The sequence below is a fragment of the Albidovulum denitrificans genome (assembly GCF_002973535.1).
Taxonomy (GTDB): Bacteria; Pseudomonadota; Alphaproteobacteria; order Rhodobacterales; family Rhodobacteraceae; genus Albidovulum; species Albidovulum denitrificans.
Window position 1 is genome coordinate 54,908 of sequence record NZ_PVEP01000001.1, and the last position, 227,963, is coordinate 282,870.

Genomic DNA, 227,963 nt, shown 5'->3' on the forward strand with positions numbered 1-227,963 from the left:
CGGTTCTGGGCCATGCAAGCTGGCATCTTTACCGCCGCGCGGTGGGCTTTGCGGGCGAGGTTCGGGCCTGAAATGCTATAGCCCTTGAAGCGGAGGGGGAACCGGGCCACATTCAAGGGATGAAGGGCCGGGTGATGATCGCGAAACCGTTTCTTGCTGTGCCGCTGCTTGCAGCGCTTTGGGCCTGTGCGCCCGCGCCGGGCTTTGTCTCGACGCCGGGGGTGCGTGACATCACGGCGGCCGAGGCCGCGCAATGCACCTATGTCAGCGATTTCCGGGTCAAGCCGCCGGTCTTCGGGCCGTTCGCGGCCAAGGGGGTCGATTATGCGCGCAATCAGGTCCGCGCGGATGCGCAGGATGCGGGCGCGAATGCGATCATCTTCGACGCCGCGCCCGGCGTCACGGTCTATGAGGTACATGCCGTTGCCTATCGCTGCTGACCGGCTTGCGGGCGCGCTGGCGTCGCTTTGGCTGTCGCTTGCGCCGGTCGCCGCCGTCGCGGCCGATTGCCCGGTGCCGGGCGATACCGGGGTCCGCGCCGAATATGCCGATGGCGGGGTGGTGGACTATCGCCTTCTGCCGGACGGCCAGGTGGAGGTCTTCGAACCCGCCGCCGGGGGCGCGGGCGAGGGGCTGGTCTTCACCAGCCTTTATGGGGTCTACGACCTGACCGTGGCGGCGCGGGACGCGGATGGCGGAACCGATCCCGACCGGACGCTTCGCTATGGATATGCCACCGACGACCACCCGCTCGCCCGGCCCGAAAGCGGCGCGGTCTGGGTCGGGACGGCGGTGACGCACTGGCCCGACGGGTCCGAGACCGCCGAGACCGCCGCCTATGTCTTCGGCCGCGAGGGGGAGCGGCAGCTATCGGGCTGCACCTATCGCACGATCCCGGTCAAGGTCACCTTCATGGACGATCGGGGCTGGGTGGCGCAGGACCTGCTCTATTTCATCGATTTCGGCCTGTCAGTCGCCACCGGGCGGCAGCACGTCACCGACCGCGCCCCGCGCTGGCGCGCGCTGGCCGGGCTGGTGCCGATCACGCCTTAAGCGTCAGTTCCCGCGCCGGACGAAGCGGCCGGCATCCTCGGCCGCCGCTTTCAGCGCCTTGGATTTGTTGACGGTTTCCTGCCATTCCGCCTCGGGGTCGCTGTCATAGACGACGCCGCCCCCGGCCTGGATGTAAAGCTTGCCGTCCTTCACCACCGCTGTCCTCAGCGCGATGCAGAAATCCATCTCGCCATTGGCGGCGAAATAGCCGACGCCGCCGCCATAGATGCCGCGCTTTTCGGGTTCCAGCTCGTCGATGATCTCCATCGCGCGGACCTTGGGCGCGCCAGAGACGGTGCCTGCGGGCAGACCGGCCAGAAGGGCCGACAGCGCATCCTCATCCTCGCGGATTTCCCCCACCACGTTCGAGACGATGTGCATGACGTGGGAATAGCGCTCGATGATGAACTTCTCGGTCGGGTGGACGGTGCCGATCCTGGCCACCCGCCCCACGTCGTTGCGCCCGAGGTCGAGCAGCATGAGGTGTTCGGCCAGTTCCTTCTTGTCGGCCAGCAGATCGGCCTCATAGGCGCGGTCTTCCTCCGGCGTCGCGCCGCGCGGGCGGGTGCCTGCGATGGGGCGGATCGTGACCTCGCCATCGCGCACCCGCACCAGAATCTCGGGGCTGGCGCCGACGATGTGGAAATCGCCGAAGTTGAAGAAGGTCAGGAAGGGCGAGGGGTTGGTGCGCCGGAGCGAGCGGTAGAGCGCGAAGGGCGGCAGGGCGAAATCGGCGGTCCAGCGCTGCGAGGGGACGACCTGAAAGATGTCGCCCGCGCGGATATAGTCCTTGGCCTTTTCCACGGCGGCCTTGTAGGCGTCATGGCTGAAGTTCGACCGCAATTCGCCCACCGTCGCCAGATCGCCCAGCGACCGGCTTTCACCGGCGGGTGCGCGTTCCAGATCGCGGACCGCGTCCATCACCCGCTCGGCGGCCTGCGCATAGGCGGCGCGTGCCGACAGGCCGGAATTGGCCCAGGCGGGGGAACAGACGGTGACCTCGCCCTTCACGCCATCGAGAACGGCGATGATGGTCGGGCGCATCAGCACCGCGTCGGGGGCGCCGATCGGGTCGGGGTTGACGTTCGGCAGGTGTTCGACCAGCCGGATCATGTCATAGCCGAGATAGCCGAAAAGCCCCGCCGCGATGGCCGGTATCCCTTCGGGCATGTCGATCCGGCTTTCGGCGATCAGCGCGCGCAGCGTGTCCAGCGGATGGCCCGACAACGGCTCGAAAGCATCGGCGTCGAACCGCGCCTGGCGGTTGATCCGGCTTGTCGTGCCGTGGCAATCCCAGATCACATCGGGCTTCATCCCGATGACGGAATAGCGCCCGCGCACCTCGCCCCCGGTGACCGATTCGAGCATGAAGCTCATCGGTTGGGCCTCGGCCAGTTTCAGCATCAGCGACACGGGCGTGTCGAGATCGGCGGCCAGCCGCGTATAGACAAGCTGGTTGCGCCCGGCGGCAAAGCCTGCCTCGAACTCCGCGAAGGTGGGGGTCAGAGCCATGGTCAGTTCAACTGCGCGTTGACGGCGGCGATGGCGTTCTGGTCCAGCTTGATGCCCGCGCGGGCCTCGACCGCCTCGGTGTAAAGCTGGAACATGTCCTGCGCGATGGATTGCGACATCTGGGTCGCCACCTGTCCGCGCAATTGCACCACCTCGGGCGCGGTCGGGTCGGCGGCGTTGACGGCGCGAAGCGCGATCAGGAAGACGCGGCCCTGCGCCTCCACGGCGGCGGTCGCGCCATCGGCCATGGTGAAGGCCCGCTGCACCACCTCGGGCGGGGTCCGGTCGATGAAACCGCCGCGCGCGAAATCGTCATAGCGCGTGACGACAAGGCCCGAGGCCTGAAGCGCCTCCGGGTCGGTCGAGGCTGCGGCGATGTCGTCGGCCATCTTCTTCAGCTCTGCCTGCGTCTGATCCCGCGTCCAGTCGGCGATCACCTGATCGCGGACCTCCTCCAGCGGGCGGACAGCGGGCGGGTCGATGCTGTCGAGGCGCAGCGCGAAGACGCCGCCATCGTCCAGCGGGACCAGTTGCGGAAAGTCCTCGGCCGTCGCGGCCTGCGCGGCATCGCGGAAGGCGGGGTAGGCGGCGATGCCCTCTTCGCTGGCCGTGTCGAAGGCCATGGTCGCCAGCTCCATGTCGGTTTCCTTGGCGACATCTTCCAGCGTCGCCCCGGTGGCGAGCAGGTCTTCGAGATGGTTGCTCTCATCCGCGATCATGCGCCGCGCCTGATCGAGAGAGGCCTCGGCCGCAAGTTCCTCGCGCGCCTCGTCGAAGGTCACGGTCTGGGCGTCGAGAATGCCGTTCATGGCGTAAAGCGCGGGGCCGAAATCGGTCTCGATCGGGCCGACGACGCCGGGCGCGGTCAGGGCAAAGACGGCATCGCCCGCAGCCCCCAGATCCTCTTTGCCCACATCGCCAAGGTCCACATCGGCAAGCTCCAGCCCGCGTTCCCTGGCAAGGCCCGAGAAGTCGATTTCCCCGGCATCGAAGCGTGCCTTGGCGGCTGTCGCCGTCGCCTCATCCGGGTAGACCAGCTTTTCCACCAGCCGCCGTTCGGGCGTCACATAGTCGTCGATCCGTGCCTGATAGGCCTGTTGCAGCGCCGCGTCGTCCAGCGTGACCTTGCCGACCACCATTTCGGGCGACAGCCAGACATAGGTGATGTTGCGCGTCTCGGGCTTGGTATAGGGGGCCGGGTGGGCCTCGAAATAGGTCTTGATCTCTGCCTCATCCGGGACCGCGACGGGCGCGGGCAGGTCCGAGGGCAAAAGCTCGGCCAGCGTGAAGCTGCGCGTTTCGGTCGCCCAGGCTGTGATCATGTCGTCAAGCATGGCGGGCGAGGCGGTCGCGCTGACGGCGGCGTCCTGAATCACGGTGCGGGCGGTTTCGTCGCGGATCTTCGCCTCGAACTCCGCCTCGCTCAGCCCTTCCTGTTGCAGGGCAAGCTTGTAGGCATCGCGGTCGAACTTGCCATCAAGGCCCTGAAAGGCCGGGAAGGTGACAAGCCGGTCGCGCACCGCCGCATCGCCGACGGAAACGCCAAGCCGCGCCGCTTCGCCTTCCAGCGCCGCCGAGGCCAGAAGCCGTGACAGCACATTGCGGTCAAGGCCAAGCTGCTGGGCGGTCTCGAAATTCACCGGCTGCTGAAGCTGGGCCGAGGCTGCCTGCATCTCGCGGCTGACGGCGCGGGCATAGTCGCGCATGGCAATCTCCCGGTCGCCGACGCTGCCGATGGCGGCGTTGGAGGCGCCGAAGTTGCGCGCCCCAAAGCCGCCGAGCCCGAGGATGAGCATCGCCATCAGGATCCAGATGATCGTGTTACCGCGCTTCTTGGCGCGCAGCGGGGTCGACATCGGCTTTGCCCTCCCAAGGGTCAGGTTTTCAGGGGTGTTTAGGTCAGGTCCGGGGGTTGGGCAAGGCCGCGCGCGGGTTCACGGCCGAAAGGCGGCCAGACGGTCGATCAATTCGGCGATTCCAGCGGTCCCGATATTGGCAAAGGCGATGCGCAATTCGCGCGCGCCTGCCGGGTCGTCCTTGGGCCGGAACATGGTGCCGGGCAGCAAAAGGACGCCCGCCTCGGCCACCAGACGGCGGGCAAGCTCGGGCGCGGGCAGGGGGAAGGGGTGTTCGGCATAGGCGAAGAACGCCCCGCAACCCATCAGCCGCCAGCCGGGGAGGTTGGCGAACCCCGCTTCCAGCGCGGCGCGGCGGGCAAGGATTTCGGCCCGCTCCCCCGCGACCCACTGGCCAAGGTTGCGCAGCCCCCAGAGCGCGCCGGTCTGGCCAAGCTGGTTGGGGCAGATGGCAACGGTGTCGAGGAATTTCTCCACCTCTGCCAGCCGCCTTGCATCGGCGATCATGGCGCCGACGCGGTGGCCGGTCAGGCGGAACGCCTTTGAGAAGGAATAAAGGTGGACCAGCACACCGCGCCAGTCGGGATCGGCGAACAGGTCATGCGGCGCGGCGCTGCGGCTGTCGAAATCGCGGTAGGTCTCGTCAAGGACCAGAGCAAGGCCCCGGCGCCGGGCAAGGTCATAGAAGGCGCGGACGGTGTCGGCCGGGTATTCGACGCCGCCGGGGTTGTTCGGTGTGACAAGGACGATGGCCTTGGTGCGCGGCGTGATCAGCATCTCTGCCGCCTCGGCGGACGGGATCAGGTCCGCGCCGCAGGGCAGCGGCACGGCGGCGATCCCCTGCATGTCGAGCCACATTTTATGGTTGAAATACCAAGGCGTTGGCAGGATGACCTCATCCCCCGTGGCAGCGATGGTGGCCATCGCCGCGCAGAAGGCCTGATTGCAGCCCTGCGTGACCGCGACCTCCCCGGCCGCGATACTTCCACCATAAGCGACCGACCACCTTGCCGCGATTTCCTCGCGCAGTGCGGGCAGGCCCAGAACCGGGCCGTAAAGATGGGCGGCGGGATCGTTCAGCGCCGCCTCGGCCAGGGCCTGCCGCAACCCTTCGGGCGGCGCCTCCATCGGGGCGGCTTGACTGACGTTGATAAGCGGACGATCCGGCGGAAAGACCACGCCTTCAAGCCAGCGCCGCGCCTCCATCACCGGGGGCGCCTCGGTCGCTTCCATCCGGGGGGCAAGGGGCAGGGTCATCGGGCGCTCCGTCGCAGGGATCGGGGCCTACTGTAGCGAGGGGCGCGCGCGGCGCAAGCGGGTCAGGCGGCTTTCGGCAGGCTCCGCCACTCGTGCCAGATCAGCCAGATCACGATCAGGTCGAACACCGTCAGCCCCGCCATCAGCAGCGACTGGGTCACCAGAAACTTCTGCACCTGCCAGACGATGAAGCCGCAAAGGACAAGGATCGACAGCGGATAGGCCCAGCGATAGCCCATGATCAGCGCCCCCACGGCGGCGAGTTTGATAAGCCCGTGGCCGATCAGATAGACCGCCCAGAAATGCTGCGTGCTGACGTTGTAGGCCATGGCCAGCGCCATGATCTTGCCGCTGAGCCAGTCGGCCGGGTCCTCCCCCAACTCCCCCGCCGTCATCCAGCGCGCGGCGGCGTGGACCCAATTGGCGCTGAGGAAGAAGAGGAAGACGCCGGTCAGCGTCTCGACCGTCGCGAAGACGGCCTTGGCGATGATGCCCAGTTCGAAGGCGTCGTGCAGAAACTCCGCCCAGCCGCGCCGCCGCATCGGCCGTCAGTCCGCGCCGCGATAGGGCTGGACGTATTGCAGCGCCATGTCCCAGGGGAAGAAGATCCAGGTGTCCTGGCTGACTTCGGTGACATAGGTGTTGACCATCGGCCGCCCGGAGGGTTTCGCGTAAACGGTGGCGAAATGCGCCTTGGGGTAAAGCTTGTGGACCAGTTCCAGCGTCTTGCCGGTATCGACGAGGTCGTCGATGACCAGAATCCCCTCACCATCGCCCATCAGATCGGCCTGCGGGCTTTTGGTGACCTTCGCCTCGCCCCGGCTTTGATGGGAATAGCTTTTCACGCTGATCGTATCGACGACGCGGATGTCCAGCTCGCGGCTGACGATCATCGCCGGGACCAGCCCGCCGCGCGTGATCGCGACGATGGCGCGCCAGTTGCCGTCATCCGGCCCGTGGCCATCCAGCCGCCAGGCCAGCGCCCGGCTGTCGCGATGGATCTGGTCCCAGGAGACGTGAAACCCCTTCTCATGCGGCAGCCGGTCATTCATGGCGTCATTCCTTGCCGTTGCGCCCCGTGACGACGTCGATATCCGGCGCGTCCACGGCCTTCATGCCCACGATGTGATAGCCGGCATCGACGTGATGGGTTTCCCCCGTCACGCCCGATCCCAGATCGGACAGCAGGTAAAGCGCCGATTTGCCGACCTCATCCTGATGGACGTTGCGGCGCAGCGGCGAATTCAGCTCATTCCACTTCAGGATATAGCGGAAATCCCCGATGCCGCTGGCGGCAAGCGTTTTGATCGGCCCGGCGGAGATCGCGTTGCAGCGGATGCCGTCTTTGCCGAGATCCTCGGCGATATAGCGCACCGAGGCCTCAAGCGCGGCCTTGGCCACGCCCATGACGTTGTAATGCGGCATGACCCGTTCGGCCCCGTAATAGGTCAGCGTCAGCAGCGACCCGCCATCGGGCATCATCGCGGCGGCCCGGCGGCAGACGGCGGTGAAGGAATAGACCGAGATGTCCATCGTCATGCGGAAATTCTCGGGCGAGGTTTCGACGTAACGGCCGCGCAGTTCGCCCTTGTCGGAAAAACCGATGGCATGGACCAGAAAGTCGATCTTGCCCCACGTTTCCTTCAGCGTCGCGAAAAGCGTGTCGAGCGAGCCTTCGTCGGCCACGTCGCATTCCACGATCAGCGTCGATCCGATCTCGGCCGCAAGCGGTTCGACGCGCTTTTTCAGCGCCTCACCCTGGTAGGAGAGCGCGATATCGGCCCCCTCGGCGGCCAGCGCCTTGGCGATGCCCCAGGCGATCGACTTGTCGTTCGCCAGTCCCATGATAAGGCCGCGCTTGCCCGCCATCAATTTGGTTGCCATATCTGTCCCCGCGTCCGATTTTCCCGAGTGCGGGAAGCATTAGGCGAAGTTCGGGGGAGCATCAAGTGGACCGCGCCCCTCCGGCACCGAGCGATTGGCGGGGAATCGGTTATCGCGACGGGATGGGTGGTCCGGGGTGCGCTCTATCGGGGCGTGTGCAAAAGTCAGGAGGGCCGTTCGTGGCCGAACGCACAGGGATTTTCGCCGGGGACGACCCGTTCAGCATCGCGCGGGCCTGGCTGACAGAGGCGGAAAAGACGGAAATCAACGATCCCAATGCCATCGCACTGGCGACAACTGACCTAAAGGGCATGCCGAATGCGCGCATGGTCCTGCTGAAAGAGATTGAGCAGGACGCTTTTCTCTTTTACACAAATTACGGGTCGGTGAAGGCGCGCGAGATCGAGGCGGCTGGCAAGGCAGCCTTTGTTATGCATTGGAAGAGTTTGCGTCGTCAGATCCGTGTGCGTGGGGTTACCAGTCGAGAAGACGGGAGCAAGGCGGATGCCTACTTCGCGTCTCGGTCGCTGCAAAGCAGGCTCGGAGCATGGGCGTCACGTCAATCCGAACCCCTGACGTCGCGTACCAGGTTGATTGCCGAGGTTGCCCGTGTCACCGGGACGCTTGGTCCGGCGCCGAAGCGCCCCCCCTTCTGGGGAGGGATTCGGCTCAGGCCGCTTGAGATGGAGTTCTGGGCTGACGGCGCGTTCAGATTGCACGACAGGTTCCGCTGGAGTCGCGAGACGCTGGAGGGGGACTGGTCGATCACACGGCTTAATCCGTGATGTATGAGTGTGCAGACTGTGGAACGGGGGCTCCACGAGATAGGGAATTGAACCACTGGCGGCGACGGTCCTGGCCGGACGCCCTGGCGGATGGGAATACGAGACTATGACGGATACACATCCGAACCAGCACGAGTTGATCGGTCGCGTGAAATGGTTCGATCCAGCCAAGGGCTTTGGGTTCATCGTCGCCGAGGAAGGCGGGGGTGACATCCTTCTGCACGCCAATGTGCTGCGCAATTTCGGGCAGGGATCGGTTGCCGACAATGCGCGCATTCGCGTGATCGTGCAGCAGACCCAGCGCGGCGCGCAGGCGGTCGAAGTGCTTGAGATCCTGCCACCCGACACCGAAGAGGCGGCCCCGATCGAGGATCTGGGCGACAGCGACGCGGCCACGATCGCGGCACTTCCGCTGGAACCGGCCCGCGTCAAGTGGTTCGACAAGGTCAAGGGCTTTGGTTTTGCAAACGTTTACGGCCGCCCCGAGGATGTCTTCATCCATATCGAGGTGCTGCGCCGGTCGGGCTTTGCCGATCTGCAACCCGGTGAGGCGGTGTGCCTGCGGGTGATCGAGGGCAAGCGCGGCCGCATGGCGGCGCAGGTGACCGCCTGGGACGCCGCCCTGCGGGACGGCAAGTGACAGGCGCCCGCGCGGCCCTTGCTGTCGTCGCCTGCCTTGGCGCGACGGCGGCCTTCGGTGCCTGTTCCGAGACGCAGGCCGAGTTCCGCTGGGACGGCGGGGCGGCGCGATTCGCGGTCGAGGTGGCGGACGATGTGGCGGAACGGGCCGAGGGGCTGATGTTTCGCGAAAAGCTGCCCGCGTCCTCGGGGATGCTCTTCGTCTACGACCATCCGCAGCCGGTGGCCTTCTGGATGAAGAACACGCTGATCCCGCTCGACATGATCTTTATCGGCGCGGACGGACGGGTGGGGCGGGTCCATGCCAAGGCGGTGCCGGGCGACCTGACACCGATTCCCGGCCCCGATGACACGCTGATGGTGCTTGAGATCGGCGGCGGCCTTGCCGCGCGGCTGGGTCTGGGCGAGGGGGCGGTCCTGCGCCACCCCGCGCTTGACCAATCCGGCGCGCTTTGGCCCTGCACGGCGCCTTAGCCCTTTCCCTGCGCCGCGTTCGCCGCTAAGGACATCGCTGATCGGGGCGTAGCGCAGCCTGGTAGCGCGACGGTTTTGGGTACCGTAGGTCGGAAGTTCGAATCTTCTCGCCCCGACCACTTCTTTTCAACGTTCGTAGAAAGCCGGGCCGGCGGACGACCGCGGGGGGCCGCCGCGCGGGGTGTGGGGACACGCTTTATGGTGCCGCCCTCATCCGACGTCTGTTCGGCACGCTGCGTTGCAAAAGCGGCCGCCCGTGCGGGCGGTCGGCCGCTGGCCCGGCGGGGCCAAGGCCCCTTGTTCCGGCCCGGTGAGGCACGCGCGACGCAGGGCCACGGCGCGGCGATCCGACCTTGCCGCATCACGCTTTATGCCAGCCAGCACCCTCCGACATCGGTGTTTCGCGGGACATCGGCCAAATCGCCGGGCCTGGGGGTGGCCCGGCGATGCGCGGCGGCGCGGGTCGAGGGCATCAGGCGGCCCACGTCCCGGACTCGATCCGGGACCCCCGCCACCGGAAGAAGAGGTCCCGGATCAGGTCCGGGACGCCAAGGCACGGGCCTTCTCGCCCTCCATCTCCACTGCCGTTGAAACGCCGCCACCCGCCCGGCGAGGCGCGGCGAAGGCACGGCAGGGGCATCAGGCGGCCCACGTCCCGGACTCGATCCGGGACCCCCGCCACTGGGCGAAGAGGTCCCGGATCAGGTCCGGGACGGCTCCCCGCTTCGCCTTCGGCATCGCGCGATGGCAGGTGTTGTTGCCATGCCACCCCCTCGCCGCGACCGGCCGTCGCGGCCCTTCCGGCTCCGCCAATTCACCCGGTCGCACAGGTTTTCGTGCCAACCTCCCGTAGACAAACGCTTTCCCCGCCCGGACAGCCGGACCGCGCCCTGATGGTGAATCACATCCCCCCGCGACGCCCCTGTGGACATGTCGGGGTCAACCCGAAAAGACCTCTCAAATGTGTGAAAAATCTGTTGACCTGCCCCCTCTGGATACGTCAGTTTGTATGGGCTGACGGAGACGCCACAACATTTAGTGGATGGTCCGGCGGCAACACAATCTCATTCAAAGGCCGCGCCCAAAGCGGCCCGGACGTGGCAGGCGCATCTGCCGCGGAGGTGACGTGTTGCCGCCTGATCCCATCGGCACCACGGCGGCAAGACGCCCCCAAAGGGTGCGCCGCGCAAAACTGGACAAGGATGGGGCAGATGAAGATCGAACGGAAATTCACCGAAGCCGGGCAGGACGCCTATGCGGGCATCGCCTTCGGGACCACCACGTCGGAGATCCGCAATCCCGATGGCAAGATCGTCTTCCGCAACGACAGCGTCGAGGTGCCGGAGGGCTGGAGCCAGGTCGCGTCCGACGTGCTGGCACAGAAGTATTTCCGCAAGGCCGGCGTTCCCGCGCGGCTGAAGAAGGTCAGGGAAAAGGGCGTCCCGGAATTCCTCTGGCGTTCCGTCGCCGATGACAAGGCGCTGGCCGATCTGCCCGCCGACGAACAGATCGTGGGCGAATCCTCGGCCAAGCAGGTCTTCGACCGTCTGGCGGGGGCCTGGGCCTATTGGGGCTGGAAAGGTGGCTATTTCACCACCGAGGCCGACGCACAGGCCTATTACGACGAAATGCGCTTCATGCTGGCCGAACAGATGGCCGCGCCGAACTCCCCCCAGTGGTTCAACACCGGCCTGCACTGGGCCTATGGCATCGACGGCCCCGGTCAGGGTCATTTCTATGTCGATCACACCACGGGCAAGCTGACCCGGTCGAACTCCGCCTACGAACACCCACAGCCCCATGCCTGCTTCATCCAGTCGGTCTCGGACGATCTGGTGAACGAAGGCGGCATCATGGACCTTTGGGTGCGTGAGGCGCGGTTGTTCAAATACGGCTCCGGCACAGGCACCAACTTCTCCTCGCTCCGGGGTGAGGGGGAGGCGCTGTCGGGCGGCGGCAAGTCCAGCGGATTGATGGGGTTCCTCAAGATCGGCGACCGCGCGGCGGGCGCGATCAAGTCGGGCGGCACCACGCGCCGCGCGGCGAAGATGGTGATCTGCGACATGGATCACCCCGATATCGAATCCTTCATCAACTGGAAGGTCATCGAGGAGCAGAAGGTCGCAAGCCTCGTCGCGGGCTCCAAGAGCCACGAAAAGCAGCTCAACGAGATCTTCGCGGCGATCCGTCAGTGGGACGGCTCCACCGAGGATGCGGTCGATCCGGCGAAGAACGAGGCGCTGAAAACCGCGATCCGGGGCGCCAAGAAGGCGATGATCCCGGAAACCTACGTCAAGCGCGTGCTGGATTACGCGAAACAAGGCTACGGGAGCATCGAATTCCCGACCTATGACACCGATTGGGACAGTGAAGCCTATGCGTCGGTCTCCGGCCAGAACTCGAACAACTCCGTCCGGGTGACCGACGCCTTCCTCAAGGCCGTGAAGGACGATGCCGACTGGGAACTGGTGCGCCGCACCGACGGCAAGATCGCCAAGACCGTCAAGGCGCGCGATCTGTGGGAACAGGTCGGCCACGCCGCCTGGGCCTGCGCCGATCCGGGCATCCAGTTCCACGACACCGTGAACGCCTGGCATACCTGCCCGGAAGACGGGCAGATCCGTGGCTCCAACCCCTGTTCGGAATACATGTTCCTTGACGACACGGCCTGCAACCTTGCGTCGATGAACCTGCTGACCTTCTACAAGAACGCCCAGTTCGATGCCGAAGGCTATGTCCACGCCACCCGGCTCTGGACCGTGACGCTGGAAATCTCGGTCCTGATGGCGCAGTTCCCGTCGAAGGAGATCGCGCAGCGATCCTATGACTACCGCACGCTGGGCCTTGGCTATGCCAATATCGGCGGCCTCTTGATGAACATGGGGCTGGGTTACGATTCGGACGAAGGCCGGGCGCTTTGCGGCGCGCTGACCGCCGTGATGACCGGCATTTCCTATGCCACCTCGGCCGAGATGGCCGGTGAACTGGGCGCCTTCCCCGGCTATGCCCGCAACGCCGGTCACATGCTGCGCGTCATCCGCAACCACCGCGCGGCTGCCCATGGGCAGACGGAGGGGTATGAGGATCTGGCGGTCAAGCCGGTGCCGCTCGATCACGCGAACTGCCCCGACCAGACCCTTGTTTCCCTTGCGAAATCCGCCTGGGATGAGGCGCTGGCCCTGGGCGAAAAGCACGGCTATCGCAACGCGCAGGCCACCGTCATCGCGCCGACCGGCACCATCGGTCTGGTGATGGATTGCGACACCACGGGGATCGAGCCGGACTTCGCGCTGGTGAAGTTCAAGAAGCTTGCGGGCGGCGGGTATTTCAAGATCATCAACCGCTCGGTTCCCGCCGCGCTGGAAACGCTGGGCTATGGCTCGGCGCAGATCGAGGAAATCATCGCCTATGCCGTCGGTCACGCCAGCCTTGGCAACTGTGCCGGGATCAACCACACCGCGCTGATCGGGCATGGTTTCGGTCAGGCGGAACTGGACAAGATCGAGGCGGCGCTGCCCTCGGCCTTCGACATCCGCTTTGTCTTCAACCAGTGGACGCTGGGGGAAAGCTTCTGCCGCGAAACCCTTGGTATCCCGGCCGAAAAGCTTGCCGACCCGACCTTCGACCTGCTGCGCCACCTGGGCTTCACACGGGCGCAGATCGAGGCCGCGAACGACCATGTCTGCGGGACGATGACGCTGGAAGGCGCGCCGCATCTGGACCCGAAGCACTACAACGTCTTCGACTGCGCCAATGCCTGCGGTCGCAAGGGCAAGCGGTTCCTGTCGGTCGACAGCCACATCACCATGATGGCGGCGGCGCAAAGCTTCATCTCGGGCGCGATCTCCAAGACGATCAACATGCCGAACAACGCCACCATCGAGGAGACGCTGGCGGCCTATGAGTTGTCCTGGAGCCTCGGCATCAAGGCCAACGCGCTTTACCGCGACGGGTCCAAGCTCAGCCAGCCGCTCGCGTCCGCGCTGGTCGAGGATGACGAGGAGGCGGAGGAGATCCTCGCCACCGGATCCGCGCAGGAAAAGGCCGCCGTTCTGGCCGAGAAGATCGTCGAGAAGATCGTCGTCAAGGAACTGGTCCGCAGCCACCGCGAAAAGCTTCCCGAACGCCGCAAGGGCTATACCCAGAAGGCGATGGTCGGCGGCCACAAGGTCTATCTGCGCACGGGCGAGTACAAGGACGGCACGCTGGGCGAGATCTTCATCGACATGCACAAGGAAGGCGCGGGCTTCCGGGCGATGATGAACAACTTCGCCATCGCTGTGAGCGTCGGCCTGCAATACGGTGTTCCGCTTGAGGAATTCGTCGATGCCTTCACCTTCACCAAGTTCGAGCCGGCCGGCATGGTGCAGGGCAATGACTCGATCAAGCAGGCGACCTCGATCCTTGACTACATCTTCCGGGAACTGGCGGTTTCCTATCTCGACCGCACCGATCTGGCCCATGTGAAGCCGCAGGGCGCAAGCTTCGATGACCTCGGCGGCGGGTCGGATGAGGGGCAGTCGAATGTGTCCGAGCCCAGCGAACGGACGGCGTCGAAGTCGCTTGAGGTACTGAAACAGGTCGCCTCGACCGGCTACATGCGCAAGCGTCTGCCGCAGGAGTTGATCGTGCTTCAGGGCGGGATCGGGGCCACGGCGCTGGCGGGCGATCCGATCGCGGCGCTGAACACGCTGGTCCCGGCCACCGCGCAGGTCGCCGCCGCCAGCGGGGCCACGGCGCTGGCCAGCGGCACGGTGACGATGGATGCGCGGACCAAGGCGAAGATGCAGGGCTATGAGGGCGACCCCTGCGGCGAATGCGGCAACTACACGCTGGTGCGCAACGGTACCTGCATGAAGTGCAACACCTGCGGCGGCACGAGCGGGTGCAGCTGAGGGCGGCGTAACCCGCCGGGCTGAGAGTACGACGAAAACCCGGACCGTTGTGTCCGGGTTTTTTGCTGTGTTGGGGGGGCGGGTCGCCCCGCCCGGAACAAGGCGCGGCACGCGCCGCCGGGCAGCGCCCGACCGCACCACCGGGCGGGCGCTTTGGCACCGTCCCCGTGATGATCCGGCCTCAGACAAGGCCGCACCATAAACTGCCATCCCAAACCGTCGCGACGCCCACCCGCGGTCGGGCGCCGCCCGGCTTTCGATGGGGGCGCAGGGGGCGGGGGGCTCCACCGCCCCGGACCCGATCCGGGGCCTCCACTGGCCGGAAGAGGAGGTCCCGGAGCAAGTCCGGGACGCGGCCACTATCCCCCCTCGGATCGCCCCCCGATGTCGCAAACCGGCAAGACGGGCGGGGCGCGGCGGGGGAGGCTTCGCCCATGACAGAGCAAACAGACCCTCCCCGCCGCCGCGGCCGTGCCGAACGCAAGGCGGCGGCCCCGGCCCGTATCGTCAACTACCGCCATCTTCGCCACCCCTTCGCGCCGCAATCGGTGCTGTCCGCCGACGCGGTCGCCGCCATTCACGAGATGGCCCTGAAACTGCTCGAAGACCTCGGCCTCAAGGTCCTGCTGCCCGAGGCGCGGCAGATCTACGCGGCCGGTGGCGCGCGGGTCGATGAGGCGACCGAAATGGTCCGCATCGGGCGCGACATCGTGGCCGGGGCGCTGACCTCCGCCCCGGCCTCCATCCGCCTCAACGCCGCGAACCCCGACCGCGCGCTGAGCTATGAGGACGGCGCGCTGATCTTTTCGCCCGGCTCCGGCTGCCCCAACGCGACCGACCGTATCCGGGGCCGCCGTCCCGGATCGCTGGAAACCTATGAAGAGGTGCTGAAGCTGCATCAGAGCTTCGACGTGATCCACAAGGTCGGCCCTTCGGCCGAACCGCAGGACATTCCCGCCCATCTGCGCCATTACGCGATGATGCGGGGCCAGCTGACCCTGACCGACAAGCCGCTTTTCATCTATGCGCGCGGGCGCGGGCAGGTGGAGGACAGCTTTGCCTTGATCCGCCTTGCCATGGGGCTGTCGGAGGAGGAGTTCCGCAATCAGGTCTGGTCGACCACCGTCATCAACACCAACTCTCCGCGCCAGATCGACAAGCCGATGGCGCAAGGGATCATCGACTTTGCCCGCCATGGCCAGATGTCGATCATCACCCCTTTCTGCCTTGCGGGCGCCATGGCCCCGGTCACGGTCGAAGGCGCGCTGGTCCTGCAACATGCCGAATGCCTGGCGGGGATTACGCTGGCGCAACTCGCCCGTCCCGGCGCGCCGGTCAGCTATGGCGGGTTCTCCTCGAACGTCGACATGAAATCCGGCGCCCCCGCCTTCGGCACGCCGACCCATATCCGCATGGCCATCGCCACCGGGCAACTGGCGCGCCATGTCGGCCTGCCGTGGCGCTCGGCCGCCGGGTCGGCCTCGAACGCCGCCGACATGCAGGGGGCGGGGGAGAATCACATGGGGCTTTGGGCCAACCTCATGGCCAACGCGACGCTGGTCGTGCATTCGGCGGGCTGGCTCGAAGGCGGGCTGACCTTCGGCTATGAGAAGTTCATCAACGACGTCGAGGCATTGCAGATCATCGCCGAGATCTGCCAGCCGCTCGGCTCCACCCCCGACGATCTGGCCTGGGAGGCGCTGGCCGATGTCGCCCCCGGCGGCCATTTCTTCGCCACCCCGCACACGATGGAGCGATTTGACCGCGCCTTTTACGCGCCGCTGGTCGCGGACCTCACGAATCACGGCACCTGGGCGGCGGCAGGCGCGAAGGCGGCGGACGAACGCGCGACGGCAATCTGGCAGCGGGTGCTGGCGGAGTATGTGCCGCCCCCCAGTTCGCAGGAACGCGCCGACCGCATGGCCCGCTTCATCGCCGACCGCACCGCCGAAGGCGGGGCGCCGCCGCTTGACTGACCGTCACCGCCTGCGGGCGAGGTAATCGCGGGTAAAGGCCGCATAGCCCTCGGCCGTGACCCGCAGGTCATCCCGCATCAGCCGGTGCAGATCGGCCAGCTTGTGTGACGGAACGGTCGGAAAGACATGGTGTTCGACGTGATAGGGCATGTTCCACGCCAGGAACCGCACGATCCGGTTGGTGAAGGTGGTGCGCGTGTTCTCGAACATGTTCGCGACAAAGGGACAGTCGCCATGTTCGGCCAGAAGGTAAAGGCGCAGAAAGGGCTGGCCGAGGATCACCGGCACGATCCAGACCCAGAGGAGCAGCGGCGACCAGATCAGCGTCAGGCCCGCGAGCGTATATAGCACCAGCATCGCCCGCGCCTCACGCACCATCCGGGGCAGGGCGCGGTCGGACAGATAGCGCGCCCGTTCCCGCCCCGTGGCAAGGCGGAACAGCAGCGCCACCCCCTGTCCCCAGACCGGCAGCCCGCTGACATGGACGATCCATTGCGCCAGCGTCTCGGGCTTGGCGCTGTCAAGCTCCGGGTCCTCGCCGGGGATATTGGTGAAACGGTGATGGGCAAGGTGAAAGGCGCGGAACCATTCGAAGGGCAGCAGGATGAGGAACCCGCAAACCCGCCCGACCCAATCGTTCAGCGCGGGGGCGCGGAACGGCGTGCGATGCGTGCATTCATGTTCCAGCGTGAACAGGAAGATCAGCGCGATCCCCTGCACCGGCAACAGCGCCCACCAGAACGGAACCCGCGCCGCGATCGCCGCGCCAAGCCCCGCGATCAGCGCGACATGGCCCGCAAGATGGATCAGACCCGCGAGGTTGCTGGTCTCGGTCAGCGCCGCGCGGGTGGCCGGGGACAGGGCGGACAGGAAGGCCTTGTGATCTCTCATGCCCGCCAGTCTGGGCTGGCACGCGCGCGCGGGCAATGCCATTTGCGACGCACTCGGCCGTCGCCCGCGCCACGCTTGACTTTCCCCCCCGCCTGACCGATAAGCGCCCATCCCGGCGGGTCCCTGGCCCGGCCGGGATTGTCAATTTCAACGATCGCCCCCGGACGGGGGCGCGCTGTCCGAGGCGGGAAATCCCCGAAACGCCGGTTGAAACCGGGGCCACAGGGCGCGGCAGAGAAGAAGGAAAGACCCATGTTCGCGGTCCTCAAGACCGGTGGCAAGCAATACAAGGTTCAGGCGGGCGATGTGCTTCGCGTGGAACTGATCGCCGCCGCCGCTGGTGAAAAAGTCCAGTTCAACGAGATTCTGATGATCGGTGGCGACAAACCGGTCCTGGGTGAGCCGCTCGTCAAGGGCGCCGCCGTTCAGGCCGAGGTCATCGACGACATCAAGGCCGACAAGGTCATCACCTTCTGGAAGCGCCGCCGCAAGCATTCCTCGCAGCGCACCCGTGGCCACCGCCAGAAGCTGACCCTGCTGCGCGTCACCGACATCCTCGCCTCGGGCGCGGAAAAGTCGGGCGTGAAAGAGGCGATCGGCACCGCCGCCGCCCGCGTCGCCGCGCATAGCACCGCGACCGCCCCGGCCGAGAAGAAAGCCGAAAAGGCCGAGAAGAAGGCCGCACCGGCGAAAAAGCCCGCGGCCAAGGCCGCCCCGGCAAAGAAAGCTCCGGCCAAGACCGCCGAAGCCAAGACGAAGGAGTAACGACCCATGGCACATAAAAAAGCAGGCGGTTCGTCCCGCAACGGCCGCGACAGCGCGGGCCGTCGTCTCGGCGTGAAACTCTTCGGCGGGCAGGCTGCCCAGCCGGGCGCGATCATCGTGCGCCAGCGTGGCACCACCTGGTGGCCGGGCGAAGGCGTCGGCATGGGCCGTGACCACACGATCTTTGCGACGACCGAGGGCCGCGTGACCTTCCGCAAGGGTCTCAAGGGCCGCACCTTCATTTCGGTACTCCCGGTCGCGGAGGCAGCCGAGTAAGCCGAACCTTTACAATTCGATTGTAAGCGGGGACCGGCTGAAAGGCCGGTCCTCTTGCTTTTTCAGGGATGGAGATATCGGACCATGGGGTCCATCGCACAATCAGACGTGATCCGCATTTCGGCGGGTCCGGGCGTCAGGGGATTGATCCGGCCATCGTGCCGCCCCATTTCAGACGCAGGAGGAGCGTATGACGGCGGCGTCCAAAGGGGCCCCGGCGGACATGCAGTCAAGATTTCCCGATCCCCTGCCGGTAGGGCGGCAGCGGGCCGGGCCATGCGTTTCGGAGGAGGGAAGGCATGATACAGGAAGCCATTCTGGCCCAGCCGGTGATCGAGGCGGAGCGCTTCACGCTGCGCCCGCTGCGCCGCTCGGACGCGGGGCTGATGAGCCTTTATACCGCCGACAAGCGCCTTGCCGAAGGCACGCGCACGATCCCGCACCCCTTGCCCCCCGGCGCGACCGAGGCCTATATCGCCCGTTCGCTGACCGAAAAGCGGCCCGAGGATGTCTGGGTCATGGACGGCTCTGCCCATGGTCTGGCCGAGGTGCTGGGCGTGGTCAGCCTGTCGCATATGGAACGCGCGCAGAGCGAGATCAAATACTGGGTCGCGCCCGCCTTCTGGAACACCGGCCTTGCCTCCGAGGCGGTCGCGGCCATGGTCGCGGCCAACCCGCACAAGGCCCGCACGCTTTTCGCCGAGGTCTTTCAGGACAATACCGGCTCGGCCCGTGTGCTGACCAATTGCGGCTTCGACTATCTCGGCGATGCCGAGGCCTTTTCCGTCGCGCGCAACACCATGGTCCCGACCTGGACCTATGTGAAGAAGATCGCCTGAGGCGGCGGCCGGACCCCGGCCGCTCCCCTTTCTTTTCATTGTGGCGCAAATACTCCGGGGGTCGTCCATCGGTGCGCCATCGGTTCGAGAACCGATGGACGACGGGGCTGGCCCCCCGCGCTGTCCGGTGCCGCGTCGCCTCTCCCTTGCGAAAATCCGCGCCAGCGACTATCGCGGGGGCTTGGAGCATGTTGCACAAAAGTGGGAACCGGTTTTGTGCGCCTCGAACATGCTAAATCAAAGGATTGGAGCGTGTCGCGTGAATGGGAATGAACGCGACGGGCTCTAGCCAGGGAAAGCGCCGGACATGAAATTCCTCGACCTCGCCAAAGTCTACATCCGCTCGGGCGGCGGCGGTGCGGGCTGTGCCTCGTTCCGGCGTGAGAAGTTCATCGAATTCGGCGGCCCCGATGGCGGCGACGGCGGCAATGGCGGCTCGGTCTGGGTCGAGGCGGTTCAGGGGCTGAACACGCTGATCGACTTCCGCTACCAGCAGCATTTCTTCGCCAAGAACGGCCAGCCCGGCATGGGCAGCCAGCGCACCGGCAAGTCGGGCGACGATATCGTGCTAAAGGTCCCGGTCGGGACCGAGATCATCGACGAGGATGAGGAAACGCTGATCGCCGACCTGACCGAGGTGGGCCAAAGGGTTTGTCTCGCCGAAGGCGGCAATGGCGGCTGGGGCAACCTGCGCTTCAAATCCTCCACCAATCGCGCGCCGTCACGCGCCAATCCCGGCCAGCCGGGGGTGGAACGCACGATCTGGCTACGCCTGAAACTGATCGCGGATGCCGGGCTTCTGGGCCTGCCGAACGCGGGCAAATCGACCTTCCTTTCTGCCGTTTCGAACGCACGGCCGAAGATCGCCGATTATCCCTTTACCACGCTGGTCCCGAACCTCGGCGTCGTGGGCGTGGACGGGCGCGAATTCGTCATGGCCGACATTCCCGGCCTGATCGAGGGCGCAAGCGAGGGCAGGGGGCTGGGCGACATGTTCCTTGGTCATGTCGAACGCTGTTCGGTCCTGCTGCACCTTGTCGATGGCACGTCATCGACGATCGCCAAGGATTACAAGACCATCGTGGCAGAGCTTGAGGCCTATTCCGAGGCGCTGGCGGACAAGCCGCGCCTGACCGCGCTGAACAAGATCGACGCGCTGGACGCCAGGACACTCGCCTCGCGCAAGCGCAGCCTTGAAAAGGCCAGCGGCGGGCCGGTCCACCTGATCTCCGGCGTCGCAGGCACCGGGGTGCAGGAGCTTCTCCGCGCGCTTTACGCGATCATCGCGGGCGACCGGGCCGAGGCGGCCGAGGAAGAGGCGCGCGGCACATGGCATCCCTGACGGTGGCGCGCCCCGACCTCGGCGCGGCGCGGCGGCTGGTGGTCAAGATCGGCTCGGCCCTGCTGGTTAACGGCAAGGGGGGCTTGCGGGGCGACTGGCTGCGCGCACTGGCCGCCGATGTGGCGGGCGCCAAGGCGCGCGGCAGCGACGTGATCCTCGTCTCCTCCGGCTCCATCGCGCTGGGGCGGGGGGTGCTGGGCCTGCCGAAAGGCGCGCTGACGCTGGACCAGAGCCAGGCCGCGGCCTCGGTCGGCCAGATCCGGCTTGCGCGGGCCTATGAAGAGGCGCTGGCGCCCCATGGCCTGACCGCCGGGCAGGTCCTGGTGACGCTGGAAGATACCGAGGATCGTCGCCGCTACCTCAATTCCCGCGCGACGATGCAGACGCTTCTGGGCCTTGGCGTGGTGCCGATCGTGAACGAGAATGACACCGTCGCAACGGATGAGATCCGCTATGGCGACAACGACCGGCTGGCGGCGCAGATCGCGGTGACCGTGGGGGCGGATCAGTTGATCCTGCTCTCGGATGTGGACGGGTTCTATTCCGCCAACCCCAAGGAGGACCCGACCGCGCGCCGCTTCGACATTGTCGACCGGATCACGCCGGAGATCGAGGCGATGGCGGGCGATCCGGTCTCGGGCCTCTCCAAGGGCGGGATGAAGACCAAGCTGATGGCGGCCAAGACCGCCGTGTCCGGCGGCTGCGCGATGGCGATCATGGAAGGGTCGGTCGAACAGCCGCTGAGCGCGCTGATGGCGGGCGCGGCCTGCACCTGGTTCCTGCCGCAGGGCGACCCGCAGGTGGCGCGCAAGCGCTGGATCGCGGCGATGAAGCCGCGCGGGGAGCTGGCGCTGGATGCCGGTGCGGTGGCGGCGCTGACGCGGGGCAAGTCGCTTCTGCCCGCCGGGGTGAACGGGGTCACCGGCCAGTTCGGCCGCGGCGATGCGGTGGCGATCCTTGGCCCCGACGGGGCGGCACGGGGTGTGGGCCTGATCCGCTATACCGCCGATGAGGCGCGCGCGATCGCCGGGCGGCGGTCGGGTGACATCGAGGGCATTCTCGGCTATGCCGGGCGCGGGCCGATGGTGCATCGCGACGACATGGCGCTCTGACCGGACCGGCCTTGCGGCCGGGGCCTCCGGCGGGGAGTATTTGGACCACAATGAAAGGGGCCGGCGTGAAGGATCTTGACGATATTGCGGGCCTGATGCGGGCGATCGGGGAAAAGGCGCGCGCGGCGGCGGCCGAGCTGGGCTTTGCCCCTGCCGAGCGCAAGGAGGCCGCGCTTCTGGTGGCCGCCAAGGCGGTCTGGGCGCGGCGGGCGGAGATCATCGCCGCCAATGCCGAGGATCTGGCCTATGGAAGGGAAAAAGGGCTGAGCCCGGCGATGATGGACCGCCTGACACTGGATGAGGCGCGGCTGCGGGGCATCGTCGATGGCCTTCGCGCGGTGGCCGGGCAGGCCGATCCGGTGGGACAGGTCATCGCCGAATGGGACCGGCCCTCGGGCCTGCATATCCGCCGGGTGCGCACGCCCCTTGGCGTCATCGGCGTGATCTATGAAAGCCGCCCCAACGTGACCGCCGATGCCGGGGCGCTGTGCCTGAAATCGGGCAATGCGGTGATCCTGCGCGGCGGGTCGGAGAGTTTCCATTCCGCCCGCGCGATCCATGCCTGTCTGGTCGAAGGGCTCAGCGGCGCCGGGCTGCCCGAGGATGCGATCCAGCTTGTGCCGACCCGCGACCGTGCGGCGGTGAGCGAGATGCTGAAGGCGGTGGAGTTCATCGACGTGATCGTGCCGCGCGGCGGCAAGGGCCTTGTCGGACTGGTGCAGGCCGAGGCGCGCGTGCCGGTCTTTGCCCATCTCGAAGGGATCTGCCACGTCTATGCCGATGGCGATGCCGACCTTGAGAAGGCGCGCGCCGTGGTCCTGAACGCCAAGACCCGGCGGCCCGGTATCTGCGGCGCGGCCGAATGCCTGCTGATCGACCGTGCGTTTCTGGAGAAGCACGGGGCCGTGCTGATCGAGGATCTGGTGAAGGCCGGGGTCGAGGTGCGGGCCGAGGGGGTGCTCTCGGGCGTGCCGGGGACGGTCGCGGCGGCGCCGGAGGATTTCGGGCGTGAGTTCCTGGACATGATCATCGCGGCGAAGGTGGTCGAGGGCGTGGACGGCGCCATCGCCCATATCCGCCGCTACGGCTCGCAGCATACCGAGGCGATCCTGACCGAGAACGACGCCACCGCCGCACGATTCTTCGAACGGCTCGATTCGGCGATCCTGATGCGCAACGCCTCCACCCAGTTCGCCGACGGGGGGGAGTTCGGCATGGGCGCCGAGATCGGCATCGCGACCGGCAAGCTGCATGCACGCGGCCCGGTGGGCGCCGAGCAGTTGACAAGCTTCAAGTATCTCGTGACAGGCGACGGGACGGTGCGGGGTTAGACGCGGCCGCGGCGCCGGACGGGCTTTGCCCGGGGCGCCGCGACGCCCGAGGGGCTTTTATCGCGCGCTCAGTACCTTGGGGGATTTTTGGCTCCGGCGGTAGGGATCGAACCTACGACCAATTGATTAACAGTCAACTGCTCTACCGCTGAGCTACGCCGGAACACGGGGCGCGTATAGCAAGCGGTTTCGGGGGCGTCCAGTGGGGTGGTCAGAAAATTTTCGCGGCCTCCGCCAGGCGGAATTCGGTGGCCGGGGCGATGGGGCCGGGGTGGGTCACACGGCCCTGTTCCGTCAGGTCGATAAGATGGGCAAGCACGTTGCGTTCGGCGGCGGGTAGGAGCGCGGGCGGGGTCTCGACATAGATGCTCCGCGCCAGCGTCGCGGCATTGGCGGGGCCGGGGGCAAGGGTGGCCAGGATCTGCGCCTCGCGCATCTTGCGGTGGGCGCGAAGCTCCGCGATCCGTGCCGCCGGGTCATGGATTGCGTCGCCATGGCCGGGGTAGAAGCGCCGCGCCGGTTCCCCGACCAGCCGGTCGAGGCTGCGGAAATAGGCGCCCATGTCGCCGTCGGGCGGCGAGACGAGCGAGGAGGCCCAGCCCATGACGTGGTCGCCGGTAAAGATCACCGGCCCGCCGGGCAGGGTGGCCGCGAAGCTGAGGTGGTTGGCGAAATGCCCCGGCGTGTGGATCGCGCGAAGCGCCCAGTCGCCGCCCCGGACGGTGTCGCCCTCGGCCAGCGTCATGTCCGGTGCAAAGCCGGTATCGACGCCCTCGCCGCCGCACAGATGCCCCGCATCCGCCAGCGCCGCCATGGTGGCGGAACGTCCGGCCCCGGCCGCGCCAAAGGCCAGCACCGGGGCGCCGGTCCGGCCCGACAAGGCGCGCGACAGCGGCGAATGATCGAGATGGGCATGGGTCACAAGGATATGGCTGATCCGCTCCGCCGGCTGCAACGCGGCCAGAATCGCCGCCATGTGGCGCGCATCGTCAGGGCCGGGGTCGATCACGGCGACGGCGCCGGAGCCGACGATATAGGTATTCGTCCCGCGATAGGTCATGGGTGAGGGGTTGTCCGCCAGCACCATCCGCAGCCCGTCCTCAGGCCGTTGCACCTTGCCCGCCGCGCCCCCTGTGTCAGACCTGTCCATCTTGCGCTTCCGCTTGCCCCCTGCGGCGGCTAGTCTGCCGCCATGCTGTCCCGCTGGATCAAGAATGTCATGCCGCGCGGCCTTTACGGCCGGGCCGCGCTTATCCTGATCCTGCCTATCGTGACGATCCAGCTTGTCGTGTCCATAGCCTTCATCCAGCGCCATTTCGAGGATGTGACGCGGCAGATGACGGAAAACGTCGTGCAGGACGTGGCGCTGATCCTCGACCGGGTGAACCGCGCGCCCGACCTTGCGGCGGCAGAGGCGCAGGCGGCGGAATTCGCAGGCCCCTTGTCGCTTGCCGTGACGCTGCCCGCGCCCGTGGCCGAAGGCGACAGCCGGGTCTTTTACGACCTCAGCGGCCGGGTGGTGATCGCGACGCTGCGCGGCACCTTCCCGACGATCGGTGCCATCGACCTTTACGACCTGAAAACCGTGCGCATCACGCTTGGCACCGAATATGGACCCATGCAGGTGGAATTGCCGCGCAGGCGGGTTTCGGCCTCGAACCCGCATCAATTGCTGGTCCTGATGCTGGTCACGGGGCTTTTGATGACGACCATCGCGTTTATCTTCCTGCGCAACCAGATCCGGCCGATCCGGCGGCTGGCCGTGGCGGCGGAGGCCTTTGGCAAGGGCAGGGTGGTCGCCTACCGCCCGACCGGCGCGACCGAGGTGCGCGCGGCGGGGAACGCCTTCCTTGACATGCGGGCGCGGATCGAACGCCAGATCGAACAGCGCACGCTGCTTCTGTCGGGGGTCAGCCATGACCTGCGCACCCCGCTGACGCGGCTGAAGCTTGGCCTTTCCATGCTTGACCCCGATGAGGAGGTAGAGGCCTTGCGGCGTGACACGGCGGAGATGGAGGGGCTGCTTGACAGCTTCCTCAGCTTCGTGCGCGACGAGGCCCAGGATGAGGCGCCGGTGACGACCGATCCCGTGGCGCTGCTGCGCACGGTGGTTGAGGATGCGCGGCGCGGCGGGCAGAACGTGTCGCTGCATGCGGTCGAGGGGGCAGGCACGGCGCCCCTGCGGGAAATCGCGGTGCGCCGGGCGCTGGCGAACCTGATCGGCAATGCGGTGCGCTACGGCACGCGGGCCGAGGTTTCGGTCGCCATCAGCGATCGTGCGCTGCGCTTCTCGGTCGAGGATGACGGGCCGGGTATTCCCAAGGAGCGGCGGGAAGAGGCGATGCGCCCCTTCACCCGGCTCGACCGGGCGCGCAACCAAAACCTTGGCACCGGGGTCGGCCTTGGCCTGGCCATCACCGCCGACATCGCGCGCGGCCATGGCGGAACGCTGCGGCTGACCGAAAGTGAACGGCTGGGCGGCCTGCGCGCCGATCTGGTGCTGGCGCGCTGACGCCTCTGGCATTTCGGGTTTGCGCTGATTCAGAACTCGAACTTGTTTCGTTCGAACTCTGATACTTCCTGTCTTAGCGAAAACCCGAAACGCTTCAGGTCACGGCCATCCAGATGATGACCCCCCAAAGCGCCAGCGACAGCACGATCGCGGGCAATATCCACCAGCCCGGCGGAAAGGGCCGCTGATCTTCGAATTCATTCTCGCATTCCGGCGGCGGCAGAGGCTCACGCTCCTGCTTATACCAGCGGTCAAGCGCCTCGCTCCACAGCCCCTCGGCCGCTTGGGCGGCCTTGCGATCATTCCGGTGATCCACCATCTCAGTTTTCCCCAACTACCCGTCCCCAGCACTAGCGCGGAAGGTTTGAGGGAAGCTTAATGGCCGGACGATCCCCGGCCCGGCCCGCGCATGCGGCCTTTATTTCACCCCGCGGGCTTGGTACGAGCGCGCATCGCCCCAACAGGCAAGCGAACCGAATGGCCGATCACAACGACACTTCTTCCCGCGACGCCGCGCCCGCCCGCACCGGCAGACCGGCCGACAATCTGGTCTGGCGGCTGATGAAGGACGGCCTGCGCTCGCAGGGTTGGGTCTATGCCATCGGCATCGCCGCCATGGTCGCCGTCGCCGCCACCTCGGCGCTGACCGCCTGGGTGATGGAGGTGATCATCGACGCCCTGACCGACAGCGGCAACCGGGCGCGGGTCGCGGGGGTTGCGGTGCTGGTCATGGCGATCTTCGCGGGCAAGGGCATCGCGACCTATATCCAGACCGTCGCGATGGCGCGGGCCGGGAACCGCATCGTCGCGGCGAACCAGTCGCGGCTTTACCGCAAGCTGATCCAGCAGGGCGTGTCCTTCTTCACCGTCACCGACAGTTCCGACATCCTTCTGCGCGTGACCCAAAGCGCGCAGCGGGCGCGGGCGCTCATCGACCTATTGGTGACCTCGCTGGTGCGCGATCTTCTGACGCTCGTCGGGCTGATCGTGGTGATGGTCTATCAGCAGCCGGTGCTGTCGATGGTTTCCCTCATCGTCGGGCCACTGGCGATGATCGGCATCCGCGCGATCCTGAAGCGGGTGCGCGGCATCGTCGCCAAGGAACTGATGTCGCTGGGCGAAATCATGAAGGTGATGCAGGAAACCGCGAAGGGCATCCGCGTCATCAAGATCTTTTCCATGGAACCGACGATGACCGACCGGATGGAGGATGCCATCGTCGCGGTCGAACGTCGGTCGAACGCCGTGGTGCGGCTTCAGGCGATCACCAGCCCGCTGATGGAAACGCTGTCGGGCTTTGCCATCGCGCTTGTGGTCTGGGTCAGCGCCCTTGGCCTTTTCGGGGGGGAGCCGACATCGCCCGGTCAGCTCATGTCCTTCGTCACCGCGCTTCTGATGGCCTATGAACCGGCCAAGCGGCTGATGCGGATGCGCGTCGCGGTCGAAAGCAACCTGGTCGGCGTGCGCATGATGTATGAGCTGATGGACCAGGACGATACGCTGACCGAGGCGCCGCACGCCGTCGATCTGGTCCCCGGACCGGGCGCGGTGGAATTGCGCGATGTCAGCTTTTCCTATGGCGCGGGGCAGCCGGTCCTCAGCGATGTGTCGATCACCTTCCAGGCCGGTGTCACCACCGCGCTCGTCGGCCCCTCGGGCAGCGGCAAGTCGACGCTTCTGAACCTTGTCATGCGGCTTTACGATCCGACCGGGGGCGCGGTTCTGATCGACGGGCAGGATATCTCCGGTCTCACCTTCGACAGCCTGCGCCATCGCATGTCCTTCGTCGGGCAGGACACGTTCCTTTTCTCGGCCTCGGTGGGCGAGAACATCCGCGTCAGCCGCCCCGATGCCACGGATGAAGAGGTCTTCGCTGCCGCCCGCGCCGCCAACGCGCATGAGTTCATCCTGGCGCTGCCGCAGGGCTATGACACGCCGGTGGGCGAAAACGGCGCCTTCCTGTCGGGCGGGCAGCGCCAGCGGCTTTCCATCGCCCGCGCCATTCTGCGCCGGGGGGAGATCCTGCTTCTGGATGAGGCGACAAGCGCGCTCGACGCGACGTCCGAGGCGGCGGTGAAAGAGGCGCTGCGCCATCTGACCGCGGGCGTGACCTCAATCGTCATCGCCCACCGCCTGTCCACGATCCTCGAAGCCGACCGCATCGTCGTGCTGGATCAGGGCCGGATCGTCGAAACCGGGACGGCGGCGGAGCTGCTTCAGCAGGACGGCGTCTTCCGCGACCTTTTCGAAAAGCAGTTCGGCGGGACCGAGCTTCTGGGGATCGAGACCCCGCAGGGCTGATCCGCCCCACCTGACACCGCCGCCCCTTAAACGCCGCCGTCGAAGGGTTCGAAGCTTTTCGAACTCGACCGCCGCCAGCGCTTGAGATAGCCGAAGCGGTCGTCATCCTCACGCAAGAGGAACCCTTCGGGCATGTAGGGATAGACATCCTCGCCCGTGACCATGTCGCGGTCCTTTTCGCGCATCAGAAGGTGGTGGGGCAGGAAATCGCTGGGATGGGTCAGACCCGCCGCGCCGGTCATGTCGCCAAGCGCCTTCATCGTGTTCTTGTGGAAGTTGTAGACCCGTTCCGCCTTGTCCGGCACCACCAGCGCGCGGTAGCGGTCGGGGTCCTGCGTCGTGACCCCGGTCGGGCAGTGGTTGGTGTGGCAGGCCTGCGCCTGGATGCAGCCGATGGCGAACATGAAACCGCGCGCCGAATTGGCCCAGTCGGCGCCAAGGGCCAGCGCCTTGGCGATGTCGAAGGAATGGATCAGCTTGCCCGAGGCGCCGATCTTCACCCGGTCGCGCAAGCCCACGCCGCGCAGCGCGTTATGGGCGAAGGTCAGCCCCTCGACCAGCGGCATCCCCATGTGGTTGGCAAATTCCAGCGGCGCCGCCCCGGTGCCGCCTTCCTTGCCGTCCACGACGATGAAATCCGGCGTGATCCCGGTTTCCAGCATCGCGCGCAGGATGCACATGAATTCGCGCCGGTGGCCGATACAAAGCTTGAAGCCCACCGGCTTGCCCTTGGCCAGCTCCCGCATGTGCTGGATGAATTCCATCATCTCGATCGGGGTCGAGAAGGCGGAATGCGACGCGGGGGAGATGCAGTCCTTGCCCATCGGCACATCGCGCGCCTCGGCGATCTCGGGCGTGATCTTGGCGGCGGGCAGCATGCCGCCCTGACCGGGCTTGGCGCCCTGGCTCAGCTTCAGCTCCACCATCTTCACCTGATCCTCGGCGGCGACGGCGGCGAATTTGTCGGCGTTGAAGCTGCCGTCATGGTTGCGGCAGCCGAAATAGCCTGATCCCAGCTCGAACACGATGTCGCCGCCGCCCTCGCGGTGATAGCGGCTGATCCCGCCTTCGCCGCTGTCATGGTAGAAATTGCCCCGCTTCGCGCCCTTGTTCAGCGCCAGGATCGCATTGGCCGACAGCGCCCCGAAGCTCATCGCCGAGATGTTGTAGATCGAGGCGCTGTAGGGCTGGGTGCAATCCGGCCCGCCGATGGTCAGGCGAAAGTCGTTATCCTTGATCTTGCGCGGCCGGATCGAATGGGTCAGCCATTGGTAGCCGCTGTCATAGACCCGTTTCTTGGTGCCGAAGGGGCGCTTGTCCTCGACGTTCTTGGCGCGCTGGTAGACGATGGCGCGCGCCTCGCGCGAAAACGGCACCTCTTCCTCGTCGCCCTCGATCAGGTATTGGCGAATCTCCGGCCGGATCAGTTCGAAGAAATAGCGCACATGGCCAAGGACCGGATAGTTGCGCAGCACCGCATGATTGGTCTGCGCCATGTCGCGAAACCCGACAAGCGACAGAAAGACGAAAAGAATCGCGGGGATCAGCGTCCAGTCGGTCCAGAAGAGCGCCACCACCGAGACCAGCGCCAGAACGATGCAGATTATGAGCGGTGAGAACCGCAAATAGGCTGAATGCATGACTGTCTCCCTGTCGCGGCCGTTTCACGGCCCTTGATCGTGGTTTCCCCAGCTTCGCCCGAAATTCGGGCAGGCCGCAACCCGCCGCGACCATGCGCCCGAAATATAAACGCTTCGTGTCCGGCTTCGCCCTTGATTGGTAAGCATGCTTATATTATGTGGCGCTTATGAAAACGATCAAGACAAACACGCTCGGCTTTCTTCTCCACGACGCATCGCGCCTTCTGCGGCGGCGGTTCGAGGCGCGGGGGCAGCGGCACGGCCTGTCCTCCGCCCAGTGGCGGCTTCTGGTTCACCTGATCCGGGAAGAGACGGCCTCGCAGGCGCGGATCGCGGAACTGCTTGAGATTGAGCCGATCTCCGTCTCGCGCCTTGTTGACCGGATGGAGCAGGCAGGCTGGGTGGAACGCGGCAGCGACCCGACCGACCGCCGGGTGCGGCTTCTCCACCCGAGCCAGAAGGCGCTCGATGCCTTTGCCGAGGTTCGCGACATCGCGGGCGAGGTCTATGACTGCGCGCTTCACGGGCTGGACGCGGCGGAACGCGCGCTTCTGATGCGCGGGCTTGAGACGGTGGTGGCCAATCTGGGCCAGATGGAATTGGACGATGCCGCCGAGGCGGCGGCACGAAAAGGGGCGGCGGAATGAACGCGGTGACGAAGAAAAGCGATGTGACAAGTGGCGCCCAACCCGCCGACGCGGCCCCTGAGCCGAAGAAGAAACGCGCCCGCCGTTTCGCGCTGATGCTGGCGCTGCCGGTGATGCTGGCGCTTGGCGGCGGCTATGTCTGGTTCACCGGCGGGCGTTATGAGACGACGGAAAACGCCAACCTCCAGCAGGCGCGCGTCTCGATCAGCGCCGCGGTTTCGGGCCGCGTCACCGCTGTCATGGTCCATGACGACAGCGTCGTGAAGGCGGGCGATCCGCTGTTTCAGGTCGATCGCGAACCCTACCGGATCGCACTGGAACAGGCCAGTGCGGCGCTGGCGGCGGCGCGGCTGAACGTGCAGCAGATGCAGGCCGCCTATGCCAAGGCCGTGGCGCAGGACGACGCGGCGGCAAGCGACCTGAGCTATTATCAGACCGACTACGACCGCCAGAAGGCACTTTCGGACAAGGGCGTCATCACCGCCTCGGGCCTCGACGCCGCCGAACGCGCCCTTCTGAGCGCGCGTGAGGGCAAGGCGGCCGCCGATCAGGCGGTGCAGGCCGCGCTCGCTGCCCTTGGCGGCAAGGCCGACATCGACATCGAAACCCATCCCGCCGTCCTCGCCGCGCTGGCCGCGCGCGATCAGGCGGCCTATAACCTCGACCGGACGCTGGTGACCGCGCCCGCCGACGGGATCGTGGCACAGGCGGCCTCCTTCCGGGTCGGCGAATACGTCACCCCCGGCAGCGGCCTTTTCGCGCTGGTCGAGACCGGGGAAACCTGGGTCGACGCGAATTTCAAGGAAACCCAGCTTGGCCAGATGCAGGTCGGGCAGGCGACGACGGTCGAATTCGACACCTATCCCGGCCGCGACTTCAAGGCCCGTGTCACCGCCATCGGCGCCGGGACGGGGGCGGAGTTCTCGCTGATCCCGGCGCAGAACGCGACCGGCAACTGGGTGAAGGTCACGCAGCGCATCCCGGTCCGCATCACGCTTGACGCGGGCGAGGAACTTCCGCTTTTGCGCACGGGGATGAGCGCGAGCGTCACCGTCGATACCCAGTCCGAACCCGGCACCGCGATGGCCGGCACGGTCCCCGCCGCCGAATAGGACCGCCCGCCGATGTCCGCCGACCATCACGAGATCGACCACACCAAGATCCCGCACAAGGGCCTCATCACGATCTCGATCATGCTCGGGACCGTGATGCAGGTGCTGGACACCACCATCGCCAACGTCGCGCTGCCCTCGATGACGGGCGATCTTGGCGCCTCGCCCGACACGATCAACTGGGTGCTGACCTCCTATATCGTCGCGGCGGCGATCATGACGCCGCTGACCGGCTGGATTTCCGACCGCATCGGGCGGAAGGAATTTTTCCTGATCTCCATCGCGGGCTTCGTCGCCGCCTCTGTCGCCTGCGCAGGGGCGTGGAGCCTGTCGTCGATGGTCTTCTTCCGCCTCATGCAGGGCGTCTTCGGCGCCGCCATCGTGCCGCTGTCGCAGACCTTCCTTCTCGACATCAACCCGCGCGAACGGCACGGGCAGGCGATGGCGATGTGGGGCGCGGGGATCATGGTCGGCCCGATCATCGGCCCGACGCTGGGCGGCTGGCTGACCGAAAGCTTCAACTGGCGCTGGGTCTTCCTCATCAACCTGCCGGTGGGTATCCTCGCCCTTCTGGGCTGCATGGCCTATCTGCCGGGCCTGCCCAAACGCCGCCGCAGCTTCGATTTCTTCGGTTTCGCCATGCTCGCGCTTGGTATCGGGGCGCTGCAACTGATGCTGGACCGGGGCGGAGAGGTGGACTGGTTCGCCTCATGGGAGGTGTGGATCGAACTGGCCGTGGCGCTGTCGGGCTTCTGGGTCTTTGTCGTCCATATCCTGTCCTCGAAGGCCCCCTTCGTCGATCCGCGCATGTTCGCCGACCAGAACTTTGCCGCGGCCCTTGTCTTCATCTTCATCATCGGCGTGATCCTTCTGGCAAGCCTCGCGCTGCTGCCGCCGATGCTGGCGCATATCTTCGGCTATCCGACCATCACCACCGGCTTCGTCATGGCCCCGCGCGGGGTCGGGACGATGATTTCCATGATCGCCGTCGGGCGGCTGGTCCACCGGGTCGATGCGCGCATTCTGGTGATGACCGGCCTCAGCCTGACCTCGGTCTCGCTTTACATGATGATGGGCTTCACCCCCGACATGAACGAATGGCCGATCGTCTGGAGCGGGGTGGTCCAGGGCCTTGGCCTCGGCCTTGTCTTCGTGCCGCTGACCACGCTGGCCTATGCGACGCTTGAGCCGAAGTTCCGCGCCGACGCGGCGGCCTTCTTCAGCCTCGTGCGCAACATCGGGTCGTCCATCGGCATTTCCATCGTCTCGGCGCTTCTGGTCCATAACACGCAAGTCAACCATGCCGAGTTGTCGGCGGGGATGACGCCCTACAACCCGGTGCTGCGCCATGCCCTGCCGGGCGCGGTGATGGGCGATCCAACGTCCCTGTCCGCGCTTGACGGGCTGGTGACGAAACAGGCGCTGATGGTGGCCTATGTGGACGACTTCAAGTTCATGTTCATCGTCACGCTGATCGCGATGGGGCTGGCGCTGTTCCTGCGCCCGCCGGCAAAGAGGCCGACCGGGATCGACGCCGCCGCGATGGCGGAGTGATCAAAGCCGCTTGCCGGTTTCCGGCTCGAACAGGTGCAGCATGTCGCGGTTCGGGACGACATGGATCGGCCGGCCGGGATGCAGGTCCAGATGCCCTGGCACCCGCACCACAAGGCTGTCGGGCGCGACCGCCGTCAGCCGCCCATGCGCATAGGCATCCGCGCCCAGCGTTTCGACCGCGTGAACCACGACCGGGAAACTGCCCGCCATGCCGTCACGGCTGAGCGTGAAGTGTTCCGGCCGGATGCCCAGCAGCACCGTCTTGCCCGGCCCGACTGATGCGGGCAGCCGGTCCGGCAGCCCGATCTCCGGCCCGCCGTCAAGGATCACGCCATTGCCCGCCGCATTGATCCGCGCGGGCAGGATGTTCATCGCGGGCGACCCGATAAAGCCCGCGACGAAGGTGTTCGCGGGCCGGTCGTAGATCGCCATCGGCGTGTCGATCTGTTCGGCGACGCCCGCATTCATCACGATCAGCCGGTCGGCCAGTGTCATCGCCTCGACCTGATCATGCGTGACGTAAAGCGAGGTGATGCCGACGGTGCGCTGCAACTCCTTGATCTGAAGCCGCATCTGGACGCGCAGCTTGGCGTCGAGGTTCGACAGGGGTTCGTCGAACAGGAACGCCGCCGGATCGCGGACCAGCGCGCGGCCCATCGCCACCCGCTGCCGCTGTCCGCCCGACAGCGCGCGGGGCTTGCGGTCCAGATAGGGCAGAAGGTCCAGCATCTCTGCCGCGCGGCGCACTTTTTCGGCGCGCTCCGCCTTGGGCAGCCCCGCGATCTTCAGCCCATAGCCCATGTTGTCCGCGACCGTCATATGCGGGTAAAGCGCGTAGTTCTGGAACACCATGGCGATGTCACGCGCGCGCGGTTCCAGATCGTTCACGACCGTGCCGCCGATCTCGATCACGCCGCTGCTGATCGCCTCAAGCCCCGCCACCATGCGCAAAAGCGTGGACTTGCCGCAGCCCGACGGGCCGACGATCACCACGAATTCCCCGTCCTCCACGTCGATGGAGACGCCATGGATCACCTCGGTCTTGCCATAGCTCTTGCGGACATCTTTCAGCGATAGGGTGGCCATTACTTCTCGGTCTCCACAAGTCCCTTGACGAACCAGCGCTGCATCAGGACGACGATCAGCACCGGCGGCAGGATCGCCAGCACCGCCGTGACCATCACCAGATGCCAGGGCGTATCGGCATCGGCGAAGGAAATCATCTTCCGAAGCGCGATGACGATGGTGTTCATCTCATTCGAATTCGTGACCAGAAGCGGCCAAAGGTACTGCGTCCAGCCATAGATGAAGAGGATCACGAACAAGGCCGCGATATTGGTCGCCGAGAGCGGCAGCAGAATGTCGCGGAAGAACCGCCACGGCCCCGCACCATCGACCCGCGCGGCCTCCAGCAGCTCATTCGGGATGGTCATGAAGAACTGGCGAAACAGCAGCGTGGCGGTGGCCGAGGCGATCAGCGGCAGGATCAGCCCGGCATAGGTGTCGATCAGGTGAAGTTGCACCATGACCTTGTAGGTCGGCAGGATGCGCACCTCGACCGGCAGCATAAGCGTGATGAAGATCAGCCAGAACATCGCCATGCGCAGCGGAAAGCGGAAGAAGACGATGGCATAGGCGGAGGCCATGGAGATGATGATCTTGCCGACCGCGATCCCCAGCGCCACGATGGTGGTGTTCAGCAACAGCCGGTCCACGCTGACCCCGCCGATGCGCCCGATGCCGCCTGCCAGCGCCTCATGATAGTTCTGATAGGCCTCTGGTCCGGGGATCAGGGGCAGGGGCGGGCGCAGGATGGTTTGCAGCGAATGGGTCGATGCGACCGCGACATAGTAGATCGGAAAGGCCACCACGACCGCGCCGAGGATCAGGAACAGATGCGCCGCGATCCGCCCCGACCGCGATGCGCCGACCATGTCATGTTCAGCCATAATGCACCCTCCGTTCGATAAACCGGAACTGGAAGGCGGTCAGGCCGATGACGATCGCCATCAGGATCACCGATTGCGCGGCCGAGGAGCCAAGCTGAAGGTTCACGAAACCGTCGTTATAGACCTTGTAGACCAACGTTTCGGTCGCCTTGCCGGGGCCGCCGCCGGTCACCGCATGGATGATGCCGAAGGTATCAAAGAGGGCATAGACGCCGTTGACCACCAAGAGGAAAAAGCTCGTCGGTGCCAGAAGCGGGAAGACGATGGTCCAGAACCGCCGCCGACTGCCCGCCCCGTCGATGGCCGCCGCCTCGATCAGCGATTTCGGGATCGCCTGAAGGCCTGCCACGAAGAAGAGGAAATTGTAGCTGATCTGCTTCCAGCTTGCCGCCGCGATCACAAGCCCCATCGCCTGCTTGCCGTTCAGAAGCGGGTCCCAGTCGATGCCCATCTGCTTCAAGGGCCAGGCGAGCGAGCCGAAAGACGGGTTGAACATGAAAAGCCACAGCATCCCCGCGATGGCGGGCGCGACCGCATAGGGCCAGATCAGGACGGTGCGGTAAAACCCCTTGCCACGCACGACCTTTTCCGCCTGCACGGCAAGGAAAAGCGCCACCGCCATGGAGAAAAACGCGGTCAGGATCGAAAACACCACCGTCACCTGAATCGCGTTCAGATAGGCCGGATCGGCCAGAACCTTGCGGAAATTGGCAAGGCCCACGAAGGTGGTTTTCAGGCCAAAGGCATCCTCGCGCAGCGTCGATTGCCAAAGCGCCTGAACTGCGGGCCAGTAGAAGAAGACAAGCGAGATCAGAAGCTGCGGCGCGATCAGCAGCCAGGGCAGGACACGATGGGGGAAGGTGGCGCGGTTCATGTCAGGAAAGGCCGCGCCCGAACGGGGCCGGGCGCGGCCATGGACCTTACTGGCCCATCGCTTCCTTGATCGCGGCATTGCCGCGCGAGACGGCATTGTCCAGCGCCTCTTGCGCGCTCTGGTCGCCCGCCAGCATCTTCTCGAACTCCTCGTTCTCGATGTCGCGGATCTGCGGCAGGTTGATCAGGCGCACGCCCTTGGAATTGGCGGTCGGCGCCTTGCCCATCATCTGGGTGATCGGCGTTTCACGCCCCGGATTCTGGTCGTAGAATCCGCTGGCCTTGGTCGCCTCATAGGCCGCCATCGTCACCGGCAGATAGCCCGAGGTCTGGTGCAGGTATTCCTGCACATCGGTCTGCGAGATGTAGGAGAAGAAGGCGGCGATGCCCTTGTAGGTCTCGTCCGACTTGCCGCCCATGACCCAAAGGCTCGCGCCGCCGGGGATGGTGTTCTGCGGCGCGCCGGGCGCGTCGCTGTCATAGGGCAGCTGGCCGATGCCGTAATTCATGCCCGACTTGACGATATCGCCCAGACCGCCGGAGCTTTCCGTCATGATACCGCATTCGCCCGCCAGGAAGATCTGCTTGGCCTCGGACGTGCGGCCGCCATATTTGAACGTCCCGTCCTTGGCGAGATCGGCCATCGCCTGGAAATGGTTGACGTAAAGCGGCGCGTTGATCTGAAGCTCGGGCACGCCGCCCGGCGCGAGACCGTTTTCCTGCGTCGCATAGGCCGCATCGTTCCAGGCCGCGAAGTTTTCCAGGTGAATCCAGGTCAGCCAGGTGGAGGTATAGCCGCAAGGCGCGGCACCCGAGGCCTTGATGGTTTTCGCCATGTCCCAGACCTCGTTCCAGGTCTTGGGCGGCGTGTTCGGGTCAAGCCCGGCCTTCTCGAAGATGTCCTTGTTGATATAGGTGATGGGCGAGGACGAGTTGTAGGGGAAGGACAGCATCGTCCCGTCGGGCTTGGAATAATAGGCCACGATGCCGGGCAGGTATTGCGACTTGTCAAAGGTCATGCCCGCGTCTTGCAACACCTCGGCCACCGGCTTTACCGCGCCTTCGGCTGCCATCATCACGCCGGTGCCGACGTCGAAGACCTGAATGATGTCGGGCGCCTGCCCGGCGCGGAAGGCGGCGATGCCCGCGTTCAGCGTTTCGGGATAGGTGCCCTTGAAGGCCGGGACGACCTTGTAGTCGGACTGGCTGGCGTTGAAATCGTCGGCGATCTTCTGGACCACCTCGGCATTGGCGCCGGTCATGGCGTGCCACCAGCTGATCTCGGTCTGGGCAAAGGCGGGCAGGGCAAAGGCGCCCGCCGCGACGGCACCGGCGAAAAGGCTTGCATGTTTCATGGTCTGCTCCCTGTGTTCAGCATCCCCCGGAGGTTCCGGGGCCGCCGCCCTTCTAGCTGTCAAAACATGACAGCCCGATGACGCGCGGCCGGGAAACGCGGGCAGATGGATCGGCACGGGGACCTCTCCGCCCCCGGCACCGTCCGGTCAGGTTAGGGATTCCGGTGCGATGTGCAAGTGCGGGGATGCAAGTGTGGGGCGACACATCGTCATGCCATTCAACTGCGCCCCGGACATTGGCATCTTGCATCGGCGCCCCGAGGGTCGACTGTCACGCCCTGACCACAAAGCGGCCATCGGGGTCCGGCGCGGCGAGTGGCGGGTTTGAGGCCTTCGCAGTCATTCCCCCTTGCCCGGAACCAAGGCGCGTCCCGCGCCGCCGGGCATCGCCCGACCGCCCCACCGGGCGGGCGATACGGCACCGTCTTGCCCCGAACAGCCGTTGGATGTGGGCCTCACCATAAAGCGCTGCCGAACAACCCGCCCTACGCCCACCCGCGGCCGGGCGATGCCCGCCTTCCAACCGTCGGCAATACCCCCTCAGGGCAGGCGAATCTCGATCAGCCCCGCCCCCCCGGCGGCCTCGGCCCGCGCCAGCGCCCCGGCCAGATCGCCGGTACCCTCGATTGCCTCTGCCGCCATCCCGTAGGCCCGCGCCACCGCGACGAAATCGGGGGCAGAGGGGGTGACGCCCACCGGCGTGATGCCCTGATCGACCATATAGCCTTCGATCTCCCCATAACCCCGGTTGTTCCAGACGACGAAGATCACCCGCGCGGCTTCGTCCATGGCCGAGCCGATTTCCGACAGGCAGAACTGAAACCCGCCATCGCCAACAAGGCAGACCACCGGGCGCCCCTCGGGATCGGCCAGCGCCGCGCCGATGGCGGCAGGCGGCCCGTATCCCAGCGCGCCGAACCCGGTCGCGGCGTTGAACCATGCGCCGGGGCGGGGAATCTCGGCGTAAAGGTTCCCGGCATAGATGAGTTGGGTGGAATCGCCGACGATGGCGGCATCGGGAAGCGTCGCGGTGATGGTCCGCAGCACCTCAACCTCGCCCTGCATCTTCGCGCCAAGGCCCTGATAGGCCGCCTCGCGCGCCGCCTTTGCACGCTCAGCCCCGCCATCGGGCAGACGCGCCGGGCCGATCCGCCTGTACAGCGCCGCCAGCGCGCAGGCCGCATCGCCCACGATCACCGCCTCGGCCACCGCCCCGCGCGTGGCCTGCAAGGGACCGGCGTCGATGCGGACCAGCCGCGTCATCGCCGGGAATTCGCCATCCACATACATGTCGTAATCCGTCGGCCCGATCTGCGTGCCGACCGCGATCACCGCATCCGCCGCCCCGATCAATGCGCGCACCGCCCCAAGGCTGGGCGAGGCCGGAACCTCAAGCGGATGGCCCGCCATCAACCCGCGCCCGTTCGTGGTGGTCACCACCGGCGCGTCGAGATGGGCGGCCAGCGCGCGCAGCTCCGCATCCGCCCCCTTCGCACCACCCCCGGCCAGGATCACCGGCTGGCGCGCGGCGGCGATCAGCGCGGCCGCCCCGGTCAGCGCCTCCTCCGCTGGGACCGGCAGGCCGGGCAGTGGGGCGATCCGGTCGGGTGCCTCGATCCGTTCGGACATCACGTCGATGGGGATCTCGATATGCACCGGCCCCGGACGGCCCGTCAGCATGGCGGCATAGGCGCGGTCGAGGACGGCGGGCAGGTCGGCGCCGTTCAGAAGCGTATGGGTGTAAAGCGCGACGGTCCGCATCATCCCCGCCTGATCGGGCAGTTCGTGCAGATGCCCCCCCTCATGCCCCAGCGTCGCGCGCCGGTTCACGCCGGAAATGACCAGCATCGGCACCGAATCCGCGCGCGCCTGCGCCATGGCGGTGATCGCGTTGGTCAGGCCCGGCCCGGTGATGAGGAAACAGACCCCCGGCTTGCCCGAGACCCGCGCATAGCCATCGGCCATGAACCCTGCCGATTGTTCATGCCTTGGCGTGACATGGCGGATACCGGACGCGGCAAGGCCCCGGTAAAGCTCCACCGTATGCACGCCGGGAATGCCAAAGACGGTATCGACACCGCGCGCCTGCAAGAGATCGACAAGAACCTCGCCAACCGTTTTCATTCCACACCCTCCCTGATGCCCTGCTTTGCCGCGAACCGCGCGATGCGGGCGCAGGCCTCCGCCAATATCCCGTCCGGCACCGTCAGGCTGAGGCGGATGAACCCCTCCGCCTGCGCCCCGAAGGACGATCCCGGCATGGTGGCGACGTCCTCGGTTTCCAGCAACCGCTTGGCGAAGGCGTCCCCCGACAGCCCCGTCGCCCGCACGTCGATCAGCAGGAACATCCCCGCCTCGGGCGACAGCGGCTTCAACCGGGTTCCCTCCAGCGCCTTGCAGACCAGCGCCGCGCGCTGGGCATAGGCGGCGCGCATCGTCGCGGCGGTGGGGATATCGTGGGTCAGCGCATGGGCGGTCATGTCGGCGATGAAGGGCTGGCCACCGAAGAGCATGATCTCTGACACCGGCAGCACCTTTGCGCAGAACGCCACCGGCCCCACGGCCCAGCCCGACCGGAACCCCGGCGCCGCGTGGGATTTGGAGATCGACGAACAGACGACGGTCCTCTCGGCCAGATCGGCCCGGTCGAAGGGCGAGGCGAAGCTGCCCCGAAGGATCAGGTCCTCATACACCTCATCCGCCACGATCCACAGATCATGCTTGCGGCAGACCGCGCCGATTTCGTCAATCTCGTCGGCGCTCAGCACCGCGCCGGTGGGGTTGTGCGGCGTGTTCAGCAGCAGCACCTTCGTCGCCGGCGTGATCGCGGCCTCAAGATCCGCCGCTTGCAGGTGGAAACGGTGCCGGTCCCATGTCGGCACCGGCACGACCGTGGCCCCGGTTGCGCGCACGACGCCTTCATAGGTCGCGTAATAGGGATCGGGGATCAGGACCGCATCGCCGCCCTCGACCAGCCCCGCCATCACCGTGTAAAGCGCGGTCTGCGTGCCGGGGAAACAAAGGACCTGATCGGTGGTGATGGTCCGCCCCGTCCGGCGGCTGTATTTCGCGGCGATCGCGTCCAGCAGCGCCTCTTCCCCCTGACCGTTGGAATAGCGCGTCCGCCCGGCGCGCATCGCCTCGGTGCAGATGTCCAGCAGGGCGGGGTCGGGGGGGATATCCGGTTCCCCGATGGTCAGTTCGATGACGTCATGGCCCGCCGCCTTCCTGCGGCGCCCGGCGAAATGGACCTCCCACTTGCCAGAGCCAAGCCCCGCGAGGCGGTCGGTGATCGAGGCGAAAGTCATGCGTCTGTCTCCGGTTCGGTCAGGGTCAGTCCAAGGATGCGGCCGCCCGCGTCCAGCGCGAGGCGGGCGAGCGTGTCACCGTCAAAGAGGTCGGGCGCAAGGCAGCCCTCCAGCCACAGCCCGTCGATCAGCGCCGCGATCTGGCGAGCGTGGTCGGGAACGGCGGCGGTCGCGCGCCCTTCGGTCAGGAAGACCCGCGCGATCATCGGCTCCAGCAGCCCGCAAAAGCGCAGGTAGCCCGCCTTGTGGATCGCCGCCATCTCCGGGTCGGTCCGCACCGGCCCGATAAAGCCCGCCCAGGCCGACAGCTTGCGCCCGTCAAGGACCGGCGGGCGGCAGTTCGCGGCGATGAACCGGGCGAGCCGGTCGGCCGGGGGAACGTCCCCGGCGGCGTCCTCCGCCGTGCCGGTCATGTCGTCCATCAACGCCCGGTAGGCCGCCTGCACCAGCGCCTCCTTGCTGTCGAAATGATGCCGGATCAACCCGTTCGACACACCCGCCCGCGCCGCCACCTCACGCACCGTCGCCGCCGCCACGCCGCCATCTGCGACGCAGTCGATGGTCGCCCGGATCAGATCGGCGCGCCGCTCCTCCTCGGGCGCGCGCCGCCAGGCGCGGTCGGTATCGGGGGCGGAATCGGGCAAGGTCTCCTCCGGGTTGTGGGGTTATTATGCGGGTGCATAATTGTGGGCGCAAGGGGTCATCGGCAGTCCCCTGCCGTTTCGGTCGCAGCGGCCGCCAGGGCCAATCTTTGACTTCCAAAGCGCTTGCAGAAATGATAGCGGAAACATGAAGCGCGCCGGACAGCCGCTGCCCGCCTGTTACCGGGGCAGTCGGGATACGCACGATCCGGCCCCGGACGGAGCCATGACGTGAAAGACATATCCGCCCAACGGCCCGGCAAGGAGGCGTTTCGCGCCGATATCCTGCGCCATCTGACCTATACGCTTGGCAAGGATGCGGGCCATGCCTCGGATTACGACTGGCGCATGGCGCTGTCGTTTGCGATCCGCGACCGGATCGTGGGGCCGTGGTTCGCCTCCACCCGCCGCACCTGGGCCGAAAACCGCAAGCGGGTCTATTACCTGTCGATGGAATTCCTGATCGGCCGCATCCTTGAGGATGCCGCGATCAACCTCGGCCTGCGCGATCTTGCCGCCGAGGTGCTGGCCGATCTGGGGCAGGACTTCGCGACGCTGGCGGGGGAGGAGCCGGACGCGGCGCTGGGCAATGGCGGGCTGGGCCGTCTTGCCGCCTGCTACATGGAAAGCATGGCGACGGTGGGCTGCCCGTCCTACGGCTATGGCATCCGCTACGAACACGGGCTGTTCCGCCAGCGTTTCGAAGGCGGGCAACAGGTGGAGACGGCGGAGGACTGGCTGAAGACCCGCAACCCGTGGGAATTCGAACGGCCCGAAAGCGCCTATACGATCGGCTTCAAGGGTGAGGTCGCGGAAAAGGACGGCCGTGCGCTCTGGACGCCGGACGAAACCGTGATCGCCTCGGCCTATGACACGCCGGTGGTGGGCTGGCAGGGGCGTTGGGCCAATACGCTGCGGCTGTGGAGCGCGAAACCCACGCAGGCCTTCGATCTTGAGCGCTTCAACCGGGGCGACTACGCCGCGGCGGCAGAGCCGGAGACGCTGGCCCGCACCATCAGCCGGGTGCTTTACCCCGAGGATACGACCTATCAGGGCAAGGAACTGCGCCTGAAGCAGGAATTCTTCCTGACCTCCGCCGCGATCCAGGACATTCTGCGCCGCTATCTGGAAACGCATACCGACCTGACGGCGCTGCCGACCCATGTCGCGATCCAGATGAACGACACCCACCCGGCGCTGGCCGGGCCGGAACTGATCCGGCTTCTGACCGACGCCCACGGGATCGGGTTCGAAGAGGCGTTCGACATCGCGCAGGCCTGCCTTGGCTATACCAACCACACCCTTCTGCCCGAGGCGCTGGAACGCTGGTCCACCTGGCTGGTCGGCAACATCCTGCCGCGCCACATGCAGATCATCGAACGCATCGACAGCCTGCACCGCCGCCGCTTCCCCAACCGCCCCCATTACGTCGGCATCGTGAAGCATCATGAGGTGCGGATGGGCGAACTGGCCTTCATCTCCGCCCACCGGGTCAACGGCGTCTCCGCTCTGCATACCGAACTGGTCAAGGAACGGCTGTTCCCCGAACTGAACAAGCTCCACCCCGGCCGGATCGTGAATGAGACGAACGGCGTCACCCCGCGCCGCTGGCTGCGCATGGCGAACCCGGCGCTGTCGGGGCTGATCACCGAAACGATCGGGGAGGGGTGGGAAGATCACCTCGACCGGCTGACGGGGCTTGAGCCGCATGTGGAGGACAAGGGCTTTCGCGATGCCTTCGCCGGCGCCAAGCGCGCCAACAAGGTGGCGACGGCCAACTGGATCGCCCGGACAACCGGCATCAGCGTCAGCCCGGACGCGCTTTTCGACGTGCAGGTCAAGCGCCTGCACGAATACAAGCGCCAGTTGCTCAACATCCTCCAGACCGTCGCGCAATGGCATTTCATCCGTGAAAACCCGAACCTGCCGCATGTGCCGCGGGTGAAGATCTTCGGCGGCAAGGCCGCGCCCGGCTATGTCGTGGCCAAGGAAATCATTCACCTCATCAATGACGTGGCCGCCGTCATCAACAACGACCCCAGGACGGGCGACCTGCTGAAGGTGGTCTATCCAGCGAATTACAACGTCTCGATGGCCGAACACCTGATCCCGGCCGCCGACCTGTCGGAACAGATCTCCACCGCCGGGAAAGAGGCGTCGGGCACCGGCAATATGAAACTGTCGCTGAACGGCGCGCTGACCATCGGGACGCTGGACGGCGCCAATGTGGAGATCCGCGAAAAGGTCGGGGCGGAAAACTTCTTCCTCTTCGGCCTGACGGCGGATGAGGTTGAGGAACGGCGCAAGGACGTCGAACACGCCCGCCACGCGATCCTCGCGAACCAGCCCTTGCAGGATGTCCTTCAGATGATCGCCGAGGGCCGTTTCAGCCCCGGCCAGCGCGACCGTTATCACGGCATCGTCGACCGGATGTGGCATCACGACTATTTCCTCGTCGCCTCGGACTTCGGCGCCTACCATGCCGAACAGGGTGAGGTGGACCGCAGCTATCGCGAGGCGGACGACTGGACGCGGAAGGCCGCGCTGAACACCGCGCGGATGGGCTTTTTCTCATCCGACCGGGCGATCCGTGGTTACATGGAAGACATCTGGGGCGTCGACTCGGCTCTGTAGAGAGGAGAGGCTATGGCGAAGCGGACCAAGGCAGGGCTGGCGGATGCCGATGCGCGGGCGCTGGCCGAGGGGCGGCATGGCGACCCTTTCGCGGTGCTGGGTCCGCAGGGTGACGCCCTGCGCGTGATCCTGCCGCAGGTGGCGCGGCTCTGGCTGATGCAGGGCCGGGCAAAGCCGGTCGAGATGGCCCGCCACCCGGCGGCGGGTGAGGTCTTCGAAGCGCCCCTGAAGGCGGACAAACCCTATACGCTCAGGGCCAAGGCCGAGGATGGCACCGTCTGGGACTTTGACGATCCCTATCGGTTCGGCCCCGTTCTGGGCGAGATGGACGAATACCTGATCGGCGAGGGCAATCACCGCCGGTTGTGGACGAAGCTTGGCGCGCATCCGATGACGCATGAGGGGGCCGGGGGCGTGCATTTCGCCGTCTGGGCGCCGAATGCCGAACGGGTGTCGGTGGTCGGCGATTTCAACGCCTGGGATGGCCGCCGCCACCCGATGCGGCGGCGCGGCGCGACGGGGGTGTGGGAGATTTTCCTGCCCGGCGTGACCGAAGGCGCGGTCTACAAGTATGAGATACGCGGGCCGGGCGGTGCCGTCGGCCCGTTGAAAGCGGACCCGGTCGGCTTTGGATCGGAACACCCGCCGCGCACCGGATCGGTCGTGCGGCAGGCGGGCGGGCAGGGCTGGACCGATGGCGACTGGATGGCGACCCGCGCGCAGACCCATGCCACCGACGCGCCGATTTCGATCTACGAGGTCCATCTGGGAAGCTGGCGGCGGAGCGAGGGCGGCCAGCGCCCGCTCTCCTACCGCGAACTGGCGGTGGAGCTTGTCGAATACGCGCTCTGGATGGGGTTTACCCATATCGAATTGCTCCCCGTCTCGGAATTCCCCTTCGACGGGTCCTGGGGCTATCAGCCGGTCGGCATGTATGCGCCCACGATCCGTTTCGGCACACCAGAGGAATTCGCGGGCCTGATCGACGCGGCCCATGCCAAGGGCTTGGGCGTTCTCTTCGACTGGGTGCCGGGGCATTTCCCGACCGACCCGCACGGTCTTGGCCGCTTTGACGGCACCGCGCTTTACGAACATGCCGACCCGAAGGAAGGCTTCCACATCGACTGGAACACGCTGATCTACAATTACGGGCGGGCCGAGGTGTCGAACTACCTGATGGCCAATGCGCTTTACTGGCTTGAGGAATACCACCTCGACGGGCTGCGGGTGGATGCCGTGGCCTCGATGCTTTACCGCGACTATTCGCGCAAGGAAGGCGAGTGGGTGCCGAACATCCATGGCGGGCGCGAGAACCTTGAAGCGATCGCCTTCCTGCAAAAGGTCAATACGATCAGCTACGGCGAATGCCCCGGCATCATGACGGTGGCGGAGGAATCCACCTCCTTCCCCGGCGTGTCGCGGCCCGTCGATACCGGCGGGCTGGGGTTCGGCTACAAGTGGAACATGGGCTGGATGAACGACACGCTGACCTATATCCAGAAGGAACCCGTCCACCGCAAATACCACCACAACCAGATGACATTCGGCCTGGCTTATGCCTGGTCGGAAAACTTCATCCTGCCGATCAGCCATGACGAGGTGGTGCATGGCAAAGGCTCCATGCTGGGCAAGATGCCGGGCGACGCCTGGGAGAAGTTCGCCAACCTGCGCGCCTATTACGGGTTCATGTGGGCGCATCCGGGGAAAAAGCTTCTCTTCATGGGGCAGGAATTCGCGCAAGGGGCGGAGTGGAACCATAATCAGAGCCTTGACTGGCATCAGGCGGACGATCCCGCGCATCGGGGCGTGCAAACCCTGATCCGCGACCTGAACCTGCTTTACCGGCTGAATCCGGCGCTGCATGTCCGCGACGCCAGCCCCGAAGGCTTTGAGTGGCTTGAGGTGGACGACGCCGAAAATTCCGTCTTCGCCTTCATCCGCAAGGGCGCGCCGGACGACCCGATGATCGTCATCGCCGCGAATTTCACGCCCGTTGAGCGGCACGGCTACCGTGTCGGCTTTCCCGCGCCGGGGGTGTGGGAAGAGATCATGAATACCGATGCCTCGGTCTATGGCGGCGGCAACCGGGGCAACCTCGGCGCCGTCCTGACCGAACCGAAGGAATGGCACAGCCAGGCGCAGTCGGCATCCGTCGTGCTGCCGCCCCTGTCCGTGGTGATGTTCCGCCAGCCCTGACTGGCGCCGAGTGGGGGGAAAGGAATGCAGCCAAGACCGAACCAGCGCCTGTCATCGCAGGCCATGGCCTTTGTCCTTGCCGGGGGGCGCGGCTCGCGCCTGAAGGAACTGACCGACAAGCGCGCCAAACCGGCCGTCTATTTCGGCGGCAAGACGCGGATCATCGACTTCGCGCTGTCGAACGCGCTGAATTCCGGCATCCGCAAGATGGCCATCGCGACCCAGTACAAGGCGCATAGCCTCATCCGCCACATGCAGCGCGGCTGGGGCTTTTTCCGGGCCGAACGGAACGAATACCTCGACATCCTGCCCGCCTCGCAGCGCGTCGATGAAACGAAATGGTATCTCGGCACCGCCGATGCGGTGACGCAGAACATCGACATCGTCGACAGCTATGACGTGAAGTATGTGATCATCCTTGCCGGGGACCACATCTACAAGATGGATTACGAGATCATGCTGCGCCAGCATGCCGAGAGCGGCGCGGACGTGACCATCGGCTGCCTGACGGTGCCGCGCAAGGAGGCAAGCGCCTTCGGCGTCATGGACATCGACGCGACGGGCCGCGTCACCGCCTTTCTTGAAAAGCCGAAGGACCCGCCGGGGATGCCGGGCGATCCCGATAGCACGCTGGCCTCCATGGGGATCTATGTCTTCGACTGGGCCTTCCTGCGCGATCTGCTGATCCGCGATGCGGAGGATGCCAATTCCAGCCATGATTTCGGCCATGACCTGATCCCCGACATCGTCAGGAACGGCAAGGCCATGGCGCATCGCTTTTCCGAAAGCTGCGTGCGTTCGGGGCTTGAGGAAGAACCCTACTGGCGCGATGTCGGCACCATCGACGCCTTCTGGCAGGCCAATATCGACCTGACCGACTTCATCCCCAAGCTCGACCTTTACGACAACACCTGGCCGATCTGGACCTATGCGGAGATCGTCCCGCCCGCGAAGTTCATCCATGATGAGGACGGGCGGCGCGGCTCGGCCATATCCTCGCTCGTCTCGGGCGATTGCATCGTCTCGGGGTCCGAGGTGCGCAATTCGCTCCTGTTCACCGGGGTCCGGGCGCATTCCTGGTCCGCGCTCGAATATGCCGTCGTTCTGCCTTATGTGCAGGTCAACAGGAAGGCGGAGTTGAAAAACTGCGTCATCGACCGCGGCGTCATCATCCCCGAGGGGCTGGTGGTCGGCGAAGACCCGGCCGAGGACGCGAAGTGGTTCCGCCGGACGGAAGGCGGCGTGGTCCTTATCACGCAAGAGATGCTTGACCGGCGCGCGGCGGCGCTGGGCTAGGAGGGACGGACATGGCAGGCGCTGCGCGGGTTCTTTCGGTCGCGTCCGAGGCGGTGCCGCTGGTCAAGACCGGCGGGCTGGCCGATGTCGCGGGCGCCTTGCCCGCCGCGCTGGCCGGGCAGGGCTGGGACATGCGCGTGCTGCTGCCCGCCTATCGCGGTCTGGCCGACCGGCTGACGGGGCCGCAGACGATCTGGCGCGACGCGGACCTGTTCGGCGGCAAGGCGCGGGTGCTGAAGGGGACGCTCGGCGGGGTGATGTTCCTGCTGCTTGACGCCGCGCACCTTTTCGACCGCGCGGGCGGGCCATATTCCGACGCTGGCCGGGATCACCCCGACAATGCCGAACGCTTCGCGGCGCTCTCCTGGGCCGCGGCAGAGCTGGCGCGGGGGCAGGGGACGGATGGCTGGTCGCCCGCGATCCTGCATGCCCATGACTGGCAGGCGGGCCTTGCGCCCGCCTATCTGCGCTATGGGCCGGAGGTGCCGGTCAGGACGGTGATGACGGTCCATAACATCGCCTTTCAGGGCATCGCACCGGCCGACAAGCTGGCCGGTCTGCGCCTGCCGGGGTGGACCTACAGCGCCGACCGGGTGGAATATTTCGGCAACATCTCCACCCTCAAGGCGGGGCTGGTGACGGCGGACGCGATCACCACCGTGTCGCCCACCTATGCCGAAGAGCTGAGGCGCCCGGATTACGGGCTGGGCCTTGAAGGGGTGATCGCGTCCCGCGCCCGCGACCTGCACGGCATCCTGAACGGGGTGGACCTTGCGGTCTGGTCGCCGGAACGCGATCCGGCGATCATCCCATATTCCGCCAAGTCCCTGAAGGGAAAGGCGGAAAACCGCGCAGCACTGGCGGCGGAATTCGGTCTGAGCCCCGCCGACGGGCCGCTTGCCATCGTCGTCAGCCGCCTGACCGACCAGAAGGGGATCGACCTGCTGGCCGAGGTTCTGCCCGAGTTCATTTCGGCGGGCGGCAGCCTTGCCGTCCTTGGCGCGGGCGACCCGGCGCTTGAAGCCGCGATGCGGCAGGCGGCGGAGCGTTGGCCCGGCCGCGTCGGCGTTCGCATCGGCTATGATGAGGCGCTGGCGCACCGGATGTTCGGCGGCGGCGACGCGGTCTTGGTACCCTCGCGGTTCGAGCCCTGCGGGCTGACGCAGATGTACGGGCTGCGCTACGGCACGATCCCCGTGGTGGCGGCGACGGGGGGCCTGAACGACACCGTGATCGGCGCCACGCCCGCCAGCCTGTCGGCCAGGGCCGCGACCGGCGTCAGTTTCCATCCCGTCGACAAAACCGCCTTCGCGGGCGCATTACGTCAGGTTTCGCGGCTCTATGCCGACCGCTCCGGCTGGACCTCTTTGATGAAGCGCGCGATGAAGGCAGAGGTGGGATGGGAGGCGCCCGCCGCCCGCTATGCCGACCTTTACCGGAGCCTTCTGCCGTGAACGCAACCCGCCCGATGACGGCGCCCGACCGCCTCGCCCATCGCCGTATGCGCGCCGGGCGCGCCTGGCCCCTGGGCGCGACATTCGACGGGGCGGGGGTGAATTTCGCCGTCTTCTCGGCCAATGCGACAAAGATCGAGGTCTGCCTTTTCTCCGACGACGGCCGCAAGGAGCTTGCCCGCCTCGCCCTGCCTGAACGGGATGGCGACATCTGGCATGGCCATATCGAAGGGCTGATGCCCGGCGCGCGCTATGGTCTGCGCGCCCATGGGCCGTATGACCCCGCCAACGGCTACCGCTTCAACGCCAACAAGCTGCTTCTTGACCCCTATGCCCGCCAGATCGTCGGCCAGATCAAATGGTCCGACGCGCTGATGGGCTACCGTGTCGGCCACCCGGCGGCCGATCTGTCCTTCGACAGCCGCGACAGCGCCTTTGCCATGCCGCGCTGCGTTGTGGCCGATACCAGCTTCGACTGGGGCGGGGACCAGCCGCCCGAGGTGCCGGGCCGCGACAGCCTGATCTACGAGGCGCATGTGAAGGGGCTGACGGCACTGCACCCCGCCGTCGAACCCGGCCTGCGCGGCACCTTCATGGGGCTAAGCGCGGACCCCGTGATCGACCACCTTCTGAAGCTTGGCGTCACGGCGGTGGAACTGCTGCCGGTGCAGGCCTTCGTTGATGATCGTTTCCTTCAGGCGCGGGGCCTGCGCAACTACTGGGGTTACCAGACCATCGGCTTTTTCGCACCACAGCCGCGCTACATGCGTCAGGGCGCGATATGGGAGTTTCAGGCCATGGTGCGCCGCCTGCACCGGGCGGGGATCGAGGTCATCCTTGACGTGGTCTACAACCACTCCGGCGAGGGCGATGAATTTGGCCCGACGCTCAGCTTCCGGGGCCTCGACAACCGAAGCTATTACCGGCTGCCCCAGGACGCGCGGCACTATGTCAACGACACCGGCACCGGCAATACGCTGAACCTCGCCCATCCGATGGTGCTGCGGATGGTGATGGATTCGCTTCGCTATTGGGTGGAGGTGATGCATGTCGATGGCTTCCGCTTTGACCTTGCCAGCACGCTGACGCGGGGCGAAGGCGGGTTCGACCCCGGCAGCGCCTTCCTCGACACGATCCGGCAGGACCCGGTCCTGTCCCGCGTCAAGCTGATCGCGGAACCCTGGGACGTGGGCCTTGGCGGCTACCGGCTGGGCAGCTTTCCGCATCCGTTCCACGAATGGAACGACCTTTTCCGCGACGGGGTGCGAAAATTCTGGCGCGGGGACAAGGGGTTGGCGCCCGATCTTGCCAAACGCCTGCTGGGATCGGCCGAAAAGTTCGACCAGCAGGGCCGCCTTGCGACCACCTCGGTCAACTACGTCACCAGCCATGACGGCTTCACGCTGGCCGACCTCGTCTCCTACCTCGGCAAGCACAATGAGGCGAATGGCGAGGGCAATCGCGACGGGCATAACGACAACCACTCCGACAATTTCGGGGTGGAGGGGCCGACGCCGGATCCCGCCATCAACGCCGCCCGCGACCTGCGCCGCCGCAACCTTCTGGCGACGCTCTTTCTGTCGCAGGGCATGCCGATGCTTCTGGCGGGGGATGAGATCGGCAACAGCCAGGCGGGCAACAACAATGCCTATGCGCAGGACAACGAAACCGCCTGGATCGACTGGCCCGGCGCCGACGCGGCGATGCTGCGCTTCGTGCGCCGCCTCACGGCCCTGCGGCGCGCCAACCCCGTGCTGTCGCAGCGCCGCTTCCTGCACGGCCAGCAGCGTGACAGCGATCACCGCCCCGATCTGGAATGGCGCCGCCCGGACGGCGCCACGCCAGCGGCGGCGGACTGGAACAGCCCCGATTTTCAGGCCCTTGGCGTCGTGATCCGCGAAAATGCAGAAGGCCCGGACCTTGCGGGCGAAGGCACGGTCTTTGCCGTCTTCAACGCAGGCGCGGCGGGCAGCGTCACCCTGCCCGAGGGCGCATGGCTTTGCGCTCTGGACACCACGCGGCCCGAAGCCGCCGCGCATGAGGTGGGCGAAACCGCCCCCATGCCCGCGCAATCGGTTCTGGTCTTTACCCGCCCGACCCCGTCCGGCGGCGCCTGAAAGGAGTATCCCGGCAATGTCGAACAGAAGGTCCACCACGCCCATCGCGGGGCAGAAGCCCGGCACATCGGGCCTGCGCAAGAAAACCCGCGTCTTTGCCGAGCCGGGCTATCTGGAGAACTTCGTCCAGTCGATCTTCGACGCGATCGGCGGCGGCGCGGGCAAGACCTTTGTCCTTGGCGGCGACGGGCGCTATTTCGCGGACCGCGCGGCGCAGGTGATCTTGAAGATGGCGGCCGCCAACGGGGCCGCGCGGGTGATCGTCGGACAGGGCGCGGTCCTCTCAACTCCGGCCGCCAGCCATCTGATAAGGCTGAACAAAACCGATGGCGGTTTCATCATGTCGGCGAGCCACAACCCCGGCGGGCCGGAAGAGGATTTCGGGCTGAAGTTCAACGCCGCCAATGGCGGTCCGGCACCCGAAGCGCTGACGGCGGCGATGTACGACGCCTCGACCCGGATCGCCGAATACCGGATCGTCGAGGCCGCGGATGTGGACCTGTCCACCACCGCAGAGCGGGATCTGGCAGGGATGCGGGTGACGGTGGTCGACCCGGTTGCGGATTATGCCGCCCTTATGGAAACGCTTTTCGATTTCAATGCCCTGCGGGCGCTTTTTAAGGGCGGCTTCCGCATGCGCTTTGACGCGATGAATGCCGTGACCGGTCCCTATGCGCGCGAGATTCTGGAAAACCGGCTGGGGGCGGCGAAAGGGACCGTGGTCCACGCGACGCCCTTGCCGGATTTCGGCGGCATGCACCCGGACCCGAACCCGGTCTGGGCGCATGAGCTGATGGAGGAGATGTTCGGCGACACTGCGCCCGATTTCGGCGCCGCCTCGGACGGGGATGGCGACCGGAACATGGTCGTCGGGCGCGGCATCTATGTCTCCCCCTCCGACAGCCTTGCGGTGCTGGCGGCGAATGCCCATCTGGCGCCGGGCTACAAGGCCGGGCTGAAAGGCATCGCCCGGTCGATGCCGACCTCGGCCGCCGCCGACCGGGTGGCCGAAAAGCTGGGCGTCGCGGCCTATGAGACGCCGACCGGCTGGAAGTTCTTTGGCAACCTGCTGGACGCCGGGCGGGCGACGATCTGCGGTGAGGAAAGTTTCGGCACCGGATCGGACCATGTGCGCGAGAAGGACGGGCTTTGGGCCGTGCTGCTTTGGTTGAACATCCTCGCCGAACGCAAGGAAACCGTTCAGGAAATCCTGAACGCCCATTGGCGGGAATTCGGCCGGAACTATTACAGCCGCCATGATTACGAGGCGCTGCCGGTCGATGTGGCCGAACGGATCATGGCCGGGCTGCGCGACCGGTTGATGGCGCTGCCCGGTCGGGTGGTGCAGGGCATGACCGTCGCTGCGGCGGATGACTTTGCCTATGACGACCCGGTCGATGGATCGGTCTCAACCGGGCAGGGGCTGCGGGTCGGGTTCACCGATGGCTCCCGCCTCGTGCTGCGACTGTCCGGCACCGGGACCGAGGGCGCGACGCTGCGGCTTTATCTGGAGCGCTATGCGGCCGGGACGGAGGGTCTGGACGAAGATGTGCAGGCGGCGCTGGCGCCCGTGATCGCGGCGGCGGAGGAACTGGCGCAGATCCGCGGCATTTCGGGGCGCGACGGGCCGGACGTGCTCACCTGAGGCGAGGCCGGGGGGCGCTGCCCCCCGGACCCCCCGGAGTATTTCAGCCACGATGAAAGGGTAGATGGGAAAGGGTGAGGATGGGCGAGGAGTGGTGGCGCGGTGCGGTGACCTATCAGATCTATCCGCGCAGTTTTCAGGACGATGACGGCGACGGGGTGGGTGATCTGAAGGGGATTACCCGGCGGCTGGACCATGTCGCCGGGCTGGGTGTCGATGCGATCTGGCTGTCGCCGGTCTTCACCTCGCCTATGAAGGACATGGGCTATGACGTCGCGGATTATCGCGGCATCGACCCGGTCTTTGGCACGCTGGCGGATTTCGACGCGCTGCTGGCGCGGGCGCATGATCTTGGCCTGAAGGTGGTGATCGACCAGGTGTTGTCGCATTCCTCGGACCGCCATCCGTGCTTTGTCGACAGCCGGGCTGGCCGCACCGGGCGCCATGCCGACTGGTATGTCTGGGCCGATCCGAAGCCTGATGGATCGCCGCCGAACAACTGGCTGGCGATCTTCGGCGGCGGCGCCTGGACATGGGAGGCGCGGCGGCATCAGTATTATTTCCACAACTTCCTGGCCGAACAGCCGGATTTCAACTTTCACAACCCCGAGGTGCAGGAATTCCACCTCGCCAACATGCGGTTCTGGCTGGAGCGCGGGGTGGATGGGTTCCGGCTTGATACGCTGAACTACTATTTCCACGATGCGCTTCTGCGCGACGACGCGGCGGATTATCGGGTGAAGGCGCGGCCCGAGGCCAATCCCTATAACATGCAGTATCATCTCTTCTCGAAGAACCAGCCGGAGAACATTGGTTTCCTTGAGAAAATGCGGGCGCTGACCGATGACTTCGGCGCGAGGATGATGGTGGGTGAGGTGGGCGACAGCCATCATGCGATTGCGTTGATGGGGGACTATACATCCGGGCGCCGGGTGCATCAGTGCTATTCCTTCGAGATGCTGGGGCCGGAGTTTTCCGCCGCCCATTTCCGCCGCAAGATCGAGGGCTTCTTTGCCGGTGCGCCGCAGGGCTGGCCGGCCTGGGCGTTCTCCAACCATGATGTGAACCGCCATGTGACCCGCTGGGCCGCGCATGGGATCAGCCGCGAGGCGCTGGCGAAGCAGGCGGCGGCGATGCTTCTGTCCTTTCAGGGGTCGATCTACCTTTATCAGGGGGAGGAGTTGGGGCAGACGGAGACGGTGCTGGACTTCGAGGAACTGACCGACCCGGCGGGCATCAACTTCTGGCCCGAAGAGCGGGGCCGCGACGGCTGCCGCACGCCCATGGTGTGGGAGGCGGCGGCGCCGAATGCGGGGTTTTCCGCTGCCAATCGCTGCTGGCTGCCGGTGAAGGCGCCGCAGGCCGCCGTGGCGGCCGATACCCAAGGACCGGGGTCGGTGATGGCGTTTTACCGCGAGATGATCGCGTTTCGGAAGGGCAATGCCGACCTGCGGACCGGCGGGACGGTCTTCTTCGACCTGCCCGAACCTGTGCTGGGCTTTAGACGCGGGGAGGGGACGCTGTGCCTGTTCAACCTGTCGCCCGCGCCGGTGAAGGTGCCGGTCACGGGCGGGCGGATGCTGCTGTCGCAGGCGGCGGAGGCGGGGGCCAGGGAGCTGTCCCTCGGCCCCAACGGTTTTGCGATCCTTGAGGGCGGCGCGGTCGGGTGATCACTCGCCGCGGGGGAAGCGCTTGAACTCCTCCAGCACGTTCAGGTCCATGTGGTTGCGCATGTAGCGCTCCGAGGCGGCGCGGAGCGGCTGGAAATCCCAGGGGAAGTAGTTGCCGTTGCGAAGCGCCTCATAGACCACCCAGCGGCGGGCCTGGCTTTGGCGCACCTCGGCGTCGTAGGCGCCAAGATCCCAGCGCGCATCGGCCATGGTGCGGAACTGCGCCAGCGTCCCGGCATGGGCCGGGTCGGAGGCGAGGTTGATGCGTTCGGAGGGGTCGGCGGCAAGGTCGAAAAGCTGTTCGGGATCAAGGGCGCAGCGGGTGTACTTGAAGTTATCCTGCCGCAGGCAGACCAGGGGCGCCCAGCTTCCCTCGGCGGCATATTCGATGGCGACGGGGCTTTGGCGGGGGGTGCCTTTCGCCAGCGGGACAAGGCTTTCGCCATCGGTCCAGTCCATGATCTCATCCATGGAAATCCCGGCAAGGTCACACAGCGTCGGCAGCACGTCGATGGAGGAGACAGGCGTTTCCTCAAGATGCGGGTCCAGCCCCGGCGCGGCGACCATCAAGGGCACGCGGGTGGAGCCTTCGAAGAAGTTCATCTTGAACCAGAGCCCACGTTCCCCCAGCATGTCGCCATGGTCGGAGACGAAGAGGATGATCGCCTCTTGGCGCGTCGCCTCAAGCACCGAAAGGATCTCTCCGATCTTGTCGTCGATGTAAGAGATATTGGCGAAATATCCGTGCCTTGCGCGACGAACCTGATCTTCGGTGATGTCGAACTGGCGCCAGTCGCAGCTGTCCATCAACCGCTTCGAATGCGGGTCCTGATCGTCATAGGGGATCGCCTCGCCCGCAGGCAGGAGATGGGCGCAATCCTCGTAAAGGTCCCAGTATTTGCGCCGCGCGACGTAGGGGTCATGCGGATGGGTGAAGCTGACCGTCAGGCACCAGGGCCGTTCTTCGGCGCCGCGCGACAGGTCGTAAAGCTTCTGCACCGCCTGATGGGCGACGTCGTCGTCATATTCAAGCTGGTTGGTGATCTCCGCCACGCCCGCGCCGGTGACGGAGCCAAGGTTGTGGTACCACCAGTCGATCCGCTCGCCCGGCTTGCGGTAATCCGGCGTCCAGCCGAAATCGGCGGGGTAGATGTCGGTCGTCAGGCGTTCCTCGAACCCGTGCAACTGATCGGGGCCGACGAAATGCATCTTGCCCGAAAGGGTCGTGGCATAGCCCGCCCGGCGCAGGTGGTGGGCATAGGTCGGGATGTCGGAACAGAATTCGGCCGCGTTGTCATAGACGCGGGTGCGGCGGGGCAGTTGCCCGGACATGAAGCTCGCCCGCCCCGGCGCGCAGAGGGGGGAGCCGGTATAGGCATTGGCAAACCGGACCGAGCGCGCGGCAAGCGCCTTCAGGTTCGGCGCGTGCAGCCAGTCGGCGGGGCCGTCGGGGAACAGCGTTCCATTCAACTGATCGACCATCAGGATCAGGATGTTCGGCTTCTTGGTCATGGCTTCCCCCGGATTGATTTTCTGCCCCTCTAACCTGCGCAAAAGCGCCGCGCCAGACCGGAGGATTGCGACGCTGTGTCCCGGCGATTGCGACATGATCGGTGCAGCCTCGCGACCAATCGGCTTGCGATCCGGCGGCTTTGCGGCCTTGATGCGGGAAAAGACCCGAGTCAGGGAGGGGACCGTGACCGATCTTCCGCGCGAAATTGTCGAAGACCCGGATATGGGGATCGTGCTGTCCGACGGCTGCCGCCTGTCGGCGCGGGTCTGGATGCCGAAGGATGCGGGCGCGCATCCGGTTCCGGCGGTGCTGGAATACATCCCCTACCGCAAGCGCGACGGCACGCTGCCGCGCGATGAGCTGATGCACCCGTATTTCGCCACTCACGGCTATGCCGCCGTGCGCGTCGACATGCGCGGCAATGGCGACAGCGACGGGCTGATGGCGGATGAGTACACACAGCAGGAGATGGACGACGCCGTCGAGGTCATCGCCTGGCTTGCGAAACAGTCCTGGTGTTCCGGCACGGTGGGGATGATGGGAAAAAGCTGGGGTGGCTTCAACTGCCTGCAAACGGCGGCACTGCGCCCGCCCGCGTTGAAGGCTGTAATCTCTGTCTGCTCCACCACCGACCGTTTCGCCGATGACATCCATTTCAAGGGCGGCTGCCTGTTGGGGGAGAATTTCGGCTGGGGCGCGGTGATGCTGGCCTATTCCTCGCGCCCGCCCGATCCGGCGCTGCGCGACGACTGGCGGGAGGAGTGGACGCGGCGGCTTGAGGCCGAGCCGTTCCTGGCGCCGGTCTGGGCCGCAAAGCAGGCGCGCGGGGCCTATTGGAAACATGGCTCGGTCGGCGAGGATTACGGCGCAATCCGCGCGGCGGTGATGTCGATCGGCGGCTGGGCCGACAATTACATGAACACGGTCGCGCATCTTGTTGAAAACATTCAGGCCCCGGTGAAAGGCATCGTCGGGCCATGGGTGCATCAATATCCCCATACCGCGGTGCCGGGGCCAAGGATCGGTTTCCTGCAAGAGGCGCTGCGCTGGTGGGACCGCTGGCTGAAGGATGCGCCGAACGGGGCGGAGGATGACCCCGCCTATCGCGCCTATATGATCCATTCCGAACCGCCCGATGCCTCGCCCGCGCACCGCAAGGGGCATTGGGTGGCCGAGGCCGACTGGCCGCCCTCGCGCGCGCGGCAGGAGGTCTGGGCGCTTGGGCCCGAGGGGCGGCTTGGCGGGCGGCAGGAGGCGCTGCATGAGGTGATCGCCACCCCGCAGCACCTTGGCCTGAACGCGGGTGAGTATTTCCCGATGGGTCTGAATGCCGAAATGCCGGGCGATCAGGCGGGCGATGACGCGCTGTCGGTATCCTTCGACAGCGCGCCCCTGGGTGGCGGGATGGACCTTCTGGGCGCGCCGGCCCTGCGTGTCACGCTGTCCTCTGACCGCCCCCGCGCGATGCTGGTCGCGCGGCTTTGCGACGTGGCGCCGGACGGGACGTCGGTGCGCATCTGCCACGGGATTCTGAACCTCTGCCACCGCGACAGCCGCGAACACCCCGCGCCCCTGCGGCCGGGGGAAGAGGTCACCGTCGACCTCGTCCTGGATCAATGCGCCTACCGGCTGGCCCCCGGCCACCGCCTGCGCATCGCGCTGTCGAACAGCTATTTCCCCTTTGTCTGGCCCTCGCCCGAGCCCGTGCGCCTGCACCTGACGGCGGGCGAGCTGCACCTGCCGGTGCATGAGGGCAGCCACGGCGACGAATGGACCTTTCCCGCGCCGGAAATGGCCGCCCCCTGGCGCCACCGCGTCCTGACCCCAGACCATGCCGCGCGGCGGATCGAGCAGGACCTGCTGACCGGCGAATGGCGGCTGATCGTGGAAGAGGTCGGGCCGGAATGCGAAAACCTCGATCATGGCCTCGTCACCCGCGAATCCTCGCATGAGACATGGGCGATCCATCCCGATGATCCGACCTCGGCCCGGTCGGAGATTCGCAGGCGGCAGGAATTGTCGCGCGGCGATTGGCGGGTGGAGACGGAGGTCACGGCGGTGATGCGCGGCGACGCCCAAGCCCTTTATTTCGAAGCCGAACTGATCGCGCGGGCCAACGGGGAAGAGGTCGCCCGCCGCCGCTGGGAGGATCGGGTTGCGCGTCAATTCGTGTGATTGACTCCGCAATCAAGAAAAAACGTTGCCGTCCACGCCAAAGCGACGTTATCAATAGGTAAAGACAAAAAGAAAATTCAGGGAGATCACCATGTCACAAGAACTCAAATACCTGCTCATGCAGGCCGCGAAGGGCCGCATCAGCCGCCGCACCTTCCTTGGCAAGGCCGCCGCCGCAGGTGTCACCGGCGCGATGGCCAACACGCTTCTGGCGCGCGCGGCGCGGGCCGAGGGGCCGAAGAAGGGCGGGATCATCCGCGCCGGGATGCAGGGCGGGGAAAGCACCAACTCTCTTGATCCCGCGCTCGCGGCCTCCGAGGCGCCGTTCATGACCAACATGACCTGGGGCGAGATGCTGGTGAACGTGACCCCGACGGGTGAACTCGATTACCGCATCGCGGAAGAGGCGTCTTCGTCCGCCGACGCGACCGAATGGACCTTCAAGATCCGCAAGGGCGTCGAATATCACGACGGCAGCACCGTGACGGCCGAGGACGTCGTCGCCACGCTGAAGCGCCACACCGATGAAAAGTCGCAATCCGGCGCGCTTGGCATCGTGCAGGGTATTTCGGACATGAAGGCCGAGGGCGACATGGTCAAGCTGACGCTCGCCAGCGCCAATGCCGACCTTCCCTATCTGATGGCGGATTATCACCTTGTCATCCAGCCGGGCGGCGGCGTCGACAAGCCCGACGCGGGCATCGGTGCCGGTGCCTACAAGGTCGAGGTGTTCGAACCGGGCGTGCGCGTGGGCTTTACCAAGCACGCCAACTATTTCGACAGCAACGCGGGCCACGCCGATCAGGTGGAGATCCTTGTCATCAATGACAACACCGCGCGGACGGCGGCGCTTCAATCCGGTCAGGTCCATATGATGAACCGGGTCGATCCGAAGATCGCGGCGCTGCTGAAGGGCGCCACCGGCGTTCGGATCGAGGCGGCTGCGGGCAAGGGCCACTACGTCTTCATCATGCGCTGCGATGAACCGCCGTTCGACAACAACGACATGCGGATGGCGCTGAAATACGCGATCAACCGCGAGGAGATGGTCGCGAAGATCCTCGGCGGGCTGGGCTCGGTCGGGAACGATTTCCCGATCAACTCCTCCTATCCGCTTTTCGACGACACGATCGAGCAGCGCGCCTACGATCCGGCCAAGGCCAAGGAATATTACGACAAGTCCGGCCATGACGGCAGCCCGATCATCCTGCGGACCGGCAACGCGGCCTTCCCCGGCGCGGTCGATGCGGCGAACCTCTTTGCCGCCTCGGCGCAGGCCGCGGGTATCCCGCTTGAGGTCAAGCTGGAACCCGATGACGGCTACTGGTCGAACGTCTGGAACGTCGCGCCCTTCTGCGCGTCCTATTGGGGTGGGCGTCCGGTGCAGGACCAGATGTATTCCACCGCCTATCTGTCCACGGCGGACTGGAACGATACGGCCTTCAAGAATGCGGCCTTCGACGAACTTCTCCTTGCGGCGCGCGGCGAACTCGATGAGGCCAAGCGCAAGGAGGAATATTCCAAGATGGCCCATATCCTGCGCGATGAGGGCGGTCTGATCCTGCCGATGTTCAACGACTGGGTCGAAGGCGTGCGGGACGAGATCGCGGGCTGGGTCAACGACCCGAACCAGGAGATGATGAACGGCCTCGCGCTGTCGCGCTGCTGGCTGGCCTGAGGAATACCGACGGCGGCGTCGGGGGGCAGGGGATGCCCCTCGGGGTCGCGTCGGGGGCGGAACAATCATACGGACGTGGAGAGGCACGGCCGGAACAGGGAGAGACAGAATGAAAGATCAGCTCGACCGCGTCATCGACGCTGCACGAAAGGGCAGGATGTCCCGGCGTGAGTTTCTGGGCCGCACGACGGCGATGGGGGTGTCCGCCGGTCTTGCCGTAGCACTTTACGGCAAGGTCGCCCGCGCGGATGAGGCGAAGAAGGGCGGCGTGATCCGCGCCGGGATCTATGGTGGCGAAAGCACCAACTCTCTCGATCCCGCGCTGGCCGCCTCGCCGGTGCCGGTCATCACCTGCTCCACCTGGGGGGAGATGCTGTGCGACGTGACCTCGGACGGCGGGCTGAACATGCGCCTCGCGGAAGAGGCGACATCCTCGCCCGACGCGAAGGTCTGGACCTTCAAGGTCCGGCAGGGGGTGGAGTTCCACAACGGCAAGACGGTGACCGCCGAGGACATCGTCGCGACGTTGAAGCGCCATACGGATGAAAAGTCGCAATCGGGTGCCTTGGGCATCGTGCAGGGCATTTCCGACATGAAGGCCGAGGGCGACAAGGTCGTGCTGACGCTGGCCTCGGCCAACAGTGACCTTCCCTACCTGCTGGCCGACTATCACCTTGCAATCCAGCCGGGTGGCGGCATGGACGACCCGACCGCCGGTATCGGCGCAGGCCCCTACAAGGTCGAAAGCTTCGAACCCGGCGTGCGCACGGTCTTTACCAAGCATGCCAACTATTTCGACGACACGGTCGGCCATGCCGATCAGGTCGAGATCCTCGTCATCAATGACAATACCGCGCGCACCGCGGCGCTTCAGTCCGGTCAGGTCCACATGATCAACCGGGTGGACCCGAAAATCTCCGAACTGCTGAAAGGCACGCCCTCGGTCACCGTGAAGCAGACGCCGGGGCGCGGGCATTTCGTCTTCGTCATGCATTGCGACACACCGCCCTTCGACAACAACGACATGCGGATGGCGCTGAAACTGGCGATCAAGCGTGGCGAACTGGTCGAGAAGGTGCTGGGCGGGCTTGGCTCGGCCGGGAACGACTTCCCGATCAACGCCGCCTATCCGCTCTTTGACGAGACGATCCCGCAGCGCGAATACGACGCCGCCAAGGCCAAGGAATATTACGACAAGACCGGCCATGACGGCAGCCCGATCATCCTGCGCGCGGCGCCGGGCGCCTTCCCCGGCGCGGTGGACGCGGCCAACCTCTTTGCCGCCTCGGCGCAGGCCGCCGGCATCCCGCTTCAGGTGAAGCTGGAACCCGATGACGGCTACTGGACCAACGTCTGGAACGTGGAACCCTTCTGCGCCTCTTACTGGGGCGGGCGCGCGGTGCAGGACCAGATGTACACCACGGCCTATCTCTCGACCGCCGACTGGAACGACACGAAGTTCAAGAACAAGGAATTCGATGAGCTTCTGATCGCCGCGCGCGGCGAACTGGACGAGGCCAAGAAGAAGGCCGACTATTCGCGCATGGCCAATATCCTGCGCGATGAAGGCGGCCTGATCCTGCCGATGTTCAACGACTTCGTCGAAGGCGTGCGCGACGAGATCGGCGGCTGGTACGACGATCCGAACGGTGAACTGATGAACGGCCGGGCGCTGTCGCGCTGCTGGCTGGGCTGAGGCCGGGGCGGTGCATCCGATCCTGAAACTGGTGATCCAGCGCCTTGCGCTGGGTCTCCTCCTCCTCCTCGCCATTTCGGCGGTGATCTTCCTGGGCGTCGAGGCGCTGCCGGGCGACACCGCGCAGGCGATCCTGGGGCAGTCGGCAACGCCGCAGGCGCTGGCCAACCTGCGTGAGCAGATGGGCCTGAACGACCCGGCGCTGACGCGGTATTTCCACTGGCTCGGCGGGGTTGTGACCGGCGATCTGGGCAAATCGCTGACCAATGGCACCGACATCGCCACGGCGATCGGCCAGCGGCTTGGCAATACGCTGTTCCTGGCCGGATGCGCCGCCGTGATCGCGGTGCCGCTGGCGCTGACGCTGGGCCTGATCGCGGCGCGCTATGCGGGCAAGTGGCCCGACAAGCTGATCTCTGCCGTCACGCTGACCACGATCAGCCTGCCGGAATTCGTCGCGGCCTATTTCGTCATCTACCTTCTGACCCAGGTCTTCCCGATCTTTCAGCCCGTCGCCATGGTCTTTCCCGGCATGGGCTTCTGGGCGAAGCTGAACGCCGTCGCGCTGCCGGTGATCGTGCTGGTGATGGTGGTGCTGGCCCATATGATGCGGATGACGCGGGCGGCGATCCTGAACGTCATGCAATCGGCCTATATCGAGACGGCCGAGCTGAAGGGCGTTCCGCCGATGCAGGTCATCTGGCGTCACGCCTTCCCCAACGCCATCGCGCCCATCGTGCAGGTGGTGGTGCTGAACCTCGCCTATCTGGTCGTGGGTGTCGTCGTGGTCGAGGTCGTCTTCGGCTATAACGCGCTTGGCCAGTATCTTGTCGATCACGTCACCAAACGCGACCTGCCTGTGGTGCAGGCCGTGGGGCTGGTCTTCGCCGCGGTCTATATCGGTCTGAACATCTTTGCCGATGTGGTCGCGATCATCGCCAACCCGCGTCTGAGGCACCCCAAATGAAGCTGACCCTTGCAGCCACCATCGGGATCTGCCTGACCGCCGCCTTCGTGCTGTCGGCGATCTTCGCCCCCTGGATCGCGCCCTATCCGCTGGATGCGGCAGTGGGCGGGGTCTGGGAACAACCCTCCGCGCAATACTGGCTGGGAACCGACACCATCGGGCGGGATATCCTGTCGCGCCTGATCTATGGCGGACGGATCACCATCTTCGTGGCGCTGGCCGCCTCGGTCCTGGCCTTTTCGCTCGGCTCCTTCTTCGGCTTCCTCGCCGCCGTGCGGGGCGGTATGGTCGACAGCATCCTCAGCCGGATCGTCGACCTGATGATGGCGATCCCCTCGCTGATCGTGGCGCTTGTCGTCCTGTCGGTGTTGCCGCTGAACCTGACGGTCCTGATCCTGGTGATGGGGGTGCTGGACAGCACCCGCGTCTTCCGCCTGTCGCGCGCGGTCGCGATGGACATCGCGGTGATGGACTATGTCGAGGCCGCGAAACTGCGGGGCGAAGGGCAGGCTTGGGTGATCTTCCGCGAGATCCTGCCAAACGCGCTGTCGCCGCTGGTCGCGGAATTCGGCCTGCGCTTCATCTTCGCGGTTCTCTTCATCTCCACGCTCTCCTTCCTTGGCCTTGGCGTTCAGCCGCCGCTGGCCGACTGGGGCGGCATGGTGAAGGAAAACAAGGACGGCCTGATCTACGGCCGCTCTGCCGCGCTGATGCCGGCCGCCGCCATCGCGGCGCTGGCGATCTCTGTCAATCTCGTCGCGGACTGGGTGCTGAGCCGCACGACCAGCCTGAAAGGGGGGCGTGGTGGCTGATCCTCTGCTCGACATCCGCAACCTCAAGATCGAGGCGACCGTCTATCCGCCGGGCGAGAAGCCGCAGGACATCACCATCGTCCACGGCGTCTCTGTCTCGGTCGAGAAGGGCAAGGTCCTTGGCCTGATCGGCGAAAGCGGCGCCGGGAAATCCACCATCGGCCTGTCTGCCATGGCCTATGGGCGCGGCGGGGTGCGCATCACCGGGGGCGAGGTCATGGTCAATGGCCGCGATATCCTCAAGATCGGCGCCGGGGGCCTGCGCAAGCTGCGCGGGCATGAGGTGACCTATGTCGCCCAATCCGCCGCCGCGTCCTTCAATCCGGCCAAGAAGCTGATGGAGCAGGTGATCGAAACCACCCTGCGCCACGGTCTTGCCAGCCGGGATGAGGCGGAAAAGCGCGCCGTGATGCTCTTTGGCAAGCTGGGCCTGCCGAACCCGGAAACCTTCGGCGACCGCTATCCCCACCAGGTCTCCGGCGGGCAGTTGCAGCGCGCGATGACCGCGATGGCGCTGTGTCCCAAGCCCGATCTGGTGATCTTCGACGAACCCACGACCGCGCTGGACGTCACGACGCAGATCGACGTGCTGGCCGCGATCAAGGAGGCGATCCAGGATACCGGGGTGGCCGCACTTTACATCACCCATGACCTTGCCGTCGTGGCGCAGGTCGCGGATCACATCATGGTGCTGCGCCATGGCAAGAAGGTGGAATACGGCGATACGCGCCAGATCATCGAGGCGCCGCGTCAGGATTATACCAGGGCGCTGGTCTCTGTCCGCTCTATCGAGCATGAGGAAAAGCAGCCCACCGCCGACCCGGTGCTACGGGTCGAAAACGTCACCGCCCGCTATCGCGGCACCGCGTTCGACGTGCTGAAGAACATCTCGGTCGAGCTGCATCCAGGCCAGACGCTGGCCGTGGTGGGCGAAAGCGGGTCGGGCAAGTCGACGCTGGCGCGCGCGATCACCGGGCTTTTGCCGCCCTCGCGCGGGCGGATCACCTTCGCCGGGCGCGAACTGTCGGCCGAGCAGACCGCACGTTCGCGCGACGACCTGCGCGAATTGCAGATGATCTATCAGATGGCCGACACGGCGATGAACCCGCGCCACACCGTCGGCACGATCATCGGCCGGCCGCTTGAGTTCTATTTCGGCCTGAAGGGCGAGGAAAAGCGCAAGCGCGTGCAGGAGCTTCTGGACGAGATCGAGATGGGCAAGGGCTTTCTCGACCGCTATCCGGCGGAACTGTCGGGCGGGCAGAAGCAGCGGGTCTGCATCGCGCGGTCGCTGGCGGCCAAGCCGAAGATGATCATCTGCGATGAGGTGACATCGGCGCTGGACCCCCTGGTCGCGGATGGCATCCTGAAGCTGCTCCTCGACCTCCAGAAGATCGAGAACGTGGCCTATCTCTTCATCACCCATGACCTGGCCACGGTCCGCGCCATCGCGGATTCCATCGCCGTGATGTATCGCGGCGAGGTGGTGCGCTATGGGCCGAAGTCCGACGTGCTGGCGCCGCCCTTCGACGCCTATACCGATCTGCTTCTGTCTTCCGTGCCGGAAATGAAACTCGGCTGGCTGGAAGAGGTGATCGCGGGGCGGCGGATGGAGAGTGCGGGCAACTGACGCCCGGGGCGCGATCTTTCGGGGCAAGGCATGGACGGGAAGCTGCTTCTCATCATTCTCGACGGTGTGCCGTGGCGCAACTGGCGGCGGCTCTTCGGCAATCTCGAAGGCTGGGTCGTCTCGGGCGAGGCGCAGTTGTGGCGGATGCGGTCGGTGCTGCCCTCCACCTCCGCCTCCTGCTATGCCTCGATCCATACCGGGGTGACGCCGCAGGTTCATGGCTGTACCGGCAATGCGAACGTCTTCCGCCTGTCGCAGCCCGACATCTTCTCGCAGGTGCGCGCGGCGGGTGGCGTGACCGGCGCGGTGGCGCATTCCTTCTGGTCGGAGTTCTTCAACCGCCACCCGTTCGATATGGTCCGCGACATCGAATATGACGAACCGGAAAGCGCCACCATCAACCATGGCCGGTTCCACACCATGTCGGGCTATGGTCATATCAACCAGATGACACCCTCGGACGTGGACCTTTTCGCCACGCTGACCTCGCTTTGCGGGCGCTTCGGGCTGAATTACGGGATGCTGCATACCTGCACGCTCGACAGCATGGGGCATCGTTTCTACCACGACTGCGAAGAGATGGATCACGCCTGTTTCGTGATGGACGAGATGCTGGCCCCCTTCATCCCGCGCTGGCGGAAGATGGGCTATGAGGTGATCGTGACCGCCGATCACGGACAGGATGCGCGCGGCCATCACGGCGGCACGGGCGAGGATCAGCAGGACTTCGCGCTTTACTATTTCGGTGACGGGCAGGGGCCGGAGAAGGGCGCGGTACTGGACCAGTTGCAGCTTGCGCCGACGATCCTGAAACGCCTTGGCGCGGCGGTGCCGGGGACGATGAAGGCGAAGCCGTTCCTTTAAAGCGTTTCGGGTTTTCGTTGAGAAAGCAAGTATCAGAATTTGAACGTAATAAGTTCGAATTCTGAGTCAGTGTAAACCCGAAATGCTATAGGTCCGGGGCGCCGGGGATTGCCCCCTTTCGCCGGGCCGCGTGTGGCCCGGCATGCGCCCGCCCGCCCCAAGGCGGGCGCATCCGCGCCCACCCGTGCGGGCGCATGCCTCGGTCTGGAGCGAGCCATGCAGGGAAATGCCGGCCTCAGGCCGCCGCTTCGGCCTCGGCCATCGCCTCGGCCGTGGCCTCAAGCACCAAGAGGATCGAGGCGTGGCGGTTCTTGTAGTCGCGCGCGGGTTCAAGCACGTCATAGCCGGTGAAGGGGGCCTGCGGCGGGGGGGCGCCCTCTTTCAGCATCGCGCGCAATTCGTCGCGCGCCCGCTCAACCTCGGCCCGCGTGCGGCCGATCATGTGGCCCCCGGCGATGGCGGCCGAGGCCTGACCCAGCGCGCAGGCCTTCACGTCCTGCCCGAAATCGTCGATCCGCCCCTCCGTCACCACGACATCGACCGTGACGGTCGAACCGCAAAGGGGGGAGCGTTTGCGGACCGTCGCGGTGGGGTGGTCCAGCCGCCGCGCATGGGGAATATCCGCCGCCAGCGCGAGGATGCGCTGCGAATAAAGCTTGATGAGATCGGTTTCGCCCATGGCTTTCCCCGCGCGGCCTTTCCCCCTAGATAGGACGCCTGAGCAGGAATGGAAAGGTGCCGCCATGGCCTTCGACCCTTCGACATTGGTCTATGACAGCCGGGGCCTGATCCCCGCCATCGCGCAGGATGCGGCCTCGGGTCAGGTTCTGATGATGGCCTGGATGAATGCCGAAGCCGTGGCCCGGACGCTGGAAACAGGCCGCGTGACCTATTGGTCGCGCTCGCGCGCGGCGTTCTGGGTGAAGGGGGAGTCCTCGGGCCATGTCCAGCGGTTGGTGGAGATGCGCGTCGATTGCGACCGCGACTGCCTGCTGGTCACGGTCGACCAGACCGGCCCCGCCTGCCACACCAACCGGCGGTCGTGTTTCTACACGGCTGTTCGGGGCGGCGAGGAGGTCGAGATATTGCGGCCCGAGGCATAAAGCGTTTCGGGTTTTCGTTGGGCAAGCAAGGATCAGAATTCGAACGAAATAAGGTCGAATTCTGAGTCAGGGTAAACCCGAAATGCTATAGGCGGCGGGAGCGCTCCGCGCGGGAGTATTTTTGCCACAATGAAAGCCCGGGGTCAGAGAAGACCCACCATGCGGCGGATGTCGGCGGGGCTGGCGCCCTCGGCGCGGTATTTCGCGATGGCGCGGGCGTCGTCACGTTTGGCGAGGCGCTTGCCGGCCTCGTCCCGGATCAGGCGGTGGTGGTGGTAGATCGGCGTCGGCAGGCCGAAGAGATGTTGCAGGATCACCTGAATGGGCGTGAAATCAAAAAGGTCCTCGCCCCGGATCACATGGGTGATGCCCTGATCCGCGTCGTCGAAGGCGGAGGCGAGAAAATAGGCGACGATGCCTTCGCCCTTTCGGCCCAGCACGATGTCGCCGATGGTGGTCCTCGCCGTGGCGGGATCGACGCGATGCGTCCCTGCATCGGCCGGGCCGGTTTCGGTGAAGGTGAGTGTGGCCGGGTCGAGGAGGGCAAGCGCCCTGCCAAGGTTCAGGCGCAGCGCGTCGCCGGGCTGGCGGTCGGCCATCGGGCGGGCGCGGCAGGTGCCGGGGTAGACGGCATGCGCGACACCTTCCTGCGGGGCGGCAAGGGCCGCGCGAATGTCGCCGCGGGTGCAGGCGCAGGGGTAGAGAAGGCCGCGGTCGGCCAGCGTTTCCAGCCGCGCGTTATAGCTCTCGATATGGTCGGACTGGCGGTGGACGGGGCCGTCCCATGTCAGGCCGAGCCAGGTGAGGTCTTCAACGATCAGCGCCGCCCATTCCGGTTTCGACCGTTCGAGATCGGTATCCTCCATCCGCAGCAGGAACGCCCCCCCGGCGGCGCGGGCCATGTCATGGGCGAGGATCGCGGAATAGGCGTGGCCAAGATGCAGCGGGCCGGTGGGCGAGGGCGCGAAACGGGTGCGCATCAGCTTTGCGTCGAGAGCCAGCCGGTGAAGGCGTCCTTGGCGCGGTCGGTATAGGCCTTGTAACGGTCCTTGCGGCCCTTGCGCCCGCCCTTGGCGTCGATGGGCGGGAAGAGGCCGAAATTCACGTTCATCGGCTGGAAGGTTTTCGCCTCTGCCCCGCCGGTGATGTGGGTGACAAGCGCGCCCATCGCGGTATCGGGCGGCGGCGGGGGCAGGTCGCGGCCAAGGATCGCCTGCGCGGCCATGCGGCCCGCCAGAAGCCCCATCGCGGCGCTTTCGACATAGCCCTCAACCCCGGTGATCTGGCCCGCGAAGCGGATATGGGGACGGGTGCGCAGCCGCATCCGGTCGTCAAGCAGGGTCGGCGCGTTGATGAAGGTGTTGCGGTGGATGCCGCCGAGGCGGGCGAAGCCTGCCTTTTCCAGACCGGGGATCAGGCGGAAGACATCGGTCTGGGCGCCGTATTTCATCTTGGTCTGGAAGCCGACGATGTTGAAGAGCGTGCCAAGCTTGTTGTCGCGGCGCAGCTGGACGACGGCATAGGGTTTCACGTCGGGACGGTGCGCGTTGGTCAGCCCCACGGGCTTCATCGGGCCGAAGCGCAGCGTGTCGCGGCCGCGCTCGGCCATCACCTCGATCGGCAGGCAGCCGTCGAAGTATTTCGCCGTCTCGCCGTCGCGGAATTCAGTCTTGTCGGCGGCGAGAAGCGCGTCGATGAAGGCCTCATACTGCGCCTTGTCCATCGGGCAGTTGAGATAGGCGGTGCGTTCCTCTTCCGTCTCGCCCTTGTCATAGCGCGACTGCATCCAGGCGACGGTCATATCCACGCTTTCGGCATAGACGATGGGCGCGATGGCGTCGAAGAAGGCGAGGGCCTCGGCCCCGGTTTCGGCCCGGATCGCCTCGGCCAGCGTGCCGGAGGTGAGGGGGCCGGTGGCGACGATCCAGTGACCACGCTCGGGCAGGGCGGTGATCTCGCCCGTTTCCACCTCGATCAGCGGATGGGCGCAGAGGTGGCGGGTGACGGCCTCGGAAAACGGATCGCGGTCGACGGCCAGCGCGCCACCGGCGGGCAGGCGGTGGCGGTCGGCCATGTCCATGACCAGACCGTCGGCCGCGCGCATTTCCCAGTGCAGCAGCCCCACGGCGTTCTGTTCGTCATCGTCCGAACGGAAGGAGTTCGAACACACCATCTCCGCCAGGTTGCCGGTGCGGTGGGCGAAGGTGGCGACCTTTGGCCGCATCTCGTGAATCGTCACGGGGACGCCAAGCTGGGCCGCCTGCCAGGCCGCCTCGGACCCGGCCATGCCGCCGCCGATGATGTGAAGTCGCGTGTCCATGGGCGCGGGTTTAGGCGGTTTGGCGGGAAAGAGGAAGGGGCGGCGCATGGCCGCCCCGGTGTCGCTGGCACCTATAGCATTTCGGGTTTGTACTGAATCAGAATTCGAACCTGTTTCGTTCGAATTCTGATACTTACTTTCTCAACGCAAACCCGAAACGCTTTAGCCGAAGGCGGGCGCCTTGCGGGTGAAAAGCGCATCGGCGGACCAGCCCCCGGCGCCATGGGCGGCGAGCAGCAGGAAGCCCCCGGCAAGGCCGAGGTTCTTCATGAAGGCGGTCATCTGCATCTGGTCGGCGGGGACGAAATGGAAAAGGAGCGCGGAGAGGAGGGAGAACCCCGCAAGCGCCAGCGCGGCCGGGCGGGTGAAGGCGCCGAGAAGGATCGCGAGCCCGCCGAGGAGTTCAAGCGCGATGGTGGGCCAGGCGAAGATGGCAGGCACGCCGCCCGAGGTCATGTAGGCGGTAAAGCCCGCCACGTCCTGAAGCTTGCCATAGCCCGCGACGATGAAAAGGATGCTGAGAAAGAGGCGCGCCAGAAGGGTGGCGATGGGGGGGAGGTGGGTCATCGGGATCTCCGTTTTCGGCGCCGGGTCTGGCGCGGCGGCGGAGGTAGCCGGGATGGGCGGGGCCATACAGGCCGATTTCCAAACAGGAGCTGTGCGGCGTTGCGCAGGGGGGGCGGTTGGCTGTGCGTTGATCGGTGCAGGCCGCGAGAGAGCCATGTTCGGCGCTGGTTGGAGTTGAGGCCAAGGGGACGGCGGTCACGAGAGTTTGATCCGGGACGGCAGGCGACCGTGGGCGCCGCCGGGACGGCTTCGGGAGGGGGTATGGTGCCGCCCCATCGAACCCCGGTCGGGGTCTTGCCACCGCGAAAGCAGCCGCCCATGGGGGCGGCTGGCTGCCGGCCCAACGGGGCCAGGGGGCCTTCATTCACGGCCGCTTCATTGCGGGTCGGTGAGGGGCGCGCAATGCAGGAGGGGATGGCGGCCGCGTCCCGGACGTGATCCGGGACCTCTATCTTCGGGGGCGGAGGTCCCGGATCAAGTCCGGGACGGCACCGCCTGCGCCATCGTGACGGCTGAGAGCCTCAGCTCAGAAATTCACGCTCATGTCGATGTCGCGAAGATAGTCGGCGTCGATCTCTTTCGGCGCGGACATCAGCGAACGCTCTTCCTGCGGGGCGTAGCGGAGGCTGATGAAGGCCGCGTGCAGCTTGTCGCCCAGGCCCATCAGGCCGGACACGAGCCAGGGTGCGGTCGCGGCGCCTTCGCCATGCGAAACGGTGAAATCGGATTGCGCCATCTTCAGTCTCCCCTTTGGTGGCCTGGTCCCGAACGTGCCGTCCGTGGTGGGGTCCGGTCCGTCCGCTCTTTCCAGCAGCCTTCACTGCATTCCTTTAGACACCGTTAAAGGATGGCGAAATTGGGGCGACAATCACACCTTTGGCGGGTAATTTCGTGAGAGTTTTAGACAGCGCTGTAATCGTTGGCCTTTTTTGGACCATCATTCAGCGGGCGCTTGGCCAAATTCCGCTGAAAAATCAATGGCCCGGCGTGTTTCCCCCGGAAATCGGAGAAAACGCCACCGCAACCATAGGTTGATTCGACAAAATCGCGCCGGGCCGATCACTCGGCCTCGGCCCCCTCATCTTCCCCCTGATCGGCGATCCGCGCGACCGAGACGACCTCTTCCCCCGCGGCGGTGTCAAAGACCCGCACCCCGCCGGCAGAGCGCGAGCGGAAGCTGATCCCCGCGACGGGGCAGCGGATCGACTGGCCGGTGGAGGTGGCCAGCATGATCTGATCGTCATGCGCGACCGGGAAGGAGGCGACCAGCGCGCCGCCGCGCATCGCCTTGTCCATGGCCATGACGCCCTGACCGCCGCGCCCGCGCACCGGATAGCCGTGCGAGGAGGAAATCTTGCCCGCGCCCTTGGCGGTGATGGTCAGGATCAGGTCCTCGGCCGCCGACATTTCGGCATAGCGGTCCTGCGACAGGGCGACATCGGCGGTGGCCTCTTCGTCCTCATCGCTTTCGGCGCCGTCGTCAAGCGCGCCTTCGACCGCGCGGCGCATCTTCAGATAGGCGGCGCGTTCGTCGGCCGTGGCCTCGAAATGGCGGATGACGGACATCGACACGACCGTATCGCCCGAAGCCAGCCGGACCCCGCGCACGCCGGTGGAATCGCGGCCCTTGAAGACGCGCACCTCGGTCGTCGGGAAGCGGATCGCGCGGCCAAGCGCGGTCACCAGCATCACGTCGTCATTTTCATCGCAGATGCGCGCATTCACAAGGCTGACCCCTTCGGGCAGCTTCATCGCGATCTTGCCGTTGCGCATGACATTGGTGAAATCCGACAGCGCGTTGCGCCGCACGTCGCCCTGCGAGGTGGCGAAGAAGATCTGAAGGTTCTCCCACTCCTCCTCCGGCACGTCCACGGGCATGATGGCGGCGATCGACACACCTTGCGGGATCGGCAGGATATTGATGATCGCCTTGCCCTTCGAGGTGCGCCCGCCAAGCGGCAGCCGCCAGGTCTTGAGCTTGTAGACCATGCCGTCGGTGGTGAAGAACAAAAGCTGCGTATGCGTGTTGGCGACGAAAAGCGTGGTGACGGTGTCGTCTTCCTTCAGCGAGCCGCCCGACAACCCCTTGCCGCCGCGCTTTTGCGAACGGAAGTCGGCCAGCGGCGTGCGCTTGATGTAACCGCCCTGGGTGATCGTGACGACCATGTCCTCACGCTCGATCAGGTCCTCGTCGTCCATGTCGCCGGCCCAGTCGACGATCTCGGTCCGGCGCGGCACGGCGAATTGCGCGCGCACCTCGCGCAGTTCGTCCGAGATGATCGCCATGATCCGTTCGCGCGAGGCGAGGATGGACAGGTAGTCCTTGATCTTCGCGGCAAGCTCCTGAAGCTCATCCGTGACTTCCTTGACGCCCATCGCGGTCAGGCGTTGCAGGCGCAGATCGAGGATCGCGCGGGCCTGCGTTTCGGACAGGTTATAGGTCCCGTCGTCGTTCATCTTGTGGGTGGGATCGTCGATCAGGCGGATATAATCGGCGATGTCGGCGGCGGGCCAGCGCCGCGCCATCAGCCGTTCGCGCGCCTCGGCCGGATCGGCAGAGGACCGGATGGTCGCCACCACCTCATCCACGTTCGACACCGCGACCGCCAGACCGCAGAGGATATGGCTGCGCTCGCGCGCCTTGCGCAGGTCAAAGGCCGTCCGCCGCGCCACCACTTCTTCGCGGAAGGTGATGAAATGGGTAAGGAAATCGCGCAAGGCGAGCGTTTCCGGCTTGCCGCCGTTCAGCGCCAGCATGTTGCAGCCGAACGAGGTCTGCATCGGCGTGAAGCGGAAAAGCTGGTTCAGCACCACATCGGGCGTCGCATCCCGCTTCAGCTCCACCACCACGCGGACGCCGACACGGTCGCTTTCGTCCTGCACATGGGCGATGCCCTCGATCTTCTTGTCGCGGACCATTTCCGCGATCTTCTCGATCATCGAGGCCTTGTTCACCTGATAGGGGATCTCATCGAGGATGATCGCCCAGCGGTCCTTGCGGATTTCCTCGATCCGGGTCTTGGCGCGCATGATGACGCTGCCACGCCCTTCAAGATAGGCTTTGCGCGCGCCGCCACGGCCAAGGATGATGCCGCCGGTGGGAAAATCGGGCGCCGGGATGATCTCCATCAGCGCCTCGGCCGACAGGTCCGGGTCCTCGATCAGCGCCAGCGTGCCGTCGATCACCTCACCCAGGTTATGCGGCGGGATGTTGGTCGCCATGCCCACCGCGATGCCGCCCGCGCCATTGACCAGCATGTTGGGGAAGCGCGCGGGCAGGACCGTCGGTTCGCGGTCCTTGCCGTCGTAGTTCAGCTGGAAATCGACCGTGTCCTTTTCGATATCGGCCAGAAGCGAGGCGGCGGGCTTGTCCATCCGCACCTCGGTATAGCGCATGGCGGCCGCGTTATCGCCGTCCATGGAGCCGAAGTTGCCCTGACCGTCCAGAAGCGGCAGCGACATGGAGAAATCCTGCGCCATCCTGACCAGCGCGTCATAGATCGCGGCGTCGCCATGGGGGTGGTATTTCCCCATCACATCGCCCACCGGACGGGCCGACTTGCGGTAGGGCTTGTCATGGCCGTTGCCGGTTTCGTGCATCGCGTAAAGGATGCGCCGGTGGACAGGCTTCAGCCCGTCGCGCAGATCCGGGATCGCGCGCGAGACGATGACGCTCATCGCATAGTCGAGATAGGCCGTCCGCATTTCCGATGCGATATCGACCGTGGGGCCGTCGTAAACGGGGCGCTGGGGCTTTTCCTCAGCGTTTTCAGGGGTTTCCGGGGTGTCTGTCACCGATGCTCGCCCTTGGATGTTGGGGCCGCTGACCGGCCCAGATATAGTTGCGCGCGACTATATCCCATGCCATCCCTTGGGTGCAATGCCAGGCGGGCGGCTTTCTTCCCGCGCCCCCTGCCATAATCATAACACTTTGTTTTCATTGCCCGAGGCCGCGACTCGGTTACCCTGATCCGCAGAAGGTGACGGAGGTTGACATGCGCACGGATCAGGGCGCGTCGGAAACCCGGCTCATGTTGCAGGGCTACGGGCTTACGACCGCCGAGCTTTACTACCGGATGCCGGATTACCGGCATGTCCTGAACAGCTTCATCTGGCAGGAGTATGACCTGGCCCCGGACTACCCCGAATTGTTCCGCTTCATCGAATTCTGGCAGGAAAAGATCGAAGGCCCCCTGCATTCGGTGCGCTTCTGCCACCGCAAGCTGATCGCGCCGGGCGAGTGGCGGAATGTCGTGGGCGAATTCCGGCTGCATTAGCCACGGTGGACGGCAGGCGGCGCTTCGGGTAGGAGGGCGGCCTTGTTCAACGGGTGCGATGGCATGGCGGAAGTGACGACAACGGCAGGGCAGACGGCGCTTCGCCACGCCGCACGGCTGTCTGTCGCGCCTATGATGGACTGGACCGACCGCCATTGCCGGGTGTTCCACCGCCAGATCAGCCAAAAGGCGCTGCTTTACACCGAAATGGTGACCGCCCCGGCGGTGATCCATGGCGACCGCGATAGGCTTCTGGGCTTTGACGCGGGCGAACATCCGGTGGCCCTGCAACTGGGCGGCTCGGACCCGGCGGACCTGGCGCGGGCGACGCGGATCGCGGCGGAGTATGGGTATGACGAGATCAACCTGAATGTCGGCTGCCCGTCGGACCGGGTGCAATCGGGCTGTTTCGGCGCCGTGCTGATGGAACGTCCGGCGCTGGTCGCCGATTGCGTCGCGGCGATGATCGCGGGTTCGCCGGTGGAGGTGACGGTGAAGTGCCGCATCGGGGTGGACGATCAGGTCCCGGAAGAGGTGCTGCCCGCCTTCCTGCAAACCGTCTCTGCCGCCGGTGTCCGCCGCTTTGCCATCCATGCGCGCAAGGCCTGGCTTCAGGGCCTCAGCCCGAAGGAGAACCGGGATGTTCCGCCGCTGGACTATCCGCTTGTCCACAGGATGAAGGCGGCGTTCCCGGATCTGCATATCTCCGTCAACGGCGGCATCGCGCGGCTGGATCAGGCGGTGGCGTTTCTGGAGAGCGGTCTTGACGGCGTGATGATCGGCCGCGCGGCCTATCATGAGCCTTATGAGGTTCTGGGCCGGGCTGACGCGGTGATCTTCGGCGGGCCCGAGGGACCGGACCGTTTCGAGGTGATCGACCGGATGCGGCCCTATATCGCCGCGCATCTGGCGGCGGGCGGGCGGCTGCATCAGATCACGCGCCACATGCTTGGCCTGTTCCACGGCCAGCCCGGCGCGCGCGGCTGGCGGCGCATCCTGTCGGAACGCGCCAACGCCCCCGGCGCGGGGCTTGAGGTCATCGACGCGGCGCTGGCCCCGGTGCGAGCCGAGGCGGCCTGACCGCCGCAAAGGACGGGCGGCGCATCAGGGCACGCCCGCCTGAAGCGTGTCGCGTTCAGTTGCGGTCACGCGATACGCTTCAACCCTTTGATGTCGCGTGTTCGAGAAGCACGAATACCGGTTCCCACCTTTCACCCAACAACGCCTCTAGCGGAACCCAAGCAGGGGATCGGCGCAGATGGCCTTGGGCGTGACCTCGGTCGGGGCGTCACGCTTGCGGCGCAGGAAGGCGACCAAGGGTTCGAGGTTGTCGCCCCAGCTGGCGACGGCAGCGTCGAACCCGGCGCGGTCGTCCTTGAACACCTTTCGGCCCGTGGTCCCCCAGAAGGCTTCAAGATCGAGACCCTCGCCGGGATCGCCCGGAATGGCCATGAGGCTTGGCAAGGACAGGGTCAGAAAGAGGGCGAGCCTGTCTTTGGGCTGGACCGGATCGTAGGGATCGGTCGGTAGCGCCAGGAGCTTCTGTTCGAGATCGCCCAGGAACGCGATCGCGCTGAGCAGGGCGTGGCGACGTTTCTCGGACCCGCTTTGCGGCGGCGACTGGAGCATCGGCAGGATGCTGCGGACCTCACATCCCGCAAGGGCGTGTGCCGACTGGTCGTAGAGGATCGGGAGATAGCGCGCGGCGGTGAAGGCGGTCTCATCCCCGCGATAGAAGTCAAGCGTGCCCGCGCCAAGGTCGAGGGTGAATCCGGTTTCGGTCGGGCTAAGCTGCGCCCTGTTCAGCAAGGTGATGAGCGGGCTGGTGTAATAGGTGGCGGCAGATTGGCCGGTCGTCTCCTCAAGGTGGGGATCGACATGCGCAGTGTCGTCGAGGGTGATGTCGGTGAGCGTGACGAGGACGTCTTCAAGCGTGGCGCGCATGGTGGCGGCATGGGCCGAGGTGCGGCAATCGCCCTTTTCCTTGCAGGCCAGCACGTCAATCGGCATGGCGCTGGAAAAGGCGATGTCGAGCGTTTCGCCTTTGATATGCAGCGTGGCATAGCGCGGAAGCTGGTCATCGGGCTAGATATGGGTGCCAAGCATGAAATCGCCCTGCGGCAGCGGTTCGGCCATCAGCGGTGTGGCGGCGAGGAGGGCAACGGGGGTGAGGCCACGCAGAAACATCGGCTTTCCTTCGTTACGACGACGGCCCCCCCTGTAACGCGGAGGCCGGGGCGAAGAAAAGTCCCGCTGGCCGGAATTAGATGTGAGGATCTGGCGGGCTATAGCATTTCGGGTTTGGACTGAATCAGAATTCGAACTTATTTCGTTCGAATTCTGATACTTACCTTCTCATCGCAAACCCGAAACGCTTTAGGCAATCTCCGCGGGCAAGGGCCGCAGCAGCACCCAAAGCGCCAGCGCCAGCGCGGCCAGCGCGCAGGCGGCGATGGCCGCGACCATCGGCACCGCCGTGCCGTCGAAGAACGGTCCCGACAGCATCACCACCGCGCCGCCCGCCAGCATCTGAAGCGTCCCGCCCAGCGATGAGGCGAGGCCCGCAATCTCTCCATGCGGGTCAAGCGCCATCACCATCGTTGTCGGGATCACGAGGCCGAGACAGGCATTGCCCATGAAAAGCCCCGCGATCAGCAAGGGCAGCCCGCCGATCCCGGCCGCCACGACCGCCAGCGTCAGAAGGGCGAAGACCGCGAAACCCGCCGTCGCCCACAGAACGACGCGCCGCGCGCCGAAACGCTGGCCCAGCGTCGCGGCCATCTGGCTGGCGCTGAAGAACCCGATCGCATTGGCCGCGAAGGCCAGCGAGAATTGCGTCGGCGTCAGGCCGAATTGCCCGGTATAGACAAAGCTGGCGGAGGCGAGGAAGACGAAGAAGCTTGCCATGCCGAAGCCGCCGGTGAAGGTCAGGCCCATGAAGACGCGGTCGCCCAGCAGATGCCGCGCGCCGGAGAGAAGCCGCCCGGCGCTGACCGGGACGCGATCCTCGGGCCGCAAGGTCTCGGGCAAGAGAAACGCGATCATCAGAAGGCTGAGAAGGCCCGCGATGGCCAGCACGCCGAAAATCGCGCGCCAGTCGGCCACCGCGATCACTGCCGACCCGGCCAAGGGTGCCAGCATGGGTGAGACGGAGATCACCAGCATGATCGCCGCCATCATCCGCGTCGCCTCATGCCCCGTATGCATGTCGCGGATGATCGCGCGCGGCACCACCATCACCGCTGCCGCGCCAAGCGCCTGAACAAAGCGCCAGCCGATCAGCGCGCCGATGGAGGGCGCGAGGTAGCAGCCCGCCGTGCCGATCAGATAGATCGCGACGCCAAGGTAAAGCGGCGGTTTGCGCCCGGACTGGTCCGCCCATGGCCCATAGACCAGCTGCGCGATCCCGAAGGCGAGGAAATAGGCCGAAATCGTCGTCTGCACCCCGGCGACATCGGCATTCAGGCCCCGCGCGATCTGCGGCATCGCGGGCAGGTACATGTCGATGGAAAACGGCCCGATGCAGGACAAAAGCCCCAGCACCAGAGCCGAGCGGAAAAGCCCGTTCCTCATATCCTCATCCTGTGGTGAGTGGCCCCGAAGGGCGCATCCGTTCGCGGCGCGCAGGGTAGGCCGATGCCGGGCGGGGTCAAGGGGGCTTCCGGGGCGCCGGGCCTCCCGACCTCTCTGCCACTGGCAAAAGCGGCGCGGGCGGGGTAGCAAGCGGGAAAGCCTTGCCAGGACCGCCGCCATGCCAGCCTTCGCCGATCTTCTGCCGATGATCCTTCTCCTCCTTGCCATCGGCGCCTTTGCAGGCGTGATCGCGGGGCTTCTGGGGGTGGGGGGCGGCATCATCCTTGTGCCGGCCTTCTTCTACGCCTTTTCCGGCCTTGGCTACGGCGGGCCGGACCTGATGCAGGTCTGCCTTGCGACCTCTCTGGCGACCATCATCGTGACCTCGATGCGGTCCGTGCTGGCGCATAACCGCAAGGGCGCGGTGGACTGGTCGATCCTGAAGGGCTGGGGGCCGGGGATCGCCATCGGCGCGGTGCTGGGGGTTCTGGTCGTGGCACAGCTGCGCACGCCGGTGCTTCAGGCGATCTTCGGCTCGCTGGCATTGGTCGTGGCCTTCTACCTTGGCTTCGGGCGGGCCGAATGGCGGCTGGGCGCGGCGATGCCGGTGGGGATCGGGCGGGCGATCCTGTCGCCGGTCGTGGGGTTCCTGTCGGTCCTGATGGGGATCGGCGGCGGGTCCTTCGGCGTCCCGTTGATGAGCCTTTATGCCACCCCCATCCACCGCGCCGTCGCCACGGCGGCGGGCTTTGGCGTGATGATCGCCGTGCCTTCCGTCGCGGGCTTCCTGCTGACCCCGGTCACGGGCGCGCCGCCCTATACGGTGGGCGCGGTCAACCTGCCGTCCTTCGTCCTCATCATCGCCATGACGCTGATGACCGCGCCCTTGGGCGTGAAACTGGCCCATGCGATGGACCCCAAGCCCCTGCGGCGCATCTTTGCGGCCTTCCTCGCCGTGGTGGCGCTGAACATGCTGCGCAAGGCGCTGGGGTGGTGACGGGCTTTGCCGACCGCGGCTGGGCGCATTTCGGGGCCGAGCCCGCGGTGGCAGACTGGGCGGCGGCCGCGCTGGCCACGCTGAAGGGCAGGGCGCTGGAGGATTTGCGCCTGGGCGGCACCTGGGACGTGGGGCTTGAGGGGCTGGCGAATGACAAGACCGGCGCCGTGGGCGGGGTGCCGCTGCAAGGGGCCGCGATTGCCCTGGCGCGTAGGCTTTACGGCGATCTGCCCCTGCACCGCGCGCAGGTCTCCACCGTGCTGCCCGGCTATCCGCGCCCGTCAGAGGATGAAAGCCCCGCCGCCTTCGCCTATCGCCGCGACCGCGACTCGGCGCATGTCGACGGGTTGTTGCCCATCGGCCCCGACCGCCGAAGGCAGGTGCGCGAACCGCATGCCTATATCCTCGGCCTGCCGCTGACCGACTGTGATGCGGGCGCAAGCCCTCTGGTCCTGTGGGAGGGCAGCCACCGGATCATGGCCCGCGCCTTCGCCGGGGTTCTGGACAGCGTGGCCGAGGCGGACCGCCCGACAACGGACGTGACAGAGGCCTACCATGCCGCAAGGCGCGAGGTCTTCGCGACCTGCCCGCGTATCGTCGTCCCCAACCGCCCCGGCGAGGCGCTGCTGATCCACCGCCTGACGCTGCACGGCATCAGCCCGTGGGCCGAGGGCGCGAAGGCCCCCGAAGACGGCCGGATCGTCGCCTATTTCCGGCCGGTGCTGGGAAGCGTCGCGGCGTGGATGCGGCCCTGACCCCGTAGGGTGGGCTTTCAACCCGCCATGCCTGAACCCGCAGGACGGTCGGTTCCTTGATCCCTTCCATCACGCGCCCGCCGATGACAGCCGTGACCGCCCGGGGGCGCCCTTCGACAACGGACAGGATCGCCGCTGCCGACGCTTGCGCGCGCGGCGGCGAACCTCTAAACCTCAGCGACGCGCCCCTATAGCTCAGCTGGTAGAGCGTCTGATTTGTAATCAGAGGGTCGGGAGTTCGAGTCTCTCTGGGGGCACCATCACGCCATTGGAACCGAATTAGGGCCCTTTGGGTCCGGGGCTTGCGGACGGGTACGCCCTCCCTCCGACTCCACTTTACATACCGACCATAAGCGAAGCTTCTGGCACTACTAGGGACACGCCAGCGGAAGGAGGACGCAATTCGCTTTATGTCTGTTTCCAAAGCGGAAACAATGATGGAAAGCGGGTGGTGGACTGGGTCGGCGATAAGATGCCGTCAAGGGGGGCGGGTGTTCGCCGACCGCGATCGGGTGCCGGTCAGTTCAGCACTGAAAACCCTTGCTTTTCGAACGGATTTCGTGCCTCGGCCCCGAACAGCGCGTCGTAGAAAGCCCGGTCGGCGGGGTCGGTTGCATTGGAGAGAAGCGCGACCGGATAGATGATCGGCGGATGGCTGCCTTCGGGGAATGTTGCCGTTACGGTGACATTGTCGCTGGCCGCCGCATCGGTCGCATAGACGATGCCAAAGGGTGCCTCGCCGGTCGAAACCAGCGCCAGCGCGGCGCGGACATTGTCGGCCTGCGCGACCGAAGGGGCGACGCCCTCCCACAGTCCCAGCGCGCCCAGGGCGGCCTTGCCATATTGCCCCGCAGGCACCGCATCGACCAGCGCCATGGCAAGCTTGCCGCCGCCCAAGAGCCCGACAAGGTCGAGGTCCGGGCCGATGTCCACCGCCGCCGCCCCCTTGCCATGCGCGATCAGGACCAGCGTATTGCCCAGCAGGTCCGCCCGTGCGCCTTTCTGGATAAAAGCGGCCTTCTCCACCTCATCCATCCAGCCGGCATTGGCCGAAAGGTAAAGGTCGGCGGGCGCCCCGGCGACGATCTGGCGTGCAAGCTGGCCCGAGCCCGCATAGCTGATCGTCACGGTATTGCCGGTCTCCGCCCCCCACCGGGCCGCGAAATCGTCGAGGCCGTTTTTCAGCGAGGCGGCGGCGAAGACGACGACCTCTTCGGCATGAAGCGGCGCGGCGAGGGCGAGGGTCAGGGCAAAGGCAGAGGCGACGGGGCGTAGCATGGGGTCCTCATGGGATATGTTTTGTGAAACATATCCAGCCGCACGCCTTCGGTGCAAGCGTTATTTTCCGTCAGACATATCCGGCGGCACCCGCAACATCGCCTCCAGCGCCGCGATATCCTCACGCGCGGCGGCGCGGGCGGCCTCGACCACCCGGCGATAGCGGGTCAGCACCTCTTCCCCTGCGTCCGTCAGATGCGCGCCCCCGCCGCCCGGCCCGCCACGGGCGCTCTGGATCAGGGGCAGGGTGAAGGCGGCGTTCATCTCCTCCACCAACAGCCAGGCGCGCTTGTAGCTCATCCCCATGCCGCGCCCGGCGGCGGAGATCGACCCCGTCTCACGAATACGCTCCAGCAGCTCCGCCTTGCCGGGGCCAAGCATCGCGTCGTCGAAAAGAATGCGGAGTTTCAGTTCGGTCATCTTGTCCCCGGGGGCGGCATTGCCCCCATCTTCCCCGCAAGCCGCCGCGCTGGCAAGGACCGGGTCGGGCAGGGGAGGTGGTAGGCCCGGAGGGACTCGAACCCCCAACCAAGGCGTTATGAGCGCCCTGCTCTAACCAATTGAGCTACAGGCCCGGCCTGACGTTTCACTAAGCCGGGTCTCGGGCCGGGTCAACGCATTTACAAACGCGGCGCGGCGTGACCAACTGAACCCAGCGGGAGGGCGTGAGGTGCCGGGGTTTTGGCGGGTGACATCTGTTTACGGGCTGGCGGCGATCCTTTCGGAGGCGTTGCTTCTATTGGCAAGCGGCATCACGTTTCGATCCGGCACCGGGGTGTTTTATGCGATATGCCTGATCCTCTCGCTGCTCTGTCCCGCCCTTGTGGCGGGGCTAGGCTTTGGGCGACACAGCGGCCGGGCGCCGGTGTCGTCCGAGGCATGGCGATTTGGCGGATGGTTTGCTGCACTTCAGGGCGCCCTGACCGGTCTGCTGGTGTTGTTCATCGCGCAGGATTTTCTGGCAGAAGAACCCGACGGGGCGGTGATTCTGGCCGTCATTGTGGTCGTCTATACCCTCGCCGCGCTGCTGATATCGCGCTACGCCTTCCCCTTCGGCGCGCGGCAGGCCGTCCGGGCGCGGGGTCGGCGCTGATCGCGCGTTGCCCCCGGAGACGGATTCGGGTATCGCGGCGGCGATGGATTCCGGGGGATACCATGACGACGAAGAACGGACTGACCTATGCAGCGGCCGGGGTCGATATCGACGCAGGCAACGCGCTGGTCGAACGGATCAAGCCTGCCGCGAAACGCACCGCGCGGGCAGGGACCATGGCGGGGCTTGGCGGGTTCGGGGCGCTTTTCGACCTGAAGGCCGCGGGCTACACCGACCCGATCCTTGTCGCCGCGACCGATGGCGTGGGAACCAAGCTGCGCATCGCCATCGACACCGGGAACGTGGACACGATCGGCATCGACCTTGTCGCGATGTGCGTCAACGATCTGGTCTGCCAGGGGGCGGAGCCCTTGTTCTTCCTCGACTATTTCGCGACCGGCAAGCTTGACGTCGATCAGGCCACGCGGATCGTCGAGGGCATCGCCGAGGGCTGCGCGCAGTCGGGCTGCGCGCTGGTGGGGGGTGAGACGGCAGAGATGCCGGGCATGTATCACGGCGGCGATTTCGACCTTGCGGGCTTTGCCGTGGGTGCGATGGAACGCGGCGCGGACCTGCCTGCGGGCGTGCTAGCGGGCGACCGGCTGATCGGGCTTGCCTCGAACGGGGTGCATTCGAACGGCTATTCGCTGGTGCGCAAGGTGGTGGAGAAATCGGGGCTTGGCTGGGCTGCCGCCTCACCCTTCGGGGACGGCACGCTTGGCGCGGCCTTGCTGGCGCCGACGCGGCTTTACGTCAAGCAGGCGCTGGCGGCGGTGCGGGCGGGGGGCGTTCATGGCCTTGCCCATATCACCGGCGGCGGGTTGACGGAAAACCTGCCCCGCGTCCTTCCCGAAGGCCTGGGGGCCGAAATCGACCTGACCGCCTGGCGCCTGCCGCCGGTCTTCGCCTGGCTGAACGAGGTTGCCGGGATGGAGCAGGCGGAACTGTTGAAAACCTTCAACTGCGGCATCGGCCTGATCCTTGTCGTCGAGGCTGGGCGCGAGGCGGCGCTGTCGGCACTGCTGGCCGAGGCGGGCGAAACCGTGATCCCGCTGGGCAGCGTCACCGAAGGGCAGGGGGTGTCTTATCAAGGCACGCTCGCTTGAAGCGCGTCGCGATCCTGATTTCGGGCGGCGGGTCGAACATGGTGGCGCTGGCCGAAAGCATGGCGGGCGACCATCCCGCGCGGCCGGTTCTGGTCCTGTCGAACGACCCCGAGGCTGGCGGGCTGGCCAAGGCCGCCGCGATGGGGATCGCCACCGCCGCCGTCGATCATCGCCCCTTCGGCAAGGATCGCGCGGGGTTCGAGGCGGAGTTGCTGAAACCGCTGATGGAGGTGGCGCCCGACATCGTCTGCCTTGCGGGCTTCATGCGGGTGTTGACCCCCGGCTTCGTGAACCATTTCGCGGGCCGGATGCTGAACATCCACCCCTCGCTCCTGCCGAAATACCCCGGCCTGCACACCCATCAACGTGCCCTTGACGCGGGCGACGCCGAAGCCGGCTGCACGGTGCATGAGGTGACGCCGGTTCTTGATGACGGGCCGATTTTGGGACAGGCGCGGGTGCCGGTCAAAGCGGGCGACACGGCCGAGACGCTCGCCGCACGGGTGCTGGTGCAGGAACACAGGCTTTATCCCGCCGTCCTGCGCCGCTTTGCCGAAGGCGACCGCCGCCCCGTGCTTTTGTGACCCGGCGGGGACGGCGCGCAATTTTTCCGCGCCGCTGCCCTTCCAATGCCGCCATCGCTGCCCTATGAGGGCCGAACCCTGCGGGACGACCCCGCGCCGAACGGACCCTCAATGCGCACGATCACCACGACCGAAGACCTTGCCCGCTTTTGCGAAGCCGCCAAGTCCCAGCCCTACGTCACCGTCGACACCGAATTCCTGCGTGAACGGACGTATTATTCCAAGCTCTGCCTGATCCAGATGGCCCTTCCCGGCGAGACGGGCGAAGCGGTCCTGATCGACCCCTTGGCCAAGGACCTGTCTCTGGACCCGGTCTATGACCTCTTCCGCCATGAAGGCACGGTGAAGGTCTTCCACGCCGCCCGGCAGGATCTTGAGATCTTCTTTGTCGAGGGCAATGTCTTTCCCCGCCCGCTTTTCGACACGCAGGTCGCGGCGATGGTCTGCGGCTTTGGCGATCAGGTCGGCTATGAGACGCTTGTGCGCAAGATCGCGCGCCAGTCGCTCGACAAGACCTCGCGCTTCACCGACTGGTCGCGCCGCCCGCTGAGCGAGGCGCAGAAGACCTACGCGCTGGCCGATGTCACCCATCTGCGGGTGATCTATGAGTTTCTGGCCAAGGAGCTTGACCGCACCGGCCGCCAGAAATGGGTGGAGGAGGAGTTGGGCATCCTTCTGGACCCCGAAACCTATATCACCCGGCCGGATGAGGCGTGGAAGCGGGTCAAGACGCGCACCACATCGGGCAAGTTTCTGGCGCTGGTGCGCGAACTGGCGCGGTTCCGCGAGGATTACGCGCAAACCCGCAACGTGCCGCGCAGCCGTGTCTTCAAGGACGATGCGCTTCTTGAACTGGCCTCGACAAAGCCGTCCTCGGTCGAGGAACTGGGCCGCTCTCGCCTTCTTTTGCGCGAAGGGCGCAAGCCCGAGATCGCCGACGGCATCCTTGCCGCCGTGAAGGCCGGGCTTGCGGCCAGGCCCGAGGATCATCCGAAACCCGACACCTCACGCGATCAGATTCAGGTCGATTCGGCGCTGGCCGATCTTTTGCGGGTGCTGCTGAAGGCGAAATCCGAAGCCGAGGGCGTGGCGCAAAAGCTGATCGCGTCGTCGGCCGATCTGGACATGCTGGCGGCCGGGGGGCGGGATATTCCCGCGCTGAAAGGCTGGCGCGGCGAGGTTTTCGGCAAGGACGCGCTGCGGCTTTGCAAGGGCGAGATTGCGCTGTCCGCCAAGGGCGGCGCGGTGCGCGTGGTGCAGGTCTAGTCCCGGCTTAGCGGGCGACCGACCGGCTGTTTGTCGCCCCTTCCACCACGATCCGGCTGACGTCCTGAAGACGGATGTCCGACAGGAACACCGCCGCCGTCAGTTCCCGCGATTGCGGGGTGGAAACGCGGCGCGCCTCGGGCGGCTGGCTGACGACAAAGCGATAGGTCAGCGTGCCATTGTCGGCCACGCCGTCATTGACCGGCAGAAGGGCAGCTTCCCACCAGCCCTGCGTCGGCGGCAGGCCGGTCGCGTGGATGATCGCGCCGCCGGGCTGGCGGGCCACTTCAAGCGCCGTGACCTGCTGGACAAGGGGGCGGGGGTCGCCGGGAACGGCCTCGACCACCTGCACCTGTTCGCTTTTCGATTTTCCGAACCAGTTGAACGGGTTGAGCTTGCTGTCGCGGACCCGCGCACAGCCGGTAACGGCGATCGTGGCGACCAGCAGGGCGGCGATCGGTGTTCTCATTGTCTGTCCCCCGTTCATTCCCGTCTTGGGTAGCCCAATTGCGCCGCGCTGAAAAGAGGTCGCGGGGCTGGACCTTGGCCGCGTGCGGCATTACGTCCATCCCATCAACGGGAGAACGCGGATGGCCAGCGCCGCCTTTGAGGATATTGCCGAAACGTTCGAGTTTCTCGACGACTGGGAGGATCGCTATCGCCATGTGATCGAGCTTGGCAAGGCGATGCCGGGGCTGGACGACGCGGTGAAGGTGCCCGCGACCAAGGTCGACGGCTGCGCCAGCCAGGTCTGGTTCCTGCCGCGAATCGAAGGGCAGGGTCCGGGCGCGCGGTTTGACTTTGACGGCGACAGCGACGCGATGATCGTGCGCGGGCTGATCGCGATCCTGAAGGCGCTTTATTCCGGTCTCAGCGTCGACGAGGTGCTGCGCGTCGATGCGGCGGTCGAGATGGGGCGGCTGGGGCTGGACAAGCACCTGTCATCGCAACGCTCAAACGGGTTGAAGTCGATGATCGGGCGGATCAACGCGCTGGCAGGCGCCGCGAAGGGCTAAAGCCGCGCCAGCGCGGTTTTCAGATCGCCATAGCCGGTGAAGCGGCGGACATAGCGCAGGCCCAGCCGGTCGGCGCAGTCCTTCGCCTTGGCATCCAGCGCCGGATCGTCGGTCTGCGCCTGATAGACCAGCCGGTCGTAATTGCCAAAGAGCATGTCGCGCAGTTCCGGGTGCCGGTCGAGGCCCATCGGCTTCCACACGAAGGCATCGAACTGACGGACCAGAAAATCGGTCAGGTAAAAGGCGCCGATTTCGTCCTCGGCGTGTTCGGCGAAGCGATCATTGCCTTCAAAAAACGAATAACAATGCGGGCCTGCGATCATCTCGACGCCCAGTTCCTTGCACTTTTCGAACAACTGGCCGCCCGTGCCGCAATCGGCATAGACCACGAAGACGGCCGAGTAGTCGTCACGGTGCTTCCTGACCGTCTCTTCCACCGCCACCGTGATCCGGTCGGGCCAGAGGTGCAGGTTGGCGGGCAGGCAGGTCAGGTCCAGATGGGTCCAGCCATTCGCCGCCTTCAGGTCGATGATCTCGCGCGCCAGGGCACCGCAGGCGATCAGCAGGACGCGGCCGACCGCCTCGGGCGCCAGCCCGTCTTCGGTCAGGACCCGGTCGCTGGGCAGCGTCATGTCCGCCTCCAGGCCAGAAGCACACCCGCCGCCAGAAGCGGCACGATGGCCCAACCGCCCGCGACACCGGCGGGAAGCATCGCGGCCACGCCCACGCTCAGCGCGGCGGCGCCCATGACAAGGGCGAGGAGCATGAAAAAGCGGCGTGGCGGCATGGGCGACTCCTTTCCCCCAATCTGGGGCGTCGCGGTGGAATTGAAAAGACCCGCAGGGCAGGCCATTTGTCCGAGGTCAACGAAAACCCGGCGCGACGGATTTAGGCTATGCCCGCGTTCAATGACGGGACCGCCCGCGAAGGGCGGCAGATGAGGGACCGAAATGGCAGAAAGCGACGGCAAGGACCTTGAGGCGATGCTCGCCAGCGCGAAGCGCGGCCGGGGCGGGTGGCGTTGGGCGCTGATCGCCGTGGTCGCGGCGGCCCTTGCCGGGGGTGCCTTCCTGTATAGCCGCGCCGGGTCCTCGGGCGGCACGACCTATGTCACCGAACCTGCCACCAAGGGCGATCTTGTCGTCACCGTCACCGCGACCGGCACCGTGCAGCCGACGACCGAGGTTGCCGTTTCGTCCGAGCTGTCCGGCACGCTGGCGACGGTTGAGGCGGACTACAACGATGAGGTCAAAGTCGGGCAGGTCCTTGCCCGGCTCGATGACACGAAATTCCGCGCGCAGGTGTCGAACGCCGAGGCGGCCCTTGCCGCCGCCCGCGCGCAACTGGCGCAGGCCGAGGCGGGCGAGCGTGAGGCGACCGCGCTTTTCGACGCGCAGGCGGAACTGGAAAAGCGCGGCGTCGTCAGGCGGACCGATTTCATCAGCTATCAGGCAAGCAAGGACCGCGCCGCCGCCGCCGTCGATGCCGCCAAAGCCTCGCTGACCTTGGCCGAGGCGAACCTTGCGCTGGAACAGGACGATCTGGCGAAATCGGTGATCCGCTCACCCATCAACGGGGTTGTCCTCAGCCGCGACGTTTCGGCCGGGCAGATCGTCGCCGCCTCCCTCTCTGCCCCCACGCTTTTCACCCTGGCCGAGGATCTGCGCCAGATGCAGCTTCTGGTGGATATTGATGAGGCCGATATCGGCCAGGTGAAGGTCGGCGATACCGCGACATTCACCGTCGATGCCTATCCGGGGCGCAGCTTCCCCGCAACGATCACGCAGGTGCGGTTTTCGCCCGAGACGACCGACGACGTCGTGACCTACAAGGGCGTTCTGGCGGTCGATAACGCCGAGCTGCTCCTGCGCCCCGGCATGACCGCGACCGCGACCATCACGGTGGCGGAGGAGCAGGGCCGCTTGCTCGTCCCCAACGCCGCGCTTCGCTACGCCCCGCCGCAGGCGGTGGCCGAGGACAGCGGCGGCAGCGGGTTGATCGGCCTCATCATGCCGCGTCGGCGGGGCGAGCGTAGCGGCAATGCCACCGGCAAGGCCGTCTGGGTACTGCGCGGCGAGGTGCCGACCGAGGTCGCCGTCACCCCCGGCGCGACGGACGGGCGGCAGACCGTCATCACCGCCGGTGACCTCGCCGAAGGCGATCCGGTCATCACCGACCAGCGCAGCGCCGCACCATGACCGGCCCGCTGATCGAGCTGAAGGGGATCACCCGCCATTACGGCAGTGGCGAGGCGCTGGTGCGCGCGCTCGACGGGGTGGACCTTGCCATCGGCAAGGGCGAATTCGTGGCGATCATGGGCCCCTCAGGCTCGGGCAAGTCCACCGCGATGAACATCATCGGCTGCCTCGACCGGCCCACCGGCGGCAGCTACCGTTTCAACGGGGTTGAGGTCGGCACCCTCGATCAGGATCAGCGCGCCATCCTGCGGCGCCATTTCCTTGGCTTCGTCTTTCAGGGCTTCAACCTTCTGCCCCGCACCACCGCGCTTGAGAATGTCGAACTGCCGCTGATCTACAAGGGCCAGCCAAGGGCCGAACGCAGGGCGCGCGCCATGGATGCGCTGGCCCGTGTCGGCCTTCAGGGGCGTGAACATCACAGCCCGGCGGAGCTGTCCGGCGGCCAGCAGCAGCGCGTCGCCATCGCCCGCGCGCTGGCGAGCGAACCGATGGTGATCCTTGCCGATGAGCCGACCGGCAACCTCGACACCAAGCGCAGTGTCGAGATCATGGAGCTTCTGGTGCGGCTGAACCGCGACGCCGGGCTGACCATCGTCATGGTCACGCATGAAGAGGACATGGCCGCCTTCGCAAGCCGCCTTGTCGTCTTCACCGACGGCCGCGTGGTCCGCGACGAGGCGGTCGGGGAAAGGGTCGGCTGATGCTGTGGGAAACCGTTCGTCTGGCCCTGACCGCGATCCGGCGCAACGTCCTGCGGTCGTTCCTGACCGTCCTTGGCGTCGTGATCGGCGTCGCCGCCGTCATCGCCATGGTGACGGTCGGGCAGGGGTCCTCGCAACAGGTGGCGTCGAGCGTGGAATCGCTTGGCACCAATGTCCTGATCGTGCGTCCCGGCACGCAGATCATGGGGCCAGGGTCGCGCAACTCCGCGCCGCCCTTCAAGCTGGCCGATGTCACAGCGCTTGGGGACCTGCCCGCGCTGGAGGCCGTCGCGCCGGTCGTCACCACCTCGGAAACCGCGGTTTTCGGCAACATGAACCGCATGACCTCGGTCACCGGGACAACCGCGGCCTATCTTGACATCGGCGGGTGGGAACTGGCGCGGGGACGCCGCTTCACCTCGGTCGAGGATCGCACCGGCGCCAATGTCTGCATCATCGGCGAAACGGTGCGCACCGCACTTTTCGGCGCCACCGACCCGACGGGGGAGAAGATCCGGCTGAAGGCGATCTCCTGCGAGGTGATCGGCCTTCTGGTCGCCAAGGGCGCGGGCTCTTTCGGGCAGGATCAGGACGACATCGTCATCATGCCGGTCCGCACCGTCCAGCGCCGCCTTCTGGGCAGTCAGGATGTCTCGACGATCATGATGCAGGTGGCGCCGGGTGTGTCCTCGGACCGCGCCATCGGGGATATTCAGGCGCTGTTGCGCGAAAGGCGGCGGATTTCGCTGGGCGAGGATGACAATTTCGCCGTCATGGACATGAAGGAACTGGCCACGATGCTGAACTCGGTCAACGCGGTGCTGACCGGGCTTCTTTCCTCCGTCGCGGCGGTCAGCCTGCTGGTCGGCGGGATCGGGATCATGAACATCATGCTGGTCTCGGTCACCGAACGGACGCGGGAGATCGGCATCCGTCTGGCCGTCGGGGCCGAGGCGCGTCAGGTCCTGATGCAATTCCTGGTCGAGGCGGTGGTGCTGTCGGTCCTTGGCGGGGTGATCGGCATCGCGCTTGGCCTTGGCCTTGCCTATGTCGCGGCGCAATTCATGGCGATCCCCTTCACGCCCGGCCTCGGCACCATCCTTCTGGCCTTCGGCTTTTCGGCGGCGGTGGGGATGGTCTTCGGCTTCTTCCCGGCGCGGGCGGCGGCCCGGCTTGACCCGATCGAGGCGCTGCACCACCAATAGCAAAGAAAACGCCCCCCGGCCGGACCGGAGGGCGTTGAAAACATTGGTGGATTGATCCGGGGATCAGGCCATCTTGTTGTGCTTGCGCGCGATGAAGTCCTTGGCGGTCTGCACGGCGACGGCGGCGTCGCGGCAATAGGCGTCGGCACCGATGGCCTTGCCGAATTCCTCGTTCAGCGGCGCGCCACCGACCAGCACGATATAGTCGTCGCGCATGCCCTTTTCCTTCAGCGTGTCGATCACGACCTTCATGTAGGGCATCGTCGTGGTCAGGAGCGCCGACATGCCGAGGATATCGGCGCCTTCGGCTTCCAGCGTCTCAAGGTATTTCTCGACCGGGTTGTTGATGCCGATATCGACGACCTCAAAGCCCGCGCCTTCCATCATCATGCCGACAAGGTTCTTGCCGATGTCGTGGATGTCGCCCTTCACGGTGCCGATGACCATCTTGCCGACGCGCGGCGCGCCGGTTTCGGCCAGAAGCGGCTTCAGGATCGCCATGCCCGCCTTCATCGCGTTCGCGGCCAGAAGCACTTCCGGCACGAACAGGATGCCGTCGCGGAAGTCGGCGCCGACGATCGTCATGCCCGCGACAAGCGCCTTGGTCAGAACGTCATAGGGCGCCCAGCCACGGCCCAGAAGAATGTTGACGCCTTCCTCGATCTCTTCCTTGAGACCGTCGTAAAGGTCGTCATGCATCTGAAGGACAAGCTCTTCGTCGTCCAACTCGCTGAGAATGATTTCGTCGTCGGCCATTGCGTATCTCCTGGCGGTTCTGAACGTCTTAATGCGACCAATGCGCGCTTGTCACTTGGCAATTTGCGACATGGCCCGATGCTCCGGCGACGTCGGGGAAGGCGGGGCGCCATCGGGGCCGCGCAGGGGCTTGCAAAATGTTCTCTTTATGTTCCATTGTCGGCCATGCCCCTGCCGCCACCCGATCCCTTCCTGCGCCTCAAGGCGCGTGGCGCCGCCACCAACCCCTCCGGCCGGTTCGAGCCGCAGGAAAGGTCGGTCGCGCATGACGGCTGGGACATGGCTGAGGACGAAAGGCTGCTCAGGACCGAGGTCAGCGTCGAACGCCCGCGCAGCGTCATCAACCATGTCGCTTCGCCGGACCTGCCCTTCGACCGCACGATCAACCCCTATCGCGGCTGCGAACACGGCTGCACCTATTGCTTCGCCCGGCCGGGGCATTCCTATCTGGGCCTGTCGCCGGGCCTCGATTTCGAAACGAAGCTGATCGCGCGGCCCGACGCGCCGGCGGTGCTGGCGCGCGAACTGGCGCGCCCGAAATACCGGATGAACACCATCGCCATCGGCACCAATACCGATCCCTACCAGCCGATCGAGAAGACCTGGCGCGTGATGCGTGGCCTCCTGACGGTGCTGTCGGACTGGAACCACCCGGTCGGTATCGTCACCAAGGGCACGCTGATCGAACGCGACATCGACATCCTCGCCGACATGGCGCGCCGCAACCTCGTCCATGTCGGCGTCTCGGTCACGACGCTCGACCCCGCGCTTTCCCGCGCGATGGAGCCACGCGTGCCGCCCCCCGCCCGCCGCCTTGCCACGATCCGCCGCCTTGCCGACGCGGGCATCCCGGTGCGCGTCATGGTCTCGCCCGTTATCCCGGTCCTGACAGAGCCGGAGATTGAGGCGATCCTTGAGGCGGGCGCAAGGGCCGGGGCGGGGGCGGCCAGCTGGATCCTTCTGCGCCTGCCCTATGAGGTGGCGCCCTTGTTCCGCGACTGGCTGGCGCGGGCCTGTCCGGGGCAGGCGGCCCATATCCTGAACCGGCTGCGCGCGATGCGGGGCGGGGCCGATTACGACGCCGACTGGGGCAAGCGGATGCGGGGCGAGGGGCCGTTCGCGGAGCTGATCGCGCGCCGCTTCACGGTTGCCACCCGCCGCCTCGGCCTCGACCGGCCGCTGCCGCCGCTCGACCGCACACGATTCGCGCCGCCGCCGCGCCCCGGCGATCAGCTGTCGCTTTTCTGAGTGCCTATTTCATCTTGCCCGAGATACCTCGGGGGGGCCATCGCAGGGCGGCGGGGGCAGCGCCCCCTCCCGCGCCTTCAGCCGCGCCGACGCCCGCGCCGCTCGCGCGCCGGTCCCGCATCGTCGCCGGTCCCGTCATTGGCCGAGGAAAACCCGCCAAGCGTCCCGGCAATCTCGTCCAGCGTCGGGCGCGGGCCTTTCGGGCGGCTTTCCAGCGCCGCGCGCATCGCCTTCAGATGCTCGGGCATCGTGCCGCAGCAGCCGCCGATGATCGTCGCGCCGCAATCGCGCGCCATCACCGCATATTCGGCCATCAATTCCGGGGTGCCGTCATAATGGATATGCCCGTCATGGTATTTCGGGATGCCCGCATTGCCCTTGGCGATGATCGGCCGCTCCGGCCCCGCCGCGACAAAACCAAGCACCGTGCGCAGAAGATCGGCCGCGCCAACCCCGCAATTCGCGCCGAAGGCCAGGGGCGGCGTCGAAAGCTTGTCCACCATCGCCACCATCTGCGCCGAGGTCAGGCCCATCATCGTGCGCCCCGCGGTGTCGAAACTCATCGTGCCGCACCAGGGCATGCCGACCCTGGCGAAGGCTTCGGCGGCGGCCTGGAATTCCTCCTGCGCGCTGATCGTCTCGACCCAAAGAACATCGGCCCCGGCGTCTTTCACCGCCTCGGCCTGCTCGTGGAATATCTCCACCGCCAGCTCATGCGTCAGCGCGCCCATCGGTGCCATGATCTCCCCCGTCGGGCCGATGGAGGCGGCGACGACCACCGGGCGACCGGCCTTGTCGGCGATCTCGCGCCCCAGCGCGACGCCCGCCGCGTTGATCTCGCGCACCCGGCCTTGGGCGTTGTGCAGCTTCAACCGGCTCGCATTGCCGCCGAAGGTATTGGTCAGGAAAATGTCGCTCCCCGCCTCGACCGCGCCGCGATAAAGGGCGCGGATATTGTCGGGCTGGTCGATGTTCCACAGTTCCGGCGCCTCACCCGAGGCCAGCCCCATGTTGAACAGGTTCGTGCCGGTCGCGCCATCGGCCATCAGCCAGTCGCGTTCGCCAAGCAGGCGGGAGAGGAGGTCGCTCATGGAATTCCTTTCTGGAATAATTCGGCCGGTCCCGGCGTCGGCGCCAGCATAAGGGCTGCGCGGCACTGCGGCCAGAGCCGAGATGGGCGGGGCCTTTCAAGAAAACGGGGCGCGACCGTCAGGCCCGCCCCGAACAGATGTCACGTCCTTCGGGCGCGCGCGGGGGCCTCAGGCCTCGTCCATCAGCTGGCGCTTGGCCTCGGCCATCAGCTCGATCATCTTGGTGCGGATCGTCGTCTCATCGGCGTGGCTGCCAAGATCGCCCGCCAGCTTGCGGTAGACATCCTCATCCCCCGCTTCCTCGAAATCGGCGGCGACCACTTCCTTGGCATAGCTCGCGGCGGCATCGCCCGACTTGCCCATCAGCCCGGCGGCCCAGAGGCCCAGAAGCTTGTTGCGGCGCGCCTCGGCCTTGAACTTCATTTCCTCGTCATGGGCGAACTTGCTCTCAAAGGCGTTTTCGCGGTCGTCAAAGGTCGTCATTCCCGGCCTCGTCTGCATGGTTGCGTTGGTCCCCATATGCCCGCCCGCCCGCGCGCGCGCAAGCTCTGACAGGCAAGGAATTGGCCCAAGGCGCCCTCGAACCCGCGCTTTGGCCCGAAACAGCCGCCAATTCGGCCAAGTCGCGCCAAAATCGCCGGGGATACTGAAGGAAGCGTTAAGATGACGGGGTATGAGGCAGGCTATGGGTATTTTCACCGCGATCCGCGAAAAACCGACCGACAGGGTCGCGCGGGCCACATTAAGCTTGCCGCTCCTGATCGCGGCGGGCGAAGGCCGTCCGGCCGCGGCCGAACTGACCCGCGTCAGCAATATCTGCGCCTATTCGCCGGTCTTTCAGGCCATCGGCCCCGCGCGCACGCATGAGATCGCGCTCGACCTGCTCGACCAGCTTGAGGAAAAGGGCAAGGCGGCGCTTCTGGCCCGCGCCCGGCGCGCCCTACCGCCGAAACTGCGCGAAACGGCCCTTTGCCTTGCAATCCGCACCGCGCTCGCCGAAGGCACGCTGTCGGATGCCGACTATGCCACGATCAAGGCCATGGCGCAGGAGATGGAGATCCCCTCGGACACCGTCGCCCGCATGTTCGAGGTGATGGTGATGCTTCAGCGCGCCGCCGCCTGACCGCTTCCGCCCCGCGACCCCCGGTCTGATCCTTGCGGGATCACGCGCCTTGTCCTATAGGGGCGCCTGAGGCCCGGACGGGTCCGCAGAGGGAAGGGGCGTTCCATGGCACCGCGTCGCAAGAAGGTTTACGAGGGCAAGGCCAAGATTCTCTACGAAGGCCCCGAACCCGGCACCTTCGTGCAATATTTCAAGGACGACGCCACCGCCTTCAACGCGCAGAAGAAGGCGACGATCGAGGGCAAGGGCGTCCTGAACAATCGCCTCAGCGAATTCTTCATGCAGGGGCTGACCAATATCGGCATCCCCAACCACTTCATCCGCCGCATCAACATGCGCGAGCAGCTCATCCGGCAGGTTGAGATCATCCCGCTGGAAGTCATCGTGCGCAACTTCGCCGCAGGCTCCATCGCCAAGCGTCTGGGGATGGAGGAAGGCACGCCACTGCCGCGCCCGATCGTCGAATACAGCTACAAGAACGACGCGCTCGGCGATCCGATGGTCAGCGAGGAATACATCCTCGCCTTCGGCTGGGCCAACCAGCAGGACATGGACGACATCGTGCAGATCGCGCTTCGGGTGAACGACTTCCTGTCGGGCATCTTCTACGGCGTCGGCATCAAGCTGATCGACTTCAAGATCGAGATCGGCCGCATCTGGGAAGGCGATTTCATGCGCCTCATCGTTGCCGACGAGATCAGCCCGGATTCGTGCCGGCTCTGGGACATCAAGTCGGGCCAGAAGCTTGACAAGGATGTCTTCCGCCGCGACCTCGGCAGCCTGACGGACGCCTATTCCGAGGTCGCCCGCCGCCTTGGCGTCTTGCCGAACCAGGCGACGCATATGACCAAACCGACGCTGATCAACTGAAAGGCCGTGATGCGATGAAAGCCCGTGTCCATGTCATGCTGAAGGATGGCGTTCTCGACCCGCAGGGCGAGGCGGTGAAACACGCGCTCGGCACGCTCGGCTTCGCCGGGGTGGAAGGCGTGCGCCAGGGCAAGGTGATCGAGCTTGACCTCGCCGCCACCGACCGGGCCGCCGCCGAGGCCGAGGTGAAGGCGATGTGCGAAAAGCTGCTCGCCAATACCGTGATCGAGAAATACAGCGTCGAGATCGCCTGATGCGCGCCGCGGTCCTGACGGGCTACCGCGCGCCGCTTGATCTTACCACCGTTCCCGACCCGGACTGCCCCGCGGACGGCGTCGTCCTGAAGGTGCTGGCCTGCGGCGTCTGCCGGTCCGACTGGCATGCGTGGAGCGGGGCCGATCCCGATGTGGCGCTGCCCCATATCCCCGGCCACGAATTCTGCGGCGAGGTGCTGGCCGTGGGCGCCCGCGTCACCCGCTGGACGGCAGGCGACCGGGTCATCGCGCCCTTCATCCTCGCCTGCGGCCAATGCCCCGCCTGCGCCGCCGGTCACCAGACGACCTGCCCGACGCAGGTGATCCCCGGCTTCACCCATCCAGGCGCCTTCGCCGAACGGATCGCGGTGCCGCGCGCCGATCACAACCTGACCGCGCTGCCCGCGACGATGGACCCCGCGCTTGCCGCCGCCCTTGGCTGCCGCGTCACGACCGCCTGGCATGCGCTGACCGACCGCGCGGCGCTGAAACCCGGCGAATGGCTTGCCGTCTTCGGCTCCGGCGGCATCGGCCTGTCGGCGCTTCTCCTGGCCAAGGCCATCGGCGCGCGGGTGGTGATGGTCGATGTGGTCGACGAAAAGCTGGCCCATGCCAAGGCCCACGGCGCCGATGCCACCGTGAACGCCGCCAAAACCGACGCGCCCGAAGCGATCCGCGATCTGACCGGCGGCGGCGCCCATGTCGCGGTTGAGGCGCTGGGGATCGCCGAGACCACCGCCGCCGCGCTGAAATCGCTGAGGAAGCTTGGCCGCATGGTGCAGATCGGCATGCCTGCCGGGCCGCATGTGACCATGCCCCTGCCGATGGATGCGGTCTATTCCGGCCAGCTTGCCCTTTTCGGCACCCGCGGCATGCCCGCCTGGCGCTACCCGAGCCTTTTGAACCTGATCGAGGGGGGAAGGGTCGATCTCACCCCGCTGATCGCGCGGCGCGTGGCGCTTTCCGACGCCTCCGCCGAGCTTGCCGCCTTCGACCGCCCCGCGCCGCCGGGCATCGCCGTCATCACCGATTTCACGGCGTAACGGCTTCTTCGTTGCGCAAATACTCCGGGGGTCGTCCTTTGGGCGCCATTGGTTCAAGCCCAATGGACGACGGCCGGCCCCGGTCCTCCCCCCGCCTCAATGCGCGCCGCCAAAGGTCCCGGTCCTGACCCCGTAATCGACGGCGATCCCGTAATCGGGGTCATCGGCGCTATCGACCATCAACTGCCCGGCGCGGTTCAGAAGCCGGTGGCAATCCCGGCTCAGGTGGCGCAGGGTCAACACCTTGCCCAATGCCTCATACCGCGCCGCCAGCGTCTCGATCGCGGCCAGCGCGGATTGGTCGGCGACGCGGCTTTCGGCGAAATCGACGATGACGCGGGCGGGGTCCGCCTCGGGCGTGAACAGCTCGGCAAACCCGTCGGTGGAGCCGAAGAACAGCGGCCCCTCGATCCGGTAGACCTTGGCGCCGTCCTCGCCCGTCTCGATCCGCGCATGGATGCGCCTTGCGTTCTGCCAGGCATAGGCGAGGGCCGAGACGATGACCCCCGCGACCACCGCCGTCGCCAGATCGGTCGCGACCGTGATCGCGGTCACCAGCACGATCACCACCGCATCGACGCGCGGCACCTTGCGCAGCACGCGGAACGACTGCCAGGCGAAGGTGCCGATCACCACCATGAACATCACGCCCACCAGTGCTGCCAGCGGGATCTGCTCGATCAGGGGGGAGGCGAAGAGGATGAAGGACAAAAGGAATAGCGCCGCCGCGACGGCCGCCAGCCGTGTCCGCCCGCCGGAGGAGACGTTGATCATCGACTGCCCGATCATCGCACAGCCGCCCATGCCGCCGAAGAACCCGGTCACCGTATTCGCAACCCCCTGCGCCACGCATTCCTGACTGGCCCCGCCGCGCTTGCCGGTAATCTCGCCGACAAGGTTCAGCGTCAGTAGGCTCTCGATCAATCCGATCGCGGCCAGGATCACCGAATAGGGCAGGATGATCTTCAAGGTCTCGAAGCTCAGCGGAACGGAGGGGACATGAAAGACAGGCAATCCCCCCTTGATCGAGGCAAGATCGCCCACGCGCGGCACCTCGATCCCGAACCCGATCACCAGCGCCGCGATGATGCCGATCCCGGCCAGGGGCGCCGGGATGGCCCGCGTGATGCGCGGCATGACCCAGATGATCGCCATCGTGGCCGCAACCAGCGCCAGCATCGTGACCAGCGGCCAGCCGGTCATCCAGTGATGCCCGCCCGCGCCATCCGGCACCCGGAACTGCTCCAACTGCGCCAGGCCGATCACGATGGCCAGCCCGTTGACGAAGCCCAGCATCACCGGATGCGGCACCAGCCGGATGAACTTGCCCAGTTTCAGCACCCCCGCCGCGATCTGGATCAGCCCCATCAGCACCACGGTGGCAAAGAGGTATTCGACCCCGTGCGCCGCCACGAGGCTGACCATCACCACCGCCAGCGCCCCGGTCGCGCCGGAGATCATCCCCGGCCGCCCGCCGATCAGCGCGGTCACAAGCCCCACGATGAAGGCCGCGTAAAGCCCGATCAGCGGGTGAACGTCCGCGACAAAGGCGAAGGCGACCGCCTCTGGCACCAGCGCCAGCGCCACGGTCAGGCCCGACAGAAGTTCGGTCTTCACCTGGCTGGCCGAGGTCGGGAAGGCGGGCGCATGGGCGGGCGACACGGCAGCGGCAAAGGCCGCGAGCGCGGAGCGGGTCATTGGCAATCCTTGGGGCAGGGTCTGTTCGCAGGGCAGGCGTTTAGCGGCAGCGGGCGGGAAACGGAACCCTTCGGGGCGGAATTTTCCGGCCGGGGTATAAATTCCTCGGCCCAGCCGCTCTCGCATCTGGCACGCGGGCGCGCTTTGCGCTATGGGCCGGGGCAGCAAGCCCCCGCGCGATCAAAACGGAGCCTGAGCCCATGAAAGCTGCCGTCATCACCTTTCCCGGATCGAACTGCGACCGCGACCTTGCCGTCGCCTTCGACAAGGCGGGCGCCACCGTCACGCGGGTCTGGCACAAGGACGCGGGCCTGCCCGACGGCACCGACATCGTCGCCATTCCCGGCGGCTTTTCCTTTGGCGATTACCTGCGCTGCGGCGCCATCGCCGCGCAATCCCCCGTCGCCGCGGCGATCAAGGCCCATGCCGACCGGGGCGGCTATGTCCTTGGCATCTGCAACGGCTTTCAGGTCCTGACTGAAACCGGCCTGCTGCCGGGTGCGCTGATGCGCAATGCGGGGCTGAAATTCGTCTGCAAGACCGTGACCCTGACCGTTGCGACCCGCGACAGCGCCTATACGAACGGCTGGGCGAAGGGCGACCGGGTCCGCATCCCCGTCGCCCATCACGACGGCAACTATACCATCGACGCGGACGGGCTGGCCCGCCTGAAGGATGAGGACCGGATCGCCTTCACCTATGCCGAGAACCCCAATGGTTCCACCGCCGATATCGCGGGCGTCCTGTCGGCCAACCGCCGGGTTCTGGGGATGATGCCCCACCCGGAGCGCGTGATCGAGGATGCGCAGGGCGGCGCCGATGGCTCGGTGCTTTTCCGCTCGCTCATCTCGGCGATGGCGGCGGCCTGATCCACAATCACTTGTGACAGGCCCCGCACCGGCATAAAATCGCGCGGATGGCTGAGGATACGACCGACACCGACACCACCGCCCCGGCGGCGGAGGACGCGCCCGCGGGGCGTGGCCGGGCGTTTCTGGCGATCCGCAGCCCGTGGTGGATCAGGCTGATCATCCTGGCGTTCATCGCTGGCGCCGTGGCCGTCGTCTGGACCACCAACGCGCTTCTGACCGACCGTTTCACCGAAACCACGCGCAACCGCGCCGATGTGCGCCTTGCGCTTTTCACCGGCAACGTGATGAGCGAGTTGCAGCGCAACTCTGTCGTGCCGCTTCTTCTGGCGCGCGACCCGGCGCTGATCTCTTCGCTCAACAGCGGCGACTATTCCGCGACCTCGCAGCGCCTGATCTCGGCCCAGTCCGAAATCGGCGCGGCGACGATCATGCTTCTGGATGCCAGCGGCCGGATCGTGGCGGCGACGGACCGGACGCAACTGTCCTCAAGCCTTGCGCAGCGGCCCGCGTTTATCGAGGCCGTGCGGTCGAAAGACACCGTCTTTACCGCGACCGAGGGCAAGACCGGCGCCTATGACTTTACCTATTCCCGCGCGGTGCTGTCGGACAACAAGCTGGCGGGCGTGATCATCGTCGGCGCGGAACTGTCGAAGTTTGAGCGTGTGCTAAGTGGTATCGCCGATGCGGTCGCGATCCTCGACAGCGAGGGCAGGGTGATCCTGTCGACCGAACCCCGCTGGCGCGGCAAGATGCTGACCGAGGCGCTGTCGGCCGCGCCCGCCCCCACGGCGCTGGAACGCGCCTTGCAGGCGACCTCGGACTGGACCGCGCGGTCGCCCGACGCCTATGTCGGCGGCGAGGCGGTGATCCGCAACGAGGCGCGCATCCCGTTCCGGGGCTGGCGGCTGGTCAGCTTCACCACCTATGCCTCGATCCGCGACAAGGTGAACGCGGTGCTGGCGCTTGAGATCATGGGCTTCGCCGTCCTTCTGGCGCTGATCTTCTACCTCCTCTCCCGCCGCGCCCGGCGCCAGTCGGCCGTCTTCCGCAAGGAGTCGGCGGAACTGCGCCAGCTCAACATCCGCCTCCAGCGGGAAATCGCCGAGCGTGAGAAGGTGCAAAAGGACCTCGCCGTCGCCGAACAGACGCTGGCGCAGTCCTCCAAACTCGCCGCGTTGGGGGAAATGTCGGCCGCCGTCAGCCATGAACTGAACCAGCCGCTTGCCGCGATGAAGACCTATCTGGCGGGCGCGCGGCTTTTGCTGCAACGGCGCAGGCCGGAAGAGGCGCTGTCCTCGTTCCAGCGCATCGACGACCTGATTGAACGCATGGGCGCGATCACGCGGCAGTTGAAAAGCTATGCGCGCAAGGGCGGTGAGGCCTTCGAACCCATTGATTTCAGGGCGTGTTTGTCCTCGGCCCTGTCGATGATGGAACCCACGCTCAGGACCCGGTCGGTGCGTATCTCCCGCACGCTGCCCAAGGTGCCGGTGATGGTGCAGGCCGACAGGGTGCGGCTGGAACAGGTGATCATCAACCTGTTGCGCAACGCGCTCGACGCCACGAAAGAGGTCAATGACCCGACCATCGACATCCTCCTGTCGGCCGGTGAAACCGCGATGCTGACCGTGCGCGACAACGGCCACGGGATCACCGATCTCGATAATCTTTTTGAACCGTTCTACACGACCAAGAAGCCGGGCGAGGGGGTGGGCCTTGGCCTTGCCATCTCTTCCGGGATCGTGAAGGACTTTGGCGGACGTCTGACGGCGCGCAACGCGCCGGACGGGGGGGCTGTATTCGAAGTACAACTCCCCATATTGAACGCACGTTCGCAAGCAGCGGAATGAGGTGACCATGGCGCGATCCATGAAAGTGGCGATCGTCGACGACGAACAGGACATGCGGCAATCCATCAGCCAGTGGCTGGCGCTCTCCGGTTTCGATACCGAAACCTATGCCAGTGCCGAGGAAGCGCTGAAATCCATCGGCGCGGATTATCCCGGCGTCGTGGTCAGCGACATCAAGATGCCCGGCATGGACGGCATGGCCTTTCTCAAGCGGTTGATGAGCGTGGATGGCGGCCTGCCCGTCATCATGATCACCGGCCATGGCGATGTGCCGATGGCGGTCGAGGCGATGCGCGTCGGCGCCTTCGATTTCCTCGAAAAGCCCTTCAACCCCGACCGCATGACGGAACTTGCCAAACGCGCCAGCCAGACGCGGCGTATGACGCTGGACAACCGGGCGCTGCGCAAGGAACTGGCCGACGGATCGACGCTGATGAAAAAGCTCATCGGCAATTCCCCGGCGATGGAACGGCTGCGCGAGGATATCCTCGACCTCGGCCAGGCCGACGGTCACGTCCTGATCGACGGCGAGACGGGGACCGGCAAGACGCTGGTCGCCCATGCGCTTCATGCCGTAGGCCCCCGCGCCAGCAAGAAATTCGTCGTCGTCTCCTGCGCGGCCTTTGCCGAGGATATGCTGGGAACCCGCCTGTTCGGCCCGATGGAAGAGGGCGGGCAGGTGCCCCTGGTGGAAGAGGCGCGTGGCGGCACGCTGGTGCTTGAGGATGTGGAGGCGCTGAGCCATGCGCTTCAGGCCCGGCTTCTGACCTTCATCAACGATCAGGGGACGCCCGCCGAAACCCGCATCATCGCGATCTGCAACGATCACGAACAGGGCCACACGGTCGAGGACGCGTTGCGTCCCGACCTTTACTACCGCCTTGCCGCGCTGAAGATCACCCTTCCGCCGCTGCGCGCGCGGGGCGAGGATATCCTGACGCTCTTCACCCGTCTGGGCGAACAGTTCGCCGAGGAATACGGCTGTGACGCGCCGCAGGTCACGGCGCAGGAGGCGGCGCAGCTGTTGCAGGCGCCCTGGCCGGGCAATGTCCGCCAGCTTATCAACGTGGCCGAACGCGCGGTGCTGCAAAACCGCCGCGGTTCCGGCTCCATCGCTTCGCTTCTGATGGCGGAGAACGAAGAGGCCGGGCCGACGATCACGACCGAGGGCAAGCCGCTGAAGGACTATGTCGAAAGCTTCGAGAAGATGCTGATCGACAACACGATGCGGCGCCACAAGGGGTCGATCACGGCGGTGATGGACGAACTTTGCCTGCCGCGCCGGACCCTGAACGAGAAGATGGCGAAATACGGCCTTCAGCGCGCCGATTATCTCTGATCGCCCGACGGCCGTTAAAGAGGCCGCACCTTCAGCCGCGTGATGCGGTTGTCCTTGCGTTGCAGGATCTCGAACCGGAAGCCGTGGAAGGAAAAGACCTGGCCTTCGTTCGGGATCATCTGCGCCTCGTGGATGACGAGGCCGGCGACGGTGTTGGCCTCATCGTCGGGCAGGCTGTATTCCGTCGCGCGGTTGAAATCGCGGATCGTCATGCCGCCGTCGAGGATGAAATCGCCGCCTTCGCCGCGTTTCAGCGGGTGTTCCGCGTCGATGTCGAATTCATCGGTGATCTCGCCCACGATCTCCTCGATGATGTCCTCAAGCGTGATAAGGCCGCGCAGGTCGCCATATTCGTCAACCACAAGGGCGAAATGGGTGCGGCGTTTCAGGAATTCGCGCATCTGTTCGTCCAGAGGCGTGGTCTCGGGGACGAAATAGGGCTTCTTGGCCACGCTGAGAATGTCGAGGTCCGAGACGGAATCGAGCTTGCCGTCGCCGCTGCGCAGGAACCGTTCGGTGGCGCGCAAAAGGTCCTTGGCATGGATGATGCCGACGATGTTTTCCCGCTCCCCCCGGTACAGCGGCAGGCGGGTATGGGGGGAGGCCAGAACCTCGGACAAGACGCGGTCGGGCGGGGCGTCGGCGTCGATCATCGCGATCTTGCTGCGGTGGGTCATGATCTCTTCGACGGTGCGGTCCGACAGGTCGAGCGCGCCCAGAAGCCGGTCGCGGTCCTCTTTCTGCATCGTGCCTTCGGAATGGCCCAGCGACAGCGCGCCGACGATTTCCTCGCGCAGCGACAGGACATGGCTGTCGGGATCGGTGCGCACGCCGAACAGCATCAGCAGGCCGCGCACGAGAAGGCGCACCAGCGCCACGATCGGCGACAGCGCCGCGATCAGCCAGCCGATCGGGCGGGCGACGCGGGCGGCGGCGGTTTCGGGGGCGGTGATGGCATAGGTCTTTGGCAGCACCTCGGCGAAGATCAGGACCAGCGTCGTCATCACCAGCGTCGCGATGGCCACCCCGTTCGCCCCGAAAAGCCGCGACAGAAGCGCTGTGGCGAGAGAGGCGGACAGGATATTGGCGACGTTGTTGCCCAGCAGGATCGCCCCGATCAGCTTTTCGCCGTCCTCTGTCACCTTCAGCGCCCGCTCCGCCCCGCCGCTGCCCTTGTCGGCCTGTGCGCGCAGCTTGCCCCGCGATGCCGCCGTCAGCGCCGTCTCCGAGCCGGAGAAGAAGGCCGACAGCAGCAAAAGGCACAGGATCGCCGCGGTGGTGATCCAGAAGGTGGAATCGAGCATCTCAAGCCAGGACATGGCGGAAAATCCCTTGGGTTTCGTCCGTTATGGGGTGCGGTGGCCCAGGTCGCAAGTCAGCCGTCGTCACGCGCCAGCGGGTGATGCGTCAGAACAAGGGCCTTCAGCCGTTCATCAAGGACATGGGTATAGATCTCGGTCGTGGAGATATCGGCATGGCCCAGCATGGTCTGGATCGCGCGCAGATCGGCGCCGCCGGCCAGAAGGTGGGTGGCAAAGGCATGGCGCAGGACATGCGGCGTGACCTTGGCGGGGGATATCCCGGCGGCGATGGCGAGGTCTTTGAGAAGCCCGTGAAACGCCTGCCGCGTCATGTGGCCGGCGGCCCCGCGCGCGGGAAAAAGGTGCTTGCCCGGCGGCGCCTTGACCGTCTTGCGGGCCTCTTCCTCGGCCCTGTCGCGGATCGTCAGCCATGCCGCCAGCGCCTCGCGCGCCGGGGGCGACAGCGGCACCATGCGTTCCTTGCCACCCTTGCCCTTGACCAGCAGCATCCGCGGATCGCCCCGCGCCGCCGTGACCGGCAGGCCGACCAGCTCGCTCACCCGCATCCCGGTCGCGTAGAGCAGTTCCATCAGGCAGAGATTGCGCGCGCGTTCCACCGGATTGCGCCCGCTGTCGCGCGCGGCGGCCAGCAGCGCGTCGACCTCCGCCTCGCTCAGGATCTTCGGCAGGCGCTTTGCCTTGGCCGGACCGGCGACCTGAATCGCGGGGTTGTCGGCGCGCCAGCCCTCGTCATAGGCGAAACGGTAGAGCTGGCGGATGGCCGACAGGCGGCGGGCGCGGGTGGCGGGTGACAGCCCGTCGGCCTCGCAGGAGACGATGTAATCCTCGACATCGGCGCGGGCCGCATCGGTAAAGTCGCGCTTGCGCCCGCCCAGCCAGCCCGCGAAATCCTTCAGATCGCGGCCATAGGCCAGCAGCGTGTTGCGCGCCGCGCCCAGTTCGGCCGCCTGCGCCTCAAGAAAGGCCGAAATCCAGCGGTCCATCCCCACCCGGCTACCCCCGTCGTTCGAGGATAAGCAGTTCCAGCGCCGCGCGCCGTGCCGTCGTCTCCAGCCCGACCTCGCGCAGAAAGCGCAATCCGCCGGTGACGTCGCGCAGATCGCCGCGCGCCCCTTCGGTGACGTCGTCGATGGCCTTCAGGATACCTTCGCCCAGCCGGTCATCGTTCAGATAGCCGACATAATCGGGCCGCAGCGCCGCGCCGGACAGGAACGCCTTCTGCACTGCGACACCCATCTGGTCGCCCGGCGCCAGCCCGTCGCTGCGGCCCTTGGCGATGCCCGCCAGAAACGCCTCTTCGGGCGTGCGGGGCGTGTAGCGAAGCGCGGCGGCCTCGTAGTTTTCCGACAGAAGTCCGACGCGGAAGGCCAGCGCCTCGGCCGGGCCGGTCAAGCCCGCGCGGCCCAGACGGTCGGCGAACAATTCGGCAAAGGGGACCTCAAGCTCAACCGCCGACATCTGCGACCAGGCGGCATTGAGCGCGGTCGCGACCGCCTGCGTCTTGCCCGCCCGCAAGGCGGCGTCAAGCCGCTCTACCGCATCGACCCGTTCCCAGACCCCGCCCGAGGCGGAGGCCTCATTCTCTGTGTAAAGCCCGAAAAGCTGGTTCGCCGGGATCGCCCCGCTGCGCGACAGCCGCTCTGCCGCGTCCAGCCGCGTCTTCCACCCGGCGTTGGAGCGCAGATCGGCTTGCGCGAAGGCCACCGGCAAGGACAGCGTCGACATCGGCTGCCCGATCGCCTCCATCAGCCGGAAGACCAGCGGCGAGGGCCGCGTCGGCGGCGGCAGGTCCGGCTCCCCCTCGAACAGGTCGGGGTCGAGGAAATGTTCCAGAAGCCGCGCCATGTCGTTGTCGATATAGCCCAGCGTTTCGCCCGTGCGCAGCGACAGCGCCGCCGCGTTCCAGTCGCCGCCGCGCGCCAGGCAGAAGACGCGCGCCGGAAAGGTCGGCGCGACCTGCGGGGTTTCGCGCATCACCATGCAGGCGCGATCCTCCTGCCCGGTCAGAAGGGCGATGTCGAACCAGCGCCGGAACGGCTCTGCCTCGGGCGGGTTCACCTGTTCCAGCATCGACAGCGCCGGTTCCAGCGCGCCAAGGTCCAGAAGCTTGTCGATCCGCGCCATGAACAGCGCGCCATCGCCATCGGCATCGCGCGGCGGGTCAAGCTCGGCCAGCATCAGCCGGTAAAGCAGCGCCTGGATCGAGGGCAGCGTTTCCACCCGCTCGGCCCGGATCAGCCGGACGAGGTTGGCAGACGGCGTGCGCCCCCAAAGCCCCGTCGGCAGCCCGGTCGCGCGTTCCGGCAAAAGCCCGATCATGTCCAGCGTCTGCGCGTCAAGCGAGCGTGTGGTGATCGCCCCCGGCATCGGGTTTTTCGTCACCGGCGGCTCATCCACCGCCGCGCCACCCTTGGCCATCGCGGCGGGTGTGGCGACAGACCGCGACAGCCAGTCGATCGCCGACAGCGGCGCGGCGTCCGTCTCGGCCATCACCGGCAGCGCCGTCAGACAAAGTGCCGGTAAGAGTCCGCCCGCCCTAATCGTCCACATTCAGATCAACCGGCACTGTCACGTCACTACGCTCCGGGGTCATGTCGCCCAGGTAAGCATAGCCCACAAGCCCCACGAACGCGATGAGCGCGAGGAGGAGGAGAAACTTGAATATGCGCACCATCTTGTCCTGCCGTTTCTTGTCTTTGCCGGGTCCTGCCCGATCCCGGCTTTTGGCGCCTGCCTTCTCTAACCGGAAAGGCTGTTCGCGGAAACATATATATGGCAATTCCGGCGAATTCACGCCATTCAGGGCGGAAAGTTTCACCATTGGCAGGAGACTGCCGTCCCGGCGGCGGGCTGACCGCTTCCGGGCGGAAAGGGGCAGGTTGGGGCGCAGGCTGAAGAAAACGGTCGTGCTTGTGGGCATGATGGGGGCGGGCAAGACCGCCGTCGGCACTGCCATGGCGCGGCTTCTCTCGGTGCCTTTCGTCGATTCCGACGATGAGATCGAGCGCGCCGCCAACATGACCGTGGCCGAGATCTTTGCCCGCGATGGCGAGGCCTTCTTTCGCGCCCGCGAAAGCGAGGTGCTGACCCGGCTGCTCTCCGGTCCGCCCTGCATCCTGTCGACCGGCGGCGGCGCCTTTCTTGCGCCCGCCAACCGCGCGGTGATCGCGGATCAGGGCGTGGCGGTCTGGCTCAAGGCCGACCTGGAACTGCTCTGGAACCGGGTAAAACACAAGACGACCCGGCCGCTTCTGCGCACCGCCGATCCGAAGGCGACGCTGACGGCGCTTCTCGATCAGCGCGCCCCGGTCTATGCCGAGGCGGGCGTGGTGGTCGAGGCCGAGGCCGCCTATACGGTCGATCAGATGGCGGCCAAGGTGATCGCGGCATTGCAGGAACATGGCGAAGTGGGGGTGAGGTGACGATGCCGGGGATGGGTGAGACGGTCCATGTCGATCTGGGCGCGCGCAGCTATGACGTGCGCATCGGCACCGGGTTGATCGAGCGCGCGGGGCAGGCGATCGCGCCGCTTCTGAAGCGTCCCCGCGTCGCGGTTCTGACGGATGAGACCGTGGGCGCACTGCACCTTGACGCGCTCCGCGCTGGCCTTGGCGATGTCGCGATGACGGCGCTGGCCCTGCCCGCGGGGGAGGCGACGAAGGGCTGGGACCAGTTTTCCCGCGCCGTCGACTGGCTGCTGGCGGAAAAGGTCGAACGCCGCGATGTGGTGATTGCCTTCGGTGGCGGGGTGATCGGCGATCTTGCGGGCTTTGCCGCCGCCGTCCTGCGCCGGGGCGTGCGCTTCGTGCAGATCCCGACCTCGCTTCTGGCGCAGGTCGACAGTTCCGTCGGCGGCAAGACCGGCATCAACTCCACCCATGGCAAGAACCTGATCGGCGCCTTCCACCAGCCCGCGCTGGTGCTGGCCGACATCGGCGTCCTTGGCACGCTGACGCCCCGCGATTTCCTCTCGGGCTATGGCGAGGTGGTGAAATACGGGCTGCTGGGGGATGCCGCCTTCTTCGACTGGCTTGAGGGCAACGGCCCGGCGCTGGCCGCGGGCGATCTGGCGCTGCGCCAATACGCCGTCCGCCGCTCGGTCGAGATGAAGGCCCGCATCGTCGAACGCGATGAGACGGAAGAGGGCGACCGCGCGCTTTTGAACCTCGGCCACACCTTCTGTCACGCGCTCGAAACCGCGACCGGCTATTCCGGCCGGCTCTTGCATGGTGAGGGCGTGGCGATCGGCTGCGCGCTGGCGTTTGAGCTGAGCCAGCGCATGGGCCTTTGCAGTCAGGAAGAGCCAAGCCGCGTGCGCGCCCATCTCAAGGCGATGGGGATGAAGGCCGATCTGGCCGATATTCCTGGCGATCTGCCCGATGCCGATGGCCTGCTGGCGCTGATGGCGCAGGACAAGAAGGTGGTGGACGGCAAGCTGCGCTTCATCCTCGCGCGCGGCATCGGGGAGGCGTTCGTGGCCAGCGATGTGCCGGGGGATGTCGTGAAGCCTGTGCTGGAAGCGGCGCTGCGGGCGCGCTAGGTCGCCTCGCCACCGTATCACGCGGCGACAGGTCGCGGCGGCGCGGATCAGGCCGCTTCGGCGATCCGGTCGAACAGTTGACGTTCCGCCAGAATATCCTCGACGGGTTGAAACCTCGCCGCCGGGTCGGTTCGGGCCTGGGCCACGAAAGGCGCGCGCTCCTTCATCCCGGTCCGGGATCCGTATGACGCCATGTGCGTTTCGAAATCGTCGCGATATGCCATGTGCCGTCCGTCCACTTCCCTCGTGGCAGCAGGCCCCCGGTGATTCTGCGAAAGGGCAGGGCTCTGCTACAGATTGTGACCTGATTGTGGCACAGCCTAGGTGAACATCCGCGATATGGGCTGTTCATATTCGGTTCATCATTGCGGCAGGCCAGCCGCCGCCCGAGGACGCCAGGAACGTCCCCCTGCTTCTTCGTTGTCCAAATACTCCGGGGGGGATGCGGGGGGCTGGCCCCCCGCCGCTTCATAAGCGCCCCCGCCGCTTCAAAGGCTCTCCCTCAGAACGGGATCTCGTCATCCATGTCGGCGCGGCCCCCGCCGCCGCCCTGCTGGCCGCCACCCGAGCCGCCGCCATAGCCACCACCGGACCCGCCGCCATAACCGCCGCGGTCATCCTCGTAACCGCCGCCACCGCCGCCCGAACCGCCGCCATCGCGACCGTCGAGCATCACCAGCGTACCGTTGAACCCCTGAAGCACGACCTCGGTCGAATAGCGGTCCTGACCGCTCTGGTCCTGCCATTTGCGGGTCTGCAACTGGCCCTCGATATAGACCTTCGATCCCTTGCGCAGATATTGCTCGGCGACCTTCACCAGACCTTCCTGGAAGATGGCGACCGAATGCCACTCGGTCCGCTCCTTGCGCTCGCCCGTATTGCGGTCGCGCCAGGTTTCCGAGGTGGCGATGCGCAGGTTGCACACCTTGCCGCCATTCTGGAAGGACCGGACCTCGGGGTCGCGCCCGAGATTGCCGATCAGGATGACCTTGTTCACCGATCCTGCCATGAATCGTTCTCCCTTCGAATCTGTTCCGGTTTCTTAACCTTCCGGGGGTCTACAAGGAAGCTTCGTGGTAAATAACCCGTAAAGCGCGTAGCGGCCGGGCGGTTTCCCTTGCGTGGCGGCGCCCGGGGCGCGATGGTGGGAGATGGGTGAAGCGTTGCGGAAAGAGCGGGGTCGATGATGCAGCAGGGCGGACGGCTCAAGGGGGCCGTGATCATCGGCCTGATGCTGGTCCAGGCGGCCTGCGCGGCGTTTTTCGTCGTCGATGTCTGGTTCGACTATCTCGACGGCAGCTATGGTTCGGCCCTGTCGCGGCATCTGGTGGCCGAGACGCTGGCCAATGTCCTTCTTGTCGGCGCGATCGTGTTCGAGGCCGCCTATCTGCGCACCATCCTGCGCCAGCAGGCCCATACCGAACGTGTCCTGACCATCGCCTCGGGCGCGATGCGCGATGCGATGACGGCCTATTTCGACGACTGGGGCCTGACCCCGGCCGAGGCGGCGGTGGCCGAACTTGCGATCAAGGGCAAGAGCATATCGGACATCGCCGCCACGCGCGGATCGGCCGAAGGCACGATCAAGACCCAGCTCAACTCCGTCTACCGCAAGGCAGGCGTGAGCGGCCGCAGTCAGCTTGTCAGCATCCTGATCGAGGAACTGCTTGACGGCCAGATCGCCGCCGCCCCGCAACCGGCCCGCGCGGCGGGCTGACGCAGAGCGGCCGCGGGGCTGGTATCGGCGCGATTATCGGCTATAGTGCGGCCCGCGAAACGGCGGGCTGGGGGACGGATGCGCATTGCGCGGAACATCGCGGCGATCACGGTGATCCTGATGGTTTCGGGTCACGCTGCGCCTGTGCTGGCCGAAGGGCTGAGCCTGCCGAAGAAGACCCGCGCCGGTGTCACCTCGCGCCTTGACCAGTTCCGCCAGCAGACCCGCGTTCTCGACAGCCGCGCGGCCACGCAATACGCGGCCTCGGTCAAGCTGACGCCGCATGGCAAGGATGGCACCGCCGACACGGCGATCCCGACCTATACCGGGCGCTATCGCGGCGCTTATCTTGAGGTGGCGAAGGCCGCCGCGCGCAGACATGGCGTGCCGGAGGACCTGTTCGTCCGCCTCGTGCAGCAGGAAAGCGGCTGGAACCCGACGGCGGTGTCGCACAAGGGGGCCACCGGCCTTGCGCAACTGATGCCCGAAACCGCACGGCGGCTGGGCGTGGACATCGCCGACCCGCAGGACAACCTGAACGGCGGGGCGCGCTATCTGCGGATGATGTATGACCGCTTCGGCGACTGGAAGCTGGCGCTTGCCGCCTACAATGCCGGGCCGGAGGCGGTGAAGAAGCATGGCGGCGTGCCGCCCTATGCCGAAACCAAGGGCTATGTCCTCGCCATCCTTGGCAGTTGACCGCCGCTACCCGCGCCCCTCGGGCCTGTCCTCGCTGATCGTGTAGTCGCGCGGGATGCCCGCCGTTCCCCTGGCCCAGATCGTCGCCGCCGCGCGCGCCTGATGCGCGTCAAAGGCGTCGCGGTCGCGAAAGACCTCGCTGACGGCAAAGCGCACCGGGTCGGCTTGCGACCGGAACACCTCAAACTTCAGGCAGCCGGGCTCGGCCCGCGTCAGGCGGATATGTTCGGGCAAAAGTTCCGATACCCGGTCGGCCTCGTCGAGGCTGCGGCAGATCAGGAATCCGGTCAGGGTCAGGCGCGCCATCCCGTGACGATAGGGCAGGGCGCGGGCGCCGGAAAGCCCCCTTGAAAGGCCCCGCGCGGCCGTCCGCCTATGGCATTTCGGGTTTGCCCTGCATCGGAATTCGACTTTATTTCGTTCGAATTCAGATGCCTGGTTTCCAACGGAAACCCGAAACGCTTCAGTCCAGCGCCTCAAGGATCAGCGTGGGCTTTACCGCCGAAGGCGGCTGAAACGGGTTGCCGTGGATCAGCACGATCGCCGCCGTCGGCGCGGCGGCAAGGCCGAAAAGCACCATCGAGGTCAGCGCGGCCGAAGGGCTGTCGATATGGACCACGGCGATGGAGACCAGTGTCAGGAAGCCCAGAAACGCCATGGCGAGCCATTTCAGCGGGTTCACATGGGTCCGGCTCAGGCCGATGCGCGTGTCGCGGTTTTCGCGGATCGTGGTGATCTCCGCCAGCATCCGCTGCTGCACCACGGTGCCAAGCGCGGCCGGAATGCCGGGCGCGGCCGCCAGCGCCAGAAGCCGGTCGGCGGCCTTGCGCGCGGCCGGGTCGGTCGTGCATTGCGCCAGCGCGGGCCATTCGCCCGCCGAGGCCGCGACATAATCGCGGATCGCGCGCTGAAGCCCGGCGCCCTCTGCCCCCGTCAGGCCGGAGGCAAGGATATGAAGCCCCCGCACCGCGTCCGCCTCGCGCAGGATGGCGCTGCGGGCGCGGTCATGCGCGGTCCAGGTGTCGTTCGACAGGAAGGCCAGCGTCAGGCCGAACAGCACGCCGACGACGTTCAGGAACGGCCCGGTGACCGGACCGAGGCCCCGCAGCCAGCCCGCGAAAGGCGAAGCGGCGACGACCCAGTAGAGAATTCCCACCGCAATCAGCGTCCCGATCACCGCCACCGCCGCATAGGCGTAGTGGTCATAGGTGCTCCAGCCGTTCTCCTGCCGGTCGGTCATTCCATCTCGATCGTGCCGGGGGGCTTTGACGTCACGTCGTACATGACGCGGTTGACGCCCTTCACCTCATTGATGATCCGCGTGGCGGTTTCGCCGAGGAAGTCATGCGTGAAGGGGTAGTAATCCGCCGTCATGCCATCGACCGAGGTCACGGCGCGCAGGGAAAGCGCGTAGTCATAGGTCCGCCCGTCGCCCATCACGCCCACGGTCTTGACCGGCAGGATCGCCGCGAAGGCCTGCCAGATTTCGTCGTAAAGCCCATGCTTGCGGATCTGGTCGATATAGACCGCATCCGCCCGGCGCAGGATGTCGAGCTTTTCGGCGGTGATCTCACCGGGGCAGCGGATCGCAAGGCCGGGGCCGGGGAAGGGGTGGCGGCCGATGAAGCTTTGCGGCAGGCCAAGTTCCCGGCCAAGCGCGCGGACCTCGTCCTTGAACAGCTCGCGCAGCGGCTCGACCAGTTTCAGGCCCATCTTCTCGGGCAGGCCACCGACATTGTGGTGCGACTTGATGGTGACCGACGGCCCGCCAGAGAAGCTGACGCTTTCGATGACGTCGGGGTAGAGTGTGCCTTGGGCGAGGAACTCTGCCCCGTCGATCCCGGCCGCCTCACGCTGAAACACGTCGATGAAAAGCTTGCCGATGGTCTTGCGCTTGACCTCGGGGTCCGCGACCCCTTCGAGCGCGCCAAGGAACAGATCGCTTTCATCGGCATGGATCAGCGGAATATTGTAGTTGTCGCGGAACATCGCGACGACCTCATCCGCCTCGTTCAGCCGCATCAGGCCATGATCGACGAAGACGCAGGTCAGTTGATCGCCAATCGCCTCATGGATCAGGACGGCGGCGACGGAACTGTCGACCCCGCCCGACAACCCGCAGATCACCCGCTTGTCGCCGACCTGCGCGCGGATCTTCTCGATCGCGTCGTCCTTGTAGGAGGCCATCGTCCAGTCACCGGTGAACCCGGCAAGGCGCACGAAATTCTCGTAAAGCTTGGCACCCTTCGGGGTGTGATGCACCTCGGGGTGGAACTGGACGGCGAAAAAGTTGCGGTCCGTGTCGGCGGTGATGGCGAAAGGCGCGTTGGGCGAGGTGCCGTAGACCTGAAAGCCGGGGGCGAGTTTCGACACATGATCGCCGTGCGACATCCAGACCTGTTCGCGCCCCTCGGCAAACCAGCCGTCGAGAAGCGGCAGCCGGTCGTCCTTCGGCGTGACATAGGCGCGGCCGAATTCGGCGGTGCCATGGCCGCGTTCGACAGTACCGCCAAGGCAGTGCATCATCACCTGCTGGCCGTAACAGATGCCAAGGATCGGCACGCCAAGGTCGAAGACGCCGGCCGGCGGCATCGGCGCGCCGTCCGCAAAGACCGAGGCCGGACCGCCGGAGAAGATCACGGCCTTCGGCGCGAAATCCCTCAGAAAGGCCTCATCCACCCGGTTGAAGGGATGGATTTCGCAATAGACGTTCAGCTCACGCAACCGCCGCGCGATAAGCTGCGTGACCTGGCTGCCGAAGTCGATGATGAGAAGGCGTTGATGCGCATGTGTCATGGCGCTGGATTAGGGTTTTGGCCCGCGCTGCGCAAGCGGCTTTGGTGCCGGGCGGGGGCGCCGCCCCCGCACCCCCGAGGTATTTCGGGCAAGATGAAAGGGCGATCAGGCGGCGTTGGCCCCGGCGCGCAGCAGCATCCCGTAAAGGTCGCGGGGGTCGTCGGGGTCGGCGATCATGTCCAGCGGTTCGCTATAGGGGTGGGTTTTCAGGAGGTCGTGGACGTAGCGCAGCGCCGAGAAATCCTCGATCGCGAAGCCGACACTGTCGAAAAGCGTGATCTGGCGCGCGTCGCGGCGGCCCTTTGCGGCGCCGGTGAAGACCTGCCAAAGCTCGGTGACGGGGTGGTCGGGGGCAAGCTGCTGGATCTCGCCCTCGATCCGGGTCTGGGGCGGGTATTCGACGAAGATCGACGCGCGCATCAGGATGTCGCGGTGCAGTTCCGTCTTGCCGGGGCAATCGCCGCCGACCGCGTTGATATGGATGCCGGGGCCGACCATGTTGTCGGTCAGGATCGTGGCATATTGCTTGTCGGCGGTGCAGGTGGTGACGATCCCCGCGCCCTCCATCGCCTCTTCGGCGCTGCTGCATTGGGTGAGGGTCATACCGGACGCCTTTAGATTCCTTTCGCATTTCATAGTTGCGGCGGCGTCGATGTCGTAAAGCCGGAGATGGGTGACACCGCAGATCGCCTTGAAGGCCAGCGCCTGAAACTCCGCCTGCGCGCCATTGCCGATCAGCGCCATGGTGGTGGCGCCTGCGGGGGCCAGGTGCTTGGCGGCCAGAGCCGACATGGCGGCGGTGCGCAGCGCCGTCAGGATCGTCATCTCCGTCAGCAGCACCGGGTAGCCGGTATCGACCTCGGCCAGAAGGCCGAAGGCGGTGACGGTCTGAAGCCCGGCGCGGGTGTTCTTCGGATGGCCGTTGACGTATTTGAAGCCGTAAAGCTCCCCGTCCGAGGTGGGCATCAGTTCGATCACGCCAACGTCGGAATGGGAGGCGACGCGCGGGGTCTTGTCGAAGCTTTCCCAGCGACGGAAATCGGCCTCGATATAGCCGGCGATGGCGCGCATCATCTCTTCAGGTCCGATCTGAAGGACGAGGCGCATCATGTTGTCAACGCTGACGAAAGGGACGATATTCAGGGTCATCCGAAGCTCCGTGTCGGGCGGTCGAACACCTTGCGGCCCATCAGCGACCCGACGAGTTCGACCATGAGACGCGCGGTCCGCCCGCGTTCGTCAAGGAAGGGGTTGAGTTCGACGAGGTCGAGCGAGGTGACAAGCCCGCTTTCGTGCAGATGCTCCATCACCAGATGCGCCTCGCGAAAGGTGGTGCCGCCGGGGACGGTGGTGCCGACGGCAGGCGCGATGGCGGGGTCGAGGAAATCGACGTCGAGCGAGACATGGAGGAGGCCATTGGCGGCCCGCACCCCGTCGAGGAAGGCGCGCAGGGGGGCGACGATGCCCTGTTCGTCCAGCACCCGCATGTCGCAGATCGTCATGTCGCTTTCCAAAAGCCCCGCATGTTCCGCCGGATCGACCGAGCGGATGCCGTAAAGGCAGATGCGGTCAGCCGGGACCGGGGCCGGGAAGGGCGGGAAGGCGTCAAAGCCGGGGCGGCCCGCGATATAGGCCACCGGCGTGCCGTGCAGGTTGCCGGACTGCGTCGTCAGCGGCGTGTGGTAATCCGAATGCGCGTCGAGCCAGAGGACGAAAAGCGGCCGCCCCAAGGCCTTCGCATGGGCCGCGACACCGGCCACGGTGCCAAGCGACAGCGAATGGTCGCCGCCCATGAAGATCGGCAAGCCCTGCGCCATCGCCGCTTCCGCCCGCGCGGCCAGCGCGCGGGTCCAGGCGACGGTTTCGGCAAGGTGGTGGACGGCGGGGTTGGGGCAGGTGACCTCGGGCAGCGGGCCGGGGGTGACGTCGCCCCAGTCGTCGCTTTCCACCCCAAGCTCGGCCAGGCTGCGGGCAAGGCCCGCGACGCGGAAGGCGGCGGGACCCATCAGGCAGCCTTCGCGCTTCTGGCCGCTGTCGATGGGGGCGCCGATCAGAATCGGTTTGGGTCGCATTGGGGGAACTCCTGTCGCTTCGGTCAAAGAATGCTGTCGGAATGCGAAGGTTGTAAGCGCATCTTTTGTCGCTATGGTGAGGAGATTAAGCAAACCGAAGGGGCAAAGCGCCGAAATGGACAGTACCGACCAGAACCTGATTTCCGCGCTGCGCCGCGACGGGCGGGCCTCGCTCTCGGAACTTTCCGCCAGCCTCGGCCTGTCGCGGACGACGGTGCGGGCGCGGATGGACCGGCTGATCGCGGGCGGGGAGATTCAGGGTTTTACCGTCGTCACGCGCGGCGATGTGACGGCGATGCCGGTGCGCGGGCTGATGATGATCGGGATCGAGGGGCGCGGTGCGGAACGCATCATGGCGCGCATCACCGGCCTGCCGGAGGTGCTGGCGGTGCATTCCACCAATGGCCGCTGGGACCTGATCGCCGAGATCGGCGCGCGCACGCTTGAGGACTTCGACGCGGTCCTGTTCCGTATCCGCGGCTTCGACGGCGTCAGTTCCAGCGAAACCAGCCTGATGCTGACGACGCGCCGCGCCGGGCGGCGTTAGGCGCGCCGGGCGGCCGCGATCCAGATCGCGGCGAGGATCACCGACAGGATCGCGTTCCAGGTCGCCATCGACAGGCCCACGAAGCTCCACGCGATGTCGTCGCAGCGCACCAGCGGCGCGGTCATGATCTGGCCCAAGAGATCGCCGGTCGAGGAGCTTAGCGCATCGCCCGAGGTGCAGGTCGTCGGACCCTTCCACCAGCCCTGTTCGACCCCGGTATGATAAACGCCAAGCCCCCCGGTCGTCAGTGCCGCCAGCGCGCCCGCCCAAGGCAGCCAGCGCAGCCCGGTCAGGACCGCCAGCGCCCCGATCGCGATCACCGCGCCATGGGGCCAGCGCTGCCAGAGGCAGAGCTTGCAGGGCGGGTAGCCGAGCATCTGGAAGAAGAACGCGCCCAGCAGCATCGCGGCCGAGCCACCCACCGCCAGAAGGATTAGCCGATTGCGTGTCACAGGTATTTCACCAGGAAGAATCCGCCGATCAGGATGACCATGAACAGCGTGAACATAAGGCCAAGCCGCCTTTCGATGAAATCACGGATCGGTGCGCCGAATTGCCACAAAAGCCCGGCCACGACGAAGAAGCGCAGGCCGCGTGCGACGATGGAGGCGACGATGAAGACCGGCAGCGACAGCCCGGTCCAGCCCGACATGATGGTGATGACCTTGAAGGGGAAGGGCGTCACCCCCGCCACCAGCACCGCCCAGGCGCCGTATTCGTTGAACTTCTGGGCAAAGACCTCCCCCGCCTCGGCCTTGCCGTAGAAATCGAGGATCGGCTGGCCGACGGTGTCGAACAGGACCGCACCGATGAAATAGCCAAAGAGCCCGCCGAGGACCGAGGTCACCAGCGCCACGGTCGCGATCAGCCAGGCGCGCGAGGGCCGCGCGATGATCATCGGGATCATCAGGATGTCAGGCGGGATCGGAAAGAAGGAGCTTTCGATGAAAGAGATGATGCCAAGCGCCACAAGGGCATTCGGACTGTCGGCAAGCCTGAGCGTCCAGTCGTAAAGGGGTCGGATCATGGTGCCTGCCTTTGCAATTCGCGGCCCTTAAAGCGTTTCGGGTTTGCGTTGAGAAAGCAAGTATCAGAATTCGAACGAAATAAGGTCGAATTCTGAGTCAGTGTAAACCCGAAATGCTATAGGCCATGCGCATTTCCGCAGGTCAAGCGGAACACGCTTCCAACCGGTGGAGTTGTCGGGGTATCGTGCGATTGTTCAGCGGGAACAGGTCAATCCGGGGGTGGAGATGAGGTGGCAGGGCCGTCGTGGCAGCAGCAATATCGAGGATCGTCGCGGCATGAGCCGGGGCGCCGCCGTGGGTGGGGGCGGTCTGGGCCTTGTCGTCGTGGCGCTTCTGGTCTGGGCGCTTGGCGGCGATCCGATGGCGGTTCTCCAGCAGGGCGGCGGCCAGATCGGCACCTCGGGCGATGTAGAGATCACCGAGGCCGACCAGCAGGCGGCTGAGTTCGTGTCGGTCACGCTGGCCGATACCGAGGAGGTCTGGGGCAACATCTTCCAGAACCAGCTTGGCGGCGCCTATGCCCCGGTGACGCTGGTGCTTTACAAGCAGGTGACGCAATCGCCCTGCGGCAGCGCCTCGGGCGCGACGGGGCCGTTCTATTGCCCGGTCGACAAGAAGGTCTATCTGGACACCGATTTCTTCGTCACCCTGTCGCAACGGATGGGCGCGGGCGGCGATTTCGCGGCGGCCTATGTCGTGGCCCATGAGGTCGCCCATCATGTTCAGGATGAGCTTGGGATTCTCGGCAAGGTCAACAGCATTCGCCAGCGGTCGGGCGAGGCGGAGTCCAATGCGCTCTCAGTTCGGATCGAGTTGCAGGCCGATTGCCTTTCGGGGGTCTGGGCGCGCAACGCGGCGGAGACGTTCGGCTCCATCGAGCAGGGCGACATTGCCGAGGCGATGAACGCCGCCGCGCGGATCGGCGACGACACGCTTCAGCGCGAGGCGGGGCGGCGGCCGATGCCGGACAGCTTCACCCATGGCACCTCGGAACAACGCCAGCGCTGGTTCGCGACCGGCTACAAGGCGGGACAGATCGACGCCTGCGATACCTTCGGCGCGGCTGCGCTCTGAGGCGACGAAACCCCTTGTCAGGCTGATGGCGGACGGCTATTCCGCCCTCAGTGCCCGGGTGGCGGAATGGTAGACGCAGAGGTCTCAAACACCTCCGGTGCAAGCCGTGCGGGTTCGAGTCCCGCCCCGGGCACCACCTTGCTTCACAGCGACCGACAGCGGTGGCCCGCGTTGCCGCCGCGCACCGCTTGGGGCCGTTTGCCGCAAGGTCCGGCGCGGCTGTTGATTTATGCCAAAGCCCCGCGTACCCAGCCCTGAACACTCCGGGGGAGCCTGATTCATGGCCGAAAACGATCTAGAAGCCCGCCATCTTGAGACGCTCGACCGCGATCTTGGCCGCTTCTCGGCGCTGGAATCGGCGGCGAGCTATGCCGCCCGGCCGCTGGTCGCGCCGGGGATCGCGCTGGTCTTCATCGTGCTGGCGGGGCTTGGCGCGGCGCTTTTCTTCGGCCAGACCAACCATACGCTGATCGTGGTCGTGGCAGCCGCCTTCGGGGCCTATATGGCGCTGAACATCGGGGCGAATGATGTGGCGAACAACATGGGTCCGGCGGTGGGGGCGAATGCGCTGACCATGACCGGCGCCATCGTGATCGCCGCGATTTTCGAGACGGGCGGCGCGCTGATCGCCGGGGGCGACGTGGTCTCGACCATCTCCAAGGGGATCGTGACGCCCGACAGCATGGCCAATACGACGATCTTCGTCTGGGCGATGATGGCGGCGCTGCTGTCCTCGGCGCTTTGGGTGAACCTTGCCACATGGATCGGGGCGCCGGTCTCCACCACCCATTCGGTCGTCGGCGGCGTCATGGGGGCGGGCATCGCCTCGGCCGGCGTGGCGGCGGTCAACTGGCCGGTGATGGGGACGATCGCGGCAAGCTGGGTGATCTCACCGCTTCTGGGCGGGCTGATCGCGGCGGCGTTCCTGTGGTTCATCAAGTCTCGGATCATCTTTCAGGAGGACAAGATCGCGGCGGCGCGGAAATGGGTGCCGATGCTGGTTGGCATCATGGCCGGGGCCTTTGCCGCCTATCTGGCGCTGAAAGGGCTGAAGCATCTGGTCAAGATCTCCTTCGGGACGGCGCTGCTGATCGGCCTTGGCGCGGGGCTTCTGACCTGGGTCGCCATGATCCCCGTCATCCGCCGTCAGTCCGAGGGGCTGGAGAATCGCAACAAGTCGCTGAAGGTGCTGTTCGGGGTGCCGCTGGTGATCTCGGCGGCCCTGCTGAGCTTTGCCCATGGCGCCAATGACGTCGCCAACGCGGTCGGCCCGCTGGCCGCCATCGTGCAGGCGACGAAATCGGGCGGGCTGGCGGATGCGGTCTCCATCCCGCTTTGGGTCATGCTGATCGGGGCTTTCGGGATTTCCTTCGGGCTTTTCCTCTTCGGGCCAAAGCTGATCCGCATGGTCGGCAGCCAGATCACCAAGCTGAACCCGATGCGCGCCTATTGCGTGGCGCTGTCGGCGGCGATCACGGTGATCGTGGCAAGCTGGCTGGGCCTGCCGGTCAGCTCCACCCATATCGCCGTCGGTGCGGTCTTTGGCGTCGGCTTCTTCCGCGAATGGGATGCCGAGCGGCGGCTGAAGGCGGCGCGGGCGGAGATGCCCGATACCGCGCCCGTGGCGCCCGAGGAACGGCGGCGGCGCAAGCTTGTCCGGCGGTCGCATGTCCTGACCATCGCGGCGGCCTGGGTCATCACCGTGCCTGCGGCGGCGCTTCTGTCGGCGGCGATCTTCCTGACGATCCGCGCGGCGGCGGGGTAGGGCAGTCGGCCCCAAGCGTTGAGCCGGGGCGGCGAGGGGCGCGCAGCGCCGGGCCACGGCGCGGCGATCCGACCTTGCTGCATCGCGCTTTATGCCAGCCAGCACCCTCCGACATCGGTGTTCGGCGGGACATCGGCCAAATCGCCGGGCCTGGGGGTGGCCCGGCGATGCGCGGCGGCGCGGGGCGCCGCTGTTTCGCGCGAGTGAAGGCGCAGGGGTTTATGGCGGCACCGTCCCGGACTTGATCCGGGACCTCGGGCGCCCGAAGAAGAGGTCCCGGATCAAGTCCGGGATGCCGAAGCACGAGGCCCTCCCGCCCCGCCTCAGTCCAGCACGACCAGCGCGTGACGCTTGCGGCCCGCGGTCAGCTTCACCGGTTCGGCCAGTTCGCCAGCGCCGATCATCTGACCGGCATCCATGACCAGATCGTCGTTCAGCCGCGCGCCGCCCTCGGCGATCAGCCGTTTCGCGTCCTTGCCCGACTTTGACAGGCCCGAGCGCACGAAAAGCTGCGCCACGCTGATCCCGTCGGCGACATCGGCGGCCGAAAGCGTCAGCGTCGGCAGATCGTCGCCGACGCCGCCCTTCTCGAAGACCTCGCGCGCCGTCGCCTCGGCCGCCTCGGCCGTCGCGCGGCCATGGCAAAGGGCGGTGACCTCATTGGCCAGCACCACCTTGGCCTGATTGATCTCGGACCCTTGCAGCGCGCCCAGACGCTCGCACTCCGCAAGGTCAAGTTCGGTATAAAGCTTCAGGAACCGGCCCACATCGGCGTCGGTCGTATTGCGCCAGAACTGCCAGAACTCATAGGGCGACAGCATGTCTTCGTTCAGCCAGATCGCGCCCGACTGGCTCTTGCCCATCTTCTTGCCGTCCGAAGTGGTCAGAAGCGGCGAGGTCAGCCCATAGATCTCATGGTCCAGCACCCGGCGCGTCAGGTCGATGCCGTTGACGATATTGCCCCACTGATCCGACCCGCCCATCTGCAACAGGCAGCCATAGCGGCGGTTCAGCTCAAGGAAATCATAGGCCTGAAGGATCATGTAGTTGAATTCGAGGAAGGAGAGCGACTGCTCCCGGTCGAGCCGCGATTTCACGCTCTCGAAGCTCAGCATCCGGTTGACCGAGAAATGCCGCCCGATGTCGCGCAGGAAATCGAGGTAGTTCAACCCGTCAAGCCATTCGGCGTTGTTCAGCATCAGCGCGGGCGTTTCGGCCCCGTAATCGAGGTATTTGGCAAAGACCCGGCGGATGCCTTCGATATTGTCGTCGATCTGCGCGGGGGTCAGCAGCGGACGCTCCTCGGCGCGAAACGACGGATCGCCGACCTTGGTCGTGCCGCCGCCCATGAGCGTGATCGGCTGATGCCCGGTCTTCTGCAACCAGCGCAGCATCATGATCTGGATCAGCGAGCCCACATGCAGCGACTTCGCCGTCGCGTCAAAGCCGATATAGGCCGGCACCACGCCCTTGGCCAAAGCCTCATCCAGACCCTGATAATCGGTGCAGTCGGCCAGAAAGCCGCGTTCGATCATCACGCGCATGAAGTCGGATTTCGGGTGGTAGGTCATATCGGCCTCGTCCATTCTCAACGCGCCCGCTATACCGGCGGGAAGGTGCAAGGGGAAGGGCATGTTGAAACCGGGTGCGGTCTGGGCCTTGGGAACGATGTCGGGGACCTCTCTCGACGGGGTGGATGCGGCGCTTCTGAAGACCGATGGCGAGGCGATCCTTGCCTTCGGGGACAGCGCCTACCGGCCCTATGCCGCATCCGAACGCGCGGTGCTGCGTGCCGCGCTGGGGCATTGGCCGGGCGAGGCGGGCGTGGAAGAGGCGGCGGAGGTCGTGGAAACCGCCCATGCCGCGCTGATGGCATCCCTCGCCGCCAAGGCCGATCTGGCGGGGTTTCACGGCCAGACGCTGGCCCATGACCCGCGCGGGCGCGGCACCCATCAGGCGGGCGACGGTGCGGTTCTGGCCGAGATCCTGAACCTGCCGGTGGTCTGGGATTTCCGCTCGTCCGACGTGGAGCTGGGCGGGCAGGGCGCGCCGCTGGCCCCCTTCTACCACTTCGCCTGCGCGAAATGGATCGGCGCCACCGACCCGGTCGCCTTCCTCAACCTCGGCGGCGTCGGCAACCTGACATGGCTCGACCCCGCCATGCCCGCGCCCGAAAGCCCCGGCGCCTGCCTCGCCTTCGACACCGGCCCGGCGAACGCCCCCATCGACGACCTTCTGCGCGCCCGCATGGGGGCGGAGCGGGACGAAGGCGGCGCGCTGGCCCGGAGCGGCCGGGTGGAGGCGGCGATCCTCGACCGCCTGCAAGACCAGTCCTATTTCCGCAAGATGCCGCCCAAATCGCTCGACCGGCAGGATTTCCACTGGCTTCTGGAGGCGGTCGCGGACCTCTGCGACTCCGATGCCGCCGCGACCCTGACCGCCGCCGCCGCCACCTCGGTCGTGCTGGGGACCGAACATTTCCCCAAACCCGTCTCAAGGCTTCTGGTCACCGGCGGCGGGCGCCACAACCCGGTGATGATGGAGATGATCGCCGCAGGCATGGACTGCCCGGTGGACCCGGTGGAGGCGGTCGGCCTGGACGGCGACATGCTTGAGGCGCAGGCCTTCGCCCATCTCGCGGTGCGCGTCGCGCGCGGGCTGCCCACGTCCTGCCCCGGCACCACGGGCGTGGCGGCGGCGGTGGGCGGCGGGCGGATCAGCCGCCCCGCGCGCTGACCCGCGATGCCGCGCGGGCATTGCGCGCCTGCAACAGCATCGCGCCCGAATAGATCGCCAGCGCCGCCCAGATCAGCGGAAAGGCGATGGCCTGCGCCGGCCCGAAGGGCTCGTGAAAGACGAAGACGGCGGTCAGGAAGATCATCGTCGGCGCGATATATTGCATCACCGCGATGGTCGTCAGCTTCAACCCCTTGGCCCCGTTGGCGTAAAGCATCAGCGGTATGGCCGTGACCGCGCCGCAACCGATCAGGATCCATGTGTCGAACGGCACCCCTTGGGCGAAATGGCTTTCCCCCCGCGCCGACAGGTAGATCAGATAGCCAAGCGCGAAGGGTGTGAGCAGGATGACCTCAAGCGTGAATCCCTGATTGGGGCCGATGGGCAGCTGCTTCTTGAAAAAGGCGTAAAACCCCCAGGTCAGCGTCAGCCCGACCGCCACGACCGGGATGCTGCCGGTATCGACGGTCAGGATCACCACCGCGGCGGCGGCGAGCGCGATGGCCAGCCATTGCGCGCGGCTCACCTTTTCGCGCAGCAGCACCGCGCCGAGGAAGATCGAGAAAAGCGGGTTGATGTAATAGCCAAGGGCCGCGTCCAGCGCATGGCCCGCCCCGATGGCCCAGACATAGATGCCCCAGTTCATCGAGATGATCGCCGCCGTCAGCGCGGCCATCGCCAGCATCCGCGGCGTTTTCAGCGCATGGCGCAGGTCCGCGGTGCGCCCGGTCGCGATCAGCACCACCAGCGCGAAGGGCAGCGACCAGATCGCCCGGTGGGCGATCACCTCCACTGGCGGAATATGCGCCAACGCCTTCATGTAAAGCGGCAGGAACCCCCAGAGGAGATAGGCCGACATCGCGTAAAGAAAGCCCGAAAGGCTGTCCCCGGAGGGGGCGGTCGCGATGGGGCGGTCTGACATGGCGGGGTCCTTCTGCGCGACCTTCCCGTACCAGAAGCCGCGCGGGGCCTCCATCGCGCGATTGTCACCGCTACATTCGGGCGGGCCGCGGAACCTCACCGCCCCGGTATGTCGAAGCCCGCAGGCGCCAGATCGAACCCCTCGAAGCGGAAGCCGGGGGAGACGGTGCAACCGACCAGCGTCCAGTCGCCGGTGCTGCGTGCCGCCTGCCAGTGATGGGCGGGGACGATGATCTGTGGCGCGTCCCCGGACAATAAGTCTGGTCCAAGGCGATTGTCCTCGACCGGACCTATATCCGTTGCCGAAATCGACAAGATCAGGGGCGATCCGGCATAATAGTGCCAGATCTCGACCGCATCGACCCGGTGCCAATGGCTCCGCTCGCCCGCTTTCAGCAGGAAATAGATGCAGGTGCCGAAGGCGCGGGGGGCCTCGTTCCCCGCCCAGGTCTGCCTGTACCAGCCGCCTTCGGGATGCGGTTGAAGGCCCAAAGCGCGAATAATTTCACCAGCTTGCATGGCAATTCATCCTTTCCCCCGTCCGGGCGCGCCCCGGACCTCATCTCTTGAGATGGATCAATGCGCATCGCGGCGGCGGGGGTCAACATCGCGCAGACCCTGCCGAAGAAGGAATGGCCCATGCCCGAAAGCGCCCCGCAAACCGCCCTGATCCGCGAATCCTTCGACGAATTGCGCAGCCGCCTCGCGCCCGCTTCGGTCAATTTCTACAACGCGCTCTTTGCCCGCGCGCCGCATCTGCGCAAGCTGTTCCGCGACGATCTGGCGGGGCAGGGGATGCGCTTCATGTCGACGCTGGGCTATATCATCGAGAATATCAACCGGACCGACGAACTGACCGACCGGCTGTCGGAAATGGGCCGTATCCACGCCATCATGGGCATCCGCGCCGCCGATTTCGAACCGATGGGCGAGGCGCTGATGGACACATTCCGCGAAGAACTCGGCCCCCGTTTCACGCCCGAGGTCGAGGCGGCCTGGCGCGCGGCCTATGCCGACCTGTCGAACCGGATCATCGCGCTGGGGGAGATCTCCTGACAGGCAGGGGATGCTGACGCCGCGGGCGCGGCGCCAGCCGTCGTGGCTTACGATTTCAGGATCGAGCGCCCGGCATAGGCGGCGGTTTCGCCCAGCATTTCCTCGATGCGGATCAACTGGTTATACTTCGCCAGCCGGTCCGACCGCGCGAGCGAGCCGGTCTTGATCTGCCCGCAATTCGTGGCGACGGCGAGGTCGGCGATGGTCGCGTCCTCCGTCTCACCCGAACGGTGCGACATCACGGACGTATAGCGCGCCCGATCGGCCATGCGCACGGCATCCAGCGTCTCGGTCAGGGTGCCGATCTGGTTGACCTTCACCAGCAGCGAGTTGGCGCAACCCTGCTTGATCCCGTCCGCCAGACGCGCGGGGTTGGTGACGAAGAGGTCGTCGCCGACCAACTGGCACCGGGCGCCAAGCTTGTCGGTCAAAAGCTTCCAGCCCGCCCAGTCATCCTCGGCGCAGCCATCCTCGATCGAGATGATCGGATAGTCCTTCACCAGCGCGGCGAGGTAATCGACATTCTCTTCCGGCGACAGGGTTTTCCCTTCCCCGGAAAGGACATATTGGCCGTCCTTGAAGTACTCGGTCGAGGCGCAGTCAAGCGCCAGATAGATATCCTCACCCGGCTTGTACCCGGCCTTGCCGATGGCCTTCAGGATGAAATCCAGCGCGTCGCGGGTCGAGGACAGGTTGGGGGCAAAGCCGCCCTCATCGCCGACGCCGGTGGCCAGACCCGCCGCCGACAGTTCCTTTTTCAGCGTATGGAAGACCTCGGACCCCATGCGCACGGCCTCGCGGATGTTCTCCGCGCCGACGGGCATGATCATGAATTCCTGGATGTCGATCGGGTTGTCGGCATGTTCGCCGCCGTTGATGATGTTCATCATCGGGACCGGCAGCACATGGGCCGAGGTGCCGCCGACATAGCGGTAAAGCGGCTGGGTGGTGAAATCGGCGGCAGCCTTGGCGACGGCAAGGGAAATGCCGAGGATCGCGTTGGCGCCCAGACGGCCCTTGTTGGGCGTCCCGTCGATCTCGATCATCGTGCGGTCGATGGCGACCTGTTCGGTGGCGTCGAAGCCGACGATGTTTTCGGCCAGTTCGCCGTTCACCGCCGCGACCGCCTCAAGCACGCCCTTGCCCATGTAGCGCGCCTTGTCGCCGTCGCGCTTTTCCACCGCCTCATGCGCGCCGGTCGAGGCGCCCGAGGGGACGGCGGCGCGGCCCATGGAGCCGTCTTCAAGGATCACGTCCACCTCGACGGTGGGGTTGCCGCGGCTGTCGAGGATTTCGCGCGCGTGGATGTCGATGATTGTGCTCATGGGTGAAACCCTCTCCCGTGGAAATGTCGCGCCTTCCCTACACCAGCTTGGCGGAAATGGGAACGGTGGCGGTAGCGCTAACGGTGCGGTCGCGGCGAATTACGCCCCGGCAGCGGGGCGGCGGCGCAACCGGGCCTCGCGCGCCAGCGTGTAAAGGCCCGATCCGATGACGATCCCGGCGCCGATCAGGGTCCAGAGATCGACGCTTTCGTCAAAGACCGCGATGCCAAGGATCAGCGCGAAGATGATGCGCGAATAGCGAAACGGGGTGACGACGGCGACGTCGCCGATCCGCATCGCGGCGATGATCGCGTAATAGGCCGCAACGCCGACCACCGCCGTCATCGCCATCATGCCCAGGTTCCGGGCGCTGACCGGCTGCCAGCCGCCCTGAAACTGCAACAGGACCGCGCCGGCGGGCATGACGGCGAGAAAGCCGTAAAACGCCATCACCAGCGAGGCGACATGGGCCGGTGCCGTCCGCGTGGCAAGGTCGCGCGCGGCCAGAAGGACCACCGCCGCCACGGCGAGGAGCGAGGCGGGCTGAAACCCCTCCGCCCCCGGACGCACGATGATGAGGACCCCGGCGAGGCCCACCGCGATGGCGGTCCAGCGCCGCCAGCCGACCGGCGCGCCAAGGACGACCGCCGCCCCCAGCGTCACCACCAGCGGCGTCGCCTGAAGGATCGCCGAAGCGATGGACAGCGGCGCGAGGATGAAGGCGGAGACATAGCAGACGGTCCCCAGCATCTCGCTGGCATTGCGCACCACGACCGAGCGCTGAAAGATCGCCGGGCCGACAAGCGTCAGGCCCCGCGCCCATGCCATCGCGGCAAAGATCGTGGCCCCCATCAGGGAGAGCAGCACAAGGATCTGGCCCGAGGGCAGGCTGGCGGCGGTCAGCTTGATCAGCGTGTCCTCGACCGCGAACCCGGCCATCGAGGCCACCATAAGGGCGATGCCGCGCAGATTTTCCATGCGTGTCCTCAAGGAAAAGGGCGCGCCGGACGGCCGCCCATGGGCCAAGACCTAGAGGATTTGCGCGAGGTGGGGAAGGGCGGGGCCGGGTGATTCCCGATGCGGGCGGCCTTGCGGGCGGGGATTCGGTCGACCTACCTCTGCTAGGCGGGTGTCAAGGCATAAAACACCGCATATTGTGGCCTCACCTAGGCTGTCGCGGCGTTTATTTTGCCGATTTGCGGGCCGGAACGGCACAATCCGGGTGACGCGGCAGGGTGCTTTCGGCTACGATCCACGGCATCGGACACGGGGCGGGTGCGCTCGCCCCCGACGGCGCTCAGGCCACAGGCGAGAACACCGGGCGGTAAACACAGAGCCTGAGCGGCGAAACTTCAGATGGGGGCGAAAGCCCCCTTTTTCTTGCCCGCTTCGTCCCCAACGTCCCTCACGTCACAATCGGCGGAAAGCCGCGCCCACCCCTTGCAGGCGGCAGGCGAAGGGGCCACATATGGCGTGACGCCGGAGATCACCGCGCGTGTCCCTAGTGGAGTGGAATGTGACGATGAAACACCTTGTCCTTGCGCTTGGCGCGATCTCTGCCCTTGGCGTGGCCCCGGCCTTTGCCCAGACCGTGGTCAGCGACACCGACGGCAACGGCACCTATTCCTTCGAGGAGCTTCAGGCAGCCTATCCCGACCTCAAGCAAGGTACCTTCTCCGACATGGACGTGAACGGCGACGGTGAGATTGACGCGGATGAGCTTCAGGCCGCGCGCGAAAACGGTACCATCGGCGCCTGATCCCGGACGACCCCGACATTCGAACCCCGGTGCGTCCGCAAACGCGCCGGGGTTTTTCATGTCCGCCCGTCCGGGTCACCCGGGCCTTGCGCGCCTCAGACGCCGCGCGACAGGGCCGCGACGCCGGTGCGGGCCACGTCGATCAGGCCAAGCGGGCGCATCAGATCGGCGAAGGCGTCGATCTTCGAAGGCGTCCCGGTCATCTCGAAAACGAAGCTTTCCAGCGTGCTGTCCACCACATTGGCGCGGAAGATCTCGGCCAGACGCAGCGCCTCGATCCGCTTTTCGCCGGTCCCCGCGACCTTGAACAGCGCCAGCTCCCGTTCCACGCTGGCACCCTCGACCGTCAGGTCATGCACCTCATGGACCGGCACCAGCCGACCCAACTGCGCCTTGATCTGGTCGATGACCGAGGGCGTGCCGCGCGTTACGATGGTGATGCGCGAGCGGTGGCCCGCATGGTCGACCTCGGCCACCGTCAGGCTGTCGATATTGTAGCCCCGGCCCGAGAAAAGCCCGATCACGCGCGCCAGCACGCCCGCCTCGTTATCGACCAGGACGGCAAGGGTATGGGTCTCATTCGCCTGCGCATGGGGATCGCGCAGGTCATAGGCGGAGTGGCTGGTCGAGCCCTTCTTGATGTTCAGTGCGGACATTCTTGCCTCTTTCTCGGTCATGTGTCGCGTTTGGCCGGGGCCGGGCCTAGCCCTTTTCCGGGCAGGTCCAGTCGGTCACGGTGAAATAGCTTTCGGGGTAAAGCCGCGCCTCGGTGATCTTCAGGACATAGTCGTCGTTGAAGCGGTTGATATATTCCCAGACCACCTTGCCGGAAGCGTCGATCTGGAAGGCGCGGCCCGCCTCGAATTCGGTGATGAGGAAGCCGCCCGCCGGGACCGGGTCGATCTTGCCGCGAATGACGCTTAGCATCTCTTCGCCGGGGCGGTCGCCATAGACCCTTGTATAGCGGCCGGTGGCCGGATCGACCATGCCGACCTCGGTGACGAAGGGCGCCTTGGGGTCGAAACGGTCGTAGGTGTTCAGGCTGTTGCGATAGGTGTTGTTGTTGAACATCGCGATCTGCCCGTTGGGCAGGAATTCCGGGTCGTGCTGGCGCCGCCAGGGTCCGGTCTGGTGCCATTTCACCCGCCATGTGTCGGGGTCCACCACCGCCAGCATGTTGTATTTGCGGAAGGAAATCAGCAGATCGCCCGCCTTGAACATTGGGAAGGCGGGGGCAAGCGCGGGGGGCAGTTCCTCGATCTTGTTGACGTGGAGAAGATCGGAATGGCCCCCCTCTCCGGCCCAGAAGCTTTCGCCCGTCGCTGTCAGAACGGGTTCAAGACCGCTGTCATAGAGAAGCCGCATGATCGAATGTTCCTCGATCACCCGGCCGTCTTCCGAGACATGCTGGACCGTGTCGTCGGAAAACGCGCCCTTTGGCTGTTTCAGCGTGAAGGGCGGAAACTGGTCTTCCGGGGCGGGGCTTCCGGCGGCGAAGTAGCGCCGACCGGGGACCCAGAAACCGCCCTCGGCCGCGCGTTCGACGGAATGGTGGCCGGGGCGGTGCAGCGTCCAGATCGGGTCGCCGCAGCGCGAAATGCGCACCGTGCCGACATATTCGTAGTTGAACGTGACCGAGCCGTCCGGCTCGATCACCGCGCCGTGGATGTCGACATTGCGGTCGGTCTTCGGCGCGCGATTGCCGACATAGTCCAGATCGGTGATGTAACGGCTGAGCGGCACCGGCCAGTCGGCCACCACCGTGCCGTCGCGGCGCATCAGGCGGATGCCGGTCTGGCCGTCGAAGAAGCTGGTCAGAAGGACAAGTTCGCCATCCGCGCCGACCTGATTGACCGTCACCCCCGCGCCCGGCTTGCGCGAGGGGCGGATGAAGGTTTCCGGCAGGTCGGTATCCATCTGGCCCGGCAGTTCGCGCAGGACCTGCTTGAATTCCGACTTCACGGTCTGCACCGCCCGGTAGGCGAAGTTCTTGCGGTCGGCCGAATAGACGCCCGCCAGGAAGCTGGCCCCCACGACAAGCAGGGGGGCCGCAACCCAGAAGGCCCGGCGCGCGAAGGCATCTGATTTCGGCGCTTTCACAGTCCCGCTCCCTTTCGGTCTGGGCGTGACATGGCCCGTTACACCAGAACCGCGCCGCCCGCCTGAATCGCGCCCTCGGTCGAGGCGTCACCCAGAAGCATCTCGTTATGCGGTTTGCCCGACGGTATCATCGGGAAGCAGTTTTCATGCTTCTCGACCAGCACGTCGAGGATGTAAGGCCCGTCATAGTCGAGCATCGCCATGATCGCGTCGTCGAGGTCCTTGGGGCTGTCCACCTTGGCGCCCTTGCAGCCGAAGGCCTCGGCCAGTTTGGCAAAATCGGGCAGGCTTTCGGACCAGGAATGCGAATACCGCTCACCATGCAGCAATTGCTGCCACTGGCGCACCATGCCAAGGCGTTCGTTGTTCAGGATGAACTGCTTGACCGGCGCGCGGAACTGCACCGCGGTCCCCATTTCCTGCATGTTCATCAGCCAGGACGCCTCACCCGCGACGTTGATGACAAGGCTGTCGGGATGGGCGATCTGCACCCCGATAGAGGCGGGCAGGCCATAGCCCATGGTCCCAAGGCCGCCAGAGGTCATCCAGCGGTTCGGCGCCTCGAAGCCAAGGAACTGCGCCGCCCACATCTGGTGCTGGCCGACCTCGGTCGTGACATAGCGGTCGCGGTCCTTGGTCAGCGCCTCAAGCCGTTCCAGCGCGTATTGCGGCTTGATCGTCTTGTCGGACCCCTTGTAGGACAGGCAGTTCTTCAGCTTCCACTGTTCGATCTGCCCCCACCATTTCGCCAGCGCCTCCTTGTTGGTCTTGCGCCCGCGCGCCTTCCAGACCTTCAGAAGGTCTTCCAGCACATGGCCGACATCGCCGACGATGGGCAGGTCGACATGGATCACCTTGTTGATCGAGGACGGGTCGATATCGACATGGGCCTTCTTCGATTTCGGGCTGAAATCGGCGATCCGTCCGGTGATGCGGTCGTCGAAGCGCGCGCCGAGGTTGATCAGCAGGTCGCAGCCATGCATGGCCAGGTTGGCCTCATAAAGCCCGTGCATCCCCAGCATGCCGATCCAGTTCTTGCCCGATGCCGGATAGGCGCCCAGCCCCATCAGGGTGGAGGTGACCGGAAAGCCCGTCGCATCGGCCAGTTCGCGCAAAAGCTGGCTTGCCGCGGGGCCGGAATTGATGACCCCGCCGCCGGTATAAAGAACCGGCCGTTCCGCCCGCTCGATCATCGCGGCAAGGTCGGTGATGCCCTCGATATCGCCCTTCACCTTGGGCTGGTAATGGCTGACCTTCGCCTGTTTCGGCCCCTGATAGGTGCCGGTGGCGAATTGCACGTCCTTCGGGATGTCGATCAGCACCGGGCCGGGGCGGCCGTGGGTGGCGACATGGAAGGCCTGGTGAAGCGTCTCGGCCAGCTTGTCGGTGTCCTTGGCCAGCCAGTTATGCTTGGTGCAGGGGCGGGTGATGCCGACGGTGTCGGCCTCCTGAAAGCCATCCGTGCCGATCATGAAGGTCGGCACCTGTCCGGTCAGCACGACAAGGGGGATCGAATCCATCAGCGCGTCGGTCAGGCCGGTGACCGCATTGGTCGCGCCGGGGCCTGAGGTCACCAGAACGACGCCGGGCTTGCCGGTGGACCGGGCATAGCCCTCGGCCATGTGGACCGCGCCCTGTTCGTGGCGCACAAGGATGTGGCGAATGTCGTTTTGCTGGAAGATCTCGTCATAGATCGGTAGCACGGCGCCGCCGGGATACCCGAAGACCACCTCGACGCCCTGATCCTTGAGCGCCTGAACCACCATCTTCGCACCGGTCATCTGCCGCGACATCGTCTGAAGTCTCCATTCATTCCTGCTTCAGTAACAAAAAGCCCCGGACCTGATCCGGGGCGCATGGGAACCGTTATGGTCTACCGTCACCGGCCCATGCGCGTCTTTTCTACAAGTACGAGGATCGGAGCCATTGCCCGAGGGTCCTTTTGCTGCTGCGCAGCGGACATTAGGCAGGCTTTGAAGGGGCGTCAACCGGCAAAATCGGGAATAAAATGTCGCAGGGGTGGCGGTGGTGGCTATTTTAATTGCGTGAGGCGGTCATCCGACGAAAGCTTTGCGAATTTGGGTCAGGCCAGAAGCACCATGTAGGCGGCATAGCCCGCCAGCAGGACCGCGCCCCCCGCGCGCCCGACCTGGCCGGGGCGGATCGCGAACCACAGCATCGCCAGAATCGCCGCCACCGCCACCCCCATGTCGAGATGGGCAAAGCGCGGATCGACGGGGATCGGCTCAACAATCGCGGTGATGCCAAGGATGCCGAGGATGTTGAAGATGCAGGAACCGACGATATTGCCCACCGCGATCTCCGAATGCCCGCGCAGGGCCGCCATGGCCGAGGTCGCGAGTTCGGGCAGAGAGGTGCCGATGGCGACGATGCTGAGGCCGATCACCGCCTCGGAGACGCCGAAATCCCGCGCGATCTCGCTGGCGCTTTCGACCAGCAGCTTCGCCCCGATGATGAGGACGACCAGACCGCCAAGCGCGATCAGCGGGCTGAGGCCGAGCGCGGCCGACGGCACGTCAAGCGCCTCATGCTCCACCTCCTTGCCCGCGCGGATGCTGACGGCGAGATAGATCAGAAGTGCGGCCACCAGCCCGATCCCCTGCCAGCGAAAGACCATGCCGCCAAAGAGGATGCCCCAAAGGACAAGGCTCGCCGCCACGACGACGATGAAATCGCGTTTCGTGCGTTCAAAGGAAATTGGCACCGGCAGGACCAGCGCCGTCAGGCCAAGGATCAGCAGCACATTGGCGATGTTCGACCCGATCACATTGCCGATGGCGATGTCCGGCGCCCCGGCCAGCGCCGCCTGGACCGAAACCAGAAGCTCGGGCATCGAGGTGCCGAAACCAACGACGGTCAGCCCGATGATCAGTGGCGGGATCACCAGCCGCTGCGCGATACCGACCGAGCCGCGCACAAGAAACTCACCCCCCAGGAACAGACCGACCAGCCCGAGGACGAAAAGCACATAAACCACGACAGATTCCCTTTTGGTTGCAGCCTTACTTCGGGGCTGACGCGGATTTTGCAAGGCCCCGTGGCGTCAGGGCGTGGATTTCCCACGCGGCAGGAACGCGACGGATGGACAATCCCGGCACCCCGCGACAAGGATCGCGGGTCACCGGACGCGAGGAGGCGGCAATGACCCCGGAAACGCTGCGCTATGCCACGATCATGCTGGCCGCCGGGGTCGGCATCCCGATCCTTGCCGCGCTGAACGCCCAGTTGGGCGGGCGCATCGGCTCCCCCGCCGCCGCGGCCGTGATCCTGTTCGCGGTGGCGTTCTTTGGCTCGGCCCTGGTGATGGTGCTGACCGGCGGGACCGGGGCGCTGGCGGCCGCGCCCGGACAGCCGCCGAAGCTTTTCCTCGGCGGGCTTTTCGTAGCCTTCTACGTCCTTTCCGTCACCTGGGTCGCGCCGCGCTTCGGCCTTGGCAACGCGATCACCTGCGTGTTGCTGGGACAGCTTCTGTCGGCCGCGGTGATCGACCAGTTCGGCCTGATGGGCGCGATGGTGCGCGAGGTGACGCCGATGCGGGCGGCGGGTTTGGCCCTGATGGCAATCGGCGTCTTTTTTACGCAACGCGGCTGACGCGCGCGCGCTTGACGCTGGGTCACGGGCGGGTGCGATCCCTAAGTCTGGACAGTGGGTTAGGGGCGTGTAAAGTGCTGCCATCTGTGGCGGCCACCCAAGGTCGCCCGCAACCGGGAGGTACAATATGGATCGTCGTTCATTCCTCACCAAGGCCGCCATCGGCGGCGGCGCGGCGGCTGCCGCGACCGCGCTTGCCGCGCCGGCCGTGGCGCAGGGCATGCCGAAAGTCACCTGGCGCATGACCTCGTCTTTCCCGAAATCGCTCGACACGATCTATGGCGGGGCCGAGGTGCTGTCGAAGATGGTCAGCGAGGCCACCGACGGCAACTTCACCATCCAGGTCTTCGCGGCTGGTGAGATCGTTCCGGGCGGCGCCCCCGCGCAGGAGGCCGTCACCGACGGCTCGGTCGAGGCCTGCCACACGGTCGGCTATTACAGCTTCGGCAAGGATCCCACCTTCGCGCTGGCGGCGGCGGTTCCCTTCTCGCTGAACGCGCGCGGCACGAACGCCTGGCAGTACCATGGCGGCGGCATCGACCTTTATAACGAATTCATGGCCGGTCATAACATCGTCGCCTATCCGGGCGGCAATACCGGTGTGCAGATGGGCGGCTGGTTCCGTAAGGAAATCAACACGCTCGACGACATGAAGGGCCTCAAGATGCGGGTCGGCGGCTTTGCCGGGCGCGTGATGGAAAAGCTCGGCGTCGTGCCGCAGCAGATCCCCGGCGGCGACATCTATCCGTCGCTGGAAAAAGGCACCATCGACGCGGCCGAATGGGTCGGCCCCTATGACGACCAGAAGCTCGGCTTCTACAAGGTCGCGCCCTATTACTACTATCCCGGCTGGTGGGAAGGCGGGCCGACGGTCCACTTCTTCTTCAACAAGGGCAAGTTCGAGGAACTGCCGGCGGCCTACCAGTCGCTTCTGCGCTCTGCCGCGCAGGCGACCGATGCCGACATGCTTCAGAAATACGACTACCTGAACCCGGCGGCGATCAAGGAACTGGTGGCGAATGGCGCGCAGCTGCGTCCCTTCAGCCAGGAGATCCTCGAAGCCTGCTTCAACGCCGCGAATGAGGTCTATGCCGAGATGGAGGCGACCAACGCCCCCTTCAAGAAGATCTGGGAATCGATCAAGGCGTTCCGCAACGACTACTACCTCTGGACCCAGGTGGCGGAATACAACTACGACACCTTCATGATGATCCAGCAGCGCAACGGCAAGCTCTGATCGTCTGATCCGTTCGACAGGGAAACCCCGCGGGCCACGATGCCCGCGGGGTTTTTCTTTGCCCGCGCATCGGCGGATATCTGCCAGTTTGGCAGGGTCCGCGCGTTGTTGCCGCCGTTTCGTCATGTTACGTTAGGGTTAACACCGTCGCGGCGGACCCCGCGCGACGCTTTGGTGACGGCGCCGGGAAAACGGGCCGACCCCGACAATCCCCCTTTGATTTGAAGAGTATGCGTTATGGCCATTACAACCAACAGACTGATCGAGCTTGCCATCACCGGCGACCCGACCGCCGCGCTGATCGGGGCGACCTGGTCCTTTTCCGGCGGCGACCTGCTGACCGAGGTGGATGCTGCGATGGATGCCGGGGTGACGGGGACGACCGGCATCATGCAGCCGGGCGACCTGATCGACCTTGACGGCAACGGCACCTATGAAGGCACCTATCAGGGGCGCTTCAACTACACCGGGTCGACCTTCCATCTGGGCGACGGGTCCACGGTCAGCGGCACGATCAACATCATCGAGGTGACGGTCGGCGGCACCTCGCAGTATTATATGATGGTCAATGACTCGCTTGCCGCCGATCTGGACGGCAAGAACCTGTCCTCGGTGACTTTCGGGTCGAGTTTCGCCACCTCGCCCAATACCGACGGCTTCAATTTCGATGACGCGACCAGCTACGAACTGGTCTGTTTCGCGCGCGGCACGATGATCGCCACCGACCGGGGGGAGCGTCCGGTCGAGGATCTGGTCGCGGGCGACAGGGTGCTGACCCGCGACAACGGCCATCAGGTGATCCGCTGGACCGGGTCGCGCGTGGTCCCCGCCAGGGGGCGCTTCGCCCCGGTCGTCTTTCTGGCCGACGCGGTCGGCAATACCAAGACGATGCGGCTGAGCCAGCAGCACCGCGTCCGCCTCGGCGGCGCGCTGGTCGAATTGAACTTCGGTTGCTCATCGGTTCTGGCCCCGGCGCAGGCGCTTGTGAACGGGCATAATGTCTTTCGCGAGGAGGGTGGCGAGATCGAGTATTTCCATATCCTTCTCGACCGGCATGAGATCGTGCAAAGCGACGGCGCCTGGACCGAAAGCTATCTGCCGACGGCGCGCACGCTCAGCGTTCAGGATGCGGCGACGCGGGATGAGATCCTTGATCTGTTCCCCGAACTCGACAATGGCGATGCCCGCCATGGCGACACCGCGCGCACCTGCCTGAAGTCGTGGGAGGCGCGGATCCTGGCCCCCGACATCGCCGCCGCGCCGGGGGAGTTCAGTTTCGTCTGACGCCCCTCAGGCCGCCGCGCTGTCCACGCGGTCAAGCGCGGCGCCGATGCGGATCACCTCATGCAGCTTGCGGCCCGGGGTCAGGCGGCCCAGCCCCGGGCGCCCGATCAGCCCCGCCGGGACCGATGTGGCCGCCGCCAGCGCCTCGGCCAGGGGAACGCCGACCGTATCGGTCAGCACCCGCACGGCCGTGGTCAGGTCCAGATCGGCCCCCGCCAGCGTGCCGTCCTGAAGCGTCAGGCGGCCGCCCTCACGCCGGATCGCCCGGCCTTCCAGCGCGAATTCGGTCGCGTCGGTCCCGGCCACCGCCATCGCGTCGCTGACAAGGAACAGCTTGCCCGGCCCGGTCTTGGCCGCCCATGCGGCGCGCAGCGACTGCGGGTGAACATGGATGCCATCCGCGATCACCCCGGCGGACACCGCGCCATGCGCCAGCGCCGCGCCGACCAGTCCGGGTTCGCGATTGCCAAGCTGGCTCATCGCGTTGAAAAGATGGGTGACACAGCGCGCCCCGGCGGCGACGTAGCGCGCGCAGGTGTCGAAACCCGCATCCGTATGGCCAAGCGAGACCAGCACACCGGCGCGTGACAGGGCATGGACCTGCTCTACCGTCACGCTTTCCGGCGCGAGGGTGATTTTCAGGACCGGCAGGTCCTGAGCGGCGGCCAGCAACATCTCCAGATCGGCGGCCTCCATCGGCCGGATCAGGCCGGCGTCATGCGCGCCCTTGCGGGCCTGCGACAGATGCGGGCCTTCCAGATGCAGCCCGGCGATGCCCGGCACGCCCTCACGCACCGCCTGACGGGCGGCGGCGATGGCGGCGCGGGATTTTTCGGCCGTATCGGTGATCAGCGTCGGCAACAGCGCCGCGACGCCAAGCCCGCGATGGGCGCCCGCGATCCGGTGCAGCGTTTCAACCGAGGGCGCGTCGTTCAGCATCACCCCGCCGCCGCCGTTCACCTGCAAATCGACATAGCCGGGCGACAGGATGTCGCCCTCCAGGTCCACGACCGCGCCCGCGCGGCCGACCTCTGCCTCGGGGCCAAGGGCCACCAGCGCGCCGTCTTCAAAGCGCGCCGCCAGCCCGCCGCGCAGCGTCGTGCCGTCGAAGACCGGGCCGTTCAGGAAGGTCAGGCTGTGCAGGGTCATACCGTCTCCGTCACCTTGTTCAGATGGCGCGGGCGGTCGGGGTCGATGCCGCGCCGCACCGCGACCGCCTCGACCATGCCGTAGAAGGACACGATGGACGCGACCGGGTCGGTCAGCCAGTGGTCGGTGCGCACATGGGGCAGGCAGGTGGCCCGCGTCACCCGGTCGGTCGTGGCAAAGACGCGGGCGCCCTTGGCGGCCAGTTCGTCCGCCGTCGCGGCCAGCGTGTCCTCCGCTGCGTCGCGGGCGGCGAAGGCGATGGCGGGGAAGCCCTGTTCGACGATGGAGACGGGTCCATGCAGCACCTCGGCCGAGGAATAGCTTTCGGCGTGGATCAGGCAGGTTTCCTTGAATTTCAGCGCCGCCTCGTTCGACACGGCCAGCGATGGCCCGCGCCCCAGCGTGAAGAGCGACCGCCCGTCGATCGCATCGGCCGCCGCCGACCAGTCGCAGCGGGTGGCGTCCTCCAGATGGCGGGGCAGGGCGCGGATCGCCCCCAGAAGGTCGCGGTCATCCCGGATCGCGGCCAGAAGCCACAACCCCGCCACCAGCGAGGTGACGAAGGTCTTGGTCGCCGCCACGCTGATCTCTGGCCCCGCATGGATCGGCAGCGTCGCCCCGGCGGCCGCGGCAAGGCGCGAGGCCGGGTTGTTGGTGATCGCCACGGTCAGCGCGCCGGAGCGGCCAAGCGCCTCGGTCATGCTGACGATGTCCGGGCTTTGCCCCGATTGCGAAATGGCGATGCAAAGCGCGCCTTCCGCGTTCAGATCGGCGCCGTAGATCGAGGTCACGGATGGCCCGACCGAGGCCATGGGACGGCGCAGCAAAAGCTCACTGGCATATTTCAGGTAGGAACAGGCATGGTCCGAGGATCCCCGCGCGACGGAGACAAGGAAGCGCGGGTTCAGCTCGCGGGCCTTGGCGGCGGTGGCGGCGATCTCTGCCGCGCCATGGGTCAACAGCCGGTCGACGGCGGCCGGAATCTCAAGGATCTCCTGACGCATCAGGGTGGGTTGGGTGGACATGGTCTGGCAGCCTTTCCTTGTCACAGGCGCAGTTCGGCCACGAAGTCGTAGGCGTCGCCGCGATAGAGCGAATGGGTCAGTTCCGCGACCCGTCCGGTCGCGAGATAGGAGGTGCGCGCGATGCTGAGGCCCGCCGCCCCCTCGGCCACGCCCAGAAGGGCTGCTTCGCGCGCCTCGAGGTTGATGGCAGAGATTTTCTGCACCGCCCGGACCGGGCGATTGCCAAGCCGGTCGAGAACCTCGTAAAGCGAGGTCGTGACCTCGATCGGGTTTGGCAGGATGTCGAGCGGCAGCGCCGCGCGTTCCAGCGCCATCGGCCGCCCCCCGGCCTCACGCAGGCGGCTGATGCGGGCGACATTGTCGCCGGCGGCCAGCCCGAAGGCCGCGATTTCCTCGGCCGAGGCCATGAAGACCCCGCGTTCGAGCCAGGTGGAGGTCGTCTCCATCCCGCGCCGGGCCATGTCCTCGGTGAAGGAGGTCAGGTGCGACAGTGATTGCTCCATCCGGGTGACCGCCTCGCGCACGAAGGACCCCGATCCCTGGCGCTGTTCGATCAGCCCCTCGCGCACCAGCCCCTGAATGGCCTTGCGCACGGTGACGCGCGACAGTTCCGTCAGTTCCGCGATCTCGCGTTCCGGCGGCAGCGAGGAATTGGGCGGCAGCGCGCCGCTTTCGATACCCTCGATCAGGCGGCGGCGCAGTTGCACATAGCGCGGCCCCTCGCCAGAGCCGAGCCAGTTTTCCGGGCGCAGGAAGTCAGCGGCGCTCATCGGCATTCTCCCTTGCGAACTCCCGCGCCAGCGCCAGCGCGCCGTCCATCGGTGCGCCTTCGGGCGCGATCAGGGCGGCCTGCATAGCTCGGGGCAGGTAGCGGGCATAGTGCGGGCCGATGCCGCCGGTCAGGCAGATCGCCATCCCCGGCACCCAGCCCATCTGCGGAACCAGCGTCGCGATCTCCGCCGCGCCGCTGGCCATGACGTCAAGCGCAACCGCGTCGCCGGTGTCGGCATATTCGGTCACCAAAGGCGCCAGCGCGCCGAAATCCGACGGCCGCGCGTGGCGCGCGAAGCGGACGATGCCGGGATGCCCGTCGAGGTCTGTCAAAAGCCGGTCGGCCAGGGGCGTGCGGTCGCGCAACCCGTCGATACAGTCGAGCGTCACGCGCAGCGCCTCGCGCCCGATCCAGCGGGCCGAGGCCTGATCGCCAAGGATCGCCCCCCAGCCGCCCGCGAACCGCATCGCGCCGCCGATCTGCGACGCAAAGAACGATCCGGTTCCGCAATGGGCGACAACACCGTCCCGCTGCCCCAGCGCGCCGCGCAGGGCGGCGGGGCGGTCATCCTCGACCCGCAGCGTGGTCAGGGGCAGGGCGTTGCGGAACCGGGTGCGAATGTCCTCGCCAATGATGCCCGCAAGACCCAGGAAGGCGGGCAGGGGGTGAAGTGCCGCGACCGGAACCCCGGCCTTCTGCGCCAGCTGGTCCAGCCCCGCGACCAGTTGCGCGACGGAGCCGTCGAAATCGGTCGAGACATTGGCCGGGCCGGTTTCGACCATGTGCCGCGCGCGCCCGTCATCCAGCGCCACCCGGCACCGGGTTCCGCCGCCATCCACGGCGATGATCGCGTTGGTCAGGGACTCGTTCATGAAAAGACCATTATAATACCTATCGAAAGAACGAAAGCGAAAAGCGAACCAATGGCGGAATTTTATCGCGGAAAACCAAACCTATCCGCCGCAAATACGGAAAGTCTGGACAAAAGGTATCAAATAGGTATGCTTTGCGGAATTCCAGGGGGGAATCAGGTGCAACGACGCGCGACAGAAGATCTGCATGACATGGCCGCAGGGCTGGACCAGCGGCCACGGGCCGAGGTTGCGGCCCTTCTGGCCGATGGCCAGATCGCCGCGGCCGCAGCGGTTCGCGTGGCGCTGCCCCGGATCGTGGCGGGGGCGACCGCGATGGCCGTCTCGATAACCCGGGGCGCAAGGCTGCACTATGTCGCGGCCGGGTCATCCGGCCTCATGGCGGCGGCCGATGCGCAGGAACTGGGCGGCACCTTCTCCATCCCCGCCGATCAGCTGCGCATTCACATGGCGGGCGGGTTGCCGACCGGGGTCGAGATGCCCGGCGGGACCGAGGACGATACTGAAAGCCTTGGCGCGGTGCTGGCCGATCTGGACGCCGACGATACCCTCATCGCCGTTTCCGCCAGCGGCACCACACCCTATACGCTCGCCGCGGTGAAGATCGCCCGCGATAAGGGCGCGACCGTGATCGGCATCGCCAACAACGCCGATACGCCGCTCTTGCAGGACGCCCATCACGCCATCCTGCTGCCGACCCCGGCCGAGGTCCTGTCCGGTTCCACCCGGATGGGCGCGGGGACGGCGCAGAAGATCGCGCTGAACATGCTGTCCACCCTGATGGCGGTGGAGCTTGGGGCGATCCATGACGGGATGATGGTCAACCTGCGCGCCGACAATGCCAAGCTGCGCGCCCGCGCGACGGGCATCGTGGCCCAGATCGCCAAGGTCGACAGCGCGGTCGCCGAGGCGGCGCTGGATGCCGCCGACGGCGTCGTGAAACCCGCCACCCTGATTGCTGCGGGGGGCATTTCACCCGCCGAGGCGGCGGAACTTCTGACACAGACCCACGGAAACCTTCGTGCCGCGCTGAAGCGGCTTGGGTGACTACCTCTTTCAACAGGGAGAAGACGAGATGAAACATACCACATTCAGGATGGCGCTCCTGACCACCGCGCTGGTGGCGAGTGGCGCGCAGGCGCAGGATGTCACGCTGACCATCGAAAGCTGGCGCAACGACGACCTCGCGCTTTGGCAGGACAAGATCATCCCGGCGTTCGAGGCCAGCCATCCCGGCATCAAGGTCCAGTTCACGCCGACCGCGCCGACCGAATATGACGCAGCACTTGGCGCGAAGCTTGCCGCCAACTCCGCCGGCGACCTCATCACCTGCCGCCCCTTCGACAAGTCGCTTGAGCTTTACAAGGCGGGCCAGCTGACCGACCTCAGCGATCTTGAGGCGATGTCGAACTTCTCGGACGTGGCCAAGGCCGCCTGGCAGACCGATGACGGGTCGGCCACCTTCTGCGTCCCCATGGCCTCCGTCATCCACGGCTTCATCTACAACAAGGACGCCTTCGCCGAGCTGGGGCTTGAGGTGCCGACCACCGAGGACGAATTCTTCGCCCTCCTCGACAAGATCAAGGAAGACGGCACCTATATCCCGATGGCGATGGGGACCAACGACCAGTGGGAAGCCGCGACGATGGGCTACAACAATATCGGCCCGACCTACTGGAAGGGCGAGGAGGGGCGGATCGCCCTAATCAAGGGCGAACAGAAGCTGACCGATCCGCAATGGGTCGAACCCTATGCCACGCTGCACAAATGGGCGCCCTATCTTGGCGACAGCTATGAGGCGCAGACCTATCCCGACAGCCAGAACCTGTTCACGCTGGGCCGCGCGGCGATCTACCCGGCCGGGTCCTGGGAAATCTCCGGCTTCAACGCGCAGGCCGATTTCGAGATGGGCGCCTTCAAGCCGCCAGTCAGGACGGCGGGCGACACCTGCTATATCTCCGACCACACCGACGTCGGCATCGGCATGAACGCCGCCAGCGCCAACCCGGAAGCCGCGCGCGCCTTCCTGTCCTGGGTCGCGAGCCCCGAATTCGCCGATATCTTCGGCAACGCGCTGCCGGGCTTCTTCCCGCTGTCGAACGCGCCGGTGGAACTGACCGATCCGCTGGCGAAGGAATTCGTCAGCTGGCGGGGGGAGTGTGAACGCACGATCCGTTCCACCTACCAGATCCTGTCGCGCGGCACCCCGAACCTTGAAAACGAAACCTGGGGCGCCTCGGTCGCCGCGATCAAGGGGACCATGACGCCCGAAGAGATCGGAGCGAAGCTCCAGGCGGGCCTCGACAGCTGGTACACGCCGCAGAACTGATCCTCTGCCACAGACCCGTCCGGGCGGATCGCGCCGCCCGGACACCCAACCCGGAGGCCCCCATGTCGCGCCCACGCATCCGCTGGCACATCTTCGTGTTCCTGGCGCCCGCCGTCGCCATCTACACCGCCGTGATGATCGTTCCGATCGTCAACACGCTGCGCCTGGCGCTTTACACGCGGGTCGATCAGGACCGGGTCTTTGCCGGGCTCGACAATTTCCGCACGCTGTTCTTCGACCCGCTCTGGGCCGGGCATTTCTGGAACGCGCTTGGCAACAACTTCTGGTTCTTCCTCATTCACATGCTGGTGCAGAACCCCATCGGCATCGCCCTTGCCGCGATCCTCAGCCATCCGCGCCTGCGCTTTGCCGCGCTTTACCGCTCTGCCATCTTCGTGCCGACGATCCTGTCCTTCGTGATCGTGGGTTTCGCGTGGAAGCTGATCCTGTCGCCGATCTGGGGCATCGCGCCCTCGATGCTGGACGCGGTCGGGCTGAAATCGCTTTTCGCGCCATGGCTGGGGCGCGAGGAATACGCGCTGACCACCCTTGCGCTGATCTCCGTCTGGCAGTTCGTCGGCATCCCGATGATGCTGATCTACGCGGCACTCCTGTCGATCCCGGACGAAATCCTTGAGGCGGGCGAGGTCGACGGCATCACCGGCATGGCGGCCTTCTGGAAGATCAAGCTGCCGCTGATCCTGCCCTCGATCGGCATCATCTCCATCCTGACCTTTGTCGGCAATTTCAACGCCTTCGACCTGATCTATGCATCGCAGGGCGCGCTGGCGGGGCCGGATTTCGCGACCGACATCCTTGGCACCTTCATGTATCGCACCTTCTTCGGCTTCCAGCTGCAACTGGGCGACCCGCATATGGGATCGGCCATCGCCAGCGCCATGTTCGCGATCATCCTCGTCGGTGTCTGCCTTTACCTTTACGCCATCCAGTCCCGGATGCGCCGCTATCAGCTTTAAGGGGGCGCCATGAACAAGGCCCGCACCAACCCCGCGAACACCATCGCCATGCACGGCGCGCTGATCGCCTATACGCTGATCGCGCTCTTCCCGGTCTTCGTGATCCTCGTCAACAGCTTCAAGACCCGCAAGGCGATCTTCCGCGAACCGCTGGCGCTGCCCGATGCCGACAGCTTCTCGCTTTCCGGCTATCAGACGGTGCTGAAGCAGGGGGACTTCTTCCTCTATTTCCAGAACTCGATGATTGTCACGCTGGCCTCGCTGTTCTTCATCCTCCTCTTCGGCGCCATGGCGGCCTATGCGCTGTCCGAATACCGCTTTCGCGGCGGCAAGTTCCTCGGCCTCTACCTCGCCCTTGGCATCATGATCCCGATCCGCATCGGCACCGTGGCGATCCTTGAGATGATGGTGGCGACCGGGCTTGTGAACACCCACTGGGCGCTGATCCTCGTCTACACCGCGCAAGGCCTGCCGCTGGCGGTCTTCATCCTGACCGAATTCATGCGCCAGGTTTCCGACGACCTGAAGAACGCGGGGCGGATCGACGGGCTGTCGGAATACACGATCTTCTTCCGCCTCGTCCTGCCCCTGGTGCGCCCGGCGATGGCGACGGTGGCGGTCTTCAACATGATCCCGATCTGGAACGACCTCTGGTTCCCGCTGATCCTGGCCCCGGCCGAGGCGACAAAGACGCTGACGCTTGGCAGCCAGGTCTTCATCGGCCAGTTCGTGACCGACTGGAACGCCGTCCTCTCGGCGCTGAGCTTCGCCATCCTGCCGGTGCTGGTCCTTTATGTGATCTTCTCGCGCCAATTGATCCGCGGCATCACCTCGGGGGCGGTGAAATGACCGGCCCCGCCCTGACCGCCACCGCCAACCGCCGCCCCGTTTCGCCCAAGGAGCCCGTGCAATGACCGCCCTGACCCTGACCCATGTGAGCAAGTCCTTCGGCGCCGTCGATGTCCTCAAAGACATCAGCCTGAGCGTCGAGGAGGGGGAATTCGTGGTTTTCGTCGGCCCCTCGGGCTGTGGCAAGTCCACGCTCTTGCGTGTCATCGCGGGGCTTGAGGATGCGACGGCGGGCGAGGTGCGTATCGGCGGCGACCTTGTCAACCGCACGCCGCCCTCGAAGCGCGGCATCGCGATGGTGTTTCAGTCCTACGCGCTTTACCCGCATCTGAACGTGCGCAAGAACATGACGCTCGCGCTGCGGCAGGAAGGCCAGCCGAAGGAGGTGATCGAGGAGCGTGTCGCCAATGCGTCGCGAATGCTGAACCTCGACCCCTATCTGGACCGCTACCCCTCGGAGCTTTCGGGCGGGCAGCGCCAGCGGGTCGCCATCGGGCGGGCCATCGTGCGCCAGCCGAAGCTGTTTTTGTTCGACGAACCCTTGTCGAACCTCGACGCGGCGCTGCGGATGAACACGCGGATCGAGATCGCGAACCTGCACCGGCAGCTTTCGGCCTCGATGATCTACGTCACCCATGACCAGACCGAGGCGATGACGCTGGCCGACAAGATCGTCGTTCTGCGCGACGGCCGGGTCGAACAGATCGGCACCCCGATGGAGCTTTACAACAACCCCGCCAACCAGTTCGTCGCGGGCTTTCTCGGCTCTCCTTCGATGAACTTCTTCCCGGCGGGGCTGGTGAACGAAGGCGATGCCCGCACCATGGGTATCCGGCCCGAGGACCTGTTCCTGTCCGACACCGGCCCGCTGGGCGCGCGGGTGGTCCATGTCGAACATCTGGGCGGCGATACCAACGTGATCGCGGATGTGCAGAGCCACCAGATCACCGCGCGGCTTTTCGGCCAGCATGGGATCGAGACGGGGCAGGCGCTGCGGCTGGGTTTCAAGCCCGACAAGATCTATCACTTCGACGCGGGCGGCCTCCCCGCCTGAGCGGCGGACGGTCGCGGGGGCGGTGGCCTCATGCCGCCCCCGCAACTGGTCCCCCCCCAACTGACCGTTGTCATTCCCGCAAAGCGCGGTAGCTTGGTCTGGAAACCCCCGCCCCAAGGGCGGCCGACCCAGGAGCAAGACCCCGTGAAGACCTTTTTCAGCGAAGAACATCGCCGCCATTTCCCGCAAGCGGAGCTGAGCGGGGGGCAGTTCGTCACGCCCTATGAACGGCCCAGTCGGGTGGAATACGTCCTCGCCCGCCTGAAGGAGAGGGGGATGACCGACATCGTCGCCCCCGGTGCGCCGGACATGGCGGCGATCCGGGCGCTGTGCGCGCCCGACTACCTCGACTTCCTCGAAAACGCATGGGCGGAATGGAAGGCCGAGGGCATGGCGGGGGAGATCATCGCCGCCAACTTCCCGGCCCGGCGAATGCAGGCGGGCCGCCCGCCGCGCAATATCGACGGCAAGGTCGGCTATTACGCTCTGGCCTCGGAAACCGCGATGACGGGGGGGACATGGGCGGCGGCGCTGTCCTCTGCCGCCTCGGCGCAGGCGGCGCAGGCCCATGTCGCGGGCGGGGCGAAATCGGCCTTCGCGCTGTGCCGCCCGCCGGGGCATCACGCCACGGCCGATATGTATGGCGGCTACTGCTTCATCAACAACGCCGCCCTGGTGGCCGAGGCGTTCCGCCGCGACGGGGCAGGGCGGGTCGCCATCCTCGACATCGACTTTCACCACGGCAACGGTACGCAGGACATCTTCTACGACCGGGGCGACATCTTCTTTGCCTCGCTCCACGGCGCGCCCGAGGATGCGTTCCCCTATTTCCTGGGATTCGCCGATGAAACGGGCGTCGGCGCGGGTGAGGGGACGACGGCGAATTACCCGATGCTGCCCGGCACAGGCTATGGCCCGTGGTCGGCGGCGCTGGACGATGCCATCGCCCGCATCCGCGCCTTCGGCGCCGAGGCGCTGGTGGTGTCGCTCGGGGTCGATGCCTACAAGGACGACCCGATCAGCTTCTTCAAGCTCGACAGCCCCGATTTCATGGATGCGGGCCGCCGGATCGGCACGCTTGGTCTGCCCACCGTCTTCTGCATGGAGGGCGGCTATGCGATCGAGGCGGTCGGCGTGAACGCGGTCAACGTGCTGGAGGGCTATCAGGATGCGTGAGGTCGCCATTGCCGTCACCCAGTTCGCACCCGTCGCCGACCACGCCGCCAATGCCGACCGGGCCGAGGCGCTCGTCCGCCGCGCGGCGGCCGAAGGCGGGCAGGTGATCCTGTTGCAGGAACTGTTCCACGGCCCTTATTTCTGCATCACCCAGGACCCGCGCTATTTCGACTGGGCCGGGCCGGTCGAAGGTCATCCGCTGATCGCTCGCTTCGCCGCGCTGGCGAGCGAACTGGGTGTCGTCCTGCCGGTGTCGTTCTTCGAACGCGCGGGGCAGGCCTATTTCAACTCCATCGCCATCGTCGATGCCGACGGACGCCTCCTTGGCATCTACCGCAAAAGCCATATCCCGCAGGGGCCGGGGTATGAGGAGAAGTTCTATTTCTCCCCCGGCGATACCGGCTTTCGCGTGTGGGAGACGGCCTTTGGCCGTGTCGGCGTCGGCATCTGCTGGGACCAGTGGTTCCCCGAAGCGGCGCGCGCCATGGCGCTGATGGGGGCGGAGATGCTGCTTTATCCCACCGCCATCGGCAGTGAGCCGCCCGCGCCGGGTTACGACAGCCAGCCGCATTGGGAAACCGTCATGCGCGGCCATGCGGCGGCCAATATCATGCCGCTGGCGGCGTCGAACCGGGTCGGGACGGAAGTGCAGGACGGGGTGGACGTGGCCTTTTACGGCACCTCCTTCATCGCCGATCAGACCGGGCAAAAGGTCGTGCAGGCGGGCCGTGAGGGCGAAGAGGTCCTGACCGCCCGCTTCGATCTGGACGCGGTGGCGGAATTGCGCCGCAGCTGGGGTCTGTTCCGCGACCGGCGGCCGGGGCTTTACCGCGCGCTTGGCGGCTTTGACGGCGGCTGAGGCGGCGGAAAAGGCGGGGCCGCGCAAGGCCCCGCCGGTGATTTACTTCCGAAGCGTGATTTACTTCTGAAGCTCGGTCCAGATCGCGGTGTAGTATTCCTGCGCCTTGGGCGAGCAGGTCGGCAGGAAGTGACCGGCGGACTTGAATTCCTCCGGGATATTGATCTCGGGCGCGTCCTTCATATCCTCGGGCATGAAGTCCCCGGACCCGGCGATGCCGTTGGCATAGCGCGCGAAGGCGGAAATCATCGCGGCATTCTCCGGCACCATGATGAAGTCGAGGAACTTGTAGGCCTCATCCACGTTCTCCGCGTCCGACAGCAGCGCCACCTGGTCCATCCACAGCGGATAGCCCTCTTTCGGATAGCCGTAATGGACCTTGTCGTTCTTCAGCCGCGCGCGAAAGATCGCGCCGTTCCAGTAGACCGAGGCCATGACATCGTTCGAGGCCATCTTTTCGGTCATGCCATAATCCATCGACTGCCAGTTCGGCTTGGCGGCGATCAGCGCGTCGCGGACCTTTTTCAGCACCTCGGTATCCTCGGTGCAGGGCTCGCCGCCGACATACATCAGCGCCAGCGACAGGATGTCGTTCATCTCGGGCGTCACGTTGACCTTGCCGACCAGTTCTTCCGGCGTGTCCATGAAGATGGCCGAGGTGTTGATGTCGCCCGAATAGGCGTCAGAGTTCACGGCGATCCCGGTCGATCCCCATTGCCACGGCACGGTGTATGCCCGGCCCGGATCGTAAGGCACGTCCAGCCATTCCGGCGCGATATTGCCGTGATTGGACAGCTTCGACATGTCGAGCTTCTGGATCAGGCCCTTTTCGACGTAGATCGGAACATAGTTGGCGGACGGCACGACAAGGTCGAACCCGGCGCCGCCGGCCTCGATCTTGGCAAGGGCGGCGTCGTTGGAATCGTAATCCGTGACGGTCACCTTGATGCCGGTCTCTTCCTCGAACTTCTTCAAAAGCTCGGGGCTGGTGTAGTCGCCCCAGTTGAAGAGCTGAAGCTCCCCCTCGGCATGGGCGATCGCGGTTCCGGCCATCAAAAGGGCAATCGTCGATAGTACGGTCTTCATCGTAACCTCCAGGTTGGTTCTTTCTTGGTTTGTCGTTCAGTCGCGCTTCCGGGTCAGCAGGAAGAACAGCGTCAGCATGATCACTGTCAGCAACAGCAAAAGCGCCGAAATCGCGTTGACGTCGGGCGGGACCGAGCGGCGGATCTGCGCCAGCATATAGGTTGGCAGCGTGTCCTGACCGGCCGATTTCACGAACAGGGTGATGACCACGTCGTCCAGCGAGGTCACGAAGGCCAGCATCATCCCCGCGACGATGCCGGGCAGCAAAAGCGGCAGCGTGACATAGCGGAAGGCCTGCCAGTTGCTTGCGTAAAGATCGGCGGCGGCGACCTCAAGCGTCTTGTCCATCCCCTCAAGCCGGGCGCGGATCGGCAGATAGGCGAAGGGGATGCAAAAGGCCGAATGCGCGGCGATCAGGTAGCCAAGGCCCTGATAGCCGGTCGCCACCTTGATCGCGGCGAAGAAGATCAGAAGCGCCACCGCCGTCACGATTTCCGGCACCATCAGGGGCTGGTTGATCATCAGGTAAATCAGCGTCTGGCCCTTGGTTTTCTTGCGCCGGGTCGTGCCAAGGGCCGCCATCGTCGCGACCGTGGTGGCCACGACGGAGGCGACCAGCGCGATGGTGAGCGAGCGCAGCGTGACATCCCGGACCTGCTCGTTGCTCCAGGCCAGCGGATACCATTTCAGTGAAAACCCTTCCCACACCGCGACGCTGTCGCCGCTGTTGAAGGAATAAAGGACCAGCATGACGATGGGCAGGTAGAGCGCGCAGAAGACCAGGATGGCGGTCGTGGCAAAGCCGGGGATGCGCGAGGCGGAAAAGCTTTTCTCAGCCATTGCTGTCACTCCGCGTTGCGGCGCGCACATAGAACATCAGCGCCACCGTGACGATCACCAGAAGCAGCACCGACAGCGCGGCGCCAAGCGGCCAGTTGCGGCCCTGCCCGAACTGAAGCTCGATGAAGTTGCCGATCATCATGTTGCGCCCTCCGCCCAGGATGCGCGGCGTCACATAGGCCCCAAGCGCCGGGATGAAGACAAGGATCGACCCCGCGATCACCCCCGGCTTGACGATGGGCAGGATCACCCGTCTCAGCACCTGCCAGCGTGAGGCATAGAGGTCGTAGGCGGCTTCCAGCAGGCGCATGTCGAAACGGTCGATGGCGGCGAAAAGCGGCAGCACCATCAGCGGCAGGTAGACATAGGTCATGCCGATGAAGACCGCGACATTGGTGTAGATGATGACCAGCGGTTCGTCGATCACGCCAAGCGACAGAAGGGCCGTGTTCAAAAGCCCCTCGTTCCGAATGATCTGGTTGATCGCGATGGTACGGATCAGAAGGTTGGTCCAGAACGGGATGGTGATGAGGAACAGCAAAAGCGCCCGCGTCCGCGCCGTCCGCGTGGCGATGAACCAGGCCGTCGGAAAGCCGACGAGGAAGGTAAAAAGCGTCGTCAGAAGCGATAGCTGCACCGAGCGCCAGAAGATCGTCAGATGCGCGTCGGCCAGGCTGTAGGTGCCGTCGAAGATGTCGCGCGACAGGATGGTGCCGATCCAGGCGTCGGGCGAGAATTCCCAGATCACATTGCCGTATTTGCCGGGCGTCAGGAACGAATAGACCAGCATGATGATGAGCGGCCCGGACGCCGCGAACAAGAGCAGCACCAGCGCGGGCGCCGACAGAAGCCAGGTCGATCGAGTCTCGGTTCGGGCTGCCTTGTCCTCTGCCTTGCTCACCGCCCTAGTCCTCCAGCACCTGAACGGAGCCGTCGGCGAAGCTGACACCGACGCGGCTGCCCTCGGCCAGCACGCCCGCGCCCGTCGCGTCGCTTTGCTGGCGGGCGACGATGGCGGTGCCGTCGGCAAGGGTCAGGTGGACATGGCTGTCGGTGCCGAAATAGACGGATTCGCCCACCGTCGCAGGCAAGGCTCCGTCGCCTTCGGCCCCTATGCGCACATGTTCAGGGCGCACCGCGATGGTATGATCGCCGGTCGGCGCATCCGTGGCGACCGCCAGCCGCGCGCCGCCCGCGACGGTCGCGACGCCGCCCGCAATGGTGGCGGGGATGAAATTCGTCTCGCCGATGAAATCGGCCACGAAGCGGTTGACGGGGCGGTTGTAGATCTCCCTCGGCGGGCCGACCTGCAAGAGATGCCCCGCGCTCATCACACCGATCCGGTCGGACATCGTCAGCGCCTCTTCCTGATCGTGGGTCACGAAGATGAAGGTGATGCCCAGCTCAAGCTGCAAGCGCTTCAGCTCCACCTGCATTTCCTTGCGCAGTTTCAGGTCGAGCGCGGAGAGCGGTTCGTCGAGCAACAGCACCTCCGGCTCGGGCGCGAGCGCGCGGGCAAGGGCCACGCGCTGCTGCTGTCCGCCCGAAAGCTGCTGCGGCTTGCGGTCCGCCATCGCCTCAAGCTTCACGAGGGACAGGACACGCTCCACCGTGCCGGCGATCTGCGCGTCGGGCCGCCCCTTCATCTTCAGCCCGAAGCCCACGTTTTCCCGCACGCTCAGATGCGGGAAAAGCGCGTAGCTTTGAAAGACGGTGTTGATCGGGCGCTGGTTCGGCGGCTGGGTGGAAATGTCCTGCCCGTTCAGCAGGATCTGCCCCGATGTCGGTGTCTCGAACCCCGCGATCATGCGCAAAAGGGTGGTCTTGCCACAGCCCGAGGGGCCGAGAAGGGTAAAGAACTCCCCCTTGCGGATCGCGATGGAGACATTGTCCAGCGCCGTGACGGCAAAACTGCCCGACCCATAGACCTTCCGGGTCGACCGCGCCTCGATCGCATAAACCATTCACATCCGCTCCCCAGCCCCAGTCGGGATAAGGATGGACCAGCCCGACGCGAAAAGGCAAGCGGTGTGTGACGCGGCCGTGTCGCCTGACATTGCCCCGGCGCGGGGCGTCAGGCGGCGGCCCGTGCGGCGGTGCGGGCCAGGACCGACAGCATGTCGGACCGCGTGACGATGCCGACGATGCGTTCCCCCTCTATCACCGGCACCGCCTCGGCGCGGCCGTCGTCGAGAAGCGGGAGGAGGTCGCCGACCGGGCTTTGCCGCGTCACCGTGGGCAGGCCCACCGACATGATGTCGCGGGCGCGGGGTGCATTGCGCGCCGAGGTGCCGGAAAGCCGGGTCAACGCGGCGAAAAAGCCGCTGTGGCTTTGCCGCGCGGCGCGCCGGGCGCTGCGGATCAGGTCGATCTGGAAGATCACGCCCTCCAGCCGGTCATCGCCCGTCACCACCGGGATCGAGGTGAAACCATAGGTGCGGAAAAGCGCCGCCACCCGCCCCGCGGGCGTGGTGGGGGAGACGGTGACAAGATCGCGCGACATGACCTCTTCGCAGGTCTGGTTGCCAAGCTGATGGGCGGCGGCCAGTTGCTCTGCCGCCGCGATCAGGCGGCCAAGGTCCTCGACGCCAAGGTTGCTGGCCTGCCGGTTCGCCTCAAGGATCTGGCGAAGGTCCTCGGGGTCAAGGCCAAGGCGCTGGCCGGGTGTCTTGTCGGCGGTGCCATGCGGCCCGGCGGCGTCGGGCTGGCGGAACGGATAGACCCGGCCCGTCAGCCGGTGCCAGACCATCGCAAGCCCGACCAGAACCGCCGTCCCCGCCATGACCGGCGCGAAAACGAAGCCGAAGCCCAGCCGGTCGATCATCTCGGGCGACAGCGCCGCGACCAGCGCGACGGCCCCGCCCGGCGGATGCAGGGACCGCGTCAGCACCATGGCGAAGATCGCCAGCGCCAGCGACAGGGACACCGCCAGAACCGGTTCGGCCATGACCGACAGCACCAGAACCGCCATCAGGGCCGAGATGCCGTTGCCGACCACTGCCGACCAGGGCTGGGCCAGGGGGCTGTTCGGGACCGCGAAAAGCAGCACTGCCGAGGCACCGAAAGGGGCGATCAGGATCAGCCCGTCCCATCGCGGCAACCAAGGCAAAAGCAGCGCCGCGCCGAAGACGGCCAGCGCCAGACCCGCGCCGACGGGACCGCGCGCAAGGCTGGCCGGCGTCGCCCGGCCCACCGCCGGTCCAAACGCCGAGAGCGGGTGATGCACCCGTGTGTCGTGGTTCCCGTGTGGCGGCATGACCGGCCCTGTTTCGCGCCGCGCGACCCTGATGGCAACGCGGGCAAAAGTCCAGACGGGTTTTGAGGCGGGCCGGGTGGCCCGGATCACTCGCTTTCGACGATGATGATGGTCGGCCCGCCGATATGCTCGGCGCGCCGTTCGGCGGCCTCGACCGCCGCACCGCGTTTGAGGCGGAAGATGTCCACGAACCCCTCGGGGCCGCTGACCTTCCAGCCGTCATTGGGATCGCGTGAGACGCGGTCTACATGGATGACACAGATCTCCGCGCCATGCTTCGGTTCGAACTCGTCCTCACGCAATACACCCTTCCATCCGGCTTTACCGGGTTTTCCAATCAATTGCCTGCTTGAGGCGTTGAAGATCGCGCTCTTCCTGCCGCTGGGACAGGAGCTCCATGATCTTGCGAATGAGTTTCATTGTTATCCCCCTGGGTACACGCCGGTAATCCGGCAGGGTCCTGTGTCGCACAGAGGCCGTGAACCGGTGCTGAAGTCGGCGTTAATGATGGGTTAATCGGGGGTGGGCTATGCAGGGGACAGAGTGTGAACCGGACGGCGGTGCCGGGGCAGGGGCGACCCTGTCCCGGCATCGTCATTTCCGGGGGCTGTATTGTTGGGCTTCCGGCGTCAATTTGCACAACCCGCCCGCATTGTTGGCATAGCCCCGCTCTCCGGCGGCGCGAATTCGCCCGGTCGCCGCCCCGGTCCCGGCCATCACCTTCCAAACCCCATCCGGCGCGGGTAGAGATCACCCTGACGGAGCCCTGACTCGATCTTCGAGTTTCCAGAATGGCGGGTTTGACGTGTTGGTGACACTGGCCGGAACGATTCGGCCCCTCTGCGGCCACGCATCGGCGGCGGTCCGATGAACGGCGCGACGGTCTCCGGCGCCGGGGAACGGGGCGCGACGCTGCCGCGCGTGTCGGTGGTGATTCCCGCCTATAACCTCGCCTGGCTGATCGGCGACACGATCCTCTCTGTCCGCCACCAGACGCTGAACGATATCGAGATCCTCGTCATCGACGACGGCTCGACCGACGATCTGGCCGCCGTGCTGGCCCCGCACATCGCCGAAGACCCGCGCATACGGGTCATCCGTCAGGACAATCGCGGCCTTGCCGGGGCGCGCAATCGCGGGCTGGAAGAGGCGCGGGCGGGCTATGTCGGGTTCATCGACGCCGACGACATCTGGCACCCGCGCTTTCTTGAGGAAACGGCCGCCGCGCTGGACGCGGACCCCGCCGCGCCCTTCGCCTTTGCCTATTCCTTCCGCTTCGATCTGGACAACATGGTCTTCGGCCCGCCGCTCTGGCGCAGCCCGCCCCGGCATGACTTCACCGGGATGCTGACGCTGAACGTCGTCGGCAATGGCAGTGCCGCGCTCTTCCGCGCCGGTCCCACCCGCGCGGCGGGCGGCTTTGATGAGGGGATGCGCGCCCGTGACGCCTGGGGGGCGGAGGACTGGAAGCTGGGCCTGAAGCTTTGCGCGCAAGGCACGCCCGCGCTGATCGCCAAGCCCTATGTCGGCTATCGTTTCGTGGCCGAGGGCATGTCGCAGGGCGACCCCGCGCGCCAGATGCGCGCCGTCCGCGCCGTGATGGCCGACATCGCGGCAGAGTTCCCCGCCATCCGCCGCCGCCAGATCGCCGACGGTCAGGTCACGATGAACGGCTGGCTTCTGGGCGCGTTCCTGGCCAGGAAGAAATACGGCACCGCCCTTGCGATGCTGGTGCAATCCTATCTGCTCAACCCGCTCTGGTTCACCAACCCCTCGCTGCGCGAGCTTCACCGGATGAAGCTCAGGGTCTGGTACGGCAACCTGACCGGCTCGCTGCCCGGCAAGGTCCCGGTCGAAAGCTATCGCTACGCCGGCACCGCGCCCTTCGCCTTCATCCCCCCGCCACCCCGGCCGCGCCCGCGGCCACGGGCCGCCTGAGAGGAGCGCTACGGAGCCATGCGAATTCTCATCACGGGCAGCAGCGGCCTTGTCGGCGCCGAACTGGCGGCGTCCCTGCGCGCGCGCGGGCATGAGGTCGTTGAATACGACATCGCGCGCGCCCCCGCCGATGGCGCGGTCGAGGATATTCGCGACCTGCGCACCCTGGGCGACCGGATGCGGGGCTGCGACGGGGTCTTTCACCTTGCCGCCGTCTCCCGCGTCGCCTGGGGGGAGAGGGACCCGGATCTGTGCCACAGCGTCAATGTCGAAGGCACCCGCCGGGTGATCGAGGCGGCGCTGGCAGAGCCGCGCGCCCCCTGGCTGGTCTTTGCCAGCTCGCGCGAGGTTTACGGCGACCCCGACATCCTGCCGGTGACCGAGGATGCGCCGATGATCGCGGCCAACCATTACGGGCGGTCGAAGGCGGCGGGCGAGGCGCTGGTCGATGCCGCGCGGGGCCACGGGCTGCGCACCGCGATCATCCGGCTGTCGAACGTGTACGGCACCGCGAACGACCACCCCGACCGCGCCGTGCCTGCGCTTCTGACCGCCGCGATGCGGGGGCAGGAGTTGCGGATCACCGGGCAGGACGTCTTCTTCGACTTCGTCCATGTCGCGGATTGCGTCACGGGGATGCTGAGCACGATGGAGCGGCTTGAGGGCGGCGTGGCCGACCTGCCGCCGATCCAGTTGACAACCGGCATCCCGACCAGCCTGCGGGATCTTGCGCAAAAGGCCTGTGCCGTGGCGGGGCGGGAGGCCGACATCGTCACCCTGCCACCGCGCAGCTTCGACGTGCGCGGCTTTTGCGGCATCCCGGCGCGGGCCGGGGCGCTTCTGGACTGGCAGGCGCGGATTTCCCTCGATGAGGGGCTGGCGCGGCTGCACCGCATCCTCTCCGCGCAAGAGACCGCAGCAGAATAGAGCATTTCGGGTTTAAACTGGCTCAGAATTCGAACTTATTTCGTTCGAATTCCGATACTTGCTTTCCCAACGCAAACCCGAAGCGCTTCAGGCGCTACGCCCCGCCGGGATGGATGACCCATCTGCGGGGCGGCGCCAGCGGCCCCTTCGACGCGGCCCCGCTGACCTCAAGCGCGTAGGCGTCGGCGTGGTAGTCATAGGCATGGCTCCAGTCGCTTTGCCAGAGGCCAAGGCTGATCGTATAGCTGCCCGGCGACAGGTCGAGCCTGTCAAGCGTCAATTCGATCACCTCGCCGCCCGTCAGATCGGGCAGCGCGACCCCGTCGACCTGGCTGTTGGTGTCAAAGCAAAGCGCGCCGCCCGCGTCGGTGATCGTGATGCTGAAGAAGGCGGACGGCACCGGGCGGGACACATCCACCCGCGCCTGAACGGTCACGCCCTGTCCCTGCGCGACGCTGCCCGTCACCGCACCTTCCGGCCCCAAAAGCCGCACCCGGTCCAGCCGCAGCTCGCCCGAGCCGATGCGGTTTTCCCCTGCGATCAGCGCGCGGCCCTGAAAGGTCATCTCCTGCGGCCCCTCGGGCGTCAGGCGGCGGCTGGTTTCCATCAGCGTCGCCTTGTAGGCGCCCACCACCTCTACCGCGCTGCCCATGGCCCGCACCTCGCCATGGTCAAGCCAGATCGCCCGGTTGCAGACCTGCTCCACCTGACCCATGTCATGCGAGATGAAGACGATGGCGCAACCCTCGGCCCGGAACCGGTCGATCCTTTCGATACATTTGCGTTGGAACGCCGCGTCGCCGACCGCCAGAACCTCGTCAATCAAAAGGATACGCGGGCGGACATGGACGGCGGTCGCGAAACCAAGCCGCAGGCGCATCCCGGCGCTGTAGGTCCGCACCGGGTCGTCGATAAAGGGGGCAAGCTCGGCAAAGGCCACGATTTCATCGAACCTGTCGCGCACTTCCGACCGCAACAGCCCGGCCAGCACGCCGCTGATGAGGATATTCTCCCGCCCCGACAGGTCGAGATGCATCCCGGTATTGAGGTCGAGAAGCCCGTTCACCGGCGCCCCCGCCACGACGCGCCCTTCATCGGGCCGCATCACGCCCCCCAGAAGCCTGAGAAGGGTGGATTTCCCCGACCCGTTATGGCCGACGATACCCAGCATTTCCCCTGGCGCGACCTCAAAGCTGACGTCGCGCAGCGCCCAGAACTGCTCCCCCGCCCGCGCGCCGCGCCAGCCGCCCTCGACAAAGCCGCGCAGGGTCGTCGGATGGCGCCCGCGATGCAGGAACGCCTTTCCCAGCCCCTCGGCTCGCAGGATCGGCGCCATCAGATCTCCTCCAGGAAACGGTCGCTTGATCGGCGGAAAAACCGCAGCGTCAGCGCAAGAAGGATCAGCGCGAAGACAAAGACCGCCGCCACCGCGCCCCAGTCGGGCCAGCGCCCCTCGATCAGCACCGCGCGATAGGCGGTCACCAGCGCCACCAGCGGGTTCAGCGACAGCACCATCCGCCCGCGTTCGGAGACCATCGAGAGGTCGTAGAAGATCGGCGTCAGGAAATAGCCCAGTTGCAGCAGGATCGGCACGATGTAACGCATGTCGCGGAAGCTGACATTCAGCGCGGCGACGAAATAGCCAAGGCCCAGCGTCAGGACCGCCTGCACCAGCATCAGCACCGGCAGCGCCAGATAGGGCAGGGACGGCCCCGCCGCCTGCACCCAGACGAGGATCAGGAGGATCGGGAAGGTCATCAGGAAGGTCACGCCGTTCGACAGGACCGAGGCCACCGGCAGCACGGCAACCGGAAAGCGCGGCAGGTTCACCAGCGTCGCATTATAGGGAATGCAGGTGACCGCCTCGCTCAGGCTGGTCTGGAACCAGGTCCAGACGACGATGCCCACAAGGACATGGGAGGCGTAATTGGCGATGCCCAGGGGCATGATGACGGCGAAGAGGAAGTAGAAGATCAAAAGGAACAGAAGCGGGCTTGCCACCGCCCAGACGACGCCCATCGCCGTGCTTTTGTAGCGCGACTTCTGGTCCCGCGCGATCAGGACCGTCAGCACATCGAGGGCATGAAGGATCTGACGCCTGTCGAAAGGCCGCATCGTGAAAACTCGTGGAAACCTGCCATCTGGCGGCATCTTAGGCGCTTTGGCCGGGGCAGACAAACGGCAAGCGGCGGGGCGTTCAGCGCAGCGGCAGGAAATCGACCCGCGCCGTGCCGGTCAGCGGATGCGCGGTATAGTCGAGATCAAGCCCGTCGAGCCAGGCGGCAGGGAAGGCGGCCATCAGCCGCGCGCGGGTCAGGTCGCGCCCGGCGGCCTTCAGCACCTCGGCCAGCACAGCGCCGGAAAGGCGGGCATGGGCGGCCAGCGGGCTTTCACCGCCAAGCTCGATCAGGGCCGGAACGTCGTTGATCGCGATGACCTCGCGGTCGGCGGGCAGATGCCCCGCCTGCCGGATCGCCTCCCACCCGATCCAGAGCCGCGCGCCGGGGGCGGTTTTCAGCGCGCCGTCAAGCTCGGTGCCGTCCAGCACCACGATTTCCCGTGCGGGGTCCTTGGCGGAGGGCGCGGGCGGGCCGTTGGCGGAAAGCGCGGCGCGCAGGCCTTCGGCCATATCCTCGGGCCAGATCGCGACGGGTCCGCGGGCATCAGAGGCCAGCCGCGCGGCCAGTGCCGCCCGCGTCCCCGCCGCGCTGGGAAGAAACCCGCGCACCGTGCCGGGGTCCTCATCGCCGGGCAACGGACCCAGCGGGAAAAGCGCCGGGATACCTTCGGCCGCGAAATCCGGCACCGCCCCGGCGGGCAAGGCCAGCACCGCGAAGACCTGCCGCCCGGTTGCCGCGTTGCCGGGATCGACCGGCACGAAGGCGACCGTCCGGCCATGGACCATCGCCCCGCCGAGACGCGCCTCAAGCGCCGCTTGCAGGGTCTGGCGATAGCCGCCGCCGGGCGGGGCCGCGACGCCGAAGGTCACGCGCCCCGGCGTCACGCCGCGCCGCTGCTCGGCGGGCAGGGCGGCGAGATAGGCGAAAAGGGCGGTCGCCTCGGGCGCGGTCATCGGATAGCGCGGCATCAGCTGGCTTAACGCACGACCCCCGGCGGACTGGCCCGCCGTCACGGCACGATGGAAGAGCGCCGCATCATAGGCGGGCCGGTCGGGCGTGGCGCGGGACAGGCTCGGCCCGTCGATGGGCGGCGCGCGCCCCTCATCCGCACCCTGAGCGTCGCCGCCATGGCAGGACTTGCAGGGCAGCCGCGCCAGCCTGCGGGCAAGGGCCGGGTCGTCGGTCTTCGCCGCCCGGCCCAGGAAGAGCGCCCGCCCGGCGTCGATCTCTTGCGCCCCGGCGGGGGCGGCCAGAGCCACGCAAAGGGCCAGTGCCGCGCTAACTGTCCATCGCATCTATGATCTTCTTCAGATCGCCCGCCTCGGGCATGGAGAGGGACCGGTAGAACCGCCCGTCCTCCACCCGCCCGACAAGGAACATCGGGTCATGCAGCACGATATTGGCATAGTCGGCGTCGAAGGCCGCCAGCAGGCGCTTTACCTCGCCGGGGTTCCCCGTCAGCCAGCGCCAGCGCGCGCTGGCCCCGAACTCCTCGGCTGCCGCGCGCATCCTGTCGGGCGTGTCGCGCGCCGGGTCGATGGTGATGGAGAGAAGCCGCACCGCGCGCTCCGGGCCAAGCATGGCGTCAAGATCGGCCATCACCACATTGCCCAGCGGGCAGATCGTGTCGCAGGTCGTGTAGTTGAAGTTGATGACGACGACATGGCCCTGCGTCAACGCGCCCTTGAAACGCTGCGGCTGTGCGGCCGCGTCGATCAGTTCCACGTCGGGCAGGGCGAGGCGCTCTGTCTGGAAGGTGCCGGTGGAGAGCCCGGCGATCTTCGGCCCCCGGATTTCGGCGATGGCATAAGCGGTCAGGGCAAGGGCAAGCGCCCCGGCAAGGACAAGGGCCGGGCGTTTCATCGGCCCGCCCCCTCATCCTCGACCGCCGTGATGATGCTGGCAGAGCGCAGGCTGTAGGGCGGCGGCAGGTCAAGCGGCTGGATCGCGAAAGGCCCGGCATGGGGCAGGCGCAGTGTTGCCCGCAAGGTGCCGTCCGCCCCCTTGCTGGCCGTGACGCGGGTGGACCAGCCGCTGATCATGCTCGGCACCAGCAGGGCGAGGCGGTCCAGCGCCACCGGCGCGCCATCGGCATCCAGAATGCGCAGCCGCAGGTCATAATCGCGCCCCACAACGGCGGCGCTGCCCATATCCGGGATCAGGCGCACCGGGCGCAGTTCCGCCCGCTCCACCGCGCCGCGCACATGGAAGGGGACGCAAGTGGAGATGTCGCCCAGATCGCTGGTCAGCACCAGTTCCCAATCCCCGGCGCCAAAGGCCCAGGCGGCCTCGAACACGCCCGGCGCGACCTCGTCAAAGCTCCGGTCGAGGATATGGACCCTGGCCGGAATGCCGCCGCGCAGGCGGACGGAGTCCATCGGCGGCATCTCGACCGAGCTTGCAAGCTCCTCGATCAGCCAGCCGGTCTGGTTTTCCGGCGTCACCGCCATGACCTGCGGCGCGGGCAGAAGCGGCACGATCAGCCGCGTGTCGCCGTCGGGCGCGGGGCCTTGAAAGCCAAGGTTGACCTGCCGCATCACGGCGGTACGCCCCAGCGCGACCGTGGCAAGGTCAAGCGCGCCGACATAGCCGCCGTCATGGCTGAGGAGATAGGCCGCGTTGTCGGTGAACGTCATCTCGGACACCGTGGCCTTGTCGAGCGACAGTTGCTGCACGACCCGGCCCAGCGCCAGATCGACCAGCGCCACCAGCGCGTCGCCCGGCGACCAGAGAACCGCGATCCGGCCCGCAGGATCGGTGGCGACGCGGGCGAACGGCGTGCCAAGCGCCACCGGCACGGCCCGGTCCGGCGCGTCGGCATAGCGGATCTGTGCCACCCCGGCGCCGCCTTGCAGGGCGATCAGCCCGACCTGTCCCACCGGCGCGAGGGAGAGGAGAGGGGCGGGAAAGCGCGTCTCCATGATCGCCCGCCCGTCGGAGGCGTCGATCATCCGCGCCCTGCCGCTGTCGGTGAAGGCCAGCAGCAGCGGGCTTTCGGGATCGTCGGGCCGGATCAGGGTCACGGCGCCGGGCAGGGCGGTCCGCTCAAGGACCTCGCCCGCGGGTGACAGTGCGATCAGCGCGCCGTCTTGCGTCCCGGCCCAGATGCGCCCGTTCGGCGCGACCGCAATCGCGCGCAGCGGCCCCAGCCCGCGCGCGATCACCGTCCTCCCCGGTCCGGCGACATCGGCGGCCTCGATCCGCCCGTCGGCATGGGCCGCAAGCATCCGCATCCCGCGCCGGTCGGCGGCGATGGCGGCGGGCATGTCGTCCAGCACATGGGCGGCGATCAGGTTGGAGCTGTAAAGGTTCAGCTTCGGGTCGATCACGCTGAGCGAGGCATCGCGGTTCAGCACGCTGACCAGCACCCCGTTCATGTCGACCGACCCCAGAGGTGTGCGGCGGGTGGAGCGGAAGTTCTGCGCCGCCCGCGCGCAGCCGGGATTGTCGGCGGCGACGGGTCGCGCCCAGGCGCGCAACAAAAGCCCGCGCGGCGCGGCCCCGGTCGCCGGTTCGCGCAAGCTGATCCTGAGGCGCAGCTTGTCCCCGGCATCGGGGTCGGTGGCGCGCCCCGTCAGCGGGTCAAGCAGCGCCAGCTCCGCCGTCAGGCTGGCCTGCGCCCGCACCGGCCCCGCCGCCAGCATCGCCAGCGCCGCGACGGGTGCCAGGATCGCGCGCGCCGCCCTCACGGCAGGCCCCGGACGCAGGAACTGACCTTTGCGTCGGCAAGGGCAGCCCCGTCCAGCGCCTCGGGTGCGACGACGTCGATCAGGCCCCAGACCCCGCCGGCGCGGATTTGCGTCGGGCCGTCGAAGAAGAGGTAACAGCCCGCCTCAAGCGGCTTGCTCATCGCCGCCGTCACCGCCTTGCCCGGCGCCAGCAGCGCGCCGCGCGGGAAGCCGAAACCGGGGAAGAGATCGTCGTAATCCAGCCCGACCGTCACGAAGGACCGCTGCCGCGCCCGCCCGCCGGGATGGACGACATGGATCACCAGTTCCTCCCCCGCCAGCGCGCGCAGGACCGGCATCGGCGAAGCGGGCCAAAGCGCGGATTCGCCGCCCGCCAGCCGGAAGAACGATGTGGAGGTATCGCCCGGCGTGTCCGTCGCACCGAATTCGGTGTCGTTGAAGTTGTAATGCCGCTCGATCCCGGCCCGGTTTCCCTGCCAGTTGCGCAGGCGGATGTCGAAAGGTTCGCTTTGATAGCTGACGCCCTTTTCGCCGAAATCGTAGCTGTCATCGCAGATCATGCAATCGGCGACGATCTTTTCGGGCGCGGGGGTTTTCCAGACATTCGCGCTGTTCGCGTCGCGGTGGTTCAGGCCATCCTGCCAGAAGAGCGTGATCTGGCGCAGCTTGTGGTCTCGCGCCGGGGCGCCGAAGGGGGCCTTGACCGTCATCAGCGTCTGGGCGATCGGAACGGATTTGCGGGCGCTGTCCGACGTCGCGCGCGGGACCAGCGCGAAGCTGGCACAGTTCTGCGCCAGCCCCTGCCAGGCACGGGGACCCTGGCTGCGCAACTGTCCCCGCGCAGTGCCGAGATAGTCTTCGATCCGGCTGGCCCGCGCGATGGGCTGGCCGTCGGGGCCGAGGACAAGCGCATCGCAGCTCGCAGGCCCAAGGGGAAGGCGCTGCACCCGCTCCTCGGACAGTTCCGCATGTTGCGGGGCCACCGTCACGGCCCCGATCAGCCCGTGGGTCGGATGCCCGATCACGTCGCCGAAGGACTTGATCGGCAGCGCGCCGAAGGCATAGGGCTTGTAGGAGGCATCGAGGCCGAGGGCCGCTGCCTTCGCCGTTGCCTCAAGGTCGGTCCGGTCCAACTGGGCGCGTTGCGGTTCGACGGCCTTGAGGACCTGCGCGGTCTGGGCCGGGGTCAGCGCGCGTGTCTTCAGCACCTCCGTCAGGCTGCGGTCAAGCGCGATCAGGTCATCCGCACCGGGAAGGGCGGGGTCGCCGGGCCGAAGCTGGTCCAGCACCGGGGCAAGGGCGCTGCGCGCCTTCTCTACCTCGCCGGGTTGCGCCAGTCCCGTCCGTAGCGTGCCGGCCTTGTCGACCTCTGCTTGCAGGTCTTTGCCCAGTTGCAGCCGCTCGGCCTGCACTCTCGCGGCGAAATCGCCAAGCGTCTCGGTCGTGCCGCCCGCCGTCGCGAAGGCGGGCAGGTGCAGTAGCGTCGGGGGGACGTTGCCGGACAGAAGCAGGCTTCCCGCCGCCGCGGCGGTTGCCTTGCGCTGGCCGAAGGCGAGGCCCGCGTAGAACTCGATCTGTTCGATCTGCGCGGGGGCGGCGCCGTCGCGCAGGGACAGCATCGTCGCGCCCTCCGGCACCCCGTCAAGCGCCGCAACCGGGTTCTGGCCGAAGGGCCGCCCGTAGCTTTCCTGCTTCGTGACCACCGGAAGCGGCAGCGTCACGGCGAGGCGGGCCGAGGGGCGGATGTCGCGCGTGCCTTCGATCATCGTCACCGACACCGGAACCCCGTGTCCGGGCTTGGTGTCGCCGTCCCAGGCGGGGTCGGTGTTGATCGAGGTGATGCCGGGCATCATCGCGTCGCCCGGATGGTCGGTCAGGCCCGGGCGCTGACCGTCGCCATGGGAGGTCAGCGCATTGATGATGGTCAGCCGCACACAATCCCCGGCCTTGACGTTCACGACCAGCGGTTCCGGTTGGGCATAGGTGTCGCGGATCGCGTCGATGACGCGCGACCGGGGGATGTTTTTCCACAGCTCCGCGCCGGGCGCCGCATAAAGATCGGTTTCGCTGACCTTGGCCGGATCATCGCTGATCACGCGGCGCGGGTCGAGAAGGGCGAAGAACAGCCCGTCGATGTCGCGCAAACCGTCGGAATAGGCGGTGCCGCCGGGGAACACGACCCCGGTTTCAACCGCCGCGATGGCGGCATGAACGCGCGGCGCGTCGGGCGCGCATCTGGCGACAAGGGTGCCATCCGGTTCGGCGGCGGGGTCGGCCCACGGCGCTGCGAAGGCAAAGGGGCTGGCCGAAAGCCTGCGGTCCATGGCCCGGCTTGCATTTCGGGCAGCCGGGGCGGCGGTGTAGGAGGCCAGCGTATGTATCCGCGTGGGCTGCTGGATGGTGTCGCGAGGTTCCTCATCGGCACCGAGCGCAAGCGGAACGTCATAGGCAAGGGGCGCATCGGCAGTCCGGTTGCCCAGAAGCGTTTCGATATCCGGCTCTGTCAGGTCCAGATAGCGCTGAAGCAGGTCACCCGGTAATGTGCAGGCGGGTGCGTCCGCCGAACAGGCCGCTTCGATCTCGGCAAGCAGCGCCTCGGCGCGTGTGACAAGCGTGTCCCGCTTTTTCAGCCGCTCGGCCGCGTCGCGTATCCGCACCAGCCCCCAGGCCCCGTTCCACAGCGCGTCCTGACTGCCGAAATGATAGGGCGTGTCGCTGAGACCATATGCATTCAAGGCGGCGATCCGCGCGCGAAGCGTCTCGATGGCCGTCTCAGATCCGACGGGGGGCAGCGGTTCCCGCCGCGCCGTCGACGACATCCTGAACGCAGCCACCCCCGAAATATTCGTGTCGTAGAAGAAGGCCGACCTGAACTCGAAATGCTCCGAGATGCCGATCTCCTGCGCGGCGATGCGGCCGTCGGTGTTGATGCAATCGGCGATCTGGCGTTCCATGTCGCGCCAGAAGAGATAGGCATCGCTGTTGACCGGGAAGGCGGTGTGATCCTTCTTCGCCCATGTGCCGTATTCGTCGGGCCGCCCGGCGCGCGCCATGCGCAGGCCGGAAAAGCTGCCGGGGCTGTTGTAACACGCGCCCAGCAGCGTATCGCGCGGGGTGACATTGTCATGCAGCCGCATCATCGACGGGAAGGCCTGATCTATATTGCGCGGCCAGCTATAGCCCTCGACGTTGAAGGTATGCTGCACCTCCTGCGCGCCCTGGATCAGGCGGAACTGGATCGTGTCGCCGTCGAAGGCGTTCAGGATCGGCACGACGGGATCTTTGTGGAAGCGAGAGAGGAGGACATTGGCCATGTCGCCCTCCGCGCCATCCTTCTGCCTGCTGATCTCGCAACGGTCGGTCACGCCGCTTTCAAGCGCGCCAACCCAGTAGTCGAGCGGGTGAAGGTCGCAGCCGGTGGAGGCGGAACTGGCCGTGCCGATGCGGATCGGGAACGGCTCCCCCCGGTAATTCACCAGATAGGGGTCGTGATGATCGACCGAGATGCTTTCGGGCCGTCGCGGGGGGGAGACGGGGCTGGCCAGAAGCGCGTTCTGTTCGTCCGCACCTTCATACCCCGCCGCCTGCGCCCGGTAGGTCTTCAGGTGGTGGTCGAGATGGTCGGCGGGCGACTTGCCGTCGACGGTGATCCCGGCACTGATGAGGCCTTTCTCAAAGCCCGCCTGATGCCCGGCGCTGTCACCCGGCCGCCCCTCGGCCAGCCAGGCCGGGGGGACATTCCCCGGAGCCTTGGCGAACCGGCCCTGCTTGTCCTGCGTCAGGTCGCTGCCACAGAATTTCTCCATGTCCTTGGGCGAGCCGGCATATCTCGCCTCGCACAGAAGCATCGCCATGCCCTTGCGGCTGGCCTCGATCACGGCCTTGTCGGTGTTTTTCATCTGCGCGTCGAACTCGCCCGGCGTGATGCCCGCGCGCGGGTCGTAAAGCGTGGCGAAATCCGCGATGGAAACCGCGAATTCGCGCAGCGCGGCGGCCTTTTCCGGTGCGGGCAGATCGGCGGTGATGGGGAAGAGGTCGACAATCACCTTGCGCGCGCCGACATCCTTTTTCGTGGCCAGCACAAGGCGGCGATCGGTCCGCGCCTCGGTGCAGTCGACCTTTTCCTCGTCGCAGATCAGCGCGTTTTGCGGCTCGATCACAAGCGCGGTGTAGAACCCGTGCTGCTGGATCGAGGACGGGCCGAAATGGTCGTGGCTGAAAACGGTGCGCAGCGTGCGGTCGGCCTGACCTTCGCCCGGCTTGTCCAGCCGCAGATTGGACAGGACCGGGTCGGCGAACCAGCGCTGGGTGGTGGTCTGGAAGAGGTCGCGGTTCGTCCCGTCAAGCAGCGGCAGCTTCCATATCTTGTGTGCGTATTTTTCCGCGACGCGCCAGTGTCCCGCGTCATCCTGTTCGCAGAGGTCCGCATATTCGCGAATAAGAACCTTGCCGGGTTTCCGGGCCTTGGTGACCAGCGCGGCGCTGTCGGTGTTCTTCGCCGCACAGATTCGCGCCGCGATCTCATCGGGGGCGAAGGTGCCGTCCTCATAGTTGAAGCCGTTGCCCGACCCGTCCGATGAGGTCACATCGAACTTCACCAGATGGATATGCTGGCCGATGGTGTCGGTCGGGGTGCGGACCTGAAAATCGTCCAGCTCAAGGTCCTTGGGCAATTCGTTGGTGTGGCGGAACTCGATGCATTCGCCCGACAGGGCGCGGAAGAAGAAGGGCTCCTCCGAGGCCGAGACGCGGGGGGAGATCTTGCCATCCCCGGTCTTGAATGTATCCGACCGTTCGGTCAGGACGTTGATGCGGGCCTGCGGGTCGTGCCATCCGGCGCGGTTGGTGACCATGTCCACCTGCACCGCCGAGGCCTCATACCGGCGATAGCCGACGACGGCCGGGTCGGTGGCGAATGTGGTCGTGTCAACCGTGACGCCCGTCGCGGGCGCGACGAAGGGGTCGGCTTCCTCGATCAGCGCGTCGCGGGGGATTTTCTGGCCATGGCCGTCCTCGTCCGCGACATAAAGATCGGGCTTGCGATGGGCGGCTGAGCGGCGGAACTGCACCCAGTTCGACACCTCGGCATCGGTCGCCGCAACGCTCAGCGCCTTGTCGGTGAAGACCTTGCGGTTCTCCACCCCGTCATGGCGCCATTCATACCCCCCGTTCTCGTCACGGATGAGGGCGGCGAGGCTGCCGGGCGCGCCGCAGGGATCGGCGAAGGGGGCGCCGGGTTTGGGCGGGGCGCCGTTGACGGCGAAGGTCAGGCCGCCAAGGCTGGCATAGCCGCCTTCATGCGGGTCGTAATGGGATGGCGCACCATCCGCCGACCGGATGGCCAGATCGGTGCCGTCGGCAACGCCATTGTGGTGAAACGCCATCGCGGCGCGCTCCAGAAAGTTGCCGTCATAGGGCAGGGGCGCGATCTCGGCCGCCTCAAGCTCCATCGTCATGTCGCCCAGCGCCAGCGCGGCGGCGAGGACCTGGGATTGCAGCGCCTCGCGTTGGCGCAGGTCGGTGTCGTTCAGCGCTGCCTCTAGCGTGGCCGATGCGGTGTCCTTGGCAAGGCGCGTGGCGGCATCTTCCGGCAGGTCGAAGGGCAGCGTCCGCTTGCTGCCATCGCCCATCACATGACGCGGCAGCCCGCCGTCGAGATAGTCGGCGGTGACCTTCGTTTTGCCATCGGTCAGCGCCCGCGCGATGTCCATCGGCGCCTGCGGCGGCCGGTGGCCGGGCTTGCCGGCGATATAGAAGGGATAGCCGGGGAAGGGTTTGAAATCTGCGGTCGGGGTTTCGTCGGCAGCGATGGCGGTATTTGCGGCCGGGGTCGCGGCGGCGGCCAGCTTGCCATCCGCGCCGAGCGTCTTTTTGGCAGCGTAGCCTGGCAGCACCGGCCAGGCATGGCCCGGCACCGGCACGATGGCCGGCACCGGCGTGCCAAGGTTGCGGCGCTTTAGACCCGCACCCGGTTCGATCCAGTCACCGGTCTCGGGGTCGACGGAACCGGGGCGCTTCTTGCCGCGCGTCGCCGCGTTCATCTCCGCCAGCGACAGCACGGGTTCCCATTGCCCGTCGGGCAGCTTGCGGGTGCCGTCTTCCAGCACGTCATGGACACGCCACAGCTCCCACATCCCTTGGGCGAAATGCGGGTAGAGGTGGCAGTGAAAGATCGAATCCCCCACCGTGCGGTTGCGGTTGCCGGAACCGAGTGTCTCGAACCAGCCGGGCGCGCCGCCGTTGCCCTTGTGATAGACCTCCATCCCGCCCTGATAGATGTCGTAGCTGAACCCCTGCTGCGGCGCGACCGTCTGACTGTCGAGATAGGCGCCGCGCCCGCCGTCATTGCCCGCGAACCACTGATGGGCATGCAGGTGGAAGACATGGGTTTCCTTCGGTCCGGCATGGAAATTGCGGAACACGATCGGGTCGTTCAGGTAGGAATGGTGGACGTTCGAGGGATCGTCGCTGAACTGCTCAAGCAACGCCGGGTCGCCATTGGCCCAGGAGGTGAGGAAGAATTCCTCATAAAGACACTCGGCGCAATTGGCCGCCGGGCCGATGCCCTTGCGGTTGGCCAGAAGCATGTCGCCCATGCCGCTGGCCCCGTAATTGATCGCAAAGCCGTCGCGGACCCCGGCAAGCTGGCCCTCGCCAAAGGCGCCAAGCTCTTCGAAGGCGCGGGGGTAGAAGGTCTTCAACTCATCATGCAGGAAGACCGAGAATTCGCGAAAGCTCTTTTCAGGCGCGTCGGGCAGGTAGACCACGGCGTTGAGGTCGGAATGGACGATCTCATGCGTGTCGCCACCGACCTCGCGCAGCATGTTCAGGACCGGCACGCCGTTTTTCGTCGTCTCATAAGGCGCGATGCCGGAAAGCGTTTCGGCCACGCGCGCATGATCGCTGAGGTCGTCGCCGTCTTTCGGCGTGAATACCGCGTCGAAGGCCGCGCGGCTGACCTGGCTGCGATACCAGCGGCTGTCCTTGCGTTCGGCCATGACCGCGCCGAAAAGCCCGTGCGTGATCGACCCGCCATCCCCTTCGCCCCCGGCGGGCGCGCCGGTTGAGGCCATGAAATACGGCCCCTCGCGTTCGACCATGTAAAAGCAATCGACCGAGGCGCCGGGCGGGATCGCGCCCAGCCCCTTGCAGGCATCGGGCGCCTCGGCCATCTGATTGTTGACAATGGCAAAGGCGGTCAGGCCCTGGATCGCCATGTTCGCGCCGCGCGATGTCGGCCAGTCCGGCCCGTCATCCTTGCCGCCGGGGATCGGGGCCGGGCGATAGCCCTCGGGTCCGCAGGCGACCTCATGGTGATCGCTCTGCGTGTTGTCGCCCGAGGAGACCCAGTTGCGGATCTGATGGAAGAAGCTGCCGTAGCCGCCATCCGATTGCGGCGCATCGCAGAAATCGCGGGAGAAATCGGGCGCGGCTTCCTCGCCTGGTTCGGGCTTTTGCAAGGGCCGCAGCAGGTTTGTCAGCCGCACATGCAGCACATCGCCCGCGTTCGCCCGCAGCGTCAGCGGCCGGGGCCGCTTGCAATCCTTCAGCCGCACCTCGCCGGGGGTAAGGCCCTTGCCAAAGCCCTCGGTCCCGTCAAGATCGTCGCAGCCATCGGCATCCAGCGCGCCCACTTTCACGTCCACGCCGACCACGTCGCGCCGCAGCGCATAGATCATGCCGAAGGGGTTGAAGCTGCCGAAGCGGTTGTAGACCAGCATCTGGTCCATCGCGACGATATCGGCGCAGACCGTGCGCCCGAAGCGTTTCTGTTCATCCGGCAGGAGATCGTTCAGTACCTCATGCGTCGGGCCACAACTCATGGGCGTATCGCTGACGGCGGCTGGCCCCGCCTGCGCCATGGAGTTTCCGGCGATGATGACGAAAGACAACAGGAAAACGGCCCGGAAAAACAGCATGACGCCCTCCGATAAAACAACCTGCGCTTGAAAACCGTCCGCGCTTCAGAATGCCCTGAGGGTAACAAAAAACGCCCGCCCTGTCTTGCGGGCGGGGTCAGGGCCTAGCGGTTTGAATTTAGGCGGATTTCGCAAAGTCAAGCGTAAAACGCCTGATTCGTTTCCATTCCGGCACCAACCAAGGGGGCGTTGGCCCGCGCCTAAAAGCGTATCGTGACGCTGCCGTCCGTCTGCCGCAGGTCGATGCCGCCCGGACCCGCCTCAACCGGCAAAAGCGCGAATTGCAGCTGGGCGGGGGTTATGGCGGGGTCTGGCGCGGGGGCGGTGAGGTTGGACCAAAGCGCTGCATCCACCGCCAGCCGCGCGCCGTCGGCCCGCGCCTCCCACACCGCGCCGGCGGCCGTCACCGTGACCGTGCCGCCGAAGGGCAGGGCGGTTTCCAGGCATTGCAGCGCAAGAAAGGCCAGCTTCGCCCGCTTGCGCGACACCGGCCCGGCGATCCGCCAGTCGATCGCCACGCGCCCGCCATCCGCCATGCCGGTCAGGATCGACCGGATCTCCGCCTCTGCCACCTCGCCCGCCGCCGCGCCATAGGCGATACGGAAGAACCGGATGCGGGCGTTTGCGTTGGCCACGCTGTCCGCGATCAGCGCCAGTTCCGGCCCGCCGCCCGCGCCCGACATCGACAAAAGCTCTACCCCGTTGCCGATCGCGCCCAGCGGGCTGATAAGGTCATGGCAGATGCGAGAGCCGATCAGGGCGGCGAAATCGGGTAGTCTATCGGACATGGACGATCCTTCGGACGGAGAGCAAGATGATCGAGATCCTCGAACCCGGCATGCTGGTGCGCCATCCCGAGCATGAGGACTGGGGCCTCGGGCAGGTACAGTCGCGCGTCGGTCGTAAAGTAACCGTTAACTTTGAACATGCGGGCAAGGTGGTCATCGACGGAACCCATGTCTCCCTTCGGCTGGTTTTCGGGCCGGAGGGATGACCGCCGGTTGCGCCGGGCGACCCTAGCACAGCCCAAGGGTGCGTCAATGCACGGGTCCGGCCAGTTGCATTGCATCCTTACCGCCCGTAAAACCCCTAACTGATCGCCATAGCGGCAGAAACCGGACCAGCCGTGACAGCCGAAACCTCGCCCTTCCAGACCCGCCTTGCCGAGACCGAGCAGGATCTTCTGGCGGCCCAGCGGCTGCGCTACCGCGTCTTTGTCGAGGAACTGGGCGGCGACGGGCCGCTTGTCGATCACGACCGGCGGCTGGAACGCGACGCCTTTGACGACGTCAACGAACACCTGATCCTTGTGGACACCCGGCGCGACATGGCCGGGCTTGACTATGTCATCGGCGCCTACCGGCTGCTGCGCTCTGACCAGGCGGCACGGTTCGGGCGTTTCTACTGCGATTCGGAATACGACCTGACGGCGCTGCGCCGGTCCGGGCGGCGGCTCCTGGAGCTTGGCCGCTCCTGCGTCGAGGCGGATCATCGTGGCGGGTCGGGCATGTTCCTTTTGTGGAACGCGCTGGCCGATTACGTCCTTCTGCACGGGGTCGAAGTGCTGTTCGGCGTGGCGAGTTTCCACGGCACCGACATCGCGCCCTTGAAGATGCCGCTTTCCTGGCTGCATCACCGCCACCTCGCGCCCGAGGCGCTGCGCGTGCGGGCGCTGCCACAGGCGTTTCAGCGCATGGACCTTATCGCCGAGGCGGAGCTTGACCAGCGCGCCGCGATGCTGGCGATGCCCGCGCTTATCAAGGCCTATCTGCGCCTTGGCGGTTTCGTGGGTGAAGGCGCCTTTATCGACAGCGATTTCAACACCACCGATGTCTGCCTGCTGATGGACACGACCGCGATGAGCAGCCGCCACAAGGGCTTTTACACCCGCAAGCACGGGGCGCGGGTGTGACGCGATGGCATAAGACCGACGCGCCCGAGGCGGTGCGGATCGGGGTGACGGGCTGGCTGATGGTGGCGCTGCGCCTGCCGGTGATCGGGGTGATCTGCTATGGCGGGCTGCTGCTTCTGCTGGCGCTGCGGCTGGTGGAATACCCGCTTTATCGCCGTGCGCGGCCCTTCACGCCACACATCACCACTGCCGTTTGCCGCGCCTGCCTTTCGGTTCTGGGCCTGCGCCATACCGTCTCGGGCCATCCGATGCGGGGGCAGGGTGCGGTGGTGGCGAACCACAGTTCCTGGCTCGACATCTTCGTGCTGAACGCCTGCCAGACGGTTTACTTCGTCTCCAAGGCCGAGGTCGCGCGCTGGCCCGGCATCGGCTGGCTGGCGCGGGCGACCGGGACGGTCTTCATCGCGCGCGATCCGAAACAGGCGAAGGTGCAACGGGTGGAGTTCGAGGATCGGCTTCGCGCGGGCCACAGGCTGCTTTTCTTCCCGGAGGGGACGTCGACCGATGGGCTTGGTGTTCTGCCTTTCAAATCAACGCTTTTCGCGGCGTTCTTCGTAGATAACCTTAGGAATGGGATGCGGATTCAGCCGGTCTCTGTCCTCTACCGCGCGCCGCGCGGCCGGTCACGCCGGTTCTATGGCTGGTGGGGCGATATGGCCTTCGCGCCGCATTTCCTGACCATCCTCGCGCAAGGTCGGCAAGGCGCGGTCGAGGTGGTGTTCCACGATCCCGTCGAAGTGGCGGCGTTCACCGACCGCAAGGCGCTGGCGCTTTATTGCGAGGAAACCGTGCGCGCGGAACTGCGCGACGGGCAGGGCGATGATTACTGGGCGCTGGAAGACCGCTAACCCAACGGCGCGATGAGCTTTTTCAGCGCCGCGACCGGGTCCTCCGCCGACCAGATTTCCCCCCCGATGCCGAAGAAATCGGTGATCGCGGCATAGTCCATCACCAGCGCATCCGTCAGCCCGCCCTCGGCCACCACCGGCACCTCGATCATCTCCGACCACCAGGCGAAAAGGTCGCGGTCGGCGGGCAGGGCGGAGCCGAGCGCCAAGGCCCCGACCGGCCCGAAGGCGACGTAATCCGCCCCCGCCTCGCCCGCGTTCATGCCGTCATGGCGCGAAGTGCCGCAAAAGGCGCCGACGATGGCATCCGGCCCCAGCACCTTGCGCGCGTCACGGACCGATTTGGCGCCGCCCGGCAGGTGAACGCCGTCAAGCCCGTGGCGTTCGGCAAGGCCGACATGGGCCTCGATCACCACCGCGACATCGCGTTCATGCGCCACGGCGCGCAAGCCATCGGCGGCGCGGCCCAGCGCGTCCTCGTCCGACCCCGCCAGCGCAAGGCGGATGCAGGCGATCTCTGCCGCGTCAAGGACCGCGCCGAGGAGGTCGGGAAAGACCGCCATATCCGGCGCGGGCGGCGTGATCAGGTAAAGCTGCGGGCGGTCTTCGGCGGCCATCGGCGACTCCTTCAGGGTTGCGGTGCCTTACCCGAGATTTCGGCGCTTGGCTACTTCGGCGGCAGGCCCCGCACATGGGCCAGCGCCAGCGCCATCAACCGGCCCCGCGCCGCGTCGTCGGCCATCGCCTCGGGCGGCAAACCGACCATGCCGCCCATGACCCGCGCGCCCATGCGGATCTCCTCCGCCCCCGGCAGAGAAAGCGCCGCCGCGCGGTCCGCCTTGGCCACCCGAAACATCCCGCCGCCGGGATAGACACCCGCGACCATGTTTCCCGCGATCAGAAAGCAAAGCCCGCCGAACATCTTCCGTTCGCGAACCGGCTCCCCCGACAGATCGTCGCGCAGGATCTGCGCCAGCCCCTCGTCATAGGCCATCGGCCCCCCCTTGGTTGCGATAGCGGTGCGCAAAGCGTATCAGGCGCCCGAGTTTCAGGGAACGCCGATGACCGACCGCCAGCCCGCCTTCATCCTCGTCCGCCCGCAGATGGGCGAAAATATCGGCGCCGCCGCCCGCGCGATGCTGAATTTCGGCCTTAGCCACATGCGCCTGATCGACCCGCGCGACGGCTGGCCCAACCCGCGCGCCGTCGCGATGGCCTCGGGCGCGGCGGGGCGGGTGCTGGACCATGCCGGGGTGTTCCAAGCCGTGCCGGAGGCGATCCACGACTGCGCCTATGTCTTCGCCACCACCGCCCGGACCCGCGACCTGACCAAGCCGGTCATGACGCCCGAACGCGCCATGGAGCATGCCCGCGCTCTGATGGCATCGGGCCAGAAGGTCGCGGTCCTCTTCGGCCCCGAACGCGCCGGGCTGGAAAATGACGACCTGTCACGCGCCAATGCGCTGATCTCGGTGCCGGTGAACCCGGATTTCCCCTCGCTGAACCTCGCCCAGGCGGTGCTGCTTTGCGCCTATGAATGGCGCCGTCAGGGCGACGACACGCCGCCCGAGGTGCTGGCCCTTGCCGGCACCGAACTGGCCACCGCCATCGAGATCGAGAAGCTGGGCGATCACTATGAAGAGCGCCTTGACGCGGCGGGCTTTTTCTTCCCCGAGACCAAGGCCGAGGGGATGAAGCTGAACCTGCGCAACCTCTGGAGCCGGATGCCGCTGACCCGCGCCGATGTCCAGGTCCTGCACGGCATCCTGCGCCAGATCCTGCGCCGCAGGCCCGACTGACGCCCCATTTCTTCGTTGTCCAAATACTCTCGGGGGTCCGGGGGGTGAACCCCCCGGCCGCCGCCACACACACCTCGGCCCCTTGAAGCCGGACCGCGCCCCGCCTAGTGTCCGCCGCGCGGGAACGGAGAGGGGCAGATGGCCGGCAAGCGCAGCATTTTCGAAGAGGTCGGGCAGGACACGAAACGCCCCGAGGCGCCGCAGGGGGGCATGATCGACCGTGGCCGTGGCGGCGCGCGCGGCGCGGTGAGGATCTGGCTCGCCATCCTCTTCGCCCTCGTCTTCGCCATGATCGCGGTCGGCGGGCTGACCCGGCTGACCGATAGCGGCCTGTCGATCACCGAATGGCGCCCCGTCACCGGCGCGCTGCCGCCGATGACCGATGCCGACTGGCAGGCAGAGTTTCAGAAGTACCAGCAAAGCCCCGAATTCCAGTTGCAGAACAGCCAGATGACGCTTGACGGGTTCAAGTCGATCTATTGGTGGGAATGGGGGCATCGCCAGCTTGGCCGGGTGATCGGCCTTGTCTGGGCGGTGGGCTTTTTCGGCCTTCTCATCGCGCGGAAGATGCCGCCGGGCTGGACCGGGCGGCTACTGGGCCTTGGGCTTCTTGGCGGGGTGCAGGGGGCGATCGGCTGGTGGATGGTGGCGTCTGGCCTGACGGGGCGCATGGTCGATGTCGCCTCTTACCGGCTGGCGACGCATCTGGGCTTTGCCTTCGCGATCCTCGGCCTGATCGCCTGGTACATGCTGTCGCTGTCGCGGAGCGAGGCCGCGCTTTTGCAGGCCCGCCGGATGCGTGAGGGGGCGCTGGTCACATGGGCGACGGTCCTTGCCGCGATGGCCTTCCTGCAAATCCTGCTCGGCGCGCTGGTTGCGGGCATCGACGCGGGCCGCGCCTTTCCGACCTGGCCGATGATGGGCGACAGGGTGTTTCCGGCCGATGCCCTCTATGTGCCGGATGGCGGAGCGGCGATCCGCGCCTTCTTCGAAAACCCCGGCCTTGTACAGTTCAATCACCGGATGGTCGGCTATATTCTCTTCCTTGCCACGCTCTTCGCCTGGTCGGTGGGGCGCAGGTCGGCGCATCTGGCCACGAAGACCGCCTTTGACTGGATGGCGGCGATGGCCTTCGGGCAGGTCGTGCTGGGCATCGTGACGGTGCTTTATTCCGCGCCGCTGCATCTGGGGCTGATCCACCAGCTGGGCGCGGTCGTCCTTTGGGTCCTGATCCTGCGGGCGCGCCACCGGGCCGCCTATCCCGTCGTTCAATCCGTAAGAGGCCGCGCATGACCGAGTTCGACAGCCTGATGCAGTTCCAGCGCGAGACGGAGGCGCTGGCGCAGGTCGCGGGACGGCTCGGCTGGGATCAGGAAACCATGATGCCGCGCGGCGCCGCCCATCAGCGGGGCGAGGAAAGCGCCGCGATGGAGACGATGCTGCATGGCCGCCGCACCGATCCGCGTCTGACCGACTGGCTTGCGGGCGCCACCGCCCCCGGCCCGGCAGGCGCCCGGATGCTGGACCTGATCCGCCGCGATTTCGACCGCAGCGCCGCCGTGCCGGTGCGCCTGGCCGCCGAACTCGCGCGGGTGACAAGCGTCGCGCAGGGTGTCTGGGCCGAGGCGCGGGCCAAGGACGATGTCGCGCATTTCCTGCCGTGCCTCTCCGACGTGATCCGCCTGACGCGCGAAAAGGGTCTGGCGCTGGCGGCGGCGGGGTTTGGCAAGGGCGACGCCTATGACGCGCTTCTGGACGACTATGAGCCGGGCGCGACGGCCGCGGGGATCGCGGCGATCTTCGACCGGATGCGCCCGCGCCTTGTCGCGCTGCGCGCGGCGGTTCTGGGCGCGGAACGCCAGCCTGCGGCGCTGTCGGGCCAGTTCCCGCGCGACGCGCAACTGACGCTCGCGCGGACGATGGCGGGGGCCTTCGGCTATGACTGGACGCGCGGGCGGCTTGACCTTGCGGTTCACCCGTTCTCCTCCGGCTCAGGCAATGACGTGCGCATCACCACGCGGGTGGTCGAGGCGGAACCGCTCAACTGTCTCTATTCCACCATCCATGAGGTCGGCCATGCGACCTATGAGCAGGCCGTGGACGCCGATTACCTTTTCACCCCCATCGGGCGCGGCGCGTCGATGGGCGTCCATGAAAGCCAAAGCCGGATCTACGAGAACCAGCTTGGCCGCAGCCGCGCCTTTACCGGCTGGATATTCGACCAGATGAAGGACGCCTTCGGCATGGCGGGTGCCAAGGATGCCGAGGCGTTCCACGCCGCCGTCAACCGCGTCACGCCGGGCTATATCCGCACCGAATCGGATGAGGTGCAGTACAACCTTCACATCATGATGCGCTTCGATCTGGAATGCCGCCTGATCTCCGGCGATCTGACGCCGGGGGAACTGGAGGGCGCCTGGAACGACCGCTTCAAGGCCGATTTCGGCGTCGCCGTGGACCGGCCCGCGCATGGCATGTTGCAGGACGTTCACTGGTCGGTGGGCCTGTTCGGCTATTTCCCGACCTATGCGCTTGGCAATGTCTATGCGGGCTGCCTGCATCAGGCGATCCGCGCCGAGCTTCCCGATCTGGACGAAAGCCTGTCACGCGGCGATGCCAGCCCCGCGACCGGCTGGCTGCGCGAGCATCTTCAGCATTTCGGCGCGCTGCGCGATCCCTTGCGCACCGTCGAGAGCGCCTGCGGCTTCGAGGTGAGCGAAGAACCTCTGCTCGACTACCTCGAAGCGAAGTTCCTGCCCCTTTACGGGCTTTGAACGGTGGAGCGTCACGAACGCCTCGGTGTCTGGCTGCTTGCCATCGGTCAGACGCTGGGCTTCGCGACGCTGCTGTTTTCCTTCGGCGCCATCCTTCTGGCGCTTGAGGCCGAAACGCCGTGGAGCCGGGCGGAGCTTGCGCTTGGCCCCTCGCTTGGCCTTGGGGTCGAGGCGCTGGTGGTGACGGCGACCGGGCGGCTCGTCGATCGCGGGCAGGGGGGCGCGCTTCTGGCAGGTTCGGCGCTTTTGGGCGCCGTCGCGCTGGCGGCGCTGTCGCAGGTGCAAAGCCTTTGGGGCTGGTATGCGCTTTGGGCCGTGCTGGGCGTGGCGCAGGCGGCGGGGCTTTATGAAACCTGCTTTTCCTTCCTCACCCGCCGCCTTGGCCTTGGCGCCCGTCCGGCCATCGTCCGCGTCACGCTGGTGGCGGGCTTTGCCTCGACGCTCGCCTTCATCATCGGCGCGACGGCGGGCGAGGCCTTGGGCTGGCGCGCGGCGCTTTTGATCTTCGCGGCCCTTCAGCTTTGCATCACGCTGCCGGTCAACGTGATTGGCGTCCGCCTGCTACGGCGCGGGGAACGGCGGGGCGGCGGGGCCGAGGCGACCGGCAACGGCGCCGTGCGCGCGGCGTTGCGCAACCCGGCCTTCTGGGCGCTGGCGGCGATCTTCGGCCTGACCATGGGGACGCATATGATGCTGGTCAGCCTGGCGCTGCCGGTGCTGATGGATCGCGGTGCGTCACATGCGCTGGCGGTTGTCGTCGCCTCCACCGTCGGGCCGATGCAGGTCGTGGGACGGCTGGGGATGATGCTGGGCGGCGCGCGCGTCCGCTCCGGCACGGCGGTCAGGGCGGTCACGCTGGTGATGGCGCTGGCGAGCCTCTCTCTCCTCCTCTCGGCGGGGCATGTCTGGCTTTTCTTTGCCTATGCCGTCTGTCAGGGCGCGTCGCTTGGCATCTCCTCGATCCTGCGGCCGGTTCTGACGGCCGAGGCGCTGGGGCTTGAGGATTTCGGCGCGATCAGCGGGACACTGGCCATCGCGCCCCTTGGCGCATCGGCGATCGCGCCCTTCTTCGGGGCGGTGCTGATCGGGGCGGGGGGCGTGACGCTTTTCCTGTCGGTCACGCTGGCGCTGACGCTTTGCGCCTTCGCCGCCGCGCTCTGGTTGCGCTCACGCGGGATCTGACGGGTAGGGGCGGCGCCGCTGCGACGCATTGCCACCCTTTGACCCTTGTCCCCCGATCCTAGATGATAAAGGCAAGCGCAGGCGACCAGGGAGCGGGACATGACCGCAGAAATTCTTGCGCGGTGGCAATTCGCGTTCACCGTTTCGTTTCACATCGTCTTTCCGGCGCTGTCGATCGGGCTGGCGAGCTATCTTGCGGTCTTGAACGGCCTCTGGCTCTGGACCCGCGAGGCGAGCTACCGGACGCTTTTCGAGCATTGGAAGAAGATCTTCGCGGTCGCCTTCGGCATGGGCGTCGTCTCGGGCATCGTCATGTCCTATCAGTTCGGCACCAACTGGTCGGTGTTTTCCGACAAGGCGGGGCCGGTGGTCGGGCCTCTGATGGGGTATGAGGTGCTGACGGCGTTCTTTCTTGAGGCGGGCTTTCTTGGCATCATGCTTTTCGGCCGTGAGCGGGTCGGCGACGGGTTGCACATGGTGGCGACGCTGATGGTCGCGGTCGGCACGCTGATCTCGGCGACCTGGATTCTGGCGGTGAACAGCTGGATGCAGACACCGGCGGGGTTCTCCATCGCGCCGAACGGTCAGTTCGTCCCCGAGGACTGGTGGGCGATCGTCTTCAACCCGTCCTTCCCCTATCGCCTCGTCCATATGGTCCTTGCCGCCTATCTGACGACCGCGCTGGTGGTCGGCGCGTCGGCCGGATACCTGCTTTTGCGCGACGCGCAGACCCTTGCGGTGCGGCGCATGTTCTCGATGGCCATGTGGATGCTGATCCTTGTCGCGCCGCTGCAAATCCTTGCGGGCGACCAGCACGGGTTGAACACGCTGGAACACCAGCCGGTGAAGCTGGCCGCCATCGAGGCGCATTTTCAAAGCGAGGACGGCGGGATGCCGCTGATCCTGTTCGGCTGGCCCGATCAGGCGGCGCGCACGGTGCATTATGCGCTGAAGGTGCCGAAGCTTGGCAGCCTGATCCTGACCCATTCGCTGAACGGCACGGTGCCGTCGCTGGAAGGGGTGCCGGACAAGGATATTCCGCCGGTCGCCATCGTCTTCTGGTCCTTCCGGGTCATGGTGGCGCTTGGTTTCGCGATGCTTGGCCTTGGCCTTTGGGCGGGCTGGGCGCGCTGGCGCGGGTTTCTTTATCACAGCCCCTGGCTGCACCGCGCGGCCATCTTGATGGGGCCAGCGGGGTTCCTTGCGGTGATCGCGGGCTGGATCACGACCGAGGTCGGGCGCCAGCCCTGGACGGTCTACGGGCTCTTGCGGACCGCCGAAAGCCATTCGCCGCTGGACGCGCCCGCGGTCGCGGCCTCATTGACGGCCTTTGTCGTGGTCTATGCCTTTGTCTTCGGCGCGGGCGTCTTCTACCTGCTCCGGCTGATGGGCAAACCGCCCGCAACGGGCGCAGTGCAGGGCGGCGTGGCGCCCTCGCAGGACATGACCGCGATTGCGGGCCGCGTCACCACCACCAAGCATCTGGAGGGCTGAGGGATGTTCGGGCTTGAGCTTTCCTTCATCTGGGCGGGTCTCATCGCGCTTTCGGTGCTGATCTACGTCATGCTTGACGGGTTCGATCTGGGCGTCGGTATCCTCTTCCCGCTCGCGCAGGATGAGGATGAGCGGAACCAGATGATGAATTCGATCGCGCCGGTCTGGGACGGCAACGAAACCTGGCTTGTCCTTGGCGGCGGCGGGCTGTTCGCCGTCTTTCCACTGGCCTATGCGGTCGTGATGCCCGCGCTCTACATCCCCATCATCCTCATGCTGCTGGCACTGGTCTTTCGCGGCGTGGCCTTCGAATACCGCTGGCAGACGCAGCGGTGGAAGCGGGTCTGGGATTATTCCTTCTTCGGTGGCTCGCTGGTCGCGGCGGTGATGCAGGGCATTGCCCTTGGCGCGCTGGTTCAGGGGATCACGGTCGTGGATCGCGCCTATGCCGGGGGCTGGTGGGACTGGCTGACGCCCTTTTCGATCCTGACCGGCATCGCCGTGCCGGTCGGCTATGCGCTTCTGGGCGCGACCTGGATCAACCTTGTGCTGGAAGGACGGGTGCAGGCGCATATGCGCAAGGTCGCGCTGCGGCTGGCGGGCGCCACGCTGATGTTCCTTGGCCTCGTCAGCATCTTCACGCCGCTACAGAACCCCGACTATGCCGAGCGCTGGTTCCGCTACCCGGCGGCGCTTTACGCCGCGGTCGTGCCGGTCCTTGTGCTGCTCGCGGCCTGGCGGCTCTGGCAAGGGTTGAGGCGCGAACGGGACCTGGCCCCGTTCCTGTCGGCGCAGGCGCTGTTCATCCTGTCCTTCGTCGGCATCGGCATCAGCTTTTACCCGATGATCGTGCCGCCAAGCCTGACCATCGCCGAGGCCGCCGCGCCGGATGCAAGCCTGAAGTTCATCCTTGTCGGCACGCTGTTCCTGTTGCCGATCATCCTGAGCTACACCGCCTATGCCTACTGGGTCTTTCGCGGCAAGCTGAAGGCGGGCGAGGGGTATCACTAGGATGTGGCTGCGCCGCGCAGGCTGGTTCATCCTGCTCTGGCTCGCCGGGGTTCTGGCGGTTGGCGCGGTCGCCTTCGCCCTCAGGGCGCTGATCGTCTGAAGATCACGCCCAGTCGGGCTTGCGCTTTTCGATAAAGGCGTTGATGCCTTCCTCGGTATCGCGCCAAAGCATGTTCTCGACCATCACCTGCGCCGCATGGTCATAGGCCCCGGCCCGCGTCATCTCGATCTGGTCGTAAAACGCGCGCTTGCCGATCTTGACGGCGGCGGAAAGCTTCGCGGCGACGGTTTCGGCCAGCGCGCGGGTTTCGGCGGCCAGCGCCTGTGTGGGGACCGCGCGGTTGATAAGGCCCACCTCGACCGCGCGGGTCGTGTCGATGAACTGGCCCGTGGTCAGCATCTCGAACGCGACCTTGCGCGGGACGTTGCGCGACAGCGCGACCATGGGGGTGGAGCAGAACAAGCCGATATTCACCCCGTTTACGCCAAAGCGCGTGCCTTCCGCCGCGATGGCCATGTCGCAGCTGGCGACAAGCTGGCAGCCCGCGGCGGTGGCGATGCCGTGAACCTCGGCGATGACCGGCTGGGGCAGGGCGGGGATCAGTTGCATCACCTCCGTGCAGCGCGCGAAAAGGTCGGCGAAATAGGCGCGCCCCTTGTCTTCGGCCTGACGGCCTGCCTGCATCTCCTTCAGGTCATGGCCCGCGCAGAAGGCCTTGCCATTGCCTTTCAGGATCACCACGCGGGTGTCGCGATCCCGCTCCAGCCGCGTGAACTCGGCCTTCAGCGCCCCCAGCATCGCGTCCGACAGCGCATTCAGCCGTTCGGGGGCATTCATCGTCAGCGTGGCGATGCCGCCCGCATCCTCGCGCAGCAGAAGCTCGGTCATCTTGTCATTCCTCTCCGGTTCGTCAAAAACTCTAGGCGGAGAAGCGCGGAGAGGGAAGATGACACCTGTAATGACCGAGGCGGAGCTGTCCGCCTTCATGGCCCGCGCCTTTCCGCAGGCCGCCGACGATTTCCTGGTGGAGCATCTGACCGAGGACGGCATCGTCATGCGCCTGAAAGTGGCGGAGAAACACTTGCGGCCGGGCGGCACCGTCTCCGGCCCCTCGATCTTTGGTCTTGCCGATGTTGCGGTCTACCTGGCGATCCTGTCGCGGATCGGGCCGGTGGCGCTGGCGGTGACGACGAACGGCGCGGTGGATTTCCTGCGCAAACCGGCGGCAGGCGTGGACCTGCTGGCCGAGGCGCGGCTTTTGAAGCTGGGCCGGGTGCTGGCCGTGGGCGATGTGCTGATCCGGTCGGAAGGGATGGAGGCGCCGGTGGCGCGGTCGAACATGACCTATTCGATTCCGCCGAAACGGTAGGATGGGCAAATCGCCCATTCCACGGGAGCTATATGGGGTATTCAAATACCTAATTTTCAACACGTTGAAATCGCTAACGAAATCCGCACGTCATACCCTTGACGGCGCGACCGCAATCTAGGAAAAGCGCCCATCCGAATTCGGGCGTCCGCAAAGGCGCCCTTCAGCGATCCCGAAGATCAAGGGCAGACCATGAAAACCTATACCGCGAAACCGGCGGAGATCGAAAAGAAGTGGATCCTGATCGACGCCGAGGGCGTCGTTCTGGGCCGCCTCGCCACGATCGTCGCCAACCGCCTGCGTGGCAAGCACAAGGCCACCTTCACCCCGCACATGGACATGGGCGACAACGTGATCGTCATCAATGCCGACAAGGTGCAGATGACGGGCAACAAGCGCGCCGACAAGCGTTACTACTGGCACACCGGCCATCCGGGCGGCATCAAGTTCCGCACCGCCGCGCAGGTGCTGGACGGCGCCCACCCCGAGCGTGTGGTGATGAAGGCGGTCGAACGCATGATCAGCCGCAACAAGCTGGGCAAGCTGCAAATGACGCATCTGCGCGTCTATGCCGGGGCCGAGCATCCGCATGAGGCGCAGTCCCCCGAAGTCCTCGACGTCAAGTCGATGAACCCGAAGAACACCCGGAGCGCATGAGCATGGCCGACGAAATCAAATCCCTCGACGATCTGAAATCGGCCGTTGCTGGCACGCCTGCCGCCGCAGCCGAAGTCGAAGCCCCGCGTGAACCGCAGCGCGACGCGCTTGGCCGATCCTATGCCACCGGCAAGCGGAAGGACGCGGTCGCCCGCGTCTGGATCAAGCCGGGTTCAGGCAAGTTCCTGATCCGCAACAACAAGGGCGAATACATCGACTATTCGAAGTATTTCGCGCGCCCGGTGTTGCAGATGATCCTGCGCCAGCCGTTCCAGGTGGCCAATGTCGAAGGTCAGTTCGACGTGATGGCGACCGTGGCCGGTGGCGGCCTTTCGGGCCAGGCCGGTGCGGTCAAGCACGGTATCTCGAAAGCGCTTCAGCTTTATGAACCCTCCTTGCGCCCCGCGCTGAAAGCCGCCGGGTTCCTGACCCGCGACAGCCGCGTGGTCGAGCGGAAGAAATACGGCAAGGCAAAGGCCCGCCGGTCCTTCCAGTTCTCCAAGCGCTGATTTGGGCGGGGCTTCGGCCCCGGACGCAAGATATGGGGCGCGGCCTGCGGGCCGCGCCCTTTTTCGTCATTTCGCCCCTGTTTTCAGCGGTTTTCCGCCCCTGTGGCGGCTTTGCCGCGTTCACGGCGATGTGTGGAGCGCGCCGATTGACCGCTGCGCGGAGATGTCGCAATGCTGATGTCATTGAGGCAGAAAACATCGAGCGAAAAAATGGCTCTCCCCATCTCTTACCACAGCTCCTTCGGGGGCTTCGATTACCTTGGCCTGCGGATCGGCAAGACCGGCGGGGTCGAGATTGTCTATGACGACGGCGTCAAGCGGCGCATGGTCTGGCGCGTGCGCAGTCAGGCCAAGGAAAGTACGCTTGGCGATGCGCTGAAACGCGCCGTCGACCAGCCCCGCGTGCTGCCGGCACTTTATGCCGAGCTGAAGCGCCGCTCGATCGCGATCGAGGCGGTGGCCTGAGGCGTTTCGGGTGTGCGTTGAGAAAGCAAGTATCGGACTTCGAACAAAACAAGGTCGAAGTCTGAGTCAGTGCAAACCCGAAATGCCATAGGGCGACTAATCCGGCAGCCGGATGGTGCCGCGCAGGTAGGTCACGGCCTGCCGGGTGAGGTACACCCTGTCCCCGGTGACGCGGCAGCCCATCCGGCCGCCGCGCGCCGAGGCCTGAAAGGCTGTCAGGCTATCGCGGCCCAGAACGCCCGCCCAATAGGGCGCCAGCGTGGCATGGGCCGATCCGGTCACCGGGTCCTCATCAATTCCATGCGCCGGGGCGAAGTAGCGTGAGGTGAAATCGACCGCCACCCCGCCGCGATCCGCGCCACCCGCCGCCGTGACGCCAAGCCCGCCCGCCTCAAGCGTGGCGATCCGGCGAATATCGGGGGCAAGGCTGGTGACCTCTGCCGGGTCGTCCAGCACGACGAAGATATTCTCGAAATTCCGCAAGACCGCGCGCCAGCCGCCGGGGAAGATCTCTTGCAGCGCCGGGGGGATGTCGATCAGCGGGGTGGCGTCGATCCGGGGCAGGTCAAGCTCATAGCCGTCTGCGGTCTGTGACACACGCAACGTCCCGACCTTGCGGGTCTGAAGGCTGACCGGGCCGTTTACCCCGTATTCCGTCATCAGCACATGGGCGGAGGCAAGCGTCGCATGGCCGCAAAAGGGCACTTCGCTTGTCGGCGTGAACCAGCGGATCGAAAGCGCGTCGCCCTCGCGCAGGACAAAGGCGGTTTCCGACAGGTTGTTCTCGGCCGCGATGGATTGCATCAGATCGTCGGGCAGGGGCGCGTCCAGCACCATGACGGCGGCCGGGTTGCCCGAAAAGAGACGGTCGGCGAAGGCATCGGCCTGGATCAGCGTATAATCAGCCATGCTGTTGTCCTTATACGAAAAAAAGGGCCGGGCAAACGCCCGGCCAGGAAGAGGGAGCCGCCGGGGATGGGCGGAACCCTTCAGGGTTGCCAGAACGGGCGCTGCGCCTCGCCTTCCGCGCTCAGGCGGTCAAGCCCGATGTCGCGCAATTGCGCGGGCGTCAGCCTGGCAAGGTCGGCGCGGCTGCGGCGACGCATGGACCACGCCGCGACCACGCGGCGGGCGCCGGTCAGCAGGACGGTCGCCGTAACGGCGGTTCCGGTCTTCTGTCCAAGGGCGTTCCGGCCGGGTCTGCGGGCGATCTGTTCCATGGGTCACCTTTTTGTATTGATACAATTCGCGTTATCTCGTATTTGTATGATTACAAATCACCGCATCAGACGCCAGAAGGGAATTGTCATGGATACAAAATGGCAACCTGATCTGTCGGATTTCGACGGTCCGAAATACCTCGCCCTGGCCCACAGGCTGCGCCATGCGGTGCGCAGTGGTGAACTGCCCGAAGGCACCCGCCTGCCGCCGGTGCGCGACCTGGCCTGGCGGCTTGGCGTGACGCCCGGCACCGTGTCGCGGGCCTATCAGATGGTGACGCAGGAGGGGCTGTTGGAGGCCGCCGTGGGGCGCGGCACCTTCGTCGCCTCGATGCGGCCGAGCTTTGGTGCCACGCAACCGCTTCTGACTGATTCCGTTGGCATATTCGCGCGCCCCAAGGGCGACGATCCCGGTATCGTCGACCTGCGCAGCCCGCAATTGCCCGATGTCGGGCAGGGGGCTGCGATCGCCGCCGTGCTGGCCCGTATGGCGGCGGCGCCGGACCTTGATGTGCTGGGCTATCCCGGCCTGAGGCGGGATGAGGGGCTGCGCGCCGCGCTCGTGGACTGGCTGGCGGAACGCGATCTGGGCGCGATTTCGGCTGAGGATATTGTACTGACACAAGGCGGGCAGGCGGGAATTGTGCTTGCGCTGCAATGCTGTCTCAGGGGCGCGCGCCCGCATGTGATCTGCGAGGAACTGGCCTATCCCGGCTTTCGCCACGCCGCGCGGCTGAACCGGGCCGAGGTGGTCGCGGTGCCGATGGACGCCGACGGGCTGTCGGTCAGCGCGCTGGACACCGCCTGTCGGCAGACCGGCGCGCGGATCGTCACCATCACGACCGAGGCGCAGAACCCGACCACCGCCCGCATGACGCTTGCCCGGCGGCAGGAGATTGTCGAGGTCGCGCGCCGCCACGACCTTCAGATCATCGAGGACGACTGCTATTCCGTCGGCCGGTCCGACCTGCCGCTTCTGCGCGCGCTGGCGCCCGAACGGGTCTGGCATGTCACCAGCATCTCAAAATCGCTCGCGGCGGGGCTGCGTTTCGGCTGCATCGTCTGCCCGACCGATCTGGGCGAGGCCGGGCGTCTGGCGGCGCAGCATTCCTATTTCGGCCTGCCGCGCCCGGTGACCGAGATTGTGAAGGCGCTGATGCTGTCGGGTGAGGCGGCGCGGCTGCGCGACAAGGTGCAGGCGGTCTTCGACCGGCGGCTGGAACTGGCGCTGAATGCGCTTGGCAGTTTCGACATACGCTGGCAGCGCGGCCTTGCCTTCGTCTGGCTGCGGCTACCGCAGGGCTGGCGCGCCTCCACCTTCGCGCGTGAGGCCGAGGCGGCGGGCATCCTGATCCGCTCGGCCGACGAATATGCGCTGGTCGACGGGCGCGCGCCGAACGCGGTGCGGCTGGCCTTTGACGGGTCGCTGGATGAGGGGTTGTTCGCTGACGCCATGGCCCGGCTGGCGCGGCTTTTGCGCAACCCGCCCGGCGATCTGCCGGTCTGATGCCGGGCCGGATCATCGACAGCGCCGCCGATCTGGCCGAGGGGGCGGCGTGGCTTTGCCGGGCAGAGCCGCGCTTTGCCCCGGTGCTGGCGGCGACCGGCCCCTTGCCGCTCCGCCGCCGCCCGGACGGGTTCGCGGCGCTTCTCGACATGATCGTCAGCCAGCAGGTTTCCACCGCCTCGGCCGCCGCGATCCATGCGCGGCTGGTGGCGGCGGGGTTCGACAGCGAAGCGGCGGTGGCAGGGGCTGAGGCGGGCGCGCTGGCGGCCTGCGGCCTTTCGCGCCCGAAGATCGCCTATCTCCACGCCATCGCGCGCGCCGCGCCGGATTACGACGCGCTGCGCCACCTGCCGGATGCCGAGGTCACGGCCCGCCTGACCGCGCTGAAAGGTGTGGGGCGCTGGACGGCGGACCTTTACCTTGTCTCTGCGCTTGGCCGGGCCGATGCCTTCCCCGCCGGGGATCTCGCGCTGCAAGAGGCGGCACGGGTGCTGTTCGACCTGCCCGCGCGCCCCGCACCCGCCGCGTTCGATGTGTTGGCCGAAGCCTGGCGGCCGTGGCGGGCGGTTGCAGCCCGCGCGCTCTGGTCCTACTACCGTCAGATCAAGGGGCGCGAGGGGGCCAGATGACGAGGGAATTGAAATTCGAAACGCGCGCCGCGCGGTCGGGGCAGGCGCGGTCGATGGTGGTCTTCCTGCACGGCTACGGCGCCGATGGCGCCGACCTGCTGGGCCTGGCCGACCCGCTGGCCCCGCATCTGCCCGATACCGTCTTCATCGCGCCCGACGCGCCCGAACCCTGCGCGGGCAACCCCTTTGGCCGCCAGTGGTTCCCGATCCCCTGGCTGGACGGATCGTCCGAGGCCGACGCAGAGGCCGGACTGGCCCGCGCGACCGAAGACCTGAACGCCTTTCTCCGCGCACGGTTGGAGGAGGCCGCGCTGCCGGTGTCGTCGCTGGCCATCGTCGGCTTTTCCCAAGGCACGATGATGGCGCTTTACGCCCTGCCGCGCTGGGACGTGCCGGTGGCGGGGATCGTCGCCTTCTCCGGCCGCCTGCTGGCGCCGGAACGTCTGGCGGCTGAGGTGACGGCAAAACCGCCCGTGCTGCTGATCCACGGCGATCAGGACCCGATGGTGCCTTTCGCCGATATGGATGCCGCCGGGCAGGCGCTGGTCGCGGCCGGGTTCGAAACCTATGGCCATGTGATGAAGGGGACAGGCCACGGCATCGCGCCGGACGGTCTATCTGTCGCACTCACTTTCCTGAAAGAGCGGCTTTCGGGGGGTTGAAACCCGCGCCAGTCCCGTTAACTATCTGACACAGACAGTTTTGGGAGCAACCGTCATGACGCCCGCGATCATTGCCTCGGCCATCTTCATCCTTGGCGGCCTCGCGGTGGTGGCCCGTCCGGTGAAAAAGCCGGTCCGCGTGACCGTCAAGGACCGCCGCTGATCGCTTATAGCATTTCGGGTTTGCACTGAATCAGAATTTGAACTTATTTCGTTCAAATTCTGATACTTACTTTCTCAACGAAAACCCGAAACGCTTTAGGCCGCCGCCCAAAGGGCGGGTTCTGCGAATTCCACCGAGTTGCCGGACGGATCGCGGATATAGATCGACCGCGCGCCGTTCGGCCAGTGGAAATCCGCCTCGATCGCGACAGCTTCCCCCTCAAGATACGCGCGCCAGCGGTCGAGATCGTCGCGCGCCACCGCAAAGCAGTAATGCCCCGGCCCGGTCGCGCCATGGCCCGGCACCGGCAGGCGCGCATCGGGGGCGGGGCCTTTCGCCGTCGCCTCCGGGTTGAAGATCAAGAGAATCGACCCGCCGACCCGGAAGAACACATGCCGCCCCGCCTGCCGCGTCACGACGGGCAGGCCCAGCGTTCCGCCATAAAACGCCTCCGCCCGGTCCAGATCGCGGGCGTAAAGCGCGGATTCGAGCGTTCCGGCAATGGCTGGTCTGGTCATGGGATGTCACCTCCCTGTCATGTGAATGCGCGACAAGGGTACCCGAAATAGCGGGGCTTGCCAGTGGCGCACCGCCAGATATAGTTGGATCACGCAGGGGCGGGGCCTCCGCCCCCGGGACCGGCCAAAGGCCGGACTGAAGGACGGAGTCGCCGATGCTCGACACGACCGCCGAAATGGAATTCCGCCGCAGCTTCGTGCGCGAGCCTTCCGCGCTGAAGCACTTTCCGGCGCTGGTCCTGAACGCGGATTTCCGGCCGCTCTCCTACTACCCACTCTCGCTCTGGCCCTGGCAGGAGGCGATCAAGGCGGCCTTCCTCGACCGGGTTCTGATCGTGGCTGAATATGATGAGGTCGTGCGAAGCCAGCGCAGCGCGATCCGCATCCCCTCGGTCGTGGTACTGAAAGAGTTCGTCAAACCCCAGAAGCGCGTGGCCTTCACGCGCTTCAATCTTTTTCTGCGCGACGAATTCTGCTGCCAGTATTGCGGATCGCGGGGGGACCTGACCTTCGACCACGTCCTGCCGCGATCGAAAGGCGGGGTGACGAGCTGGGAAAACGTCGTCGCCGCCTGTTCGCCCTGCAACTTGCGCAAGGCCAACAAGCTCCTGTCGCAATCCGGCCTGACGCTCCGCCGCCCGCCCGCGCCGCCGACGGCGGAGGACATGCAGAAAGCCGGCCGCCGCTTCCCGCCGAACTACCTGCACGACAGCTGGGCCGACTATCTTTACTGGGACGCCGAACTGGAGGCGTAAGGGGGCTTTCGCTTTTCGTCCCGACCGGCGGCGGTTGGAGGCGATGGTGGAGGCATGCCAGAACTGGATGCGTGACCGCCTTTACCTTTCCGCCGCGCCCGCTAAAGCGTTTCGGGTTTACGTTGAGAAAGTAAGTATCAGAATTCGAAGGAAATAAGTTCGAATTCTGATTCAGTGTAAACCCGAAATGCTATAGGCTGCCCCGAAACGACAGGGAGACAGGCCGATGGGCGACACTTTCTTTCACCCCGTCTCGGGGATGGAGCTTCCGCGTTTCGCGGGTATTCCCACCTTCATGCGCCTGCCGCATGTCGGCCTTGACCACCCGCGCATCGGGGATGTGCAGATCGGCCTTGTGGGGCTGCCCTGGGATGGCGGCACCTCGAACCGGCCCGGCGCGCGGCACGGGCCGCGGGCCTTGCGCGATGCCTCGACCATGATCCGCGCGCAGCATGCCGCGACCGGCATGCGGCCCTTCGAGGTCGCGCGCTGCGCCGATCTGGGCGATGTCGGGCCGAACCCGGTGGACGGGCCGGAAACGCTCGACCGGATCGCGGGCTATTTCCACGGGCTGACGGCGCGCGGCATCCGGCCTTTGGTGGCCGGCGGCGATCATCTTTGCACGCTTGGCGTCTTGCGCGGGCTGGCGCAGGAGGGGCCGCTGGGCCTTGTGCATTTCGACAGCCACACCGACCTTTTCGCGCCCTATTTCGGCGGCAAGACCCTGACCCATGGCAACCCGTTCCGCGCGGCGGTGGACGAAGGGCTGCTGGACCCGAAACGGATGATCCAGATCGGCATTCGCGGCACGATGTATGACAGCGAGGATCGCGATTTCGCCAGGGCGCATGGCATCCGTATCGTGACGATTGAGGAGATGTTCGATCGCGGCATCCCCGAGGTGATGGCCGAGGCGCGGGACATCGTCGGCGACCTGCCGACCTACATGTCCTATGACATCGACTTCGTCGATCCGTCGGTCGCGCCGGGGACCGGGACGCCGGAATGGGGCGGGCCGGATGCCTATGGCGCGATCCGCGTGGTCCGGGAATGCGCGGGGCTGAACATCGTCGGCGGCGATCTGGTCGAGGTGTCGCCCCCCTTCGACCAGACCGGCGGGACGGCGTGGCTTGGCGCCTCGCTGATGTTCGAGATGCTTTGCGTGATGGCCGGGGCGCTTTAGCGTCCCCCGGACGCGGCGTCCGGCGGGCCGGATCGTTCGACCTCATCGAACACTGAGCGCGATTTTCGCGCTCTACTGGCGCGCGGCGGGGCGACCCATCTCCTTGTCATCAGACGCAGCAAGCGTCGGACCGGACAAACCCAAGGAGAGACCCATGAAACGCACCATCGCTTCGGCCACCGCCATCGCCCTTCTTCTCGGCGCCACCGCCGCCTCGGCCGCCAATATCGGCACCGCCAACGAACGCCCGGACCTGCTGCCGGTCAACGCCGCGCCGCTGGCGCAACAGGACATCACCGCCGGGTCGATCTTCTCGACCAAGGAACTTGCCCGCCGTGGCCTGTCGGCGGGCGATACGGTCAGCGTCACCGAACTGCCCTCGGGCGGTATCTCCACCCGGCTTGGCCGGGGCTGATGCCCCCAGCGACGGTCAAGCCCTGGGCGCCCGCTCACGCGGGCGCCCTTCGCGATTCCGGCGCGGCCAACGCTTTGATATACGCGAACTATTTCAATCGCTTCACGGGTCGTTGAGTGTTCAACCATATCGAATACTGAACGCGGCTTTTACCCTCTAATGGCGAGCGTGCCGCGGCCCCATCTCCTGATCATCGGACGCAAAGAGCGCCGGACCACATGACCCCAAGGAGAGAACCATGAAACGCAACCTGATTTCCGCCACCCTCATCGCCACGCTTCTCGCCGCCCCGGTGGCCTTCGCCGCGCCGTTTGGCACCGGCAATGAAAGCCCCGATCCGCTGCCGGTGAACGTGGCCCCGCTGGCGCAGAAGGGCATCGTTGCCGGGTCGATCTATTCGACCAAGGAACTGACCCGGCGCGGCATCTCGGCCAGCGATGACGTCTCCGTCTCGGTCATCCCCTCGGGCGGCAGCGCGGTGCGGCTGGGCCGGGGCTGATGCCCCCACCCAGGGCCAGGCCAGGGGCGTCCGTTCACGCGGGCGCCCTTCGCATTTCAAGGGGCCTCGCCAAGATTTCATATGCGTTTCGGGCGGATCACGTGTGCGTCACGACACTGTCGCAGAACTTCCCTTTGCCGCGCCGTAACCCCATCATGTCCCACGGATTTTGAGATGAGACATCTGGAATGGATACGGCGGTTCTTCAGACTTACCTGCATATTGTCGAAGAGGGCAGCTTTGCCGCTGCCGCGCGGCGCATGGGCATTTCCAAAAGCATGTGCAGCAAGAATATCTCTGACCTTGAAACAAGCCTTGGCGTCCGGCTGCTGACCCGGACCACGCGGTCGGTCCGTCCGACGCCGATCGGGTCGGATTACTACACGCAGGTGAAGGGCATCCTCGCCGCGCTGACGGATGCGAACGAAAACGCCCGCAGCCATTCCGCCAGCCCGCGGGGGCCGCTCAGGATCGGGACACCCACCGGCTACACGATGGCGATCCTGCGCCCGCATATGCTGCGCTTCATGGAGGAATTCCCCGAGGTGCAACTGGAAGCCGTGCTTCAGGACAGCTATTCGAACCTTGTCGAACAGGGCCTCGACGCGGTGATCCGCATCGGTGAACTGGCCGATTCCTCGCTGATCGCGCGGCATCTGCATGACATCTGCATCTTCGCCGTCGCAGCACCCGACTATCTGGAACGGAGCGGCACACCCCTGCTGCCCGCCGACCTGACCGGGCATCAATGCCTGCATTACAGCAACCTGAAGGGCGCGGAGACCTGGCCCTTCTACGACGGGAACGAGATCATCCACCAGAAGATCCGCCCGGCCTTCTCCTCGAATAACAGCGAGATGATCCGCGCGGCGGCGCTGGCGGGCAAGGGCGTGGCGCTGCTGCCCGACCACAGTGTCAGCCCCGACCTTGAAGAGGGGACGCTGGTGCGCGTGCTGCGCAGCCATGCCCTGCCGCGCGTGCCGGTGCACCTTCTTTACCCGACGCGCCAGAACATGTCGGCGGCGCTGCGGGCCTTCATTGATTTTACCGCGCGGGTGGACTGGGAATAGGGTGACAATGGCGCTATGACCTTTCGGCGGGAAAAGTCTCGCCCGTTTGTATCAGGTTTCACCAGTGTCCCGGCCCAACCCCCCGTCACATCCCCCCGCGCGACGCCCCCTTGCGCCGAAGTGGGCCAGATACCTCGGTCCGCCGCTTGCCATCCTGGCCTGGCTGGGCGCGTTCTGGCTCGTCGCCGATCGCATCCTTTTCGCGCTTCTCTGGGAAAAGCACGGGCCCGAATTCACCACCGAAGGCTATGCCGACCAGATGCGCCGCGATCTGGCCGAGGGCAATACCGGCCCGCAACCGTTCGACTATCCTTGCCCGAGCCGTCAGGGGGTGGTCGATCTGTCGCTGAAGATCAACGGCCCGTTTCCGATGAACCTTGGCGGCGACGTGGTGATGAGTGTCTGGGGCGACAGTCGGCTTTACATCGGGCCGCCGCAACGGCGGATCGTCATCCGGGACGTGCCGGTCTGCTGGAAGACGGATGAACGCGAGGGGTTCGCCGACCCCGGAAGCTGGGTCTATCTGGGCATCGCCTTCGACGATCTCGACACGGACAAGGTCGCCGATTTCTCGGGGGAGCAGGCCCTCCCGATCTATCTCTGGAAGCATATCGAGGTCGATCTGCATCCCCTTCCGGTGCAGGTCTACAGGGATGGCGGCGCGACCACGCAAATCATCGTGCGCCCGGTCGATCCGGTGGCCCCGATCCCCGAAAACCTGCGCTATCTGCTGCGTTAGCGATTGGCGCCCGGCCGGGCTGCCCCGGCGATTTTCTTGTCGCCTTCCGCAACCGCTATCATCATTCGGGCTTGCGGGACGGGGCCTTGCCGGTGTCGATCCCTGCCAAACTGGCAGCCGCCTGCGGGGTGGCGGCGGAGATGGATTGCGAGGTCATCGCCACCGCCAAATTCGCCTGTAAGGGCTATTCGACAGCAAAGGCAGGGACCGACAGGTATCAACCGCAGGCCTATGGCGGCTATGATTGCGCGCCCCCGAAACCGCGACGCGGCCAGGGCCGGCCCCGTCCGGCGCGGGGGCGAACCGCCCCTGCATCGCCGCTCTGACGGTTTGGCAGAAAAAGACATTGTCATTTTGCAACGATCCCCGCTAATGTGCAGACCTGCCGATCCGCCACGACACGCGGCGGTTGGCATCATCAGATTCTCTGCCAGACGGCGTCCGGGCGTTCAGCCGGGAAGGCGCGGGACAGGCAGGCCGAATGGCCGCAAGGCCGAATGACTCGCCCCGTGCATGACAAAGCCGGGGCCCGAATTGGGCGCCACCCAAAAGGCGTCCGGGAAAGAACCGCGATGAAACGCGCGAGGGCAGAGCAGATCGACCGGAGCGGGCCTATGCCCGCCGTCGCCATGCTGCCCTCCGCCCGCATCGCCTCAGCAATTGAGCGCAGATCATGGTCCGGTCCCGAAAGGGGGCGGCGCCTGGCTGCGTTCGGAAAGATTACATGGCCAAGAAAATGCTCATCGATGCCACCCACGCGGAAGAGACCCGCGTCGTGGTGGTGGACGGAAACAAGGTTGAGGAATTCGACTTTGAGACCGCAAACAAACGCCAGCTTGCCGGCAATATCTATCTAGCGAAAATCACGCGCGTCGAACCGTCGCTTCAGGCGGCTTTCGTCGACTACGGCGGCAACCGCCACGGTTTCCTCGCCTTTTCGGAGATCCACCCGGATTACTATCAGATCCCGGTCGCCGACCGTGAGGCGCTTCTGGCCGAGGAACGCGCCTATGCCGAGGCGCAAGAGGCCGAGGAACCCCGCCGCCGCCGCTCACGCCGCGCGCCCAAGGCCGAAAAGGCCGAGACGGGCGACAAGGTCGTGTCCAGCGACGACATTCCGGGGATGAGCGTCGTCGACCTGTCCGACGAGGACGCCCCGCAGGACGCGGAAGAGGCCAAGGCCGTTCCCGAGGTCAAGGCCAACGAAACCCCGGAGGTCGAGGCCGATAGCGATCACCGCGAGGCCGACAGCGATCACCACGACGACGACGGGGACGAACCCTATGTCGCCGCCGACCATGCGTCCGACACCGACGAGGATATCGAATCCGTTGCCGATGAGGACGTGACCGAGGAGATTCGCCAGCCGCGCAAGCCGCGTCCGCGCAAGTACAAGATCCAGGAAGTCGTCAAGGTCCGGCAGATCATGCTGGTCCAGGTCGTCAAGGAGGAACGCGGCAACAAGGGCGCCGCGCTGACCACCTATCTCAGCCTTGCGGGGCGCTACTGCGTCCTGATGCCCAACACCGCGCGCGGTGGCGGCATCAGCCGCAAGATCACCAACGCCGCCGACCGCAAGAAGCTGAAGGAAATCGCCGGCGAGATCGAGGTGCCGCAGGGCGCCGGTCTCATCATCCGCACCGCGGGCAGCCAGCGCACCAAGGCCGAGATCAAGCGCGACTACGAATACCTGATGCGGCTTTGGGAACAGATCCGCGACCTGACGATGAAGTCCATCGCCCCGGCGCCGATCTATGAGGAAGGCGATCTCATCAAGCGGTCGATCCGCGATCTTTACAACAAGGACATCGACGAGGTTCTGGTCGAGGGCGCGGAGGGCTACCGCGCGGCCAAGGACTTCATGAAGATGATCATGCCGTCCCACGCCAAGAACGTGAAGAACTACGCCGAGGGGCTGCCGCTTTTCGCCCGGTATCAGGTGGAAAGCTACCTTGCGGGCATGTTCAACCCGACGGTGCAGCTGAAATCCGGCGGCTATATCGTGATCGGCGTGACTGAGGCGCTGGTGGCGATCGACGTGAACTCTGGCCGGGCGACCAAGGAAGGCTCGATCGAGGACACGGCCCTCAAGACCAACCTTGAGGCGGCGGAAGAGGTGGCGCGGCAGTTGCGCCTGCGTGACCTTGCGGGCCTGATCGTCATCGACTTCATCGACATGGAAGAGCGCAAGAACAACGCCGCCGTCGAGAAGCGCCTGAAAGACAAGCTGAAGACCGACCGCGCCCGCATTCAGGTTGGCCGCATCTCGGGCTTTGGCCTTCTGGAGATGAGCCGTCAGCGTCTGCGCCCCGGCATGCTGGAATCCACCACGCAGCCCTGCGCGCATTGCCACGGCACCGGGATCATCCGCTCCGATGACAGCCTTGCGCTGCAAATCCTGCGCCAGCTGGAAGAGGAGGGAACGCGGAAGCGGTCGCGCGAGGTGCTGTTGAAGGCGCCGGTCGCGGTCGTCAACTTCCTCGTCAACAACAAGCGCGAGCATATCGCGCAGATCGAGCTGCGCTATGGCATGGCCGTGCGGCTTGAGGCGGAACCCGCGCTCATCAGCCCGGATTTCGAGATCGAGAAGTTCAAGACCGCCACCCGCAATGTCCCGGAAGCGCCCAGCCAGGTGGTGTCGGTCGACGCGCTGAGGATGCAGGACGCGGAAGAGGACGAGGATATCGTCGAAGCGGATGAGGATGAGGAGGCCGAAGAGGCCGCGCCCGCACCCGCGTCCGAGGATGGCGACGCGCCGCGCAAGAAAAAGCGCCGTCGTCGGCGGCGGCGGAAGTCCGGCAATGGCGGTACCGATGCCGCGCGTGAGGACGGCCACGATGAGGGCGAGGCTGAGGCCGGGGCCGAGGCCGCGACCGATGAGGCGCCCGCCGAGACTGGCGCGGATGCGGATGCGGCTGGGTCGGAACCCGCCGAGCCGAAGAAGCGCCGGGTAAGCCGGTCGTCCCGCAGCCGCAAATCGAAGGTTGAGGAGACCCCGGCGGAAGAGGTCGCAGCGACCGAGGCACCCGCCGAGGCCGCAGAGGCCACCGAGGCGCCCGCTGAGGCGGAAGCCGCGCCGAAGCCAAAGGCCCGCCGGTCCCGCGCCAAGGCCAAACCGGCCGAAGAGGCACCCGCCGAGGCTGCCGAGGCCCCGGCAGAGGAAGCGCCTGCCAAGCCGAAGACCACGAGGTCGCGGACCCGCAAGCCCAAGGCCGCGCCGGTCGCCGCGGCGGAACCCGTGGCGGAAGCCGCGCCCGCGCCCGCCGCGGCTGAACCCGCGCCGGAGCCGGTAGAGGTCGCCGCCTCCGCCCCGGTGCCGATGCCCGAACCGGCCCCCCATGCGGCTAACAGCGCCCCGCAGGCCGACCCGGCCGAGGCCGAGGCGCCCGAGGCCGAAGACAGCGCCGCGAAACCGCGCCGTCGCGGCTGGTGGTCGCTTGGCCGTTAAGGCACGGAAGAATCCCAAGAGGCCGGGCCATGCGCCCGGCCTTTTTCGTTAAGGGGGGCGACATCGCGCCACGGTCATGTGACCGGCCGAAACACTTTGCCCCCGTGACGCCGCCCCGGCCATCGGCTAAGGCTGACCCATGCTTGAAACGACCCTCATCGACGCCGGGTTCGCCCTTGCCGCGCTGATCGCGCTTCTGGCGGGGCTTTTGTCGTTCCTGAGCCCCTGCGTCCTGCCCATCGTGCCGCCTTACCTGGCCTATATGGGCGGGATCAGCATGCGCGACCTTGCCGATACCGAGGCCGACCACCGCGCCGCGCGCCGCCGGACGCTTCTGGCGGCGGCTTTCTTCGTCCTTGGCCTGTCCACCGTCTTCCTGCTTCTGGGCTTTGCCGCCACGGCGCTGGGGCGGGCCATCGGGGCCTGGATGGACTGGTTCAACTTCGCCGCCGGGATCGTCATCATGGTCTTTGGCGCGCATTTTCTTGGCGTGATCCGCATCGGCTTTCTGAACCGGGAAATGCGCATGGATGCGGGCGACCGGGGCGGGTCGGCCTTTGGCGCCTATCTGCTTGGCCTCGCCTTCGCGTTTGGCTGGACGCCCTGCATCGGCCCGCAGCTTGGCATGATCCTGTCGCTGGCCACCCAGGACGGGTCCTACACGCGCGGCCTTGGCCTGCTGGCGATCTACGCGCTTGGCCTTGGCATTCCCTTCCTGCTGGTCGCGGCCTTCTTCCCGCGCCTGACCGGGGCCATCGGGTTCTTCAAGCGCCACATGGACCGGATCGAGCGGATCATGGGCCTTCTGCTCTGGACCATCGGCCTTCTGATGCTGACGGGCGGGTTCAGCCAGTTTTCCTACTGGCTGCTGGAAACCTTCCCGGCGCTGTCCAACCTTGGCTAGACCGGCCTATAGCATTTCGGGTTTGCACTGAATCAGCGAAAACCCGAAACGCTTTAACCGCCCGTGCAGGTGGTCAGCTTCGCAAGCGCCGCGTCGCCCTCGGCCTGCGACATGTAGCGGCTCCACCCCATGCGGTAGGAATTGCCGTCCTTGCCCTTGTTGATGAACTCCGCCAGCTCCGTCCCGTCGGGCCGCGCAAAGATCAACCGGCCAGAGTTCTCCTCCTCGATCATCGCCGCGCCATCCGGCAGCAGGGTGAACAAGCCCTCGAACAGCGTATGCGCCTCGGTCGCCTTGAAGGCGGGGTCGAAGGGCATCGTGTCGGCGCCGGTGGTGAAGTCATGCACGACGATTTCGTTCGTGCCATGGACCCGCGCGCCGGTGCCGCGATCATAGGCGTTGTTGTCGAAGACCCCGATGCGGTGATCGTCGAGGATATCGACGTCATGCTGGGCCAGCCACGGGCCTTGCTGGTACCACACGATCTCATCCGTCGCGGGGCGGTAGAGCATGATCATCGACAGGTGCCGAAAGCTCAGGAACAGGTCGCCCTTCTTCCAGTAGGGGCCGTCCTCAAGCACCGGCTCAAGGTCGTTCAGGTGGATCGGGTCGTCCTGATAGCGCCCGGCGCCGAAGAGGTCATATTCCATCCCGTGATCGAGAAGGATCTGCGTCACCGATTTCTTCCACAGGACCTCCCCCCTGGGGCCGACATGGACCAGCGCATCGTCGTTGAAGTCTTCCGTCGTGCGCTCCACCGCGCTGGGATCGACATAGCCGGGGATCCAGTAACCGCCCGCGCCGTCGCTTTCGGTTGAATGGTGGAACAATTCGCCCGTCTGGGACCAGAGCGCCTTGCTGCATCCGTCCAGGCCGAAGAGATAGGATTGGTGATCCTTTATCACCAATGTGCCGTCTGACGTCAGATAGGGGTGAATTGCGCGATAATGCGCGGTGTTCCACAGCGTCGGTTCGACCAGCGCCGAGTCGGGCGGGGCGGGCAGCAGCGTATCGGCATCGGGCAGCCATTCATGTTTCACAGTGCCGTCCGCCAGCGACACCAACTGCACCACATGCCGCCGCCGGTCGCCGTCATAATGGCTTAGCAGCACATAGCCGGTCAGCCCGGCGTCCTTGGCAATGGTCCATCCGGCGGGCTTGTCGCCGAAGCGATGCGGCTGGAAGGCCTGCATCGTGGTGTCGCCCTTCATCAGCGCCTTCACGGTATCGGGGATCTCTGCCACGTCGAGCGCGGCCGGGCCGAGCGCGCCGAAGCGGTCCGTCTCGCGTTCCCCGTCAAGGACGAGGACACCAAAGCCGATCATCCCGATCAGGCCGAAAAGAAATAGCAGAAGGACCAGCCACAACTCGACCCTCGCGAAGAGAATATTCCGCACGTTTCCACCCGTTCAATCCGTCAATCTCTGGCGCGAAGCCTAACACCTTGCCGCCATTGCGCAAAGTTTCAACCGCGCGGGGCGGCGGGGCAGGGACCCCGCCACCCTTTTCACTTGGTCCAGCGCAGATCGCCGTCCAGCCGCCCGTCACGGACATGGCCGCGCAGGATGTTCAGCCGGATGAAGCGCGAGTCCCGCACGCCCTTGTCAGCAAAGTCGATGGCGCGCACCTCATCGGCCAGTTCCTCAACCGCCTTGCGGAAATCCTTCTGCGGCTGGTGGTTCGGCGCCAGTTCCGCGAAACGCGAGAAATCGACCCGGTAGGAGCGGTTATCGGGCGCGGCATTGGTGTTGATCTCAACCGCGACGCCGCCCAGAACCGCAGCCACATCCTCGGCCAGTTGACCGATCTGCCAGGTCCAGGCCTGCGAGCCGACATTGACCTCGACCATCTCCGCGCCGTCGCGGGTGACGGCCCATTCGATGGCCCGCGCCATATCCTCGACATGGATCAGCGGCCGCCAGGGGGTGCCGTCGGACAGGACCTCGATCTTGCCGGTGCGCAGCGCGGTCGCGACGAAGTCGTTCAGCACAAGGTCAAGCCGCAGCATCGGGCTGGCCCCGCAGGCGGTGGAAAAGCGCAGGCTGGTCACCATCAACCCGTCGCCCGCGATCCCGCGCAAACCCACCTCGGTCGCCACTTTCGATCGTGCATAGGCCGTCAGCGGGTTCAGGGTGTCGGTCTCTTTTCGGAAACTGTCGGACCCGGCACCGTACATTGAACACGAACTGGCAAAGACGAACCGTTTGACGCCCGCCGTTTTCGCTGCCTTTGCGGCCTTCAGAACCGCCTCGGAATTGATGTCCGCCGTGGCGTTTTCGAACTCCTTCCCGATCGGGTCGTTCGACACCGCCGCCAGCGCCACGACCGCGTCGAAGCCCGCGAAATCATCCTTGGTCAGGTCGCGCACATCGCCCTTGCGCTGGCTTGCAAAAACGCTGTCGGGAAAGCCCGCGGCCTCGGACCCGTTGAACCAGTTCGCATCGATTCCATGCACTTCGGCGCCGGGGATCGCGCGTGTCAGATGCGCCGCCGCGACCGGCCCGATATAGCCCCTGTGACCCACAAGCAGGATCTTCATCTTCGTAATCATCCTTCTAAAATGCCGAAGCGCGAAACGATCGGCTGCCGCTGCCTAAACTGACGACAAAGCGTGATACGTCAACCGTCCAGAATGGCATAGCTGTAGCGAAAGGGCCGGTCTTGTGCTACCCCGCTGCCACGGGTGCAGGCCGTTCGGGACCGGCGCGAACATGCGTTGTCCGGGGCGCCGATCCGATGGGGGCCGGGCGAATTTCCGCGCCAAATGGCCCGGAGTTTGGAAGGAGTGGATTTTATGAAGTGTGTCATTCTGGCCGGCGGTCTTGGAACCCGGCTGGCCGAGGAAACGGTCCGCATCCCGAAGCCGATGGTGGAAATCGGCGGCCGCCCGATCCTGTGGCACATCATGAAGATCTATTCGACCCATGGCATCAACGACTTTGTCGTCTGCTGCGGCTACAAGGGCTATGTCATCAAGGAATACTTCGCCAACTATTACCTCCATGGCGCCGACGTGACCTTCGATCTGCGCAAGGGCACGACCGAGATCATCAACAACCAGACAGAGCCGTGGCGCGTCACCCTGATCGACACCGGGCAGGACAGCATGACCGGCGGCCGTCTGCGCCGGGTGATGCCGCAGCTGAAGGATGAAGAGGCGTTCTGCATGACCTATGGCGACGGCGTCGGCAATGTCGATGTCGCGGGCCTCATCGCCTTCCACAAGGCCCATGGCAAGATGGCCACCGTCACCGCCGTCCCGCCTGCCGCGCGCTTCGGCCGTCTCGACATCCGCGCAGGCCAGGTCCACGAGTTTTCCGAAAAGCCCGCCGACGATGGCGGCGTCATCAATGGCGGCTATTTCGTCCTGTCGCCCAAGGTCGCGAAATACCTCGACGATGACGCGACCATCTGGGAACGCGCCCCCCTGATGGGGCTTGCGAAGGATGGGGAGTTGATGGCCTACGAACACAAGGGCTTCTGGCAGCCGATGGACACGATCCGCGAAAGGCAGGAGCTTGAGGCGCATTGGGCCACCGGCGCGGCGCCCTGGAAGATCTGGTAAATGTTGGACGCGATGCAGGAGAATACCGTGACGACCACCCCCAAATGCCGCCATTGCGGGTCCGACATGCCGATGACCTTCGTCGATCTCGGCCTGTCCGCGGTCGCCAATTCCTACGTTCCGATGGACAAGGCGGGGGAGCCTGAGGCGAAATACACCCTTCACACCCGCGTCTGCCCGAACTGCTGGCTGGTGCAGGTGGATGAGGACGTTCCGGCCGACAAGATCTTTACCTCGGACTACGCCTATTTCTCCTCTTTCTCCGATAGCTGGCTCGACCATGCCCGCCGCTATGCGGAGATGATGACGAAAAAGCTGGCCCTCGGCCCCGACAGTCTGGTGGTAGAGATCGCGTCGAATGACGGCTACCTCCTGAAGAACTTCGTCGCCGCCGGGATCCCGGTCCTTGGCGTCGAGCCTTCCGGCTCTGTCGCCGCGGCGGCCGAGAAGATCGGCGTGCCGACGATTGTCGAGTTCTTCGGCGAAAAGCTCGCCAAGCGGCTTTCCGATGAAGGCAAGCGCCCCGACCTGATCTGTTCGGCCAACGTCCTGGCCCATGTCCCCGACATCAACGATTTCGTTGCCGGTGTCGCCACGCTTCTGACCGGGGACGCGGTCTATACGGTCGAATTCCCCCATCTCCTGCGCCTCATCAAAGAGGTGCAGTTCGACACGATCTATCACGAACACTATTCCTACCTGTCGCTTCTGGCGGTCGAAAAGGTATTCGCCGACAAGGGCTTGCGGGTTTTCGATGTGCAGGAACTGCCGACCCATGGCGGCTCGCTTCGCGTCTATGCCTGCCGCAAGGACGCGCGTTGGACCGAACAGCCCGGCGTCGCCAAGGTCCGCGCCGATGAGGCGGCGGCGAAGCTTGACAGCGAGGAAGGCTATCAGGGCTTTGCCGAGAAGGTTCAGGCGGTCCGCGACGGGCTTTTGCAATTCCTCAACAGCGCCAAGGTGCAGGGCAAGACCGTTGCCGCCTATGGCGCGGCGGCGAAGGGCAACACGCTGCTGAATTACTGTCAGGTCGGGCCGGACCTGATCGCCTATTGCGTCGACCGCAACCCGGCCAAGCAGAACACGCTTCTGCCCGGCAGCCGCATCCCGGTCCATGACGTCGATCACCTGCGCAAGGCGCAGCCCGATTTCGTGCTGATCCTGCCCTGGAACCTGAAGGCCGAGGTCATCAGGCAACTTGCCGACCTGCGCAAGGGCGGTACCCGTTTCGTCACCGCGGTGCCTGAGACGACGATCACCGTATGACCGGGGGCCGCGTCCTCGTCACCGGCGCGACCGGGCTGATCGGGCGGCACCTTGCCGCCCCTCTGGCCGCGCGCGGGTATGAGGTTGTGGCGCTCAGCCGCAAGGGCGGCGGGCTGACGGGCGATCTTCTGGCCGATCCCGAAGGGGTGGCCGAACGGGCAGGGGCCAGCCACCTGATCCACCTTGCCTGGCATGACGCGCCGACGGCCCGGATGACGGCGGCGGAGAACCTCGACTGGACCGTCGCCTCGCTGCGCCTCTTGCGCGCCTTTGCCCGCCACGGCGGCCAACGTGCGGTGATGGTGGGCAGTTGCGCCGAATATGACTGGCGCGGTGCGGGGCATCTGACCGAGGACGCGCCCCTGACCCCGCAAAGCCCCTATGGTGCCGCCAAGGCCGCGACCGGCCTCGCCGCGATGGGCCTTGCGCCCGCGCTCGGCCTCTCGCTGGTCTGGGCGCGGCCTTTCTTCCTTTACGGTCCGGGTGAGCCGCCGGGCCGGCTTTTCGGCGACATCATCAAGGGGGTGTCCGCCGGGCGGCCGGTCGATTGCACCGACGGTCTGCAACGGCGCGATTTCCTTCATGCGGCGGATGTGGCGGGGGCGCTGGCGCATCTTCTGGCCTCTGACGCGACGGGCGCGGTCAATATCGGCTCAGGCCAGGCCATCGAGGTGCGCGCGATGATCGGCGAGCTTGCCCGCCAGATGGGGCGCGAAGACCTGATCCGCCTTGGCGCGCGCCCGCGCCCCAAAGATGACCCGGCCGTGATCGAGGCCGGGATTACCCGCCTTGCCGCCACCGGCTTCCGCCCGCACTATGACCTCAAGACCGGCATAAGCGCCGTCCTGACAGCCGAGAAGGCCCACGCATGATCGCCGCCCTGCAAGCGCGCCCGGACCTCTGGCGTTTTGTGAAGTTCCTGTTCGTGGGCGTCCTGAACACGATCTTCGGCTTTCTCGCCTATGCTTTCTTCCTGCGCGTCGTGGGCCTGCCCTGGCAATGGGCGCTGGCCGTCTCCTATGTCATTGGCGTCCTTTGGAATTTCGGCACCCACGGCAAGATCGTCTTTCAGACCGAGGGCTTCGGGCGGCTGCCGCTTTACATCCTTGCCTACGCCTCGCTCTTCTTCCTCAACAAGCTGGCGCTGAAGGCGGCGATCGGGGCGGGGTTGTCCGATCTTTGGGCGCAGGCGCTTCTGGTGCTGCCGATGGCGATGGTCGCCTTCATCCTCGTCTCACTGGCGCTGACCGGGCGGCTGCCCTTCGGCGGAAAGGAAAAACCCGATGCACACTGACCGGATCGGCAACGGGGCCGACACCGCCCCCCGCGCGATGGCCATGGCGGCGCTTCTGGTTCTCTTGGCCGGGCTGACCGTCTGGCTTGGCCTCGGCACGCTGCGCGAGGTGCTGACGCGCTGGGACCTCGGCGCCTTGGCCCACCCCTATGTCCTGCCGGGCCATGCCCTGACGCTTTACGTCGTGACGCCCTTGGTGACGCTGGCCTCCGCCTTTCTTTTCCTCGCGCCGGGGCTGATCCTGTCGGCGGTCTTCGGGCGCGAAAAACACGCCGCCGCATGGATCGTCTCGGGCCTCGCCTCCTCGCTGGTGATCCACATCGCCGCGACGACGGTGTTCCAGCTGGCCACCGGCGTGATCCTGAAGGGGCTGCCCTACCTCTCCTTCGTCGTGGCGCTCTCGGTCGCGGCGCTGCTGGTCGCGGGGCTGCGCCTGTCGCAGGGCCATGCGAACCGCCTGAACCTGGAACGGTCGGGCCGCGACCTCTGGATCGGGGCGGCGCTGTTCCTGCTTTGCCTCATCCTCTTCGCGCCGAAGTTCTATTGGGAGAATTTCACCGGCGACGGCTCCGGCTCGCTGCAATTCGCGCGGCTTTACATCAACGAACTCTGGCCGTTCTGGAGCCGTGAGGCCGGCCCGATCTCGAAGGCGCCGAGCATCACAATGGTGCTGTTCGTCTTCCCCGAAAGCTGGTTCCTGCGGCTTTTCGGAGAATGGGAATTTTCCGTCCGCGCACCGCTTCTGATGTACCTGGGCCTCCTCTACCCCGTGCTGGCGCAACTGATCCGCACCGGGCGCGAACATCTGCCCGATCTGCGGGCGACGGACGTTGCGCTCATCATCGGCGCGCTCCTTCTCTACGTCCTCGCCAATGTCTATTCCGGCGGTTACCACGTCTATTTCGGCGACAGCCCGATGCCCGCCGCGCGCGAGACGCTGGCGATGATCTGCTTCATGGGCTTCGTGCTGTTCTTCATCGAGGATCGCCGCGCCCTGATGGTCGTGGCGGGCATCCTTTGCCATCTCGTCATTCCCACCGGAGTTCTCTGGCTGGTGATGTGGCCCGCCGCCGTCTTTCTGGTCTGGCGCCCGATGCCATGGGCGCGGCTGTTCTGGGTCGCCGGGATCGTCGTCGCGGCGGTGCTGATCTCCGTCCTTGTGCCGGTGATCGCCAGGCAATTCGGCCTGCCGGTGACGGGCGACGAATTCGGCGCCGACAGCATCACCGCGCGGCTGCGCTATATCAGCTTCTTCGACTTCGGCCGCTTTGCCTTCTGGGCGGTGCCGCTGGGCATCCTGCCTGCCATCTTCCTGCTGACATGGCGCTCGCAGGACCGGGTGTCGCGGGCGCTGACGCTGCTGACGCTGGCCTATTTCTTCTTCTTCTACTTTCAGGCCTACCGCGTCCTTCTGCATCATTTCATCCCGGCGATGATCCCGCCCTTGGTCATCATGTGGCGCTCGCCCCTGATGCAGGACGCGCGCTGGGGCGCGCCCTTGCGCGGGCTGGCGGCGGTGCTGCTGGCGGTCTCGACCTGGGCTTCATGGCCGGAAATGAGGATGCACGGCTTCGAACGCTTCATCGGCCAGTATGTCGCGACCGAAGGCCCGGTCTTCGAGATCGCCGAACCCGGCGACGGCGACCGCTTCCCCGGCTTCAGCGAGAAATCGCTCGACATTGCCCACGTGCTGCTCGGCAAGCTCTTTCCCATGACCTATGGCGAGGATGACCCCAGGATGCGCTATTACGGCGCGCCGCTGGTCTGGTGGTTCTATTCCTACGAGCCCCGGCCCGAGGGGATTGAACCGATCTATATCCTCCAGCCGCTCGACCGGGCCGGGCCGGAGGATGGGGAGCCGCTGGCGACCGAACAGGGCTATGGGCTGTTCGTCCGCGACCGCGCGCTTTATGCAGACCACGGCGCGACACAGCTGCCCGTCGATACCGGCGCCGCGATCTATGTCACGCCGCGCACGGTGATTTATGGCGCGGGCGATGCCCCGCTTGACGGGCGGGTGGTCGTCAATATCAGCAAGCAGATCAAGCGGCTGATCGGAAGGAACTGACGGGAAGGACCGGGGCGATGGAAAAGGCGAAACTGATCTCGATCCTTGCCGGGACGGCGCTGGTCCTTGGCGGCACCTTCGTGGCGGGCCTTTATTCGGCGGTGAAGGAAAACAAGGCCTATGACGTCGTCTGGGGAACGCTGGACGAGGCCAAGACGCTTTATGAGGAGTTGCCGAACCTGCGCGGGACCGAGCCGATCCATTTCCTGCGCCCGGCGCGCTATCCCGGAAAGGGCGTGACCGTCAACGACCCGGCGGCCAAGCAGGATGACCTGATCCTGCTTTCGGGCTTTTTCGACGGCAACAACAAGGTCCGCCTGATGCGCCGCGACGGGACGGTGCTGAACGAATGGACGCTGAGCGCCTCGGCCCTCTTCCCCGATGCGAGCTTTTTCCGCGACCCGCCCGCGACCGACTGGAACGCCATCACCCATGGCACGATCATCACGCCTGACGGCGACATCGTCGCCAGCTTCGAAAGCGGCGGGGTGATGCGGCTGGATCGCTGCGGCAAGGTGAAATGGACGACGCCCGGCATCCTTGGCCACCATTCGCCGAACTGGATGGCCGATGGCGGTATCGTCATCGCCGGGGGCTACCACGTCGACAAGCAAACCAAGGACATCCCCTGGCCCTTCGCGGGACCGTATTGGGAGGATCTGGTCTACAAGTTTTCCCCCGACGGCAAGCTGATCTATCAAAAGCCGCTGACCGAGATGTTCATCGAAAACGGGTTTGAACCGCAGCTGACCGCGACCGGCTTCTTCAACACCCGCATCAATGGCGAGTTTCACCTTAACGAGGTTGAGGAACTGCTGCCCGAAAAGGCGGCCGCCTTCCCGATGTTTGAGGCGGGGGACCTCATGCTTTCGGTCCGCAACCGCAACCTTGTCATGGTGACGGATGCGAAGGCCGAAAAGATCAAGTGGTGGATGATCGGTCCCTTCATCCGCCAGCACGACCCCGATTTCAACCCCGACGGCACGATCACCGTCTTCGACAATCACAGCGACCTGAGCGTGAATGGATCGCGCGGCGGCGGCAGCCGGATCTGGCGTATCGACCCGGCGACGAAGACCGCCGTCACGATCTATGGCGGGCGGCCCGATCAGCCGATGTATTCCCCCGAACGCAGCACGCATCAGATGCAGCCCGACGGCGACATCCTGATCGCCGAGGCGCAATCGGGCCGCGTGATCGAGGTGACCCCGGCGGGCAAGATCGTCTGGGAATACATCAACCGCTACGACAAGGATCGCGTGACCTGGGTCCACGACGCCGAGGCGTTCGATCCGTCCTATTTCACCGTCACCGACTGGAACTGCGGCGGCTGAGGGGCGGTCGGCCGCTGGCCCGGCGGCGCCGGGTGGCAAACGGGCCACGTCCCGGACCCGATCCGGGACCTCTTCCTCTGGCAGCGGAGGTCCCGGATCAGGTCCGGGACAGCATCGCATGGGGCCTTACCGATCCGGCGACCAGTCCGGCGTGTAATGCCGGATCTCGCGGCCCGGAAACGCGGCCTTCAGCGCCGCCATGTCCAGCGTGCCGGTATCCCACAGGAACACCGGCTTGCCCGGCCGCAGATAGGGATCGTTCAGCATCAGGGCCGAGCCTTCGTTGCCGATATCGGTAAAGACCACGACAGCGTCCCCGAAGGTGCCCTTCGCGGCCTCCTCGCGGAAAAGCGTGTAGAAATGGTTGTATTCGTAGTACTTCGTCACCCCGCGCCAGGGCGTGAAGACCAAAATCCCGAACGCACAGCAAAGCGCGATCACGGCGTCAAGCCGCACACCCCCCGCGGCTGAAATCCCGAACCTATCCCGCAGCGCCCTATAGCCGCGCATCGACAGGTAGAGGAACGGAAAGATCGCCAGGAACCAGTAGCGCGGCCCCATGTAATAGGTGTCCGCGAACCAATAAAGCGCCATGACCCCGATCACCACGACCGACACCAGAAGCATCGCCAGATCGAACCCCGCCTTCCGCGACCAGAGCAGATAGGCGAAGATCAGCGCCAGCGAGCCGATGGGCCAGCCGAGCATGTCGAATTGCAGGCTGACAACGGAATTGACCGTGTTCAGCGCCGCCTCAAGCGCGCCATGGCCGGGCCAGAGGTCCAGCGCCCCCCAGCCATCCGGCGGCCCGATCTGCGGCCCGAAGCCATAGGCATTCGCCCCCGGCGCCCAGTGCCGGTCGAGGTAATCCGACAGCGGCAGGACCAGCGCATGCCCGGTGATATGCGCATTATAGGCCAGAAGGGCGGCCACGACGGCCAGCGCCCCGGCGGAAAACTGGACCGCGCGCAGGATGCCCCGGTCGCGCCCGGTCAGCACCCAAAGCCCGCTCAGCACCCCGATCACCAGCCCGTCCATCGGCCGCGCGGCGAAGACCACGCCGATGGCAAGGCCCGCGATCACCAGCGCCCGGCCCGGCGCCTTGCCCCCGTCCTCGGCCCGCAGGATCAGCCACCAGGCCAGCAGGATCATGCTCAGCGTCAGAACATGCGGCATCAACGACCCGGCGGCAAAGGCCAGCCAGGGCGAGGTGCCAAGAAGAAGCGCCACCATATCCCCGGCCTCAACCCCCACGCGGCGGCGGGTGATGTCATAGGCCAGCAGGACCGAGACGCCCGCCAGCAACGGGTTCACAATCCAGGGCAGCCCCAGCAAGACCCCAAGCGCCAGCACGGCAGGCCAGCCGGGCAGGGTGGCCGAAAACCAGCGTCCGTCCTTCACCTCGATCAGGTAGTACTCCAGCCCCGGCACCGCCGCTTGCGGAGGGGCGGGCAGCGTCAGCGCGCCATGGGCGAAGGTGTTGGCCTGAAAGAGATAGGCAACCTCATCCTCCACATGCGGCATGTGCTCAAACGCGAACCAGCCCATCGCGAGGCCCGCCGCCACCGCAACCACCGCCGGAAGCACGGGCATTGTCCGCGTCGCCCCGTTCATCGGGGACGGTACCTGAACCATCAGGATCACCATCCCCAGATGCAGCGTCAGAAGCGCGCCGCCCGCGACCACATGGGCCAGGTAATTCGGCAGCGAACCGTAGGACAGATAGCCGAGGATCGGCACCGAAAACACCGTCGTCAGTGCAAGGTAAAGCGCGATCCGCCCCAGACCCAGCCGCGCCCGGCCCATGGCGATCATCCGCCCCGGTCCCAGCCGCAGCGCCACGCCAGCCACCACCAGCGCCTCGGCCAAGATCAGCCCCGCCGCCAGCCACTCCCCCGGCCCCTTCGGGCGCAGGTGCAGCGTCGGGAACCAGAGCGCCTCGGTCAGGTAAAGCTGCGCGGCCCCGCCGATCACGAAGACGAAGGCGAGACCGCCAAAGGCCGCCGCCCCGCGCTTCAGCGAAAACCCCAAGGTCCAGAGCGCGACCGCCAGAACCGCCAGCGCCCAGCGGTCCACCCCGGCCATCGCCATGCCAATCGCGGGCAGGAAGAACGCCCCCGCCAGCGCGAGGATCGCGCCAAAGGTCGCGGCCTGGCCCAGCGGGCGCGGCACCGGCACTGGCCCTGTGGTCATGCTTTGCGCGGCGTCAGCGGCGTGACCCGGTCGCTTCCGGCCGGAAGGGTGACGGTGTCGTCGATATTGATCCGCTCCTTCTCGATCACGCTTGGCCCGCCACGCACCTGATTGTGGATCGCGGTGATGTATTCACCCAGCATCCCGATGAACAGAAGCTGCACCCCCGACAGGAAGAACAGCGCGACGATGATCGTCGTCGTCCCGCGCGGCGCGTCGCCCAGCCCGACGAACCAGGCCAGCACCGAAAAGACCGAAAACAGGATCGACATGACCGCGATGCCGGACCCCACGAGCGTGCAGAACCGCATCGGCGCCTTGGTGAAGGCGAAGATCGCGTTCAGCGCCTGGTCGATCAGCATCATCAGGTTGTGCTTCGACACGCCGCGTTTCCGCGCCTTCCAGGTGTAGGGGATGATGACCTTCTTGAACCCGACCGAGGCGATGATGCCGCGAATATAGGGGTAGTGGTCATTATGGCTTAGCACTGCGTCCAGAACCTTGCGGTCGACCAGCTGGAATTCGCCCACGTCCGGGGACAGTTCGAAATCCGACAGCCAGTTGATGATCCGGTAGAACGCCTTGCGGGCCGAACGCAGGACAAAGCCTTCCTCGCGCGTGGATCGCGCGCCCGCGACCACGTCATAGCCCGATTCCCACAGCTTCACGAATTCCGGCAGATGCTCCGGCGGGTCCTGAAGATCGACCGGCAGCATGCAGAGCGTGGCGTCGCCGGTGGAATGCTTCAGCCCGTTGAAGGTGGACCGATAGACGCCGAAATTGCGCGCGTTCACCACCACCTTGACCGACGGGTCCTTCGCGGCGATGGCGCGCAGGATCTCCACCGTCCGGTCGGAAGAGGCGTTGTCGACAAAGATATGCTCGCGCTCATAACCGGGCAGATCGCGGTCGAAGATCGCCTTGACCGTGTCATAGCAGGTCTCGACATTGTCTTCTTCGTTGTAGCAGGGGGAAACGACGGTAATCTTTTTCATCATCAGGAAATCCGGCAGACCTTCTTCTGACCAATGGGCCAAGGGGCCGCGACTCCCGGACCCCGATGGGCGAAGTGTAGCGCATCCGGCAGATGATTTCCCGCGAAAATCAGATACCTGGGCGATGACCCTGCCTGTGTTGCCATCAAACCCGGCCGGGCAGGGGGATTGTGTCCGGTTCGTCAACGATCCCCGGCGCCGGGCAAGGGACGCGCAGGAAATACGTCTTTCGCAAAATCGCTTTCGTAAAACGTGAACATGGCCGCCGCGCCGCCGCTATACTCCTGCGAAATCACGGGAGGAATCGCATGCCGCTAACCATGAATCGTGACGTTTTCATCACCTGCGCCGTGACCGGATCGGGCAGCACCCAGGACCGCAGCCCGCATGTCCCGCGCTCGCCCGCCGAGATCGCGAATTCTGCCATCGACGCCGCCCGCGCCGGGGCCGCCATCGTCCATTGCCACGTCCGCGACCCCGAAACCGGCAAACCCTCGCGCGACCCGAAGCTTTACCGCGAGGTCACCGACCGCATTCGGGAAAGCGAGGTCGACGTGGTCCTGAACCTGACCGCCGGGATGGGCGGCGACATCGTCTTTGGCCCCACCGAACGCCCGCTGCCGGTGCAGGCGGGGACCGACATGATCGGCGCCGCCGAACGGGTCGTCCACGTCGCCGAATGCCTGCCGGAGATCTGCACGCTTGACTGCGGCACGATGAACTTCGCCGAGGCCGATTATGTGATGACCAACACCCCCGGCATGCTCCGCGCCATGGGCGCGATGATGACCGAACTTGGCGTGAAGCCGGAGATCGAGGCCTTCGACACCGGCCATCTCTGGTTCGCAAAGGAGCTGGTGAAGGAAGGCGTGCTGAAAGGCCCGGCGCTGGTGCAACTGTGCATGGGCGTCCCCTGGGGCGCGCCGGACGACCTGAACACCTTCATGGCGATGGTCAACAACGTCCCCGATGACTGGACCTTCTCCGCCTTCGCGCTGGGGCGCAACCAGATGGCCTATGCCGCCGCCGCCGTCCTTGCGGGCGGCAACGTCCGCGTGGGGTTGGAGGACAACCTCTGGCTTGGCAAGGGGCAGCTTGCGACCAACGCCCAGCTTGTCGAACGCGCCGCGACCATCGTGACGAACATGGGCGCGCGCGTGATCGGACCGGAGGAGGTGCGGGCGAAGCTGGGGCTGGTGAAACGGGCGCCGAAGGCGAAGTGAGAATGGCGGGGGAGGCCGGGACATGGACAAGGTCAAGTTCACCCAGATGAAGGACGGCGACCGGGAGGATTATGAATTCCTCACCGCGCATGAGGTTGCCTATACCGAAAAGACGGCCGAGCGGCTGCTGACCGCGATGAAGGACCTCGACGCCAGCCTTTCCGGCTATCAGATCACGCGGCTTGGCCATTCCGTCCAGGCAGCGACCCGCGCCTGGCGCGACGGCGCGGATGAGGATTGGGTGGTCGCGGCGCTTCTGCACGACATCGGCGACATCTATGCGCCCTATAACCACGACGAATACGCCGCCACGATCCTGCGCCCCTTCGTGCGCGAGCAATGCGCCTGGGTGGTGGAGAAACATGGCGATTTCCAGATGCTCTATTACGGCCACCATGTCGGCGGCGACCGGAACAAACGGGACCGCCATCGCGACAGCCAGTATTTCGACGATTGCGCCGAATTCTGCGAACGCTGGGACCAGTCAAGCTTCGACCCCGCCTATGCGGATCTGCCGCTTGAGTTTTTCCGCCCGATGGTCGAGCGCGTCTTCGCCCGCAAGCCCTATGACCCGGCAGTGATCCGCGCGGGCGAGAGGGTGGCGCTGACCGATGCGGTGGTGGCGGCGGACCGGGCGGGCTGAGGCGCGACGAAACTTCGCGCGACATGGCCGGGCATAACCCGGCTGTCGCGACGGAAAACCTACGCGGACACGACGAAAGAACGACGCCCCGAAGGGGGCCGGAACAGGGAAGGGACGGTGCATATGGCACGCAAGGCAGCAATCATCGGGGGCGGGGTCATCGGCGGCGGCTGGGCCGCGCGGTTCCTCCTGAACGGCTGGGACGTGGCGGTCTTCGACCCCGACCCGGAGGCGGAACGCAAGATTGGTGAGGTGCTGGCCAACGCCCGCGCCGCACTGCCCGCGCTTTCCGACGTGCCGATGCCGCCGGAGGGACGGCTGACCTTTGCAGGCAGCATTACAGAAGCCGTGGAAGGCGCTGAATACATTCAGGAATCCGTCTCGGAGAGGCTTGACCTGAAACACCGCATCCTCGCCCAGATCCAGCAATCGAGCCATGGCGTCCCCATCGGCTCTTCCACCTCCGGCTTCAAGCCGTCGGAACTGCAAGAGGGCGCCGCCGACCCCTCGGTCATCTTCGTCGCGCACCCGTTCAACCCGGTCTACCTTCTGCCGCTCGCCGAGGTCGTGCCAAGCGTGAAGTCCGATGCGAAACTCATTGAGAACGCAAAGGAAATCCTGCGGCAGATCGGCATGTTCCCGCTGCATGTCCGCAAGGAAATCGACGCCCATATCGCCGATCGTTTCCTTGAAGCGGTGTGGCGCGAGGCGCTTTGGCTGGTCAAGGACGGCGTCGCCACGACCGAAGAGATTGATGAGGCGATCCGCATGGGCTTTGGCCTGCGCTGGGGCCAGATGGGCCTGTTCGAGACCTATCGCATCGCGGGCGGCGAGGCCGGGATGAAGCACTTCCTGGCACAGTTCGGCCCCTGCCTGACCTGGCCCTGGACCAAGCTGATGGATGTGCCGGAGTATAATGACGAGCTTGTCGACCTGATCGCCGGGCAGTCCGACGCGCAGTCCGGCAAGTACACGATACGGGAGCTTGAGCGCATCCGCGACGGCAACCTCATCGGCTTCATGCGGGTCCTGAAGGATCGCGACTGGGGCGCGGGCAAGGTGCTGAAAGAGCATGACAAACGCCTTGCCGCGCTGCTGCCGGAACCGCCGAAGGCAGAGGTCCTGGAACTGGCGCAGATGCAGGTCCTGCCGGGCTGGATCGACTATAATGGCCATATGACCGAAAGCCGGTATCTGTTCGCAGGAACAATGGTTTGCGACAATCTCCTCAGGTTGATCGGCGCCGATATGGACTATGTCGCGGGCGGCCATTCCTACTTCACCGCCGAGAATCACGTCATCCACCTGGATGAGGCCAAGCTGGGCGATCACCTGACCGGTACGGTGCAGGTCCTGTCCTATGATGAGAAACGGCTGCACGCCTTCATTCGTATTCTGAAGGGCGAGACGGTCATCGCGACGGTCGAACAGATGCTGCTGCACGTCGACATGAAGGCGGGCAAGGCCTGCCCCGCCGCGCCGGAGGTTCTGGCAAGGCTGAAACCCATCGCCGAGGCCCATGCCGCGCTCCCGCGCCCCGAAAGCGCCGGGCGCCACGTCGGGCAAAGAAAGGGGTAAGGTTATGGATTTCGGACTGACCGAAGAACAGGCGATGATCGTCGAGACGACCCGCGCCTTCGTCGAGAATGAGCTTTATCCCCATGAGGCCGAGGTCGAGCGCACCGGCCACCTCCGCATGGATCTGATAAAAGAGTTGCAGGCCAAGGCGATAGAGGCCGGTCTTTATGCAGCGAACCTGCCCGAGGAGGTCGGCGGCGCGGGCCTCGATACTTTGACCTGGCTGCTTTACGAAAAGGAGCTTGGCCGCGCCAATTACGCGCTGCACTGGACCTGCGTCGCGCGGCCGTCGAACATCCTTCTGGCCGGGAATGACGAACAGCGGGAGAAGTACCTTTATCCCTGTATCCGGGGGGAGAAATGGGACTGTCTCGCCATGACCGAACCCGGCGCCGGCTCTGACCTGCGCGGCATGAAGGCGAGCGCCCGCGAGGATGGCGACGACTTCATCCTGAACGGCACGAAACACTTCATCTCCCACGCCGATCTTGCTGATTTCACGATCGTTTTCATGGCCACGGGGGAGGAACAGACGCCGCGCGGCCCGAAGAAGAAGATCACCGCCTTCTTCGTCGACAAGGGGACGAAGGGATTCACCGTCCGCGAGGGCTATCGCAACGTCTCCCATCGCGGCTACACCAACGCGGTGCTGGAATTCGACGATTGCCGGGTGAACCGGCGGCAGGTGCTGGGTGAGGTTCACAAGGGCTTCGACGTCGCGAATGACTGGCTTGGCGCGACCCGGCTTCAGGTCGCCTCCACCTGCCTCGGCCGCGCCGAACGCGCGCTGGCTCATGCCGTCAGCTACGCGGCAGAGCGCGAGCAGTTCGGCCAGAAGATCGGCAAGTTTCAGGGAATATCCTTCAAACTCGCGGACATGGCGATGGAACTTAAAGCGGCGGAACTGCTGACGCGCGAGGCCGGGTGGAAATACGACCAAGGCACGGTGACCGAGGCCGACATGTCGATGGCCAAGCTGAAGGCGACCGAGGTCTTGGCCTTCATCGCCGATGAGGCGATCCAGATCCATGGCGGGATGGGCCTGATGGACGAACTGCCGCTGGAGCGCATCTGGCGCGACGCGCGGGTGGAACGCATCTGGGAAGGCACCTCGGAGATCCAGCGCCACATCATCAGCCGCGAGATGCTGCGCGCGCATGGCGCGTGAAGGGAGCGCCTCCGGCGGGAGTATTTATGAACAGAAGAAACGAAATGTTAACCTTCCTCGCCGAGCCTGCCTGTGCGGTACAGGCGGGAGCGCCGATGACCGCAACAGGAGAAGGCACCCCGCTTCGGGCGACCGCGCGGGGTGCTGACTTCTTCTGTTCGGAAATACTCCGGGGTCCGGGGCGGCGCCCCGGCCGCTATCCGGCTGCGGGGCGTCTGACATGACCCGCGACCTGTCCCGCCTTCTGCGCCCGCGCTCGATTGCCGTCATGGGGTCCGTCTGGGCGGAAAACGTCATCGCGCAATGCCGCAAGATGGGCTTTGACGGGCCGGTCTGGCCGATCCATCCCAAGAAGGCCGAGGTCGGCGGGCTGCCCGCCTTTGCGACCCTTGCCGATCTGCCCGCCGCGCCGGACGCGACCTTCATCGGCGTCAACCGCCACGCGACCGTCGATGTGGCGGCGCAGCTTTCCGCGATGGGGGCGGGCGGGGCGATCTGTTTCGCCTCGGGCTGGACCGAGGCCGGGGAGCCGGAGTTGCAGGACCGGCTTGTTGCGGCCGCCGGGCCAATGCCCATCCTTGGGCCGAACTGTTACGGTGTCATCAACTATCTCGACGGCGCGCTCCTTTGGCCCGACCAGCATGGCGGGCGGCGGGTGGAGCGGGGCGTGGCGCTTCTGTCGCAATCCTCCAACATCGTCATCAACCTGACCATGCAGGCGCGCGGGCTGCCGGTGGCCTATGTCGCCTGTCTGGGCAATGCCGCGCAGATCGGGCTGGCGGAGCTTGCGGGCGCGCTCTTGGCGGATGACCGGGTCACCGCCATCGGCATGTATGTCGAAGGGATCGACGACGCGCCGGGCTTTGCCGCGCTGGCAGAGACCGCGCGGGCGGCGGGCAAGGGGATCGTCTGCATCAAGGCGGGCAAGACCGAGGCGTCGCGCTCTGCCGCCGCCTCCCACACCGCCGCGCTGGCCGGCGGTGGTGCTGCCTCGTCTGCCTTCTTGCGGCAGGCGGGGGTGGCGGAGGTGAACACCCTGCCGGAACTCATTGAAACACTGAAGATTTTCCATGTCCACGGGCCGCAGATCGGGACCCGGCTTTGTTCGCTGTCCTGTTCGGGGGGTGAGGCGGGGCTGGCTTCAGACCTCGCGCAGCCTTTCGGCATCGCTTTCCCGCCGCCTTCTGAGGCGCAGCGGCAGCGGTTGGGGGAGATCCTTGGCCCCATCGTCGCGATCGCCAACCCGCTCGATTACCACACCTTCATCTGGGGCGACGGGCCGCGCACGACGGATGTGTTTACCACGATGCTGGCGGGCTATGACGCCGGGATCTACATCATCGACCCGCCGCGCCCGGACCGCTGCGATCCGTCCTCGTTCCAGCCCGCGCTCGATGCCATCGTCGCGGCGCAGGAAGCGACGGGGAAGCCCGCCTTCCCGGTCGCCTCGCTGCCGGAGAATTTCGATGAGGATCGGGCCATCGCGCTGATGGCGCGGGGCGTGGCGCCGCTGATGGGGCTGGAGACGGCTTTGGGGGCGCTGAGGGCGGCGCAGACCGGGGCCGGGCGGGCCGGGTGGCGACCTGCGGCAGTGCAGCCCGCGCGTGACACAAGGATGCTGGATGAGGGCGAGGGCAAGCGGCTGCTCGACGCCGCCGGGGTGGCGGTGCCGAAGGGCGTTCTGGGCGCCACGCTGGATGACCTGCGCGCCAAGGCCGCCCATCTGAGGCCGCCGCTGGCGCTGAAGGGGCTTGGCTTTGCGCACAAGACCGAGGCGGGGGCGGTGCGGCTGGGCCTGGACAGCCTTGACGGTCAGGCGGAGATGCCGGGCGCGACGGGCTATCTGGCGGAGGAGATGGTGACGGACGCGGTCGCGGAAATCCTTCTCGGCCTGACCCGCGATCCGGTCTATGGCGTGACCCTGACGCTTGGCCTTGGTGGCGTGACGGCAGAGGTTCTGGCCGATACCGTGACGCTGGTCCTGCCGGTTGGCGAGGATGAGATCCTGACCGCGATACGGCGCCTGAAGCTTTGGCCGCTGCTGGACGGTTACCGGGGGCGGGCAAAGGCCGACATGATGGCGGTGGCGCAGATTGCCGCCGGCCTTGGGCAGATGATGCTGGAGCGGCCGGAGCTGGAAGAGATCGAGATCAACCCGATCCTCGTCCGACCCTCGGGCGCGGTGGCGGTGGACGCATTGATACGGGAGGCGCTGTGATGGCCAAGATGGAGATGAGAACCGCAGGACCGATACGGACCCGAAGGGAGGGCGGCATCCTAGAGGTGACGCTGGACCGGCCCAAGGCCAATGCGATCGACCTTGCGACGAGCCGGATCATGGGCCTGACCTTCCGCGATTTTCGCGACGATGACGGCCTGCGGGTCTGCATACTGCGGGCGGAGGGGGAAAAGTTCTTTTGCCCCGGCTGGGACCTGAAGGCGGCCGCCGATGGCGATGCGGTCGATGGCGACTATGGCGTCGGCGGGTTCGGCGGGTTGCAGGAATTGCCGAACCTGAACAAGCCGGTGATCGCCGCCGTCAACGGCATCTGCTGCGGCGGGGGGCTTGAACTCGCGCTGTCGTGCGACCTGATCCTTTGTTCCGACACTGCCACATTCGCGCTGCCCGAAATCCGGTCGGGGACGGTGGCCGATGCGGCCTCGATCAAGCTGCCGAAGCGCATTCCCTACCATGTCGCGATGGACCTTCTGCTGACCGGCCGCTGGTTTGACGCGGAAGAGGCGCTGCGCTGGGGGCTGGTGAAGGAGGTCACGACGCAGGCCGAGTTGCTGTCGAAGGTCTGGGACCTCGCCCGGCTTCTCGAAAGCGGCCCGCCGCTGGTCTATGCCGCGATCAAGGAAGTGGTGCGTGAGGCCGAGGACATGCGGTTCCAGGATGCCCTGAACCGGATCACCAAGCGGCAGATGGCGACCGTGGACCGGCTTTACTCGTCCGAGGATCAGCTTGAGGGCGCGCGCGCTTTCGCCGAAAAGCGCGATCCGGTCTGGAAGGGGCGTTAAAGCGTTTCGGGTTTGCGTTAAGGCGGTAAGCATCAGACTTAGAACGACATAAGTTCGAATTCTGAGTCAGTGTAAACGCGAAATGCTTTAGGACGCCGAGGGGTGCAGGGCGGGACGGTAACCCGCCTTGAGGACCGCGACGGTGGGGGCCGGGGTCAGGACGGTGACGCGGCCCGATCCGGGGCGCGGTGAGCTTGCACCGTAGCCGGACGGTGACCACGGCAGGAGGCGGTCGCCGAGGATGAGGGCGGGGGTCCTGGCACCCCGGATGAAGGTGCCGTCGGGGAGGTCGGTCAGGTCGGCCTCATGCGTTCGTTGTACGCGCAGGCGCGGGACCACGCGGGCCTCATGCAGCGTGGCGTCGATCTCTTTTGCCGAGGGTTTGCTGCCGGTCGTCTTTGCCCAGGCTTCGCGGAAACGGTTGTAATCCGCGCAGGGTCGATGACCGGCCGCGAGTGCCAACGCTTCGTCGAGGAAGAACAACTCCGTATAGCAGCCGGGCTGCATGAGCTTCCGCTCCCGGCCCTTGAATTCCAGCACACAACACACCCAGTTGCGGTGGCGAAAAGGGGCGGTGATCCGACCCATATCGTCATGGAGAATCCCACGATTGCCCATGAACATCCCCCGCGCAGGATCGGCGACAATCGCCCCCTCGGGCGTGATGCGGTTCTGGCGGGTCATCACCGCATCCGAAGCGCGCCGTCGAGGCGGATCACCTCGCCGTTCAGATACCCGCATTCGACGATGAAGCGGGCGAGGGCCGCATATTCCGCCGGATCGCCCAGCCGTTTGGGATAGGTCACTTCCGCCGCGAGGCTGTCCTGCACCTCTTGCGGCAACCCGCGCAGCATCGGCGTGGCGAAGATGCCCGGCGCGATGGCGCAGACGCGAATGCCGGCGCTGGCCAGATCGCGCGCGGCGGGCAGGGTCAGCCCGACGATGCCGCCCTTGGACGCGGCATAGGCCGCCTGGCCCTTTTGCCCGTCAAAGGCCGCGATGGAGGCGGTGTTGACGATCACGCCCTTCTCCGCCCCCTCATTCCGCGCCATGACCTCGGCCGCGAGGCGCATCATGTTGAAGCTGCCGACAAGGTTGATGTCCACCGTCCGGCGAAAGCTGGAAAGCGCATGCGGCCCCTCGCGGCCCAGCGTCTTTTCCCCGATGGCGATGCCCGCGCAGTTGACCAGCACGTCGATGCCGCCCATCGCCCCGGCGGCCGTGTCGATGGCGGCTTTGGCCGACCCCTCATCGGTCACGTCCACGGCGACAAAGCCCGCGCCGATCGCGTCGGCCTGCGCGGCCCCGGCATCCGCATCCCGGTCGGCGATGGTGACCGTGGCGCCCGCATCGCGAAAGGCCGCCGCCGTCGCCGCGCCAAGGCCCGAGGCGGCCCCGGTGACGATGGCGCGTACATCCTTCAGTTGCATCGCATCCCCCCTGAAATGAACACCCGTTCAGATAAGGCTAGAACCACGTGATTGTGAAGTCCAGCGGGGATTTCCGCCGGGTCTGGCCCGTCCTGTCGGCTGGCTCTGGCCGGGTTGGCACACATCGCCCTCAACGCTCTTCACGCCAGTGTGAGACCCCCTTGGATCGCGCGGTTAGGGCGTTAGCTCTACCCCTGCGTGTCGGGCCGGGAACGGGAGGCTGGGGTCCCGCGTTGCGCATGCAGAACTATAAACGAGCATTGAATGGAGACAGAGATGAATACTCCGAAGAACGTCCTCCTCGGGACTGCCTTTGGCGCGCTGATGGGCGTTCCCGCCTTTGCAGGCGGCCTCAGCCAGCCGGTGACAGAGCCCGCGCCGATGGCCCCGGTGGTGCAGATCGCCCCGTCGCAGGACTGGACCGGCGGCTATGTCGGCGCCCAGCTTGGTTATGCCGACGGCGAATATGGCCCCGCCAGCGGCGACAACTGGACCTATGGCGTGCGCGCGGGCTACGACTGGGACTTCGGCAACTGGGTGCTGGGGGCCGGGCTTGACTGGGACAAGACCGATGTCGATCTGGGCGGCGGGCCGGACAACCTCGATTCCATCGCGCGGCTGAAACTGCGCGCCGGCGCCGATCTGGGCCGGACGCTGGTCTATGCCACGGCGGGCGCGGCCCATGCCAAGGCCGATATCGGCGGGGCGAGCCTGTCCGATACCGGCTGGTTCGCGGGTCTGGGCGCCGAATACGCGATCAACGACCGCTGGACGGTCGGGGGTGAGGTGCTTCAGAACGAGTTCGACAATTTCGACAAGACCGGCGTCGACCTGAAGGCGACGACCGCGACGGTGAATGTGGGATTCCGCTTCTGATCCTGCCGGTGCGATCCTGAAAGATGGGGCCGTCCTTCGGGGCGGCCCCTTGCCGTTCCGCCCTACCAGCGCCCGCTGGCGCCGCCGCCCGAGGATCGCCCGCCGGAGAACCCGCCACCGCCGCCCTGACGTCCGCTGGCGCCGATCCTCTCCTCGCGTTCTTCCCGGTGGTCGCAATTGCGGCATTCGGTCAGGATACGCGCGGTCCCCGGCGTCCCCGGACCGGCATGCACGATGGTAGAGCGGCTGCGGTTCAGCGTCCGTTGCCCGCAGGCGGGGCAACGCTTCAGCCCGGCGGCAAGGTCGCCGATCTTGCGGCCAAAGAGGGCAAAGCCCGCGATGGCGGCAAAGCCGATCCCGAAAAGCCAGCTTCCGATCCTGTTGCCGTTCGTTCCCGGCCGGTCGGGCAGGGGTTCGGGCGCCAGCCTTGCCGCGTGACGGCGCGCGATGCGGTCGGCCACCGCCTCCATCCCGGTCTCGATCCCGTTGGAATAATCGCCTTCGCGAAAGGCGGGAACCAGCCAGCGGCTGACGATGTCCTGCGCAAGGACGTCATAGCCCTGGTCATAGCCCGCGCCGAGTTCGATCCGCGTCTCCCGATCCTCGGGCAGGACCAGAAGCAGGATACCGTCATTGCGCTCGGGGTCGCCGATGCCCCAGCCGTTGAAGAGCCGCGTCGCGAACCCTTCAAGCGGGACGACCGGCGGGTAATCCTTCCGCGTCGGCAGGGTGACCACCGCCGCCTCGACGCCGGTATCGCGGCGCAGGCCCGCCAGCAGCGCGTTCAGGCGCCGTTCCGCATCGGGCGTCAGCAGGTCGGCGATGTCGGTGACGGCCCCGTCCGCAGGCGCCGGATAGGGGTTGGCCAGCACCGGCGCCGAGAGCCACACCAACCCGAGAACAAGCGCGAGACTGCGCAGCATACTGATCTCCGTCAAACCTTTGCGGCGTCATATCCCCGATCCGGTATCGAAGGTCAAATGCCGCTGCGATCCGTTCGACGGGGAGTTGTTCTTTCACGACACCCGATCCCGTGACGCGAATTTCGGTTGCATATGGGCCACGCGGCGTTAATTGCTCGCCCCGAAGGCATGATAACGCCAAATTAACTCCGCAATCGTCGCATAGTCAGCGGCGAAGAGTTTGATTCGACGTTTTGGGCATAGAGTGGAGCGAAAGATGCGTATCGGTAATCGACTGGTGAAACTGGCAAGCGCGATGGCGCTGGTGGTCCTTGCAGGGTGTTCGGGAACGTTCCGCACCTATTATGACGACCCGGTGCCAGCCGCCCAATCCGCCAACTGGCGCCTGTCCTCGGTGCATGTCACCGCGCCGCGTTCCCTCGTCGTCTCGGAAGAGGAAGTCTTCGTGCCGAAGGCCGACATCGTCTGGCGCGAGGACCCGTCGGGCAACCGCTATGAACAGGTCGAGGCGCTGATGCAAAGCGCCATCGCGCGGGGCGCGGCGGGGCTGCACGGGTCGCGCCCGGTCACGATCGAGGCGACGATGGTCCGCTTCCATGCCATGACCATGCTGGCCGAGGCGAAGGCACCGGCGGGGGTTCACAACGTCGAATTCAACATGACGATCCGCGATGCCCGCACCGGCGCGGTGCTTTACGGCCCGGAATTCGTCGAAGCCTCTTTCCCGGCGATGACCGGCGCCCAGATGGCGCGCGCACGGGCGGCGGGGCAAAGCCAGCGCAGCCAGATCTCCAACAACGTCGCGCTGACGATCCGCGGCCTCTTGGGCCTTGGCCCCGACGCGCGCAAGACCTTCTCCGGCATCGGCGCCTGATAGTCACGGGTCCGGGCCGTTCAGCCCCCGTCACGCGGGGGCAGGGCGGCCTGCACCTTTTTCGGCAGCGCGGCGCGGATCAGGTCATAGGACCGCAACAGCCGGTGGCGCAGCTCATCCTCCGCCGTCCCCTCGGGCAGATAGACCCAGGAGCGGTGGAAATAGGGCGCGCGTTCGGCCACCCCGGCCTCGATCAGCATTTCCGCCGTCTCGACACTGTCGGTCTTGACCGAAAGCCCGGTCTGCACCGCGCCGATACAGGCGAACATCTTGCCGCCGACCTTCCAGGCATCATGCCCGCCACCCCAGGGGTCCGAGACGTCGGCCCCAGGCAGCGTTTCGCAGATGGCACGGGTTGCGGCGCGGATCATCCGCCAAGGATGCCACGGGACAGGCGGCGCGGAAAGCCTTTGCATGACGGGAAGGCAGGCGCTATCACGTCGGGTATGAGAACGCATCGCATCATCACCTGCTGCATTACCGGCTGACATCGTCAGGCGGGCCGTTCTTTCTGTTTCCAAGCTGAAAAGAGACTGCTAAGCCCGCCGCCGGGACGCGCGCGCGAAGGAAAAGGCATGACCGAGATCAGGCTGACGAACACCAAGACCCGCAAGAAAGAGGTCTTCACGCCCATCGACCCGGACAACGTGCGGATGTATGTCTGCGGCCCCACCGTCTATGACCGCGCCCATCTGGGCAACGCCCGCCCGGTGATCGTCTTCGACGTGCTCTACCGGCTTTTGCGCCATGTCTATGGCGCGGACCACGTCACCTATGTGCGCAACTTCACCGATGTCGACGACAAGATCAACGCCGAGGCGCAGCGGCGCAAGGCGGCCGGTGACCCGCGCAGCCTTGAGGAGCTGATCCGCGAGCGGACCGAGGAGACGATCGGCTGGTACCACGCCGACATGGACGCGCTTGGCGCGCTGCGCCCGACGGTGGAGCCGCGCGCGACCGATTTCATCGGCCAGATGATCGGCATGATCGAGGGGCTGATCGCCAGCGGTCACGCCTATGCCAAGGACGGCCATGTGCTGTTCCGGGTGCGGTCCTATCAGGGCTACGGCAAGCTGTCGGGGCGCACGGTCGACGACATGATCGCCGGGGCAAGGGTGGAGATCGCGCCCTTCAAGGAGGACCCGATGGACTTCGTCCTCTGGAAACCCTCCGACGCCGACCTGCCGGGCTGGGAGTCGCCCTGGGGCCGGGGGCGGCCCGGCTGGCACATCGAATGCTCGGCCATGAGCCATGAGTTGCTGGGCGACAGTTTCGACATCCACGGCGGCGGCATCGACCTGCAATTCCCCCACCACGAGAACGAGATCGCCCAGTCGAAATGCGCCCACCCCGAGGCGGAATTCGCCAAGGTGTGGATGCATAACGAGATGTTGCAGGTCGAGGGCAAGAAGATGTCGAAATCGCTCGGCAACTTCTTCACGGTGAGGGATTTGCTGGACAAGGGGATACCGGGCGAGGTGATCCGGTTCGTGTTCCTGTCGACGCATTATTCGAAGCCGATGGACTGGACTTTGCCGAAGTCTAGAGAGGCGATACGCACCCTTCGCGATTGGATCAGCGTTGCAGAACAATCCGCACAGGTACCAAATGCTGAGGTAATCGCGGCACTAGCTGATGACTTAAACACCTCGTTGGCAATCACGAAGCTTCACGAGCTCTTTAGTGGCGGCTCATATGCGGAACTTACCGCATCTGCCAAGCTTCTAGGTTTCGATTTGCTTGCCTTGAAATCGGCCAGTTGGGCAACACCCTTCGAGCGGCGTGATCTCGTTGAGTGGCTGGACTACAACGCAACGGTAGGAAGCCTCGGATGGGGACATTTCTCCGAAGATACCGTCACCGCAATTCACAACCTTCTTCGCCGCTGGATGACATTGCGGTGGGAAGCAAAGTGGAGCCAAGCGGATGACCTAAAGCGATCCGCCGAACTGATTGGGCTGAGATTTGAAGTGTCTAAATCAAAGGATGGAACGTCGTCTGGCACAGCGCACATTGAAGGAGACTTCGACCCCGCCAAGCTGGAGGCCCTGAAATGACCTCCGCAACGTCCGTTCCGCGCCGAACACAGGTTTGCCCCCGGCCCGAGGGTGGGGGCGATTTCGCCCCCGCCCTGGGGGGCGGGTCGGGGGCGAACCGGTTCGCAGGCGAACCGGGGCAGGCTTTCACATTCGCGGTTCGCTTGAGCGACGGGACGGGCGCTGCGCGCGGCCTTGCCGCGCGCTTGGTCGGGGGCGGGTCGGGGGCGAACCGGTTCGCAGGCGAACCGGGAAGAGCCGTTGCAACCCCCGTCCCGGACCCGATCCGGGACCTCCTCCCGCTGAAACAGAGGCCCCGGCGCGGGGGCCGGGGCGCGATGGGGGCAGGGCGCGGTGTCGCCGGAAGGCGCGCAGCCCCCGTCCCGGACCTGATCCGGGACCTCGCCCCAACAGACAGGCGCCTGGCCCTGAACGGGGGCGCGCTATGACCCGTGAACGCCTCTATCTCTACGACACCACGCTGCGCGACGGCCAGCAGACGCAGGGCGTGCAGTTCTCGGTCGCCGACAAGGTCCAGATCGCCCATGCGCTCGACCGCATCGGCATCGACTATATCGAGGGCGGCTGGCCCGGCGCCAACCCGACCGACAGCGACTTTTTCGCGGCCCGGCCCCAGACCCGCGCCACCTTCACCGCCTTCGGCATGACCAAGCGCGCCGGGCGGTCGGCCGATAATGACGACGTCCTCGCCGCGGTCCTGAACGCCGGGACCCCCGCCGTCTGCCTCGTCGGCAAGACGCATGACTTCCACGTCACCACCGCCCTCGGCATCACGCTCGACGAAAACCTCGACAACATCGCCGCCTCCGTCGCCCATATCGTCGCGAAGGGGCGCGAGGCGCTTTTCGATGCCGAACATTTCTTCGACGGCTGGAAGGCCAACCCGGATTACGCCACCGCCTGCTGCAAGGCGGCCTATGACGCGGGTGCGCGCTGGATTGTCCTCTGCGACACCAATGGCGGCACCCTGCCGCCCGACATTCAGGCCGCCACCCGCGCCGTGATCGCGGCGGGCGTCCCCGGCGACCATATCGGCATCCACACCCATGACGATGCGGGCCTTGGCGTCGCCAATGCGCTCGCCGCCGTCACCGCGGGCGCGCGCCAGATCCAGGGTACGCTGAACGGGCTTGGCGAACGCTGTGGCAATGCCAACCTCACCAGCCTGATCCCGACACTGCTCTTGAAGGAGCCCTATGCCAGCGCGTTCGACACCGGCATCACGATGGACGCGCTGAAAGGGATGACGAAGGCGAGCCGGATGCTCGACGACATCCTGAACCGCGTGCCCTTGCGCAGCGCGCCTTATGTCGGCGCCTCGGCCTTTGCTCACAAGGCCGGCCTTCATGCCAGCGCGATCCTGAAAGACCCCTCGACCTACGAACATGTCGACCCGGGGCTGGTCGGCAATGACCGGCTGATCCCGATGTCGAACCAGGCCGGGCAGTCGAACCTGCGCGCCCGCCTCGCCGCCGCCGGGATCGCGGTGGACCCGAAGGACAGCGCGCTCGCCCGCATCCTTGACGAGATCAAGGCGCGTGAGGATCAGGGCTATGCCTATGACGGCGCGCAGGCCTCGTTCGAGTTGCTCGCGCGCCGCGAACTGGGGCTTCTGCCCGATTTCTTCGAGGTCAAGCGCTACCGCGTGACGGTGGAGCGGCGGAAGAACAAATACGACCGGATGGTGACGCTGTCCGAGGCGGTCGTGGTGGTCAAGATCGGCGGGCAGAAGGTGCTGTCGGTCAGCGAAAGCATGGATGAAAGCGGATCGGATCGCGGCCCGGTCAACGCGCTCGCCAAGGCGCTTGGCAAGGATCTTGGCCCCTATCAGGCCTGCATCGACGACATGAAACTGGTCGATTTCAAGGTGCGGATCACCCAGGGCGGGACCGAGGCCGTCACCCGCGTCATCATCGACAGCGAGGACAGCGCGGGCCATCGCTGGTCCACGGTGGGCGTCAGCCCGAACATTGTGGATGCGTCGTTTGAGGCGCTGCTGGACGCGATCATCTGGAAGCTTGTTCGCGACAGGATGCAGGCGGGATGAGCCTGATGGCCTGCGCGGAACGGGTGGAAAAGGGCGATCCCGACCGTTTTGCCGCCACCATGGCCGCGCCGCCTGCCGCCCGCGCGCACCTCTGGCCGCTTTATGCCGTGAACCTTGAAATCGCCCGCGCGCCCTGGGCCTCGTCCGAACCGATGGTGGCCGAGATGCGGCTGCAATGGTGGATCGACACGCTGGGGGAACTGGCCGAAGGCCGCGACCGCAGCGGCCACGCGGTGACCGAGGCGCTGGCCCCGATCCTGCGCACCGACCCCGACATCGCGCGGCTGCTCCAGAACCTTGCCGAGGCGCGGCGCTGGGATTGCTGGGCGGAACCGTTCGCCGACCGCGCCGCCTTCGATGCCTATCTCGACGCCACCTCCGGCAACCTCGCCTGGGCCGCCGCCCGCGCGCTTGGCACCGCGCCCGATGCCGAAGCGGCGATCCGCGATTTCGCCTGGGGCGCGGGCCTTGCCCAATGGTTCCGCGCCGCGCCGGAGCTTGAGGCGCGCGGCCGCTTCCCCTTCACCGACGGGCGCCCCGCCACCCTTGCGGCGTTGGCCGCCGAGGGCCGCGCCCGAATCGCCCGCGCCCGCGCCACCGGCATTCCCGCGCGCGCGCGCCCCGCGCTCTGGCCCGGCGCCACCGCCGCCGCGACCCTGCGTCTGGCGGAACGCGGCCCCGCCCGGATCGCGAACGGGGCGCTGGCGCCCTCCGATTTCCGCAAACGCGCCACACTCCTCTGGCGCGCGCTCACCGGCACGTTCTGACTTCTTTGTTGCAAAAGTACTCCGGGGGTGCGGGGGCTGGCCCCCGAGCCACGGCCCTCACGCCTCGCGCGGACGCATCACCAGCCAGATCAGCGCCCCGCCCGCCAGCACGAGGAAGGGCAGCATCGCGATATTCACCGCCTGCCAGCCCGCAACGACGCTTGTGCCGGAGCAGTTCATCAAGCCCCCGGAGGAGAGCGAGGCAAAGGTGACCCCGCCAAAGACGATCAGGTCGTTGATCCCCTGAATCCGTCCCCGCTCATGCGGTTCATGGGCCGAGGACAGCATCGCCGTCGCGCCGATGAAGCCGAAGTTCCAGCCGATCCCCAGCAGCACCAGCGCGATGAAGAACTGTTCCAGTTCCACCCCCGACAGCGCCACAGCGCCGGCGGCGGCAAGGATCGCCAGGCCGATGCCCACGATCAGCGGCGCGCCGTAGCGCGCGATCAGGTGGCCGGTGAAGAAGGACGGGATATACATCGCCAGAACATGCGCGGTCACGATATGGCCCGCATCGTCGGTGTCATAGCCGCAGCCGACGACCGCCAGCGGGGTGGAGGTCATCACAAGGTTCATCAGCGCATAGCTGACCATGGCGCAGATCATCGCGACAAGGATCATCGGCTGGCGCAGCAATTCCCCCCGGCTGCGGCCCAGCGTCACGCCGCCCGGCTCGGGCATCGGGCGCGGGATGTCGAGGAAGAAGAACAGGGACGCGCCGACGACGTTCAGCGCGATCACCGCCAGATAGGTGCCGTAGAAGGCGACCGGCAGCGCATCCGCCGTCGCGGTGGCCAGTTGCGGGCCGATCACGGCCGAAACAAGCCCGCCCGCCATGACCCATGAGATTGCCTTGGGCCGGAACGCGTCGGAGGCCATGTCGCCCGCCGCGAAGCGGTAAAAGCCCTGCGCCGACATATAGGTGCCGGTGACAAGCGAGCCGAGAAGGAAGACCCAGAAGGACCCGATCGACAGGCCATAGGCCGCGATCGTGGCCCCTGCCGCCCCCGCCGCCGTGCCGATCCAGAATCCGACACGCCGCCCGAAACGCCCCATCAGCGCCGACATCGGCGTGGCCGACAGCATGGACCCCAGCACGATCATCGAAATCGGCAGCGTTGCCCAGCAGGGGTTCGGGGCCAGCATCTGCCCCGCCAGCCCGCCGACGACGAAGATCATCGGCATCTGCGCGCCAAGGATCGCCTGCGCGGCGATCAGGACCAGCACATTGCGGCGCGCGCGCGCGTCGTCATCCTGCGGCAGATCGGGGGTTGCGGTGGACATGACTGACTCCCTAGCCCCGCGCCACGCGGCCCACAAGGACCCGAGGCAGCGCAAAATTGTCGCGGTGACAATTCTTGTCTCAGGCGTCGGGCGGGACGAGGCCGAGGCCGCGCAGGTAGATGCCGATCCCGCTTTCCAGCAGATCCTCGGGCGAATAGGGCGAGCGTGTCCCCGGCTGGCCGCGCGCGAAGAGTTCCACCACGCCGTGGCTCATCGCCCAGATATGGGCGGCGAACATCGAGGCGGGCGGGCGGCGGCCTTCGGGGATGTGCTTCGACAGTTCCTCGGCCGCGCGCAGAAGGACCCCGCGCGCCCGCTCGGCGGATCGGGCCAGATCGGGGTTGGAATTCAGCGAGATGCCGCTTTCGAACATCGCCGGATAATGGCCCGGAAACTTGCGCGCGAAGGCCAGATAGGCCCGCCCCGTCGCTTCGAACGCCGCAAGCGCCGAAGGGCGGCCGCCGTCATAGGCATGGTCCAGAAGGTCGGCGAAGATCGCAAAGCCCTGGCGTGCCACCTCGGCGATCAGGTCGTCGCGCCCGGCGAAATGGCGATAGACGGCCGCCGGGGTGACGCCCGCCGATTTCGCGGCATCCGAAAGGGTAAAGCCCTGCGGCCCCTGCGCCTCGATCAGCTTCAGCGTCGCCTCGATCAGCGCCTGACGCAGGTTGCCGTGGTGATAGCCCCGTTTAGGCATCGAGCGTCTTCGGCCCGCCGCAGATGCTGCCATCAACCTTGCCGATGGCCTTTGCGTCCTTGCGGGCATAGTCGACGGCGTTCAGCACGGTCTGGATGGCGGCGATGCGGGCGCGCTTCTTGTCATCGGCGCGGATCACCGTCCAGGGCGCGACATCGGAATGGCTGCGTTCCAGCGTCTCACGGATCGCATCCGTATAGGCATCCCATTTCTTCAGCCCCTCGACGTCGATCCAGCTCAGCTTCCACTGTTTCAACGGGTCGTTCTCGCGCGCGAGGAAACGGCGAAGCTGCTCGGCCCGCCCGACGTTCAACCAGAGTTTGACGAGGATGATCCCCTCATCGACCAGCATCTTCTCAAACCCCGGAAGCTGCTTGAAAAACAGCTCCCTCTGATCGTCCGTGCAAAAGCCGAAAACCTTTTCGACCACGCCCCGGTTGTACCAGGACCGGTCGAAAAGCGCGACCTCGCCCGCCGCCGGAAGCCAGTCGATATAGCGCTGGAAGTACCACTGCGTCGCCTCGCGGTCGGTGGGTTTCGGCAGCGCGACGATATAGGCATTGCGCGGGTTCAGGTTCTCGCGCAGCCGCTCGATGGCGCCGCCCTTGCCGGCCGCATCGCGCCCCTCGAACAACACGCAAAGCCGTTTGCCCTTTTCGCGCAGGTCATAGAGCATCTTCACAAGCTCCACCTGCAAGCGCTCCATCTGTTTGTCGTATGCCTTCCCCTTCATCTCTTCGTCATAGGGGTAGCTGTCGGACAGCATGTCGTCCTTGCCGGCCTTCTCGATGGCCTTGCGGATTGCGGCGGGGGCATCGTTTTCCAGAAACGCGGTGATGTCGCCGACGAAGGGAATATCGGGCGCGGCGGCCCCGTCCTTGCCGGATTTCGATGTCGCCATGGCGGTGTCCTCGGTCTGTCGGTTGAACGCAGTATGGCGATCCGGCCCGGCGGCGCAACGCCCCGCCGCGCCGTCAGCGCGCGGTCTGGCCGATCCGGTCCATCTCGAACGGGGTCGATTGATAGATCTCGTTGATCCAGTTGCCGTAAAGCAGATGCGCATGGCTGCGCCAGCGGTTCAGCGGCCGGCGTGACGGATCGTCGCCGGGAAAGTAGTTGACCGGGATCTGGATCGAGGCGCCCGCGACCTGGTTGTTCGCAAGGTCACGCTGATATTCCTCGTTCAGGGTG

Annotated in this window: 209 protein-coding genes, 5 tRNA genes and 1 pseudogene (2 of these 215 running past the window's edge); 122 read left to right on the forward strand and 93 right to left on the reverse strand. The window is 66.2% G+C overall.

Features of this window, described 5'->3' with window-relative positions; translation table 11 throughout:
- From LX70_RS00295 to LX70_RS00305, 3 genes are all read left to right on the forward strand, one after another.
- On the forward strand, positions 1-71 hold the 3' end of the coding sequence (locus tag LX70_RS00295) for a DUF2189 domain-containing protein (RefSeq protein WP_105512556.1). 805 nt of this gene lie to the left of the window's left edge; only the last 71 of its 876 coding nucleotides appear in the window; its start codon lies beyond the left edge, outside the window; its stop codon occupies positions 69-71.
- Positions 72-134: 63 nt separating this feature from the next.
- Positions 135-440 (forward strand): hypothetical protein, encoded by a 306-nt coding sequence (locus tag LX70_RS00300; RefSeq protein ID WP_146111522.1) that lies wholly within the window; start codon positions 135-137, stop codon positions 438-440.
- Positions 424-1,053 carry a hypothetical protein gene (locus tag LX70_RS00305; protein WP_105512558.1) on the forward strand — a complete coding sequence of 210 codons (630 nt, stop codon included), beginning with the start codon at positions 424-426 and terminating at the stop codon, positions 1,051-1,053. The genes LX70_RS00300 and LX70_RS00305 overlap by 17 nt, the downstream gene beginning before the upstream one ends.
- 3 nt (positions 1,054-1,056) lie before the next feature.
- Here LX70_RS00305 and trpE read toward each other — a convergent pair whose 3' ends face one another.
- From trpE to fabI, 6 genes are all read right to left on the reverse strand, one after another.
- Positions 1,057-2,565 (reverse strand): anthranilate synthase component I, encoded by a 1,509-nt coding sequence (gene trpE / locus LX70_RS00310; protein ID WP_105512559.1) that lies wholly within the window; start codon positions 2,563-2,565, stop codon positions 1,057-1,059.
- Positions 2,566-2,567: 2 nt separating this feature from the next.
- On the reverse strand, positions 2,568-4,421 hold the full coding sequence (locus LX70_RS00315; RefSeq protein WP_105512560.1) for a peptidylprolyl isomerase: 1,854 nt from the start codon (positions 4,419-4,421) through the stop codon (positions 2,568-2,570).
- Positions 4,422-4,499: 78 nt separating this feature from the next.
- Positions 4,500-5,678, reverse strand: a complete 1,179-nt coding sequence (locus LX70_RS00320; RefSeq protein WP_105512561.1) for an aminotransferase — start codon at positions 5,676-5,678, stop codon at positions 4,500-4,502.
- Positions 5,679-5,740: 62 nt separating this feature from the next.
- On the reverse strand, positions 5,741-6,220 hold the full coding sequence (locus tag LX70_RS00325; RefSeq protein WP_105512562.1) for a DUF2127 domain-containing protein: 480 nt from the start codon (positions 6,218-6,220) through the stop codon (positions 5,741-5,743).
- Between the two features lie 6 nt (positions 6,221-6,226).
- Positions 6,227-6,730: a xanthine phosphoribosyltransferase gene (gpt, locus tag LX70_RS00330; RefSeq protein WP_105512563.1), complete on the reverse strand. Its 504-nt coding sequence runs from the start codon at positions 6,728-6,730 to the stop codon at positions 6,227-6,229.
- 4 nt (positions 6,731-6,734) lie between these two features.
- Positions 6,735-7,562 carry an enoyl-ACP reductase FabI gene (gene fabI / locus LX70_RS00335; protein WP_105512564.1) on the reverse strand — a complete coding sequence of 276 codons (828 nt, stop codon included), beginning with the start codon at positions 7,560-7,562 and terminating at the stop codon, positions 6,735-6,737.
- A 179-nt stretch (positions 7,563-7,741) separates the two neighbouring features.
- Here fabI and pdxH point away from each other — a divergent pair, with 179 nt between their 5' ends.
- The 6 genes from pdxH (at position 7,742) to LX70_RS00365 (ending at position 16,331) form a co-directional block, all read left to right on the forward strand.
- Entirely contained in the window at positions 7,742-8,347 is a 606-nt protein-coding gene (pdxH, locus tag LX70_RS00340) for a pyridoxamine 5'-phosphate oxidase (RefSeq protein ID WP_105512565.1), read from the forward strand.
- Positions 8,348-8,453: 106 nt separating this feature from the next.
- Positions 8,454-8,987, forward strand: a complete 534-nt coding sequence (locus tag LX70_RS00345) for a cold-shock protein (RefSeq protein ID WP_105512566.1) — start codon at positions 8,454-8,456, stop codon at positions 8,985-8,987.
- Entirely contained in the window at positions 8,984-9,460 is a 477-nt protein-coding gene (locus LX70_RS00350; protein WP_245884881.1) for a DUF192 domain-containing protein, read from the forward strand. Before LX70_RS00345 ends, LX70_RS00350 begins: the two co-directional genes overlap by 4 nt.
- Positions 9,461-9,502: 42 nt before the next feature.
- Positions 9,503-9,579 (forward strand) — tRNA-Pro (locus tag LX70_RS00355).
- Positions 9,580-10,671: 1,092 nt separating this feature from the next.
- Entirely contained in the window at positions 10,672-14,355 is a 3,684-nt protein-coding gene (locus LX70_RS00360) for a vitamin B12-dependent ribonucleotide reductase (protein ID WP_105513518.1), read from the forward strand.
- A 434-nt stretch (positions 14,356-14,789) separates the two neighbouring features.
- The gene (locus tag LX70_RS00365; RefSeq protein WP_105512567.1) at positions 14,790-16,331 is read left to right on the forward strand and encodes a trimethylamine methyltransferase family protein; all 1,542 of its coding nucleotides are present in this window, start codon (positions 14,790-14,792) and stop codon (positions 16,329-16,331) included.
- Positions 16,332-16,334: 3 nt separating this feature from the next.
- On the opposite strand, the gene LX70_RS00370 is transcribed toward LX70_RS00365, so the two are convergent.
- A complete protein-coding gene (locus tag LX70_RS00370; protein WP_245884882.1) occupies positions 16,335-17,222 on the reverse strand; it encodes a fatty acid desaturase in 888 nt (295 codons plus the stop codon).
- Between the two features lie 252 nt (positions 17,223-17,474).
- Between LX70_RS00370 and rplU the strand changes: the two genes are divergently transcribed.
- The 6 genes from rplU (at position 17,475) to LX70_RS00400 (ending at position 22,887) form a co-directional block, all read left to right on the forward strand.
- Complete coding sequence (rplU, locus tag LX70_RS00375; protein ID WP_105512569.1) at positions 17,475-17,987, forward strand: 50S ribosomal protein L21; 513 nt, start codon at positions 17,475-17,477, stop codon at positions 17,985-17,987.
- Between the two features lie 6 nt (positions 17,988-17,993).
- Positions 17,994-18,263, forward strand: a complete 270-nt coding sequence (gene rpmA / locus LX70_RS00380; RefSeq protein ID WP_105512570.1) for a 50S ribosomal protein L27 — start codon at positions 17,994-17,996, stop codon at positions 18,261-18,263.
- A 299-nt stretch (positions 18,264-18,562) separates the two neighbouring features.
- A complete protein-coding gene (locus tag LX70_RS00385) occupies positions 18,563-19,102 on the forward strand; it encodes a GNAT family N-acetyltransferase (RefSeq protein WP_105512571.1) in 540 nt (179 codons plus the stop codon).
- Positions 19,103-19,409: 307 nt separating this feature from the next.
- Complete coding sequence (gene obgE / locus LX70_RS00390; RefSeq protein WP_105512572.1) at positions 19,410-20,444, forward strand: GTPase ObgE; 1,035 nt, start codon at positions 19,410-19,412, stop codon at positions 20,442-20,444.
- Positions 20,432-21,556 carry a glutamate 5-kinase gene (proB, locus tag LX70_RS00395; protein ID WP_170076087.1) on the forward strand — a complete coding sequence of 375 codons (1,125 nt, stop codon included), beginning with the start codon at positions 20,432-20,434 and terminating at the stop codon, positions 21,554-21,556. Before obgE ends, proB begins: the two co-directional genes overlap by 13 nt.
- Before the next feature lie 95 nt (positions 21,557-21,651).
- A complete protein-coding gene (locus tag LX70_RS00400) occupies positions 21,652-22,887 on the forward strand; it encodes a glutamate-5-semialdehyde dehydrogenase (RefSeq protein WP_425430571.1) in 1,236 nt (411 codons plus the stop codon).
- An 88-nt stretch (positions 22,888-22,975) separates the two neighbouring features.
- Here LX70_RS00400 and LX70_RS00405 read toward each other — a convergent pair.
- Both LX70_RS00405 and LX70_RS00410 read right to left on the reverse strand, forming a co-directional pair.
- Positions 22,976-23,050 (reverse strand) — tRNA-Asn (locus tag LX70_RS00405).
- A 48-nt stretch (positions 23,051-23,098) separates the two neighbouring features.
- A complete protein-coding gene (locus LX70_RS00410) occupies positions 23,099-24,037 on the reverse strand; it encodes an MBL fold metallo-hydrolase (RefSeq protein WP_105512574.1) in 939 nt (312 codons plus the stop codon).
- A gap of 42 nt (positions 24,038-24,079) precedes the next feature.
- Between LX70_RS00410 and LX70_RS00415 the strand changes: the two genes are divergently transcribed.
- Entirely contained in the window at positions 24,080-25,399 is a 1,320-nt protein-coding gene (locus tag LX70_RS00415; RefSeq protein ID WP_105512575.1) for an ATP-binding protein, read from the forward strand.
- A 94-nt stretch (positions 25,400-25,493) separates the two neighbouring features.
- Here LX70_RS00415 and LX70_RS00420 read toward each other — a convergent pair whose 3' ends face one another.
- Positions 25,494-25,718 (reverse strand): hypothetical protein, encoded by a 225-nt coding sequence (locus tag LX70_RS00420; protein ID WP_105512576.1) that lies wholly within the window; start codon positions 25,716-25,718, stop codon positions 25,494-25,496.
- Between the two features lie 158 nt (positions 25,719-25,876).
- On the opposite strand from LX70_RS00420, the gene LX70_RS00425 reads away from it, so the two are divergent.
- Positions 25,877-27,700 carry an ABC transporter ATP-binding protein gene (locus LX70_RS00425; protein WP_105512577.1) on the forward strand — a complete coding sequence of 608 codons (1,824 nt, stop codon included), beginning with the start codon at positions 25,877-25,879 and terminating at the stop codon, positions 27,698-27,700.
- Positions 27,701-27,726: 26 nt separating this feature from the next.
- On the opposite strand, the gene LX70_RS00430 is transcribed toward LX70_RS00425, so the two are convergent.
- Entirely contained in the window at positions 27,727-29,340 is a 1,614-nt protein-coding gene (locus LX70_RS00430; RefSeq protein ID WP_105512578.1) for an FMN-binding glutamate synthase family protein, read from the reverse strand.
- A gap of 167 nt (positions 29,341-29,507) precedes the next feature.
- Here LX70_RS00430 and LX70_RS00435 point away from each other — a divergent pair, with 167 nt between their 5' ends.
- From LX70_RS00435 to LX70_RS00445, 3 genes are read left to right on the forward strand one after another with little or no spacing between them, the layout of a single operon-like run.
- On the forward strand, positions 29,508-29,987 hold the full coding sequence (locus LX70_RS00435; RefSeq protein ID WP_105512579.1) for a MarR family winged helix-turn-helix transcriptional regulator: 480 nt from the start codon (positions 29,508-29,510) through the stop codon (positions 29,985-29,987).
- On the forward strand, positions 29,984-31,099 hold the full coding sequence (locus tag LX70_RS00440) for an HlyD family secretion protein (RefSeq protein WP_105512580.1): 1,116 nt from the start codon (positions 29,984-29,986) through the stop codon (positions 31,097-31,099). Before LX70_RS00435 ends, LX70_RS00440 begins: the two co-directional genes overlap by 4 nt.
- A gap of 12 nt (positions 31,100-31,111) precedes the next feature.
- Positions 31,112-32,653: a DHA2 family efflux MFS transporter permease subunit gene (locus LX70_RS00445; RefSeq protein WP_105512581.1), complete on the forward strand. Its 1,542-nt coding sequence runs from the start codon at positions 31,112-31,114 to the stop codon at positions 32,651-32,653.
- Here the strand turns inward: LX70_RS00445 and LX70_RS00450 are convergent, their stop codons facing one another.
- From LX70_RS00450 to LX70_RS00480, 7 genes are all read right to left on the reverse strand, one after another.
- Positions 32,654-33,739 carry a sn-glycerol-3-phosphate import ATP-binding protein UgpC gene (locus tag LX70_RS00450; protein ID WP_105512582.1) on the reverse strand — a complete coding sequence of 362 codons (1,086 nt, stop codon included), beginning with the start codon at positions 33,737-33,739 and terminating at the stop codon, positions 32,654-32,656. It abuts the gene before it with no gap.
- Positions 33,739-34,602, reverse strand: coding sequence for a sn-glycerol-3-phosphate ABC transporter permease UgpE (gene ugpE, locus LX70_RS00455; RefSeq protein WP_105512583.1), 864 nt, complete (start codon positions 34,600-34,602; stop codon positions 33,739-33,741). The genes LX70_RS00450 and ugpE overlap by 1 nt, the downstream gene beginning before the upstream one ends.
- Positions 34,595-35,476: a sn-glycerol-3-phosphate ABC transporter permease UgpA gene (ugpA, locus tag LX70_RS00460; RefSeq protein ID WP_105512584.1), complete on the reverse strand. Its 882-nt coding sequence runs from the start codon at positions 35,474-35,476 to the stop codon at positions 34,595-34,597. Before ugpA ends, ugpE begins: the two co-directional genes overlap by 8 nt.
- Before the next feature lie 46 nt (positions 35,477-35,522).
- Positions 35,523-36,830, reverse strand: coding sequence for a sn-glycerol-3-phosphate ABC transporter substrate-binding protein UgpB (gene ugpB / locus LX70_RS00465; protein ID WP_105512585.1), 1,308 nt, complete (start codon positions 36,828-36,830; stop codon positions 35,523-35,525).
- A 540-nt stretch (positions 36,831-37,370) separates the two neighbouring features.
- Positions 37,371-38,954, reverse strand: coding sequence for a 5-guanidino-2-oxopentanoate decarboxylase (locus LX70_RS00470; protein ID WP_105512586.1), 1,584 nt, complete (start codon positions 38,952-38,954; stop codon positions 37,371-37,373).
- Positions 38,951-40,138, reverse strand: a complete 1,188-nt coding sequence (locus LX70_RS00475) for a pyridoxal phosphate-dependent aminotransferase (RefSeq protein ID WP_105512587.1) — start codon at positions 40,136-40,138, stop codon at positions 38,951-38,953. Before LX70_RS00475 ends, LX70_RS00470 begins: the two co-directional genes overlap by 4 nt.
- Positions 40,135-40,782, reverse strand: coding sequence for a TetR/AcrR family transcriptional regulator (locus tag LX70_RS00480; protein WP_105512588.1), 648 nt, complete (start codon positions 40,780-40,782; stop codon positions 40,135-40,137). Before LX70_RS00480 ends, LX70_RS00475 begins: the two co-directional genes overlap by 4 nt.
- A 228-nt stretch (positions 40,783-41,010) precedes the next feature.
- On the opposite strand from LX70_RS00480, the gene LX70_RS00485 reads away from it, so the two are divergent.
- The 7 genes from LX70_RS00485 (at position 41,011) to LX70_RS00515 (ending at position 53,791) form a co-directional block, all read left to right on the forward strand.
- Positions 41,011-43,413, forward strand: coding sequence for a glycogen/starch/alpha-glucan phosphorylase (locus tag LX70_RS00485; protein WP_245884883.1), 2,403 nt, complete (start codon positions 41,011-41,013; stop codon positions 43,411-43,413).
- Positions 43,414-43,425: 12 nt separating this feature from the next.
- Complete coding sequence (gene glgB, locus LX70_RS00490; RefSeq protein ID WP_105512589.1) at positions 43,426-45,609, forward strand: 1,4-alpha-glucan branching protein GlgB; 2,184 nt, start codon at positions 43,426-43,428, stop codon at positions 45,607-45,609.
- A gap of 24 nt (positions 45,610-45,633) precedes the next feature.
- The gene (gene glgC / locus LX70_RS00495) at positions 45,634-46,905 is read left to right on the forward strand and encodes a glucose-1-phosphate adenylyltransferase (RefSeq protein ID WP_105512590.1); all 1,272 of its coding nucleotides are present in this window, start codon (positions 45,634-45,636) and stop codon (positions 46,903-46,905) included.
- Positions 46,906-46,916: 11 nt separating this feature from the next.
- Positions 46,917-48,359: a glycogen synthase GlgA gene (gene glgA / locus LX70_RS00500; protein WP_105512591.1), complete on the forward strand. Its 1,443-nt coding sequence runs from the start codon at positions 46,917-46,919 to the stop codon at positions 48,357-48,359.
- 14 nt (positions 48,360-48,373) lie between these two features.
- The gene (gene glgX / locus LX70_RS00505; RefSeq protein ID WP_105512592.1) at positions 48,374-50,476 is read left to right on the forward strand and encodes a glycogen debranching protein GlgX; all 2,103 of its coding nucleotides are present in this window, start codon (positions 48,374-48,376) and stop codon (positions 50,474-50,476) included.
- 16 nt (positions 50,477-50,492) lie between these two features.
- Positions 50,493-52,121, forward strand: coding sequence for an alpha-D-glucose phosphate-specific phosphoglucomutase (locus LX70_RS00510; protein WP_105512593.1), 1,629 nt, complete (start codon positions 50,493-50,495; stop codon positions 52,119-52,121).
- Positions 52,122-52,201: 80 nt separating this feature from the next.
- Complete coding sequence (locus LX70_RS00515; RefSeq protein ID WP_105512594.1) at positions 52,202-53,791, forward strand: alpha-amylase family glycosyl hydrolase; 1,590 nt, start codon at positions 52,202-52,204, stop codon at positions 53,789-53,791.
- On the opposite strand, the gene betC is transcribed toward LX70_RS00515, so the two are convergent.
- Positions 53,792-55,303 (reverse strand): choline-sulfatase, encoded by a 1,512-nt coding sequence (gene betC, locus LX70_RS00520; RefSeq protein WP_105512595.1) that lies wholly within the window; start codon positions 55,301-55,303, stop codon positions 53,792-53,794.
- 184 nt (positions 55,304-55,487) lie between these two features.
- Here betC and LX70_RS00525 point away from each other — a divergent pair, with 184 nt between their 5' ends.
- From LX70_RS00525 to LX70_RS00555, 8 genes and pseudogenes are all read left to right on the forward strand, one after another.
- The gene (locus tag LX70_RS00525; protein WP_245884884.1) at positions 55,488-57,479 is read left to right on the forward strand and encodes a CocE/NonD family hydrolase; all 1,992 of its coding nucleotides are present in this window, start codon (positions 55,488-55,490) and stop codon (positions 57,477-57,479) included.
- A gap of 118 nt (positions 57,480-57,597) precedes the next feature.
- Positions 57,598-57,696 (forward strand): annotated as a pseudogene (locus LX70_RS21110) (twin-arginine translocation signal domain-containing protein); the annotation flags it as partial.
- A gap of 135 nt (positions 57,697-57,831) precedes the next feature.
- The gene (locus tag LX70_RS00530; protein ID WP_425430572.1) at positions 57,832-59,157 is read left to right on the forward strand and encodes an ABC transporter substrate-binding protein; all 1,326 of its coding nucleotides are present in this window, start codon (positions 57,832-57,834) and stop codon (positions 59,155-59,157) included.
- Between the two features lie 109 nt (positions 59,158-59,266).
- Positions 59,267-60,853, forward strand: a complete 1,587-nt coding sequence (locus LX70_RS00535; RefSeq protein WP_105512597.1) for an ABC transporter substrate-binding protein — start codon at positions 59,267-59,269, stop codon at positions 60,851-60,853.
- A 10-nt stretch (positions 60,854-60,863) separates the two neighbouring features.
- Entirely contained in the window at positions 60,864-61,820 is a 957-nt protein-coding gene (locus LX70_RS00540) for an ABC transporter permease (protein ID WP_105512598.1), read from the forward strand.
- Positions 61,817-62,632 (forward strand): ABC transporter permease, encoded by an 816-nt coding sequence (locus tag LX70_RS00545; RefSeq protein WP_105512599.1) that lies wholly within the window; start codon positions 61,817-61,819, stop codon positions 62,630-62,632. Before LX70_RS00540 ends, LX70_RS00545 begins: the two co-directional genes overlap by 4 nt.
- Positions 62,625-64,262, forward strand: coding sequence for an ABC transporter ATP-binding protein (locus LX70_RS00550; RefSeq protein WP_105513522.1), 1,638 nt, complete (start codon positions 62,625-62,627; stop codon positions 64,260-64,262). Before LX70_RS00545 ends, LX70_RS00550 begins: the two co-directional genes overlap by 8 nt.
- Before the next feature lie 30 nt (positions 64,263-64,292).
- Positions 64,293-65,126, forward strand: coding sequence for an alkaline phosphatase family protein (locus LX70_RS00555; protein ID WP_105512600.1), 834 nt, complete (start codon positions 64,293-64,295; stop codon positions 65,124-65,126).
- A 235-nt stretch (positions 65,127-65,361) separates the two neighbouring features.
- On the opposite strand, the gene LX70_RS00560 is transcribed toward LX70_RS00555, so the two are convergent.
- A complete protein-coding gene (locus LX70_RS00560) occupies positions 65,362-65,805 on the reverse strand; it encodes an iron-sulfur cluster assembly scaffold protein (RefSeq protein ID WP_105512601.1) in 444 nt (147 codons plus the stop codon).
- Positions 65,806-65,869: 64 nt separating this feature from the next.
- Here LX70_RS00560 and hisI point away from each other — a divergent pair, with 64 nt between their 5' ends.
- Complete coding sequence (gene hisI, locus LX70_RS00565) at positions 65,870-66,229, forward strand: phosphoribosyl-AMP cyclohydrolase (RefSeq protein ID WP_105512602.1); 360 nt, start codon at positions 65,870-65,872, stop codon at positions 66,227-66,229.
- A gap of 143 nt (positions 66,230-66,372) precedes the next feature.
- Here the strand turns inward: hisI and gluQRS are convergent, their stop codons facing one another.
- The 5 genes from gluQRS to gyrA form a co-directional block, all read right to left on the reverse strand.
- Entirely contained in the window at positions 66,373-67,209 is an 837-nt protein-coding gene (gene gluQRS / locus LX70_RS00570) for a tRNA glutamyl-Q(34) synthetase GluQRS (RefSeq protein WP_105512603.1), read from the reverse strand.
- A complete protein-coding gene (gene trmFO, locus LX70_RS00575) occupies positions 67,209-68,549 on the reverse strand; it encodes a methylenetetrahydrofolate--tRNA-(uracil(54)-C(5))-methyltransferase (FADH(2)-oxidizing) TrmFO (RefSeq protein ID WP_105512604.1) in 1,341 nt (446 codons plus the stop codon). Before trmFO ends, gluQRS begins: the two co-directional genes overlap by 1 nt.
- A 162-nt stretch (positions 68,550-68,711) precedes the next feature.
- Complete coding sequence (locus LX70_RS00580) at positions 68,712-69,116, reverse strand: DoxX family protein (protein WP_105513523.1); 405 nt, start codon at positions 69,114-69,116, stop codon at positions 68,712-68,714.
- 526 nt (positions 69,117-69,642) lie between these two features.
- Positions 69,643-69,852 (reverse strand): hypothetical protein, encoded by a 210-nt coding sequence (locus LX70_RS00585; protein WP_105512605.1) that lies wholly within the window; start codon positions 69,850-69,852, stop codon positions 69,643-69,645.
- 323 nt (positions 69,853-70,175) lie between these two features.
- The gene (gyrA, locus tag LX70_RS00590; protein ID WP_105512606.1) at positions 70,176-72,911 is read right to left on the reverse strand and encodes a DNA gyrase subunit A; all 2,736 of its coding nucleotides are present in this window, start codon (positions 72,909-72,911) and stop codon (positions 70,176-70,178) included.
- 200 nt (positions 72,912-73,111) lie between these two features.
- Between gyrA and LX70_RS00595 the strand changes: the two genes are divergently transcribed.
- Both LX70_RS00595 and dusA read left to right on the forward strand, forming a co-directional pair.
- Positions 73,112-73,393 (forward strand): usg protein, encoded by a 282-nt coding sequence (locus tag LX70_RS00595; RefSeq protein WP_105512607.1) that lies wholly within the window; start codon positions 73,112-73,114, stop codon positions 73,391-73,393.
- A gap of 63 nt (positions 73,394-73,456) precedes the next feature.
- A complete protein-coding gene (dusA, locus tag LX70_RS00600; protein WP_105512608.1) occupies positions 73,457-74,473 on the forward strand; it encodes a tRNA dihydrouridine(20/20a) synthase DusA in 1,017 nt (338 codons plus the stop codon).
- A gap of 147 nt (positions 74,474-74,620) precedes the next feature.
- On the opposite strand, the gene LX70_RS00605 is transcribed toward dusA, so the two are convergent.
- Positions 74,621-75,403 (reverse strand): hypothetical protein, encoded by a 783-nt coding sequence (locus LX70_RS00605; protein ID WP_105512609.1) that lies wholly within the window; start codon positions 75,401-75,403, stop codon positions 74,621-74,623.
- A gap of 366 nt (positions 75,404-75,769) precedes the next feature.
- Positions 75,770-76,966: a multidrug effflux MFS transporter gene (locus LX70_RS00610; RefSeq protein ID WP_105512610.1), complete on the reverse strand. Its 1,197-nt coding sequence runs from the start codon at positions 76,964-76,966 to the stop codon at positions 75,770-75,772.
- Positions 76,967-77,144: 178 nt separating this feature from the next.
- On the opposite strand from LX70_RS00610, the gene LX70_RS00615 reads away from it, so the two are divergent.
- The 3 genes from LX70_RS00615 to LX70_RS00625 all read left to right on the forward strand — a co-directional run bounded on the left by LX70_RS00615 (position 77,145) and on the right by LX70_RS00625 (position 78,978).
- Positions 77,145-77,963: a sulfite exporter TauE/SafE family protein gene (locus LX70_RS00615; RefSeq protein WP_105512611.1), complete on the forward strand. Its 819-nt coding sequence runs from the start codon at positions 77,145-77,147 to the stop codon at positions 77,961-77,963.
- The gene (locus LX70_RS00620) at positions 77,960-78,718 is read left to right on the forward strand and encodes a phytanoyl-CoA dioxygenase family protein (protein ID WP_342747653.1); all 759 of its coding nucleotides are present in this window, start codon (positions 77,960-77,962) and stop codon (positions 78,716-78,718) included. The genes LX70_RS00615 and LX70_RS00620 overlap by 4 nt, the downstream gene beginning before the upstream one ends.
- A 184-nt stretch (positions 78,719-78,902) precedes the next feature.
- Positions 78,903-78,978, forward strand: a tRNA-Thr gene (locus LX70_RS00625).
- 259 nt (positions 78,979-79,237) lie between these two features.
- Here the strand turns inward: LX70_RS00625 and modA are convergent.
- The 3 genes from modA to LX70_RS00640 form a co-directional block, all read right to left on the reverse strand.
- Complete coding sequence (gene modA, locus LX70_RS00630) at positions 79,238-79,996, reverse strand: molybdate ABC transporter substrate-binding protein (protein ID WP_105512613.1); 759 nt, start codon at positions 79,994-79,996, stop codon at positions 79,238-79,240.
- A 60-nt stretch (positions 79,997-80,056) separates the two neighbouring features.
- The gene (locus tag LX70_RS00635; protein WP_245884885.1) at positions 80,057-80,416 is read right to left on the reverse strand and encodes a winged helix-turn-helix domain-containing protein; all 360 of its coding nucleotides are present in this window, start codon (positions 80,414-80,416) and stop codon (positions 80,057-80,059) included.
- A gap of 78 nt (positions 80,417-80,494) precedes the next feature.
- A tRNA-Ile gene (locus tag LX70_RS00640) sits at positions 80,495-80,571 on the reverse strand.
- Positions 80,572-80,684: 113 nt separating this feature from the next.
- Here LX70_RS00640 and LX70_RS00645 point away from each other — a divergent pair.
- The 4 genes from LX70_RS00645 (at position 80,685) to rnd (ending at position 84,045) form a co-directional block, all read left to right on the forward strand.
- The gene (locus LX70_RS00645) at positions 80,685-81,089 is read left to right on the forward strand and encodes an ABZJ_00895 family protein (protein ID WP_105512614.1); all 405 of its coding nucleotides are present in this window, start codon (positions 80,685-80,687) and stop codon (positions 81,087-81,089) included.
- 62 nt (positions 81,090-81,151) lie between these two features.
- A complete protein-coding gene (gene purM, locus LX70_RS00650; RefSeq protein ID WP_105512615.1) occupies positions 81,152-82,195 on the forward strand; it encodes a phosphoribosylformylglycinamidine cyclo-ligase in 1,044 nt (347 codons plus the stop codon).
- A complete protein-coding gene (gene purN / locus LX70_RS00655; RefSeq protein ID WP_105512616.1) occupies positions 82,192-82,779 on the forward strand; it encodes a phosphoribosylglycinamide formyltransferase in 588 nt (195 codons plus the stop codon). The genes purM and purN overlap by 4 nt, the downstream gene beginning before the upstream one ends.
- Positions 82,780-82,890: 111 nt before the next feature.
- Positions 82,891-84,045 (forward strand): ribonuclease D, encoded by a 1,155-nt coding sequence (rnd, locus tag LX70_RS00660; RefSeq protein ID WP_105513525.1) that lies wholly within the window; start codon positions 82,891-82,893, stop codon positions 84,043-84,045.
- 7 nt (positions 84,046-84,052) lie between these two features.
- Here the strand turns inward: rnd and LX70_RS00665 are convergent, their stop codons facing one another.
- A complete protein-coding gene (locus LX70_RS00665; protein ID WP_105512617.1) occupies positions 84,053-84,514 on the reverse strand; it encodes a hypothetical protein in 462 nt (153 codons plus the stop codon).
- Between the two features lie 121 nt (positions 84,515-84,635).
- On the opposite strand from LX70_RS00665, the gene LX70_RS00670 reads away from it, so the two are divergent.
- On the forward strand, positions 84,636-85,061 hold the full coding sequence (locus tag LX70_RS00670; protein ID WP_105512618.1) for a SufE family protein: 426 nt from the start codon (positions 84,636-84,638) through the stop codon (positions 85,059-85,061).
- On the opposite strand, the gene LX70_RS00675 is transcribed toward LX70_RS00670, so the two are convergent.
- A complete protein-coding gene (locus LX70_RS00675) occupies positions 85,058-85,693 on the reverse strand; it encodes a DUF1638 domain-containing protein (RefSeq protein WP_105512619.1) in 636 nt (211 codons plus the stop codon). The genes LX70_RS00670 and LX70_RS00675 overlap by 4 nt on opposite strands.
- Positions 85,690-85,848 carry a hypothetical protein gene (locus LX70_RS20590; protein WP_170076088.1) on the reverse strand — a complete coding sequence of 53 codons (159 nt, stop codon included), beginning with the start codon at positions 85,846-85,848 and terminating at the stop codon, positions 85,690-85,692. The genes LX70_RS00675 and LX70_RS20590 overlap by 4 nt, the downstream gene beginning before the upstream one ends.
- A 163-nt stretch (positions 85,849-86,011) precedes the next feature.
- Between LX70_RS20590 and LX70_RS00685 the strand changes: the two genes are divergently transcribed.
- Genes LX70_RS00685 through LX70_RS00695 form a run of 3 tightly spaced genes read left to right on the forward strand, consistent with a single transcriptional unit; the run spans position 86,012 to position 89,165 of the window.
- On the forward strand, positions 86,012-87,259 hold the full coding sequence (locus tag LX70_RS00685; RefSeq protein WP_105512621.1) for an efflux RND transporter periplasmic adaptor subunit: 1,248 nt from the start codon (positions 86,012-86,014) through the stop codon (positions 87,257-87,259).
- Positions 87,256-87,960, forward strand: a complete 705-nt coding sequence (locus tag LX70_RS00690; protein ID WP_105512622.1) for an ABC transporter ATP-binding protein — start codon at positions 87,256-87,258, stop codon at positions 87,958-87,960. The genes LX70_RS00685 and LX70_RS00690 overlap by 4 nt, the downstream gene beginning before the upstream one ends.
- On the forward strand, positions 87,960-89,165 hold the full coding sequence (locus LX70_RS00695; RefSeq protein ID WP_105512623.1) for an ABC transporter permease: 1,206 nt from the start codon (positions 87,960-87,962) through the stop codon (positions 89,163-89,165). Before LX70_RS00690 ends, LX70_RS00695 begins: the two co-directional genes overlap by 1 nt.
- A 63-nt stretch (positions 89,166-89,228) precedes the next feature.
- On the opposite strand, the gene LX70_RS00700 is transcribed toward LX70_RS00695, so the two are convergent.
- Positions 89,229-89,921: a corrinoid protein gene (locus tag LX70_RS00700; protein WP_105512624.1), complete on the reverse strand. Its 693-nt coding sequence runs from the start codon at positions 89,919-89,921 to the stop codon at positions 89,229-89,231.
- A 165-nt stretch (positions 89,922-90,086) separates the two neighbouring features.
- On the opposite strand from LX70_RS00700, the gene LX70_RS00705 reads away from it, so the two are divergent.
- Entirely contained in the window at positions 90,087-91,169 is a 1,083-nt protein-coding gene (locus LX70_RS00705; protein WP_105512625.1) for a PA0069 family radical SAM protein, read from the forward strand.
- 77 nt (positions 91,170-91,246) lie between these two features.
- Here the strand turns inward: LX70_RS00705 and bmt are convergent, their stop codons facing one another.
- Both bmt and LX70_RS00715 read right to left on the reverse strand, forming a co-directional pair.
- Positions 91,247-92,260, reverse strand: a complete 1,014-nt coding sequence (bmt, locus tag LX70_RS00710; RefSeq protein WP_105512626.1) for a betaine--homocysteine S-methyltransferase — start codon at positions 92,258-92,260, stop codon at positions 91,247-91,249.
- A 168-nt stretch (positions 92,261-92,428) separates the two neighbouring features.
- The gene (locus tag LX70_RS00715; protein WP_105512627.1) at positions 92,429-92,743 is read right to left on the reverse strand and encodes a DUF1476 domain-containing protein; all 315 of its coding nucleotides are present in this window, start codon (positions 92,741-92,743) and stop codon (positions 92,429-92,431) included.
- Between the two features lie 202 nt (positions 92,744-92,945).
- Between LX70_RS00715 and LX70_RS00720 the strand changes: the two genes are divergently transcribed.
- From LX70_RS00720 to LX70_RS00735, 4 genes are all read left to right on the forward strand, one after another.
- The gene (locus LX70_RS00720; protein WP_105512628.1) at positions 92,946-93,383 is read left to right on the forward strand and encodes a tellurite resistance TerB family protein; all 438 of its coding nucleotides are present in this window, start codon (positions 92,946-92,948) and stop codon (positions 93,381-93,383) included.
- Between the two features lie 105 nt (positions 93,384-93,488).
- Complete coding sequence (purC, locus tag LX70_RS00725) at positions 93,489-94,253, forward strand: phosphoribosylaminoimidazolesuccinocarboxamide synthase (protein ID WP_105512629.1); 765 nt, start codon at positions 93,489-93,491, stop codon at positions 94,251-94,253.
- Positions 94,254-94,267: 14 nt separating this feature from the next.
- Complete coding sequence (gene purS, locus LX70_RS00730; RefSeq protein WP_105512630.1) at positions 94,268-94,507, forward strand: phosphoribosylformylglycinamidine synthase subunit PurS; 240 nt, start codon at positions 94,268-94,270, stop codon at positions 94,505-94,507.
- A complete protein-coding gene (locus LX70_RS00735) occupies positions 94,507-95,550 on the forward strand; it encodes a zinc-dependent alcohol dehydrogenase family protein (protein ID WP_105512631.1) in 1,044 nt (347 codons plus the stop codon). Before purS ends, LX70_RS00735 begins: the two co-directional genes overlap by 1 nt.
- A 96-nt stretch (positions 95,551-95,646) precedes the next feature.
- Here LX70_RS00735 and LX70_RS00740 read toward each other — a convergent pair whose 3' ends face one another.
- Complete coding sequence (locus tag LX70_RS00740) at positions 95,647-97,248, reverse strand: SulP family inorganic anion transporter (RefSeq protein WP_105512632.1); 1,602 nt, start codon at positions 97,246-97,248, stop codon at positions 95,647-95,649.
- Positions 97,249-97,448: 200 nt separating this feature from the next.
- On the opposite strand from LX70_RS00740, the gene purQ reads away from it, so the two are divergent.
- The 3 genes from purQ to LX70_RS00755 are packed head-to-tail and all read left to right on the forward strand — an operon-like array spanning position 97,449 to position 101,309.
- Positions 97,449-98,117 (forward strand): phosphoribosylformylglycinamidine synthase subunit PurQ, encoded by a 669-nt coding sequence (gene purQ / locus LX70_RS00745; RefSeq protein ID WP_105512633.1) that lies wholly within the window; start codon positions 97,449-97,451, stop codon positions 98,115-98,117.
- A 47-nt stretch (positions 98,118-98,164) separates the two neighbouring features.
- Positions 98,165-99,970 (forward strand): sensor histidine kinase, encoded by a 1,806-nt coding sequence (locus LX70_RS00750; RefSeq protein ID WP_105512634.1) that lies wholly within the window; start codon positions 98,165-98,167, stop codon positions 99,968-99,970.
- Between the two features lie 7 nt (positions 99,971-99,977).
- Positions 99,978-101,309, forward strand: coding sequence for a sigma-54-dependent transcriptional regulator (locus LX70_RS00755; RefSeq protein WP_105512635.1), 1,332 nt, complete (start codon positions 99,978-99,980; stop codon positions 101,307-101,309).
- Positions 101,310-101,323: 14 nt separating this feature from the next.
- Here LX70_RS00755 and LX70_RS00760 read toward each other — a convergent pair whose 3' ends face one another.
- The 4 genes from LX70_RS00760 to LX70_RS20840 are packed head-to-tail and all read right to left on the reverse strand — an operon-like array spanning position 101,324 to position 105,452.
- Entirely contained in the window at positions 101,324-102,628 is a 1,305-nt protein-coding gene (locus tag LX70_RS00760; protein WP_245884886.1) for an HlyC/CorC family transporter, read from the reverse strand.
- A 56-nt stretch (positions 102,629-102,684) separates the two neighbouring features.
- Entirely contained in the window at positions 102,685-103,614 is a 930-nt protein-coding gene (locus tag LX70_RS00765) for a site-specific tyrosine recombinase XerD (protein ID WP_105512636.1), read from the reverse strand.
- Positions 103,615-103,624: 10 nt separating this feature from the next.
- Complete coding sequence (locus LX70_RS00770) at positions 103,625-105,121, reverse strand: hypothetical protein (RefSeq protein WP_105512637.1); 1,497 nt, start codon at positions 105,119-105,121, stop codon at positions 103,625-103,627.
- 46 nt (positions 105,122-105,167) lie between these two features.
- The gene (locus LX70_RS20840) at positions 105,168-105,452 is read right to left on the reverse strand and encodes a hypothetical protein (protein WP_211301673.1); all 285 of its coding nucleotides are present in this window, start codon (positions 105,450-105,452) and stop codon (positions 105,168-105,170) included.
- A 58-nt stretch (positions 105,453-105,510) separates the two neighbouring features.
- Between LX70_RS20840 and LX70_RS00775 the strand changes: the two genes are divergently transcribed.
- Entirely contained in the window at positions 105,511-106,053 is a 543-nt protein-coding gene (locus tag LX70_RS00775; RefSeq protein WP_211301641.1) for a shikimate kinase, read from the forward strand.
- 11 nt (positions 106,054-106,064) lie between these two features.
- Positions 106,065-107,171, forward strand: coding sequence for a 3-dehydroquinate synthase (gene aroB, locus LX70_RS00780; protein WP_105513527.1), 1,107 nt, complete (start codon positions 106,065-106,067; stop codon positions 107,169-107,171).
- A 502-nt stretch (positions 107,172-107,673) separates the two neighbouring features.
- On the opposite strand, the gene LX70_RS00790 is transcribed toward aroB, so the two are convergent.
- A complete protein-coding gene (locus tag LX70_RS00790) occupies positions 107,674-108,180 on the reverse strand; it encodes a single-stranded DNA-binding protein (protein ID WP_105512640.1) in 507 nt (168 codons plus the stop codon).
- A 174-nt stretch (positions 108,181-108,354) separates the two neighbouring features.
- On the opposite strand from LX70_RS00790, the gene LX70_RS00795 reads away from it, so the two are divergent.
- Positions 108,355-108,888 carry a helix-turn-helix transcriptional regulator gene (locus LX70_RS00795; protein ID WP_105512641.1) on the forward strand — a complete coding sequence of 178 codons (534 nt, stop codon included), beginning with the start codon at positions 108,355-108,357 and terminating at the stop codon, positions 108,886-108,888.
- A gap of 78 nt (positions 108,889-108,966) precedes the next feature.
- Positions 108,967-109,587, forward strand: a complete 621-nt coding sequence (locus LX70_RS00800; protein WP_105512642.1) for a lytic transglycosylase domain-containing protein — start codon at positions 108,967-108,969, stop codon at positions 109,585-109,587.
- Between the two features lie 6 nt (positions 109,588-109,593).
- On the opposite strand, the gene LX70_RS00805 is transcribed toward LX70_RS00800, so the two are convergent.
- From LX70_RS00805 to rocF, 5 genes are all read right to left on the reverse strand, one after another.
- On the reverse strand, positions 109,594-109,893 hold the full coding sequence (locus LX70_RS00805) for a putative quinol monooxygenase (protein WP_105512643.1): 300 nt from the start codon (positions 109,891-109,893) through the stop codon (positions 109,594-109,596).
- Between the two features lie 157 nt (positions 109,894-110,050).
- A complete protein-coding gene (locus LX70_RS00810; protein ID WP_105512644.1) occupies positions 110,051-110,827 on the reverse strand; it encodes a bestrophin-like domain in 777 nt (258 codons plus the stop codon).
- Positions 110,824-112,383, reverse strand: coding sequence for a glutamine-hydrolyzing GMP synthase (gene guaA / locus LX70_RS00815; protein WP_105512645.1), 1,560 nt, complete (start codon positions 112,381-112,383; stop codon positions 110,824-110,826). Before guaA ends, LX70_RS00810 begins: the two co-directional genes overlap by 4 nt.
- 105 nt (positions 112,384-112,488) lie before the next feature.
- Entirely contained in the window at positions 112,489-113,532 is a 1,044-nt protein-coding gene (locus LX70_RS00820; RefSeq protein WP_105512646.1) for an ornithine cyclodeaminase, read from the reverse strand.
- Positions 113,529-114,455, reverse strand: a complete 927-nt coding sequence (gene rocF / locus LX70_RS00825; protein WP_105512647.1) for an arginase — start codon at positions 114,453-114,455, stop codon at positions 113,529-113,531. Before rocF ends, LX70_RS00820 begins: the two co-directional genes overlap by 4 nt.
- A gap of 115 nt (positions 114,456-114,570) precedes the next feature.
- On the opposite strand from rocF, the gene LX70_RS00830 reads away from it, so the two are divergent.
- Positions 114,571-115,002 (forward strand): Lrp/AsnC family transcriptional regulator, encoded by a 432-nt coding sequence (locus tag LX70_RS00830; protein ID WP_105512648.1) that lies wholly within the window; start codon positions 114,571-114,573, stop codon positions 115,000-115,002.
- Here the strand turns inward: LX70_RS00830 and LX70_RS00835 are convergent.
- Together LX70_RS00835 and LX70_RS00840 are read right to left on the reverse strand one after the other, a co-directional pair.
- Positions 114,999-115,454, reverse strand: a complete 456-nt coding sequence (locus LX70_RS00835; protein WP_105512649.1) for a disulfide bond formation protein B — start codon at positions 115,452-115,454, stop codon at positions 114,999-115,001. The two genes, LX70_RS00830 and LX70_RS00835, sit on opposite strands and share 4 nt — an antisense overlap.
- Positions 115,451-116,029 carry a YqaA family protein gene (locus tag LX70_RS00840; protein WP_105512650.1) on the reverse strand — a complete coding sequence of 193 codons (579 nt, stop codon included), beginning with the start codon at positions 116,027-116,029 and terminating at the stop codon, positions 115,451-115,453. Before LX70_RS00840 ends, LX70_RS00835 begins: the two co-directional genes overlap by 4 nt.
- A 226-nt stretch (positions 116,030-116,255) precedes the next feature.
- Between LX70_RS00840 and ypfJ the strand changes: the two genes are divergently transcribed.
- The 3 genes from ypfJ to LX70_RS00855 all read left to right on the forward strand — a co-directional run bounded on the left by ypfJ (position 116,256) and on the right by LX70_RS00855 (position 118,869).
- Positions 116,256-117,104 (forward strand): KPN_02809 family neutral zinc metallopeptidase, encoded by an 849-nt coding sequence (gene ypfJ, locus LX70_RS00845; RefSeq protein WP_105512651.1) that lies wholly within the window; start codon positions 116,256-116,258, stop codon positions 117,102-117,104.
- Positions 117,105-117,156: 52 nt separating this feature from the next.
- Positions 117,157-117,240, forward strand: a tRNA-Leu gene (locus tag LX70_RS00850).
- 144 nt (positions 117,241-117,384) lie between these two features.
- The gene (locus LX70_RS00855) at positions 117,385-118,869 is read left to right on the forward strand and encodes an inorganic phosphate transporter (RefSeq protein WP_105512652.1); all 1,485 of its coding nucleotides are present in this window, start codon (positions 117,385-117,387) and stop codon (positions 118,867-118,869) included.
- Between the two features lie 323 nt (positions 118,870-119,192).
- Here the strand turns inward: LX70_RS00855 and tyrS are convergent, their stop codons facing one another.
- On the reverse strand, positions 119,193-120,440 hold the full coding sequence (gene tyrS, locus LX70_RS00860) for a tyrosine--tRNA ligase (protein ID WP_105513528.1): 1,248 nt from the start codon (positions 120,438-120,440) through the stop codon (positions 119,193-119,195).
- 61 nt (positions 120,441-120,501) lie between these two features.
- Here tyrS and LX70_RS00865 point away from each other — a divergent pair, with 61 nt between their 5' ends.
- A complete protein-coding gene (locus LX70_RS00865) occupies positions 120,502-121,605 on the forward strand; it encodes an anhydro-N-acetylmuramic acid kinase (RefSeq protein ID WP_105512653.1) in 1,104 nt (367 codons plus the stop codon).
- Here the strand turns inward: LX70_RS00865 and rarD are convergent.
- A complete protein-coding gene (rarD, locus tag LX70_RS00870; RefSeq protein WP_105513529.1) occupies positions 121,586-122,527 on the reverse strand; it encodes an EamA family transporter RarD in 942 nt (313 codons plus the stop codon). The two genes, LX70_RS00865 and rarD, sit on opposite strands and share 20 nt — an antisense overlap.
- A 95-nt stretch (positions 122,528-122,622) precedes the next feature.
- On the reverse strand, positions 122,623-123,045 hold the full coding sequence (locus LX70_RS00875) for a cupin domain-containing protein (protein WP_105512654.1): 423 nt from the start codon (positions 123,043-123,045) through the stop codon (positions 122,623-122,625).
- A 60-nt stretch (positions 123,046-123,105) separates the two neighbouring features.
- Between LX70_RS00875 and LX70_RS00880 the strand changes: the two genes are divergently transcribed.
- Positions 123,106-123,582 (forward strand): globin domain-containing protein, encoded by a 477-nt coding sequence (locus LX70_RS00880; RefSeq protein ID WP_105512655.1) that lies wholly within the window; start codon positions 123,106-123,108, stop codon positions 123,580-123,582.
- Positions 123,583-123,629: 47 nt separating this feature from the next.
- On the opposite strand, the gene eno is transcribed toward LX70_RS00880, so the two are convergent.
- Positions 123,630-124,907 (reverse strand): phosphopyruvate hydratase, encoded by a 1,278-nt coding sequence (eno, locus tag LX70_RS00885; protein ID WP_105512656.1) that lies wholly within the window; start codon positions 124,905-124,907, stop codon positions 123,630-123,632.
- Between the two features lie 99 nt (positions 124,908-125,006).
- Positions 125,007-125,885, reverse strand: a complete 879-nt coding sequence (locus tag LX70_RS00890) for a DMT family transporter (protein WP_105512657.1) — start codon at positions 125,883-125,885, stop codon at positions 125,007-125,009.
- A gap of 544 nt (positions 125,886-126,429) precedes the next feature.
- Between LX70_RS00890 and LX70_RS00895 the strand changes: the two genes are divergently transcribed.
- On the forward strand, positions 126,430-126,666 hold the full coding sequence (locus tag LX70_RS00895; RefSeq protein ID WP_105512658.1) for an EF-hand domain-containing protein: 237 nt from the start codon (positions 126,430-126,432) through the stop codon (positions 126,664-126,666).
- A 95-nt stretch (positions 126,667-126,761) separates the two neighbouring features.
- Here LX70_RS00895 and ilvN read toward each other — a convergent pair whose 3' ends face one another.
- From ilvN to LX70_RS00915, 4 genes are all read right to left on the reverse strand, one after another.
- The gene (gene ilvN, locus LX70_RS00900) at positions 126,762-127,322 is read right to left on the reverse strand and encodes an acetolactate synthase small subunit (protein WP_105512659.1); all 561 of its coding nucleotides are present in this window, start codon (positions 127,320-127,322) and stop codon (positions 126,762-126,764) included.
- A gap of 46 nt (positions 127,323-127,368) precedes the next feature.
- Complete coding sequence (locus LX70_RS00905) at positions 127,369-128,766, reverse strand: arylsulfotransferase family protein (RefSeq protein WP_105512660.1); 1,398 nt, start codon at positions 128,764-128,766, stop codon at positions 127,369-127,371.
- 38 nt (positions 128,767-128,804) lie between these two features.
- The gene (locus LX70_RS00910; protein WP_105512661.1) at positions 128,805-130,559 is read right to left on the reverse strand and encodes an acetolactate synthase 3 large subunit; all 1,755 of its coding nucleotides are present in this window, start codon (positions 130,557-130,559) and stop codon (positions 128,805-128,807) included.
- Between the two features lie 290 nt (positions 130,560-130,849).
- Positions 130,850-131,764 (reverse strand): calcium/sodium antiporter, encoded by a 915-nt coding sequence (locus LX70_RS00915; RefSeq protein WP_105512662.1) that lies wholly within the window; start codon positions 131,762-131,764, stop codon positions 130,850-130,852.
- A 164-nt stretch (positions 131,765-131,928) separates the two neighbouring features.
- On the opposite strand from LX70_RS00915, the gene LX70_RS00920 reads away from it, so the two are divergent.
- The 3 genes from LX70_RS00920 (at position 131,929) to LX70_RS00930 (ending at position 134,899) form a co-directional block, all read left to right on the forward strand.
- The gene (locus LX70_RS00920) at positions 131,929-132,378 is read left to right on the forward strand and encodes a DMT family transporter (RefSeq protein ID WP_105513530.1); all 450 of its coding nucleotides are present in this window, start codon (positions 131,929-131,931) and stop codon (positions 132,376-132,378) included.
- Between the two features lie 127 nt (positions 132,379-132,505).
- Entirely contained in the window at positions 132,506-133,615 is a 1,110-nt protein-coding gene (locus LX70_RS00925) for a TRAP transporter substrate-binding protein (RefSeq protein ID WP_105512663.1), read from the forward strand.
- Between the two features lie 237 nt (positions 133,616-133,852).
- On the forward strand, positions 133,853-134,899 hold the full coding sequence (locus LX70_RS00930) for a Hint domain-containing protein (protein WP_105512664.1): 1,047 nt from the start codon (positions 133,853-133,855) through the stop codon (positions 134,897-134,899).
- 6 nt (positions 134,900-134,905) lie between these two features.
- On the opposite strand, the gene nagA is transcribed toward LX70_RS00930, so the two are convergent.
- From nagA to LX70_RS00950, 4 genes are read right to left on the reverse strand one after another with little or no spacing between them, the layout of a single operon-like run.
- Positions 134,906-136,048, reverse strand: a complete 1,143-nt coding sequence (gene nagA, locus LX70_RS00935; RefSeq protein ID WP_105512665.1) for an N-acetylglucosamine-6-phosphate deacetylase — start codon at positions 136,046-136,048, stop codon at positions 134,906-134,908.
- Positions 136,045-137,073 carry an SIS domain-containing protein gene (locus LX70_RS00940; RefSeq protein ID WP_105512666.1) on the reverse strand — a complete coding sequence of 343 codons (1,029 nt, stop codon included), beginning with the start codon at positions 137,071-137,073 and terminating at the stop codon, positions 136,045-136,047. The genes nagA and LX70_RS00940 overlap by 4 nt, the downstream gene beginning before the upstream one ends.
- Before the next feature lie 20 nt (positions 137,074-137,093).
- Positions 137,094-137,843 (reverse strand): GntR family transcriptional regulator, encoded by a 750-nt coding sequence (locus LX70_RS00945; RefSeq protein WP_105512667.1) that lies wholly within the window; start codon positions 137,841-137,843, stop codon positions 137,094-137,096.
- The gene (locus LX70_RS00950; protein ID WP_105512668.1) at positions 137,830-138,717 is read right to left on the reverse strand and encodes a glucosamine kinase nucleotide-binding domain-containing protein; all 888 of its coding nucleotides are present in this window, start codon (positions 138,715-138,717) and stop codon (positions 137,830-137,832) included. The genes LX70_RS00945 and LX70_RS00950 overlap by 14 nt, the downstream gene beginning before the upstream one ends.
- Positions 138,718-138,876: 159 nt before the next feature.
- Between LX70_RS00950 and LX70_RS00955 the strand changes: the two genes are divergently transcribed.
- From LX70_RS00955 to aguB, 7 genes are all read left to right on the forward strand, one after another.
- On the forward strand, positions 138,877-139,764 hold the full coding sequence (locus LX70_RS00955) for an N-acetylmuramic acid 6-phosphate etherase (RefSeq protein ID WP_245884887.1): 888 nt from the start codon (positions 138,877-138,879) through the stop codon (positions 139,762-139,764).
- A 28-nt stretch (positions 139,765-139,792) separates the two neighbouring features.
- Positions 139,793-141,046 (forward strand): ABC transporter substrate-binding protein, encoded by a 1,254-nt coding sequence (locus tag LX70_RS00960; RefSeq protein ID WP_105512670.1) that lies wholly within the window; start codon positions 139,793-139,795, stop codon positions 141,044-141,046.
- Between the two features lie 62 nt (positions 141,047-141,108).
- Positions 141,109-142,023: a carbohydrate ABC transporter permease gene (locus tag LX70_RS00965; RefSeq protein WP_105512671.1), complete on the forward strand. Its 915-nt coding sequence runs from the start codon at positions 141,109-141,111 to the stop codon at positions 142,021-142,023.
- 9 nt (positions 142,024-142,032) lie between these two features.
- The gene (locus LX70_RS00970; protein WP_105512672.1) at positions 142,033-142,872 is read left to right on the forward strand and encodes a carbohydrate ABC transporter permease; all 840 of its coding nucleotides are present in this window, start codon (positions 142,033-142,035) and stop codon (positions 142,870-142,872) included.
- 61 nt (positions 142,873-142,933) lie between these two features.
- Positions 142,934-143,926, forward strand: a complete 993-nt coding sequence (locus tag LX70_RS00975) for an ABC transporter ATP-binding protein (RefSeq protein ID WP_105512673.1) — start codon at positions 142,934-142,936, stop codon at positions 143,924-143,926.
- A 144-nt stretch (positions 143,927-144,070) separates the two neighbouring features.
- A complete protein-coding gene (locus tag LX70_RS00980; protein ID WP_105513531.1) occupies positions 144,071-145,102 on the forward strand; it encodes a histone deacetylase family protein in 1,032 nt (343 codons plus the stop codon).
- On the forward strand, positions 145,095-145,961 hold the full coding sequence (gene aguB, locus LX70_RS00985) for an N-carbamoylputrescine amidase (protein ID WP_105512674.1): 867 nt from the start codon (positions 145,095-145,097) through the stop codon (positions 145,959-145,961). The genes LX70_RS00980 and aguB overlap by 8 nt, the downstream gene beginning before the upstream one ends.
- Positions 145,962-146,021: 60 nt before the next feature.
- Here the strand turns inward: aguB and LX70_RS00990 are convergent, their stop codons facing one another.
- The 6 genes from LX70_RS00990 to LX70_RS01015 all read right to left on the reverse strand — a co-directional run bounded on the left by LX70_RS00990 (position 146,022) and on the right by LX70_RS01015 (position 151,445).
- Positions 146,022-147,047: an extracellular solute-binding protein gene (locus LX70_RS00990; protein WP_105512675.1), complete on the reverse strand. Its 1,026-nt coding sequence runs from the start codon at positions 147,045-147,047 to the stop codon at positions 146,022-146,024.
- Positions 147,048-147,083: 36 nt separating this feature from the next.
- Complete coding sequence (locus LX70_RS00995; protein ID WP_105512676.1) at positions 147,084-147,887, reverse strand: ABC transporter permease; 804 nt, start codon at positions 147,885-147,887, stop codon at positions 147,084-147,086.
- Positions 147,880-148,788, reverse strand: coding sequence for an ABC transporter permease (locus LX70_RS01000; protein WP_170076090.1), 909 nt, complete (start codon positions 148,786-148,788; stop codon positions 147,880-147,882). Before LX70_RS01000 ends, LX70_RS00995 begins: the two co-directional genes overlap by 8 nt.
- A 4-nt stretch (positions 148,789-148,792) precedes the next feature.
- Complete coding sequence (locus LX70_RS01005; protein ID WP_105512677.1) at positions 148,793-149,851, reverse strand: ABC transporter ATP-binding protein; 1,059 nt, start codon at positions 149,849-149,851, stop codon at positions 148,793-148,795.
- A gap of 110 nt (positions 149,852-149,961) precedes the next feature.
- Entirely contained in the window at positions 149,962-151,143 is a 1,182-nt protein-coding gene (locus tag LX70_RS01010; RefSeq protein WP_105513533.1) for an HPP family protein, read from the reverse strand.
- Positions 151,144-151,229: 86 nt separating this feature from the next.
- A complete protein-coding gene (locus LX70_RS01015) occupies positions 151,230-151,445 on the reverse strand; it encodes a hypothetical protein (protein ID WP_105512678.1) in 216 nt (71 codons plus the stop codon).
- Positions 151,446-152,010: 565 nt separating this feature from the next.
- Here LX70_RS01015 and LX70_RS01020 point away from each other — a divergent pair.
- Together LX70_RS01020 and LX70_RS01025 are read left to right on the forward strand one after the other, a co-directional pair.
- The gene (locus LX70_RS01020) at positions 152,011-153,081 is read left to right on the forward strand and encodes a glycosyltransferase family 2 protein (RefSeq protein WP_105512679.1); all 1,071 of its coding nucleotides are present in this window, start codon (positions 152,011-152,013) and stop codon (positions 153,079-153,081) included.
- An 18-nt stretch (positions 153,082-153,099) separates the two neighbouring features.
- Entirely contained in the window at positions 153,100-154,008 is a 909-nt protein-coding gene (locus LX70_RS01025) for an NAD-dependent epimerase/dehydratase family protein (RefSeq protein WP_105512680.1), read from the forward strand.
- A 94-nt stretch (positions 154,009-154,102) separates the two neighbouring features.
- Here LX70_RS01025 and LX70_RS01030 read toward each other — a convergent pair whose 3' ends face one another.
- The 7 genes from LX70_RS01030 to LX70_RS01060 form a co-directional block, all read right to left on the reverse strand.
- Complete coding sequence (locus LX70_RS01030; RefSeq protein ID WP_105512681.1) at positions 154,103-155,344, reverse strand: ABC transporter ATP-binding protein; 1,242 nt, start codon at positions 155,342-155,344, stop codon at positions 154,103-154,105.
- Complete coding sequence (locus tag LX70_RS01035) at positions 155,344-156,123, reverse strand: ABC transporter permease (protein WP_170076091.1); 780 nt, start codon at positions 156,121-156,123, stop codon at positions 155,344-155,346. The genes LX70_RS01030 and LX70_RS01035 overlap by 1 nt, the downstream gene beginning before the upstream one ends.
- An 82-nt stretch (positions 156,124-156,205) precedes the next feature.
- Entirely contained in the window at positions 156,206-157,423 is a 1,218-nt protein-coding gene (locus LX70_RS01040) for a cytochrome c/ABC transporter substrate-binding protein (protein ID WP_146111523.1), read from the reverse strand.
- Complete coding sequence (locus LX70_RS01045; RefSeq protein WP_105512684.1) at positions 157,407-157,991, reverse strand: SCO family protein; 585 nt, start codon at positions 157,989-157,991, stop codon at positions 157,407-157,409. The genes LX70_RS01040 and LX70_RS01045 overlap by 17 nt, the downstream gene beginning before the upstream one ends.
- The gene (locus LX70_RS01050; protein ID WP_105512685.1) at positions 157,988-159,817 is read right to left on the reverse strand and encodes a PQQ-binding-like beta-propeller repeat protein; all 1,830 of its coding nucleotides are present in this window, start codon (positions 159,815-159,817) and stop codon (positions 157,988-157,990) included. Before LX70_RS01050 ends, LX70_RS01045 begins: the two co-directional genes overlap by 4 nt.
- Entirely contained in the window at positions 159,814-167,736 is a 7,923-nt protein-coding gene (locus LX70_RS01055) for a cupredoxin domain-containing protein (RefSeq protein ID WP_105512686.1), read from the reverse strand. The genes LX70_RS01050 and LX70_RS01055 overlap by 4 nt, the downstream gene beginning before the upstream one ends.
- 200 nt (positions 167,737-167,936) lie before the next feature.
- Complete coding sequence (locus tag LX70_RS01060) at positions 167,937-168,524, reverse strand: histidine phosphotransferase family protein (RefSeq protein ID WP_105512687.1); 588 nt, start codon at positions 168,522-168,524, stop codon at positions 167,937-167,939.
- 26 nt (positions 168,525-168,550) lie between these two features.
- Between LX70_RS01060 and LX70_RS01065 the strand changes: the two genes are divergently transcribed.
- The 3 genes from LX70_RS01065 (at position 168,551) to olsA (ending at position 170,496) form a co-directional block, all read left to right on the forward strand.
- Positions 168,551-168,730 carry a DUF3553 domain-containing protein gene (locus LX70_RS01065; protein ID WP_105512688.1) on the forward strand — a complete coding sequence of 60 codons (180 nt, stop codon included), beginning with the start codon at positions 168,551-168,553 and terminating at the stop codon, positions 168,728-168,730.
- A 132-nt stretch (positions 168,731-168,862) separates the two neighbouring features.
- Positions 168,863-169,648, forward strand: a complete 786-nt coding sequence (gene olsB, locus LX70_RS01070) for an L-ornithine N(alpha)-acyltransferase (RefSeq protein WP_105512689.1) — start codon at positions 168,863-168,865, stop codon at positions 169,646-169,648.
- The gene (gene olsA / locus LX70_RS01075) at positions 169,645-170,496 is read left to right on the forward strand and encodes a lyso-ornithine lipid O-acyltransferase (RefSeq protein WP_425430566.1); all 852 of its coding nucleotides are present in this window, start codon (positions 169,645-169,647) and stop codon (positions 170,494-170,496) included. The genes olsB and olsA overlap by 4 nt, the downstream gene beginning before the upstream one ends.
- Here the strand turns inward: olsA and LX70_RS01080 are convergent.
- Together LX70_RS01080 and LX70_RS01085 are read right to left on the reverse strand one after the other, a co-directional pair.
- Positions 170,493-171,113 (reverse strand): thiamine phosphate synthase, encoded by a 621-nt coding sequence (locus LX70_RS01080; RefSeq protein WP_105512690.1) that lies wholly within the window; start codon positions 171,111-171,113, stop codon positions 170,493-170,495. The two genes, olsA and LX70_RS01080, sit on opposite strands and share 4 nt — an antisense overlap.
- A gap of 50 nt (positions 171,114-171,163) precedes the next feature.
- On the reverse strand, positions 171,164-171,490 hold the full coding sequence (locus LX70_RS01085) for a TfoX/Sxy family protein (RefSeq protein ID WP_105512691.1): 327 nt from the start codon (positions 171,488-171,490) through the stop codon (positions 171,164-171,166).
- Positions 171,491-171,557: 67 nt separating this feature from the next.
- Here LX70_RS01085 and LX70_RS01090 point away from each other — a divergent pair, with 67 nt between their 5' ends.
- The 7 genes from LX70_RS01090 (at position 171,558) to LX70_RS01120 (ending at position 178,856) form a co-directional block, all read left to right on the forward strand.
- Complete coding sequence (locus LX70_RS01090; RefSeq protein WP_105512692.1) at positions 171,558-172,295, forward strand: RNA methyltransferase; 738 nt, start codon at positions 171,558-171,560, stop codon at positions 172,293-172,295.
- Between the two features lie 138 nt (positions 172,296-172,433).
- Positions 172,434-173,588: a heme A synthase gene (gene ctaA / locus LX70_RS01095; protein ID WP_105512693.1), complete on the forward strand. Its 1,155-nt coding sequence runs from the start codon at positions 172,434-172,436 to the stop codon at positions 173,586-173,588.
- Entirely contained in the window at positions 173,585-175,069 is a 1,485-nt protein-coding gene (locus LX70_RS01100) for a carboxypeptidase M32 (RefSeq protein WP_105512694.1), read from the forward strand. Before ctaA ends, LX70_RS01100 begins: the two co-directional genes overlap by 4 nt.
- A gap of 3 nt (positions 175,070-175,072) precedes the next feature.
- Positions 175,073-176,251 carry an MFS transporter gene (locus LX70_RS01105; protein WP_105512695.1) on the forward strand — a complete coding sequence of 393 codons (1,179 nt, stop codon included), beginning with the start codon at positions 175,073-175,075 and terminating at the stop codon, positions 176,249-176,251.
- Positions 176,252-176,350: 99 nt separating this feature from the next.
- On the forward strand, positions 176,351-177,745 hold the full coding sequence (locus LX70_RS01110) for a cytochrome ubiquinol oxidase subunit I (protein ID WP_105512696.1): 1,395 nt from the start codon (positions 176,351-176,353) through the stop codon (positions 177,743-177,745).
- Between the two features lie 3 nt (positions 177,746-177,748).
- On the forward strand, positions 177,749-178,756 hold the full coding sequence (gene cydB, locus LX70_RS01115) for a cytochrome d ubiquinol oxidase subunit II (protein ID WP_105512697.1): 1,008 nt from the start codon (positions 177,749-177,751) through the stop codon (positions 178,754-178,756).
- 1 nt (position 178,757) lies between these two features.
- On the forward strand, positions 178,758-178,856 hold the full coding sequence (locus LX70_RS01120; protein WP_105512698.1) for a DUF2474 family protein: 99 nt from the start codon (positions 178,758-178,760) through the stop codon (positions 178,854-178,856).
- A gap of 3 nt (positions 178,857-178,859) precedes the next feature.
- Here LX70_RS01120 and LX70_RS01125 read toward each other — a convergent pair whose 3' ends face one another.
- Positions 178,860-179,645: an enoyl-CoA hydratase gene (locus tag LX70_RS01125; RefSeq protein ID WP_105512699.1), complete on the reverse strand. Its 786-nt coding sequence runs from the start codon at positions 179,643-179,645 to the stop codon at positions 178,860-178,862.
- 58 nt (positions 179,646-179,703) lie between these two features.
- Between LX70_RS01125 and LX70_RS01130 the strand changes: the two genes are divergently transcribed.
- The 4 genes from LX70_RS01130 to LX70_RS01145 all read left to right on the forward strand — a co-directional run bounded on the left by LX70_RS01130 (position 179,704) and on the right by LX70_RS01145 (position 181,757).
- A complete protein-coding gene (locus tag LX70_RS01130) occupies positions 179,704-180,126 on the forward strand; it encodes a PaaI family thioesterase (protein ID WP_105512700.1) in 423 nt (140 codons plus the stop codon).
- 192 nt (positions 180,127-180,318) lie between these two features.
- On the forward strand, positions 180,319-180,783 hold the full coding sequence (gene rplM, locus LX70_RS01135) for a 50S ribosomal protein L13 (protein ID WP_105512701.1): 465 nt from the start codon (positions 180,319-180,321) through the stop codon (positions 180,781-180,783).
- 2 nt (positions 180,784-180,785) lie between these two features.
- Positions 180,786-181,292, forward strand: coding sequence for a 30S ribosomal protein S9 (gene rpsI, locus LX70_RS01140; protein ID WP_105512702.1), 507 nt, complete (start codon positions 180,786-180,788; stop codon positions 181,290-181,292).
- 210 nt (positions 181,293-181,502) lie between these two features.
- Complete coding sequence (locus tag LX70_RS01145; RefSeq protein WP_105512703.1) at positions 181,503-181,757, forward strand: hypothetical protein; 255 nt, start codon at positions 181,503-181,505, stop codon at positions 181,755-181,757.
- Positions 181,758-181,853: 96 nt separating this feature from the next.
- Here the strand turns inward: LX70_RS01145 and LX70_RS01150 are convergent, their stop codons facing one another.
- Entirely contained in the window at positions 181,854-182,666 is an 813-nt protein-coding gene (locus LX70_RS01150; RefSeq protein WP_105512704.1) for a PhzF family phenazine biosynthesis protein, read from the reverse strand.
- A gap of 80 nt (positions 182,667-182,746) precedes the next feature.
- Positions 182,747-182,977: a DUF1127 domain-containing protein gene (locus LX70_RS01155; protein ID WP_105512705.1), complete on the reverse strand. Its 231-nt coding sequence runs from the start codon at positions 182,975-182,977 to the stop codon at positions 182,747-182,749.
- A gap of 88 nt (positions 182,978-183,065) precedes the next feature.
- On the opposite strand from LX70_RS01155, the gene LX70_RS01160 reads away from it, so the two are divergent.
- From LX70_RS01160 to LX70_RS01170, 3 genes are read left to right on the forward strand one after another with little or no spacing between them, the layout of a single operon-like run.
- Complete coding sequence (locus LX70_RS01160) at positions 183,066-184,484, forward strand: aminotransferase-like domain-containing protein (RefSeq protein WP_245884888.1); 1,419 nt, start codon at positions 183,066-183,068, stop codon at positions 184,482-184,484.
- Positions 184,484-185,113, forward strand: a complete 630-nt coding sequence (locus LX70_RS01165; RefSeq protein WP_105512707.1) for a DNA-3-methyladenine glycosylase family protein — start codon at positions 184,484-184,486, stop codon at positions 185,111-185,113. Before LX70_RS01160 ends, LX70_RS01165 begins: the two co-directional genes overlap by 1 nt.
- Complete coding sequence (locus LX70_RS01170; RefSeq protein WP_105512708.1) at positions 185,110-185,775, forward strand: alpha/beta hydrolase; 666 nt, start codon at positions 185,110-185,112, stop codon at positions 185,773-185,775. The genes LX70_RS01165 and LX70_RS01170 overlap by 4 nt, the downstream gene beginning before the upstream one ends.
- Before the next feature lie 258 nt (positions 185,776-186,033).
- Here the strand turns inward: LX70_RS01170 and LX70_RS01175 are convergent, their stop codons facing one another.
- On the reverse strand, positions 186,034-186,456 hold the full coding sequence (locus LX70_RS01175; RefSeq protein ID WP_105512709.1) for a VOC family protein: 423 nt from the start codon (positions 186,454-186,456) through the stop codon (positions 186,034-186,036).
- A 155-nt stretch (positions 186,457-186,611) separates the two neighbouring features.
- On the opposite strand from LX70_RS01175, the gene LX70_RS01180 reads away from it, so the two are divergent.
- From LX70_RS01180 to LX70_RS01215, 8 genes are all read left to right on the forward strand, one after another.
- On the forward strand, positions 186,612-187,211 hold the full coding sequence (locus tag LX70_RS01180) for an HNH endonuclease (protein ID WP_211301642.1): 600 nt from the start codon (positions 186,612-186,614) through the stop codon (positions 187,209-187,211).
- 226 nt (positions 187,212-187,437) lie between these two features.
- A complete protein-coding gene (locus LX70_RS01185) occupies positions 187,438-188,394 on the forward strand; it encodes an agmatinase (protein WP_105512710.1) in 957 nt (318 codons plus the stop codon).
- Between the two features lie 154 nt (positions 188,395-188,548).
- Positions 188,549-188,809, forward strand: coding sequence for a hypothetical protein (locus LX70_RS01190; protein ID WP_105512711.1), 261 nt, complete (start codon positions 188,549-188,551; stop codon positions 188,807-188,809).
- Between the two features lie 238 nt (positions 188,810-189,047).
- The gene (locus LX70_RS01195; RefSeq protein WP_105512712.1) at positions 189,048-189,308 is read left to right on the forward strand and encodes a hypothetical protein; all 261 of its coding nucleotides are present in this window, start codon (positions 189,048-189,050) and stop codon (positions 189,306-189,308) included.
- Between the two features lie 188 nt (positions 189,309-189,496).
- Positions 189,497-190,378: a LysR family transcriptional regulator gene (locus LX70_RS01200; RefSeq protein ID WP_105512713.1), complete on the forward strand. Its 882-nt coding sequence runs from the start codon at positions 189,497-189,499 to the stop codon at positions 190,376-190,378.
- A gap of 64 nt (positions 190,379-190,442) precedes the next feature.
- Entirely contained in the window at positions 190,443-191,117 is a 675-nt protein-coding gene (locus LX70_RS01205; protein WP_105512714.1) for a hypothetical protein, read from the forward strand.
- A 724-nt stretch (positions 191,118-191,841) separates the two neighbouring features.
- The gene (locus LX70_RS01210; protein ID WP_105512715.1) at positions 191,842-194,565 is read left to right on the forward strand and encodes an Rne/Rng family ribonuclease; all 2,724 of its coding nucleotides are present in this window, start codon (positions 191,842-191,844) and stop codon (positions 194,563-194,565) included.
- Positions 194,566-194,704: 139 nt separating this feature from the next.
- The gene (locus LX70_RS01215) at positions 194,705-195,469 is read left to right on the forward strand and encodes a cytochrome c biogenesis CcdA family protein (RefSeq protein WP_105512716.1); all 765 of its coding nucleotides are present in this window, start codon (positions 194,705-194,707) and stop codon (positions 195,467-195,469) included.
- Between the two features lie 53 nt (positions 195,470-195,522).
- Here the strand turns inward: LX70_RS01215 and LX70_RS01220 are convergent, their stop codons facing one another.
- Positions 195,523-196,866: an arylsulfotransferase family protein gene (locus tag LX70_RS01220; RefSeq protein ID WP_146111524.1), complete on the reverse strand. Its 1,344-nt coding sequence runs from the start codon at positions 196,864-196,866 to the stop codon at positions 195,523-195,525.
- 110 nt (positions 196,867-196,976) lie between these two features.
- Complete coding sequence (locus tag LX70_RS01225) at positions 196,977-198,008, reverse strand: NAD-dependent epimerase/dehydratase family protein (RefSeq protein WP_105513536.1); 1,032 nt, start codon at positions 198,006-198,008, stop codon at positions 196,977-196,979.
- 255 nt (positions 198,009-198,263) lie between these two features.
- Here LX70_RS01225 and rfbF point away from each other — a divergent pair, with 255 nt between their 5' ends.
- Genes rfbF through LX70_RS01255 form a run of 6 tightly spaced genes read left to right on the forward strand, consistent with a single transcriptional unit; the run spans position 198,264 to position 204,996 of the window.
- Positions 198,264-199,034, forward strand: a complete 771-nt coding sequence (gene rfbF, locus LX70_RS01230) for a glucose-1-phosphate cytidylyltransferase (protein WP_105513537.1) — start codon at positions 198,264-198,266, stop codon at positions 199,032-199,034.
- 27 nt (positions 199,035-199,061) lie between these two features.
- Positions 199,062-200,300 (forward strand): class I SAM-dependent methyltransferase, encoded by a 1,239-nt coding sequence (locus tag LX70_RS01235; RefSeq protein ID WP_245884889.1) that lies wholly within the window; start codon positions 199,062-199,064, stop codon positions 200,298-200,300.
- Positions 200,297-201,172, forward strand: coding sequence for an NAD-dependent epimerase/dehydratase family protein (locus LX70_RS01240; protein WP_105512718.1), 876 nt, complete (start codon positions 200,297-200,299; stop codon positions 201,170-201,172). The genes LX70_RS01235 and LX70_RS01240 overlap by 4 nt, the downstream gene beginning before the upstream one ends.
- A complete protein-coding gene (locus LX70_RS01245) occupies positions 201,169-201,594 on the forward strand; it encodes a GtrA family protein (protein ID WP_105512719.1) in 426 nt (141 codons plus the stop codon). Before LX70_RS01240 ends, LX70_RS01245 begins: the two co-directional genes overlap by 4 nt.
- Positions 201,584-203,662 carry a hypothetical protein gene (locus LX70_RS01250; RefSeq protein WP_105512720.1) on the forward strand — a complete coding sequence of 693 codons (2,079 nt, stop codon included), beginning with the start codon at positions 201,584-201,586 and terminating at the stop codon, positions 203,660-203,662. Before LX70_RS01245 ends, LX70_RS01250 begins: the two co-directional genes overlap by 11 nt.
- Before the next feature lie 17 nt (positions 203,663-203,679).
- Positions 203,680-204,996, forward strand: a complete 1,317-nt coding sequence (locus LX70_RS01255; RefSeq protein ID WP_105512721.1) for an arylsulfotransferase family protein — start codon at positions 203,680-203,682, stop codon at positions 204,994-204,996.
- A 126-nt stretch (positions 204,997-205,122) separates the two neighbouring features.
- Here LX70_RS01255 and LX70_RS01260 read toward each other — a convergent pair whose 3' ends face one another.
- Both LX70_RS01260 and LX70_RS01265 read right to left on the reverse strand, forming a co-directional pair.
- On the reverse strand, positions 205,123-207,189 hold the full coding sequence (locus tag LX70_RS01260) for a glycosyltransferase family 39 protein (RefSeq protein WP_105512722.1): 2,067 nt from the start codon (positions 207,187-207,189) through the stop codon (positions 205,123-205,125).
- The gene (locus LX70_RS01265) at positions 207,186-208,187 is read right to left on the reverse strand and encodes a glycosyltransferase family 2 protein (RefSeq protein ID WP_211301643.1); all 1,002 of its coding nucleotides are present in this window, start codon (positions 208,185-208,187) and stop codon (positions 207,186-207,188) included. Before LX70_RS01265 ends, LX70_RS01260 begins: the two co-directional genes overlap by 4 nt.
- A gap of 305 nt (positions 208,188-208,492) precedes the next feature.
- Between LX70_RS01265 and bcoG the strand changes: the two genes are divergently transcribed.
- The 6 genes from bcoG (at position 208,493) to LX70_RS01295 (ending at position 215,817) form a co-directional block, all read left to right on the forward strand.
- Entirely contained in the window at positions 208,493-209,407 is a 915-nt protein-coding gene (bcoG, locus tag LX70_RS01270; RefSeq protein ID WP_105512723.1) for a 3-dehydrocarnitine:acetyl-CoA trimethylamine transferase BcoG, read from the forward strand.
- Positions 209,408-209,429: 22 nt separating this feature from the next.
- A complete protein-coding gene (locus LX70_RS01275; RefSeq protein WP_105512724.1) occupies positions 209,430-210,050 on the forward strand; it encodes an HD domain-containing protein in 621 nt (206 codons plus the stop codon).
- Positions 210,051-210,173: 123 nt separating this feature from the next.
- A complete protein-coding gene (locus tag LX70_RS01280; protein ID WP_105512725.1) occupies positions 210,174-211,628 on the forward strand; it encodes a carnitine 3-dehydrogenase in 1,455 nt (484 codons plus the stop codon).
- A gap of 4 nt (positions 211,629-211,632) precedes the next feature.
- On the forward strand, positions 211,633-212,796 hold the full coding sequence (locus LX70_RS01285) for an acyl-CoA dehydrogenase family protein (protein WP_105512726.1): 1,164 nt from the start codon (positions 211,633-211,635) through the stop codon (positions 212,794-212,796).
- A gap of 220 nt (positions 212,797-213,016) precedes the next feature.
- The gene (locus LX70_RS01290) at positions 213,017-215,014 is read left to right on the forward strand and encodes an acetate--CoA ligase family protein (RefSeq protein ID WP_105512727.1); all 1,998 of its coding nucleotides are present in this window, start codon (positions 213,017-213,019) and stop codon (positions 215,012-215,014) included.
- The gene (locus LX70_RS01295) at positions 215,014-215,817 is read left to right on the forward strand and encodes a carnitinyl-CoA dehydratase (protein WP_245884890.1); all 804 of its coding nucleotides are present in this window, start codon (positions 215,014-215,016) and stop codon (positions 215,815-215,817) included. Before LX70_RS01290 ends, LX70_RS01295 begins: the two co-directional genes overlap by 1 nt.
- 87 nt (positions 215,818-215,904) lie before the next feature.
- Here LX70_RS01295 and LX70_RS01300 read toward each other — a convergent pair whose 3' ends face one another.
- Complete coding sequence (locus LX70_RS01300) at positions 215,905-216,501, reverse strand: hypothetical protein (RefSeq protein ID WP_105512728.1); 597 nt, start codon at positions 216,499-216,501, stop codon at positions 215,905-215,907.
- Positions 216,501-217,247: an SDR family NAD(P)-dependent oxidoreductase gene (locus LX70_RS01305; RefSeq protein ID WP_105512729.1), complete on the reverse strand. Its 747-nt coding sequence runs from the start codon at positions 217,245-217,247 to the stop codon at positions 216,501-216,503. Before LX70_RS01305 ends, LX70_RS01300 begins: the two co-directional genes overlap by 1 nt.
- Before the next feature lie 276 nt (positions 217,248-217,523).
- On the opposite strand from LX70_RS01305, the gene LX70_RS01310 reads away from it, so the two are divergent.
- Positions 217,524-218,123 carry an outer membrane protein gene (locus tag LX70_RS01310; protein ID WP_245884891.1) on the forward strand — a complete coding sequence of 200 codons (600 nt, stop codon included), beginning with the start codon at positions 217,524-217,526 and terminating at the stop codon, positions 218,121-218,123.
- A 62-nt stretch (positions 218,124-218,185) separates the two neighbouring features.
- Here LX70_RS01310 and LX70_RS01315 read toward each other — a convergent pair whose 3' ends face one another.
- The gene (locus LX70_RS01315; RefSeq protein ID WP_105512730.1) at positions 218,186-219,046 is read right to left on the reverse strand and encodes a TPM domain-containing protein; all 861 of its coding nucleotides are present in this window, start codon (positions 219,044-219,046) and stop codon (positions 218,186-218,188) included.
- Between the two features lie 256 nt (positions 219,047-219,302).
- Between LX70_RS01315 and LX70_RS01320 the strand changes: the two genes are divergently transcribed.
- Positions 219,303-219,920, forward strand: a complete 618-nt coding sequence (locus tag LX70_RS01320; RefSeq protein WP_146111525.1) for a DUF6778 family protein — start codon at positions 219,303-219,305, stop codon at positions 219,918-219,920.
- 20 nt (positions 219,921-219,940) lie between these two features.
- On the opposite strand, the gene LX70_RS01325 is transcribed toward LX70_RS01320, so the two are convergent.
- Entirely contained in the window at positions 219,941-220,291 is a 351-nt protein-coding gene (locus tag LX70_RS01325) for an MmcQ/YjbR family DNA-binding protein (protein WP_105512732.1), read from the reverse strand.
- Between the two features lie 204 nt (positions 220,292-220,495).
- Here LX70_RS01325 and cysS point away from each other — a divergent pair, with 204 nt between their 5' ends.
- The 3 genes from cysS (at position 220,496) to LX70_RS01345 (ending at position 224,791) form a co-directional block, all read left to right on the forward strand.
- Positions 220,496-221,977, forward strand: a complete 1,482-nt coding sequence (gene cysS, locus LX70_RS01330) for a cysteine--tRNA ligase (RefSeq protein ID WP_105512733.1) — start codon at positions 220,496-220,498, stop codon at positions 221,975-221,977.
- Positions 221,978-222,401: 424 nt separating this feature from the next.
- A complete protein-coding gene (gene cimA / locus LX70_RS01340; protein WP_105512735.1) occupies positions 222,402-224,024 on the forward strand; it encodes a citramalate synthase in 1,623 nt (540 codons plus the stop codon).
- Entirely contained in the window at positions 224,021-224,791 is a 771-nt protein-coding gene (locus LX70_RS01345; protein WP_105512736.1) for a squalene/phytoene synthase family protein, read from the forward strand. The genes cimA and LX70_RS01345 overlap by 4 nt, the downstream gene beginning before the upstream one ends.
- Before the next feature lie 57 nt (positions 224,792-224,848).
- Here the strand turns inward: LX70_RS01345 and LX70_RS01350 are convergent, their stop codons facing one another.
- From LX70_RS01350 to metA, 4 genes are all read right to left on the reverse strand, one after another.
- Positions 224,849-226,075, reverse strand: coding sequence for an MFS transporter (locus tag LX70_RS01350; protein ID WP_105512737.1), 1,227 nt, complete (start codon positions 226,073-226,075; stop codon positions 224,849-224,851).
- Between the two features lie 79 nt (positions 226,076-226,154).
- Positions 226,155-226,772 carry a TetR/AcrR family transcriptional regulator gene (locus LX70_RS01355; protein WP_105512738.1) on the reverse strand — a complete coding sequence of 206 codons (618 nt, stop codon included), beginning with the start codon at positions 226,770-226,772 and terminating at the stop codon, positions 226,155-226,157.
- Positions 226,765-227,673, reverse strand: a complete 909-nt coding sequence (gene ppk2 / locus LX70_RS01360) for a polyphosphate kinase 2 (RefSeq protein ID WP_105512739.1) — start codon at positions 227,671-227,673, stop codon at positions 226,765-226,767. The genes LX70_RS01355 and ppk2 overlap by 8 nt, the downstream gene beginning before the upstream one ends.
- A 73-nt stretch (positions 227,674-227,746) precedes the next feature.
- Positions 227,747-227,963 carry the 3' portion of a homoserine O-acetyltransferase MetA gene (gene metA / locus LX70_RS01365; RefSeq protein ID WP_105512740.1) on the reverse strand. 719 nt of this gene lie beyond the right edge of the window, so only the last 217 of its 936 coding nucleotides appear in the window; the start codon falls outside the window, past its right edge; the stop codon is at positions 227,747-227,749.

Coding starts and splice junctions, on each gene's coding strand:
- LX70_RS00300 (WP_146111522.1), top strand. CDS start 135: ATGATCGCGAAACCGTTTCTTGCTGTGCCGCTGCTTGCAGCGCTTTGG.
- trpE (WP_105512559.1), bottom strand. CDS start 2,565: ATGGCTCTGACCCCCACCTTCGCGGAGTTCGAGGCAGGCTTTGCCGCC.
- LX70_RS00315 (WP_105512560.1), bottom strand. CDS start 4,421: ATGTCGACCCCGCTGCGCGCCAAGAAGCGCGGTAACACGATCATCTGG.
- LX70_RS00320 (WP_105512561.1), bottom strand. CDS start 5,678: ATGACCCTGCCCCTTGCCCCCCGGATGGAAGCGACCGAGGCGCCCCCG.
- LX70_RS00325 (WP_105512562.1), bottom strand. CDS start 6,220: ATGCGGCGGCGCGGCTGGGCGGAGTTTCTGCACGACGCCTTCGAACTG.
- gpt (WP_105512563.1), bottom strand. CDS start 6,730: ATGAATGACCGGCTGCCGCATGAGAAGGGGTTTCACGTCTCCTGGGAC.
- fabI (WP_105512564.1), bottom strand. CDS start 7,562: ATGGCAACCAAATTGATGGCGGGCAAGCGCGGCCTTATCATGGGACTG.
- LX70_RS00345 (WP_105512566.1), top strand. CDS start 8,454: ATGACGGATACACATCCGAACCAGCACGAGTTGATCGGTCGCGTGAAA.
- LX70_RS00360 (WP_105513518.1), top strand. CDS start 10,672: ATGAAGATCGAACGGAAATTCACCGAAGCCGGGCAGGACGCCTATGCG.
- LX70_RS00365 (WP_105512567.1), top strand. CDS start 14,790: ATGACAGAGCAAACAGACCCTCCCCGCCGCCGCGGCCGTGCCGAACGC.
- LX70_RS00370 (WP_245884882.1), bottom strand. CDS start 17,222: ATGAGAGATCACAAGGCCTTCCTGTCCGCCCTGTCCCCGGCCACCCGC.
- rplU (WP_105512569.1), top strand. CDS start 17,475: ATGTTCGCGGTCCTCAAGACCGGTGGCAAGCAATACAAGGTTCAGGCG.
- rpmA (WP_105512570.1), top strand. CDS start 17,994: ATGGCACATAAAAAAGCAGGCGGTTCGTCCCGCAACGGCCGCGACAGC.
- LX70_RS00385 (WP_105512571.1), top strand. CDS start 18,563: ATGATACAGGAAGCCATTCTGGCCCAGCCGGTGATCGAGGCGGAGCGC.
- obgE (WP_105512572.1), top strand. CDS start 19,410: ATGAAATTCCTCGACCTCGCCAAAGTCTACATCCGCTCGGGCGGCGGC.
- proB (WP_170076087.1), top strand. CDS start 20,432: ATGGCATCCCTGACGGTGGCGCGCCCCGACCTCGGCGCGGCGCGGCGG.
- LX70_RS00400 (WP_425430571.1), top strand. CDS start 21,652: ATGCGGGCGATCGGGGAAAAGGCGCGCGCGGCGGCGGCCGAGCTGGGC.
- LX70_RS00410 (WP_105512574.1), bottom strand. CDS start 24,037: ATGGACAGGTCTGACACAGGGGGCGCGGCGGGCAAGGTGCAACGGCCT.
- LX70_RS00415 (WP_105512575.1), top strand. CDS start 24,080: ATGCTGTCCCGCTGGATCAAGAATGTCATGCCGCGCGGCCTTTACGGC.
- LX70_RS00420 (WP_105512576.1), bottom strand. CDS start 25,718: ATGGTGGATCACCGGAATGATCGCAAGGCCGCCCAAGCGGCCGAGGGG.
- LX70_RS00425 (WP_105512577.1), top strand. CDS start 25,877: ATGGCCGATCACAACGACACTTCTTCCCGCGACGCCGCGCCCGCCCGC.
- LX70_RS00430 (WP_105512578.1), bottom strand. CDS start 29,340: ATGCATTCAGCCTATTTGCGGTTCTCACCGCTCATAATCTGCATCGTT.
- LX70_RS00435 (WP_105512579.1), top strand. CDS start 29,508: ATGAAAACGATCAAGACAAACACGCTCGGCTTTCTTCTCCACGACGCA.
- LX70_RS00440 (WP_105512580.1), top strand. CDS start 29,984: ATGAACGCGGTGACGAAGAAAAGCGATGTGACAAGTGGCGCCCAACCC.
- LX70_RS00445 (WP_105512581.1), top strand. CDS start 31,112: ATGTCCGCCGACCATCACGAGATCGACCACACCAAGATCCCGCACAAG.
- LX70_RS00450 (WP_105512582.1), bottom strand. CDS start 33,739: ATGGCCACCCTATCGCTGAAAGATGTCCGCAAGAGCTATGGCAAGACC.
- ugpE (WP_105512583.1), bottom strand. CDS start 34,602: ATGGCTGAACATGACATGGTCGGCGCATCGCGGTCGGGGCGGATCGCG.
- ugpA (WP_105512584.1), bottom strand. CDS start 35,476: ATGAACCGCGCCACCTTCCCCCATCGTGTCCTGCCCTGGCTGCTGATC.
- ugpB (WP_105512585.1), bottom strand. CDS start 36,830: ATGAAACATGCAAGCCTTTTCGCCGGTGCCGTCGCGGCGGGCGCCTTT.
- LX70_RS00470 (WP_105512586.1), bottom strand. CDS start 38,954: ATGAAAACGGTTGGCGAGGTTCTTGTCGATCTCTTGCAGGCGCGCGGT.
- LX70_RS00475 (WP_105512587.1), bottom strand. CDS start 40,138: ATGACTTTCGCCTCGATCACCGACCGCCTCGCGGGGCTTGGCTCTGGC.
- glgB (WP_105512589.1), top strand. CDS start 43,426: ATGGCGAAGCGGACCAAGGCAGGGCTGGCGGATGCCGATGCGCGGGCG.
- glgC (WP_105512590.1), top strand. CDS start 45,634: ATGCAGCCAAGACCGAACCAGCGCCTGTCATCGCAGGCCATGGCCTTT.
- glgA (WP_105512591.1), top strand. CDS start 46,917: ATGGCAGGCGCTGCGCGGGTTCTTTCGGTCGCGTCCGAGGCGGTGCCG.
- glgX (WP_105512592.1), top strand. CDS start 48,374: ATGACGGCGCCCGACCGCCTCGCCCATCGCCGTATGCGCGCCGGGCGC.
- LX70_RS00510 (WP_105512593.1), top strand. CDS start 50,493: ATGTCGAACAGAAGGTCCACCACGCCCATCGCGGGGCAGAAGCCCGGC.
- LX70_RS00515 (WP_105512594.1), top strand. CDS start 52,202: ATGGGCGAGGAGTGGTGGCGCGGTGCGGTGACCTATCAGATCTATCCG.
- betC (WP_105512595.1), bottom strand. CDS start 55,303: ATGACCAAGAAGCCGAACATCCTGATCCTGATGGTCGATCAGTTGAAT.
- LX70_RS00530 (WP_425430572.1), top strand. CDS start 57,832: ATGCTGGTGAACGTGACCCCGACGGGTGAACTCGATTACCGCATCGCG.
- LX70_RS00535 (WP_105512597.1), top strand. CDS start 59,267: ATGAAAGATCAGCTCGACCGCGTCATCGACGCTGCACGAAAGGGCAGG.
- LX70_RS00545 (WP_105512599.1), top strand. CDS start 61,817: ATGAAGCTGACCCTTGCAGCCACCATCGGGATCTGCCTGACCGCCGCC.
- LX70_RS00555 (WP_105512600.1), top strand. CDS start 64,293: ATGGACGGGAAGCTGCTTCTCATCATTCTCGACGGTGTGCCGTGGCGC.
- LX70_RS00560 (WP_105512601.1), bottom strand. CDS start 65,805: ATGGGCGAAACCGATCTCATCAAGCTTTATTCGCAGCGCATCCTCGCG.
- hisI (WP_105512602.1), top strand. CDS start 65,870: ATGGCCTTCGACCCTTCGACATTGGTCTATGACAGCCGGGGCCTGATC.
- gluQRS (WP_105512603.1), bottom strand. CDS start 67,209: ATGCGCACCCGTTTCGCGCCCTCGCCCACCGGCCCGCTGCATCTTGGC.
- trmFO (WP_105512604.1), bottom strand. CDS start 68,549: ATGGACACGCGACTTCACATCATCGGCGGCGGCATGGCCGGGTCCGAG.
- LX70_RS00580 (WP_105513523.1), bottom strand. CDS start 69,116: ATGACCCACCTCCCCCCCATCGCCACCCTTCTGGCGCGCCTCTTTCTC.
- LX70_RS00585 (WP_105512605.1), bottom strand. CDS start 69,852: ATGGCGCAATCCGATTTCACCGTTTCGCATGGCGAAGGCGCCGCGACC.
- LX70_RS00595 (WP_105512607.1), top strand. CDS start 73,112: ATGCGCACGGATCAGGGCGCGTCGGAAACCCGGCTCATGTTGCAGGGC.
- dusA (WP_105512608.1), top strand. CDS start 73,457: ATGGCGGAAGTGACGACAACGGCAGGGCAGACGGCGCTTCGCCACGCC.
- LX70_RS00605 (WP_105512609.1), bottom strand. CDS start 75,403: ATGCCGATTGACGTGCTGGCCTGCAAGGAAAAGGGCGATTGCCGCACC.
- LX70_RS00610 (WP_105512610.1), bottom strand. CDS start 76,966: ATGAGGAACGGGCTTTTCCGCTCGGCTCTGGTGCTGGGGCTTTTGTCC.
- LX70_RS00615 (WP_105512611.1), top strand. CDS start 77,145: ATGCCAGCCTTCGCCGATCTTCTGCCGATGATCCTTCTCCTCCTTGCC.
- modA (WP_105512613.1), bottom strand. CDS start 79,996: ATGCTACGCCCCGTCGCCTCTGCCTTTGCCCTGACCCTCGCCCTCGCC.
- LX70_RS00635 (WP_245884885.1), bottom strand. CDS start 80,416: ATGACCGAACTGAAACTCCGCATTCTTTTCGACGACGCGATGCTTGGC.
- purM (WP_105512615.1), top strand. CDS start 81,152: ATGACGACGAAGAACGGACTGACCTATGCAGCGGCCGGGGTCGATATC.
- rnd (WP_105513525.1), top strand. CDS start 82,891: ATGCGCACGATCACCACGACCGAAGACCTTGCCCGCTTTTGCGAAGCC.
- LX70_RS00665 (WP_105512617.1), bottom strand. CDS start 84,514: ATGAGAACACCGATCGCCGCCCTGCTGGTCGCCACGATCGCCGTTACC.
- LX70_RS00670 (WP_105512618.1), top strand. CDS start 84,636: ATGGCCAGCGCCGCCTTTGAGGATATTGCCGAAACGTTCGAGTTTCTC.
- LX70_RS00675 (WP_105512619.1), bottom strand. CDS start 85,693: ATGACGCTGCCCAGCGACCGGGTCCTGACCGAAGACGGGCTGGCGCCC.
- LX70_RS20590 (WP_170076088.1), bottom strand. CDS start 85,848: ATGCCGCCACGCCGCTTTTTCATGCTCCTCGCCCTTGTCATGGGCGCC.
- LX70_RS00685 (WP_105512621.1), top strand. CDS start 86,012: ATGGCAGAAAGCGACGGCAAGGACCTTGAGGCGATGCTCGCCAGCGCG.
- LX70_RS00690 (WP_105512622.1), top strand. CDS start 87,256: ATGACCGGCCCGCTGATCGAGCTGAAGGGGATCACCCGCCATTACGGC.
- LX70_RS00695 (WP_105512623.1), top strand. CDS start 87,960: ATGCTGTGGGAAACCGTTCGTCTGGCCCTGACCGCGATCCGGCGCAAC.
- LX70_RS00700 (WP_105512624.1), bottom strand. CDS start 89,921: ATGGCCGACGACGAAATCATTCTCAGCGAGTTGGACGACGAAGAGCTT.
- LX70_RS00705 (WP_105512625.1), top strand. CDS start 90,087: ATGCCCCTGCCGCCACCCGATCCCTTCCTGCGCCTCAAGGCGCGTGGC.
- bmt (WP_105512626.1), bottom strand. CDS start 92,260: ATGAGCGACCTCCTCTCCCGCCTGCTTGGCGAACGCGACTGGCTGATG.
- LX70_RS00715 (WP_105512627.1), bottom strand. CDS start 92,743: ATGACGACCTTTGACGACCGCGAAAACGCCTTTGAGAGCAAGTTCGCC.
- LX70_RS00720 (WP_105512628.1), top strand. CDS start 92,946: ATGGGTATTTTCACCGCGATCCGCGAAAAACCGACCGACAGGGTCGCG.
- purC (WP_105512629.1), top strand. CDS start 93,489: ATGGCACCGCGTCGCAAGAAGGTTTACGAGGGCAAGGCCAAGATTCTC.
- purS (WP_105512630.1), top strand. CDS start 94,268: ATGAAAGCCCGTGTCCATGTCATGCTGAAGGATGGCGTTCTCGACCCG.
- LX70_RS00735 (WP_105512631.1), top strand. CDS start 94,507: ATGCGCGCCGCGGTCCTGACGGGCTACCGCGCGCCGCTTGATCTTACC.
- LX70_RS00740 (WP_105512632.1), bottom strand. CDS start 97,248: ATGACCCGCTCCGCGCTCGCGGCCTTTGCCGCTGCCGTGTCGCCCGCC.
- purQ (WP_105512633.1), top strand. CDS start 97,449: ATGAAAGCTGCCGTCATCACCTTTCCCGGATCGAACTGCGACCGCGAC.
- LX70_RS00750 (WP_105512634.1), top strand. CDS start 98,165: ATGGCTGAGGATACGACCGACACCGACACCACCGCCCCGGCGGCGGAG.
- LX70_RS00755 (WP_105512635.1), top strand. CDS start 99,978: ATGGCGCGATCCATGAAAGTGGCGATCGTCGACGACGAACAGGACATG.
- LX70_RS00760 (WP_245884886.1), bottom strand. CDS start 102,628: ATGTCCTGGCTTGAGATGCTCGATTCCACCTTCTGGATCACCACCGCG.
- LX70_RS00765 (WP_105512636.1), bottom strand. CDS start 103,614: ATGGACCGCTGGATTTCGGCCTTTCTTGAGGCGCAGGCGGCCGAACTG.
- LX70_RS00770 (WP_105512637.1), bottom strand. CDS start 105,121: ATGGCCGAGACGGACGCCGCGCCGCTGTCGGCGATCGACTGGCTGTCG.
- LX70_RS20840 (WP_211301673.1), bottom strand. CDS start 105,452: ATGGTGAAACTTTCCGCCCTGAATGGCGTGAATTCGCCGGAATTGCCA.
- aroB (WP_105513527.1), top strand. CDS start 106,065: ATGGGTGAGACGGTCCATGTCGATCTGGGCGCGCGCAGCTATGACGTG.
- LX70_RS00790 (WP_105512640.1), bottom strand. CDS start 108,180: ATGGCAGGATCGGTGAACAAGGTCATCCTGATCGGCAATCTCGGGCGC.
- LX70_RS00795 (WP_105512641.1), top strand. CDS start 108,355: ATGATGCAGCAGGGCGGACGGCTCAAGGGGGCCGTGATCATCGGCCTG.
- LX70_RS00800 (WP_105512642.1), top strand. CDS start 108,967: ATGCGCATTGCGCGGAACATCGCGGCGATCACGGTGATCCTGATGGTT.
- LX70_RS00805 (WP_105512643.1), bottom strand. CDS start 109,893: ATGGCGCGCCTGACCCTGACCGGATTCCTGATCTGCCGCAGCCTCGAC.
- LX70_RS00810 (WP_105512644.1), bottom strand. CDS start 110,827: ATGACCGACCGGCAGGAGAACGGCTGGAGCACCTATGACCACTACGCC.
- guaA (WP_105512645.1), bottom strand. CDS start 112,383: ATGACACATGCGCATCAACGCCTTCTCATCATCGACTTCGGCAGCCAG.
- LX70_RS00820 (WP_105512646.1), bottom strand. CDS start 113,532: ATGACCCTGAATATCGTCCCTTTCGTCAGCGTTGACAACATGATGCGC.
- rocF (WP_105512647.1), bottom strand. CDS start 114,455: ATGCGACCCAAACCGATTCTGATCGGCGCCCCCATCGACAGCGGCCAG.
- LX70_RS00830 (WP_105512648.1), top strand. CDS start 114,571: ATGGACAGTACCGACCAGAACCTGATTTCCGCGCTGCGCCGCGACGGG.
- LX70_RS00840 (WP_105512650.1), bottom strand. CDS start 116,029: ATGATCCGACCCCTTTACGACTGGACGCTCAGGCTTGCCGACAGTCCG.
- ypfJ (WP_105512651.1), top strand. CDS start 116,256: ATGAGGTGGCAGGGCCGTCGTGGCAGCAGCAATATCGAGGATCGTCGC.
- LX70_RS00855 (WP_105512652.1), top strand. CDS start 117,385: ATGGCCGAAAACGATCTAGAAGCCCGCCATCTTGAGACGCTCGACCGC.
- tyrS (WP_105513528.1), bottom strand. CDS start 120,440: ATGACCTACCACCCGAAATCCGACTTCATGCGCGTGATGATCGAACGC.
- LX70_RS00865 (WP_105512653.1), top strand. CDS start 120,502: ATGTTGAAACCGGGTGCGGTCTGGGCCTTGGGAACGATGTCGGGGACC.
- rarD (WP_105513529.1), bottom strand. CDS start 122,527: ATGTCAGACCGCCCCATCGCGACCGCCCCCTCCGGGGACAGCCTTTCG.
- LX70_RS00875 (WP_105512654.1), bottom strand. CDS start 123,045: ATGCAAGCTGGTGAAATTATTCGCGCTTTGGGCCTTCAACCGCATCCC.
- LX70_RS00880 (WP_105512655.1), top strand. CDS start 123,106: ATGCGCATCGCGGCGGCGGGGGTCAACATCGCGCAGACCCTGCCGAAG.
- eno (WP_105512656.1), bottom strand. CDS start 124,907: ATGAGCACAATCATCGACATCCACGCGCGCGAAATCCTCGACAGCCGC.
- LX70_RS00890 (WP_105512657.1), bottom strand. CDS start 125,885: ATGGAAAATCTGCGCGGCATCGCCCTTATGGTGGCCTCGATGGCCGGG.
- LX70_RS00895 (WP_105512658.1), top strand. CDS start 126,430: ATGAAACACCTTGTCCTTGCGCTTGGCGCGATCTCTGCCCTTGGCGTG.
- ilvN (WP_105512659.1), bottom strand. CDS start 127,322: ATGTCCGCACTGAACATCAAGAAGGGCTCGACCAGCCACTCCGCCTAT.
- LX70_RS00910 (WP_105512661.1), bottom strand. CDS start 130,559: ATGTCGCGGCAGATGACCGGTGCGAAGATGGTGGTTCAGGCGCTCAAG.
- LX70_RS00920 (WP_105513530.1), top strand. CDS start 131,929: ATGACCCCGGAAACGCTGCGCTATGCCACGATCATGCTGGCCGCCGGG.
- LX70_RS00925 (WP_105512663.1), top strand. CDS start 132,506: ATGGATCGTCGTTCATTCCTCACCAAGGCCGCCATCGGCGGCGGCGCG.
- LX70_RS00930 (WP_105512664.1), top strand. CDS start 133,853: ATGGCCATTACAACCAACAGACTGATCGAGCTTGCCATCACCGGCGAC.
- nagA (WP_105512665.1), bottom strand. CDS start 136,048: ATGACCCTGCACAGCCTGACCTTCCTGAACGGCCCGGTCTTCGACGGC.
- LX70_RS00940 (WP_105512666.1), bottom strand. CDS start 137,073: ATGTCCACCCAACCCACCCTGATGCGTCAGGAGATCCTTGAGATTCCG.
- LX70_RS00945 (WP_105512667.1), bottom strand. CDS start 137,843: ATGAGCGCCGCTGACTTCCTGCGCCCGGAAAACTGGCTCGGCTCTGGC.
- LX70_RS00950 (WP_105512668.1), bottom strand. CDS start 138,717: ATGAACGAGTCCCTGACCAACGCGATCATCGCCGTGGATGGCGGCGGA.
- LX70_RS00960 (WP_105512670.1), top strand. CDS start 139,793: ATGAAACATACCACATTCAGGATGGCGCTCCTGACCACCGCGCTGGTG.
- LX70_RS00965 (WP_105512671.1), top strand. CDS start 141,109: ATGTCGCGCCCACGCATCCGCTGGCACATCTTCGTGTTCCTGGCGCCC.
- LX70_RS00970 (WP_105512672.1), top strand. CDS start 142,033: ATGAACAAGGCCCGCACCAACCCCGCGAACACCATCGCCATGCACGGC.
- LX70_RS00975 (WP_105512673.1), top strand. CDS start 142,934: ATGACCGCCCTGACCCTGACCCATGTGAGCAAGTCCTTCGGCGCCGTC.
- aguB (WP_105512674.1), top strand. CDS start 145,095: ATGCGTGAGGTCGCCATTGCCGTCACCCAGTTCGCACCCGTCGCCGAC.
- LX70_RS00990 (WP_105512675.1), bottom strand. CDS start 147,047: ATGAAGACCGTACTATCGACGATTGCCCTTTTGATGGCCGGAACCGCG.
- LX70_RS00995 (WP_105512676.1), bottom strand. CDS start 147,887: ATGGCTGAGAAAAGCTTTTCCGCCTCGCGCATCCCCGGCTTTGCCACG.
- LX70_RS01005 (WP_105512677.1), bottom strand. CDS start 149,851: ATGGTTTATGCGATCGAGGCGCGGTCGACCCGGAAGGTCTATGGGTCG.
- LX70_RS01010 (WP_105513533.1), bottom strand. CDS start 151,143: ATGCCGCCACACGGGAACCACGACACACGGGTGCATCACCCGCTCTCG.
- LX70_RS01020 (WP_105512679.1), top strand. CDS start 152,011: ATGAACGGCGCGACGGTCTCCGGCGCCGGGGAACGGGGCGCGACGCTG.
- LX70_RS01025 (WP_105512680.1), top strand. CDS start 153,100: ATGCGAATTCTCATCACGGGCAGCAGCGGCCTTGTCGGCGCCGAACTG.
- LX70_RS01030 (WP_105512681.1), bottom strand. CDS start 155,344: ATGGCGCCGATCCTGCGAGCCGAGGGGCTGGGAAAGGCGTTCCTGCAT.
- LX70_RS01035 (WP_170076091.1), bottom strand. CDS start 156,123: ATGCGGCCTTTCGACAGGCGTCAGATCCTTCATGCCCTCGATGTGCTG.
- LX70_RS01040 (WP_146111523.1), bottom strand. CDS start 157,423: ATGCGATGGACAGTTAGCGCGGCACTGGCCCTTTGCGTGGCTCTGGCC.
- LX70_RS01045 (WP_105512684.1), bottom strand. CDS start 157,991: ATGAAACGCCCGGCCCTTGTCCTTGCCGGGGCGCTTGCCCTTGCCCTG.
- LX70_RS01055 (WP_105512686.1), bottom strand. CDS start 167,736: ATGCTGTTTTTCCGGGCCGTTTTCCTGTTGTCTTTCGTCATCATCGCC.
- LX70_RS01060 (WP_105512687.1), bottom strand. CDS start 168,524: ATGTCCGATAGACTACCCGATTTCGCCGCCCTGATCGGCTCTCGCATC.
- LX70_RS01065 (WP_105512688.1), top strand. CDS start 168,551: ATGATCGAGATCCTCGAACCCGGCATGCTGGTGCGCCATCCCGAGCAT.
- LX70_RS01080 (WP_105512690.1), bottom strand. CDS start 171,113: ATGGCCGCCGAAGACCGCCCGCAGCTTTACCTGATCACGCCGCCCGCG.
- LX70_RS01085 (WP_105512691.1), bottom strand. CDS start 171,490: ATGGCCTATGACGAGGGGCTGGCGCAGATCCTGCGCGACGATCTGTCG.
- LX70_RS01090 (WP_105512692.1), top strand. CDS start 171,558: ATGACCGACCGCCAGCCCGCCTTCATCCTCGTCCGCCCGCAGATGGGC.
- ctaA (WP_105512693.1), top strand. CDS start 172,434: ATGGCCGGCAAGCGCAGCATTTTCGAAGAGGTCGGGCAGGACACGAAA.
- LX70_RS01100 (WP_105512694.1), top strand. CDS start 173,585: ATGACCGAGTTCGACAGCCTGATGCAGTTCCAGCGCGAGACGGAGGCG.
- LX70_RS01110 (WP_105512696.1), top strand. CDS start 176,351: ATGACCGCAGAAATTCTTGCGCGGTGGCAATTCGCGTTCACCGTTTCG.
- cydB (WP_105512697.1), top strand. CDS start 177,749: ATGTTCGGGCTTGAGCTTTCCTTCATCTGGGCGGGTCTCATCGCGCTT.
- LX70_RS01120 (WP_105512698.1), top strand. CDS start 178,758: ATGTGGCTGCGCCGCGCAGGCTGGTTCATCCTGCTCTGGCTCGCCGGG.
- LX70_RS01125 (WP_105512699.1), bottom strand. CDS start 179,645: ATGACCGAGCTTCTGCTGCGCGAGGATGCGGGCGGCATCGCCACGCTG.
- LX70_RS01130 (WP_105512700.1), top strand. CDS start 179,704: ATGACACCTGTAATGACCGAGGCGGAGCTGTCCGCCTTCATGGCCCGC.
- rplM (WP_105512701.1), top strand. CDS start 180,319: ATGAAAACCTATACCGCGAAACCGGCGGAGATCGAAAAGAAGTGGATC.
- rpsI (WP_105512702.1), top strand. CDS start 180,786: ATGGCCGACGAAATCAAATCCCTCGACGATCTGAAATCGGCCGTTGCT.
- LX70_RS01145 (WP_105512703.1), top strand. CDS start 181,503: ATGGCTCTCCCCATCTCTTACCACAGCTCCTTCGGGGGCTTCGATTAC.
- LX70_RS01150 (WP_105512704.1), bottom strand. CDS start 182,666: ATGGCTGATTATACGCTGATCCAGGCCGATGCCTTCGCCGACCGTCTC.
- LX70_RS01155 (WP_105512705.1), bottom strand. CDS start 182,977: ATGGAACAGATCGCCCGCAGACCCGGCCGGAACGCCCTTGGACAGAAG.
- LX70_RS01160 (WP_245884888.1), top strand. CDS start 183,066: ATGGATACAAAATGGCAACCTGATCTGTCGGATTTCGACGGTCCGAAA.
- LX70_RS01165 (WP_105512707.1), top strand. CDS start 184,484: ATGCCGGGCCGGATCATCGACAGCGCCGCCGATCTGGCCGAGGGGGCG.
- LX70_RS01170 (WP_105512708.1), top strand. CDS start 185,110: ATGACGAGGGAATTGAAATTCGAAACGCGCGCCGCGCGGTCGGGGCAG.
- LX70_RS01175 (WP_105512709.1), bottom strand. CDS start 186,456: ATGACCAGACCAGCCATTGCCGGAACGCTCGAATCCGCGCTTTACGCC.
- LX70_RS01180 (WP_211301642.1), top strand. CDS start 186,612: ATGCTCGACACGACCGCCGAAATGGAATTCCGCCGCAGCTTCGTGCGC.
- LX70_RS01185 (WP_105512710.1), top strand. CDS start 187,438: ATGGGCGACACTTTCTTTCACCCCGTCTCGGGGATGGAGCTTCCGCGT.
- LX70_RS01190 (WP_105512711.1), top strand. CDS start 188,549: ATGAAACGCACCATCGCTTCGGCCACCGCCATCGCCCTTCTTCTCGGC.
- LX70_RS01195 (WP_105512712.1), top strand. CDS start 189,048: ATGAAACGCAACCTGATTTCCGCCACCCTCATCGCCACGCTTCTCGCC.
- LX70_RS01200 (WP_105512713.1), top strand. CDS start 189,497: ATGGATACGGCGGTTCTTCAGACTTACCTGCATATTGTCGAAGAGGGC.
- LX70_RS01210 (WP_105512715.1), top strand. CDS start 191,842: ATGGCCAAGAAAATGCTCATCGATGCCACCCACGCGGAAGAGACCCGC.
- LX70_RS01215 (WP_105512716.1), top strand. CDS start 194,705: ATGCTTGAAACGACCCTCATCGACGCCGGGTTCGCCCTTGCCGCGCTG.
- LX70_RS01225 (WP_105513536.1), bottom strand. CDS start 198,008: ATGAAGATCCTGCTTGTGGGTCACAGGGGCTATATCGGGCCGGTCGCG.
- rfbF (WP_105513537.1), top strand. CDS start 198,264: ATGAAGTGTGTCATTCTGGCCGGCGGTCTTGGAACCCGGCTGGCCGAG.
- LX70_RS01240 (WP_105512718.1), top strand. CDS start 200,297: ATGACCGGGGGCCGCGTCCTCGTCACCGGCGCGACCGGGCTGATCGGG.
- LX70_RS01245 (WP_105512719.1), top strand. CDS start 201,169: ATGATCGCCGCCCTGCAAGCGCGCCCGGACCTCTGGCGTTTTGTGAAG.
- LX70_RS01250 (WP_105512720.1), top strand. CDS start 201,584: ATGCACACTGACCGGATCGGCAACGGGGCCGACACCGCCCCCCGCGCG.
- LX70_RS01255 (WP_105512721.1), top strand. CDS start 203,680: ATGGAAAAGGCGAAACTGATCTCGATCCTTGCCGGGACGGCGCTGGTC.
- LX70_RS01260 (WP_105512722.1), bottom strand. CDS start 207,189: ATGACCACAGGGCCAGTGCCGGTGCCGCGCCCGCTGGGCCAGGCCGCG.
- LX70_RS01265 (WP_211301643.1), bottom strand. CDS start 208,187: ATGATGAAAAAGATTACCGTCGTTTCCCCCTGCTACAACGAAGAAGAC.
- bcoG (WP_105512723.1), top strand. CDS start 208,493: ATGCCGCTAACCATGAATCGTGACGTTTTCATCACCTGCGCCGTGACC.
- LX70_RS01275 (WP_105512724.1), top strand. CDS start 209,430: ATGGACAAGGTCAAGTTCACCCAGATGAAGGACGGCGACCGGGAGGAT.
- LX70_RS01280 (WP_105512725.1), top strand. CDS start 210,174: ATGGCACGCAAGGCAGCAATCATCGGGGGCGGGGTCATCGGCGGCGGC.
- LX70_RS01285 (WP_105512726.1), top strand. CDS start 211,633: ATGGATTTCGGACTGACCGAAGAACAGGCGATGATCGTCGAGACGACC.
- LX70_RS01290 (WP_105512727.1), top strand. CDS start 213,017: ATGACCCGCGACCTGTCCCGCCTTCTGCGCCCGCGCTCGATTGCCGTC.
- LX70_RS01295 (WP_245884890.1), top strand. CDS start 215,014: ATGGCCAAGATGGAGATGAGAACCGCAGGACCGATACGGACCCGAAGG.
- LX70_RS01300 (WP_105512728.1), bottom strand. CDS start 216,501: ATGACCCGCCAGAACCGCATCACGCCCGAGGGGGCGATTGTCGCCGAT.
- LX70_RS01305 (WP_105512729.1), bottom strand. CDS start 217,247: ATGCAACTGAAGGATGTACGCGCCATCGTCACCGGGGCCGCCTCGGGC.
- LX70_RS01310 (WP_245884891.1), top strand. CDS start 217,524: ATGAATACTCCGAAGAACGTCCTCCTCGGGACTGCCTTTGGCGCGCTG.
- LX70_RS01315 (WP_105512730.1), bottom strand. CDS start 219,046: ATGCTGCGCAGTCTCGCGCTTGTTCTCGGGTTGGTGTGGCTCTCGGCG.
- LX70_RS01320 (WP_146111525.1), top strand. CDS start 219,303: ATGCGTATCGGTAATCGACTGGTGAAACTGGCAAGCGCGATGGCGCTG.
- LX70_RS01325 (WP_105512732.1), bottom strand. CDS start 220,291: ATGATCCGCGCCGCAACCCGTGCCATCTGCGAAACGCTGCCTGGGGCC.
- cysS (WP_105512733.1), top strand. CDS start 220,496: ATGACCGAGATCAGGCTGACGAACACCAAGACCCGCAAGAAAGAGGTC.
- cimA (WP_105512735.1), top strand. CDS start 222,402: ATGACCCGTGAACGCCTCTATCTCTACGACACCACGCTGCGCGACGGC.
- LX70_RS01345 (WP_105512736.1), top strand. CDS start 224,021: ATGAGCCTGATGGCCTGCGCGGAACGGGTGGAAAAGGGCGATCCCGAC.
- LX70_RS01350 (WP_105512737.1), bottom strand. CDS start 226,075: ATGTCCACCGCAACCCCCGATCTGCCGCAGGATGACGACGCGCGCGCG.
- LX70_RS01355 (WP_105512738.1), bottom strand. CDS start 226,772: ATGCCTAAACGGGGCTATCACCACGGCAACCTGCGTCAGGCGCTGATC.
- ppk2 (WP_105512739.1), bottom strand. CDS start 227,673: ATGGCGACATCGAAATCCGGCAAGGACGGGGCCGCCGCGCCCGATATT.